We start from the raw sequence: 196,710 nt of genomic DNA on the forward strand, positions 1-196,710 counted from the left end.
GCCATGAAAACCCTGTACACGGGCGGGCAAGTGACCGAGCGTAAAGCTCATATCCAGCACCTGGTCATAAAACGCAAAGTCACCCACCGGCGCCAGATCCAGATGCGATTGCAACGCCCAGTTGCCCTGGCGCAAGTCTTTGCCCACTTGCTTTAATGCGTCTAATGAAGACTGTCCTTTCCAATAAGCCTCTAAAGCAAATTTCAGTTCGCGTTTTGCGCCTATGCGCGGAAATCCAAGATTGTGTGTGGTGACCATGCTAGCCTCGTCAATAATCGTTTCAGAACACGCATTCTAAAAAAGGCAAATCATGAAGTAAAATGGTATTATTTCAACAATCAATTAATTTTATTCATATATAAAAACATGATTGAACGCATCCATCTAGCGATTATTCGCGAAGTCGAACGGCAAGGCTCACTGACCGCCGCCGCTGAACATCTATTTCTTACGCAGTCGGCGCTGAGTCACTCGATAAAAAAACTGGAACAGCAACTGGGTACTGATATCTGGTTACGTGAAGGCCGCAGCCTGCGCCTGACCCAGGCCGGACAATACTTGCTGGCAGTGGCCAACCGGCTGCTACCGCAACTATCGTTAGCAGAAGAGCGCTTGCGCCAGTTTGCGCAAGGCGAGCGTGGCACCTTGCGCATCGGCATGGAGTGTCACCCGTGCTACCAGTGGCTGCTCAAAGTGGTGTCACCCTACCTGGCCGCATGGCCGGATGTCGATGTAGACGTAAAACAGAAGTTCCAGTTTGGCGGCATAGGCGCCTTGTTTGGCTATGAGATCGATATGCTGGTCACGCCTGACCCCTTGTATAAACCCGGGCTGATGTTTCAACCGGTATTTGATTACGAGCAGGTGCTGGTGGTACATCACCAGCATGCACTGGCCCCACTGGCGTATGTGCGCCCCGAACAACTCAGCGGTGAAACCTTGATCACCTACCCGGTAGATATTGATCGACTCGATATTTACAACCAGTTTCTGCAACCGGCAGGCATCAGCCCGCAGGTACACAAACCGATAGAAACCACTGACATCATGCTGCAAATGGTCGCCAGTGGCCGCGGCGTCGCGGCCTTACCGCGCTGGCTGGTGGAGGAATATCAAAGCCGTTTCGATGTGGTGCCGGTCAAGTTAGGCGAGCAAGGCATTGCTAAGCAGATTTACCTGGGTATCCGCGAAACAGATGTAGAAATTGATTATGTACAAGCATTTATTAGACTGGCACAAGCAAGTGATCTTTAGCATGCTAATACGCATCAAATGCCAGGGCGTCGGTTGATCATACCAATAAAAAAAGACGCGCCATCAACGCGTCTTTTTTCAAACAATCATGTGCATGCCGAAGCTATAGCAATTAGCCCATGACTGCCATGATTCAGAAGCAATCCAGGCAGCTAGCCAACCGTTCTACAGCCACAAGCACTGCTCCATAATCAACAGCAAGTTAGAACTGCATTTGCGCCGAGAATGCAACGCTACGCGGTGCGCCCACATAGTATGCATTTAGCCAATAGTCTTTATCCATAAGGTTATTGATATTCAGGCGTAAGGTCAGTGGCCGCTGTGACAGGGTAGTTCGGTAACGCATGCCAATATCAGCAGTCACGTAAGCGGGCAAGGTATCCGTATTGGCATCATTTGCCTGTTGCTTACCGGTATATTGTAAGCCGCCAGTTAAACTAAGCCCGGCCATGGCGCCGAAAAGATCGTACTCAGCATAAATTTTTGCATATTGCCTAGCGACATTCATCGGCTCCTTGCCATCTAACTCTGAATGACTGACTTTCGCATCCAACAAGGTCAACCCACTCACAATCGTTAACCGCTCAGTAGCCCTGCCGGTAGCACTAAACTCTAAGCCCTTGTGATTCTGGCGGCCATTTTGTTTATAGATATTATCAGCATCCTTATATTCGTAAGCCTTTTCAATCTCAAACAATGCAGACGTCAGCAACATACCGCCTACAGTCGCTTTCATGCCTATTTCTTTTTGTGTACTCACCATGGGCGGCATGATCTGATCGAAGTTAGTCGCATCAGTTCCCGCCCGCCCGCCCATCTCCAGACCTTCAATGTAGCTGGCATAAGTAGTCAGCCAGGACACAGGTTTGAACAGGAGCGAAGCGGAAGGTGAGTTGCGACTTTTATTGTAATCCGATTGGCTTTTTGCACCAGACTGCTCGTAACTTTGGCTGAGTATTCTGCTGTGATTAATCCCGACTAACACCGACCATTGCTCATTCAGCTTAATGGCATCACCTATCAGATAATTCTCATTCAGGTCGTAGCCGGCATAATAGGTTGAGCTATCTCCGGCAAAGCCAGGATTTGCAACATACGTCGGATTATCCAGGGGATATGGACCTAACCAGCCAGTATTACTATTAGATGGCGTTTGATAAAACTTATCCGAAAACATGTAATAGCCCAGCGTGAGCTTGTGCTCAACAGCGCCCGTATCGAAACGAATATCGGCCATGGCTTGTGCTGCATCATAGATATCTTTTGTTTTACCTGAGAAGGTACGTATCTGTTCGTATGCCGTACTCGAACTCACACTATTTAAGGTATGTACGGTCAACGGACGATCAACATAATCGCGCATATATGCGCCACGCAGAGTAATGTTGTCATTCAGACGGTAAGTCAGCTTACCCATCAACTTGGTATTTTCAAACTCGTCGCGCGCCCAAGGCTGCGACCACAATTTGCTGGCATCAGGCGCCTTGCCACGATTAACACTGTAGAACCAATACGCAGAAGTGCCCTTTGTTTTGTAGTCGTTATAACTGGCATTCAGCTCAAGCAACAACTTGTCTGACACCTGCCAATCGACAGCGCCACTGACTAATACACGATCTATACTCTGGTGATCGATAGCGGTATCACCGTCCTGCCTGACAATGTTCAGACGATAACCGGCACGCCCGTCCTCATCAATACGCCCGCCGAAATCGCCGTGCGCGTAATATTGACTCCCGCCGTAATTACCAACCGTGACACTGTTCAAACGCTCCATAGTCGGACGTTTATAAACAGAATTGATCATACCGCCTGGTGCAGCCGCGCCATATAAAAAGCCAGCTGGCCCGTTAAATACCTCTACACGCTCTTTGTCTTCAATCACGGCTGCATGATTATATGGGCGCCGCAAACCATCCTCCGCAGTATTGTAGGCAGTAAAGCCACGGATGGTCGTTGCTGGTGACCAGCTTGTAATTTGTGGCGTTGCAGTGCGCGAAAACGGGTTGATTTTGTAAATATCATCCGGTGATTGCGCCTGGATATTTTGGATGAGTTCTTGTGGCACCACGCTCATTGAAAATGGTGTATCTTGCAGATTAGTCGCGCCCAAAGCGCCGAGTGAAGAAACTGTTTTAACCAGGTAACCTGCTTCGGCCTTACCTTCTTGCTGAATAAGCTGCGTGAGCGGTTTCTCTGCCGCTGAATACACCTGCACCTCGGGCAACGTTTGATCAGCCGCGGCTTTGGCTGGTGTTGCCGGCGTGATCTTGTGCAACACAAAAGCACCCTTTCCTTGATCGCTCACACCCAACCCAGAGCCACTGAGTAACTTATCAAAACCTTGTTGTATGCTATAGCTACCATTGAGGCCTTCCGAGACTTTCCCTTGTACTAAGTCTGGTGGCACCACAAGGCTGACGCCGGAGGCACTCGCAAATTCAACCAGTGCCTCATACAGGGCGCCTGCTGGTATACGGTAATTTTTTTGGCTAGCGATCGAGGGGGCACTATCTGCAGCAAACACTGCTACAGCAGCCATTCCGTTTATAGACAAGGTTGCCATCATCACTAGTGCGCCGTGCACGGCACGTGCTAAAAGCCTGCTGGAACAGCTAACATCAATCATCTTTTTCTGGGGAGGCGAGTAATACGGTTGTGTCATTTAACTTCCTTTGCTTGAATGTAAAAAATGCGGTCTACACTCACTTCACACGCAAGAAAATAAAAAGTGACACAAATTTGGAATTTTTTTATTGCATATCAACAGACGGATTGATTACAACGCTTACAGCATCTCATTCGTTAAAATCACGGCGAATTTAATTGGCCAAAATAGTGACCCAGTAACGCGTGCGGTAAATAAGCCTGACCGGTAGTGCCTCAGAGAGACTATTGAGCACCGGGTCAGTATTATCTAACTGGAACACACCTGAAATGCGTAGGTCAGCCACAGCAGAATCACAACGTAATATGCCCGGACGATAACGGCCGAGTTCAGCGATGAATTGGTCAAGACGCATAGCATTGGCATACAGCACACCGTGCGACCAGCCATCAACATGGCGATCCAGCACATCTACCTGAGCGACACGCCCACTTGTAAAGCGCGTTTGCCATCCGGCCTGAACGATAAAGGGTGACTCGGCTGCGCTGGATGGACGCACTTCGACCGCCCCCTCCAATACTGCCAGGCGTGTGTGTTCGCTCTCCTGCCGCACCACGAAGCGCGTGCCTAATGCACGCAATACGCCTTGGGCGGTTTCCACCATAAATGGACGATAGGCAGCATGATCGCTACGAACCGCATCAGGTGCTGTCTCAATAAGAATCTCACCGGCCTGCAGCTTTAGCAGCCTTTTCTTATCATCAAACACAATATCAATGGCACTCGCGGTATTTAGCTGAACACGTGTACCGTCTGCCAATATAATGCTGCGCCGTTCGCCAGTAGCCGTGTGGTATGCGGCCATGACGCGCCGCACCGGCTCACTACGCCATGCCTGCAACCCGGCAGATCCACTCACGATCAATAAGGCGAACGTCTTCAGTGCCAGGCGGCGATTTGCATCAGGGTGACGTGTGAGCGTCGTGATGGCCAACTGCGGCGGCAAGCTATCCAACTTGGCGCCAATGCGCATGGCACGTTGCCAGGCGAGTGCATGCCTGGTATCAGCAGCACACCAGTGTTCCCATTCTTTACGCTCCATTGGAGACACATCTGGCGCTTGCAAGCGGAAAAACCATTCAGCCGCCTGCTGAGCAATGCTCCCAGTCACCAAATCGGCTTCAGCGCTTACAGACAACTGTTCTGCACCCGTGCTTGTTTGGGTGCTGGTCTCGAGCTTAGACATTTAAAGCGCAACCAGAATACAACGTGCCATGGCTTGTACCATATAGCGCTTAATGGTGCGCTCACTCAGGGAGAGCCGCATAGCGATTTCGGCATAACTTAGCCCTTCAAGTTGTGCCAGTAAAAAGGTCATACGCACTTTGGCTGGCAAACCATCCAGCATGGCATCCAGTTCATGCAAGGTTTCTAAAATTAATAGCCTTTGCTCTGGTGACGGCGTCAGGGATTCCGGGAGTGATGCCAGCGAATCTAAATAAGCCTGCTCCAATGATCGTCGCCGATACAGGTTAGCCAATAGCCGCTTGGCAATCACAGTCAGGTAAGCACGTGGCTCATGCAATTGCCAATTGGTCTTTTTTTCCACCAAATGATCTGGCGCGGCGAGAATACGCACAAAGGTATCCTGCGCAATATCAGCCGCATCGAAACTATTGCCTAGTTTGCGCCGTAACCAAGCACTCAGCCAATGATGGTGGTCGCGATAGAGCCGGGTAACAGTATGATCTAGCGTGGCGTCGAAAGGCAGCATAAGAGATGCTTATACAATATTAACTGATAATCATTCTCATATTAAACGGTACAAGCACTCCCTTGCAATAGATTCATGCATGCTCAAAAGCACGGATGCTTAAAGTCGCGGTGAGATTACGCCAAAGCGATCAACAAAAAACGCGTCTTTTCAACGCTAAACAAGCACTCATCGCCGCCTTGACGATGACTCCATCACCTTGGCTTTTCGCCAATAATATCCCATCACTACAAGTGGCAGAGCCATGGCGACCCATGATAGCCAATGCCAGATGCCTGTTCCAAGCAGGGCTGACAACAAACCAAAGACCGTCAGTAACGAAAGCACAATAGGCCAGCCCCAGATATCGATAAACCGTTTATTCATCGCACACCTCCTCTCGCCGTTGCTGCATGCTTATGCTCAAGATCGGCAATACGCTGCTCGGTATGCTGACGACGCTTGATCCAGAGATACAAGCCGCTCACCAGCACCACAATCGTCACTAAATCAAGCAAGGCCCAAATAATCTTTAGCGGCAACCCGCCATAATCGCCAAAATGCAGCGGTTGTGATAACAAGAGCGTTTTGACATACCAGGGCATCTCACGTGTATCGGTTAACTTTGCAGTCTGCGCATCAATCAAGGCCGGGCGCAACAAACGGGAAGTGACCGGCGTATTGCCTTTCAGAAATACCGTGTAATGGTGCGGGCTGGAGAACATACTGCCCGGAAAGGCCACAAAGCTTACATGCATATCCGGCACGGCCTGCTTGGCAGTGTCAATCGAGTCTTGCAAAGAGCCCAGCTTGACCGGTGGTGGCAAGCCTTTATACGGCGCAATCATCTCCGCCATTTGATCGGCTTGCCAGACCATAATCACAATCTGGCTCAAGGTGTTGATGGTACCGGTGATGCCGACAACCAACGCCCAGACCAGCGTCGCCACACCCAGCAAGTTATGGATATCCAGCCACTTTAACCTGGCCTGCTTCTCGCGCCTGACGGTGCCGAAATCCAGTCGCCGCATAAAGGGGTGATACAGCACAATGCCCGAAATGATGGCCACAGCGAACAGCAAACCCATCAAGCCAAGAAACAGCATGCCGGGCAAGCCGGCAAACATATCAATATGCAACTTGAGCATGACATACATAAAGCCATGGTCTGGCGGCGGTTCATCCAGGACTTTGGCGGTGCGTGAGTCAATCAGCACGATATTCGAATCATCCGGCGACGCATCCATAGACTTTGCCATCGAAACCAGCGTGACATTCGGGTGCTCATCTTGCTCCCAGAACATAAAGCGAATCACATCCTGGGGCCGCTGTTGACGGGCAGCCTCAGCGACGGCATCCATACTGGCATTGGGCGTTCCCTCTGCCATGGCAGGCGCTTCGACCACGCCGGACAGTTGCTCGATTTCTTCATGAAAGATCAATGGCAAACCGGTGATGCACAGCATCAGCAAAAAAGCTGTGCAAACCAGGCTACTCCATTTATGTGTCAAATACCACTTACGAATGCTCATGTCGCCTTAACCCTCACGCTTTGCCAGCTTAAAAATCAGCGGTTGCTGATAATAACAGGGTACGCGGCATGCCCAGGTAGATATAGCCTTCGTTAGAGGTATTCCAATAGTCGCGGTTAAACAGGTTTTCGATATTGGCGCGCAAAGTGACAGGCGTCGCATTCAATACAGTTTTGTAACGGGCGCCAATGTCAAAGCGGGTAATGCTTGGAATAGACAGGTTATTGGCCTGATCTACATATTGCTTGCTGGTATAAATCACTCTGGAGGTCAATGTCAGGCCGGGCACAGGCACCGGATCCCACTCACCACCCAGGCTGACTTGCCAGTCGGGCACGCCCACTGCGGTATTGCCATTTAAAGCACTATCTTGATTCTTGACCAACTCGCCCTGGGTATAAGCACCACCGCCCAGTACACGTAGACCGTCAGCAACTTCACCAAACACATTAAACTCCACGCCCCGGTTACGCTGTTCGCCGTTCACGTTAAACGTAGTACTGGTACTAATCGCACTAGGCCGTTCTATCTCAAACACACTTACGCTGGTGGCAATCTTGCCCCAGTCCACTTTAACCCCAACTTCTTTTTGCTTGGTTTTATAAGGTGGGAATATTCGGCTGCCCATAATTAAAGGTGCTTGCGGGCCTTGGCTTAAGCCTTCGATATAATTGGCATACAAGGAGATATTCTCCTGTGGCTTGAACACCACGCCTGCAACGGGTGTGAGTGCAGTTTTATCGTAGGGATCGGTAGTCGCAAATAAATAAGATTGTTGCTCTACTCGTTGATGCCTAGCACCAAGCGTAACCTGCACTTTCTCATCTAAGAAGGATAGCGTATCTGCCAGCGCATAACTCGTCAGCGTCATTGCGCCATATTTCTCCTTATTACCAGGCAAGCCTGCTGTACTTGGCGTATCAATATACACTGGTGCATAAATGTTACCGTTAATCGTGCCCGACACCGCAGCGAAGTAAATATCGGTATTCTGTCTGACTTTGGTCGCGCCCAGGCTCACCTGATGGCCAACCGGGCCTGTGTCGAACTTAATACGGCTGCCTGCTTCAAACGATTCAGACTTGACTTCAAACAGCTGCCACATGGCCATAGAACTATAATCACCATTCGCACTGGTCAAACTCGGGTTACCTGCCACCGCATCCATCTGGCTGTTACGGCTACCAACTCCTGCATACACCATGACGGCATCGGTCACGTCATATTCGCCACGCAATACCATGGAGCGGTCTTTCATTTGCGAGTGACCATAACCGGGATAATTAAGCTGACTGTCTGGTGCGCCAGGCATTTTGGTGAGGCCTGCGCCCACGGTAAATTGGCGGACCACTTTATTAATGGTTTCTTGTTGGTTGATGAAATCAGCCGTCACCCGTAAACGCTCCCCACGATAATCTAGCGCTAGGCTACCCATAAACTCTTCCAGCTTTTGTTGGTCGAGCGCGGTATCCCCTTTGCGATACATGCCATTGAGGCGGACACCAAACTCGTTATTTTCACCAAACCGGCGACCCAGATCTGCCGTGCCGCCATATACGGAATCACTCATATAAGTGACGCCAAATCGGCTTAATGCCTGGTCACCTGCACGCTTGGGCACAATATTGATACTGCCACCGACATTACCGCTGGGCGGCATGCCGTTGAGCAATGCGCTCGGGCCTTTAAGGACTTCCACACGCTCGGCCATTTCTACCGGCACGCGAAAATATGGCATCAAGCCATACATGCCATTTAAGGCAATATCCTGGCTGGCAACAGTAAAGCCACGAATCGAAAAGTCTTCGTTGATGTTGGTACGGGCACTGGTTTGTCGTACCGATGGATCATTTTGCAATACATCGCCAATACTGCGCGCCTGCTGATTTGTGATCAGTTCAGCGGTATAGTTGGTCGCATTGAACGGAATATCCATAAAATTACGCTGCCCCAGGATACCGGCGCGACCAGCGCGCGCGACCTGAGAACCCGCATATGCCGGGCTGGATTCTGTCAGTTTCACATCTGAAACAAGCACTTCCGGCAAAGTATCAACCGCATCAGAACTGGCAGGCAGCGGCTGGGATGACTTCTGCAATTTATAGCTGCCATTATCTTGCATGACTGCCTGTAAACCACTACCGGACAGAATGGCATTCAACCCCGGCAACACATCATACTGCCCACGTAGACCACGACTTTGCTTGCCCTGAGTCAGATTGGCATCAATGACCAGCAAGATCCCGGTTTGCCTGGCATATGCATTGAGCACCTGATCCATAGCGCCGGCAGCAATATTGAATGCAGGCAAAGAGGCATTACTCTCTTGCACAGCGTCGGCATAGGCACGCGGCATATAAGCCATTGAGCTAATACCCGCGAGTAATAACAAGCCGGCGATTTGATTGATACGGAATGCTGGCAATATTGCCTGGGCATGAGCGGGGTGTGACATGATTATTTCCTCATTGAAAAGTAGTCTTCACTCCTATCCCGAATGAAAAAATAAAAGTGCTACGCTTAAAGCGTTTTTTACCTAATCTCACACTCATCAGGAAGCATGCACAGTCACCCAATATTTTGAAAAGTAATCAATGCGCAAAGGCAGCGCCTGTAATAAGGACTGCAACACTCGATCAGTATCCAGTAACGGGAAGACACCTGACACCAGCATATTGGCAACCGTTTGGTCGTAGCGGATCACCCCCATGCGGTAGCGGCTGAGTTCATCCAGAAAGTCGCCCAGACGCAGTTGCTCTGCCACTAACTTGCCATCTAGCCAGGCATTTTCACTGCCATTGGCCGTCACTTTTGACAGGGCTCCAGTCAACAAGCCGGCCTGCATTCCACTGGCAATAGTGAGGTCATGTAAACCATTGCTTGAGCGCAATTTGACGGCCCCCTCATCAACGGACACTCTGGTTTCATGATGCTTTAAACGCACATTGAATTTTGTGCCTAAGGCTGTGGCGGTACCGTGTCGTGTTTGCACTAGCAATGGCCGGTTAGATCCATGATCAGCTACCGTGCTGATATAAATCTCTCCCTCATGCAAAACGAGCCTACGTTCACGCGCGCTGTAGGCAATATCAACCGACGTCGAAGTATTCATGATTAACTCGCTGCCATCAGCCAGCACAACCTTTTCCTGCTGCCCTGTATGGGTGCGATAATCTGCAGCCAGCGCTTGCCAACCATCACTTTGACGCACAACAGGCACGGCGCCACCAGTCACGGCAGCCAGCCCCAGCATTTGTAATACGCGCCGCCGTTTGGCAGACGGCAATCTATTTTTTACCAGGCCGATGGTCGCATGCGGGACCAGTTGTAACTTCTGCTGCATGACTTCTATTTCAGACCATGCCTGCTGATGCGCATCACTGCGGCTCAGCCAGACCTCAAATGCATGCTGCTGATCGGCAGTGACCTCTCCTGACCATAACATCACCTGCCACTCTAATGCTTCCTGCTGTAGTCGGCTATAGTCTGTAACTACGTTGATGGTTGAATACTGGTTCATAACAACTCCATGCAGGCTTGCGTGGCTTTGAGCATATACTTGCGCACCGCCGCCACAGAAATACCAAGCTGGTCGGCAATTTGGCTATAAGTCAGTTGCTCAAACCGTGACAGGATAAATGTCTCGCGCACTTTGGCAGGCAATTGGTCCAATACCTTGTCGAGCTGTATCAGGCTTTGCAATGCGATCGCCTGCTGCTCGGGCGAAGGTGTCTCGACCGGCGGCAATTGCAACAGCCATTCCTGATAAGCCAGCTCTAGGCGTTGACGTCGATACAGATCAATCATCAAACCTTTGGCAATTTGCGTTAAATAAGCGCGTGATTGTTCCGGCAATGGCTTTTTGTCCGAAACGATCAGCCGCACAAACGTGTCTTGTGCCAAATCAGCCGCGGTGTGCTGACAAGAGAGCTTTTTTCGTAACCAGGCTTTCAACCAGCCATAATGATGGCTGTATAAATGATGCAATTGCTGTTGCACCCCGGGGTCAGGCATTGACATAATTTATTTGCTAATAAGAATCATTATCAATGATACCCAACACTTGTTGCGCAAAGCAATACTTATCTTGTTTCTAGTCGAGGCGATGAACCATCACATGAATTCTCATCCTCAGAGCGATCACTCAATACCTGGCAGCCCCCTACCATCGGTAAAGAATATCCAAACCGGCAAAAAATACACTTAACTGAAATGATTGATTGGTCATCTTCAATAAAAATGCCTTCCCGATTGCATCCAGGAAGGCACACTACATACAGATGCGACTAAAAAGTATACTTGGCTGTGATTCTGGCACTTCTAGGTTCACCGTAGCTTTCCCAAGCCCAATTGGCAGAGGAAACACCCCGATAATAGGTTTTATCCAGCAGGTTATTGATATTGAGCTGTAAATCGAGATTCTTGCTGGCTTTGTAGCCGACGATCATATCCACCAGCGTATAAGCTTTCTGTTCAACATCATCTGTCGTCCCGGCCTCTGAAGCTGTCATGTAAATCCGGCTTTGACGATATACGTTCGCACCCACTCTCCAGTTCGACCAATCGCCAAGTAAGCGATACACCGTTGTCAACTTGAACATGTGCTCAGGCGATAAGGTATTAAAACGGTCACCTTTATCATAGCTGTCATCCTTGATGTACTCTGTATTGGTATACGTATAGCCAGCCCCAACCTGCCAGTTTGGCTGCAATGCACCCTGTATTTCCATATCTACCCCACGGCTACGCACTTCGCCCGAAGCTTCGGCACAACTGGTACCTACCGTACACTGGCTGACATCCCTGACGGCGCGCGACCGGTTATTCTGATTGACCTGAAACACGGCAATACTAGTATTCAGCGCACCATTCAGATATTCACTCTTCAATCCAAATTCGTAGTTCTCACCATCAATCGGGCGGATCACATTGCCATCGCGCCCGATACTGCTTTGTGGGCTGAAAATATCAGTAAAACTGGCATAGAGTGAGTGGTGATCATTGAGATCGTAAATCAACCCGGCATAACGCGTCACATTGCGCACGACCTCATAATCCGAGTTATTACGATAGTTATCGTAGTCATACCAGTCCAGTCGACCACCCAATATCAATTTCCATTGATCTGCGAGATTCAGGCGGGAAGTCACATAAACACCATCCTGGCGTGTACGTGTATGACCTGTGCTTGTATAAGGCAACACTGGTTTGGCCAATGTACTGCCACTCCAGTTGTAGATATCGGTATTCGCGCCGATGTATGTCGTCCGGTAATTATGGGGACTGGCGTCAAACTGGTTACGATTAGCGCCAAACGCCAATTCATGCTGACGTCCAAACAGTTCGTATTTGCCATTTACAACCAGGTCATAGCTGGATGCCTTGTTTTCCTGATCGCCGCGCCAGGCCATTAAATCACGACTCACTGTACCGCCAGTGATTGTGCTACGCATAAAAGTACCCAGGCCATCGGTATGGTTCCACATATACGTAGTGCTCAACTTCAGCTTCCAGTCTTGATTAAAGCTGTGCTCAAGAATGGCAAAAAGACTTTTATTGTCCTGATCCAGATACTCCCAGTTATTTGCCAGGCTGACAGAACGATTCAGTTTGACATGGCTACCATCCGGATTGACTGGCAGGCCACCCCACCATGACCCGTTTGTACTGTCTTTCTGGGTAAAGGCACCCACTGTCAGTGTGGTTCTATCAGCAAGGTCTATCTCGCTAATGCCATAAAGCAGATGATTTTCATAACCTTGACCATCACGGAAACTGCCTGAATCTTGTACAGAAGCGACCACACGCCCGCGTACCGACGCTGCCTCATTCATCGCACCGCCCAGATCAAGGATGCTGCCATAATTATCCCAGCTGCCGGCATAGGCCGTAACAGAGCCCTTAAATTCGCTGGTTGGTCGCTTACGCACCAAGTTAATGGCCGCGGAAGGATTACCTGCCCCCTGCATCAAACCGGTCGCACCACGCACTACTTCTACCCGGTCATACATCGCAAGGTTGGCCTGGGCACTGGGGATATAAGAAGACCATGGCACCAGTGAACCGTCATACATAATATTACTGACACCAAACCCGCGCGCTTCAAAATTGGGACGCCCGGTACCATCGGCATTACTGAGAAAAACCCCAGGCGTACTTTTGACCACATCCGTAATATTCAGCATGCCCTGATCATCCATGCGCTGGCGTGTAATGACGGTGACAGCCTGTGGCGTCTCACGGATGGAAAGTGGCAGGCGAGTCGCCGTACTCATGGACTGCGTCGTGTAGGACTGCGTCCCTTCAGTTAAGGATTCATTCTGGGCAATATCTTGCACCAACACTTCTGGCAAGGTGCTGACTTGCTGGTCAGTGGCCCCGACGACAGTAAAACTGTTGTTACCAGTGTCTTTGATTATCAGGCCAGAACCTTCCAGTAACTTTTCCAGCGCCCGGCGTAATTCATATTTACCCTTAAGCGCAGGCGCAGTGTGCTTTTCAGTCAGGTCAGTAGAGAAAGAAATTCTTTCTCCTGATTTTAATGCCAGTGCATTGAGGGCTTGATCCAGTGACTGGCTCGGGATGTCCAACTCCAGGGGTGCCGCCTGGGTATGCATGGCCGCCGACAGAAGCAGGCTTGCCAAGGTTAACTTAAATCCGGCCAGATTGTTTTGCCGGACATGTTGATGCATAGAAAACATGAAACTCCCCTATTAATTCACCTTCTAAATGAAGGTTTCATTAGGGTTGGCACTTGAAACAAAAAAATGTGAAGGTCGTGAAAGAAATTTTTTATTCAGCGCTTATGAGGGCAGCCTGTGACTTTTCCTGATAAGCACCTCACCATTGGCTGTCCGTGCTATTTCAACCGGCAGGCTCTGTGATAAATCCTGAATCAATGTTTCCACTGCCTCAATATCATACACACCAGATACCCGCATGCCTGCTGCAGCCTGATCGACATGAATCGTCATGGCACTATAGCGCTGAATTTCATTGACCACCTGGCTCAATGGCGCACCATTGAAGACCAGCTTGCCTTGTTGCCAGGCCGCTTCGTGATCCAGGTTGATATGATTCAAATGGCTCAAGCTACCCAGTTGTGATTCTATAGCCTGCCCTGTCGTGAGAATCTGATACAGGTCTCCTGTCGCCACCTCAACCGCTCCTTCCAGCACGGCCACGCGCACGCTGTTGGCTTTTAAACGGATGTTAAAACGGGTTCCTATATCTGTCACGCGTACATCCTGGGCCATCACGCTGAAAGGACGCCATCCATGGTTCACGGTAAAAGCCGCTTCACCCTGGACAAGCTGTAGTTGCCGTGTGCGTATGTGATGCTCCACCTTGAGGTCGCTGCTAGTATTCAGCACCACACTGCTGCCATCTGGCAGCGCATACGTGGCTTGCTTGCCAATACTGGTGGACAGGGTTTCTACCTGCCAGGCCGGATCGATCACCACAGTACCAACGGCCAGTAATAACACAGCCATGCTAATGGTACGTTTCTTCACCTTTTTACGACGCTGGCTAAGCTGTTTGGCTTCCCGCAAGATATCTTCGCTGGAAGGATACAAGGTCCGCAACTCATCTTCGTAGGATGAAAAAACATCCTTGCGCACTGCGGATACTTGTGGGGATGCCGAATGATTTGCACGTTTGCTCACAATTTACTCCCCCAACGTGATTCATAGTATTGCTGTAATGGTGGCCACTTTTCGGCAATTTCGCGTATCGCACGGCGGTAGTGCTGAGTGACCATGGTTCTGGAAATCTCCAGCTCCTTTGCGATTTCCTGCTGGCTAAAGTCATACAGCCTGTGCAGCAGAAACACCTGACGGGCTCGTGGTGGCAATCCTTCAATCACCGCATGCAAGCTAATCACATTTTGCTTGAGGGCAAGCAGATATTCACCTGACTCAGTATGCGCATAATCAGGTAACTCTTCGACCACATCAATAAATTCAGCACGGAGGTTTTCGCCACGGATACGATTGAGCGCGCCATTGGCAGATGCTTTGCGCAGATAGGCCAGTGGCTGCTGAATCTCTAATAAGATAGGGCGTTCAATCAACTTGACACACAGATCATGTACCACATCCTGCGCAAACTCACGCCCACCAAATTTGCGCCTGACATAATCGATCAAGTCATCGTAATGGGTGGTTAAGGCATGAAGCAAAGAAGGATACTTGGGCTGGTGCGACAACGGGGAATGGCCAATCATAGGGAATCAAAACAATCATCAAAATGATAACGATTATCGTTTAATTTATCCAGCGTTTCTTCAATACGTGGTTTATCATGCTGTCACATTGACTCACTAACAGTGATTGGCAGAGATCTAAGCTGTATTTATTGCACCAACAATAACTGTTCACGCAGGCTATTGATGTCATTGGGTTCGCCGCGCACAGTAAAGAAAGCGCCTTCATCCTCAGACCGCTCGCCCAAGACCTGGCAGGTACCGTAGATTTTGCCTCGGAGTTGTTGGGCTGACCAAGGTAAAAACAGCTCGGCTTCCACCAAATCCTGCTGAAAAAAGTCGACGATTTTCTGCCGCAGCATCGCCACTTCATCCGGGCGACGTGCACTCATCACAATGCAATCCGGGTATTTGAGGCGCAGCGCGGCTTCACACTCGGCTTGCGCGGTGGCATCGCCGACATAATCTATTTTGTTAAACACACGAATACGCGGCACTACATCGGCATCGATTTCCTCAAGCACTTTATCCGTGACTTCAAGCTGACGCTCAAACCCAGGGTCGCTGGCATCGATCACGTGCAACAACAGCGCAGCATCCAGCGCCTCATCCAGCGTGGATTTAAAAGAAGCCACCAGGCCATGCGGCAGGTTCTTGATAAAACCCACGGTATCGCTGACCAGCACGCGCGGCACGCTTTCCGGGTACAAGGCGCGCACCGTGGTATCCAGTGTGGCAAATAATTTGTTCGCCACCAACACCTCGCTGCCAGTGAGCGCGCGCATCAAGGTAGATTTACCGGCATTGGTATAACCAACCAGCGCCACACTCGCCATCGTCTGCCGCTCCTGACGTCGCGCACGTTGCGTCCGGCGCTCGCCATCCATAATCACAATTTCTTGTTGCAGTTCGGCTATCCGGTCGCGAATCTTGCGTCTATCCAGCTCGGTATGCGATTCACCTGCCCCACGGCCACCCGCCCCGCTACGCTGCCGCCCCTGCGGACCCGCCAGTTTCGCCGCTTCGCGCAAACGTGGTGCCATATACCCAAGCCGCGCAATCTCCACCTGCGCACGTGCCGCACGCGAGCGGGCATTGCGGTGAAAAATCTCCAGAATCACCATAGTACGGTCCATCACCTCGCAACCGACTTCTAACTCCAGATTGCGCGCCTGCGACGGGGAAATTTCATGGTCAACTAGCAGCGCCTCAATATTCAGCGTATCGGGATTAAATTCCAGCGCATCAGGATCTCCGGCCATACTGCGTACATAATCACGAATCTCTTCGCGCTTACCCACTCCGAGATAGCCGGTGATATCAAAGCCAGCGCGCTTCTGCACAAAGGTGTGAACGATCTTGTAGCCCAGTGTTTTTGCCAGTTCGCGTAGCTCATTCAGCGAAGCTTCAAACTCCATATCGCTGACATTTGGCAGTTGCACGGCCGCCACAACGGCATGGCTGACGGGCTCTTTGACTTCACTTTGCATGAGGGAACGACACTTCTTGAATGATAGAGGGCAGATAGTACCTGCAAATGCAAAAACCACCACTATGTGCGGCGAGATAAATGAGTTGAGTAGTTATGATAGAGCGGTGTAGATAACCAAAGAAGTTAGTGCCTAGATAGTAACTAGTGGAGCCAGCCCCCCATTAATTGTCTTGGTTGAACCGTTTACGCGTGAAGTAGACAATTGCCCGAACCGCCAAAAGTAGCATTGCTGGAACGAGGCAATGAAACCCGATCACCCAGAAATAGTTAAATAACGCATTTGCAGGGAGAAATCGGGTTTGATAGAGCGGATTAAGTGCGTAAGCGACTACTGCTACGAGTGGGCACACTAATAGCGAAAAGATGATTGCCTTGCATGCATTTGCAAAAGTGTGAGTGCCAAATGCTGCGGGGATAAGACAGAGAAGGACAAGAAAAGAAGGTGCCAATATGGGCCATGGAAGCGCATCGGCCCACTGCGGCAAATGAACTACCTTTGAAAAGGTGAACAGTTCAACCCAAACAACCATAGCTACTGACAGTGCAAAAATACTTATGCCAAGAGCCAGCTGATTACGGTTAAGATTTGACATGCGCTAGCGCAGCTAAATGGTTAATATTTCAGATAAAGGTATTTAGGCAGACTTTTCAAGACGCTCAGCAAGCCACACTTTTATGATTGATTGCCTGGTCACACCCAAGCGCACAGCTTCCCGGTCAAGAGACTCAATCATCCATGTGGGAAAATCGACATTCACCCGTTTTTGCGCTTGCATAGTGCGTGTTGCTTTTGATAAATCCAGCGCAGCAGTGATATCAACACCTTCCTCAAACTGCTGTTCAAAATCCTTAGCTTTCATAAAGTGCTACCTCCTCGGTACGTGAGCGACGAACGGAAATAAGCCTGACATTTAAACCTCTGTAGGTAATCACGGCAGACCAATGCTTGTCGTTGATCAGCCCGATCATCAGATATCGCTGTTCATCTTCAGTTTTTGCGGGGATTTCCAGCAATCGGGAATCATCCCATAACGCCTGAGCATCTATAAAATTAATGCCATGTTTCTGAAGATTGGCCTGACTTTTTGCCGCGTCAAACTCAAAAGTGATCATGGTATAAAAAATATACCTTTATTAAATAAAATGCAAGTACATGATTCTGTACTTGATCCTCACACCATGAAAGGAGATGCCATAAAAAGGATGAACATGCGTGATTGCAAGACCAGACCCCTCAAATTTCACAGCCTCCCGATGTATAGATACCTCACTTTGAGATCAGGGACTGGCGACAAGCTTTGCTCAACCCTCATTATTAATAATAAACATTCATAGAAGCACTTTTTCGCCAGTCCCGCTTGACTGATGTGTTAGGAATCAGAAGCCAACGCATGTAATTTGTAAAGTTTCCACTCTTTCGACGTTGATATTATCTTGAGACGGATAAAGATTGATGCGCTCAAGACAGTTTTGTAGCGTAGGAAGATTGTTAAAGGATCGTGTACAAGATGTCATCGGCCTATAACTTTGGCTATCGCAAATAAAGCCATCAATACGCAGGCGATTCGAGACACTGGAGAGACTCATACCCGCCGACACATTTTTGGAAACGTAGGTTTCAAACTTCTCTTGACTAAGCGAATAGCAACCAGACAGGCAAGATACGCAAGCAATTATGATGACATAGCTTCGCAAGATAGAGGCCTTAGTGTTCTGATAAGAATCAATAGAGTCTACCTCCTTTGACCCGATTGACCGAAGGATTAGGCTAAAGATGCGACACAAGGAAGTGCCTTTATGTAACGTAAAGCAACAGTGACCCATATTACCGTGGCTAAAATGTGGCCTGGACCATATATAACGAGTGGTCCCGTAAACAACAAAACAAACAAGTTAAAAAGAATGGTTGCCAAGATAAGGGAAAAAGCTCGGGCACGCGTTGGCCATATGCAAGAGACGACGAGGCCAGTACAAATAAACGCTAGAATACTCAAGGGAGCAATTCCAGTTAGAAAATCTACGGATAGAAGCATAGACCAAACTTCAGGTGCTGGCATAAACTTCGCAACGGTTAAGTAAAGCCCAAAGTGGGCCGCAACTAGCGAAAGGCAAGCGAAAAGCACTAGCCAAAACCTTCTGGGCCTTCTTACTCTGCCCCCCAATGACATATTGTACTTGATCCTCACACCATGAAAGGAGATGCCATAAAAAGGATGAACATGCGTGATTGCAAGACCAGACCCCTCAAATTTTATAGGATTGACCTCATAACCCTTCTGTACTTTTTAAATAAACATCTGTCGAGTTTTCTATAAGGTAATGATCTAGGCTGTTTAGAGGATAAAGCCTACTATTGACCTCTAACTCAGATAAAATATTTCCGAGTGAAAAAATAACTGCAGCCCTTACATTTGTAATTTCATTATCATTAAACCGTACGATGAGATTAGCAAATGCAAAAGCTGCAACACTTATTTTGTGAGGGCGCTGGCCAAACTTCCCATTAAAAATGTCAGGAAATTCCTTCCAAGCACATTCAATCATCTGAGTTGCAGTTGCTGCAGGATCTTGATCAAATAGTCCCGCCCTTGCCTGATGCTCAAGCAAATTCTGCACAACCACCGCTGCTTCACTTTTTTTGTATGTATTCTTAATCCCGCTAAAAATGCCCATGGTTTATCCTAATTATTTATGCATAACGATAGATAAGGGGCGCCCCGCTTGCGGGACATCCAAGCGGCCAAAGGCCGCGCCTTGCCCGGAATTGTTAGAAGCCTTTGTCGGGAACCCTGCGAGTTTGACATCAGCAATACTGAGAAAACTAAAATGTATAACGAATGATGTCTATAATTATTGCGGGGATCACGCACAATGAAGACAGCTTGTTTAGCATATTAATAACTCCCCATAAAGGAGCTAGTGCTTTAATGTGATAACTTATGCTTGCTGTGGCAAAATTCAAAACCAGCAACCCAACATAAATTGAAATGGCGATAACAGTTAATGACATATTTTAGATTTGCGTAAGCCACTAATTTGGGTCAAGCATTTCAATGTAGTTATCCAAAATGTCCAAGCAGTAAGATGACAATCCAATTGCTCGTTGAGCAGAACCATTCAGAAGTGCTACAACTTCATTGCGGGCAATTTTGTCGCCTTCCAATGCTTTGGCGTCTTCAGACAAAATTAGTGCTTCATATTGATTCAAATAGGCGACACGGTTTTTATCTCCAAACACACTTCCTAAAACTAGGAGCATGACACCAATTCCTCGCTCATCATGCTTAATTCCCTTTCTAATGTTTACTTGGTCAATAAATCCGCCAATATAACCAATGGTCCAGTTGTCACCAATTTTATTGGATGACTGGCACATCATTAATTGAACGCTCAATAAAGAGGAAACCGAGTTGGCAACCTGATGCGTCAAGTCGTTGATCGGCGGCTGTTTTTTCTTAGAAAATCCAAACACGTTTAAACCTTTAAGTTAATCAAAGAGATGTGGCTGAAACTATGGCAAGCATCTTTTAACGTAGAGCTAACTGACTCGTCAAAGCGCAGCTTTGGCGAGTCCAGCGACCGAAGGGAGCGAGGTTGAGCGCCATGTTAGAAATTTGTTTGCTCACCGACGTTTCCCCGTTCCATAACTGCCTGGAAGCATCGCCCAAGAATCCAAAAGGTCTATCCTCTTGTGTTTCTTCTTTTTCTTTTTGGCGGGGTTTTCGACTATGGGTTTCACAACGCGATTCGATGATTTTTTATGAACTTGCGGTTTTGTTGGAATGGGGTTAAGAAATGGACGTAACGCAATTTCTCTGTTTGGCGCATTATCTGACTTATTGAATTTCAAATTTCCATCGATAAGTGTCGTTTCAAGGGCGGTTCGAAGGCAGAACCACTTGAGTAATCTGTCGAAGTCCTTGGTGTTCTTGAATATGTCCAGCACCCTACTTATATAGGTGCGGTCTCCTGACGCTAGCGCATGTTCGGCTGCGAACTCCGCAATATCCTTCAACGTATCGGAGGCTTTTAGTTTTCTGAAATCGATGAGCTCTCTTACCTGTGGGTTCGAAAGCAATGCAATCAGTTTCGCGGTTTCGGCCATGAATAACCTGTCATGAGATGCACAGATGAAATTTATAACGTAAAGTAGTCATCCTAAATGACGCAAAAATATGCGTCAGTGATTTTTTTTGGGGGGAGTATTTACGGAATTTATTTAACATCTTCAAACTATTATTAAATTTTACGCCATCCTAAAATACAAATCTAAACACGTCAACTACGTTTTGGTGAAAGCTTAACTCCCACCCAGTGCTTTATACAATCCCACCTGATTCTGCAAAGCTTGCTGCTGTATTTGTAACGCCTGCGACTGTGCATCCAGTACACTGCGCTGAGAATCCAGCAACTCGAGATAAGTCACCAAACCTTGGTCGAGCTTACGCTTAACCAGTTGCAAACGGCTGCTTTCCAATTCACTTAAACGCGCTCTGGCAGCAGACTCTTCGGCAATCGCTGAGCGTGTGCTTAGTACATCCATCACTTCTTTAAACGCGGTCTGGATGGTTTTTTCGTAATTAACCACTTCGATACGCTCACGGGTTTGCGCAAGGTTGAGGTTGGCCTTGTTGCGGCCATAATTAAAGATCGGGATGGTCAGTTGCGGGCTGAAAGACCAGTAGTTGCTGCCGGTATCAGAAAACAGTTTGGAAAACTCCGAATTGACTAGGCCGACGTTGGTGGTGAGCTGCAAACGTGGATAGAACGCAGCCCGTGCAGCACCGATATTGGCATTGGCAGCTTTGAGCTGATGCTCGGCAGCACGAATATCAGCGCGCCTGGTCAATAAGCCGGAAGGCAGGCCTGGCGTAACGTCAGCCAATTTTAAATCCGCCAGAGGTTTGATGACTAACGGTGTGTGCTGTGACGATTCGCCGAGCAGTAAATACAAAGCATTTTGCGTGGTTGCCAGTTGCCGCTGCCATTGTGCATATTGTGCCTGCACTTGCTCGACCTGGATTTGGGCGGCTTTGACATCCAGCACCTGATCCAAACCGGCCTCAAAGCGACGCTGAGTCCGATGCAAGGTCTGTTTGCGGTCGTCCAGCGTTTGCTGCGCCAGCTTGAGTTGTGCGTGTAAGGTCAACAGATTGACATACTGCGTGGCGATCTCAGTGATCAGGGTAGCTTGCACCGCTTGCCGGTTTTCGGCTACTGCCAGGTATTGCTCCAACGCGGATTGCGTCAGGCTTTTGACGCGGCCAAACACGTCAATCTCGTAGTCAGAAATACCGACGCCAACGCGGTACAACTCGGCCTCAAATGCCTGGCTGGAGCTGAACACGGTGCGGCTGCGGTCGTACGTCAGGTTGCCCTGTATGGTCGGCAGGCGGTCGGCTTTTTGTATGCCGTAAGTGGCCTTGGCTTCGTCCATGCGAAGCACGGCTGTTTTCAGGTCACGGTTATGCGCCAACCCCACTTGTATCAGTTGCTGCAAATCGGTATCAGGGAAATAAGTTTGCCAGGTGAGCGGAGGCGCTTCAGTCACCGTGTCATTCGCTGGCTGGCCTGGGTAAGCCTCAGGCACTGGCGCAGCTGGCCGGAAATACTCGGGCATCAGCGAGCAAGCGTTTATCGCAAATGCCAGTGCGACAATGAGGGGAATACGGCTAAACTTCATGTGACACCCTTTGCGGTGCAGCTGGCTTTTTCATCCAGCGTCCCACGACAATAAAAAATAACGGTACAAAAAAGATCGCCAGCAAAGTTGCGGTGATAATGCCACCCAGCACGCTGGTGCCGATCGCAACTTGCGCGCCCGACGCAGCGCCGGTCGAGAATGCCAATGGAATCACACCGACACCAAAGGCCAGTGAGGTCATGACAATCGGCCGCAGGCGCTCTTTAGCCGCTAATAAACTGGCTTCAAGCAAAGGCATACCTTGCAACACGTGTTCTCGCGCAAACTCCACGATCAGGATGGCATTTTTGGCGGATAAACCAATCGTTGCAATCAGGCCCACCTTGAAATAAATATCATTGGGCAAACCACGGATAGTGACACCAAGCAACGCGCCCAAGACGCCTAATGGCACCACCAGCATCACGGCGAACGGAATGGCCCAGCTTTCATACAAGGCGGCCAGCACCAGGAACACAATCAGGATAGACAAACCAAACAGCATAATGGCCTGACTGCCGGATTGCTTTTCTTCGAGTGACTGCCCGGCCCATTCGAAGCCTATGCCCTTGCCCAACCCTTGTACCAGTTTTTCGATCTTCTGCATGGCTTCGCCGCTGCTATAGCCAGGCCCAGCGCCGCCATTGATATTAAATGAGGGGAAACCATTAAAACGCGTGCGTTGCGGGGTACCCATGGCCCAGTCCAGCTTCATGATGGAAGACAGCGGCACCAGGCTGCCATCGGCAGCTTTGAGGCGGATTTTCTTGATATCTTCCAGCGTCTGCCGTTGTTTGCCATCAGCTTGAATCAGCACGCGGCGCACCTGGTTGCCATAGACAAAATCACCGAGATAATTAGAACCAAGTAAAGTCGCCAGTGAGTCGTTGATTTCATCCAGCGAGATGCCCAGCGCATTGGCTTTGCTGCGGTTAAGCTGCATATTGACTACCGGTGTATCGTACAAACCGGCAAACAAGACATTCGCCAACTCGGGATGTTTGGCCGATTCGGCAATCAGCTGGTCGCGTGCCTTCATCAGGGTTTCTATGCCAACGCTGGCACGGTCTACCAGTTTCATGTCAAAACCACCCACGCTACCCAACTCTGGCAGCGGTGGCGCATTCATGGCGAAAATACTTAAATTGGGTCGGCCATAAAATTGCTGGTTAACGCGATTGACAATCGCCTGCACCTGCTGCTCGGCCTTGGGTCGCTCTGCCCAATCTTTGAGCGTAATAAACAGCATGCCACTATTGGTGCTGGTGCCGTAAAAACTAAAACCGCTGACTTCAAAAATAATATCGACCGGCTCGTGTTGCTGGATATAACGACTCATATCGCCCAGCACTTCGGCGGTTTCCGCCAGCGTCGCGCCTTGTGGCAACGACACCATGACCATAAAGTTACCCTGGTCCTCTTCTGGCAAGAATGCACTTGGCAAACGCATAAACAGCCAGCCGACCAAGGTCACAATGAGTGCAAACACGCCCAGCCAGCGCAATGGCTTGTTGAGCAAACCGCCGGTCAGGCGCGTGTAACGCTCGGTCATACACTTAAAGCTACGGTTAAACCAGACAAAAAAGCGCGCTTTCGGGCTGGTTTCATGGCGCAACAGCGTGACACACAAGGCAGGTGTCAGCGACAGCGCCAGAAAGGCCGAGAAGCTGATCGACACCGACAATGCCAATGAAAACTGGCGGTAGATATTGCCCACGGCGCCACTGAAAAAGGCCATCGGGATAAATACCGACACCAGCACAGCGGTGATACCCACCACTGCACCACTGATTTGCGACATGGCTTTAATAGTCGCTTCGCGCGCAGACAAGCCTTCATCGACAATCAGGCGTTCGACGTTTTCCACCACCACGATGGCATCATCAACCAGGATACCAATCGCCAGCACCACGCCAAACATGGTCAGCACATTAATGGAATAACCCAGCCAGTACATGACGGCAAACGTCCCCATCAGGGCAATCGGCACCACAATGGTCGGAATCAGGGTCGCGCGCAAGTTCTGCATAAACAGGTACATGACCACGAATACCAGCAGCACCGCCTCAACCAGCGTTTGAATCACTTTTTTAATCGAGATAGACACGAATGCCGAGGAGTCATATGACAGTTGAAACACGACATTCGGTGGAAAATATGGCTGCATTTGTTCCATCGCGACCTTGACGCGCTTGATGGTTTCTACTGCATTAGAGCCCGGCGACAGTTTGATCGCCATGCCGGCGGCATTCTTGCCATTGACTTTAGAGCTATAGGTATAGTCACTGCTGCCCATTTCCACCCGAGCCACATCCTTCACCAACAAGGCCGAGCCATCCGCCTGGCTGCGCAGTGGCACATTGGCAAAGTCTTCTACCGTTTTCAGCGTGGCTTCGGCTTCGAGCGTCACACTCAATGGCGCGCCATCCGGCACACCACTGGCACCGACCTGGCCCAAGGTCAGGCGTGTATTGTAGCTACGCAAGGCATTGGAAATTTCGCTGACGCTGACATTCAAGCCCGCCATTTTCTGCGGATCCGGCCAGATACGCATGGCGTACTCCGGGCTGAATGACTGCACCTTACCCACACCCTGCACGCGCTTAAGCGTAGGCATGACCGTGGCAGAGGACAACTCGCCAAGGTCAATTTCGCTGTAACGGTTATCTTCTGAGGTCAGTGACACAATCAGCTGAAAGCTATCCGCCGATTTTTCCACCATGATGCCGCTACGACGCACAATTTCCGGCAAACGCACTTCTACGCTTTTGAGGCGGTTTTGCACATCCACGGCCGCCAGATCAGGGTTGGTGCCCTGGCGGAAAGTCACGCTAATAGAAGCCATGCCCTGGTTGCTGGTGGCAGACACATACATCAGGCCTGGCATACCATTCATCTCGCGCTCGATAATCGAGGTCACGGTTTCTTCGACCACTTTGGCCGATGCGCCAGGATAAGTTGCGGCGATATTAACCACTGGCGGCGCAATATCGGGATACTGCGCAATCGGTAACTGCTTGATGGCAATTAAACCCGCCAACACAATCAGGATGGCAATCACCCAGGCAAAAATCGGCCTATCAATAAAAAAACGACTCATGACTTTACTTTCTTCTTTATGCTTTTTTATGCTGCCTGACTTTAAGGCTCTTAATTTTAAGGTGCGACGGCTTGGGTGATTTTGTCTGTGGCGCTTACCTGCTTGGGCGTCACTTTTGCGCCCGCCGTTTGCGTGGCAGCATTGGTGACCACCACCTGCTCGCCTGCTTGCAGGCCGTGCTCAATCACCCACTGTTTATCGATCACAGCGCCGGTTTGTACTTCGCGTGACTCCAGCTCCTGTTTGGTATTGACCACCCATACCCGGCTGGAGAACTGGTCACGGATCAGCGCATCGCGCGGAATCAGGATGGCATGTGGATTGGTCGCCTGGCGGATTTTTAGGCGCACATAGGCGCCTGGCATTAGTTCCTGTTGCGGGTTATCGAAAATGGCGCGCATCACGACAGAATCTGTCGTCTGGTTCACAGACACATCAGAAAATGACAGTTTGCCTGCACTAGGATAAGTTGAACCATCCGGCAACATCAGGGCAATCTGCAACTGACCATTGCTGCCTTTTAACTGGCCGTCGCGCAAGGCTTTACGCAGCGCGAACACCTCAGAAGAAGACTGCGCGAAATTGACATACACTGGGTTGATTTGCTCCACCGTCGTCATGTGCGTGGCCTCGTCTTTACCCACCAGCGCACCTTCTGTCACCAGCGCGCGGCGCGCCACGCCATCAATCGGCGCCGTCACATTGGCATAAGCCACATCCAGTTTGGCGCGGTTGAGTTTAGCTTGTGCGGCAGCCACTTCGGCTTTGGCCAGTTGCGCCTCAGCCTGTGCCGCGCGGTAGTCGCGCTGACTCACTGACTGGTCACCCACCAGGGCCTGGTAGCGCTGCAATTTGTCATTGGCATTCACCAGATTGGCTTCGGTTCTGGCCAGTTCAGCATCTGCTTCCAATTTACTGGCCTGCAATTGCTCCGGATTCAGGGCAAATAACGGTGTGCCCGCCTTCACTGTTTGCCCTTCCTGATACAGCCGTTTAGAGACAATACCGGAAACGCGCGCACGCACTTCTGCAATGCGATAGGCCTCTACACGGCCAGGTAATTCAACCTCAGCGGGGATTTCGGCGGTTTGCACGGTCACCACTTCGACCTCAGGTGCGCCAGCCGCTGCCTGAGCGGCTTCCTGCGGTTTGCTACAAGCGGAGAGTTGCAATAACAAGAATGTGGCAACAGAGGCCGTGCTGAGAGAAAAACGGGACATGAACATGCCTTCTTACTATATAGACGTCAATATTCTATCCGTCCTTTAATAATTAATCAATCATGACTGATTAATTATTTTTTGGTATAATCCTCGCCATTGTTTGAGGAATGATAAGCCTAGAGATCATGGCCAGAAAAACCAAAGAAGATGCGCAAAAAACCCGCGACCAGATTCTGGATGCGGCTGAACACGTGTTTTACCGCAAAGGCTTTACCCTGACCACCATGGCAGATATTGCCGAAGCAGCCACGCTGTCACGTGGTGCGGTCTACGGCCATTACAAAGGCAAACTGGAAGTGGCCACCGCCATGGCAGAACGCGTGATTCAACAAGCCTCGCCGTTTCAAAGCCAACCCACCCTCAGTGCCTTAAGCAACCTCAAACAATACTGCTTGCAGGAAATCCGCAGCTATATTGAACCCAGCTCGATTCAGCGCGTATTATTTTTTTTGTATATCGGCATTGATGATTCGCCTGAATTATTGCAATTACGTTTTGCCTGGGAGAAAAAGCGCATTACACAAATAGATTGCCTGCTCAAACAGGCGATTGCGCAAACAGAACTCTCTGCCGAAGTCGATTTCGACCTGATCAGCCTGTATTGCCAGTCCATTATTGAGGGTGTGTTCAGCATTATTTATTTTGGCAGCCTCAGTGAATCACAACGCTGGCAACGTGCGGAACAACTCTGTGAATATGGACTGCAACGGCTGTCTATGCCACTTTTCCAGCCGTAATTTAAACGTCAAGCTATTCTGCTAGCATTGACGAGCACGCCCGCCTTCCGGCAAGATAAGGGCCGGATACATTGATGACAATAAAATTGTTCAACTTTTTTGTCTGAACAAGGTCAGTATGACCACGCACGTTCATTTTTAAACGCATCACCCCGATACACACCCCTATAAAAATAACTTAAGAAAAAATATTGCTATGGATCATAACCTGTCTCTTATTACCACCATTGCTGCCGCATTTGCGCTGGCGCTGGTGTTTGGCCTGATCGCTGAAAAACTCAAATTGCCAGCGCTGATTGGTTATCTGTTTGCTGGCATTATCATCGGCCCGGCCACACCCGGCTTTGTGGCGGACATAGAAATCGCCTCACAACTGTCTGAAATCGGCGTCATGCTGCTGATGTTCGGCGTTGGCCTGCACTTTTCAGTGCAAGATTTAATGTCGGTCAAACGCATTGCCCTGCCCGGCGCACTGGCGCAAATGACGCTGGCCACCCTGCTCGGCATGCTGGTAGCACACACCTGGGGCTGGAGCATGGGCCATGGGTTGGTCTTTGGCCTGTCGCTGTCTTGCGCCAGTACCGTGGTATTACTGAAAGCGCTGGAGTCCAGGCGCATCCTGGAAAGCATGAACGGCAAAATTGCTGTCGGCTGGCTGGTAGTAGAAGACATGGTGACCGTACTGGTGCTGGTGCTGATGCCAGCCCTGGCTGGCGTTTTGGGTGGCCAGGGCGAAGCCACCAACGCCAGTGCCATTTGGGAGACCATAGGCGTTACCTTGCTTGAAATCACCGGTTTTGTAGTGGTAATGCTGGTGATAGGCAAACGCGTATTACCCTGGCTGCTGTGGTATGTGGCTGGCACCGGCTCGCGCGAACTGTTTACCCTCACCGTGATTGCCGTAGCGATTGGCGTGGCCTTTTTCGCCTCATCCCTGTTTCATGTGTCGTTTGCACTAGGCGCCTTTTTTGCCGGGATGATCATGCGCGAATCAGAATATAGCCATCGTGCGGCGGAAGATTCCCTGCCTTTCCGCGATGCATTTGCCGTGCTGTTTTTTGTCGCCGTCGGCATGCTGTTTGACCCTAGTATCCTGATCAAGCAACCGGTACAGGTCCTCTCTGTGGTCGCTATTATTATCTTGGGCAAATCACTGGCAGCGGTTGCGATCGTACTGGCGCTGCGCTATCCATTGAATACAGCACTCACCGTCGCCGCCAGCCTGGGGCAAATTGGCGAGTTCTCATTTATCCTGGCCGGGCTTGGCGTGTCGCTCAACCTATTGTCAGCAGATGGCATGAGCCTGGTGTTGGCGGGCGCACTGATTTCAATTGCCTTGAATCCGCTGGTATTTGCCTCGATCAAACCCTTGGCAAACTGGGTGGTCAATAAATCAGATGTGGCGCGACGCCTGTCTTTGCGCATGGATCCCTACAGTGAGTTGCCGATGTCCACGGAACGCAAGTTTCTTGAAGGCCAGGTGGTATTGGTCGGCTATGGCCGTGTTGGCAAGCGCATTGCACAATCGCTGACAGACTCTGCGATTCCATTTGTGGTGGCCGAGCAAAATCGCGAACTGGTGGAAAAACTGCGCAAGCAAGGCCAGCCCGCCGTGTCAGGCAATGCTGCTGACCCCATGGTATTGATACAGGCACACATCGCCAATGCGGCCATGCTGATTATTGCCACACCGGACGCCATGGATATCCGTAAAATAGTCGACATTGCCAAACAGCTCAAGCCGGACATAGAAGTGGTGATTCGTACTCACCACGAAGATGAATACCAGCGCCTGCAAAAAGACCTGGGCCAAGCGGTGTTTTTTGGCGAGGAAGAACTGGCAAAAGGCATGTCTGCCCATGTGTTACAGCGTTTTGAACGGCACGTGCTCTAACAGCCTCAAAACGGCAATAAGGGCTGCTTTGGCAGCCCTTATTTTTTACACGACTGACTCACCTAACGCTATGATGTCAATTGTATAGGCTGTCGATACGTATCGTTACATTCACGCCCAATCAAACGCAGTACAATCTTGTCAGACAAGAATAACGATATCAATATTGGTACCTATGAACACCACTCCCCTTGACCGTAAATCTGGCCTTTACGCTAAATCCGGTGTATGGCTGCTGGGCTTTGCCAGTCTGATGCTGGCCGCCTGCTCATCCGGCAAACCGGATAACAAACCGCCCAAAAAAACGCCTGAAGTCGGCGTAATCACCGTACAACCGGCCAGCCAGCCGATTGTGGCCGACCTGCCAGGGCGCACCAATCCGTTTATGATTTCGGAAGTCCGCCCACAAGTTGGCGGCATTATCCGCCAGCGCGCGTTTACCGAAGGCGCACTGGTCAAAGCAGGCCAACTACTTTATCAAATTGAGCCTGCGCCTTACCAGGCCAGTGCCCAAAGTGCGGCCGCCGCGCTACAAAAAACAGAAGCCTCGCTGACCACGCTCAAACTCAAAGCGGATCGTTATAAAGAACTGGTCAAAATCAATGCCGTCAGCAGGCAGGATAACGATGACGCGCAAGCCGCCTTGCAACAAGGTGAAGCCGATGTGGCTGCCGCCAGGGCAGCGCTGTCCACCGCAAAAATCAACCTGGATTTCACACGCGTGGTCTCGCCAATCACTGGTTTTGTATCTACTTCTACCGTCACCCCTGGCGCGCTGGTCACGGCGAGCCAGGACACCGCACTCACCACCGTACAGCAACTGGACCCGATTTATGTCGATGTGATTCAGTCAAGCAGTGACTTGCTCAAACTCAAACGTGATATTGCCAGCGGCAAACTGAGCAGCACATCGCAAAAAGAAATCCCTGTCCGTGTCGTACTCGAAGATGGCTCCACATACGCCCACGCCGGAAAACTCAAATTCAACGGCATTAGTGTCAATACCACTTCAGGGGCGGTTACACTGCGTGCGGTGGTGCCTAACCCGGAAGGCATTTTGCTGCCCGGCATGTATGTGCATGCCCTGATTGATGTCGCCGAAGAAAAGGCAGCTATTCTGGTGCCGCAACGTGCTGTGACCAGAAATACACGTGGTGAGCCAACGGTGCTACTGGTGGACAATACGCAAAAAGTGATTCAGCAAACCCTGGAAACCAGTGGCGCACAAGGTGACAACTGGCGTGTCACACAAGGCCTGCAAGCGGGTGACCGCGTGATTATGGATGGGCTACAAGGTATCAGCGTAGGCAGCGAAGTGAAGGCGGTGCCCTTTGTGGCGACCAGTCATCCAGATGCAGCAACACCAGCTGCGGCAACAAAACCGTCTACCGTGAACCCTGCCCGCTAACCAGAAGAGAATTTAACTATGGCGTCTTTTTTTATCCAACGCCCTATCTTTGCCTGGGTGATTGCAATTGTCATCATGCTGGCTGGCATAGGCGCGATTGAGTGGCTGCCGCTGGAGCAATACCCGGATATTGCGCCACCACGCGTCTCTATCAACGCTACCTATACCGGCGCTGCGGCCGACACCATTGAAAACTCGGTGACGCAGGTGATTGAGCAATACATGAAGGGCATTGATAACCTGACCTATATGTCTGCCAGCAGTACGTCGTCAGGCACGGCCAATATCAGCCTCACCTTTGATGCCGGCACCAACCCCGATGTGGCACAAATGCAGGTGCAGAATAAACTGCAGCAGGCCATGCCCAGGCTGCCGCAGATTGTACAAAGCCAGGGCGTGACCGTCGCCAAAACCGGCATCGACTTCCTGATGATGATTTCACTCATGTCTGACAGCCCTACAGTGCGCGCCATTGATATCGGTGATTACATTTCGAGCAACCTGATTGACCAGATCAGCCGACTCGATGGTGTGGGCGATGTACAGACCCTGAGCGCAGGCTATGCCATGCGCATCTGGCTGGATCCGGCCCGGCTGCAAAAATACAACCTGATCCCTTCCGATATTTCAGCGGCCGTACAAGCGCAGAATACCGAAGTCTCCTCTGGCCAGTTAGGCGCCCTGCCTTCGGTAAAGGGCCAAGGCCTGAATGCGCCAATTACCGCCCGCAGCAAACTGCAAACCGTAGAGCAATTCAACCAGATTATCGTTAAATCCGGCGCAGATGGTTATGTCGTGCATTTGTCGGATGTGGCCCGCGTTGAATTAGGCGCCGAGAGCTACACACCGGTCGCCAACCTCAACGGTAAGACCTCAGCAGCCTTTGGGGTCAAGCTCGCGTCCGGTGCCAATGCACTGGCCACCGCGCAGGCCGTAAAAGACAAACTCGCTGCACTGGAGCCGTATTTTCCGCCTGAACTGAAACTCAGCATCCATATCCCTTATGACACCACGCCATTTGTGCGTATTTCCATCAAGGAAGTCGTCAAGTCGCTGGTAGAGGCCATCCTGCTGGTCGTGATCATTATGTATGTGTTTTTGCAGAACCTACGTGCGACGCTGATTCCGGCGATTGCGGTGCCGGTGGTGCTGCTCGGCACCTTTGGCGTGCTCGCCGCGTTTGGCTTTTCGATTAACACACTGACCATGTTTGGCCTGGTACTGGCGATTGGCCTGCTGGTTGATGATGCCATTGTGGTGGTGGAAAACGTCGAACGTGTGATGCGTGAAGAAGGCCTGAGCCCGAAAGAAGCCACGCGTAAATCCATGGGCGAAATTACCAGCGCACTGGTCGGTATTTCACTGGTGCTATCCGCCGTGTTTATTCCCATGGCCTTTTTTGGTGGCGCCACCGGCGTGATTTACCGCCAGTTCTCTATCACCATTGTCTCTGCCATGTTGTTATCTGTGCTGGTCGCGCTGACATTGACCCCAGCCCTGTGTGCGACCATGCTCACACCATCAAACCATGGCCATGCGGCAACAGGTGGCCTGTTTGGCTGGTTTTTCCGCTGGTTCAACCCGGCGTTTGAAGCATTTGCCAATGGCTACCAGGCCATCGTCGAGAAAATCCTGCGCCAGAAGCTATTCACCATGGTGCTGTATGCCGGCATTCTGGCCTTGCTGGCTTTCCTGTTCCTGCGCTTACCCAGCTCCTTCCTGCCGACAGAAGACCAGGGCATCCTGATGGCGCAGATTCAATTGCCGGTCGGTGCCACCGATAGCAGGATGCAGCGTGTACTGCGACAAATCGAGCATTACCTGGATGGTCAGGAAGCAGTCATTGATGAATATTTAACTATTGCCGGCCTCGGCCAGGGCGGTGGCGGCAGCCAAAACACCGGCCGTGCCTTTATCCGCCTCAAAGACTGGTCACTGCGTGGCGAAGGCCAGGACGCCGCGTCACTCGCAGATAAGATGACCAAAGCCTTGTCCAAGATCCGTGATGCCAAGCTGTTTGTGAACCAGCCAGCGCCCGTACGCGGCCTGGGCCAGGGCTCCGGCTTTACACTCGAGCTCAAGGATGTCGGCGGCCTCGGGCACCAGGCACTGATGGAGGCCAGAAACCAATTTGTGCAACTGGCCGCAGACAATCCCAAACTGAACCGGGTACGGCCAAGTGGCCTGGATGATACGCCAATGTTCAGGCTCAATATTGATGACCAGAAAACCGGCATTTATAATCTGACCACCGCCAATATCAACTCCACACTGTCTATCGCCATGGGCGGCACCTATGTCAACGATTTTATTAACAAGGGCCGCGTCAAAAAAGTCTATTTGCAGGGGGATGCGCCTTACCGCATGCAGCCTGAAGACATTGATCGCTGGTATGTACGCAATAGCACCAACGACATGGTGCCGTTCTCTGCCTTTTCCAATACCCGTTGGGTATCGGGCTCGCCCTTGCTCGAACGCTATAACGGTATTTCTTCCGTGGAAATCGTCGGCGAAGCAGCCAAAGGCACCAGCACCGGCGAAGCCATGCGTATTGCTGAAGGCATTATCAAGCAACTACCGGCAGGCATCGGCTATGAGTGGAGTGCGCAGTCCTACCAGGAAAGACTGTCAGGCTCACAGGCGCCCCTTTTGTATGCGGTGTCTGTGGTGTTTGTGTTTTTGTGCCTGGCCGCGTTATATGAAAGCTGGGCGGTGCCTTTCTCCGTCATTATGGTCGTGCCTCTGGGGATTCTGGGCGCTGTGCTGGCAACCAGTTTGCGTGGCATGACGGCCGACGTTTACTTCCAGGTCGGCCTGTTGACGACCATCGGCCTGTCAGCGAAAAACGCCATTCTGATTGTAGAGTTCGCCAAGCATCTGCAAGAGCGTGGCCAGCCTTTACTGACTGCCACCCTGGAGGCCGTAAAACTGCGCTTGCGGCCCATCCTCATGACCTCGCTCGCCTTTGTCTTTGGTGTGCTGCCACTGGCTTTCAGTGAAGGTGCAGGTGCGGTAAGCCGCCAGGCGATTGGCACCGGCGTACTCGGCGGCATGTTGATGGCCACCTTCCTCGGCATCTTTTTTGTGCCGCTGTTTTATGTGCTGATACGTTCGCTGTTCCCTTACCAGCCTGATCCAGATGCCATCGCACATGGATAACCTTATGATGAAACCAAGCACACAGACATTACTTGGCACTGCAAAATTACCAATCAAATTACTGGCCCTAATGACGCTGTCACTTGGCCTGAGCAGTTGTATTGACCTGGCGCCGTTTTATACACGGCCAGCCTCACCGGTTCCGGCAACGCTAGGCACGGTAGAAAGCGATCCCAAAGCCTTTACTGATCTGCCGTGGCAATCCTTTATCAGTGATGAAAAGCTGCGCCAGGTGGTTGACCTCGCCTTAAAAAATAACCGCGACCTGCAGGTGGCTGCGCTGACCATAGAACGGTCACGCGCCCTCTACCAGGTGCAACGTGCCGACCTGTTTCCAACCATCGCCGCGAGCGTCACTGAAACCGCCTCCAAAGGCATGGCCAGTGCTGCCAACAATACTGCAGGCAATACCTCAGGGGCGACCACTGGCACTGCGGGCAGCAGCAATAGCAGTGGCAATATCTCGCATATTTACCGTGCAACCGTAGGCTTTAGTGCATATGAGCTGGATCTGTTCGGCCGCATACGCAACCTGAACCAGCAGGCCTTGCAAACGTTTTATGCCAATGAAGATAATCGCCACAGCACACAGATCAGCCTGATTGCCGAAGTGGCGACCGCCTGGCTAACCCTGGCGGCAGACAAAAAGCGACTCGCGATTGCCGAGCAAACCCAGCAAAGCCAGCAAGCCACTTACGATATCAACCAGAAAATGTTTGAACTGGGCGTTGCCAATGCACTGACCTTAAAGCAGCTGCAAACCAGTGTCGACAGTGCACGCGTGGCAGTGGCCACCTACAATATGCAAATCAAGCAGGACATCAACTCCCTCAACCTGCTAGCGGGCAGCATGGTGCCTGATCAGTGGTTGCCAGCAGGCAACTTGTCCAGCGTGGTCGCGACCACAGCCTTACCTGCCGGAGTCAGCTCGCAAACCTTACAGCAACGGCCGGATGTCCGTGCAGCAGAACACTTGCTGGAAGGCGCCAATGCCAATATCGGCGCATTACGCGCGGCTTTCTTCCCCACCATCAGCCTGACCACCACGGTAGGTTCAGCCAGTACCGAATTATCCGGCCTGTTTGCCAAAAATTCCGGCATCTGGACCTTTGTGCCGCAAATCAGCGTACCGCTGTTTAACGCGGGGCGTAACCGTGCCAATTTGACCTCCGCAGAGAAAAACCGCGATATTCTGCTCGCACAATACGAAAAAACCGTGCAAACTGCGTTCCGCGAAGTGGCAGACGTGTTGGTGCAGCGTGAAGGTTTGCAAGCACAACTGGACGCCCAGCAGTCACTCACCGCTGCTGCGAATGCGGCATTCCAACTGGCTGATGCCCGCTTTAAAAATGGGGTCGACAATTACCTGGTGGTACTGGATGCACAACGCACGCTTTATACTGCAGAGCAATCGCTGGTCACGTTGCAATTAAGTGACGCCGCTAGCCAGCTGACCTTGTATAAGGTCATGGGCGGCGGCTGGCATTAGTGAGTGCATGCATGAACATCATCGTTTTAAACATTAAAGATAAAGATAACCACCAAGTCGCGCACACTTCTTGCTTGGTGCCTAGTGATGAACACAGAAATATCCCCTGCCCAAACCATTACCTTGGCCAAAATCAGACATATCGAGGAGCTGGAGCGACTCGATAGCTGTATCGCATTTGTCGAAAAAATTGGCCAGTTGATCCACCTGATCCAGGCCGAACGTGGTGCTAGCTGCCTCTATATTGCCTCCAATGGGCGACGCTTTGCACCTGAGCGCGCTGACATTATTACGCAAAACCAGGCCATGGAAGCCAGTTTTAGAGAGGCGCTGCAACAGCACTTGCATAGAAACGCGCTGGCAGATGCCAAACAATTGACACTGACCTCGTGGATCTTGCTAGGCCTGGACCAACTGACTTCTTTGCGGCATCAGATCACTTTGCAAAAGATCAGCTTTGCGGACTGTATTGAATCTTTTAGCCGCTTGATCGGCAGCCTGATTGCACTGATCTTTGAGATCACCGACAGCTCGGTCAATAGCAAGATTTCCACCTGTTTGCTGACGCTTTACAACCTGATCCAGGGCAAGGAATTTGCCGGGCAAGAGCGTGCAGTGGGTGCCTATATGTTTGGTTCAGGCAGCCTGCAACTACCGCATCAGCAAAAGCTGTTTGAACTCATCGCCCAGCAAGACCGCCATTTTGATTTATTCTGCCAGTTTGGCAGTGAAGAGGTACGCCAGTCATGGCTGGCGCTGCAGGCAACCAGCTGGCACCAGCAACATCAAAAATACCGCACCAAACTGAGCGCAGCCAAAGACCAGCAGACGCTCAACCCCAGTAGCGCAGATGTCTGGTTTGAATTGTGCAGCCAGCGTTTAAGCGCTATGTGGCAGATTCAATGTCAGCTCATCCAAACCATGCATGAGTTGTTGGCCGGGCTGGCTAGCAAAGCCAAGAGCGACTTTGAGCAAACCCGGCAATATTTGGATGCCATTCAGGCAACACCAGCCGCTGCGCTCAACAGCACCTTTTTCAACCTGGCAATTCCAGTTGAGAATGCCTTGAATTTTCAGACGCATGATACGTCGCAGGCGTATCCGATGGCCTCCATGATTACACTGCTGCAACAGCAGTCGCGGCAAATTGCCGAGATGGAAAGTGAGTTGTCTGATACCAAAAAGGCGCTCGCCGAACGCAAGCTGATCGAACGTGCCAAAGGCCTGTTAATGAGCACGCGCGGGCTGAATGAAATGGAAGCGTATAAAACCATGCGCAGCATTGCCATGGAGCAAAACCGCAAGATTATTGATGTCGCTGAAAACATTCTGGCGCATCACGCACAACCGGGCTAAACGCCCGTCAAATTGGTGCATCCGCACACGTATGGTGCGGACAGCACCGCGCTGAAAAGGTTGCATAAAAATGCAACCATCCAAAAAAACCAATATAGAACAATCACTTAAAAATAACGCTTCAGCTGGCACGGCAATTGCTAATTTGGCTTGAGGCTTCAGCTAACGGCGGTTGAAAATCTCGTGTGATACCAGCCTGGGATGTAGCGTGGCTGGGCAGTAAACAAGTCGAATGACTTGTGCAGTAAAAGGACAAAGGCGTCCTGAGTGTAGACAAAAAACAGTCTGCGTTCAGGACGCCTTTTTGTTTTTTAACTTTCCCAATTGATTGATGATTAAGGAGCAGCAATGAGCAGTTCTGACAAAAATAATGTGACACCCACTTCAACGGTCACCGAAGTATCCACCACCGAGCAAGTAGACCAGCAGCGCCGTCACTTTTTCATGAACACCTTGGCAGGTGCATTTGGCGCGGCTGCCATGATGAACATGGTGCCCTCTGCGATTCGCAGCCAGGCTTGGGCAGCAGGCTCAGATGCCCCTGAAATCACTGAGGTGAAAGTGGGCTTTATCCCGCTGACGGACTGTGCGCCGATTATTGTCGCCTCACAAATGGGCTTCGATAAAAAATACGGTATCAAAATCGTGCCTTCTAAAGAAGCTTCGTGGGCAGGCGTACGTGACAAGCTAGCCAATGGTGAGCTGCATGCTGCCCATGTACTGTATGGCCTGATTTACGGTGTGCAACTAGGCATTGGTGGCCAGCAAAAAGACATGAATATTCTGATGGCGCTGAACAACAATGGTCAGGGCATCACACTATCCAACCAACTCAAAGAAAAAGGCGTGACCAGCGGCGCGACACTGAAACGCCTGCTGGATAATGAAAACCGCGACTTTACCTTTGCCCAGACTTTCCCGACCGGCACCCACGCCATGTGGTTGTACTACTGGCTGGCCAGTTACGGCATCAACCCGATGCAGGACGTAAAAACCATTGTGGTACCACCGCCACAAATGGTGGCCAATATGCGCATCGGCAATATGGATGGCTACTGTGTAGGTGAACCATGGAACGCACGTGCCATTTACGACAAGGTAGGCTTCTCTGTTGCCACTTCGCAAGATATCTGGACCGATCATCCGGAAAAAGTACTGGGCACCACCGCTGAGTTTGTGGCTAAAAATCCAAATACCGCACTGGCACTGACCAAAGCGATTCTGGAAGCTTGCCGCTATATCGATGCGACTAAAAACCGCCAAGAAGTGGCCAAACTAATCGCGGGCAAAGCCTACGTCAACGCGCCTGAGGAAGTCATTGAAGGTCGCTTCCTCGGCCACTACGACAATGGTATCGGCAAAAAATGGGAAGACCCGAACTACATGAAGTTCTTCAATGACGGCAAGGTCAACTTCCCTTACCTGTCTGATGGCATGTGGTTCCTCACACAGCACAAACGCTGGGGCTTGTTGAAGTCTGACCCTGACTACCTGGGTATCGCGAAAAAGGTCAACCGTATCGACATTTATACCGAAGCAGCCAAATCACTGGGCATTGCGGTGCCAGATGCCATGCGTAGCAGCAAGCTGATCGATGGCGTGGTCTGGGATGGCAAGGACCCGAAAGCCTATGCCAGCAGCTTCAAGGTGAAAGCCTAATCTTTAAAGGAGAATCACCATGAATGTCGTCAGCTTGAAGAAAGAAAACATCATGCAAAAAAGCGAGGAAGCTGTCACCACAGCACCTGCGCAACCAGTTGTTGCTGTGGTTACCCCTCTCTCAACCACAGCGGCAAAAGCCACCGCGCCCAAGCGCGGGGCATGGGTGGCAACGGCTAAACGAGGATTTGAATGGCTGTTGCCGCCTGTGATTGGCTTGATGGTATTCGCCGCCATCTGGGCCACGGTAGCTGCCCTGACACAAGGCTTGCCAGGCCCGGTCAAGACCTGGCAATCGGCTGTCGAGCTGTTCAGCGACCCGTTTTATATCAACAACCCAAATGACATGGGCATAGGCTGGAACATTCTGAGCTCACTGCAACGTGTGGCGACGGGTTTTGGCCTGGCAGCGATTGTCGGTATCCCGATGGGCTTTGTGATTGGCCGCTATGCCTTTATGTCCAGAATGGCAGCACCGATTATCAGCCTGCTCAAACCGGTGTCACCGCTGGCCTGGCTGCCCATTGGCCTGCTGGTATTCAAGGCGGCCAACCCGGCTGCGATCTGGGTGATCTTCATCACCGCCGTGTGGCCAATGATTATCAACACCGCCGTCGGCGTGAGCAAAGTGCCGCAAGACTATATGAATGTGGCCAAAGTGCTCAACCTGTCCGAATGGAAAGTCGTGACCAAAATTCTGCTGCCTTATGTCATGCCTTACATGATGACCGGTGTCCGCCTGTCGATTGGCGCAGCCTGGCTGGTGATTGTGGCGGCAGAAATGTTGACTGGCGGCATGGGCATCGGCTTCTGGGTGTGGGATGAGTGGAACAACCTCAATGTAGAGCACATCATCATCGCCATTTTTATTGTCGGCATTGTCGGTTTGTTACTCGAACAGTTGCTGGTGCTGGTGGCAAAACGCTACAGCTACGAATAACCCGCAGGAAAAGGATTCTTATTATGACGACCAATGTAATGCAAGACCGTTATGTCCTGATTGAAAACGTCAACATGACGTTTCACACCAAAAAAGGCAGTTTTCAGGCGCTGAAAGATATCAACCTGAATATCCGTGAAGGCGAGTTTATTTCCATCATCGGCCACTCTGGCTGTGGCAAGTCTACGGTACTCAACCTGATTGCCGGGTTGCTGCAACCCAGTGAAGGCTACCTGTTTTGTGCCGGCCGTGAAATCTCCAAGCCTGGCCCTGAGCGTGCCGTGGTGTTTCAAAACCACTCTCTGCTGCCATGGCTGACCTGTTTTGAGAATGTCTACCTGGCTGTAGAACGCGTATTTGGCGATAAAGAAGGTCCGGCACAACTGGCAGAGCGCACCCGCGCAGCACTGGAGCTGGTGGGTTTAAGCCACGCCATTGAAAAACGCCCGAACGAAATTTCCGGTGGCATGAAGCAACGCGTCGGTATTGCGCGCGCACTGGCCATGGAGCCTAAGGTATTACTGCTGGACGAGCCATTCGGCGCGCTGGACGCCCTCACCCGTGCTGGTTTGCAAGATGAGCTGATGGGCATTATGGCGCGTTCCGGTTGCACTGCCGTGATGGTCACGCACGATGTAGACGAAGCCGTGTTGCTGTCAGACCGCATCGTCATGATGACCAACGGCCCGGCAGCGACCATAGGCGAAATCCTGGACGTCGATTTGCCTCGTCCGCGTAAACGTCTGGAGCTGGTAGAAGACCCGGCGTATACGCATCTGCGCAGCGAAGTATTGAAGTTTTTGTATGAGCGCCACGCTAAAAAGGCAGCATAGATATAAGTAGTGCTGACGGGCGGTCACCCGCCAGCACTGCATACCTCATCGAAGTATGGTTACCCCACATAGAAAAAGGAGCAACACATGAACGCTAACTCACACCCACGCTTACGTCAAGTTTCAGTCGCGCTATTGCTGGCGGCTTTTAGCATGCAGGCGATGGCTGAAGAAGAGATCATCCCTGAATACACTTTTATGGATGCCATTAAAACCGGCAAAAATATGACCAGCTTTAGACTGCGTTATGAGAATGTAGACCAGGATGGCTTGCAACCGCCAACCTTGCCGAATGGCACGGCTAACCCAACCGCAACGAAAGAACTAAAAGATGCTAATGCCCTGACCTTGCGCAGCCTGATTGGCTGGCAAACTGCGCCCTACCATAACTTTAGCTTTGCTGCCCAGTTGATCAATGTATCCAAATTGGCTGATAACTTTAACGATAGCACCAACAGCACGCTGACAAATAGTGTTTCCAACCAGGCTCGTAATATCGAATACGCAAAGGTAGTGGACCCTGACTACACCGGCCTCAACCAGTTATTTGTCGAATGGACCGGCATTAAAAACACCCGCGTACGTGCGGGCCGCCAGCAAGTGAACTTGGATAACGTGCGTTTTATTGGTGACATTGCTTTCCGCCAGGTCATGCAAGTGTTTGATGGCGTATCGGTGTTCAACAAAACCATTCCTGATACCGAAATTTTTGTTGCCCACTTTGAAAGCCTGGAGCAAATCACAGCCAAGCACCGTTCAGATGGCGCACTGGATATCGTGAATGCACGTTACCGTATTTCACCCACTGAGTTTCTGGTCGGCTATGCTTATCTGGATGGTTTCCAGGATTTAGGCATGGGCCGTGCCTGGTTCGGTAACGGCACCACAGGCGCAGCGATTGCTGCAGGCAAAGGTGGCGCAGCTAACCAGACAGCCGATCAAGGCAACAAAATTATTGGCGTACGTCTGGACGGCACCCATCCGTTCACACCTAACTACCGTGCGCACTACACTGCCGAATACGCCAAACAATCCGACTACAGCAATGGCGACACCCGTATTGATGCGCACTACTACAAACTGGGTGGCGGCTTTGGTATCGATAACTTCAATATGCGACTTGATCAGGAGCTGCTGTCCAGCAATAACGGCAAGTATGCCTTCCAGACGCCATTGGGCACCAACCACCTGTTTCAGGGCTGGGTAGACAAATTCTTGGCAACACCGCTTGAAGGCATTAAAGATACCTTTGTTACCGCGACTTACCGCTATGGCGATTTCTTGTTCTTTGCCGACTATCACCTGATTGATTCAGATGAAGACTTCCATACTGTCGGTGGTGGCACCAGCAGCAAAGGTTCGCGTTACGGTAAAGAGTGGAATGCTGCCGTGACCTGGAATGTGGATAAAAACTGGATGACCAAACTGGAGTACGGCCGTTTTACTGAAGGTGACCGTTATGCCCTCACCGCCAACGTCCCAGATAGCGTCGCGGGTAACCGTGGCCGTGTTCGCGACACCGAAAAATTATGGCTGACTGCCATGTATACGTTTTAACTCTATAAGGAATTGCCTATGACTTCAGCCGCAAAAGTTTATTTAGTCGGCGCCGGACCCGGCGACCCAGACCTCATTACGCTCAAAGCCGTCAAGGCTTTGCAGCAAGCTGAGGTGGTGCTGGTCGATGACCTGGTCAATCCGGCCCTGCTCGCGCATTGCCCGCAGGCACGCATCGTGCCAGTAGGCAAACGCGGCGGCTGCAAGTCTACACCGCAGCACTTTATTAACCGCATGCTGGTCGCCCTGGCCGAGCAAGGACAAGTGGTCGTTCGCCTGAAAGGCGGCGACCCGTTTGTGTTTGGGCGTGGCGGCGAAGAAATGCTGGCATTGCGTGCAGCGAATATTCCTTACGAAATTATCCCAGGCATGACCAGTGGCCTGGGCGCTTGTGCCAGCATGGAAGTACCGGTGACGCACCGTGGTTTCAACCACGGCGTGACCCTGATCACCGGCCATACCCAGGACGGCGAACCGCTGCCCTGGCAAGCGCTGGTAGAAACCAATACCACACTGGTGATTTATATGGGCATGCAGCACTTGCCTGAAATCACCCGTGGCTTAATCAATGCCGGCATGTCCGCCGATATGCCTTGCATGGTGGTAGAGAACGGCACCCGTCATCACCAACGGGCAGTGACTTCGTCATTACAGGCCATTCCCTACCTGGCCCATACCGAAGGCCTGAAAAGCCCGGCGATTATTGTCGTCGGCGAAGTAGTGAAATTAGCAAGAAACAGCCAGCAAGAACAAGACTGGCAAGAAAACGTGCAAACCTGGCTCAGCGTAGCCAATGCAGCATAACTATAAAAGGAGCGATGTTGATGATAAAACAGAAACTGGTGGTCGTTGGTAACGGCATGGCCGGCATGCGGGCAGTGGAAGAACTGCTCAAAATTGCGCCAGACATGTATGACATTACGGTGTTTGGCGATGAGCCCTACCCTAACTATAACCGCATCATGCTGTCGCCGGTGCTGGCCAATGAGCAGACCATTGATGACATTATCCTGAATACACGCGAGTGGTATGCGGAAAATGATATTGCTTTGCACACCAGCGCCCGTATCAACAAGATTGACCGTAAAGCGCGTACGGTCACTGCCGACAATGGCACCACGGTGGCCTATGACCGTTTATTGCTGGCGACAGGCTCCAAGCCATTCATTTTGCCGATTCCTGGCGCGGATCTCGACGGTGTGCTGGGCTACCGCGATATCAAAGACACCAATGATATGATTGCCGCGGCCAAGACGCACAAGCATGCCGTGGTGATCGGTGGTGGCTTGCTGGGACTGGAAGCAGCGAACGGCCTGAAAGTGCAAGGCATGGACGTCACCGTGGTACATAAAAACGAGTGGTTGCTCGAACGTCAGCTGGACAAAGTTTCCGGCAAGATGCTGCAAAAATCGCTAGAAGCGCGCGGCCTCAACTTTTTACTGCAAAAAAATACTGAGCAACTGATAGGCAAAGATGGCCGCGTCGTTGCGGTACGCTTTACAGACGGCCAGGAAATCCCGGCTGATTTGGTGGTGATGGCGGTAGGTATCCGCCCCAACTATGCCCTGGCGGAATCGGCAGGTATCCATTGCAACCGCGGTATTGTCGTTAATGACACCATGCAAACCTATGACCCACGCGTCTATGCAGTGGGTGAATGTGTGAGCCACCGTGGCATTGCCTACGGCCTGGTGGCGCCTTTATTTGAAATGGCCAAAGTGTGCGCCACACATTTGGCCAACTTCGGCATCGGTCTATACAAAGGCTCGGTCACTTCGACAAAACTGAAAGTGACCGGCATTGATTTGTTTTCGGCCGGTGATTTCATGGGCAGTGACGATGCCGAAGAAATTTTGCTGCACGACGCGGTCGGCGGGGTTTACAAAAAACTCGTGATCAAAGATGACACAATCATCGGTGCCGTGCTGTATGGCGATACGACGGATGGGGCCTGGTATTTCCAGCTGCTGCGCGACAGGAAGCCGATACACGAAATTCGTGATCACCTCATGTTCGGGCAGGACAGTCTGGGCAATACCGGCCACCAGGGTCAGGACAAAGTCTCCACCATGACCAACGAAATGGAAGTGTGTGGTTGCAACGGTGTCTGCAAAGGCACCATCGTCAAGGCGATCCAGGAAAAAGGCCTGTTCACCATAGACGATGTGAAGAAACAAACCAAAGCCGGTTCCAGCTGCGGTAGTTGTACCGGTCTGGTCGAACAGATTCTGGCTTCTACGCTGGGCGGTGGCTATGCGCCGCCTTCTACAAGCAAAGCGGTATGCGGATGTACTGACTTTAACCACGAAGAAGTGCGTGATGAAATCCGCAAACATAAATACCTGAGCATCCCGAGTGCCATGAAAGGCATGGGCTGGAAAACCCCTAACGGTTGTGCGACTTGCCGTCCGGCAATGAACTACTACCTGATTTCCACCTGGCCGCATGAAGCCAAGGATGATCCGCAATCTCGTTTCATCAATGAGCGCGTACACGCCAATATCCAGAAAGATGGCACTTACTCGGTGATTCCGCGTATGTATGGCGGCGTGACGTCATCAGACCAGTTACGCAAAATTGCCGATGTCGCTGACAAGTACAAGGTGCCGATGGTGAAGGTCACCGGCGGCCAGCGTATTGACTTGCTCGGCGTGAAAAAAGAAGACCTGACCAATATGTGGGCCGATCTGGATATGCCATCCGGTTACGCTTATGGCAAGTCTATCCGCACGGTGAAAACCTGCGTCGGTTCCGAGTTCTGCCGGTTTGGTACGCAAAACTCTACCCAGCTCGGCATTGATATCGAAAAAGCCTTTGACCATATGTGGGCGCCGCACAAGGTGAAATTCGCCGTGTCTGGTTGTCCGCGTAACTGCGCCGAATCAGGTATCAAGGATGTCGGCGTCATTGGCGTCGACTCCGGCTGGGAAATTTATGTCGGCGGTAACGGCGGCATTAAAACCGAAGTGGCGCATTTCTTGTGCAAGGTCAAAACTGCCGAAGAGGTCATTGAGTACTCGGGAGCGTTTATCCAGATCTACCGCGAAGAAGCGCGTTATCTGGATCGTACCGTGCACTGGATTGAGCGCGTCGGCCTCGACTATGTCAAAAAACGCATCCTGGAAGATGCCGAAGGCCGCACTGCTGCCTACGAGCGCTTGCTGTATGCATTACAAGGGTCCGTCGACCCGTGGGCAGAGCGCGTCAACAAGCGTGATGAACACAAAGAATTCGATACGATTACTGTTTAATTAATATGTGGCGTGCGACAATCGTTAACACACGCCCGGGAGAAACAACATGCAAAAAAGCTTTTGGGAAGTCGGCCATAAACCGACATTATTTTCAGCCTTCTTTTATTTTGACCTGAGCTTTATGGTCTGGGTCATGCTGGGGCCATTGGCGGTGCAAATCGCTGCTGACCTGCAGTTAAACCCGGCACAAAAAGGCCTGATGGTGGCCACACCAGTACTCACCGGCGCTATCCTGCGCATCGTCATGGGCGTATTAGTTGATCAGCTCAAGCCGAAAAAAGCTGGCCTGATTGGCCAGGTGATTGTGATCGCGGCCCTGCTCACCGCCTGGTTGCATGGCATTCACACTTATCAGCAAGCCTTGCTGCTAGGCATGTTCCTCGGCTTTGCCGGGGCCGCCTTTGCCGTGGCCTTGCCATTGGCCTCACGCTGGTATCCGCCAGAGCACCAGGGCACGGCCCTGGGCATTGCCGGTGCCGGTAACTCAGGCACGGCTTTGGCCGCTTTATTTGCGCCTGGCCTCGCCGTGGCATTTGGCTGGAGCAATGTATTTGGCCTGGCACTGATTCCACTACTGCTCGCGCTGGTCGTGTATTCCGTGTTTGCTAAAGATGCACCAGATGCGCCTGCGGCCAAGTCATTGTCACAATACCTGGCGGTGTTAAAAGACAAAGATGCCTGGTGGTTTATGTTTTTCTACAGCGTGACCTTTGGCGGTTTTGTTGGTATGGCTTCTTCACTGACCATTTACTTCCATGACCAGTATGGCCTGGACCCTGTGCACGCCGGTTACTTTACTGCGGCTTGTGTGTTTGCTGGTTCGCTGGTACGCCCATTCGGCGGTTTGCTGGCTGACCGTATCGGTGGCATCCGTTCCTTGAGCACCATGTATGTGTTGGCTGCCATTTTCCTGTTCATTTTAAGCTTTGGCATGCAAACACAAGCGGCTGGCCTGGCGGCAGTGGTGTTGGCCATGGCATCCCTGGGCATGGGCAACGGCGCCGTGTTTCAACTGGTGCCACAGCGTTTCCGTAAGGAAATCGGCGTGATGACTGGTCTGGTTGGCATGGCTGGCGGGGTGGGTGGTTTTTACCTGGCGTCCAGCCTGGGGTATTCTAAACAGATCACTGGCAGCTACCAGATTGGCCTGACCATTTTTGCAGGCCTGGCGATTGTGGCACTGGTTGGACTCTCTAGCGTGAAAAACCGCTGGCGTACGACCTGGGGTGCCGCCACCGTCACCAGTGCAAAAATTTAAACGTATTTGCGCAACCATCCACGGATACCAAGATGAAATTGAACTTCAGTGTAGGCGAAAGCAGTGTCACCGGGCCCAGACCTCGTAATGAGGACTATATTGGCCTGGTCACCCCTGCCGACGCCCAACTGGGGATCAAAGGCGCCTTGCTGGCCGTGGCGGATGGCATCAGTGGTGGCGCCGGTGGCGCTGAAGCGGCTGAAATGACGGTGCGCACACTGTCGGCTGACTACTATGCCACGCCTGACACCTGGACCATACAGCATGCACTGGACAAGGTGATTCAGGCCGCCAATCGCTGGGTGCTGTCACAGGCGCGCAAGCATAGCCAGATGGCAGGCATGGCAACGACCTTATCGTTACTGGTATTGCGCGGGCAACGCTATGTGCTGGCGCATGTCGGTGATACACGTATCTACCGCTTGCGAGAGCAATCGCTGCAATGCCTGACCACTGACCATGTCTGGGACAGACCAGACATGCGCCACGTGCTCAAGCGTGCAGTGGGGCTGGATGATCAGCTCAGCGTCGATTACGCCGAAGGCTTGCTGCAAACCGGTGATGTCTATGCCATTGTCAGTGATGGCGTGTGGGCCGCCCTCGGCGATGCCGATATACACAAAGTGTTGATGCTGTATCACACACCACAACTGATGGCAGAACACCTGACCAGCCAGGCGCTGGAACAAGGCGGGCAGGACAATGCTTCTGCCGTGGTGGTGCGCATTGACCAGGTCGGCCAGGATCACCTGACCGATATGCTGGCCGATGCCCTGAGCCTGCCCGTGCCGCGCAAGTTGGCGATTGGCGACCAGCTGAATGGCTTTACCATCACGCAAATCATCCATGATTCGCGCGTCAGCCTGCTGTACCAGGTCAAAAATGCGGCAGGCCAACTGTTTGTGCTAAAAACACTGCAACCAGCCAGGGCAGACGATAAAACCAGCTGTGAAGCCCTGCTCAACGAAGAATGGCTGGCCAAACGCGTAGTATCACAATGCGTGCCGCAAATCCTGCCACTGACACGCGAACAACGCAGTGCGCTGTATTACGTCATGACCTGGCATGAAGGCGCGACACTGCAGCAACGCCTTGAGGCCGGGCACCACTTCACCATGAATGGCGTTGCCAATATCGGCCAGGATTTATTACGCGGCCTGAGCATGCTGCACCGTTTGAATATCGTGCACCGCGATATCAAACCAGCCAATATTCATATTGGTAGTGACAAGCGCCTGCGCATCCTCGACCTGGGGGTGGCACTGAGCAGCACGTTACCAATGCCCGAGCAAATGGAGAATCCCGGCACACCAAGTTTTATGTCGCCTGAACTGTTTGATGGCAAAGTCGCTGACCGCCAGGCAGATATTTATGCCGCTGGTGTCACGTTGTATCACTTGCTGACCCGCAAATATCCTTATGGCGAGATCGAGCCATTCCAGTCACCACGTTTTGGCGAGCCTATCCGCCCTAGCCGCTACCGCCCGGAGATCCCGGCCTGGCTGGAAAACATTATTCTCAAGGCTATTGCCAGAAAACCGGCTGACCGCTTTGAGACGGCGGAAGAAATGCTACTGGCGCTGGAACATGGCGAACTGAAACCGATTGTCATCCCGCGCACGCCGCTGATCGCCCGTGCACGCCTGGTCAAATGGCAATGGCTGGCCGTGATTTCACTGTGTATTAACCTGTTATTGATTTATTTGTTACTGGTCTCTTAAGCTTTTGCGCTGTGAAAACCAGACTCCAATTGGAAAAGAGGAAATAATGAGTTGGACAAAAATTTGCCCGGTTAACGACATTCCTGCCCTGGGTGCACGCGTTGTGCGCCATGGCGAAGTGGATATTGGTGTGTTCCGCACTGAAGATGACCGCGTGTTTGCGCTGAATAACAGCTGCCCACACAAGGGCGGCCCGTTGTCGCAAGGCATCGTCTATGGTGACAAAGTCGCCTGCCCATTACATAGCTGGAAAATCAGCCTGGTCGATGGCAAGGCAGAAGAGCCTGATGTCGGCCACACCGCCTGCTATGCAGTGAAAGTAGAAGACGGCGACGTCTATCTGCAATTGAGTAAGTAGTTTTTAGTAGCACAGGCAATTTATGACGCAACAGCAACAACTCCAGAACACACACAGCACGTTGACCGCGGAGCCAGTACAGTTTTATCCGCAACGGCGTGAAACACGCAGCACTTGCTGCTATTGCGGGGTGGGTTGTGGCGTCATTATTACCACGGAAGGCAAACAGATTGTCGACGTCAAAGGCGACCCCGAGCATCCGGCCAACTTTGGCCGCTTGTGTACCAAAGGCTCCACGCTACACCTGACGACCAAACTGGATGCACGTGCCTTGTATCCGGAAATGCGTTTGTCTCGCGATGACGCCAGAGAAAAAGTAAGCTGGGATAGCGCACTTGATCACGTGGTCGACCGCTTTGCTGACATCATACAAACGCACGGCCCGGATGCGGTGGCGTTTTATATCTCCGGCCAGTTACTCACCGAAGATTATTATGTGTTCAACAAGCTGGCCAAAGGCCTGATAGGCACTAACAACGTCGATACCAACTCGCGCCTGTGTATGAGTTCAGCCGTCGCCGGTTACAAAGTCACGCTGGGCGCCGATGCGCCACCAGCCTGTTATGAAGATATCGACCATACACAGTGCCTGTTTATTGCTGGCTCCAACACGGCGTTTGCGCACCCGATTGTGTTCCGCCGCATTGAAGATGCCAAGGCGAATAACCCGGACATGAAAATTGTCGTGGTGGACCCACGCCGCACCGATACTGCCCAACTGGCAGACTTGCACCTGGCGATTTTGCCCGGCACCGACGTTGCATTATTCAACGGCCTGCTGCATGTCATGCTGTGGGAAGGCTTGCTGGATATGCAATATATCCGCGACCATACCGAAGGTTTTGAAGCGCTGAAGGAAACCGTACGCGAATACACGCCAAAAATGGTGGCAGATATTTGCGGCATCAGCGAAAAAGATATTATCCAGGCCGCCAAATGGTTTGGCGCTGGCCCTACCCTGTCCATGTACTGCATGGGGCTCAACCAGTCCATCCACGGTACAGAAAAAAATGCCGCCCTGATTAACCTGCACCTGGCCACTGGCCAGATCGGCAAACCAGGCGCTGGCCCGTTCTCACTTACCGGCCAGCCCAATGCCATGGGTGGCCGCGAAGTGGGCGGCATGGCTAATTTATTGTCTGGTCACCGTGATCTGGGCAATGCCGAACATCGTGCAGAAGTTGCCCGTTTATGGGGCGTGCCTGAGGTGCCAGCGACCCCGGGCAAAACTGCCGTAGAGATGTTCGACGCGGTGAAAAATGGTGAAATCAAAGCAATCTGGATTGCCTGCACCAACCCGGCCCACTCCATGCCAGATTTGAATAATGTGCTGGCTGCACTGCAAAACGCCGAGCTGGTGGTATTGCAAGATGCATTTAACAACACCGACAGCAACCAGTACGCCGATGTGTTTTTACCTGCCACCACCTGGGGTGAAAAAGAAGGCACCGTGACCAACTCCGAGCGCCGCATTACGCGTGTGCGCCCTGCTGCACCCAAACCGGGCGAAGCGCGGCATGACTGGGAAGCTGTGGTCGACTTTGCCCAGCGTCTAGAGCAAAAGCTAGGCAAAACCCAGGCGCTGTTTAACTACCCGGATACCGAAACCATTTTTAACGAGCACCGTGAAAGCACACGTGGCCGTGACCTCGACATTACCGGCCTGAGCTACAGCATCCTGGAAACGCAAGGTCCGCAACAATGGCCGTTTAAATCTGGCGCCACCCAGGGCGAAGCGCGTTTATATACCGACGGCGTATTCCAGAAACCTGACGGTAAGGCGCATTTTATGAGTGCCGTCTACAAAGGCACCGCAGACAAGCCGGATGCGCGCCATCCTTTCCATCTGTTGACTGGCCGCCTGCGTGACCAGTGGCATGGCATGAGCCGCACCGGCATCGTGCCGCAACTGTTTAACCATGAAGAGCAGCCTGTGATCTGGATGCATGCAGACGATATGCAGCGCCGCGCATTCAAGCATGGCGATATCGTTAAAGTCAGCAACAAGCGTGGCAGCCTGGTGGTACGTGTGCAGGCTTCTGACGAAGTGCAACCGGCGCAGATTTTTATGCCCATGCACTGGAGCAGCCAGTTTATGCACGGTCTGGGCGTCAATGCGTTGATGCCGCCCGCTGTTGATAAATTTTCCAAGCAGCCAGAGCTCAAGCACACTGCAGTCAAAATTGAGAAGCTGGACCTGCCCTGGCAAATGGTGGTGATGCGCAATTGCGACGATGCGCAGCTCATCAGCAAAGTACGCAAGCTGCTGAAGTCGTTTGACTACGCCAGTTGCGGTCTATATGGCCGCGATGCCGGTATGGTCATGTTGCGCGCCTCACACCATGCCGCGCCAGACGCGGCACTGATTGCCCAACTGGACACCCTGCTGGATATGGCAGAAGATGCGCCCATGCTGACTTATAACGATGCCAAACGTGGCATTAGCAAACATATATTAGTGCAGCATAACCAGGTCACTGGCGTGCGACTGATTGGGGAAACACTGGCCGCGGATTGGCTGCGTGAAGTCATGAGCCAGGGCACCCTGACAGACGAACTGCGACGCTGGGCCCTGGCGCCACTCAGTGCACCGCCTGCCGGCCAGCATAGCCGCGGCAAAATCATCTGCAACTGCCTGGATGTATCGGAAAACGAAATCATGGAAACGCTGGAAATGGGTGCAGATCTGCCCACCTTGCAGAATAAACTCAAATGCGGGACCAGTTGTGGTTCATGCGTGCCGGAGCTTAAACGCCTGGTTAAATTGCATGGCAAAGTACACGCCTGATAAGGAAACGATGTCATCACACAGTCGAAATTGATCTAGATCGCCCCTTGAGATCGATTCTGGTGCAATCCCCCTGATATGCATCATTATCGTGCATCATACTTATTTCACCCCACTGCCTTGATCTCTACTGAATGCATAAAACGCACACCAGGAAAGATATAAACCGCTATATAACAATCACTTAAAGCATTTCAATCGCTTGCAGTGACACCTCCCCTGCCTCTTGGCATGCCAATTGCTTATTTGGCAATAAATCTCGTTTATTAACGATGAGTATTTGCAATAAGGGCATTTTCTCAGTCAGGAAATCCCTTTATGGACAACGGCGTCCATAGCTTATTTAAATGCTGCCAAAGGTGGTCGCTAGATAAGCTGTGGGCGCCTTTTTTCGTTTTTAAGTTTAGTAAATCGCAACGCATGCCTATGGAAAAACAACTGCCATCGTCATGCTTGCATCTGATGGGGAACACACGATGAATCAACTTACCCGCGTAGTAGTTGTCGGCAACGGCATGGTGGGACATTATTTTATGCAGGAACTGGTGAAACGCCACCCGGATCTGGCAGCCGCCAACCTGCAAGTCACCGTATTAGGCGAAGAACCACGCCCGGCTTATGATCGTGTGCACCTGTCCAGTTTTTTCTCGGGCAGCACCGCTGAAGATTTATCATTAGTCGAACCTGGCTTTTATGACCGCCCAGGCCTGGAACTGCGCCTGAACGCGCGCGTCAGCCAGATTGACCGCCACCAGCATACCATCACGCTAAGCGATAACACGGTCCTGTCATATGACAAGCTGGTATTGGCAACTGGCTCTTTCCCATTCGTGCCGTCTGTCGCTGGCCGTGATCGCGAAAACTGCTTTGTTTACCGCACCATTGAAGACCTGGAGGCCATGACGGCCGCAGGTAAATCCGCCAAGAGTGGCGTAGTGGTCGGCGGCGGCCTGCTCGGCCTGGAATGCGCCAAAGCTTTGCGCGACATGGGCCTGGACACCCACGTAGTGGAATTCGCGCCGCGCCTGATGGCAGTGCAAGTGGACGAGGCTGGCGGCAAAGTGCTGCGCAGCAAGATTGAAGAACTCGGTGTGCACGTACATACCAGCCGCAATACCACCGCGATCGTGGATGGTGCGACAGCGCGTCATCGCATGGTGTTCTTTGATGAAACCTGGCTGGAAACCGACATGATCGTCTTTTCCGCCGGTATCCGTCCGCGCGACGAACTGGCACGCGACTCCGGGCTGGCCATAGGTGCGCGTGGCGGTATCGCCATCGACGACTTCTCCCGCTCCAGCGACCACGATATTTACGCGATCGGCGAATGTGCCAGCTGGAACGATGAAATGTACGGCCTGGTGGCACCAGGCTACGACATGGCCCGCACGGCTTGCGCACATTTGTCAGGTGAAACGACATCCACCTTCCAGGGCGCGGACATGAGCACCAAACTCAAGCTGATGGGCGTCGATGTGGCCAGCGTCGGTGATGCGCATGGCAAAACGCATGGTTGCCGCAGCTACCAGTACACCGATGAAGTGCGCAATATCTACAAAAAAATTGTCGTCAGCGAAGATGGTAAAAAACTGCTGGGGGCGGTGCTGATTGGCAATGCCGATGAATACGGCACGCTGCAACAGATGACGGTCAATGCCATGGCTTTGCCGGAAAACCCGGAATTCCTGATTTTGCCTGCCAGTGATGGCAAAGAAAAACCTGGCCTGGGCGTAGATGCGCTGCCAGACAGCGCGGTGCTGTGCTCTTGCAACAACGTCAGCAAAGGCGCCATCGGTGAAGCCGTGGCCGCGGGTGCTTGCAGCATAGGCGAAATCAAGTCTTGCACCAAAGCGGGCACTGCTTGCGGCGGTTGCGTGCCTTTGGTGACACAAGTGATGAAAGCGCAGATGGTCAAGCTGGGCATGACTGTCAACAATCACCTGTGCGAACACTTCCCCTACTCACGCCAAGAGTTGTACCACCTGGTGCGCGTGGAGCAAATCAAAACCTTCGGCGAACTGTTGCACAAGCATGGTAAAGGCATGGGTTGTGATATCTGCAAACCGACCGCGGCCAGCATCCTCGCCTCTTGCTGGAACGATTTTATCCTGAAGAAAGACCTGGCTTCGCTGCAAGATTCGAACGACTACTTCCTGGGCAATATCCAGAAAGATGGCAGCTACTCCGTCGTGCCACGTATGCCGGGCGGTGAAGTCACCCCTGATGGCCTGATCGCCATCGGCCAGATTGCCAAAAAATACAACTTGTATACCAAGGTCACCGGCGGTGCCCGTGTCGATATGTTCGGCGCCCGCGTCGAACAATTACCGAATATCTGGGAAGAGTTGATCGCTGCTGGTTTCGAGTCCGGTCATGCTTATGGTAAATCATTACGTACCGTGAAAAGTTGCGTTGGCTCGACCTGGTGCCGTTATGGCGTGGACGACAGCGTCGGCCTGGCCGTACAACTGGAGAACCGCTACAAAGGCCTGCGCGCACCGCACAAAATCAAGTTCGGTGTTTCGGGTTGTACGCGTGAGTGCGCCGAAGCCCAAGGCAAAGATGTGGGTTTAATCGCCACAGAAAATGGCTGGAACCTGTATGTATGCGGTAACGGTGGCATGAAGCCACGTCACGCTGAACTGATCGCCAGCGACCTCAGTAAAGAAGAAGCCATCCGCATGATAGACCGCTTCCTGATGTTCTATATCCGCACTGCTGATCGCCTGCAACGCACCAGCACCTGGCGCGACAACCTGGAAGGTGGCCTGGACTACCTCAGAGACGTGGTGATCAATGACTCCTTGGGCCTGGGCGCCGAGCTGGAAGCGCAAATGCAACACGTGGTAGATAACTACCAGGACGAATGGAAAACCGCCGTCAACGATCCTGAAGTGCGCAAACGCTTCCGCAGTTTTGTGAACAGCGTGGCTGGCGACAACAACATTGTCTTCGTCAAGGAACGCGAGCAGATGCGCCCGGCGACGGTAGAAGAAAAGCAACAAGCGAAGGTGATTCCCATCCTCGCGACCACAGAGTAATCAACGGAGTACCCCATGAGTCAATTACAACAAGCAGCGTCATTGGATGATGCAATCAATCAAATCCCTGACAATGCAGGCGCGTGGCACCCGGTGTGTGCACTGGAAGACATCTGGCCCAATATGGGCGTATGTGCCTTGGTCGAGGGTCGACAGATCGCGATTTTCCGCCTGCAGGATAACCTGCTGTACGCCATCGACAATCACGACCCGCACAGCGACGCCAACGTGCTATCACGCGGCATCGTCGGTGACTTAGGCGGCGAGCGTGTCGTCGCCTCACCGATCTACAAACATCATTACCAGTTGCGTACCGGTGTCTGCGTCGAAGATGACAGTGTGCGCTTGAATACCTATGCGGTGGAACTGCGTGACGGCGCAGTCTGGGTGCAGGTCTAGCTTGCCTCGGGATTCGGCACGATGGTCACACAGGTAAAATCAGTCTGTCCCTATTGCGGTGTCGGTTGCGGCATTGTCATGGAGGTAGAGGAGCACGGCGAAACCCAGACCCGGCGCATCATCAAGGTCTACGGTGACAAGCAGCACCCGACCAATTTTGGCCGCCTGTGCACCAAAGGCAATACCTGCATTCAGGCCATTGCCGATTCTGGTCGGCTGGACTATGCCTATGTACGCCCGGCGCGTGGACAGGAATCCGTGCGAACAGGCATGGACGAGGCCATCAAGGAAACCGCACGCCGCCTGCGTGCCATTCTCGACGAACACGGCCCGGATGCGATTGCCTTGTATGTCTCCGGCCAGATGTCGATTGAGTCGCAATACCTCGCCAACAAACTGGTAAAGGGTTATCTCGGTAGCAACAACATTGAGTCTAACTCGCGCCTGTGTATGGCCAGCGCAGGTAGTGGCTATAAATTATCGCTGGGCGCAGATGGCCCGCCAGGCTCCTACCAGGACTTCGACCAGACGGACTTGTTCTTTGTCATTGGCGCCAATATGGCCGATTGCCACCCGATTTTATTCCTGCGCATGATGGATAGAGTCAAAGCCGGTGCCAAATTGGTCGTGGTTGATCCGCGCCGCAACACTACCGCAGATAAAGCAAATTTGTTTATGCAGATCAAGCCCGGCACTGATCTCGCTTTACTCAATGGTTTATTGCACTTGCTGGTCAAAAACGGCCACACCGATACCGCGTTTATTGCCGAATTTACCGAAGGCTGGGAGGTCATGCCCGACTTCCTCGAAGCCTATTCGCCAGAAAAAGTGGCCGAAATCACAGGCATTAATGAACACGCCATCCGCCAGGCGGCTGAGTGGATAGGTAGCAGCAAAAACTGGATCAGTTGCTGGACCATGGGCCTCAACCAAAGCACCCATGGCACCTGGAACACCAATGCCATATGTAACCTGCACCTGGCGACCGGCGCGATTTGTCGCCCAGGCAGCGGCCCGTTCTCACTGACCGGCCAACCGAATGCCATGGGTGGCCGTGAAATGGGCTATATGGGCCCAGGGCTACCAGGCCAGCGCTCAGTCTTGGTCGAGCAGGATAGACAATTCATCGAACAGCTGTGGAAAGTGCCGGAAGGCACGCTGCATACACGCCTGGGTGGCGGTACCGTCGCCATGTTTGAGCAAATGATGGCCGGCGACATCAAAGCCTGCTGGGTGATTTGTACCAACCCGGTCGCCAGCATGGCCAACCGCAAAAACGTCATCGCCGGACTGGAAAAGGCCGAGCTGGTGATTGCTCAGGATGCGTTCCTCGATACTGAAACCAATCGCTATGCCGATATTTTGCTGCCGGGTGCCTTGTGGGCCGAAGCAGAAGGCGTGATGATTAACTCAGAACGCAATATGACGCTGATGCAGCATGCGGTGAACCCGCCGGGTGAAGCCATGGCAGACTGGCAGATCATTGCCAAAGTGGCTTGCGAAATGGGCTTTAGTGAAGGCTTCAGCTACCAGTCAGCCGCTGAAGTATTTGCGGAAATCACCCAGGCCTCTAACCTGAAAACCGGTTATGACATCCGCGGTGTCAGTCATGAAAAATTACGCCAGCAATCCCTGCAATGGCCATGCGCACCAGACAGCATAGAAGATCGCCATCCGATTCGCTATCTTAATAATGGCATCAGCCAGAAACTGACCATCCGTGAAGATGGTAGCCAGCCGCGTATTGCCTTTGCAACTGCCAGTGGCAAAGGCGTGTTTTTTGCCCGTCCGCACATGGATCCGGCAGAGTTACCCGATCCGGACTATCCATTTGTGCTGAACACCGGTCGCCTGCAGCACCAATGGCACACCATGACCAAAACCGGCAAGATTCCTACCTTAAACAAACTCAACCCGGGCCCGTTTGTAGAGCTGCATCCAGAAGATGCAGCCGCACTGGGCATACAAGATAAAGACTCAGTCGAAATTCGCTCGCGGCGTGGCCGCGCAGTATTACCTGCAGTGGTGACGGATCGCGTGCGTGCTGGCAACTGCTTTGCGCCTTTTCACTGGAACGATGTATTTGGCGACGACCTGACGATTAATGCCGTCACCAGTGATGCGATAGACGCCATCTCACAACAACCCGAATTCAAATTCTGCGCCGTGGCGATGACACGCGTCACCGCGACCCAGCCGCCTGCGGAAGAAGATGTGCTCATCACAATCACCGACGCAGCTGACTCGGTCAAGAATCACAAGGAACTTCCTATGAAAGATATCGATGCTTTAGCCAGGTTGCTGGGGCTTGATAAGCAAGCGGACATTATTCTGGATGCGCACGAACAACTCTACTTGCAAGGCTTTATCACCGGCTTGCGTACCGAAGAGTCGCGCCAGCTGGGTGGCGTGCCCACGCTGCCAGAAGGCGCCCCGCTGGCGCCGGCCAAACATGTGCTGATTAACGGCATCCTGGCTGGGCTGTTTGCACGTAGCTGGCTGCCTGACAACAGCAACGTGCCTGCAGGCCTGCTGGATTTTTCGACCACACCAGCCACCCCACCAGTGATGATTCTGTGGGCCTCACAAACCGGTAATGCTGAAGGCTTTGCCGAAAAATGTGCTGAGCGTATCAACGCCAGCGGGCTGCAAGCCACAGTAAAACAACTGGACAGCATAACGGTGGCAGACCTGGCCACGAGCAGCCAGGTGCTCCTGCTCACCAGTACATTTGGCGATGGTGACCCGCCTGATAACGGCAGTCATTTCTGGAACGCCCTCCAGGCGGATACCGCACCCAAGCTGGAAAAAACCCGTTTTTCCGTGCTGGCATTCGGTGACTCCAATTATGACCAGTTCTGTGGCTTTGGCCGCAAGCTTGATGCACGCCTGGAAGCCTTGGGCGCGCAGCGCCTGACGCCACGTGTGGATTGTGAGCCGGACTTTGAGCAAGCTGCCAACGAGTGGCTGGGCAAAGTGGTTTCCGCTTTGGCTAATCATGCCGCCAGCGTGACACAACCCGCCATGGCACTGGCAGGCGATAGCGATGAAGCACTTGCAGAAACGGCAGTGGCAACATCCTCAGGCTATACGCGCCAGCAGCCGCTGCAAGCCCCATTGATCATCAATCAGCGACTGAATGCCGAAGGTGCAGAGAAAGAGATCCGCCAGTTTGGTTTTGACCTCAGCAATAGCGGATTCAGCTACGAAGCAGGGGATGCGCTCGGCGTCTGGCCGACCAACTGCCCGGAACTGGTGGGCGATATGCTGAGTGCACTCAAACTGTCACCCTCTACCATGGTGACCGTGAAAGATCATGGCGAAGTGGCGTTGGTAGATGCCCTCTCACACCACTATGAGATTGCCCGCATCACCCCTGACATGCTCAAGTTTGTGCAAGATCGCAGTCACAGTGCCGCACTGGCAGCACTAATGGCCGATGACAAAGCACTCAAAGACTGGCTGTGGGGTAAACAGATCATAGACTTGCTGCTGGCGTATCCGATCAAAGTCGAGGCGGGCGAATGGCTCAGCGTCCTAAAACGCCTGCAACCACGCCTTTACTCTATTTCTTCCAGTCCAAAAACCTACCCCAACCAGGTACACCTGACGGTTTCTACCGTGCGTTACGGTAAAGATAAGGCGCGTGGCGGGGTGTGTTCAACCTTTATGGCCGACCGCGCTGGCGAAATCAGCGTACCTATATTTCTACAACGCTCTACCCACTTCCGCCCGCCAAAAAATCCGGATGCGCCGTTGATTATGGTCGGTCCAGGCACCGGCATTGCACCATTTATCGCTTTTTTACAGGAACGCCAGGCCACTGGCGCGCAAGGTAAAAACTGGCTGTTCTTTGGTGAACAGCACGCCGCTTCAGATTTTTACTATCGTGAAGAACTGACAGCCTTACAAGAGGCCAAAGTCTTGCATCGTTTAGATACGGCCTTCTCGAGAGACCAGTCAGAAAAGATCTACGTGCAACAGCGCATGCTGGAACAAGGCGAAATGTTATGGCAATGGCTGCAAGCAGGCGCGCATTTCTGCGTCTGTGGCGATGCCAGCCGCATGGCAAAAGATGTCGATGCCGCCTTGAAAACCATTGTCCAGACCCATGGCAAGATGAGTGCCGAAGCGGCTGCAGACTACGTATCAAAGATGGCACAGGACAAACGCTATGTGCGGGATGTGTATTAAACGCCCCGCTTACAGGACTGCGCCAACGCAGTATTGCCATGTATAAAAGACTATCGGCCGACTAGTTTTTGCAAATGCTCAGGATAGCGCTCGCCTTTAAACTGCATGGCAGACACCACTTCATTGATTCTTTGCAGTTCATCGCCACTCAACTCGACATCGACTGAACCAATATTCTCATTCAGTCGATGCGCTTTAGTGGTGCCGGGAATCGGCACTATCCAGGGCTTTTGCGCCAATAACCAGGCCAGGGCAATCTGCGCAGGGGTGACATTTTTCAATTCCGCCAGATAAGACAGCAACTCAACCACCAAAATATTAGCTTTGCGATTTTCCTTTGAGAATCGCGGCACCACATTGCGGAAATCACCCTCGCTAAACTGGGTACGTTCATTAATTTTGCCGGTGAGAAATCCTTTCCCCAACGGACTAAAAGGCACAAAACCAATTCCCAGTTCCTCCAGGGTCGGCATAATCTCCTTTTCCGGTTCGCGCCAGAATAAGGAGTACTCACTCTGCAAGGCAGCAACCGGCTGCACGGCATGCGCCCGACGTATGGTATTCACGCCCGCCTCAGACAAGCCAAAATGTTTCACTTTACCTTGCTGAATCAAGTCTTTGACCGCACCAGCCACCTCTTCAATCGGCACCGTGTCATCCACCCGATGCTGATAAAACAAATCAATCGCATCGATCTTGAGACGTCTTAAAGAGGCTTCGGCCACTTTCCTGATGGTTTCCGGGCGGCTATCCAATCCCACTTGTTTGCCATCTTCAATTTTGAAACCAAATTTGGTGGCGATGACTACCTCATTTTTAAATGGCGCCAGCGCCTCGCCAAGCAGTTCTTCATTGTCAAAAGGGCCATATACCTCGGCGGTATCAAAAAAGTTAAAGCCTTTTCTGTAAGCGGCCCGGATCAACGCAATGCCGTCTTTTTTATCGACAGCGGCGCCGTATCCAAAACTAAGGCCCATACAACCCAAACCTAGCGCGGAGACTTCCAGGCCATTATTTCCTAATGTGCGTGTTTGCATATTGTGCCTTTCTTATTCGTCAGTGATTAAAGTGCGTTTTTCAAAATGGTGGTCGCCACTTCTTTGGTGTAAATATCGGCGAGACCAAACCACTTGGCATTGGTGAGTACGATGTCTATAGTGGCTGGCAAGTCGGCTTCGGTAATGCCCAGTTGTGCTAAGCGTGTTGGCGTGCCGATTTTGTTAAACCAGCTTTCCAGCGCAGCAATCCCTTGCTCAGCGGTTTTCAAACCAAAGATATTTTGCGCAAACCGTTCAAACTGCAAAGGGTTACGGTCCTGGTACCACTTCATCCAGGCTGGTATCACCACAGACAGCCCAGCGCCATGCGGCACATTGAACAAGGCAGACAGTGCATGCTCAATCATGTGGTTGGGATAACTGTAACCAGCCGTCCCGGAATAAATCAAACCATTCAGCGCCTGTGTCGATGCCCAGGCAAACTCTGCTCTGGCTGCATAGTTATCCGGATTCACCAGCAGAATTTCCGTGTTTTCAATCACGGTATTGATGATGGCCTCGACCAACCGTGAGTGAAACCGAGGCTGGTCAACAGCAGTAAAATAGCCCTCAATTGCGTGCGCAATAATGTCTGCAGCAGAGTACACCAGGTAATCGCGCGACACGGTTTTCATAAGTACGGGATTCACGATAGACACTTTCGGGAATGTCAGTGGTGATTGAATCGCAAATTTTTCTTTGGTGTCTTCATTGGTGATAACGGCACCACTATTCATTTCACTGCCGGTGGCCGCCAGCGTCAAAATATCAAACACGGGCAACGCGCTATCAATGCTGGCTTTGCCGATAAACAAATCCCAAACGTCGCCTGTATAAGGCACACCCGCGGCAATCGCTTTGGCACTATCCAACACTGAACCGCCACCCACACTTAAAATGGCATCGACCTGATGCAGGCGCGCCAGGCCGATCGCTTCACGTACTTTAGAGATGACGGGGTTGCTGACAATGCCACCACACAGCACAAATTGAATGTTCTTCTCGGCCAGGCTTTTGGTCACCACATCAAACAAGCCATCACGTTTGATACGGTCACTGCCATAACAGAGTAATACTTTTTTGACCCTGGCTTCGGCCAGGTGCTGACCAATCAGGGACTCTTTACCGACACCAAACTCGACTTTGGTTGGATTGTAATAAGTAAAATGATCCACGCGCGTTCCTTTCATCTATCCATGTGATGAGTCGCACTTTACGCGCCGGATATGCATTAAACTAGCGCATTATTAGTTTAATTATTTACAACTAAATAATGTAAATAGCAGAAAGAGTAATCCCTCATGGCCCTGGATACCTTACGATCAATGACCACCTTTGTGCGGACTGTCGAACTAGGAAGTCTCAGTAAAGCGGCCGCTGCGCAGCAGATTACCCCGCAGGCAGCCAGTAAGGCCCTAGGCCAGCTGGAGGCACACCTTGGTGTCAGGCTGTTTCATCGCACCACACGTAGCATGTCACTCACCGAAGAAGGACAACGGCTATATGAATCGGCAAAACCCTCATTAATCGGGTTGGAACAGGCGCTGGAATCCACACGCCAAACCAGGGAAGGACTCGCAGGCCCGTTGCGTATCGTCGGACCGCGTACGGTTTTACTATCAGTACTTGGCCCGGTGTTAGATGAATACTCTCGCTTGTATCCCGAAGTACAACCCGACATACAGCTGGATGACCGCATCGGCAATTGGGTCGACGATCGTGTCGATGTCGGATTTCGCCTGGGCAACCCGCCGCAAGATGGCTTGGTCATGCGCAGGCTTTTTCCCATGCAACTCGCCATCTGTGCAGCGCCAAGCTACCTGCGAAAATACGGCATTCCACATACGCTCAGCCAATTGGAAACACATCGCTGCAGCGCATTTCGCCGCCCCAGCGATGGTCGCGTGGTTCCCTGGCACGTGAAGGTCGGCGAAAATATTATTGAGCAACATGTACGCCCGGCCTTTTGCACCAATGATGAAGGCTTCGAACTCAGGGCTGTGTTGGCCGGTGAAGTGATTGGTCAACTGGCCGTACCCACGGCTGCAAGCTATATTCGCCAAGGGCGCCTGGTGCCCTTGTTACTGGAACATATCGTGGATAACCTGGGCTTGTATATTTATTACGGTAGCCGTACTGCGCAACCGGCCCGAGTACGCTGTTTTATTGATCTGGTAATTGAAAGACTGGCAAACAGTCAAGAATTTGTATTGAGCGATGAAGCGCTACTAAAAGCGCATGCTCATATCCTTGAGCATTAATCTCTTGCAATTAAGCAAGTGCGCGCAGCACCGATTGCAGCACGCCAGGAAACTTCTGCTCAATCTCTGCTACCCTGAGCGCATTCATATGCTCAGTGCCTTCAATCAGGGTTTCCACCAGTCCGGCGGCGCGCAGAATTTTGAAATGATGCGACATGCTGGATTTGGGGCGATTCAAGTCGAGTTCACCACAGGTCAGTTTACGGCCTGCATTGGCCAGTCGGCCGACAATCTCCAGGCGCGTAGGGTCTGACAGCGCATACATAATGTCTGTGAGCTCCACCTGATCCATATTGGGATGTTTAATTTGCCGCATATGTAAAATTTATCACAACGCTTGATATTATTCCATAGTTCGATTATATTCGAACTATGGAATTTAATAAAAGTGTTTAAGCTGCAATGAAAAAAGAACCATCTTCACAAGGCATCCCCCTCGCCTTATATGCATTGATGGCCGGCGCTTTTGGCATCGGCACCACTGAGTTTGTCATTATGGGTTTGTTGCCGGAAGTGAGCCGTGACCTGCACGTCAGCATCCCCATGGCTGGTTTATTGATCAGCGGCTATGCACTGGGGGTGGCCGTGGGTGCGCCTATCATGTCTATCCTGATGGCCAAGTTTTCGCGCAAAAGCTCGTTGCTGTGGCTCATGGCCATTTTCACGCTGGGTAATTTAATCTGCGCGGTGGCACCTGACTACACCACCCTCATGATCGCGCGCGTGGTGACTTCGTTTGCACACGGTACTTTTTTTGGCATAGGCGCGGTGGTCGCCACTAGCCTGGTGCCTAAAGACAAGCGCGCACTGGCGATTGCATTAATGTTTACCGGCCTGACCGTGGCCAATGTGATTGGCGTGCCTGCGGGGACCTGGTTAGGCCAGATGCTAGGCTGGCGGTCCACCTTTTGGGCGGTGACCATGATAGGTCCGATTGCGCTAGCGGCGCTCTACTGGCTGGTGCCAAACGATCATCATGCGGAAAAGGTCAATGTGCGTGCTGAAATCAGTACCCTGTTGCAACCACAAGTGATTGCCGGATTGCTGCTGACCATTATTGTAGATACGGGCCTGTTCGCGGTGCTTACCTACGTCGCGCCAATACTAACCGATGTCGCACATTTTTCACCCGCCGCCATTTCACCGGTATTTTTATTGTTTGGTGTCGGCATGGTCATTGGCAATATCATCGGCGCTAAACTCGCCGATATCCACCTGGATAAAACCCTGATCGGGGCATTGATGTTCATTATTGCCATCCTGGTCTCGTTCTCCTTCTTTGCCCATCAGCAAATAGCCGTCGTCGCGCTGGTCGGGCTGCTCGGCATTGCCGGTTTTACTGCGGTGCCTTCATTGCAGATCAAAATTCTGGAAAAGGCCAGCGGCGCACCGACATTGGCCTCAGCCATGAATATTGGCGCCTTCAATATCGGCAATGCGGCAGGCGCATGGGTGGGTGGATTGGTGATTACGCATGGCCTGGGCCTGACCGCCATTGGCTGGATTGCCGGTTGCATCGTATGCGTAGGGCTGGCATTGGCAATCATAGAAATGCAGCTCCTTTCCAATAACGCCAATTCAACACTGGCATCTGTCGACAATTAATCAATAGGAAAACTTAGTAAAAGGATCATCATGGCCGATTTATTTTCTAGCTATCAATTAAAAGACGTCACCCTCAGAAACCGCATTGCGATTCCGCCTATGTGCCAATATATGGCAGAAGACGGCGTTGCCAATGACTGGCACAAAGCCCATTACGCCACGCTGGCGCGTGGGGGCAGCGGGCTGGTGATTGTCGAAGCCACCGGCGTCGCGCCAGAAGGCCGCATCACGCCTGGCTGCCTGGGATTATGGAACGATACGCAAACAGCACAACTACGTGAAATTGCTGCTTCTATCAAGGCAGCAGGCGCAGTCCCCGGCATCCAGATTGCCCATGCCGGGCGTAAAGCCAGTGCCAACAAACCGTGGGAAGGCGATGACCATATTGCAGAAAATGACCCACGCGCCTGGCAAACGATTGCGCCATCTGCCATTGCCTTTGGCGGTGATTTGCCACGCGTGCCTAACGCCATGTCGATTGATGACATCCAGCGCGTCAAACAGGATTTTGTCGCTGCGGCAAAACGCGCGCTTGATGCAGGTTTCGAGTGGTTGGAAATCCACTTTGCCCACGGTTACCTGGGACAAAGTTTTACCTCAGCACACTCTAACCAGCGTACCGATGCTTATGGCGGCAGCTTTGAAAACCGCTCGCGTTTTACCATCGAAACGCTGGAAGCCATCCGCGCAGTGTGGCCGGAAAACCTGCCACTCACCGCCAGGTTCGGCGTCATTGAATATGATGGCAAAGATGAAGAAACCCTGAGTGAATCGATTCAGCTGGTCAAAGCCTGGCGTGAACGCGGGCTGGACATGTTAAGTGTCAGTGTCGGGTTCACCATTCCGGAAACCAATATTCCCTGGGGCCCGGCGTTTTTAGGCCCGATTGCACAACGCGTGCGCAATGAAGCGGGCATCCCGGTTTCATCCGCCTGGGGCTTCGGCGCACCATCATTGGCAGATAACGCTATCCGCAAACAAGAATTGGACTTAGCCATGATAGGCCGCGCGCATCTGGAAAACCCGCACTGGCCCTATTTCGCCGCCAAGCAATTGGGTAAAGACGATGCCGCCTGGGTATTGCCTGCGCCTTATGCACATTGGCTAGCCAGATATAGAAGCCCGACACTAGACTAAGCTTGCCCGGCGGGAAGCGGCACTGACCGTGTCGCCGCCTGCCAGGCCTGGCTCTTGAGCAAACATTCACTTAAACGATGTATTACTTGAATAATGCATCGTCATTAGCCGCGCAAAAATTGTATTTAAGTCGCTACTATTGCGATACAGCACCCCCTCACATGCCTGAGAATAAGCTGCATTTTTCGCGCGACGCTTGACCGCCATATGTCATGACAACCCCTCCCGACCGCCGTTAATGAAAATCATTATCACAATTTAATGGCATCAACAATTACATTTACGCCAAACATGGTAAATGTTAGTTAAATACCAGGTGTTTTAATGGGTATCTATTGCTTTTAATTTTGCAAGTTAGATACTGTAATCATTGTATTTTCGTTAATAGTTACCTAGGTAATTATTTTCACGATAGCCCAAACGGGTACTTGGAAACCTAAAAACAATACGTAAAATACAGTCATGAAATACGCAATTAAACTTGTATTTCATGTGACAAAAAAATATCTTTTCGGGAGATGATGATGAGCGCAATCGTTAAATTTATGAAGGATGAAGATGGCGTTGTCGCCATCGAGTATGTCATTATTGCTGCGGCACTGGTCGGTGTATTGGCTGCCGTTTTTTCTGGGATGGGTACCACTCTGACCACCAAGCTTCAGGCCATTGTGAACGGTATCACCACCTAGAAACAATGTAGCGTATCGGGTTTCAGCCTATGATATCCATTAAAACCTCTTACCCCAACGGTGAGAGGTTTTTTTGTTTCTGAACATGACGACTTACGCAGCACTTGGATTATGGTTACTGGCCGGGGTATTGATCTACGCCTGTTACACCGACCTTAGATTTCGCAAAGTATATAACACACTGATTGTATTTGGCCTGATAAGCAGCTTGGGATTGTGGCTATTAAATGCCAGCGGGCCAGGCGGTGTGCAATGGTTACAAGGCGTGGGCTTAGCGTTCATGTGTTTTATGCCACTTTATTTGCTGAAAGGCATGGCAGCAGGCGATGTCAAGCTGGCCATGGTGGTCGGTGGCATTTTAGGTTCGGCGGCATGGATGCCAGTTGCGGTGTGTATCTATCTAGTTGGTGGAGTATTGGCGATGGGAGTGGTGTTAATGCAAAAACGGGGCATGCAACTCATCAGAAATGTGAATGCAATCCTCTTTTTCAGGTTACACCATACGCATATCCAGCTAGGTATGGAGGATGGGACAGATGGCATCAACAGTGTAGGCAGAATGCCTTATGCACTGGCGATTGCGATAGGTACTTTGATGGGGGTGTACACACAACATATGTAGTCTGGCATTCGTGACCATTTCATTTGCAAGTTTTTTTCGAAAAAGAGAATAAAAATGAATATGCGTGCAATGACGATGCTGTTGTTTGCCTTGTTAGCAGCGATTGGAGCGGTGGTAGCGGCTTCCAAATGGTTGCAAACACGTTCGATGCAAACTGAAAAAGTAGTGGTGATGGTCAGCCCACTCAATATGGGTGAAAAAATCAATGTGGGCATGCTGAAACGCATCGATTGGCCCAAAACCAGTTTACCCGAGGGCTTCTTTGGCGAGGTCGAGAAGCTTGATGGTCGGGTGGTCAAATATAGCCTGCAAAATGGCGAGCCCGTGCTGGAGTCCAAACTGGCACCGGTTGGCTCTAAAGGCGGCTTGTCTGCCGTGATTGCCGAAGGCAAGCGCGCAATTACTGTCAAAGTCAACGAAGTGGTGGGCGTGGCTGGTTTCGCGCTACCAGGCAATTATGTTGACATGATCGTCAATACCAATCAGGCCGAACGCAACGGCGACGAAGACAATATTTCCAAGATCGTCCTCAAGCACATCCTCGTGCTAGCTGTTGGTGATGACGTCAATGCCAATGCCGACAAACCCAAAGTCGTCAATGCCGTCACCCTCGAAGTCACCCCAGAGCAGGCAGAAATGATAGACCTGGCACGCAGTGTCGGCAATCTCTCCCTGGTATTACGCAATCAGGCCGACCCCGGCGATGTTGCTACCCAGGGTATCACTAAAGAAGCCTTGTTATCTTTGGTCCCGAAAAATACAGGGCCAGTGATGCCCGTGATCAGCAAACCCAAGGCGAAAAAAATGATTGTTGCGGCAGCGGCGCCAATAGTGGTGACTAAGAAATGTACCAAGGTATTCACAGGGACGACTGAGTCACTTGAGTGTTTTTGACTCAAAAAGTAAGTGAACAATAACTCAAACAATATTGAAAACCTTAGGTTTTCAGAGGGGGTCGATCATGGATTTCTTCTCATTGAAGAGAACGCATATCGCATTTGATCACAAGTCAAAATATGCGTTGAAGTTGTCTCTCCTGGCCGCGGCGTTCATCACTGCCACGTTGCCTTCCCTGTTGATTTCTGCTGAAAAAACCAAAGCGGCAGTCATTGAAACCAATGATTACATTGGCAATGGCGATGCCAACTGTGACGGCGAGATTGCCCATCCCACCACCATGCACCTGCCGCTGGGCAAGTCTACCTTAATGAGCCTGCCGGAGCCGCTGGCGACGCGCAGTGTGGGTGATGCGAGTGTGCTGCAAACCAAGCTGGTGTCATTAAAAACCCTGTATCTGCTTGGGGTGAATATAGGCACGACCAATATGATCATCAAAGGCAAGAGTGGCAAATGTACCTTTGTCGATGTGGTCGTCAATATGGATGCAGAAGGATTGCTGCAAACATTATCAGAACTGCTGCCAGAGGAAAAAAACATCAAGGTCACTGCCGCCGCAGATTCGCTCATCGTCTGGGGCTCGGTGGAGGATGCGCTGACGGCCAACCGGGTGATTGATATTGCACAGACCTTTGTCAGAAGAAGAACCATGCCGGTATTTGCCAGTGGCGACAACGCACAGATGCAAATGCAGATGCAGATGCAACAACAGCAACAATCACAGCAGCAGCTGAATAATCCGCTACTACAGGAGTTTGTGAACCCCCGCATTGTGAATATGCTCACGGTCTCAGCCCAGCAACAGGTCATGCTAGAGGTGAAAGTGGCCGAAGTGTCTAAAACCCTGCTCGATAAATTAGGCGCCAGTATCGCCCTCAGTAAAACCTCTGGCAGTTGGACTTACACGCTATTAGGTAATTTCCTATCGACATCGGGCAGCGCCACTGGCGGCTCGATTGGCGGCTTTAAGTCAGCCAACAAAAATTTCACCCTGGATGCTGAAAAACGCGATGGCTTAATCAAAGTGCTGGCTGAGCCAACCATTATGGCCATCAGCGGCCAGGAAGGTAGCTTTCTGGCAGGTGGCCGCATTTTCATCCCGGTGGCGCAAAATGCCGGCGCGGGCAACACCATCACATTGGAAGAAAAAGAGTTTGGGGTGGGTGTGAAATTTACCCCCACCGTACTGGCGGGCGGGCGCATCAATTTACGTGTAGCGCCAGAAGTCTCGGAGCTTAACCGGGAAGGCATAGGCGTGACTGCTACCGGGTTTAGCGGTACGGCCATTTTACCGGCCTTTACTACCAGAAAAGCTTCTACCACCGTGCAACTATTCGACGGACAAAGCTTCGCTATTGGCGGCTTAATCAAAAACAATACCACAGCCAATATCAAGGCTTTCCCGATTCTGGGGGAGATTCCGATCATTGGCGCGTTATTCAGAAGCTCGGACTTTCAGAACGATAAAACCGAGCTGGTATTTGTAGTGACACCGCACCTGGTGAAACCGGTGAACCCGGCAGACATTGACCTGCCTACCGGCCGCCATACAGATCCTAGCCGCAAAGAGTTTTTCCTGGGCGGCAAACTGGAAGGTAAACCGGACGGAGATGCGCCAGCCAAGACCAACGCTGACGAAAAACAACCTGCAAAAAAAACTGATGAACCAAGCGCAGACAATGCGACTGGATACGATCTTAAATAGGATGCCAAAATGAAACCGCTAAATCTATATATGTTGTTGGGGGTGGCCGTCGGTGTGTCAGCATGTCAAAGCACCATGCCACGATATGAACGCGAGTTTGGTGAAAGCGTCCGCAATACCTTGCAGGCGCAGATCATACACCCGGCTGCTGCCAATAATCCGGATCCCGTCAATGGGCTGGATGGCCGTGCCGCGCGTGACTCGATTAATAGTTACCAGAAGTCGTTCTCCAAACCCGTGCCGCAACCCAGTGTATTTAATTTCGGGGTAGGCGGCACGGGGTCGAATAACGGCACAGGCAACCAGTAGGCGTACCCAGGCAGCGTATCCGCATCATTGTCTGCCTATGGAGATCGATATGTTAATGACCAGACATTGCAAACAAAGTAAGCAGTCAGGTTCGATTGCACTCATGGTATTGCTGTTTTTGCCATTGTTGCTGGTGATGGGCGGCCTGGGCGCGGACTTAGGCAAACTGTATGTGACTAAATCCGAGCTGCAAAATGCAGCAGATGCCTGTGCACTGGCTGGCGCGGCACAATTTGATGGCCTGACCAATGAACAAACCAGGGCCTCTGGTGCCGGGCTGACCGTGGCGCAAAATAACCGTGCCTATTTTCAGAAAAATGCGATTGCCACTGGCGAGGTAACCATTACCTTTCCGAGTACATCCAATGGCGTCAATGGCAAATACCTGCGCTGCAGCATTACGCGCAGCGGTATCAGCAACTGGATTACGCCACTATTGAACCGCATAGGCGGCAGTGTGAATGCCGCTGAATCAGTCACGGCAGTAGCCACCGCCACCACCCTGCCCTCACAAACGGCCTGTGCGATTCCGATCGGCATTTGCCAGCCTGACGTAGCAGGTAAAAACCCTGGAGACTGGCTGGCGGGCGTGGCTTCGCCGAATAACGGCAATAAAGATACCACGCTGTCCGGCCATTTCCGCTGGGTGGACTTTACCAGTGGCGGTGGCGGTGCCAATGAACTGGCGGATACGCTAAGTGGCCAACAGTCTACCGACTGTTCGGTAAAAGCATCCGCAGATCAATATATCGGCACGCCTGGGTACAAAGCCTCTTTGCGGGATGATTTCAATACCCGCTTTGGTATTAAGAAAAAAAATACAGCCTCTTCCGGATATTTTCCGGATACCAGCGGCAAGGGCTATTACAACCCGGCCCAAACCAATCGTTATGCAGCTGATTTTTCACCAAACGCTGTGCCGAACAATACGCCCTACAGTGATATTTCGGGAATATCAATCAGCAACGCGTTTGCCTATATGCCAAGCACAGACCTGAAAGCCTATGGCACTAACCGGCGCGTAGCCATCGCGCCAGTGGTCGATTGCACCACCATGAAGCTCAAGTCATTTGTCTGTATCTTTTTGCTACACCCGATGCCGACCACCAGTGGGGCCAATTTCAATATGTATCTTGAGTACCTGGGCAACGCCAGCACTTCTGTCACGCCTTGCAGCAAATCTGGCGGCCTGGTGGGCGGGGGTTCAGTGCTGGGGCCAAAAGTGGCTGCCTTGGTGGAGTGATCATGAACAATCGCACAACACATTCCGGAATCGCAGCCATCGAGTTGGCAGTGGTGCTGCCTTTCCTGATTATTGTCATGCTGGCCGGTGTCGACCTGGCAAAAACCATGTTCCAGTATAACGAGCTGGTCAAAAATGTGCGTGACGCGGGCAAATACCTGGCCGGGCATACACGGCCGATGAATTGCGCCTCTACCACCGACCCCGAGGTCCTGGCTTACAAAACGGTCATCACCGAGAGCAAAAACCTGGCCGTCTGTGGTTCGCTCACCAGTTGTTCAAAAGCCTCGGTCTCGGGGCTATCCACCAGCAAAGTGCAAGTGCAATACCTGATGGTCGGCAGCGTGACCATGGTCAAAGTGGGCATCAACAGCATGAGTCTTTCTTATATCACCAAGCTGTTTTCCGGCTCACTGGCGCTGGGCAATATCTCCAGCACTTTTTATCAACCACAACTGGATACAGTCAGTACGAGCTGTAATCAATTGACATGAACACACGCAAATCACAACAAGGGGTCTATGCCATCGAGTTTGTACTGGTCTCGGGGTTTCTGTTTCTGTTGCTGTTTTCAATTGTCGAACTGGGCAAGGTGCTGCACTACTACGATGCGGCCTCGCAGGCCACGCGTGCGGCCGCCCGCCTGGGCACGGTCTGTGCCCAGAATAGCAATGCCATCAAAACACAAGTCACCAGCCGCCTGCCCTTTGTCAGCAGTAGCAATGTAGTCGTGACTTACTTACCTGGCGGCTGCACGGTGGCCGATTGCAAGACCATTACCGTGGCCCTGAGCCAGGCCGTTTATACCTCGGCAGTGTTTGGTTTTAACGTGACCATGCCAAGCTTTACCACCACGCTCCCCAGAGAAAGCCTGGATAGTCAATATAACGCTAAGTGTAGTTAGGTGTTGATATGAAAATACTAATAATAAGTGAAAACAACCAAGTCATTCAAAGCCTGTCCGGCTTCCAGACGCTTTACCAGCGGGGCTTTGAATGTGTTGCCTATCAAACCAATCTGGTGAGCGCCAACCAGAAAATCGCCACCGAGCGGCCCGACGTGCTGATGATTGATGTCAGCCAGTCAGACGTCGCCGAGTTTGACCTGATTGAGCGCTACAAAACACAATACAGCCAGATGACCTTCATGTTGTTATCTGAGGAGGTCACCTCAGAAATGCTACTCAAAGGGATTCGGGCCGGTTTCTCTGAAGTGCTGGCGCTGCCACTGTCTGAGCAAAGCCTGATTGCAGCACTGGAACGTTATATGGCCAGGTCACGCGCCACACGGGGTGTCTCAACCAAAGTCATTAGCGTGATCTCCTGCAAAGGCGGTGCCGGCGCGACTTTCGTAGCGACAAATCTGGCTTACGTCATAGCCGAATATACCAACAAGCGCGTCTTGCTGATTGATGCCAACCCTTATTTTGGTGACGCCTGCATGTATTTGTCAGATGAACAAGCCAGCGCCTCCCTGGCCGAACTTTGCCAGCAAATTCACCGGCTGGATTATGCCTTTCTTGATTCCTCACTGATCGAAATCACGCCACGCCTGAAAGTACTGGCAGCATCGGACAATCCTGCGCATGCCTCAGATGTCAAACCTGAGCATCTAGAAAAGATCATTGAGGTAGCGGGTAATTATTACGATTTGATCATCCTGGATTTGGGCCGCCACATTGATGCATTGACGGTCAAGGCGATGGACCTAAGCCATCAGATACTGCCAGTGGTGCAGTTAGTGCTGCCCTATATCCGCGATGCCAATTATTTGTACCGGATTTTCAGCTCCCTGGGCTACGCCAAGGAAAAAATCTATTTCCTGGTCAATCGCTACGACAAGAATGACAAGTTAAAAATTTCAGATTTTGAGCAAGCGCTGGGCTTAAAAGTCAGTGACACCTTGCCCAACGAATATGCCCTGGTGAATCACTGCATTAATCAGGGTGAGGCCGTTTACAAACTGAATCCAAAATCAGACATGGCAAAAAAACTTAAACAACTGGCTGAAAAGTTCACCGGTGAAAAAGTGGCCTGTGCCGGATTTTTTTCTAACCTTTTTAAATAGCCGGAGGCTGCATCATGTCCCTTCGTGAAAAATTGCAATCTACCAATAGCACCTTTAACACTCACCATCATTCGCTGGTTGAGGGCGGCCAGGATGCCAGCGGATATTCTGCGCTGAAAAGGCAGATACATACCCAGATTCTCGATCGCATCAACCTGGAAAAACTGGCGACCTTATCGGATGAGCAAATTAAAAAACAGATCAATGAGCTGGTCAGCGTCATCGTCGACGAACAAAGTATCGCCCTCAACACGGCTGAAAGAGGTTCACTGGCCAGGGATATTCAATATGAAATGTTTGGCCTGGGGCCATTGGAGCCGCTGCTGAGCGACCCGGCAATCTCGGACATCCTGGTCAATGGCTACAACCAGGTCTATATAGAACGCAAAGGCATGCTGGAATTAACGCAGGTGCAATTCCAGGATAACCAGCACTTGCTCAACATCATTGAACGCATTGTCAGCCAGGTCGGCAGGCGGGTCGACGAATCCAGCCCGATGGTGGATGCCCGCCTTGCTGACGGCTCGCGAGTAAACGCCATTATCCCGCCGCTGGCGCTGGATGGCCCAGTGATGTCGATTCGCCGCTTTTCGGTGAGCCCGCTGCTGACCGACGATCTGATCAAACTCAAAACCATGACGCCACAAATGGCGAACTTGATCAGCGCCTTCTCAAAATCCAAAATGAATGCGGTGATTTCGGGTGGTACCGGCAGCGGCAAAACCACCATGCTGAATCTGGTTTCCGGCTTTATCCCCAAAGAAGAACGTATTGTCACCATTGAAGATGCCGCCGAATTAAGAATGCAACAACCGCACGTGGTGAGGCTGGAAACCCGGCCGCCCAATATTGAAAACAAGGGCGAAGTGACACAAACCGCCCTGGTGCGCAATGCCTTGCGCATGCGGCCAGACCGGATCATTTTGGGCGAAGTGCGCGGTGCCGAAGCGCTGGATATGTTGCAGGCAATGAATACCGGCCATGAAGGCTCGTTTGCCACTATCCATGCCAACAGCCCGCGCGATGCCCTGGCCAGGATGGAAAACATGGTGGGCATGGCAGGTGCTAATTTAACCTTGCTGGCGACCCGGCAACAAATCGCGGCCGCGATCAATGTGATTATCCAGGTCTCCCGCCTGGTGGATGGCACCCGCAAAATCGTCAGTATCCAGGAAATCACCGGCATGGAAGGTGAAACGATTGCCATGCAGGAGATTTATGGCTTCAGGCAAACCGGCGTCGATGAACAAGGCAAAGTCAGGGGCTATTTTTATGCCACCGGCGTTGTCCCTACCTTTATGCAACGGCTTAAATCCTATGGGGCTGCACTGTTAGAGTCCGACTTCGACCCGACAGTCAGGTACGAGGTGTAGCATATGAAAATCAATACACAACTTATGTTATTTGCAGTGCTTGGCTTCTTCGCCTGTTTTCTATTTTTTGAAGCGATTCTGCTGGTATGGAAAGAAAAACATAGCGCAGAAGCCAGAAAGCTTGCCAGCCGCCTCAAAGGCGTCGCCAGCGACAATGTTTACCGCCATGAAATCAGTATTTTACGTAGCCGCATTCAAGACAGCCAAAGCCAACTGATCAAAATGATAGGCTGGTTCTTTGATATCCGGGAGCTGGATATCCTGTTGATGCAATCTGGCAAGCTATGGTCAGTCGAGCAGTTTACCCGTTATATTTTCCTGTTCTTTGTGTCAGGCTTTTTAATCGGCCTGCTGCTTGGCGTTAACTGGATGTGGTGCACACTATTGGGTGCCGGTGCGAGCTTGCTACCTTTAATGCATATCTACATAGAGCGCAGCAAACGACTCAAACAGGTTGAGCAACAATTGCCGGATGCCATCGACTCCATGGCGCGCTCGCTGAAAGCAGGCCACTCCTTCCAAAGTGCCTTCAAGATTGTCAGTGACGAGTTCGCCGAACCACTGGCCGGAGAATTCCGCATCTCCCTTGAGGAAACCAATCTTGGTGTGCCACTAAGCGAGGCGATGTTAAACCTCAGTCGGCGCGTACCCATTACCGACCTCAAGTTTTTTGTGATTGCCATTCTGATTCAGCGCGAATCAGGCGGCAACCTTGCCCATGTATTGACCTCTATGAGCAAGATTATCCGTGACCGATTCCAGTTAATGCGTGACATCGACACACTCAGTGCCGAAGGCAGGACCTCGGCCTGGGTCATGTGGCTGATGCCGGTGATGATTGTGCCGCTAATGAGTGCTATTACGCCTTATTACGCCAAGCTCTTGTTCGGCACAGAAGTGGGACTGACATTATTGAAAATCGGTTTTGTCTTGATGATATTTGCAGGTTTATGTATGCGCAAGATTATTCAAATCAAAGTGTGATTGGCGGTCTATCATGAACGAAATCATTGTTTATATCTGTGTCTTCGTTGCAGTTTTTGCCCTGGCAATGTTTATGTTTTCACTGTTCTCGCATGACAAATATGCGCGAAGGTTAAAGTCGCTACAAACCACGCAACAAAGCGCGCAACTCAAATCAGACGCGGATGAGGAGTTCGCCTTTAAAGTGGTCAAGCTGGTCGAGCCGTTTGCCAAACTCACCTTGCCTAAAGATGGTTGGGAAACTTCGCCGCTCAAAGTGCAGTTCTTGCAGGCCGGCTGGCGCGGCGAATATGCGCCAAGTTTGTTCTTCGGCATCAAGACCATACTGACTTTTGCCATCCCGCTCTTGTTTTACCTGCTGTTTAAAGAGCAACTGTCACGTGACAACTCACTCAGCCTGGCCGTCATCCTGTTTTCAGGCGCGGCCATGGGCCTGGTGCTGCCAAAAATATACCTGGACTTTGTCATCAGCCAGCGCAAAGAAGAGATTCTGGGCGCGTTTCCAGATGCGCTGGACTTACTGGTGATCTGTATGGATGCAGGCCTCAGTTTTGATCAGGCACTCACACGCGTGTCACATGAAATAAAAATCAAATCAAAAATCCTGCACGATGAAATGGAACTGATTTTGCTAGAAGTACGCTCCGGTAAAAGCCGTGAGCGCGCACTCAGGCATTTTGTCCTGCGTGTCGGCATTGAAGACATCAACAGTTTTGCCTCCATGATTATTCAAGCCGAGCGCTATGGCACCAGTGTCAGTGAGTCACTCAAGGTCAGCTCTGAAGAGTTGCGCTTAAAAAGAAAGCAACGCGCAGAAGAAAGAGCGGCAAAGATTCCAGTCAAGTTACTGTTCCCTGTGGCTTTCTTTATGCTGCCAACCTTGCTTTTTATTCTGGCGGGTCCCGCAATCATGGAAATATTCAGCGCGATCCATCTTGGCCCCTAGCATATAAGGAGGAAGCTGCGATGCATTTAACCTATATAGTGATTTTCTCTTCACTGCTGGCACTGGGATGCACCCACCAGATCCGTGATGAAAAGCAGGCCTCGTTCCAAATCAAGCCCACGACAAATATCGAACTGGTCTCCGCCAGCTCAGCCGCTGACTACGACCAGATAGGCTTGAATTACGAACGACTCAACAATACCGACATGGCGGTGGTCGCCTATCAAAAAGCCTTGCATCTTGAGCCGCAACATATTGCCAGCCTGCAACACCTGAGTGCCTTGCTCATGCGCCACAATCGCACCGATGAAGCGATTGCAGCGCTGGAACAGCTGGTCAGCGTTGAGCCCAGCGCCAAAAATTATAACAACCTCGGCTTTGCCTATATGCAGAAACAGGATTATGCCCATGCAGAAAAGGCCCTGCATGACGGAATCGCTGTGGATGGTCAGTACCTCAAAGCCCAAAATAACCTGGCGTTATTAGAAATGTCGGTGGCCGCCGGTAAAAATGAGCCGCAGGTCATCGCACAAGCGTCTGCCGCCAGCCAACCGCCACCAGCCACTTTGCAGCAGAAAGGTAAATATTTATACGGTCTGGCGTATCAAAGCAGTCAGCCCGCTGCACCAGCAGATGAAGTGGTCATCGTCGATGCGCAACCAGCCAAAAAGCAAGGGTCTGGTGCGTTAAGTGCAATATTGAAATTTCTCTCGCTGGCACTGCTACTCTGATCATTTGTAGCCAAACGCGTGAATGTACATCGTTTTGCAGTAGGTTGTGATTGGTATCACAAATATCACTCACAGCCCCCCAGACGCTGCAAACAAAAGGCCTGTCACCAAAAGTGGCAGGCCTTTTTGTTTGCTCAGGCGCACAGAGAATCAGGCAGCACAATGATGTGTGACTGATCAATCCCCAGACACTGACGGAATCTTATGAATACTCAAATCTGCGCCGTCAAATTCTGACTCGGCATCCAGTCGAATACCTACCGTTTTTTTGATCAGGCCATACACAATGGCGCCGCCGACCAGTGCAATGACGACGCCTGTGAGTGTGCCGATAAGTTGACTGATAAAGCTGACACCGCCCATGCCGCCTAAAGCAGAACAGCCAAAAATACCGGCCGCCAAACCGCCCCAGGCGCCGCATAGGCCGTGCAGCGGCCAGACACCCAGTACATCATCAATCTTCAGGCGGTTTTGAGTCATGGTAAATGCCCACACAAACAATGTGCCAGCAACGGCGCCGGTGACTAATGCGCCTAGCGGATGCATCACGTCAGAGCCAGCACATACGGCCACCAACCCTGCCAGAGGTCCGTTATGTACGAAACCGGGGTCATTTTTACCTAGCACCAGGGCGGCCAGCGTGCCGCCAACCAGGGCCATCAGCGAATTGACGGCCACCAGGCCTGAGATGTTTTGTATCGACTGCGCAGACATGACGTTAAAACCAAACCAGCCAACCGTAAGTATCCAGGCACCTAAAGCGAGGAAAGGAATATTGGAAGGCGGATAGGCATGCAAACGGCCATCTTTGGTATAGCGTCCATTACGCGCACCGAGCAGGATAACCGCCGCCAGTGCAATCCAGCCGCCCATGGCATGCACCACGACTGAACCGGCAAAGTCATGAAAACCTGCGCCAAAACTGGCTTTTAACCAGTCTTGAAAACCGAAATGATTATTCCAGGCGATGCCCTCAAAAAACGGGTAGACAAAACCAACGATGAGAAAAGTGGCGGCCATTTGCGGATTGAATTTGGCGCGTTCGGCAATGCCGCCAGAGACAATCGCCGGGATAGCCGCGGCAAAGGTTAACAGGAAAAAGAACTTGACCAGGTCATAGCCACTTTTCGCGGCCAATACATCGGCGCCGCTGAAAAAATTGATGCCATAGGCAATGCTGTAACCAATGAAAAAATAGGCGATGGTAGACACACAAAAATCCACCATGATTTTGACCAAGGCATTGACCTGGTTTTTTTGACGTACAGTGCCGACCTCCAAAAAGGCAAATCCGGCATGCATTGCCAGCACCATAATGGCTCCAAGCAATACAAACAAGACGTCATTCGCTGACACTAATGCTTCCATTTCGCTCTCCGACTAATAGTGGTGAAAGTTGGCGTTTTGCCTGATGGCACGCCTTATATTGAATACGCACTATTAAAATGCGCACCAATTTAATGCGCATGGCTAAAGCAAATATCAGACCATTTTTATGTGATTGATTTTAAAGGCACTTGCTTTGAGGACTACGAGAAATTGCACCAAAATAGAACCAACAAAAGTGCATTGCACAATTTTAGTGCAATTTTACATAATTTCTGGTGGCTGCAACTGTTTGAGCATTTCAACCGCATCAGGATGTGCCGCCCAAAAATAATAAAACTCACGCACAGCATTTAAAAACAGGTGACGGGTATTTTTGAGGTTAAACAACGGTAAGGTTGCATCAGCAGTGATACGAAAAGCATTCTTTTCAGACAAGGGGGCTTCTCGCAGGCGTAACAACATCAGTTTCGCCATCCGCGTGCGCAGTTCAATATCCATTTCCTGCTTGTGCTCCATAGACTTGAGCGCTTTGACATAGCCATTGAGCGCCCACAGCTCTGAAGTCTCAAATTTTTCCGACTGCAACGCTGGCCAGACTGACTGTAAATCGATCACGGCCGGCTGCCAGCCGATAGGATGCAACTCAAAGCCAACCGACTCTGCATATTGCATCACGGCTTTCACATCGCCACGCCAGAATGGGTAAAACTCACGGATAATGGTGAGCAACTCAGGCCAGCGTTGTGCCGGTTTATCGTTCAGGCAATCATCAACCGCCTGGCGATAGGCCGTGCTGGTACACTCCTGATCTGCCAGCAAAGGACTTAACTCGGCCAGCAAGGCATCGCGTTGCGCCATAATGGCGGCATCCGCCCCCTTGCCATGCAATAAATTATAATAGGCTTGAATAGCGTCTGCTTCGCGACTTGAACTCATGACAGGTTGCACTGATATAGGAATATGAACTTGAAACATCATACACTGAAACATATGATCGCTTTACGGGAGAACAACAATGGCTGAATGGGCTTTATTGGCCATTTTAATTGCAGGTGCATGGTTTTGGATGGACTCTGTGGCCAAACGCGAGGCGGCTTTAAAGATTGGACGTCAACTGGCAGAGCGTTGCCATTTGCAGTTTTTAGACGAAACCGTTGCCTGCTCGCGCGTGGGCTTTGCCCGGGATGGCAATGGCCGCATGCAATTGCAGCGCACTTATACTTTTGACGTCTCCAGCCAGGGCGTTGAGCGCATGGCCTGCCACTTGCAGTTACGCGGCGCGCAGCTGGTGGCCTGGCATATTCCACCCTACGCTGCACAGTAATCAACATGGTGGTTGGCCGCTTTGCTCCCTCGCCTACCGGGCCACTGCACTTTGGTTCACTGGTGGCCGCCGTTGCCAGCTATTGCGATGCTAAAAGTCGTGGCGGGCAATGGCTGTTGCGCATTGAGGACGTTGATCAAACCAGGCACGTGGCGGGTGCCAGTGAAGCGATTATTCATACCCTGCAACACTACGGCTTTGTGTGGGATGGAGAGATTGTTTATCAAAGCCAACGCAGTGAATACTACCAATCGGCATTGCAGCAACTGCGCCAGCGCGGCCTGGCCTATCCCTGCACCTGCTCGCGCAAAGAGATTACCGACTCCAGCACGCTGCTCGGCATAGAAGGGGCCATTTATCCCGGCACTTGTTTGCAGCATCCAACCAAACCAGGTGCAGCCGCTGCCTGGCGCATTAAAACGGACGCCCAGACCATCAGCTTTCAGGACCTCATTCAGGGCCACCAGCAACACCATATGGCGAGTGACATTGGTGACTTTGTCGTTAAACGCGCTGATGGACTGTTTAGCTATCAATTGGCGGTGGTGATAGATGACGCCTTGCAAGGCGTGACGCATGTCGTACGTGGCGCTGATTTACTCAATTCCACAACGCGGCAAATTTACCTGCAACAATTACTCGGCTACCCCACGCCAATCTACACCCATCTTCCATTGGTATTAAATGCCGACGGACAAAAATTGAGTAAACAGACATTGGCCACGGCATTACCTGAAGACAATCTCGTGGACACACTGGTCGCCGCACTCACTTTTCTGCAACAAGCCTTGCCGGAAAATGCACAATCGCTATCGCTGGCAAATCTATGGCAATGGGCGATAACGCACTGGCAGTTGCCAAAAATTACCAGCGCTTAACAATCAGTTTTGCCTGCAAATGGTAAAATGCCGGCATGAACCAAGATCGTAACCAAGACCAATTACACCCGTTTATTTTTGAGCAGTCTGCCGTGCGTGGCAACTGTGTCCAGCTTGACCAAAGCCTGTCGACCGCGCTTGAGCATCAGTCATTACCGCCCGCCCTGAAAAAAGCCATAGGCGAATTCACTGCCGCCAGCGTACTGCTCACCGCGACGCTCAAAATGCAGGGCAAACTGATTTTGCAATTGCAAAGCCAGGGCGCACTACAACTGCTGGTGGTGGAGTGCACCTCCGGGCTGAATATCCGCGCTACGGCCAAAGTCGGCGCCGAACTACATGGCGACAACTTGACCGCCTGGCTCAAACAAGGGCAATTAGTGATTACGCTGATGCCAGAAGAAGGTGAGCCTTATCAAGGCATTGTGCCGCTAGAAGGTGACAATATCGCCAGCATGCTGGAGAACTACATGTTGCGCTCACAGCAAATCGATACCCGTTTATGGTTGGCCTCAGATGGCGAGCGCGCCTCAGGCCTGCTGCTGCAAAAATTGCCGCAGCAACAAGAAAGTGACCTCGATTGCTGGAACCGTGTGCAGCACCTGGCAGGCACGGTCACCGAGCAGGAGTTATTAGACCTGGACACGGTCACCCTGCTGCAGCGCCTGTTTGCAGAAGAAGATGTGCGCTTGTTCAGCGGCCGTGAAGTGCAAGCATTTTGTAGTTGCTCACAAACCAGCGTCACCAATATGCTGCAAATGCTGGGTATGGCCGAAGTACGCAGCATCATTGAAGAACAAGGCAGCGTGCAGATTCAATGTGACTTCTGCAACAAGCACTACGTGGTCGACGAGCAGGAAGCGCTGGCCCTATTTGACGAAGACGATGACCACGAGGTCACGCACTAATACCATTTAAACCATTACCCAGCGAGCAAGCGTTGGCGCTGACACTCAAACAGCGCCACTGCGGTCGCGGCTGCGGCATTCAGTGATTCCAGCGCCAATGTTCCCTGATGCGCCATCGGAATGGTGATGCAGGTACTGACGGCAGATTGCAAGGCGGCAGAAATCCCCGCGCCTTCATTACCCACCGCAAACAACACCCGCTCACGCAAGGCTTGCTCATACAGACTGTCGCCCTGCATGGTCAGCGCCAGCGTGCGGCCATCAAAACTGTGCACCACTTCAACAGCATCCACGCCTTCTACCACCGGCAATACAAACTGTGCACCCTGCCCGCCGCGTAAAGCCTTAGGCGACCAGGCATCGGTACAGCCCTTGCTCAGGTAAGCCACTTGCACCCCGGCCGCAGCTGCGGTGCGTAATATACTGCCCAAATTACCGGGATCCTGAATATCTTCAATCAACAAGGCAAAATCAACCTTTTCAGGCAGCACGGGTTCAGGAATATCCACCAGCGCCATCACCCCACTGCTAGACGCCACAGGCGCCAGTTCAGCAAACATCAAAGTCGGCAGCAGCATGGTATCGACATCAGACAACTGCTGAATCAAACCAGTCGCTTCCACCGTGCTATGCCCTTCCGGGATAATCAGCAAACGCGGCTCACCATAGGTCTGGCAATATGCCTCGATTAAATGCACGCCCTCGAGCAGCGTTGACGCTGTTTTCCTGCGCTCGCGAGACTGATCGAGCAGTTTGCGTAGCTGTTTAAAAACGGGATTATCGCGGGAAGTGATGTGTTTGAAGGCCATGAGTGGGATTATACGTGAATTGCTTGGGTGGCTGATTTTGGGATTGGGAAGAAAGGTTATTCTTTAGGCATTCACCACTTGCACACCGCCAAAGTTCTTTTCGCCTTATTGGCGAGTTACTTTTTTTGCTTGCCCCAAAAAAGTAACCAAAAAGAGGGCACCCAGCCATCACGGCCTTCGGCTTCCTTGCGTTGCTCAACAAAATAAGCCGGTCACGAAACTCAACCTAGCGGGCTGCACACTACGCAGCCCACCGCGGGATTCGGACAGTCGCTCCCTCTACTCTTATTTTGTCTCCGCTACTCAGCGTGATGGAATGGGATTTATCTCGCCAAACTAGCAACGCAGTAACTTGGGAGGTTAGAAAACCAGATTCGTTGATTAAAACTACATTCGGTGGCATTCGATTGGTGTTCGGGGTCCCCATCTGCCGCGCCGAGCAACGCAGGCTTGGCGGGAGTTCTCGGCCATCGGCTGTCTGAGCTCCGCAACAAGCCACGTTCTGTGTGGCTTGTCAGGGCGAGTTTCGATGGACGCCCGGCAAGCCGAGTAGCGCAGGATAAAAGCGGAAGCTGGGGTGTCTTGTTCTTTGCCTTCTTTCTTATGGACAAGCATAAGAAAGAACGGTCGCCGAAAGGGCGAAATAGATCAATCATAGAATAGTCTTCGCTTTGGGCAAGCAAAGAAAAGTAACTCGCCAAAAAGGCGAAAAGAAACCTTCCAATCCAATACAATCGCGAGCAAAAAAATCCCTACAAGTAGTCACCCCACGTAAGAATGACCTTCTAGCACATTAAGAAACCCAGTCACACCAAAGCCCACATCCAATTCACGTATAATCCCATCATGGCAAAAACATTAGATCTAGAACGTATCCTGCACCGTCAGGGCTTTGGCACGCGCAAGATGTGCCGTATTTTAATCATCAACGAAGAAGTCACCGTCAACGGTGAACTGTGCGATGACCCGGACGCCAAATTTGCCCTCGACGATACCCTACACTTCACCGTCAATGGCGAGGCCTGGCAGTATCGCGAACATAGCTACCTGCTGATGCACAAGCCTGCGCATTATGAATGCACGCACAAAACCCAGTTCCACCCAACCATTTACACGCTGCTGCCTGAGCCGCTGGTGGAGCGCGGCATTCAATGCATAGGCCGCCTGGATGAAGACACCACGGGGCTGATTCTGCTGTCGGATGATGGGCAGTTTATCCATAAAGTCAGCTCTCCCAAGCACCATGTGCCTAAAGTGTATGAAGTCACTTGCAAGCACGCCTTGAGTGCCGCCGACCTTGAACATTTGCTGGCTGGTGTCAAACTGATTGATGAGGAAGAAACCATTGCAGCACTGGCGGTGACCAGCATTTCTGCAACGGTGCTACACATGACCCTGGCGGAGGGAAAATACCACCAGGTCAAACGCATGATTGCCGCGATTGGCAACCGTGTCGAGGCATTGAAACGGATCAAAATCGGTCAACTGGTATTGCCTGAAACATTGGCGGCTGGCGAGTGGCGCTGGCTGTCCGCCGAGGACTTAATCGCTGTCCAGTCTTGATTTACGCGGCAGCCTTGAATCGCATTACTTAAAAAGGAAACTTTATGACGTGGCTAACCCTGGTTATTGCTGGCTTGTTTGAAACGGCCTGGGCCATAGGATTGAAATATACGGATGGCTTCACCCGCTTCTGGCCGTCATTCTGGACCATTCTCGCCATGATTATCAGTGTCTGGTTACTGGGCCTCTGCGTCAAATCGTTGCCAGTCGGCACGGCTTATGCCGTCTGGGTGGGCATCGGTGCTGTGGGGACGGTGATTGGCGGTATCTGGCTGTTTAGGGAGCCGGTATCTGCCTTGCGTATCATTAGCCTGGGCTTGATTATGGCGGGCATTATCGGTTTAAAACTCGCGACCACACAAGCATAAGCGCAGCCTTCTGCCTGTCAAAAACTCACCTGGAAAAACAGTTGTATTTTTTTGTATAAATCATAAAAAACGCGGTATGATCGTTACAACATCCCTGTCAAAGGATCGAGTGCTTTGCAAATACCAGCTATTCCTGCCAATGAAATAGAGCGCTTGCATGTATTACGCGCGCTCGCCATCCTTGATACGCAGGCAGAAGAACGTTTTGACCGTTTAACCAGAATTGCGACGCGCATGTTTAATGTACCGATTGCGCTGGTCAGCCTGGTCGATACCAATCGCCAATGGTTCAAGTCCTGTATGGGACTGCAAGTCTCAGAAACCTCACGCGACATCTCCTTTTGTGGTCATGCGATCTTAGGTAATGACACCTTCGTCATTAATGATGCCTCCAAAGACCCCAGGTTTCTTGATAACCCACTGGTGACGGCTGCACCACATATTCGCTTTTATGCTGGCAGGCCAATACGCACCACCCATGGGTTTAAAGTCGGCACGTTATGCCTAATTGACTCGCAACCACGGGAGTTTCCAGCCCGGGATATAGAAGACCTCGATGACCTGGCAACCATGGTAGAGAGCGAGCTGGCGGCGATTGAACTGGCGACCATGGATGAACTGACCGACCTCAGTAATCGACGCGGCTTTATCATGCTGACGGAAAAATACCTCAATTATTTTAGCCGTCACCAATTGCATGCCTCACTGGTGTTTTTAGACCTGAATGACTTTAAGATCATCAACGACACCTATGGCCATGATGAAGGCGATCGTGCCTTGCAAACGTTTGGCAAAGCACTGAAAGAAATGGGCCGCAGCTCGGATATTTTTGCGCGACTGGGTGGCGATGAGTTTGTGATCTTGCTCGCCTGCACCCGTGAACAAGAAGCACATATTGTGACGCAAAGGCTATGCCATCATTTAGACATGATCCGGCAGCAACTGCGACAACCTTATAAAATATCATTCTCACAAGGCATCGTCGAGTTTGATCCCCAGCAACCAAAATCCGTGGATCAACTGCTGCTTGAAGGGGACACCATGATGTACCAACTGAAAAAAGCCAGTGCTGCGCTGATGGGAAAATAACCTGCGATCAAGCAAGCTGGTCGCAGGCGATGGTGAATTAACTGCCCAGCAACTTTTGCGCTTTGGCTGTTGCGTTATTGGCCGAACGTTTCTTTGCGCTGGCTGCATGGTGAGTTTTACCGGTCCCGGCCTGTTGTGCCACACACGCGCCGCCTGCACTACCCACCCCTGCACCAAGCACGGCCAATAAACGGCCGCCACCTAATCCACGCCCAAGAATCGCACCGCCAGCACCGCCCACCGCGCCACCCAGCATGGTATGAGGTTGAGTCTTGCCGCCATTGGCGACCACGCTGCCAACGGCACCGCCCACCGCCCCGCCTAATACTTCCCCGGCGGGGCCCAGCATCACTGCGCCAATGGCCGAACCAGCCAAACCACCGACACCACTGGCGCCGACGGCTTGATTGTTGCAACTTTGTGCCTGCACGACATGACTCATGCATAACAGGCCGACTGATAATATCCAGATTCTCATGGCAGTGACTCCAGGATTAACGCTTCACGCGGGATGACAGGGGTTTAATCATGATGATGACCGCGGCCATGATGGTGGCCATGTTTTTTGCCTTTTTTACCACGGTAACTTCTCTGGTATGGATCAGGTTCATCAATCACCTTACCGACCACCGCACCACCGGCACCACCAACTCCTGCACCGACCACGGCGCCAGTCGTGGTGCCGCTGACTTTACGGCCAACCATGGCACCCGTTGCGCCGCCAGCGGCACCGCCCAGAATGGCCCCTGTACGACCAGCGCGGCCAGTTGTCGCTGCCCCACCCAGGCCACCGCCTACGGCACCGCCAATGACTTCACCCGTACTGCCACCGAGTACGCTACCAACCGCAGTGCCTGCAGCTGCGCCGACACCGCCACCGAGACCGGTTTCCAGATTATCTGCCATCGCAGTCGTCGATAACAATGCCAACACGCCCCATACCTTGCACATCTTTAAAAACTTCATCATCTTCCCTTATTTGAATTAACTACTTGCTTGAATGTTGCCTTGATTGAATTTATGTTATTTTAAACTGTCTTGTCAGTCATGACGGGCTTTATATCCTTCATCTACACACTCACATCATGTTAGCTACCCGTTTATCACTACTCTGTTCACCGCTGCTTGCACTCACCTTAATCGCTTGCTCAGCGCCTTTGCCACCGCAAGCTGAACAGGCCATTGTGCGCCGTTTTGACCCGACCCAATATGTGGGTACCTGGTATGAAATTGCCAGGCTGGACAACACATTTGAAAAAGGGCTGGAACAGGTGACCGCCAGCTATAGCCTGGAAGCAGATGGCACGCTCAAAGTGGTTAACCGTGGATTTAGTCCCGAGAAAAACGACTGGAGTGAAGCCATAGGCAAAGCCAAGTTCGTCGACCCCGCCAATGCAGATGGCAGCCGGACTGGCCGCCTTAAAGTGTCTTTCTTCGGGCCATTTTATGGGGATTACAACATCCTCGAAGTAGACCAGCCCTACTACAACTATGCACTGGTGAGTAGCGGTCGTGACTATTTATGGATACTGTCGCGCACCCCACAACTCACTTACCCGATCAAACAACACCTGATGGCCAAAGCCAAAGAACTGGGATTTGCCACTGACCAGCTATTGTTCATCCGCCAGTCCAACCAGGTTGAGTACGAATCCGGTCGACATGTGATGCCCCAGCATCACTAACTCCTGCCGCGTCAATCCACTGGAGATTAACGCGCGGGAGGGCTGCCCCTCCCGCTCTGTTCATTGCGCGTCAATCTGCTCGCTTTCGGGCCGACCGCTTTCAGGGCCCGCCGCCGGCGCATCCATCACCGGATCCAGACCTGCAGGCACGGGCGCTGGCACGACTTCACCGGTGCTGTAACGTAATGCACCTAACACCGCGTAAACACCATCCGCCTGCTTGGCCAGTTGGGTTACGGTCTCCACATCCTGCTTGGAGGCCACTTCACCACTCAGCTGCACCACGCCTTGCGCATCGGCATCGACCTGAATGCTCGACACATCTACACCATGTGTTTGCAACGTATTTTTCACATTATCAACCACGGTGTCACTAGGCAAAAAGTTATACATGGGCTCAGCTTTGGCAAGCACACCCGCAGCCAGCGCATTGGCGCTGCCACCCACTAATAAAGCAATCATCGTACTCATCGCCAGATATCGGTTCATCTTATTCATGATGTTTCCTTTCTGTTGCATAAGGTGGCGAGTTGTTCAAGTTGTACAGAGGATGAATCAGTCAACACATGAAGAACAACCCGCCGCAAGAAAAAAGCAAGCTACGCACTTGGGAGAGAATATGTAGCTTGCGAGGGGGTGTTTATTAACCTTTAACCACAATAGCGTTTTTCACAGACTTCACGCCTTCAACGCTGGCCACCAGTTGCTCTGCCTTGGATTTCAGCGCAGCCTCAGACACAAAGCCACTAATCAGCACTTCACCTTTGTGTGTTTCCACGCTGATTTTGAGGGACTTCAATGACTCCTCTTCCAGCAAGCGGGCTTTCACTTTGGTGGTAATCCAGCTATCAGACATGGCGCCTTTGATCGCTTTTTGACCAGTTTGTGTTTTGAGCTCTGCATATTCGTCGTAGCTCAAACTACCATCCTTATCATGGTCAAACGCTTTGAAATCTTGTTGCTTAACCCCTTTGTCCTGTTGCAACTCGGACCAGTTCAGTGAGTTATTGGCATTCTTGTCCAGGGTGTTAAATTCTTCCAGATAGGGTTTTTCACCGTTCTGGACTTCCTGTAGATCGAATGCGAAAGCATTTAATGTGATGGTTGTCGCCAACAGGCCGCCAAAGATTGTTGCTTGTGTGTATTTTGACATTAACATGAGCGTCTCCTTTTTCACGCGTTACACAAAACAGTTCTGCTGTCTTGTGTGGCCATATTAATGAGGTGCGCGTGTCAGGTCAGTCGTCCAACGACTGAATGTCATGTCAGAATAGGCCTACAGTGAGGCTGGGGCTGCACTCAGGCAGCAGAAGGGTCACTCTTGAGATACGGCAACAGTACGCGCGTGCTGGCGCCTTGTTGCGGAGCGCTGGTGATTTCATAATGCCCGCCAATCGACTCCACACGGTTACACATACCGCTGATACCATGGGTGCTATTGGTGAGTTTTTCCGGGTCAAAGCCGATACCGTTGTCCACGATCTCTAATTTGATATGCTGATCGTCATGCATTAAATGTACAGAGACTTCGGTCGCCTTGGCATATTTGCTACAGTTATTTAAACTCTCTTGCACCAAACGGTAAACAATCAGGCTGACGGTCTCGTTAATCGCCATTTCCTGCTCTGGCATAATAATATCCATTTGCCACTGGTTACGTGACCTGGCTTCATCAATCAGGTTCTGCAACGACGCAATCAGGCCAAAACTCTTAATCATGGCCGGGTGCAGGTTTTGTACGATTTCGCGTTTAAAATTAATACTGCGATCCAGGTACTGATTGGTCTTTTTGAGCTTCTCGGTCACCTGCGGCAACTGATCCTTCACATGCTTGATCGCCCAGGAAATATCCATCTTGATCGCAGTCAGCAAAGAACCCAGTTCATCATGTAACTCTCGGGATAATTGATAGCGCTCATGTTCAATATTGGTTTGTGCCTGCAAGGCCTGGCCCTGCACAGCAGTGGTCAGGCGCTGAATATTGCGCTCATACTCCGCGTTCTCATCGGTCAGGCGTACATATAAATTAGCCTTCTCCGCCAGTTCGCGTAACAAGCGGCGTATCACCAGCACCACCAATGATACAAAGATCAGCGGGCAGGCCATGACAAACCAGCGCATCAGCTTGCGTGTCGTATCCCGCGTATCGGCCACTTCGTCACGGTAATCCAGCACCAGCTTTTCAAACTGGCGCGACAATACTTCAATATTACGGCTTTCCTTGATCCCGGAATCCAGCTTGACGACCGCCAACGCTTTATCAAACTGGCGCTTTTTAGCAAAATCAATGGTCACGCTCATTTCAGCAGACTTCTTCACAATACTGTTCACCAGCTCGCTCATGGTGGTTTGTATCACCGGATGCTTGACCAGGTTGGTATGGTTGAGCAATTTATTGATGTTGCGTAGATGCTGACTCATTTGCTTGGTCGCATCATCATAGGGTTTAAAGTAGTTTTCTGAACGCGTGAGCAAATACCCGCGCTGCGCACTTTCGGCAACGGCCAGGTTGGACTGGGTTTTCCAGGTTTCGAGCAGCAACTGGTCCAGCATGGCTAATACGTCGGTTTTTTCGCGGGTGGTGACAATAAAGCGGTCATTCACCACCAGCATGGCGGCCGCCAGCATCAGACTGACAGTGAGCAAAGCCACCGTGTTACCGCCAAAGGTATCACTGATTTTTTCCAGCCGATCAAGCAAGGCGATAAGGTAGGTTCTGAATTTTTGCATGGCGGTTGAGTGAAGAGATTGAAAAATCAGGCAATCCGGCGTAACGTTTTTTGCGTGTATTGTTCACAATATATCAAACGCATCATAGCGGTGTTGCGAACTAACAGCAACGTAAAGATGTGTTGCCTTGTGAATTAATGCACTGTCAGAGAATTCTGACTTTGATATCGGTGGCTGGCCGATAGGTAGATTGCATGGCAGTTGGATAAGATGGCCACATGTTGAAAACACTTTTCGTTTAATCAACTGTCCAATCAGTCATAACGGTTTATTTGTTATGTGAGTAAGACACTGAACTACGTATGTAAAACCACGATTTAAAAAGGAGTTTCAAAATGTTTAATTTTTCAAAAGACAATGTTGAGAACACGACTGATCGCTTGGCCAAACACTCTGACCAGGCCATTGAACAAATCGCTGCGCAGGTGAAATCGACTGCCAATGAGCTGCTGGATGCCGTCAATGATACTGCGGACACTACGCAGGACAAGGCAAAAGAGCTGATTCATACCCTGAAAAGTAATATTGACCGTTTAACCAGCGAAGAAAATGCGGCAGCCCTTGCCTCCAACCTGAGCTCAAAAGCGGGCCGTGTCAAAGAGCAAGTGCAACGCGAAGTGAGCGACACTTACCACTCGATCAAAGACAAGACCGCCGATACTGTGCAGGAACATCCATTGGGCACCGTGCTGGTAGCCGCTGGTGTCGGTTTGCTGATAGGATACCTGTTAGGCACCAAACGTCGTGAATAAGCAAGGAAAGCTATGTGGGTAAACCTCTTGAAATTTGTCGCTGTTTTGTTTTTAAATCGCAAAGTGAGCGCATTGAAAGGTAGTTTTTTCAATTTGCGTCATCACGTCGCCGATTACACAGAAGACCGTGCACAACAATTGAAACAGGATTTTCTGGAGGAAACTGAACGCCTGGCCACCAGCATGGTAGGCATGCTGGTGGTGTTTAGCATGTTCATTTTTACCGGTTTACTCGGCTTGATGTGGCTGTTTTCACTATTGTGGCAACATCCAAACCGCTCTTTAATTCTTGGCCTGGCAATGCTGGTGCCCACAATTATCGGTATTATTGCTTTTATTGCTGTACGCGCCATTTGGCATAAGAAACCATTGTTTGCTGACTCGCTGGCCATGATCAGCCAGGACTGGCGCTTGTTTAGAAAAGAAATGGCGCCAGATGCGCAAACAGACCCGGCAGCTGCGCCAGACAATGATGGCGAAAAATCTGCAAGCTGAGACATAAACCCTGACTAACGAATTTAAGAGAACCGCATGAAAAGAATTCTTTTGGTAGATGATCACAGCATTGTGCGTGATGGTTTGCGTAACCTGATCGAACTGGAAAATGATCTGCAAGTGACCGGGGAAGCCTCGTCAGGGGCAGAGGCGATCCAGCTGGTGCGCAAAAATGAATATGATGCCATGGTGCTTGATATTTCGATGCCTGACAAAAACGGGGTGGATACCTTGCATGAACTCAAACATGTGTCGCCAGACTTACCGGTACTGGTGCTCAGTGGTTATGCAGAGGATCAATACGCGTTGAACTTAATGCGTAATGGCTGCAAAGGCTATTTATCCAAAAATGCGGATTCAGATGAAATCATCCTGGCCATTCGCACCGTATCTGCAGGCAAGCGTTACATTTCGGCCGAACTGGCTGAGCTGATGACCAACGAACTCAGTCATCCCTCAGAAAAGCAGTTGCACGAAACCTTGTCTGACCGTGAATTCCAGGTATTCGTTAAACTGGCAACCGGCCAAACGCCTACCGCCATTGCGGATGAGTTATTTATCAGTATCAAAACGGTCAGTACTTACCGCAGCCGTATCCTGGAAAAAATGGCCATGAAATCGAATGCTGACTTGACCTACTATGCCATCAAATACGGTTTGCTTAATTAAGCCAATACAATTGAATGTACGCATGAATAGCATCGCCAAGCAGCCTGTGTTAACCCCTTATTTGACATCAGTCACTGGTTAAACCGTCATGTATAGATTATTGTTAGTTGAAGACTCTGCCCTGATTCGCGATGTGATCGTCGAGATGTTGCACGACTGTGACCAGCTCGACGTCAGGGACATCGCTACCACCAGCGACGAAGCCATTGATTTGCTCAATGCCAGGCAGTACGACATGATCGTGCTGGATATTGAGTTAGCCAAAGGCACCGGTTTTGATGTGGTACGCCACACACGCCAGCAAGGCTATCCGTTTAAAGCGCCTGATATCGTCATGCTGACCAATCACGGCAACAGCTATTACCGTAACCTGGCGCACAATATGGGCGTTGAGTACTTTTTCGATAAATCCCTGCAATTTGACGAGTGCATGGACGTCATCCAGCAGCACGCCAGCCACGTTTCCTAAATCATCTCATCCTAATGGTGATGGTGGACGCCATGCCCACAACAATCCGCACACGCCCAGGCCTTGGCTGTCTTCATCACAGCCGTTTTACTAAAGATCTTTGCCAGCGCTGGTCACGCGCTTGCTTATACCTGCTAGGCCTGTGGCTGTCTGGTTGTGCATCAATTCCCGATGCCAAGCTGGCCCTCACTGAGATCAATACGCAAACACAGCCCATTACAGTCGTCACAGCCAAACAGGCCTTGCCACCGGGCAAAGTCGAGCAGGCCTTAAAGAAACTATCGCCCGACGAAAGCATTCGTGCAGCACTGGCTGCACACCTTCAGGTGGAACAGGCGATTGCGGGCAATAGCTTGTATGCCGATAACAAAGTCACCTTACTGTTTAATGGTGAACTCACCTTTAGCAATATGCGTCAGGCCCTGGCAGGGGCACAACAATATATTCATCTGGAATACTTTACGTTTGAGGATGTCGACCTCGGCGGCATCACCTTACAGGCACTGCTATTGCAAAAACTGTCACAAGGAGTCAGCGTTCACTTGATCTACGACGCAATTGGCTCAGGCGATACGCCCCCTGCACTGTTTGAGACTTTGAAAAAAGCAGGCGCCAGAATCACGGTTTTTCATCCGCTACAAGCCAGCACACTGGCACGAATCAATCAGCGCGACCATCGTAAAATCATGATCGTTGATGGCAAACTGGCCATCGTCGGCGGCGTCAATTTAAGCAAAACCTATCAAAGCAAAGGCTCGCTCAGATTCTTTAGCAAACAAAAACTGCCGGACCTCAATCAGGCGGACTGGCGAGATACTGATGTCATGATCACTGGCCCGGTGGTGGCCAATATCCAGCAAGCGTTTCTCGACCACTGGGATGTTGCGCAGCCATTAGATACAAGCAGTTTCTTCCCACCGCTGGCCAAACAGGGAGGACAGTTCGTACGCGTGATCACCACGCCTGCCAGCAAACGCAAAAATACTGATTCGCCATACTATCTAACCCTGATCGCCGCAATACAGCATGCAGAACACCACATCATCCTGAATTCTGCCTACTTTGTACCAACCAGCGCGCAGGAAGAGGCCCTGGTCAACGCGGCTGACCGTGGCGTCAAAGTATCGCTACTGGTGCCCAGTTTCAGTGACTCTACACTCTCCATGAATGTGCAACGCTCGCATTACAGCCACTTGCTCAAACATGGCGTCGAGATTTACGAGATGCAGGATCAGGTATTACATGCCAAAATGGTGTCTATTGATAGTGTCTGGTCAGTGATTGGCAGCTCCAATCTGGACTATCGCAGTGCGGGCATCAATGCCGAGATTGATGTAGTGATTTTGGGCAATGAAACGGCCAGTATGCTTGAACGCCGTTTTCAGCAAGATTTGAAGAATGCTGAAAAAATTGAACTGGAACAGTGGCAACAACGCCCGCTCTGGCAAAAATTCAAACAGCAGTCATCGCGTATTTTTGAAGGTATCCTGTAAACGGATAAAGACACTGACATGATAGACAAGGACACCTGGGAATTACTGAGTTATGTCGTCACCGTGGTCGGCTTGCCGCTGGCGATTGTGACCTTTATGCTTGAGCAACGCAAAGAGCGTGAGAACGAAGACGAAGAGGTCTACCAGTTACTGGCAGACAACTATACCGACTTTTTAAAGCTGGTGATGGCGCATCCTGACCTGCAACTGCGCTCGCATAGCGAGCCTTTAGTGATGACAGCCGAGCAGGAAGAACGCAAACTGGTGCTATTCGAAATCCTGATTTCACTGTTTGAACGCGCTTATTTGCTGACCTATGACCCCGATATGCGTGGCAAGCGCTTGCGGCGCTGGATGTCATGGGAAGACTATATGCGCGAGTGGTGCCTGCGTGAAGACTTTCGCCAGCACTTGCCCAGGTTGCTGGTCGGTGAAGATGCGGATTTCGTCGCCCATATTTCGCGTATTGCACAAGAGACCCGCTCAAACCAAGCTTAACGCTACCTACGATTAAAACACGCCTATTTCTTTAGCGGTGTCAGCTTAAACCCGGCCTGTTTAAACGCTTGTAACAATCCACTTTGCCCCGCCAGATGTGCGGCGCCAACCGCAATAAATACCGGGCGCTGCCTGGCCTGATCAATACTGCGTGCAGCCATTAGCACATTGCGCTCATCCAATAACTTTACCCGCATGCGCTGCCACAAGGCGGCAGGCAAGATCCCGCGCGTCATGGCGTCATCCATATTAGCCACCTGCTCGGCATCCCCGGCCAGGTAAGCCTTCATCAGCCTTTCAAAATCGCCCTCTTTTTGCTTCTGGCTACGTTTGAGCACAGCCCGCAACATCAACAATTGCTCGTCCTGCGTCATGCCATCCATGACGCCAAAATGTTCCTGCGGGCTTTCCAGACCCAGTACCTGCTTATCCAGTTCCTCCGCTTTGGCTTTAAGTAGAAAATCCTGCGCGAACGGTGTTTGTGGCTTGGGCAGGTCAAATATCACCGCCAGCAACCACGGTTTCATTTTAAGCACCCTATCCATCGGCATCACATGCATATCGGCCAGGCTCGCCACCTTATCCAGCTCGGCTTCAGACAAATACTGTGTCAGGCTACCTTGTGGCAATTGCAACAAAGATGCGGGCGGTGCGTCTGCCACCTCCAGCATAAATGCATCCACCTGTTTCAGTGCCTGCAACACCGCAGGGGAAAAATCAGTGACGCGATTGTCATCCGTGTGCATAGTTCCAAACAGGTAACTTACTTGCCCACCTGGGGATTCCAGCTGCCAAAACAGGCTTTTTTCAGCGGCATTGACCGGCTGGCCTAACAATAAAAATACCGCCGTCCACAACCATAACCCTTGCACCACATTCTTCATATTTTTAGTCATCCACATTGGTCACTGCCCATTGCTTGCACAGACAATCCCTATTGCCCGCCAGCCGACATCCTCTCATAGAATGACACATCGCATGCCATTTTTGCGCGCCTGCGCCGTATGGTATGCGCCCAAAGGTTGTCACTTATATGATACAGCGCTACCATGTGTTAAATAATATCAACAACATGCTCAGGGAGACTGCCATGCACCCGACCAACCAGACTGAAGATACCGACCCATATAAAACGCATTCTTTTGACGCGGTACTGGATGCGGAAATCCGTGGCATGGCGCATTTACGCCAGGACATTCATCGTGAAAACCTGATCGGCCTGGCCTTCTCTGGTGGCGGTATCCGTAGTGCCACCCTCAACCTGGGTATCCTGCAAGGCTTGGCAAAGAAAGGCCTGCTTAATCAATTTGACTATTTGTCGACAGTGTCTGGCGGTGGTTATATCGGTGCCTGGTTTTCCAGCCTGGTCAAACACAGCAATCACGTCAATACCGTGCAGGCCGAACTGGTGTTATCCACACAGCCGCAAAGCCCCGCTGCCCGTCAGCTCACTGCCACTGAAAAAGCCATTCTCTGGTTACGCAGTTATAGCAATTACCTGACGCCCAAAACCGGTTTATTCACCGGCGACACCCTGGCGGCACTGGCACAATGGATGGCCAACACCTTACTTAACCAGGTACTCCTGCTCTGCGTGTTAATTGTGTTGATGATGTCAGTGATCTTTTTCAGTCACTCGGAAATCCATGGCACTCTGTTGCCCGCATTCACTCTGGATAGCGACCTGTTGCGGCAACTGCTTGAAAATGCAGGACAAACCGTCCCCGGCAAAGCAGGCATGGCCCTGGCGCTAATCAGCTTGGCCAGCTCATTCTACTTCAGTCGTCGCGACTGCCTCAGCACAGCCCATGCGCTTTACCCTGTGCTGGCATTCTTATGCGGGGTGGCAGGATTCATCTTGCTGTTGTGGGGAATTCCCCAGTCAAGCTGGCAACAATTATTCACAACCTGTGCAGTCGATCATGAGGCCAGTCATCTCCAGCCCAACTATTGGATAGGCCTGGGCGTCCCGGTGATTTCACTGCTGATTTCTGCAGGACTGGTGGCCGCCATGGGTATAGGTGGGCGCGTAATAGATGTGAGTACGCGTGAATGGTGGCACCGCATTGGCGGCATCAATATTGGTTTTTGTGTCATCTGGCTGGCGCTGTTTGGTTGCGCGCTGTACATCCCGGCGCTCATTCACCACTGGCTGGGTAGCCTGGGGACCGCCGAGAAAAGCCTGACCGGGATTGGCTCCTGGTTGCTGGCTTTTTTCACCGCCAGGCTAGGTAAAAGCCGCGTCACGGGGACAGAGTCACCCAATAGCCTGAAAGGCACATTCACCACCGCACTGCCCTATATTGTGGTCGCGCTGATCCTGCTGGTATCCGGCTACCTGAGTTTCAGCCTATATCTTTCACCGCATCGCGGCCTGTGGTTTGCTGCAGCCTTGTTCGTCGTCGTTTTAGGCAGTTGGCGCATCGATATCAATGTGTTTTCCCTGCACAACTTTTATCGCAACCGCCTGACGCGTTGCTATCTGGGCGCCACCAACAACCATCGCAAACCCAACAGTTTTACCGGTTTTGATAATAACGATGATGTCACCATGTCTGCTTTGCGCGGACAACGCCCTACCCATATTGTGAACACGGCGGTCAATATCAGCGACGGCTCGCAACTGGCCTGGCAACAGCGTCAGGCCGCTTCGTTTATGTTCAGCCCCTATTACTGCGGCTTTAAATTACCCGATACCGAAATCTGGTATGACACCCACCATTACACCGGTGAAGGCGGGCCAGAGCTGGGCAGCCTGGTGTCTACCAGTGGTGCAGCTGCCAGCCCGAATATGGGCTATCACACCAACCCGGTCATGGGCTTTATCATGACCATTTTCAATGCGCGTCTTGGGCGCTGGTTTGGCAATCCCTTGCATGAGAATTACTTTAACAGGCTGCTCATGCAATTTAACTGCAAATTGAGGCTGCGCAACCCGCCACAGCGGCAATCACCGTTCTGGAACCTGTTTTACCTGATCAAAGAACTGATCACCAACACTGGCCCTACCTCTGGCTATTTGTATCTATCTGATGGCGGTCACTTTGAGAACCTGGGCATTTACGAACTGGTACGCCGCCGCTGCAAATTGATCGTTGCCATCGATGCCGGTGCTGATGGCTGCTATGAATTTGAAGACCTGGGCAATGCCATCCGTAAATGCAAAGTCGATTTCGGCATCACCATCAAGCTGGATATCAACCCGTTGTTGCCAGTGAATGATTGTAAATATGGCTTATTTAAATGCGGCGCCCGCCATTTTGCGATTGGCAGCATTGACTACCTGGGCGATGGCGATCCGGCACATATGGGCTACCTGGTGTATATCAAAAGCTCGCTGACTGGTGATGAACCCAGTGATTTGATTAACTTCAAATTGCAGGAACCCAGTTTTCCGCACCACAGTACGGTAGACCAGTTTTTCAGTGAGTCACAGTTTGAAAGTTATCGCCGGCTGGGCGAGCATATTGCGCAAAACCTTAAACTGCCTGCCAGTCATCCGGATAAAATAGTGGCCGAGCAGATACAAACGCTATTACCAGGCCTGCTGGATACTGCGACTTAAGCCATACAAACATACGGAGCACGCATGTCATCACACAATATTGTATTAGGGCCCTTGCTGGGGCTGGAAGGTGAGCACGAAAAAGCCACCATCTACACTGTTTGCTTTCTCTCCGAAAACGACGTCAATGCCGCTACCCTTGCTTATCGCATCGCCAAGCAAAGCTTGCGTAGTGAATTCACCTTGATCAGCAGCCTGGGGCGCGGCAAGTTCTGGCGTGCAGAAATCGCTATCCCGCTGACACCGCTAGACCAAGTCTGTGATTACCAAATTTTAATTGATGCGCAACCGGCCAGTTACACACAAACGCGCAACAACCTGGTCACTGACTGGTCATTTTTCTGCCCGGCAGCCAAGCAGCAGGTACAACTGGCATTTGCGTCATGCAATGGATTTTCATCAGACAAGGTGCGCACACAACATCCGGCGCCGATCGACTATCTGTGGCAACGTATGCAGCAACAGCAGGCCGCACATATGGCGACTATGCCTTATACAGAAGTCGTCAATGCGCCTTATGCGGCCCTGATCATGGGTGGCGACCAGATTTATGCCGACGCTATCTTCAATGAAAAACAGCCTTTGTATGCCTGGTCACAAAAGCCATTGAAAGATCAATTGACCGCACCAGTATCTGACACGCTCAGACAGCGTATCGATAATTTCTACTTCGACACGTATATCAGAAGCTGGACGCAATCGGCGGCCTTACGCTACTGCCTGGCCAGTATTCCCAGCGTCATGATGTGGGATGACCATGACATTATTGATGGTTGGGGCTCACAACCCTATCGCCTGGAAACCAGCCCGACCTACCAGGCCATGTTTGATAGTGCAAAAAAGTATTTCACGCTTTTTCAATTGCGAGGGACCAACAACCGCGCCTTGCAGCAACGCACTGCCGCACCTGCGCATTTTGGCATGACCCTAAACTTCCGTGACTACGGCTTGCTGGTCATGGATAACCGTAGCCAGCGCACTTTGCACAACATTATGGGTAGTGGCAAACAAGACTTTATTCAGGGCTTGGCCGATTTACAGGCAGACTGGCAAGCTGGCCAAAAGTTGCTGATACTGAGTGGTGTGCCTTTTCTTTACCGGCACTTTTCCGAAAGCGATCACAATATCCGCCTCAGCATCCAGTTTGATGCCTATGACGATATGGCGGATCACTGGCGCTTCAGTACGCATTACGATGAAATGTGCAGCATTCTGCAACGCCTGCTGCAGTTTCAAGCCGAGCTGCAAACTCAAGCCCAGACCAAAGTATTTATTATTTCTGGAGATGTGCATGTCGCTGCCAGCGGCACCTATCGCGAGCAACCTGGGCCTAACAACCAGCCAGGTCAGGGCAACCAAGCTGGTCTAGGCAACATCGTGCAATTGATTTCCTCAGGCATTGTGCATCCGCCGCCATTGAGCATGGAGCAATCAGTGATCCGGCTGGCCTCTAGCGTCACACAGCCGGATATTGACCTCGGCGGCGGTTGCGTATTGTCAGCCACGCTACGCAAAGACGCCGCCGGCAATCGCTTTTTATTCCATCGCAACTATGCCTGCATGCATGAAGGCAGCGACCACAAGGTGTGGGTCAACTGGCATTATGAAACCATAGATTTCCCGAATGCGAACGACCTGACCGCCCGTGCACAGAAACTGGCCAGCCCGATCCTGGGCTATCAAGTGTTAGGGCTGCCTTATTAGCGGCCTGCGCCAGGTTTTCTGGCTTTGTGCTTATAAGCAGGATTCTTGGTCTGGTTAAAGCCTTTAGGCATGGCCTTGGCCTGGAAACGGCTGCCGTCGGACTGCACAATTTGCTGCAATACCGCGGGCTGATATGCCGGCACCAAATGCTTTTTACCATTACCAATTAAATCGGCACGGCCCATTTTCTTGAGCGCTTCACGCAGCATGGGCCAGTTTTGCGGGTCATGGTAGCGGATAAACGCTTTTTGCAATTTGCGGATGGTACCAGTTTTGGCGACTGGCACGTTCTCAGAGTCAGGGGTGACTTTGCGTAAGGGGTTTTTGCCACTGTGATACATGGCGGTGGCCATCGCCATCGGTGTCGGCGTAAACGTCTGCACCTGATCAAGGCGGAAATCATTGCGCTTGAGCCACAATGCCAGGTTAATCATATCGTCATCTGTGGTGCCAGGATGCGCAGCAATAAAGTATGGAATCAAATACTGTTTCTTGCCCGCCTCGGCACTGAACTTTTCAAACATGCGCTTGAATTCATCATAAGCGCCCATGCCTGGCTTCATCATTTTGCTCAGCACGTTTTCTTCTGAGTGCTCAGGCGCAATTTTCAAATAGCCGCCCACATGATGCTGCACCAGTTCCTTGACATATTCCGGCGATTTCACGGCGAGGTCATAACGCAAGCCTGAACCAATGAGGATTTTTTTCACGCCACGCAAGTTACGCGCCTTGCGGTAAAGCTGGATCAGCGCCGAATGGTCAGTATTGAGGTTTTCGCACACGCCAGGATAGACGCAAGACAACTTGCGGCAGTTTTTCTCGATCTCTTCAGACTTGCAAGACAAGCGGTACATATTGGCCGTTGGCCCGCCGAGGTCAGAAATTACGCCGGTAAAGCCATCCACTTTGTCGCGAATTTCTTCAATTTCGCGCAAAACAGAGTCTTCGGACCGGCTCTGGATAATACGGCCTTCGTGCTCGGTGATCGAGCAGAAAGTACAGCCACCAAAACAACCACGCATGATATTGACCGAGAAACGGATCATTTCCCAAGCCGGAATATTGGCACCGTTGTAAGCTGGATGTGGCTTACGCGCATAAGGCAAATCGTAAACGTAATCCATCTCTTTGGTTGTGAGTGGAATCGGCGGCGCATTCAGCCACACTTCGCGGTTGCCGTGTCTTTGCACCAGCGCCCGCGCATTGCCTGGGTTAGCTTCCAGATGCAGCACGCGCGAAGCGTGCGCATACATCACCGGGTCACTCACCACCTCTTCATACGATGGCATGCGGATAACCTGGCGGTCACGCGGCACTTTGCTGGCTTTCAGCGGTAAGGGCAGGCTGATGGTTGGCGCGGCCGTACTCGCTTCAGCGCCTTTTTCATCGGTCGCGCAGCTGGCATCGCCCTTGCCCATTTTCATGGCATAAGGGTCTTCGTGTTTTTCAACCACGCCAGGCCTGTCCAAACGGGTGGAAGGCACTTCTAAAAAGTCATCCGGCACCTGTTTGCGGATAAACGCCGTGCCACGGATATCTTGGATCTCATGCACAGGCTCACCGCGCGCAATACGATGCGACAGCTCAACAATGGCACGCTCAGCATTGCCATAGAGCAAAATATCGGCTTTAGAATCGATGAGGATAGAACGACGTACTTTGTCCGACCAGTAATCGTAATGCGCAATACGGCGCAGGCTGGCTTCGATACTGCCAATCACCAGCGGCACATCTGCATAAGCCTCTTTACAGCGCTGCGAATATACCAGCACCGCGCGGTCCGGGCGTTTGTTGGCTTCAGCATTCGGCGTATAGGCATCATCAGAGCGAATTTTACGGTCCGCCGTGTAACGGTTGACCATGCTATCCATATTGCCCGCCGTCACGCCAAAATACAGATTGGGCTTACCCAACACTTTAAAGGCCGCCGCTGACTGCCAGTCAGGCTGCGCAATAATGCCAACGCGAAAGCCTTGCGCCTCGAGCAAACGACCAATCAACGCTGCACCAAAACTGGGGTGGTCAATATAGGCATCCCCGCTCACCAGAATAATGTCGCAACTATCCCAGCCCAGCGCATCCATTTCGGCGCGGCTCATCGGCAGCACAGGCGCCGTGCCAAAGCGTTTGGCCCAATACGGACGATAGCTGTTAACAGGTTTGGCTATAAGGGAGGTGTAGATTTCCACGCGGGTGACCAGCAATGCTTGAGAGTTGCGCATTTTACGCGTTAATTGATTGATTTGAAATCATTTTTCTTAAAAAAATGAAGTGTTTTTGCCGTCACAATCACGCGAACGACTGAATTAGGTCTCGTCCGGAGAAAACACCACGCGCAAAACAAACTGTGTGCTGAATCAGACGCCCAACACTAAAAGACGGGCATTCGCCGTTAACAGGTGTATTTATGATTGCGGCGGCTGTTAAAGCCCTGTATAACCACTCTCAAGAGTGGGGTATTTTTTTACATAATAATTATTAAATTAACAATGAAGCATTACACGCTATTCAAGAAAATTCTATTACCTTTGGCAGCCTTTGGCCTGCTGATCGGGTTCATTTCATTTGCCTTTATTTTCAACCATCACCTGAATAATATTGAAGCCAAGGCCAACGAAGAAACACAAAAACTCGCCAACCTGTTAGTCACGGCCAGAACACTGGTCAGTGAACATGTGCTTTCCAGCATGGCTTTGCTGAAACAATATGCCTCGGTTGAAGGTCCGCCCAATATTCATGGCGTCACCGACATGCTGGGCACGCAGGTACCCAACCTGCGCTTTGGCGATAGCCCGCAAACCGGCAGGACCATTATGGTCGACTCTGTCACCCGCATTGGCAGCGGCACTGCCACTATTTTTGTCAAACGTGGCCAGCAGTTTTTGCGGATTGCCACCAATGTGAAAAAAGCCGATGGCAGCAACGCCTTTGGCACCGAGCTGAACCCGTATGGCAAGGTCATTGAAAAACTGCAGAAAAATGAAACATTCTATGGCGTGGTTGATATTCTGGGCGAAGCCTATCTTTCACGTTACGAGCCCATGCATGACAACCAGAATCGTTTGATTGGTGCCTGGTATGTCGGTTATAAACTGGACTTCAATGCCATTGATCAGGCGATCCGCCAATGGGGATTTTTAGAAAAAGGCTTCGTCGCCATCACCGATGGCCACGGCAAGATTCGCTTTCTTACCGGCGGCATCAGCAAACAGCAAGCGCTAGAGGCGATGGAAGACAGCCAGCACCGCTGGAAAAGAGTCAGCAAAGAAGTGCCTGAATGGGACTTCCAGATCAATATCCTGTACCCCGTTAACGAAGCTTACTGGTCTGCGCTGGGCGCGCTTTCACCTGTCATGATTATCGCCTTGATTCTGACCCTGGTGGTGTTAATGGCTGTGATCAGCGGCTTGCAGCGCTTTGTGTTGAACCCCTTGGGCGGGGAGCCGGAAACCGCAAAACTGCTGCTAATGCGCATTGAAAGCGGCGATTTCGCCGAAGACCATATTGCAGCCACACCAGATACCTTGATCGCCAACATGGTCAAAATGCGGCGCCGCTTACGTGAAATGGTGAGCCAGATACAGGCCAGCGCCAACCGGCTCAAAGTCTCTGCGAGCGTGTTTGACCATGCACATGACGCTATTTTTATTACCGACGAACGTGGCCTGATTGTGCAATGCAACCCCTCGTTTAGCGTGGTCACCGGCTATGCGCAGGCCGAAGCGATTGGGCAGTCGCCTGCCGCCTTAGGTATTGCCTGCCTGCAGCCAGACTTCTTTCAAGACCTGTATGAAGGTGCACAGGCGTTTCAAGAGTGGCAAGGCGAAGTGTGGAACCGCCATCATCAAGGCCACGATTACCTGGTTGAGCTGGAACTGTCGCCGGTGATGAACCAGGCGGGCGAATTCCAGCATTATGTCGGTTTATTCTCGGATATCACCCGCGCCAAAGAACAGCAAAACATGCTGGAACACCTGGCTTACCATGATGTATTAACGCAGTTGCCCAACCGCGTGCTGTTTTCCAGCCGTTTGCAGCAAGCCTTGCTGGAAGCCGAACGCCAGCAGTCACTGGTCGCGATCTGTTACATAGACCTGGATGATTTTAAAATTGTGAATGACCAGTATGGTCACGAGTTTGGTGACAAATTACTGATGCAACTGGCCAGCCGGCTGACCAACATTCTTAAACCGCAAGATACGCTGGCGCGCCTGGGCGGCGATGAATTTGCCATGCTCTTGTGCGGCGGCCGTACACAAACCGAATACACGCGTTTACTCAAAAAACTGCTGGCGGCGATTGAAAAGCCGTTTGCGATTGATAAATTCAAATTCTCGATTTCAGCCAGTATTGGTTACACGCTCTATCCGATTGACCACAACCCGCCCGACACGCTGCTGCGCCATGCGGACCATGCCATGTACCATGCAAAAACGCATGGCGGGCACCAGTTCCACCTGTTTGACCTGGCCTCCGCGCAGCAGTCGCAACAACAGCAACTACTGTTGCGAGACTTGCTGAACGGCATTCAAAACAGCCACATCAAACTGGTTTACCAGCCGCAAGTGTGCATGCAATCAGGCAAACTGTTTTGCTTTGAGGCCTTATTGCGCTGGCAACACCCACTGCGTGGCCTGCTTTACCCGAATGACTTCCTCAACGCGGTGGAACATACCAGCCTGATTATTGATATTGGCAACTGGGTGATTGAAGAAAGCCTGCGACAACTGACAGAATGGCAAGAGCATGGCCTGCACACCCAGGTCTCGGTCAATATTGCAGCGCAACATTTGATGCATAAACAATTTAGCGACCACCTTAGCAGCCTGTTTAAAAAGTATCCAAGCATCAAACCGCAGCAGCTGCATATCGAGATCACCGAAAGCGCGGCCATCAGTGACTTCGCCCGCGTCAACCGTGTCATTCAACAGTGCCAATCGCTGGGCGTGGCTTTTTCGATTGATGACTTTGGCTCCGGCTACTCGTCACTGATTTACTTGCGCCGGTTGCCGGTAGATATCATCAAAATCGACCAGTCCTTTATCCACAATATGCTCAGCAACCAGGAGGACCTGGCAGTGATTCGAGGCGTAGTCACACTATGCCGCGAGTTCGGGCGCAAAGTGGTGGCAGAAGGCGTGGAAAAAGCGGAGCAGGCCCAGATCCTGGCGGCATTAGGTTGCGATTATGCACAAGGCTTTGGCATTTCGCGTGGCATGCCGGGCAACAAGGTTATAGAATGGGCAGGCAAGCACGACCCTTACCAATTTAACTGACGTTTATGCACGAACACTACTACCCGCTGCCGGGCGGGCCAGTACTCATTCTGGACACAAAAACGCCTTTTCCGCCATTGCAGCAGGCATTGACCGAGCCCAATGGGCTGATTGCCATTGGCGGCGATTTGACCGCAGAGCGATTGCTAGCGGCCTACCGGCAAGGGATTTTCCCCTGGTTCAGCCCAGGCGAGCCTATCCTCTGGTGGAGTCCTGACCCACGTATGGTGTTGTTTCCCGAGGCACTGAATATCAGCCGTTCCTTACGCAAGGTCATACAACAACAGCCTTTTGATATCCGTTTTAATACTGATTTCAAGCGCGTGATACAAGCATGTGCGGCCACCCCTCGCCCAGGTCAGCCAGGCACCTGGATTACCGACGATATGATCGCCGCCTATCATCAACTACACCTGATGGGGTATGCGCATAGCGTAGAAGCCTGGCAAGATGAGCAGCTCGTGGGTGGCTGCTATGGTGTGAAAATTGGCCGCATGTTTTATGGAGAAAGCATGTTTCATCATGCCAGCAATGCTTCTAAAGTCGCGTTTGCCCATCTAGTGCAATGGTTAAACGCGCAACAAGTCAGTATGATTGATTGTCAGATGCATACACCGCTGCTGGCAAGCTTTGGTGCATATGAGATTCCCCGAGACCGATTTATCGCGCAATTGAACGCGCTGGTGCAATATGACGCTACCTAACGATGCTCCGCTGCAAAAACTGCAGTTTTATGTCACCACGGCTTATCCGTGTGGCTACCTGCCAAAAAAGCTGGCACAAAGCCTGATTGCCACCCCGCAAAATCTGGTCGATGGCACGGTATACAGCGGCCTGATCCAGCAAGGGTTCAGACGCAGCGGTAAATTTGCCTACCGTCCGCACTGCGAACACTGCAACGCCTGCATTTCAGTGCGTTTGCCAGTCAACGCCTTTCAAATCACGCGTAGCCAGCAACGCGCTTTTAAAAAACATGCTGACCTACAAGTAACGATCGTCGAAGCCAGCTACGATGCTGAACATTTCGCGCTTTACCAGGCTTACCAGCAACAACGCCATCACCACGGCCCGGACCATATTGCAGACCTTGAGGACGAGGCCGCGCAGTACCAGCAGTTTTTGTGTCAGAGCAATGTAGAAAGCATTATGGTTGAGTTCCGCGATGCTTATGGCGCCCTCAAAATGGTCAGCGTGATCGACATCGTGATGGATGGCTTGTCTGCGGTCTATACGTTTTACGATGCCATGGATAAAGCCAGCTACGGCACGTATAGCATCCTGTGGCAAATTGCCTGGGCCAAACAGCTGGGCCTGCCCTATTTGTATCTGGGCTACTGGATCGCCGACAGCCAGAAAATGGCCTATAAACAGCAGTTCCAGCCGCAGGAAAAACTGGTGGATGGCGAGTGGATAGCCCGCCCGCAGCCATAATATGAAATATACCCCACAATCGCTCGCCAAGCAGTTTTGTCTGGGGGTGTATGTCAATGCGGTAGATGCCATGCTCTGGCGTGACACCTTCGACTATATAGCCAGACTCAAAGATGACTCTGTGTTTCAAAAAAGTCAGATTGCAACACTGTGGGCGCAATACGGCGGTGACCTGCGTGCCAAAATAAAAGACGACGCCCTGGTGCTAAAAGTACTCAAAAAGGCACTCTCTGGTTACCACGGCGAGGGCTTTACTTTGTACCGTGGAGAAAGCTGGCTTTTATTTGACAACGACCAGATCGGCTTTTGCTGGACCACCTCTGAAGACATTGCAACCACTTATGCCAAAGGCCTTAATGCAGTAGAGTCTGGTGGCGTGCTGCTCAAGTGCTATGCGCCACCGGAGGCCATTCTGGCCATAGAAAACAATGTGTTTATATGTGACCCAACATACTTATTGCGTTTGAGCGCCTTGGCGTTGTTTCCCAAGTTGTAGGCCTACTTGTCCCACTGGCCATAGCCTTTAAACTGGGCGTGCACTTCACGCATCTGCTCTGGCGTTAACAGCGCAGGCTCCCCAAGTTGCAATAAGCGCCAATACTGCTCGCACAAATTCTCTACCTCAACCGCGATAGCCAGCGCCTGCGGCAAGTTTTTACCTAAAGCAATCATGCCATGGTGCGCCAGCAAACAGGCTTTACGCTCTTGTAAGGCGCTCACGGCGACATCAGATAGCGCCTGGGTGCCAAACAAGGCATAAGGCGCGCAGCGGATATCGTCACCGCCCACAGTGGCGATCATATAATGAAACGGCGGCACATCGCGTGCCATGCAGGCAATGGTGGTCGCAAACATGCTATGGCAATGCACCACCGCATTTACCTCCGGCCGTGCCTGCAAAATGTCGCGGTGAAAAAACCACTCACTAGAAGGCTTTTTACCAGCCTCGGCCTGTCCCGTCCAATCCATATACACCATGCTCTGTGTGCTGAGCTGTTCGGCAGGCACGCCTGAAGGTGTAATTAAAAAGCCGTCATCCAGCCGTATGCTGGCATTGCCAGAACTGCCTTTGTTGAGTCCGGCTAGCGCCATCTGCTGGGCAGCCTGTAATAATTGCTGTGCGGGTGGAGGTGTGGTCATTGTTGGAGTCGTCATTTTAAGCTGCCAGTGTATGTAGCTGCGCAGGCGTCAATACGCCGTGCTCAGTAATAATCCCCGTGACCAGCCTGGCGGGCGTCACATCAAATGCAGGATTGAGCGCCGTGCTTTCGTGTGGAATCACGCGTATGCGTTGCACCTGGCCGTCTGCGCCCTGCCCTTGCATATAAGCCACCTCGTCTGCGTCGCGCATTTCAATTTCAATGTCCGCACCTCGCGCCAGTTGCCAATCGATAGTCGGCGTAGGCACGGCTGCATAAAAAGGCACGTTTTGGTCAAAAGCAGCCAGTGCCTTTAAATAAGTACCAATCTTGTTGCACACGTCACCCTCACGTGTCACACGGTCCGCGCCCACAATCACCATATCCACCTGGCCATGCTGCATTAAATGCCCGCCGGCATTATCAGCAATCACCGTATGCGGCACGCCATGTTGCGCCAGTTCCCAGGCAGTTAAACTCGCCCCCTGGTTACGCGGTCGCGTTTCATCTACCCAGACATGCACCTTCAGGCCCGCATCATGTGCCGCATAAATCGGCGCCAGCGCGGTGCCACCATCCACAGTGGCCAGCCAGCCAGCATTGCAATGGGTGAGAATATTCACGACCTGTTGCGGATTGACTGTGCTCTTGGCGGCAATAAGCGCCTTGCCATGCTGGCCCAGTGCCAGGTTTTGTGCCACATCTTCATCGGCAATCGCTTGCGCCAGCTGCCAGGCCGCCATCGCGCGGGCAGACTCAGATAAGGCCAGCAAGGCTTGCTGCATGCGTTGCGCCGCCCACGCCAGATTCACTGCCGTTGGCCGGGTAGCACACAATTGCGTGACCACATCCTGCACCTGCGCATCACTGGCGGTTTGCTGAACGCCCAGCGCGACGCCGTAAGCAGCGGCAGCACCAATCAAAGGTGCACCCCGCACTTGCATACTGCGAATGGCATGACACATTTGCGCCAGGGTCGTCACATTCACCGTCACAAACTCAAATGGTAAGCGGGTCTGATCAATCAGGCAGACGGCACCACTTTGTTGCCAGATGGTACGAAAATGTTGTTGTTTGATACGCATAAAAAGGAATCTGCTGACGAGTAGTCATTAATTGTAAAAGTTGTAAAAGGCCTTGCTTTTCCTGTAGGACAAACACCGTATTTTTCCATCCACAAAATCTGTGGATAACTTTGTGGATTGCTGTGTCTTAATTCCGTAACTTACCAATTTAAAAGGACTTTTTCCAAAAGTTCATTTTTTAATCTATTTTTTTATTCAATAAAATCAATAACTTACGATGCATCACTATAATTGAAACACTTTCGACACATTCTTAATGTGTCACTTTAAGTCATGTGCATAAATGGGCTAATTTCGGTAAAACTTGCGTAGAATTTTTGCCTATCATTTCAATGAGTTGCGAAGTTTCCAAGCCACGAATTAGGCACAATTCCTCCGCTATTCTTTTTAATTGAACAGGGCTGTTTCGTCCCTGGTGACCGATCCAAACCGGGGGAATATCGGGGGCATCCGTCTCCAAAACCAGCAGCTCCAGTGGCAATTCGGCAGCCAGTTGCCGGATTTTTAATGCGCGCGGCCAAGTCATGGCGCCACCAAAGCCTAACTTGAATCCTAACTGTCCAAAAATCGCCGCTTGCTGCATGCTGCCGTTAAACGCATGGGCAATGCCGCCATGTACGCGATGCTTGCGCAGGTATTTGAGTATGCTATCTATCGCGCTACGCACATGCAGGATGACGGGTAACTCAAATTGTTTGGCAATCTGTAGCTGTCCTTCAAACAAAGCAATCTGCTTGGCCTCATTGTCTCGCGTTAGGTAAAAATCAAGGCCGATCTCGCCAATCGCCAGTAATTGATGCGCCTGCGGCCCGGCCAGTACCGTCGCCACGATCTCCTGCAATTGCTGCAAGGCGTCATCCGGCGCTTGCGCCACATACATGGGATGCCAGCCCAGCGCAAAGCCAGCCTGCGGGTGTTGTGCGCACCACTGCATGATCGGCTGAAACGTTGCCTGCGTGACGGCGGGAATCACCACCGCACGCACGCCTTGTGCTTGTGCCTCTTGCCACACTTGGTCGCGATCCGCATCGAACTCGCTGGCATCAAGATGACAATGGGTGTCTATCAACATAAAAGATTAAGGCTGCAGTTTGGCCTGGATACGCAGATCCTGGCCAAACTGGCGCACATCGAGAATCTGCAAATCCCGCACCGCGGACATCTGCGTGAGCTCAGGCAAGGCAAACATGCCACGGGCAGTATGACCCATCAACTTAGGCGCGTAATACAGCAATAATTCATCCACCAGGCCGCTTTGCAAAAACGCACCACTCAAGGTTGCCCCGGCCTCAATCAACACCTCATTGCACGGCAATGCCGTCAAAGCCTGCATCAACACCGCAAGATCAACCTGACCTTGCGCATTCGGCGCCTGCAAGGTGCGAACGCCCATCACCTGCAACATTTCCATTTTGGCCGCATCACCTTGTGCATAAGCCACCAGCGCATTGCCGTCCTGCAACACCTTGGCATCAATCGGGATCCGTAACTGGCTATCGACAATGACGCGCAAAGGTTGCCTTGGGGTTTTGACCTCGCGCACAGTCAAGGAGGAATCGTCTTTTAAAATGCTGGCAATACCGGTGATAATGGCGCAACTTTGCGCGCGCCAATGATGCACGTCGCGGCGGGCAGCAGGCGAAGTAATCCATTGGCTGTCGCCATTGGCCAGTGCGGTCCGGCCGTCCAGGCTGGCCGCCACCTTGAGACGAACATAAGGCCGTTGCTGGGTCATGCGCAGGATAAAGCCGGGATTGAGTGCGAGCGCTTGCGCTTCGCACACCCCAACAGTCACCGCAATCCCTTGCGCCTGCAAGCGGGCAATGCCATTGCCTGCCACTAGCGGATTAGGATCCTGCATCGCCACCACCACCCGACTGACGCCAGCATTGACCAGCGCATCGGCACAAGGCGGCGTACGACCAAAGTGACTGCACGGCTCCAGCGTCACATAGGCCGTCGCGCCACGCGCCTGCTCACCAGCCGCGCGCAAGGCATGTACTTCGGCATGCGGCTCACCCGCTTTGAGATGCGCCCCCTCACCGACCACCTGGCCGTTGTTGACGATCACGCAGCCTACACGCGGATTAGGGGTCGTTGTATATAATCCGCGCGCAGCCAGCCGCAGCGCACGCGTCATCCATTCAATATCTTGTGAGGTCACTTGCATAGACTGCCATGATACAAAAAATCCCGTGCTTGCGGTTTTTTTGTACATAAGCCTCCTTTCCAGCACGGGATATCACGCCCAAGTGCGAACTGCCGAATACAGTGGTATTTGCCAGTTTTTTTAAGGTTAGCCCGCGCGCGTAAGGGCGCTACACTGAGCTATGATTTATATCGCCGATCCCAATCCATGGCTGGCCCTGTATGCACAACCACTGCATACACGCCTGACCCCGCCCACCGCAGACTTGCAGGACTTTCTGTCAGAGTATGGCCTGACGCACGGATTACCAGAGACTGTGCGCCTGGACGCAAGCATAGACTGGCAGGATACCCTCGCGCAGGCACTGGCGCCGCTCCCTGAGAGCCTGCTGGATACGCTGGGTAAATCCATAATGGGTATTTTCTTTGCAACAGGCCTGGATGCCTCCGGTTTTACTGATATGGTCGCACTGGGGGATGGCAGTACCAATATCGGCTTTGTGATTGTGCTCGACAGCCAGGCATTTAGCCAACCATCGGCCAACGCCTGGGCCAGCTGGAAAGAAAATTCAGCGTTCATTGCAGACCCGCAGGTGCAAATCAGCGTAGAAATCGCAACGCCGGAAAACGACCATCGCATACAGGCACTGCGTTTTCTGCTATTGCATGAATTCGGCCACATATTGGCCACCATGACCGACCTCTGTCCTCAGGACTGGTCATTCTCATTACCTAAGCTGGCGGGCCACTTTAGCAAACTGAGCTGGCAAACCAGTGGTAGCAAGGCGATCCGGCCAGAACAGAACTTCCCTCATCGTGAGAAGATCAGCTTCTATTGCCAGCCGACCCTACATGCCAGCCAGGCATTAGACTTGTACCGTGACCTGGCGAGAACATCGTTTCCCACCTTATACGCCAGCATGGATGTACAAGAAGACTTTGCCGAGTGCTTCGCCACCTATGTGCATACAGAATTACTGGGACAGCCTTACCACATGCAGGTGACGATAGACGGCAAACAGGCCTATCACAGTGATGACTTCTGGGCATCGGCCCGTGCCAGCGAAAAAAAGCGTTATATGCGCAATCTGCTTGAAGCATTAGCCCACAATAACGCCAGCCATACTTTCCAGGGGCTGGCACCTTTTCTGCGCATGAGCCTGAGCGGTGCAGATTTACGGTCGCATGCGCAATCACTATTGGTGCAGGCCAATCAGGACCAGGAAAATGCCATTCTGTGGATGAACCTGGCCACCGGCTTTTTATGCCTGAAAATGCGTGACATGGGCCTGGCGATCCAGGAACAGGCTTTGTCCTTGCAACGGCTCTATCGCCGCCCGGCAAACTGTCAGCCGCCACGCTTCCGCCTGCTCATGATCATGACCCCAGGCGATTTATCTGAAAACACACCGATTGATTGCCTGCTCGAAAACAGCCCGGTAGAACTCCTGTATTACTACGCATCCGTCGAGCAACCTTTGCCATCCCCCATGCCTGAACACGATGCGGTAATGGTTGCACTCTCAGATAGCCAGACGAACCGTGCCTTGCTGCTGGCGGTACAAGCCAGCCTGCTTGCTCATGCACAGCCAGTGATTAATCCGCCACACCTGCTGCCCAACGTCAACCGTGACCAGTTAAGTGAACTGCTACAAGGCATCTCCGGCCTGGATATGCCACGCACGCACCGATTGACCCGTAGCCAGGTCGTTACGCGTTTAAGCATGCAACGTCCCGCAGAGGCAACCGACCACGATGTGCTGCCCAGCTTGCCCTTGATTATTCGCCCGGTCGGCTCACAAGCCGGTAACGACCTGGCGAGAATTGCACAGGCAGCCGAGCTGGCGGATTATTTAAAACAGGTGCAAAGCACGGCGTTTTTTGTATCGCGCTTTGTCGATTACAGCAGCCAGGATGGCCAGTTCCGCAAATACCGCGTTGCCATGCTGCGCGGCCAGCCGTTTATCTGCCATATGGCAATCTCCAGCGACTGGATGGTGCATTACGTGAATGCAGGCATGTATGACTCTGCCGACAAACGTGCCGAAGAAGGCGCGTTTATGCAGAACTTTGCCAGCTTTGCTGCCCGCCACCAGTCAGCACTGGCCGCAATTTACCAGCGCCTGCAACTCGACTATCTGTGTATCGATTGCGCAGAAACCAAAGACGGCAAATTGCTGGTATTCGAGATTGACCACATCATGGCAGTCCATGCCATGGACTCCGCCAGCCTGTTCCCGTTTAAAGCGGGGCAAATCGCCAAGCTACAACAGGCCTTTGAGCAATATTTATATGCATTACAGCCGCAACCTTTACTGGAGAGCGCATGATGAAACTGAGTGCCAATCAACTGAATTTTTCTGGCGGCCCGGGGGCGTTACCCGAGAGCGTATTGCAACAACTGCATACTGCCATGCTCTGTGTACCAGAAGTCGGCCTGTCGATTCTGGGTATCAGCCACCGCTCTGAATGGTTTGCGCAAGTGGTGCATGAGTTGGAAGATAATATGCGCCAACTCATGGGCTTGCCAGCATCCACACGCGTACTGATGATGCAAGGCGGTGCCACGCAGCAATTCTCCATGTTGCCAATGAATTTGCTGCGCAATGGGCAATCTGCCGATTATATTCACAGCGGTTACTGGAGCGGCAAGGCCATTCATGAGGCGGAGAAATCCGGCCAGTTACAACTGGCCTGGAGTGGTAAAGCGGACCAGTTTAGCCGCCTGCCCAGCGATGCCGAATTACAGTTATCTAAAGACGCTGCGTATTTTCACTACATTTCCAACGAAACGGTAGAGGGCCTGCAATTTCATCGCGTGCCTGGCCGTGACGATGTGCCTCGCATCTGTGATATGTCCTCAGACCTGTTATCGACACCTGGGGACTTTAACCGCTACGCCATGATCTACGCCCATGCACAGAAAAACATCGGCCCGGCCGGGGTCACCATGGTGATTTTGCGGGATGACTTTATGAATAGCCTGCCAGATGACCTGCCTGGCTTTATCAACTATCACGCGCAAGCCGATGCGCACTCGATCTACAACACGCCCCCCGTGTTTGCGATTTATAGCGTCTTGCTGGTCACGCGCTGGTTACGGGACGAAATCGGTGGCTTGCCCAACATCGCCAAACGCAACCAGCAAAAAGCGGACTGTTTGTATCAAGTGTTGGATGACCACGCCGACTTTTACCGCGGTCGTGCCGCCGTTGCAGACCGCTCGAAGATGAATGTGGTGTTTAACTTACCCAACGCAGAGATTGAGCAAGCCTTTTTACAGGCCGCACAACTGGCAGGCTTTTCAGGGTTGAATGGCCATCGTAGTATAGGCGGCATCCGTGCATCAATTTATAACGGCCTGGAGATGGCCGCCGCTGAACAGCTGGCTGACTTTATGCAGACATTCCGTAAGCGTTATAAAGCGACAACACAAACTACAGTCCTGTCGCCTGCTTACGCTTAACAGAGCGGACGTTTAGTGGGAAGAAATCTGGCTATGGGTTAAGCGCCCATCCTGGTCAAAATAAATGCGCAAGGCATGGTAAACATGCATGCACTTACCAAGGTCGTACTCCAGCGCATTGGCATCTTCTAAACTGGGACGACCCAGCAAGGCCATCACCGCTTCTTTTTTGGCGCCACGAATGAGGATATGGTTTTTCAGGTCGTAGGCCATGTCACCACGTCTACACTCTTTTTGTACTGTGTTGGCCAGCTCCATCCAGCGCGTCTGGTCAAACTTGTCGCTGCCAAACACCGCCTGGTCTTTAAATGCCCACCAGGTAAAAAACACAATGGTGAGAATGACCGTAAATACCGCTAACGCAATTGCAGACAACTTGATCAGTTTCATACGCCCCCGCCTTCAAATGCAAACAACATATGAGAAACGAGCGCGCCGGATGAAGTGTCATTCATCCGCTTAGCCGCTTCTGTTAATTATCCAGGTCACGGATGGCGTTATGGAAATCATCCACATCCGAAAAGCTTCTATACACAGAAGCAAAACGGATATACGCCACCTGATCCATTTGTTTCAACTCTTGCATCACGGTTTCGCCCAGCAGGCGCGCAGGCACTTCACGCACGCCTAAACCAAGCACTTTTTGAATAATGCGGTCCAGCGCCTTATCGACATACTCAGTCGGCACCGGACGCTTGTGTAACGCACGTGTGAAAGACACGCGCAGTTTTTCACGCTTGAACTCTTCGCGGTTACCATTTTGCTTCACCACCTGCGGCAGATGCAACTCGGCCGTTTCATAGGTCGTAAAACGCTTATCGCAAGCCTGGCAGCGACGACGCCTGCGGATAGAATTTCCCTCCTCATTGAGTCGGGAATCCACCACCTGCGTATCGTCAGCACCGCAAAAAGGACATTTCATGGCTAAAAATGGCCGTAAAGATTATTTGCCGTAGACCGGGAATTTGTCGGCCAAAGCATGTACTTTGGCTTTGACTGCTGCAATCACTTCTGCATTTTCCGGATTATCCAGTACGTCAGCGATCAGGTTGGCCACTTGCTCGGCTTCAGCCTCTTTAAAGCCACGGGTGGTAATCGCTGGCGAACCGATACGGATACCGGAGGTCACGAATGGGCTCTCAGGATCGTTAGGAATCGCATTTTTGTTCACGGTAATGTGCGCCTGGCCCAGGAAGGCGTCAGCGGCTTTACCGGTCAAGCCTTTAGGACGCAGGTCTACCAGGAACACGTGTGACTCAGTCCGGCCAGAAATAATGCGCAAGCCGCGTGCCGCCAGGGTTTTAGCCATGGCACTGGCGTTTTTCAACACTTGCTCCTGATACACCTTGAACTCCGGTTGTGCGGCTTCCAGGAAAGCGGTCGCTTTACCAGCGATGACATGCATCAACGGACCACCTTGCAAGCTTGGGAATACGTTGGAGTTAATTGATTTTTCAAACTCGGCCTTGGCCATGATGATGCCGCCACGTGGACCACGCAATGTTTTGTGCGTTGTAGAAGTCACGAAATCAGCATGCGGCACCGGGTTCGGGTACACACCGGCCGCGATCAGGCCAGAGTAATGCGCCATATCGACCATGAAATAAGCACCGACTTTTTTAGCGATTTCGGCCATGCGTGCCCAGTCAAAACGCAGGGCGTAAGCAGAGGCACCGCCAATCAGCAGTTTTGGTTTGCACTCAATGGCAATGCGCTCCATCTCGTCGTAGTCAATTTCTTCTTTATCGTTCAAGCCATAAGGCACGATGTTGAACAATTTACCGGACAAGTTGGCTGGTGAACCGTGGGTCAGGTGGCCACCGTGGCCCAGATTCATCCCCATCACGGTATCGCCTGGTTTCAGGATGGAGAAATACACCGCCTGATTGGCCTGTGAACCGGAGTGCGGTTGCACGTTAGCATACTCAGCGCCGTACAGTGCTTTCAGGCGGTCAATCGCCAATTGTTCCACTTGATCAACAAACTCACAGCCACCGTAAAAACGCTTGCCCGGATAACCTTCCGCATACTTGTTAGTCAGTTGCGAGCCCTGCGCTTCCATCACGGCCGGGCTGGTGTAATTCTCTGAGGCAATCAGCTCAATATGCTGATGTTGACGTTCGACTTCGGAAGAAATCATTGTGGCTAATGCCGGGTCTGCAACGCTTAAGTTTCTTGAAAAGCTAAACATGACGATCAAGTTTCCGTATCAATAACAATAAAGCGTAATTTTACCATGAGGCGACCATGGCATGCACCTTTAGCGTCAGACTCGCCAAGTCGGCCTGTTTTTCTGGGCTGATACGTGTGTTAGATGTGCATAGGGCCAATGCAAGAAGGCAACTGGTATTTATGTCAGGGATGGATGCGCCAGCATTGCACGCACTGCACCAAATCAGTGCACACAATCAAACAGTTGCTGATCGTGCAGCAGGCAATAAAATCCTAAAATGAGACTATCTTATTGATTTAAATGTAATTATCAAACCTGGCACAGCTTATGCTTAGTAGTAACCGTAAGCGTATATCTCCAAAATCGCTCCCTAAACCCAACTTCGGTTGGGTTCTTTTTTTGTGGTCGCCCGCAACCGCCCATTAATGCTTGCGTGCTTTAAGTTGTTGCAGCGTCTGCTCGCAACCTGCATCAGTCACTTCCGGCGTACTGCCCGGGTCAAGAAAAGGCAGAATCGCCGCAAATGGATTGATCAGCGCCAATAGCACACCTCCCGCAACGCGTGCAGCAATCGGCCCGGGACTGAGTGATACTTTCGGGTCGACAAACGGCCCGGTGACGAGGATAGGGGAACGCACCGTCAACGGTGAGAAGTTTTTCGGGCTGGCTTGCAACTTGAGGTTGAGTTGTTCCTGGCCCAGATTAATATCGCCAAGAATGTTCACGGTGGTCACCGGTGTATCTATGATGGCGGCTTCTGGCGTTAGCACGCCCTGCTTGGCATGCCACCCCATGGCCGCACATTGCATGGGTAAGGGTTGATCACCCTTGATCAGCACGCCCACGGCTTGCGCAATATCCAGGCCGGCAGCCTCCACCACTAGGTGTGAGATTTCACCCTGGCGCACCATTAGCGCCAGCTGACCATCCAGCGATTTAAGTAACGCGGCCGTAGAACGGCCACGGCCTTGCAACTTGGCTTTGCCGTTTAACTTACCCGAGATATAGGCTGGTGACGGACTCGACGACTGTTTGGCTGACGGCACTTGCTTACCTGGCGCCTTGTTATCGGCAGGCGTCACTTTTAGCCATTGCTCCAGACGGATATCACGCACAGCCAACTGTATATCCCATTCAGGCGCAGGCGGTGGCGATAAATCGGCATTGCTGGAATCATGTGCATCGATACTCAGTGCACCTGTCAGTGTGCCTTGTGCGGTACTGGCCTCCAGTTCAGCCAGGCTTAATTTGTGTTTAATCAAGGTCAAACGCAATTTCAAAGGTGAAATCCGTTGCTTAAATGCATGACCTAAATCAACCGCATCCAGATGCACATCAATATCTGCATTCATCCGCCCGTAAGTCGTAAAATCCAGTGACTCATCCGGGAACAGCTTGCCGGGATGCGCGTTGGCGGCCGGATTATCTTGTGTCGCCCCAAATGCGGGGGCCAAATCGGCCAGCATGAGTAGCGAGCCTTGCAACTTGCCACGCAGCATGGGCGTTTCAGGCGCAAAGTCATAGACAAACTGCCCGGATAAACGGCTATGCCCAATATGTGCCGAGGGAATATTCACCTGCCATTGGTCTATGCCTTTTTCAATATCGGCACTGACTTTAAAAGAAGCGGTCCGTGGAAACGTCAGGTCAAGCAAATCGCCTACGTCAGCCAACGACGCGCCTTTGACTTCAACGTTGCCTTTCACGCGTTGCGTACCGAACAAGTCATACACCGCGCCACGAAATTGTGCGTTAACCGCGCCATATTTCAACCAGCCTTGAGAATTAATAGGTGGAGACTTACTCCCCTGGGTCGCCACTGGCAAAAAACCTTGTGTCACCAGCTCCCCCTGTATGGGCAGCTTGCGAAATTGGCCATTCACTTTAACCCGGGATTCCGGCGTGGCCAGATGCTCGCCCTCCTCGGTAAAAAATGTCACGGCCAGTTGTGCATTAGTCACGGCATCGGCGACTTTTGCCTGGCCCTGATTCACCGCCAGTTGCTCAATCAGTGGAAAAGGCCGTGGCGGGCCGCTGTCATCCAGCTCAAACTCCCAACTCGCATGCCTGTCTGCACGGCGAAGCAGATAGGCATTCAGTTGATCCGCACGAATGGCTTCAATACGGTAAGGATCGGTTTCCTTGAGCGACCATAAATCACGATACCGCAACGCCAGGTCCAGCCCGTGTGCATCGACAAAGTAAGGCGCATCAAAGCCTTCTGGCGCCGCGAGCTTTAAGCCGCCCACTTGCAGGCGGATGCCGCCCAGTAATTGCAAGCGAAACGGGCGCTCAATCTCGACAGATCGGTGCAACTTATCTTGCAGCAATTGTTGTAACGGTTGACGCAAAAACGGCCAGCCGGCGACTTCACACACGATTACGGCCAACACCAGCGCAAGCAAGCTTCCAATTAGCCACCTGATGATAGGTGCAGATTTTTTTGTTGTTATCTCGGTTTCATTCATAGCTTGTTATGATGACAATGATAGGCTGGACTGGCTAGTCCTGCATGGCTGACACGCGTGTAGGCCGATTCTGTCAAACCGGATGCAAGCTGTCAGTTATAATGAGGGTAAAGATATCCTCAACTTAAACACTGGAGCCGATTGTAATGAAATGGACCGACAGCCAGCGGATCGCTGAAGAACTCTATGACAAACATCCTGAAATAGACCCTAAAACCATCCGTTTCACGGATCTGATGCAATGGGTACTGGCGTTGGACGGCTTTGATGATGAGCCTGCCCATTGTGGCGAAAAAATCCTCGAAGCCATTCAACTGGCCTGGATAGAAGAAGCTGAGTAAATGACCACCTTCCTGCCAGCGTCCATTTTCAAAGCCTATGATATTCGCGGCATTGTCGGTGAGTCGCTGACGGAAGACATCGTGCGCCAGATCGGACTGGCGCTGGGCACACTGGCACAAGAGCGCGGCGAGCACAGCCTCTGCGTGGGCTACGATGGACGCTTGTCGAGCCCAACCCTGGCCGCAGCATTAACGGCGGGCATCGCAGACACAGGCACCAACGTGATTGCTCTGGGCATGGTCACCACCCCCATGCTGTATTTTGCGGCGCACTACCTGGCCCAGACCAGTAGCGGCGTCATGATCACAGGCAGCCACAATCCTCCACCCTATAATGGCCTTAAAATGGTGATTGCAGGTGAAACGCTCAGTAGCGAAGCCATTCAGGCACTCAAGCAACGCATTCTCCAGCAGCAGTTTGCCCAGCCACCACAGCCCGGCAAACAATCGTTTTATGATATTTATCCGGCTTACCAGGCGGCGATTGTGTCTGATATTCAGCTGGCACGCCCGATGCGGGTGGTCATCGACTGCGGCAATGGCGTCGCCGGCGCTTATGCACCGGCCTTGTTTAAAGCCCTTGGCTGCGAGGTCGAGCCCTTGTTTTGCGACGTGGATGGACATTTTCCCAATCACCACCCGGACCCGGTCGAAGCGAAAAACCTGCAAGATGTGATACGCACATTACAGACTAGTGAGGCTGAAGTCGGTATTGCCTTTGATGGCGATGGCGACCGCCTGGGCGTAGTCACCAAATCCGGCCAAATCATACGTAGCGACCGCCAGCTCATGCTATTTGTTGAAGAGGTGCTGATAGAGCAGCCGGGCAGCAAAGTCGTATTTGACGTCAAATCGACGCGCCACTTATCCCCTTTTATACGCGAGCATGGCGGCAAACCGGTGATCTGGAAAACCGGCCACTCACTGATGAAAGCCAAAATCAAGGAAACCGGTGCCGCCATGGGCGGCGAGCTCTCAGGCCACCTGTTTTTTAACGATGCCAAAGCAGGCAAGCCACGCTGGTTTGGCTTTGATGACGGCCTCTACAGCGCCGCCAGATTACTCGAAATCGTCAGCCGCAGCCCTGATGCCAGCGCGGTGCTAGAAGCCCTGCCCGATAGCGTCAACACCCCCGAACTGCAAATCGCCATGAAAGAAGGAGAGCCACATGCTTTTATTGCCAGCCTGCAACAGTCCGCACCATTTCCAGATGCACTTGAGGTGATCACGATTGATGGCCTGCGGGTGGAATATGCCGACGGTTTTGGCCTGATTCGCGCTTCCAACACGACGCCCGTCCTCACGCTACGCTTTGAAGCTGAGGATGAAACCGCGCTGACTCGCATTCAACAGGCGTTCAAACAGGTGTTAAGCAATACCAGGCCAGACTTGAAAATCCCGTTTTAAGCCACCATTGAATGAGCATGCACAATGCCACTCAAAAACGTTATTCACGCGGGCGCGGCCTGCTCTACACCCTCACCTGGCTGGCACTCGCCGCACTGGTGTGGGTGTTAGTCGATCGCGTACAACACCCCAACACCCTGGAGCAGATCGGCCAGCCAGAAGTCGTCAGCCTTAAACGCGGCCCTGACGGTCACTACAGTGCCGAAGCCCTGATTAACGGCGAACGTGTGCGCGTGCTGGTGGATACCGGCGCCACCGGCGTCGCCATCTCACAACATGTTGCAGACCGTTTGGGGCTAGCCAGTCGGGATGCGATTAATACACACACTGCCAACGGCAATGCCGTGTCTTACCTGGTGCGTTTGAAAACCGTGCAATTAGGCGGCGTGATCGCGCATGATGTGGCGGCGACGATTTCACCTGGACTGGAAGGAGACGCCCTGCTCGGCATGAGTTTTCTGGGGAGAATGGATGTCAGGTTGTATCGGGGAGTGATGACGATACGGGATGGTGAGGCAACACAATAAACTTGAATCATTTGCGCGGACAAGCCACTTGCCCACGCAAAATAAATACTTAGGGTGCTTCAGCAGGGAGTGGCTTGCCTTGTTTGACGATATTCACGGCCTGTGCAAAGCGCTTATGAAAGGTCGTTTCAGTTAAGGTCGTTGCCACGTTCACCGTTACACGGCGTTTGGTCACCACGGTGACTTTGGTGTCGTCATCTTTCACAGGCTCAACCCACGCGCCCATCACAGCACCCCATGAAACCAAATTGACGCCACTACTCGTGAGCATATAGTGCTGATCTCTATGCTCCTCAATTGCGTCGGCCCCTTCCCATCTGAATACTGTTTTAGCAATTTCCCAGGCTTGTGCTTCGGTGACTGCATAATTCTTCGTCGTACCCTCTGCACCACTTTGTTTAACTTTGACAACATCTTGCATGGTCGAGCAACCAGAAACAGCAATCGCTAATGCCACCAAGGTGGTGCTGGCGATTTTTCTTGTGATATTCATTTTTATTCTTCCAAGTGATTAAGTAAAGATCGGTTAATCCAATCCGGCGAAACATTAGCAGATTTCAAGCAGCAAAGCCATGTTGCGCACACATCTACTTTCTCACACCATATTCCAGTACAAAATACTGCGGATTGAGCCCAGCCAGCGGCACGCGCAGCTTGGCCAACTCAGCGTCCGGGCCATGCACTTCAATACGCACCAGTGTAGAAACTTCGCCCATTTCATGCAGAATCGGGCGCAGATTGTCGAGGTGAGCCAGCAGTGCCTCCGCGTTCTCAAAGCCTTCCCGGCAATGTGCGAGGTCACCGTCAAAACTAAAGCCATAATACAAACAGCCAGGCTCACGCGATGACCACTCGACATACTTTTCACAGATGGCGCGAAAAGCGGCAGTTTTGCCAGCATGGATTTCGAAGTAAGGGGAAACTGAGCAGCAGGTATCTTGGGTGGCCATAACGTGATTATTATTGTTTAAAATTAATTCGCCAGCTCTGCGCCCTCAACCACGACGCGGAAAAACTGTAACGCAGCCTGGTCTTGAATCCGGATACCAGTTGCTACCGAACCGCGCTTGCCTGGCGCAATGCCGCCGGTAATCAGCATAGAGCGCGTCTGGTCCACCAAACGTCCACGGTTGTCGTATTGCAGCATGCGCACTTGAACACGCCCAACTGGCACGCTGCTATTATTTTGTACCGCAGCGTAGACCATGCCGGTGTTATCTGCCAGCGGGCCAGAAGGCAGGTAGCGCGCCGGGTTGCGCGGCAAGTCTATGCGCATGGCGCGGCCAGCGGCTTCTTTGCCGATTTCGGAGTCTGAACTGGCGGCTAACTGGTAATGTTGCAAGGCAAGTGCAGTTTCACCACGCCCTTCGGCAATCTGGCCGAGCAAGGCATAGCCAGGTGCGGTCGGCAGCAAGGCATTGGCTTTTTTCAAAAAAGGTTCGGCTTGCGCTTTTTTGCCATCATTAAACAAGGCAATACCGCTTTGCACATAGGGCTTGAAATAATCCGGCTGCATTTGGATCGCCTTGTCGTAAAACGCCAGCGCTTCCGTGGTGTTTTTCTTAGTCAGGGCAATATCGCCCAACAGCTCCTGAAAGCGTGCTTCGTGCGGCTCAATACTAATGGCTTTTTTGGCCAGGGTTTTGGCTTTCTCGGCATCGCCTTTTTGCAGTGCCTCTTTGCCTTCGTCATAAGCTTTATAGGCCTCACGCGTGGCCATCAACTTGGCGACCTTTTGTGCATAGACGTCTTTACCCATGTCACCGCCTGCGCCCAGCTCCGTCAGCGTTTTTTTGTTGTCATCCACCCGCTCTTGTGAAGGCGGATGGCTGGCAAACAAGCCGCTGATAAAGTCCTGCCGTTTGCCTTCACTCAGGCGCACAAACGTCTCTTGCAAAGTCACGGCTGCGGCCGGATCATAGCCTGCCAGTTTCATGTACTTCATGCCATAGTGGTCAGACTCTGATTCAGCATCGCGGCCATATTTGCTGGTAATCAGCTGACCACCCAGTTGTGCGCCGCCGACAACCAGGTTGGCGTAATTAGAGTCTCTCGTGGCCAGGCCGACTGCCAGCATGGCCCCTTGCATAAACATGCCACGCTCCATGCCTTTGGCACCATGCCGCGCCGCTGCATGCACAATCTCATGGCCCAACACGGCAGCCAGTTCGGCTTCGCTATGCAGTTCATAAAGCAAGCCACGGTTAAACGCGATTTTGCCGCCCGGCATCGCCCAGGCATTAGGCACCGAGTCATTGAGCACTACAAACTCATAGGGCAAATCGGGACGGTCTGATACGGCCGCCAGCTTTTGTCCCACCTGCTGCACATAGCGCGTCAGTTCGGCATCCAGCGTGTAATCACCACCTTGTGACTGACGGGCAGGACTATAGTTTTGCTGACCCAGCTGAATCTCTTTATCCTGCGAGACAAACTGGAACTCGCGCTCTTTGGTCACCGGATTGACGCCGCAGGCCAGTAGGCCCACAGAGAGCAGCACCGGGCAAAAAATACTTTTTTTAATCATTGTCATTCTGCTGTTTCCCCATCCAGCCGCAGCCATTCGGCCTTAAGTAATAACCGTTGGCTGCTGTCTGCCGGTGAGTTGCGGCAACTGCGAAATCTGGTGTGATACGCTGATCAGCTCCGCCAATGCCTCTTGTGCATCCAGCTGCTGCTGTGCAGCATCCTCAGTAAAGGCTTCGAGGTAAACGCGAATAGTGGCGCCTTCAGTGCCGGTGCCAGACAAACGAATGACCACACGTGAGCCGCAAGCAAACAGGATACGTAAACCCTGGCCAGTGCTGACTGAGGCGTCAACCGGATCGGTATAGCTAAAATCATCCACTGCTTTCACGGTATAGCTGCCAAACGCCTGGCCTGGCAGGTTGGCAAATTGCGCCTTGATGTGAGTGATGACGGCATTGGCCTGCTCGGTCGGGACGCCTTCGTAATCATGGCGCGAATAGACATTGCGGCCATACACTTGCCAGTGTTTGCGCACCAGCGACTCAACGCTCTCGCCCGTCGCGGCCAGCAAATTCAGCCAGCACAACACCGCCCACAAACCATCTTTTTCACGCACGTGGTCGCTACCGGTGCCAAAGCTTTCTTCACCACACAGGGTCACGCGGCCAGCATCCATCAGGTTACCAAAAAATTTCCAGCCGGTAGGTGTTTCGTAGCAGGCAATGCCGAGTTTGGCAGCCACCCTATCCACTGCACCACTGGTCGGCATGGAGCGCGCCACGCCAGACAAGCCTTTGGCGTAAGCAGGAATCAGTTTGGCATTCGCTGCAATCAGCGCCAGGCTATCAGACGGCGTGACAAAAAAATGGTTACCCAGAATCATATTGCGGTCGCCATCGCCGTCAGACGCTGCCGCAAAATCTGGCGCTTGTTCGCCATAGGCTATTTTGACCAGGTCTTCTGCATACGTCAGGTTCGGGTCCGGGTGACCACCACCAAAGTTTTCCGACACTTCGCAATTGATCAGGCTATCCGCCGAGGCGCCCAAGCGATGAGTGAAAATCTCCTTGGCATACGGCCCGGTCACCGCATGCATGGCATCAAACTGCAAGCGATGGCCTGCCGCCAACCAGCGCTTGATGGCAGCGAAGTCAAACATGCTTTGCATGAGGTCCGCGTAATCAGCCACTGAGTCAATCACTTCGACCTCAAAGCCATCCAGCGTGGTCACGCCTATGCTCGACAAATCCACTTCAGGTAAATCGATCAGTTTGTATTGTGTAATGTGTTTGCTATTGGCAAAAATGGCATCGGTGATTTTTTCCGGTGCCGGGCCGCCATTGCTGGTGTTGTATTTGATCCCGAAATCGTCATCTGGCCCGGCCGGATTGTGGCTGGCCGAGAGGATGATGCCACCAAAAGTTTGGTATTTACGGATGATGTTGGACGCAGCCGGGGTGGACAGGATGCCGTGCTGGCCGACCAGTACCTTGGCAAAACCGTTGGCGGCCGCCATTTTAATAATGACCTGAATGGCCTCTTTATTATAGAAGCGGCCGTCACCACCAAGCGTTAAGGTCGCATTGGCAGGAATCTCCAGCGTATCAAAAATACTCTGCACAAAGTTTTGCAGGTAGTGCGGTTGCTGAAATACACGTACTTTTTTGCGCAAGCCGGAAGTACCAGGTTTCTGGTCAGAAAAAGGATTAGTTGCGACAGTTTGAATCGACATGCAAGCACACTCTTTTTTATTAATGGACTGCTTTGATTGTATTACAGATTCATGTCAGTTTTTTTGCTACACAGACGATTTCCTCACACTTTTTATCATTTCCCGTCCCTGCAAACTACGTAAAATCATGAGCCGCTTTTACGGATTCGCTTCAGGGTAGTTTTGAAACACCGGCGTATAGTCACAGTCATACAAGTACATCAAGCACGATGTACTACCAAACAACCAAAGGAGACTATCATGTGGACTAAACCAGCTGCTACTGAAATGCGTTTTGGCTTTGAAGTGACGATGTACGTTATGAACAAATAATCAGCACTTAATCTTAAGTATCAAGATTGCGCTGAACAAAAAAACCGCCGGAATACGGCGGTTTTTTTATTGTCTGCCGCTGTGAGCTTAGGCAAGCTGTGACCACAACAGGTTGATACTCACTGCCATCAAGAAAACAGCAAAGATACGTTTTAACACCTTGACCGGTAAGCGCTTGGTCAACGCCACGCCTGCCGGGGCAAATAACACGCTAAGCGGTGTAATCAGCATAATAGCGGGCAAATAGAGCAGGCCAAATGTATCTGGCGCATGTGTCGCCTGTCGGGCAGCGTCTTGCAGATAACTCACCGTGCTCGCCAATGCAATCGGGAAGCCCAGTACCGCCGACGTACCAATCGCCTGTTTCACAGACACATTACGCATGGCCAGATAAGGCACCGTCAACGTGCCGCCACCGATCGACACCAGCGCAGAGATCACACCGATCAACAATGACACCAGGCTGATTTCCACCTTGCCCGGTATTTTGTGCTGGGTGGGTTTGCGATCCAGGAATAACTGAATCGCCGCAAAAAAAGTAAAGGTAGCAAAAAACAGCGTCAAGTAAAACGCATCAAGGTGAATCGCCACCAGGGTTGCCAGCAAGGAACCAATAAACGCCATCGGCACCATGGCCCAGACATACGGCCAGACGATATTCTGGTTTTTATGATGCGCCAGAATGCTGGACAGCGAGGTAAACACAATGCAGGCCATTGAGGTCGCCAGCGCCATATGGAAAGCCGCATCAGCCGAAAAGCCCTTGGCCACCAGCATGGCATGTAACATAGGCACCAACACAATGCCGCCGCCTATTCCCAGCAAACCAGACAGCACACCAACCACCACGCCGATCAGGCAAAACAGCGCATATTGCTCAATAAAAAGTTGTATCCAGTCCATGCGACACTCATCCGTTGAAAGCGCAACAGTATAACGGCTGACTCAGCACCATTTGCATATTTTTCTTTACGCTGACCTGTAATAATTTTTGTTACAATAATCAAATGAGTGATCAATATGTGAAAAAAGCAGGTGGCAGACGGGCGGGCGCGGGCCGTAAACCGGGCTCTGGTTTATACCAGGAAAGCACCACCGTGATGCGCGTGCCTGTCAGCCAGAAAACCGTGATTGGTGACTTGCTGGCGGCCTATGCCAAACAACAGCAACAACGGCAAAACAGGGAGAGTCTGAACAGTCCGCAAGTTTTCGCGTTTCCTGACAGTGCAGCACAACCGATGGCAGTGCCGCTCTATGCATCCAAGGTACCCGCCGGATTTCCCTCCCCGGCCGATGACCATGTTGAGCAGCGCCTGGATCCTAGCGCATATTTGATTGATCAGGCCGACACCACTTTTTTTGTCACCATACAAGGTGAGTCGATGATAGAGGCCGGTTTGATGCCGGGCGATAAGGCGGTCGTAGATAAAGGTAAATCAGCCGTGGTCGGCGATATTGTGCTGGCAATGATAGATGGTGAGTTCACCATTAAAACGCTGGCCAAACAACAAGATGGCACACCAAAATTGTTGCCGGCAAACTCGTCTGGCCGCTATATGCCTATCCTGATTCAAGCGCCCATGCAGTTTGAAGTCTGGGGCGTAGTGATAGGCTCATTCAGGCGATTCAGGTAACAAAAACAGTGCTGCAGGCAATAAAAAACCCGGCGCCTATTGATCATGGGCAACCGGGTTTCATGAACGCAGATGAACTTATTTGTTCATCACGTACATGGTTACTTCGAAGCCGAAACGCATTTCGGTAGCAGCTGGTTTAGTCCACATAATGATCTCCTTTTTTGATTCCCCGAACCGACCCCATGTCTGGCTCGTGTGAATGTATTATCGGCCCATGCCGCAACAATCCTGCTATTGCGGATCATGAACAGCGTTTAGGGAATTTCATGAAACACCCCTCATGCAAATGAATATGCCAGCATTCAATCAGCCTGCCATCAGGGCGATGGCGCTTGTCGATGTCAATGATTTTTACGTCAGCTGCGAACGTGTGTTTAACCCCAAACTGCGTGGCCGCCCGGTGGTGGTGCTCAGCAATAACGATGGTTGCATTATCTCCCGTAGCGCAGAAGCCAAAGCGCTGGACATCCCCATGGGTGCGCCGTGGTTCAAGGTACGCAAATATGCCGAGCAAGAGGGGGTGATTGCCTATTCGTCAAATTATGCTTTGTACGCAGACATGAGCAATCGTGTGATGTCGGTGCTGCGGCAGTTTAGCCCGTCACAGGAGGTGTACTCAATTGACGAGTCATTTCTCGACTTGACTGCGTTTTCCAGGCGTGACCTGACCGCCTATGCACAGCAACTCAGGCAAACAGTGCTGCAATCGACGGGCTTGCCAGTGTGTGTCGGCATTGCCAGCAGCAAAACGCTGGCAAAACTGGCGAATCATTGTGCCAAACAACACATCACGTTGAATGGCGTCTGTAACTTCAACACCCTGCCAATCACATCGGTAGACGATACCTTGCGCGATATCGACGTCAGCCACGTTTGGGGCATAGGCCGCCATTTGAGCAAGCACATGCATGATGCAGACATTCATACGGCCTATGACCTCAAGGTCAGCGATGCGGCGACTATGCGCCAGCGGTTTAACGTGGTGATGGAGAAAACCGTGCGCGAATTGAATGGCACGACTTGCCTTGAGTTAGAACAAATACGCGGCCCACAGCAGCAGATTCTGAGCACGCGCAGCTTTGGCCGTCCGGTGCGTGACTTGCAAAGCCTGGCAGAAGCCGTCACGCTATATACAACCCGCGCTGGCGAAAAGCTGCGCAAGCGCCGACTGTATGCAGGCAGTGTCTACGTCTATATCCGCACCAGCCCTTTTCGCAATGCACAACAGCAATACGATAATAGCCTGCGCCTGCCGCTCCATATCGCCACCAACGACACCTTGCAACTGGTACAGGCAGCCCTGCTGGCCTTACGGCAGATTTACCAGCCAGGCTATGACTATATGAAAGCAGGTGTATCACTAGGCGAATTGGTGACAGCGGAGGCGCAGCAACAAGATTTATTCCAGTCCACGGCCTCGCACGAGAAAACAGGCCGCTTGATGCATGCCTTGGACACTATCAATCAAAAAATGGGCAGAGCCACCCTCAAACTGGCGAGCGAAGGAGTACAGCGCCAGCAACCCTGGCGCATGAAGCAGGCGCTTAAAAGTCCTGCTTACACCACCAGTTGGGACGCGCTATTAAGAGTGGACTAATCAGTCGCCAAACCTTAAGCCGTTTTAGATACAGACACCGAGCTAAAAGTGACCGCACTGATGACCAGCATGGCACCAAGCAACTGCGCATGATTAGGCGGCACATGCTCAAACGCCGCAATCACCATGGTGGTGACTGGCACGAGGTTCATAAAGATCGCCGCTTTTGAGGGCCCAAGATTCGAAATGCTGGCATTCCAGAACAGATAAGCCAGCACTCCGCCGCCTAGCGACATCGTCAGCAGTGCAGCCCCGGCATGTATGGTTGGCACCACAACATGATCGCCATGCATGATGGCAGCAATGCTCAACGCCATCGCCCCGACGGTCATGATGCCCGCAGTATTCGCAATACCGCCCACCTGTTTAGGCATCATTTTTTTGACCAATACGTTATAGAGCGCCCAATTTAGCGAGGCAATCAGGATGTAGATATCGCCAACCGCAATCGTCAGTTGCGCGCCCGCACCCAGCACCACGATTGCCACACCCGCAATACCAATCGGGAAGGCCACCAGTTGCTGTGTGCTTGGCCTGTCGCGCAAAATCACATAGCCCAGCACAGCCGTCAGCAAGGGATTCAAGGCCATAATCAGGGCGCCATTGATGGCAGAGGACGTTTCCATGCCCAGAAAGAAAAACAGGTTAAAGCCAAATACGCCAACCACTCCTAGCGTCAGATATGCTTTCCAATGCTGCGCAGGAATCGCCTCTTTTCGCATTTGTGCAATCAAGACCATGACAGCCGCAGCCAGCACATAGCGACTTGCGCCCGCGACATAAGGCCCCATTTCAGCAATGACCGGGCGCGCCAGGTTGAAATTAGCGCCCCAGAAAATCGCTGCCATGGTGGCCATTAAATAGGTTTTGAAGTGATTCATTTAATTTTATATACCGTTCGATTTTTTAAAAGTGGCCGCATTTCAATGCCGCAACAAATCCTTATAGCCTGTGTCTGCTTCAGCCGTCAATCCCTTCCACAATAAACACCCGATATTGCGCGCCCTGGTGCCTATGCTTAACGGCCTGCTGATATTGCGGACTGTGGTACCAGGCTTCGGCTGCTTTGACGGTGGGAAAGCGATGGATTAAACACCCCTCAAAGGACGGGCCTTCGAGGATATTGAGCGCGCCATATTTCACCAGCGGCGTGACCGCATGCCCCTCCCGGGCGAGAGGGGCCAGGCTGGCATAAGTATCCATGGCGGCCTGATCCGTGGTCTGCTCACGTATCATGACCACGTAGGCACTCATGATGTTTGCGCACCTTGTAGACGTTGTACAAGAGACTGTGCGGCTAAGGCAGACGACGCCGGATTTTGCCCGGTAATCAACAAACCATCCTCGACCACATACGGTTGCCAGTCAGCGCCTTTTGAAAAAATACCGCCATGATTGGCCAGCATATCTTCGACCAGGAAAGGGACGACATTGGTTAAGCCAACGGCTTCTTCTTCAGTATTAGTGAAACCTGTGACTTTCTTGCCCGCCACCAGCGGGCGACCATCTGGCTGTTTGGCATGGCGCAATACGCCAGGCGCATGACAAACCAGCGCGACAGGTTTACCTGCATTCAATGTCGACTCGATCAAGCTAATGGAGTCGCGGTCCTCTGCCAGGTCCCACAATGGTCCGTGCCCGCCTGGATAAAACACCGCATCAAAACCATTATGTGACACCGAACTTAAGGGCACGGTCGTCGCCAGGGCTTTGCCTGCTTCTGCATCGGCTTCAAAACGTTTGGTGTCCGCCGTTTGAAAAGCGGGATCATTACTTTTAGGATCCAGCGGCGGCTGGCCGCCTTTAGGCGATGCCAATGTCAATTGCGCACCCGCAGCCTTAAACGCGTAATAAGGCGCAGCCAGCTCTTCGAGCCAGAAACCAGTTTTGAGGCCGGTATTACCCAGGGTGTCATGCGAGGTGAGGACGATCAGGATGTTCATTTAAAGCTCCTTAGTGATTAAGTGATCAGGTGAGTCCATCATGAACGCTTTGATTCCATTTTTGAAATTTATTATGTATATTTCAGTTATTCACAATATGAATATTTAAATGCGCTACGACCTGAATCTATTACGAGTATTTATCGCCTTAATGGAAGAGCGCAGTGTGACGCGCGCGGCTGACCGGCTGGGCATCACGCAGCCTGCATTGTCGAATGCATTGAACCGCCTGCGGGAAATACTCCAGGATCCATTATTTATCCGTGAACGTTATGGCATGCAGCCGACACAGAAAGCGGAGGCATTGGCGCCAGTAATTATGGAGGCGATTGGGCAACTGGATGAAATCGTCCTCGAACAGCAGGCCTTTGACCCGGCCAGTGCCAATCTGTTATTCACGATCGCCCCTAATAGCTATGTGGAGTATGTGCTGATTCCGGCAGTCGTGGCCAAGCTGCGCGTACTGGCCCCAGGCATCAAGCTGCGCATTATTCCTTACGGCAATGACCTTGCTGAAACCGGGGTGATTTCAGGTAGCACGGCGCTGGTCATGGGGCGTTTCGTCGACCCGCCAGACAACCTGATTGTGCAGCACCTGATGGATGACAGGCTGGCTTGTGTGGTGCGCGCCGACCACCCGACCATAGGCAATGAGATCAGCAAAACGCAATATGAACAATTGAAACACGTGAATGTGCTACCACCAGGGCGCATGCGCGCAGGATTGTTTCAGGCGTTGGACCGGCAGGGCTTAAAACGTGAAGTGGCGGTGTCGGTCACGCATTTTCTTTCGGTACCAGAAGTGATCTCCGTCACCGATTATTGCACCACACTGCCGATCCAGATTTGCCGCCGCCTGGCCAATGATACGCGCTTAAAAATATTGCCAACGCCAGTTGACCTGGGCACTTTCCCGGTGGATATCGCCTGGCATGTCAGATACCGGCATGATCCCGTGCATCGCTGGCTACGGTCATTAATTGAAGAAGTGGCACGTACGCTCTAACAATGGCTAGGCGGCATCAATCAGGCCATGCTTCATGGCCAGCCGCACCATTTCCACCGGGCTGTTCACCGACAGTTTCTGCTTGATCAAAGTGTAATAGTTAGCCACGGTCTTCTGGCTGATTTTAAGCATATCGGCCACCTCTTCCACGCGCTTGCCTTCGGCCAACAGGCGGAATACTTCGAACTCGCGTGACGTCAATTGCTGCAAGGGATTGCTTTCGCCAATCAAGGTTTGCAAGGCGACTTTCTGCGCTACATCCTGGCTTAAAAACGTGCGGCCTTTGGCCACATCCAGCACCGCCTGCACCAAATCCTCTGCCACACCGGTTTTAGTCACATAGCCCTTCACACCAGTTTTAAGTGCCTGCGCGGCAAACGACACCGCCTCGTGCATGGAGAAAATCACGATTCTGGCTTGCGGATAGCGCTGCAAAATACGTTTAGCGGCCTCCAGGCCGCCCATGCCAGGCATGGAAATATCCATCAGCATGACATCAGGCAAGATCTCGCCATAGACTTGGTACGCTGATTCCCCGGTATCTGCCTCGGCCACGATTTCAATCGACTTATGGCTTTCGAGCAAACGACGCAACCCTGAACGCACCACGCTGTGGTCATCCACCAACACTACCTTAACTGTCATGTCACTGCTTCCTGAAAACCTTCTGTTGTGTGAAAACGGACCTCAATACGCGTGCCCTGCCCTGGCGCACTCGTAATGTTCATGCTACCCATCAAGCCCTCTACCCGCTCCTGCATACCCGCCAGACCATAACCGCGACTTTGCACACTGGTATCAAACCCGCGTCCGTCATCCTCCACCAGCAGATACAGGCCCTGCTCACTTTCAGTCACCTCTATCGTCACGCGTGTCGCAGCGGCATGCTTGCTGATGTTGGTCAGGCATTCCTGCAAAATTCGGTAGATCGTCACCGACACCGATTCATCATGTTGGCTCAGGTGGTTGGAAATCGCATTCACCACCATGATGCCGCGGTTACGGTCATGCCAGTGATGAATCAACTCGGCCAGCGCCAGGCTCAACCCCAACTCATCCAGCACACGCGGGCGCAAGCGCGCCAGGATATCCTGTATGGTCACCATCATTTGCCGTGTGATCTGTGCAATCGCCTGCGCGCTTTCGCGTGCCACACTGAGTTTTTTCGCCGCCACCAGCGCACTGGCATCCACATGCACCGCGGTCAGGTATTGGCCGATTTCATCATGCAGGTCACGCGCCAGCTTTTTACGTTCTTCTTCCTGCAAGTGGATAATCTGCTGCGTTAAACGATGGTTGTTGCGGATACTTTGCTCCAGCGTGCTGGCCATGCTGTTGAACTTGTCACTGATCTCACTCAGCTCAATCTGCTCAAACCCAGGCAAGCGACTTTGATATTCACCGCGCTCAATCTGGTTCAAACCATGAATAATCTGTTTCACTGGCTTAAATGTCGCGCGCACCGTCCAATAAACAAACAACAATACGCTGAGACCAAACAGGCCGACAATTGCCAGCAAACCAGAGGTGTCATCCCAAATTTCGCGCAACTCAAAACTCGGGTCTGGTGTAATGACCAGCTCGCCGATAAAGCGCCCGTTTAAAATAATATTCTTGCGTTTGGGTTCATTGAGCACGCTGGAAATATCCAGCAGGCGTACAAACCACGCGGGGGGCTCTTCACCGGTAGGGACCAATCGTGTCGAGCGGTTAGACTCACGCAAGCGGCCATTCATATCAAAAAAATCCACTTTTAAATGGCGGATATTGGTCAACTCATCCAGCCTGAACAGATTGGTTTGACCATTTTCACTGTGATTCAACCAGCCAAAATCTGTCATGTAATGCGCAATTTCCGCATCCAGCAAATGAATCACCAGGTTGGTGCTTGAGTCCACCTCAGCCAATACGTCTTCGCGCGCATTTTTCACCACGGACACTGCCCAGGTCAGCAATAAGCCGAGCAATAACAAGGTAATGATCAGGTTAAGTTTGAACTGAAGGCTGAGAGATTTCATCATGCTGTGTGGATTTTAAAGTCGATCGCCCAAAAACTATCGGGAATTTTTCCCGATTCATACCCCTGGCATGCAGGGATACCACGCATTATAGGCGGACTAGCGAATCACCACACCCCAAGGCAAGGTGCCCACCGGAATATCCTTTAAGCGCTGATTCGTTTGCGTATCAATGACAGACACGCTATGACTGCGGCCATTGGCGACATACAGTTTTTTGCCATCTGGCGTCAGTGCCATATTCCACGGCCGTTGCCCCACCGCGATAGTGGCAATCACCTGACGGCTGGCCGTATCAATCACGCTAATATTATGGTCGCCGCCGTTGCTGACATAAATGCGGCTGCCATCGGCATTAACCTTGACACCATTAGAGCGCAAGCCGACTTTGATATTGGCATGCACTTTCCAGTCACTGGTGGAGACAATTTCCAGCAAATTTGCCGCTTCGTTGGCGACATAAGCCCATTTGCTGTCCAGGCTGAAGCCCACGCCGCGCGGATGCTTGGTGGCAGCAATCAAATGTTCGGATTTGAGTGATGTCAGATTGATCACATCCACATCATTGCTTTCTTCATTGCTCGCCAATAACCACCGCTGATCAGGCGAAAATACACAGTGCTCAGGGTTTCTGCCCTGGGTATGAATAGTGTGTTTGACCTTGTTGGTCTGCAGGTCTACCAGCGCCACCGCATTTTCCTCTTCCAGGCAGGCCGCCAGCAGCTTGCCATCCGGCGAAATATCGATGCCCTCAGGTTCGTCGCCGACCTTGATCAAGGCGACTTGCCTGCCTTGTTGGGTATCCACCACAGCTACCGCATTTTTATCGCGCACCACGACATACAAATTTTGATTGCCAGGGTGTACGGCGGCGGCCTGAACTTTTTTACCGAACTGGCCCTTGGCTGGCAGGCGCTTCACCACCTCATCGGTACTGGTATCAATGACCGACACCGTGCCATCTTTTTCATTGGGCACATAGGCGAAAGCTTGGGAGAAAACTGAGAAAGACGTAGTGGCCAAGGCCGTTGTCAATAGAAGCTGTTGCAGTATTTTTTGCATAGAGTGTCCTTCAAAAAAATCGACCAGTTGCTGCAACAACTGGCCTGAACATGGAGATATACTTTATGCAAATCAATTAAATTAAGTCATTTAAATTGATAATTGCATATTAAGCATGCTGCGACTGCCCCAATAGCGGCAGCCTTCCCGATTTCATCGGGATTTACTCCCGATGAACTGACCAAACGCCCGCGGCTGTGAACCGACGGCAACCGTTGCTTTAATAAGCAGGCGTTCACTGTCGATGATGGCAATAACGTTATCCATCCAGCTGGCCACCAACACCTGCTGGTGCTCAGCATCAAAAGCAATGCCTTCCGGCGTGCCCGGCACACGAATCTTGCGAATGGTTTGCCGCGTTGCCAGATCAATCACGCTCACGCTATCGTCACCCGTATTACTGACAAACAAGCGTTGCCCGCGATGGTCCGGTGTGGCGCAATACGGGTGATCGCCCGTATTCAGCGTCGCCAGTACCTGTTGAGTGCGCGTATCCATCACGCTGACCGTATTTGAATACACATTCACCACAAATAATTGCTGGCCATCCGGACTTAAACTCAATCCAAATGGATGCTTGCCAACGTTGACCCGATGACGCGCTTTGTTGCTGTGGGTATCAATCACACTGATATCGTCACTGTCGCGATTGGCAACATACAAAGTGCTACCATCCAGACTCAATTGCAGGCCGCCAGGTGCTTGCCCGACCGGAATATTTGCCAGTACCTGCCCGCTATCTGCAGCCACGACCAGCAAAGTGTCGTGATACCAGTCAGCCACATACAAACGGTCACTCGTTTTACTCACGGCCAACCCGACTGGCGCAATCGGTAAATCAATCGTACGTATCACTTGCTGATGCTGCATATCGATGACCGACAATGAGTGGCCTTCAACATTGCTTACATATACTTTTTGCTGTTGCTGATCGACCGCCACGCCAACCGGCGACTTGCCCACTGCCAGGGTATGCAGCACGGTGCGCTGCTGCATATCGACCACCGACACCGTGTGATCACCCTGGTTGGTGATATAAGCAAGCTCTGCTGCTTGCCCATGCAGAACCATACAGGCCAACCATAACCCGGCAAATATTTGAAAGTATGGGCGTGCAGACGCCATGCTGGACGCCTTCCGAAAAAACATACTTCTCCTCGCGTATGGTCTTTGAGCGATGTTCAACTATAGGTGTTTATCTGTCTTAAAACGTCAGACAGTATCCTGCAACTGGCAGGGATTTTTTCACGGCAGTGAGGCTAGGAAGCAGATACTCTTTGCGCAAAATGGGCATTAATCGCCGCCATATCCAGCGCTTGCCACATATGCAGATGATGTTGCAGCTCGTGGGCATGCATGGCGCCATGCATCATATCGATCACGACACGCTCACGGATCACCATAAGTGCGGGCACCTGCGTCACCTGAAAGTTGGCGGCCAGATCTGTCGCCACATCCACATCGGCCGTTGCGAATAGAACAGAGGGCGTTTGCGCAGCTACCTCAGCAAATACCGGGGTAAACACCTGGCAAGGGTCACACCAGCTAGCAGTAAATAGCACCACCATAAAATCATGATTAGCCACCTGCTGATTAAAGGCAGCCTGGCTGTTTAATGCGCAAATATTCTTTGTATTCATAAGGGTTCTCTGAAAGAATTAACGACTGATGGTAGACGTCTGATTACACTCAGCGTCCAGTGTTGCGGCCCGGCTATGCTTTGCGAACAGCCGAGCTCTGCGACCGGCACCTGCGCACTCAACACATGGCGGGTATGGTCTGCCGTTTGCACTTGCATAAACCAGCGATCCACCCACACCTCAACCTGTGCTGAGGCGTCCTGTTCAATGCTGACAGCGGACAGTTGCAGCGACACCAGTTGACCGCCATGTGCCAGACATAGACTGTCATCGGTTTCGACCAGCGTGACCTCACTGTTTTCACTGGCAGCCATGGCCGGGGTAGTGGCCAGGAATATCCAGGCACTGACAGCAACCAGCAAGCGTATGCGAGTCATCATGCTGGCTAACTGATTCAGGCGCACACGCTTGTACCCATGCGTTTAAACAAAGGACGCAAATGTGCGCAGATCTTGTTGCGCCAGCCACTGCTATTGACCGCTGCATTCTGGCGACCATCTTTCAGGCCTTGCAAGCCGTCTTTGACAAAACTGTCGACCGCACTTTTGGCTGACTCATCATCCTGCCCGGCTGGCGGTTCATTGCCGGTAAAGGCGCGGTAATAGCGTGCTGTCCAGACCACCTTGGCATTGCTGCCATCGGCCACCACCTTGATTTTGCCATTCAAGGAGCTGACAGGTAGCGCTTCCAGGTCAATGTCGCCCGACAGGCGATAAGCCACCGTCATGTCTGCGGCAGAAACCTCATCGATTTCCTGTAATAAATGCTTGCCGTTTTTGAGGGTAATTTTTTGCTGCTTGTCGTTGACTGCCTCGCAGGCCGTCACTTGTGGATGCCATTGCGCCAGTGCACAAGGCGCGCTGATACGCTTCCATACGGCATCGGCTGCCGCATTCACCTGAATGGATTCATCGGTTTTCTGTGGTGTCGGGCCATGCGCCCAGGCATTTGCACTCATTAATCCAATCAGTAATAAAGACCACTTCATTGTTGCTCCTTCTCTAAAAAACTAAACGTGTTGTTTACTTAAAATCTGTTGTTCACTGAAAACTTTTAGTGACTGCGCAGCCTGATGCCAGACCAGCGTCGCGCCAACCACTTGACCCAGCGACTACCGGAAAATGTCAGCAGCAGGTACAGCAGCCAGCAAACTATCGCCGGCACGGCCAGCCAAGGCCTGAGGTCGGTATCGGCCCAGCGCCAGGCAGTCATGCCCAAGCCAGTCGCCCAACTGCTGCTTTGCGCTGACTGCTCCAGACGCACATAATTCAGGCCAGTGGTGTTAGCCAGGCGTTGCAGGTTCTGTTCATCCAGTGCCGAGAGGTGCGCATTATTCAGCAAATCAGTCCCCGGGCCGTGACCGGCATTGCGGTCATGCTGGCCCTGCTCCATCGCCAGTACCGACAAAGTCTCAGCCATGCCAAAGTTGCCGAAACGCTGCACTTCTTCCTGTTCCCAATAGCCGGAAACCGCATTCTTTTCATCCAGCTTGGGGATTTTGCTGGCGACTGGCTTGCCCATGCCGACCAGGTATCCCTGCACATCGCCTGGTTTACCGGCATAGCTGGGCATATATTTGGGGTTAGCAGGTGGCGCCTGCTGGCCATCAGTGAAAAACATCACGCGTATCTGCTTGCCTAATTCCGGTGCCTGCTCCAGGGCGTTGTACAAACCATGCGCGATAAACGAATCCGCAGCCCAGGCCATGCGCCAGTCCATGCTGGCAACCGTTTGGTCCAGCGCGGCGAAATGGGCGCAGACCTCAACTGGCTCCACCACATTCACCACATTGCGTTCGGTAAACATCCCCAGCGCCACCCGTGAACCACAAGGCAAGGCCGATAAGGTTTTGCGTATACTTTGCTTGGCTATTTGCAAGCGACTGACACTTTTACCAGCCACCTGGTAATCAGGCACATTCATGCTTTGCGTGATATCCACCACGAAATACCAGTCATAAACGCGATTGGGTAGCATTAGATGTGGCCGGAATAAGATCGTGGTAAGTAATACAAACGTCACAATCAAACACACCTTGCGCCAGGCTTGCAGCCTGGACCCTTCACCAGACCAGCCACCCGCCAACGTGTTTAAACTCGCTCGCCATGCCGTAAAAGACCACAATTGCATCAGGGCATGCCTCTAGGATTACCCGGCATGGCTGGCCAGCCACTTGGCTCTTCTTCGGCCTTGATCTGCTCATCTTCATATTGCTGCGGCCCGGACATGCCATGCGTAGTCGGCGCAAGGCGCAAGGCCAGGTGATAGTTATATTTCACCTCAGACCAGTCCGGCTCCGCCCGTAGTGCTTTCTGGTAGCTTTCCTTGGCCAGTGCCACCAGCGGGCCAGCCTCATCCCAGGCCGGTAATCCACGTTGTTCCAGCAAGCGGATCGCTGTGCGCAGGTAAATATTGCCCGAATTAAAATAGGCTTGTTGACGTAGCGGGTCACCTTCAGGCACCTTGCTAATCAGCGCGGCGAATTCCGATAATGCCTGTTCGGGCTTAACCTGGTTGTCATAAAACACCGCATTGGCAAACAAGGCCTGCGGCGTCTGGTTTGCACCAAGCAAGGTATTTTCAATCAACACATGCGGTTGCAGGCTGCGACGATAGACTTCAGCCTGATAGATATCTATCGCTTGCCTGATCAGCATCACCACTGAAATTAATATCAATAGCCCTGCCCATAACACGCCACGCCGCAGGACGCCTGCCAGTTTTTTATTCATGCCTGCCACCGTTTCAATTCCAATGCATACAAACACATCAAACACACCGCCGCCAGCCACGCCATGCCATAGGCATACTGGCTTAAATCTTGTCGCGACACAGGCTCAAGATATCTGGTCGGTTTATTTTTCAGTGTAGAGATATCGCGCACCGCGGCCATCACCGCTTGCGGGTTTTCAGCTTCATACACGCGGTAAGGCACATTTAGGGTCTGGAAATATTCATGCAGGGCATACTCAGGGTAGGCATCAATATTTTCGCCTTCTGCCAGGCTTTGCTTAAGGCTGACGCCACTCTCTGAGCGTAGATAAATCCAGTACAGCGAAGCCTTCTGGCGCATAAACATGGCGCGTAACATATCCTGCGTTTTACCATCCAGATGCGCGCCACCGTCCGACACCAGCACCATGGCGCGTGCGCCGGTGACTGGCTGGTCCGCAAAGTAATCCAGTGCCATACCCAAGCCACGCGCCACGGCGGTAAAGCCCATGCCACCGGCTTCGGTGGCATCCAGTGCCGCCTGCACAAACTCACGGTCATTGCCCAGTGGTGCCGCCAGAATTGGGGAAGTACTGAAAGTCACCATGCCCATTAAATCATCATGCCCTTGTGCGACCAGCGTTTTAAGGACCTTGCGGGCGACTTCCATCTTGGGCACGCGTGCTTGTGCATCGTCACCTTTTTTCACAAATGGCTCATTCATGCTGGCACTGCGGTCCAGCACGATCATGACATGCGCACCACGTCCTATCTTTTCGACATATTGCGATTTCAGGTAAGGGCCGGTGAGCGCCAGACTCAAGGCCAGTATCAATAGACTTAATGCCATCTTCCACAGGCGATCCAGCCAGGCAGATAGCGGATCTGCGGGTAACCCTTGTAACGCCGGATGCGGGAAATTCATTTGCCCGCGCAATACCCATGGCAATACGGCCAAAGGTAACAATAGCAATGGCCAGAAATCCGTCAGCCCCCAGTGCTCATTAAAGCCTGAAGCCAGTAATACGGTTTGCGCGCCTTCTTCCCACATGCTCAGGAAATCTCCACCTGGCTTAAGGTTTTGGCGAGCTGTTTCAACTCACTCAGTGACAAAGACACTGGTTGACCGGCAAAAAAAGTTTGCTGAACATTGTGGTAAAAATCCTGCAACTTGTCGCGATAAGGTGTGATGGCTGATTGGCTGGCCAGCAGCCTGGGCAAATTTTCTGCGGTGACGGCGTAACCGGCAAATTGATCGACTGCGCGACTGATCAGGCGCATGGCCTGCATACGCGTTTCATCTTGGTCTTGCTTGAAGCGACGGATACCATGCCACGCCTGCCTGAACGGCATGCGTTTTTCCTGCGGAAACTGGATCCAGCCCAGATACCAGGCAAAGTAAACCAGGCCTGAACCCAACAGAAGAAACCAAGCAGCCAGTTGCCACAGTTGAGTGGAGAGCGGCCACTCGGGCAATGGCGCATCCGGGTAAAGTTTGACGTGCTCGGCATCAATACGCGCTGGCAGCAGGCTGGAAACAATGACTTTGTCAGCAGGGATATCTATCGTCAGGCGTTGCTGGTCACGTTTAAATTGCAGGTGCAGGCTTTTCAGCGGCAAGGTTTTCACCGTGTCACCTGCCACAAATATCTGCCAGTCGATATCGAGTTGGATCAGGCGTTCAGCTTTGCTGTCACTGTTAGTCCAGTGTGCTTTCCTGAGTTCTATGGCTTCATTTTGTGCTGGCGCTGGTAGACTGGCAGGATCCAGTTCAAAGCCTGGCGGCACATGCAGCTTAATATGTTGCCGAGCAATACTGCCCAGGGTGTAATCGGCTTCACGAGTATGGCTTTCGGCGCGTGGCTTAAAATTAGCATCGTTCGCATATGATGATTGCATCACAGCCAGCCACAGCAGGCTACCTACCAGTTTCAACAACCTTTTATGTTTTTGCCCATGCATTGCATGCAATCCCATAGTCATGACATGCTCTCCATCAAATGACGACTCACTTCTTCTGCTCGCCAGCCCGGCTTTAACCACAAGGGAGCGCGCGTACCAGCTGTTAAAAATCGTGCATTGAGTGACTTTTTTTGCTGTTTTGCATGGTCGGCGATCTGCTGGTGCAACTTACGCCTCAACATCCAGCTGCGTTCTTCACCGGTTTCCATATCGCGCAGGCGTGCCCAGCCAAAGCTGGGTAAACCCGCTGTCGCGGTACGGTCGCGTAGAACAACCGGAATCACATCGTGATGCTGTCCAGCTTGCAGGGTCTGTTGCAACAAGACATCCGGCCAGTAAAAGTCAGACAACAGGAAAACCAGCGCGCGTTGCGAACCTAGCGACATGAGCGTTTCCGGGATAGCGTTGGCACTGCGGCCATCAGCACGACTCATTGTTTCTGCCTGCTGCCAGTAACGTGTGATCTGTTGTGCCACGGCCTGTGCTGTGCCTGGTTGAAAACTGGGCAATACTTGCAATGCCAGTTGTTCGTGATCATCTGCCGCGCGCATGCCAAACGCGTCGCCTTGCCGGTTGGCAGACCAGGCCAGTGAAGAGACAAACTCTGTCACCTGCTGGCGCATATTGGCCTCGCCCTGGAAAAACATGGAGCTGGAGACATCGATAATCGCATAGACCCTTACAGCAGCGCGTTCCAGATAGGTTCTCACCAGCCATTGCCTGGGTACAGTGCGCACGCTGGCGCGGATATCGATGCGTTTCGGGTCAGGGCACGCCAGCAACGAGGCAAACCCGGCAAAGTCACTGCCATTGCCATGGTGCGTAGTGAGCGTTGCCCCGGCGTGGTATGACTTGGAGCGCCAGTTGATATTGTAAAAAAACTGGCTTGGCTCAAACGCAGCCTGCAGCTGCGACGATGATGAACTCATCTCAGAAGCATTCGCCGTGGGTACTGACAGGATAGTCATAAAGATAAAAACAGACTGCCACCAGACTTAAGGGGCAGACACCTTGTCCAGAACCGCTTGCAATAACAGTGGCGCCAGTCGTGCGTGTTGCAGGGCATAAGCGCCATTGAAGAATACGCGATGCGTCATGACAAATGGCCACACGGCACGGATATCGTCCGGCGTTAAATAATCACGGCCTTCTATCCAGGCACGGGTACGCGCACTGCGCATGAGCATGGCGGTACCGCGCGGGCTGGCACCGCCAGCCAGCAAGCGTGACATATCGACATCGGGTAACTGGATGCCGGCTGCTGCCGGGTCTTTTAGCGCACGCCATAAATCAACGGCATACTCCTGCAATCCAATTTCGGCCCGGACTGAATTCTGTATGGTTTCCGCGACCAGGTTTAACTGGTCGTAAGGCGTTAATCCGGCGGGCAGTGTCGCAATCAGCGCATCCACATCATAAAAACGAGTATCAAACATCAATGCCCGCTGCAGGTCATGCGCATCCGGCGCCTGCACCGAGATTTCCATCAAGAAGCGATCACGCGCGGCAGCCGGGATTTCAAAGGTTTCTTCACGCTCCAGGCGGTTGCGGTCAGCAAACACCGTCAGGTGTGGGAAACGGTATTCGCGGTTGAATGCATTGACTGAACGTTCAGCCATCAAGCGTAAAAACAGGGCATGTGCCTGCGGACGGGCGCGGTTGATTTCGTTAAAGAAAAATACCGCCAGGGCTTCATCGTGCTGTAATAATGGGCCAGGTTTAACCGCCGCCTGACCTTGCTCATTGATATAAGCATGGTAAAGAAAATCGCTAGGCATCAAATCAATGGCGCCTTCTATCCGCTGATAACCGCCGCCCAATAGTTGGGCTGCTGCGCGTAACAGCGTGGTTTTACCTACGCCGACATCGCCTTCCAGCAACACGTGCCCACGTGAAAAAATCGCAATAGTCAGTGCGCGCGTTTGCTCCGGCATGCCCAGCACCACAGTGTTAATGGCCTGTTCAAATGCTAGGGCGCGCTCACGCCAGGCGGCTAATTCAATTTTATTTTCCATACACCATCCATGATTCAGAATGAAACAGGCCACTGTCGACTGCATACAATCGACACCGGTTTGCCACATGCATTGAGGGGGCGAAACTGACACCGGAAACGATGCCAGTTTCCTAGGGGGGAATTAAGATTACTTCACGTCAAACACGAAATTGCCGCTGGATTTGGCATTCGCAATGCGTTTTGCGTTGCGTGCGTCCATGGCTTTGATGGATTCCTCTTGCTTGTTGAGTTCTACCGGATCATGTTTCGGGTCATATTTGGAACCCGCAATTTTTTCCGGATAGCCAGGTTTGGCTTCCCAGCAGTTTCCTGGCTCTTTACAACTTTGACCGTCGTAAGCCAGCGCCTGATTTGACACCGCAAACACACTGGCAACAGCCAGTAATGCCAATACGTGTTTCATCACTTTCTCCTTAATCATAAATTAGCTGGTGTATTGTTTTCGATTAACGGATTGCCCACCAGCCTAACAATCCGATAATGGGCTTAACCGTGTGGCGCAGCGCCACCGTTTTTAAGGTTTTCTTCGGCCTGGTGACGGATCCAGGCAATCACATGCAGGATCTCATCAACCGTCATACGGCCCTGTTGTGGCCCCATCATGCCGGCAGCGCCACCATAAATGGTTTCAAAGATGCCTTTGTCGGTTTCATTTTTAGGATAAGTCCAGTAATCGTCAGCCAGTGCTGGTCCCAACTTGCCTTCAGCCAGGTGACCGTGGCAGCCGGAACAGGCGGTAGAGAAAATGGTGTAGCCTTTTTTAATCTCTTCCTCATTGCCGCGATATGGGTTTTCACCGGTTGCCATGAAATGCTTGGCTTCAGGCGTGAAGGTTTCATCTTCCATCGGCGCAAGGTCCAGCACATCGCCGGACAGCGTGCCGCGGAACTCGATCGCCGGGCCATCCTTCAGTACCACTTTCGCTGGCGCAGTTTTGCTGGCACCCTGGGTTTGCGCAGAGGTGTCATCTTTGGCGCACGCCACGGTAAAAAAAGTCGCCATGACCAGGCCAGAGATGCCGAACGCCATCGCCAGCTGTTGTTTCACGCGGCGCAACGGCATGGCCTGCGATTGAGATTGTTGAGATTCTTTCAATTCAAACTCCAAAAACTAATTAATCTAGATTGTGATTTACTGAAGGTTCAGCAGAGGAATACCTTCCTCTTTGAGAATGGCGGTGATTTCCGTCCCGTGTTTTTCAATGACGCCATTCAGGGCCTGTACCAGCTCAGGGCGTTTCTTGCTCACGCCCATGACCACGTCGTAATGCATGGGGATTTTTTCACCGTTGGTTTTTTTGGCGTTGTCTTCCACCATCACCATTTTCAATGGCACTTCAGAGGCACGTACATAGCGCGCGGCTTCCGGCGCCCACAGCATGGCCATATGCAGATGCATGTTGGCGACATCATTCACCAGGCGGGAAGGTTCAACATGCACATAGCGATTACGTGTTGACTGGAAATTCTGGATCTCGGTGAAGTAATCAAACATGTCATCAAAGCGGTTAATCTGCAGCAACATGTTTTTACCCGGGCTATCCGGCATGACGCCGATACGGAAATTCTTTTCCTTGAGGTAAGGATGATCCCAGGAAGTGACGTCGATTTCGCGATCTACACGGGTGACAAACACGTAAGAAGAACGGTAATAAGGCTTGGTGACCAGCACACGCGGATCGTTAGGGTCAGTGCCTATCAGCACATCACATTTGCCTTCTTCCATGTCCTTTTGCAGGGTTAACGGGTTGGTCCACCAGAAATAATTGACGGGGACATTCAGTGTTTTGCCAATGACAGCAGCGATCTTATTTTCAAAGCCTTGTTTCTGGTCATTGGAAAAAGGTAATTCGGATTTACCGGCACAAATATTCAGTGCTTCGGCAGCGAGTGTGGGCAATGCAAACACACTCAGGGTCAAGGACAAGCAGACGCTCAACCAGGTACGACTATTCTTTTTAACTTCAGCAAACATTTGTTCTCTTCTCCATTAGAGAGAACAGGATGACCGGCCATCCTTGCGTCTGACGGCCATCCTGCACACTACATCAACAGGTTTACTGTATGAATTACAGGCTAAACACCATCAGGCCACCGCCCATTTGTGTGTGGTTTTGCAGTTCTTTGAACGCACCAACCGCACCCAAACCAGCGCTAGGGTCTGTCAGGTCAAACACCAGACCAACACCTGGCCAGCCGCCTACACCGTACATGCTGCCAACGTACTGTTTACCCTTGAAGGAGTAAGTCATAGGAGATCCGATACCACCGGATGGCATCTTGAAGTTCCACAACTCTTTACCGTCTTTGTTATCCAAGGCTTTCAGGTAACCATCAAGCGTTGCGTACCAAACCAAACCGCCTTTGGTATACAAAGTACCGCCCCAAGCTGCGAATTTCTCCCACTTGGTCCATTTTGCTTTACCAGTGGTCAAGTCAAACGCACGGATCTGACCCATTTCTTTCTTGGTTGGGCCGTTAGGACCAGGGTACATCGCCAGCGTTGCACCAACGAAGAACTGACCTGCACGGTATGGCAGCATGAACGGCTCCCAATCCATACAAATGTGGTTCAGGCCAGCGTACAAGGTACGACTTTCTGGATCGTAAGAGTCAACACCCTGGTTGTGGAAGCCCATCGCTGATGGACAAATGTTGGTACCTTTGTGGTCCATACGCGTTGCAAACTCAGGATCACGTACTGGTGTACCGGTTTTCAGGTCCACTTTCTTGAACACGTTTACAGCAGGGTCGACTTTTTCAGCGACGATCAGGCTGCCGTTTTCACGGTTCAGTGTGTACAGGATACCGTTACGGTCGATGTGGCTCAGCAGCGGCGTCACTTTGCCGTTGACTGGCTGGTCAGTCAGCACCATCTGGTTAACACCAGCAAAATCCCACTCATCGTGAGGCGTTTTCTGGTAACCCCATTTAGCCATACCGGTGTCAAGGTCGCGACCCCAGATCGTCATGGTCCACTTGTTGTCACCAGGACGCATGGTTTCGTTCCATGGTGCCGGGTTGCCTGAACCGTAGTAGAACAGGTTCAATTTAGGGTCATAGGCATACCAGCCCCAGTTTGTACCGCCACCGATTTTCCAGGCATCGCCTTCCCAGGTTTTTGTACCCAGGCCGAATTGACCGTAGTGTGGATTGTCTTTGTTGAAGTCTTTAGCCAGACGCACAGAGTCATCAGAACCGGTTGCGAATGCACGCCATTTCAACTCACCTGTTTTCAGGTCGAAGGCGTTAACCGCGCCACGTACACCCAGCTCAGCACCTGAACAACCCATCAGGATAGTGTCTTTAGCCACGAAAGGTGCCTGTGTCAGTGTAGAACCCACTTTTGGATCACATACTTCCACTTCCCAGTTGGTTTTACCGGTTTTTGCATCCAACGCCAGCAAATGACCATTGGCTTGTTTCTTGATGATTTGACCAGCGCCGTATGCCAACCCGCGGTCAACCACATCACAGCACATCACTGCTTTGGTTGAAGCATCTTGCTTAGGCTTGTGCTGCCAAACAATTTTGCCTGGATCGTTCAGGTTCAGGGCGTATGTATTGTTTGGGAAAGCAGAGTGGATGTACATCATGTCACCAATGACCAGTGGCGCACCTTCGTGACCATTCAGTACACCGGTGGAGAATGACCACGCAGCTTTCACATTTTTTACGTTGGATTTGTTGATTTGAGCCAATGGGCTGTTGTGCTGGCTATAATAGCCACCAGTTGCGATTGGCCAGGCACCAGGTGTGTTAACCTGCTTGTCCAGCTCTGCATCTGCCATGGCCAGGCCAGAAAAGCTTGCAAACAAGCCCCCGACCAAAGCGCCAAGAATGGCGCTAGATGATGTTACTTTCATACTATCTCCTAATCTCTCAAGAATGAGTTTCACGTGGTGTTGCGACATCCCCCCGAATGCCGCACTGCACGACCTGAATTGTTAATAATTTGTAACAAAGGCAATAGATGAATGATTCCCTATCATTGCTTCAACAATTCATTCATGCAGACCGGTCATATAAGGGAATTTTTCACGGGGCAGTTGATTGAGATGTGGTCTATAGTGGCGCAGATTCACACAAGGCGGGAGCAAGTTGGCTGCCGCCATATAGCTTCACAGCGTTTGGTCACTCAGTCATGCATTCTTATCAACGATCTATGCCAGTTATTACTGCTCTACACAAACTCGGCAAATTAAGCCGGGCCAGCCAGGACACGCTCATTGTGATGACGGGCGTGCTGCTGACGTTTGTCTGTGCATCTGAATTCGACCTGGCCGAGCGCGTCAACACCTGGTTACTGACCTATGAATATGCGCAACTGGACGAGGTCCCGCTCACCTTGTTTGTGTTTGTGTTATTGAGCGTCTGGTTCAGCCAGCGCCGCATGCGGGAAATTCATGCTGAAATCCAGCGCAGAAAACACACAGAAGCCCAATTAAGCAGCAGCCAGCAACTGTATAAAACGCTGTTCGATGGCGACCTGACCGGTAATGTGGTGCTGGATATTGATGGCAATATCGGCATGCACAATCGTGCATTTGACCGTATCTGCCGCCCGCTGAATGATGACAAAAACGCCTGCGTACTGTTTTCATTTGATTGGCCAACCTTTGTATCGCAACTGCAATACCACCAGGAGCTCAATTTCAACAAGCTGCAAATCCGGCGACCAGATGGTCTGCCCTGCTATGTGGGCGCGCGCTTTGTCTATGTGCCGGCAGCAGAGCGCAAACCGGCACAAATTCACGGTTACCTGGTCGACATGACCGAGCAATGCCTGGTGGAACTTGACCTTGAACGCACCTTGAAAGAAAACCGTGTGCTGGCGCGCCATGCCATGCAGATGCAAGAGCAGGAGCGTAAATATATCGCCAGCGAGATTCATGACGAAACGGGTCAATATTTGACGGCGATTCGTATGGATGCACTGACCTTGCAAAAAAGTAATCCTGATCAGGCCCATGTGATTGCAGTGAGGATTGCCTCCAACACCCAGCATGTGCAGCAGTCCATACGTGCGCTGATTAAGCATCTACGGCCACCGGCACTTGATTCGTTAGGCCTGATTGGCGCCGTTGAGCGCCTGGTCAATGACTGGAAGAAACTCAATCCGTCCATCGACTGCCACCTCACACTGGATACCAGCGAACAGACATTGAACGAAGACACCAATATTGTTGCTTTTCGCGTTGTGCAGGAAGCGCTGACCAATATTGCACGCCACGCTCATGCCAGCGAAGTGTGGATAGATATCCATATCATCAAGCGCCAGGACAAAGCCATGCTGCAAATCGAAATCCGTGATAACGGCAAAGGCATGGATACCACGCAGGCAACCGAAGGCGTCGGCCTGGTCGGCATGCGCGAGCGTATCGAGTCGCTGCAAGGCAGCTTCAAACTCATGAGCGGCTTGCAGGCTGGCACCCTGATTACCGGCCTGCTGCCACTCAACACCAGCAAGCAGGTACGCCCTGCTGCATCCTTATTGTCAAACCCGGGAGTAAACGACTATGCAACCCCTTAAATGGCTAAGCCTGATTGCACTGATGATGCCGCTGGCATTGTCTGCAAAAGATCTGCAAACAGAAGAACAACCTTTTTTGCAGGCCTATAGTGGCCAGTCGCGCCAGTTTGTAGAAGAGCAACTAGGCAAACCGGTCAAAAAAGAAATGGCAGTGAAACCACACAACGCAGACCAGATTTTGCAACAACAACAGCAAGCAGCCCCTGGTGCTGGCGAACAGATTGAGATGTGGTATTACCGCGGCAAGATTCAATATGCGCCAAACAAGTTTTTCAATACTGCCGAGCTCACCTTTGCCAACGACAAATGTGTGAACATCACCTTTGCCAATAAAAAATAAGGCGCACGCAGACCCATGGCAAAAGTAATGATCGCGGATGACCATGCCATGCTCAGGCAGGGCTTGCGCACCATGCTGGAACAGGCAAACCACCAGGTTTCTGCGGATGCGCTAAGTGGTGAAGAGGCCTGCCTGCTGGTAGAGAAAAATCACCCTGACCTGCTGATCCTGGACCTGGATATGCCAGGCATCGGTGGCCTGGAAACCCTGAAGCGCATTTTGCATCGCAAACCGCAAATGCGGGTGCTGATTTTCAGCATGCATGATGACTGCATCTACGCCACGCGCGCCATTCAAGCGGGTGCACGCGGTTACGTGACCAAAACAGAACCGCCGGAAGTCGTTCTGGAAGCGGTACAGAAGATTCTCAAAGGCGGACGTTATATCAATAACGAGCTAGCGCAGAGTTTGTCCATGTATCACCTGGAAAGTCAGGAAAATCCGATCCAGAAATTATCCCCACGCGAATTTGAAGTCTTTCGTCGCATCGCCCAGGGCGAGGCGCTGGCAGCCATCGCCAAAGGCATGCATATCGGCTATAAAACAGTGGCCAATATCCAGACCAGCGTGCGGCAAAAACTGGGCGTGGAAACCACCGGCCAGGTGGTGCATATCGCCGTGCGCTTCGGCATTATCAAAGGCCTGTAATCAGGTCATTCGCCATGATTCTGATTATTGCCCGCAAAGAACTCCGCAGCCTGTTTGCCACCCCCATGGGCTGGCTGATTCTGGCCATTTTCCAGGCCATTGTCGGCACCTATTACAGCCTGAGTTTTAACCAGTATTTTGAAATCATGCGCAGTGCACAATGGCAGGTGCAGCGCATCGGCATCACCCAGTTTATGGCAGAAGGTGTGTTTGGCGTCGCCGCAATATTAATGCTGTTTGTGGTGCCACTGGTATCGATGAAACTGATTAGCGAAGAACGCAAAAACCAGACCATGGCCTTGCTGATGAGCGCGCCGTTGAGCATGAGTGAGCTTATTTTAGGCAAGCTGCTGGGTATCGTCACCTACCTCAGCATACTGATTATCAGTATGGTGCTCATGATTGCCATGCTGTTACCCTGGGCAGAAATTGACCTGCCTTACCTGCTCACACATGCCTTGGGACTGTGGTTGCTGGTGGTAGCCAGCAGTGCATTGGGACTATATGTGTCCTGCCTGACGGCGAATCCAATCCTGGCGGCATTTTGCAGCATGACAGCCCTCTCCGTCTGTTTGCTACTGGACAAGTTTTTTAGTGACAATCGCCAGGCGCTGTTTCATGACCTATCCCTGATGCAGCACTACCGCCAATTCTCATTGGGCATACTCAACAGCTACGACATATTGTTTTTCGTGCTGTTCGCGCTGTTTTTTGTGCTGCTTTCTATCCGCCGCTTACATGCTGACCGACTTTATGGATAACCTCCGGCAACACGCCTCAATCAAACACTGGCTGGCGAGTGCAGCACACTGGTGGCAACACCGCCTGGCGGTGCCTGCCTTGCTGCTGCTCACGCTAGCACTGGGCGTGCTCGCCTGGCAGTTCCATATCATGGCGGATACGACGCACAATCACCGCAACACCTTATCTGCAGCCAGTATCCAGGTGCTACAACATTTACCAGGCACCATCGAAATCACCGCTTTTTGCAGTAATAGCCCTTACAAAGGGCGTTATTTCAGAAAGTCGATCACCTCGCTGCTGCAGCGTTATCAATACCTGCATGCAGACTTACGTGTGCAATTTATTGACCCAGCCACCTCACCGACCCTGGCCCGCGAGCAGCAGATCAAAAAAGAAGGCGAAATGATCATCCGCTATCGCGGCCAAGAAAAGCGCATGTATTTGCCATACACCGAAGAAGCGTTTACCAATGTATTGCTACAACTACAGCATGGTGAACGCGCGCCACTATTATTTGCCAGCGGACAGGGTGAACCCGCACTGGACAACACCTCTGCCAGTGGTGGCAGCCAGCTAGCACAAGCCATACAAGCAGCCGGTTTACAGGTAATGGCGAGCACATCGCTGACTTATGTCGCGAGTAAAAGCAAACCATTACCCACCCTGGTGCTGGCAGGCGCCACACAGGCTTATACACCCGCCCAGGCAGCCGCCATCAAAGCCCATCTTACCCAGGGTGGTAACCTGGTCTGGCTGGTCGACTCAGCACACACACAAGGCCTGCAAGCGCTGGCTGAAGGGTTAAGCCTCGATATCAGCCCCGGCATGGTCATCGACCCGGCCAATCGCCAGTTCGATATTCCGTTGCATGCCTTGAGTACACAGCGCTATGCCGCACAAGGCCCGACCCAGGAGTTTGCCCTGCGCACCTTTTTTGAGGAGGTACATGCCATCCAGCGCATGCGCCAGCCAAATGATACATGGCGTACGCTACCACTAGTTGCAGCGGCAGAGCATGGCTGGGTCAGCGCAAGTTATCGCCCTGGGCAGTCAACAGCGCTGCCTGCGTTTAATGCCGACACAGATATGCAGGGGCCTGCCACGGTGATGCTGGCCTTAGAAAAAGAACGGGCCACGGGCGAGCATCAACGTATTCTGGTCATCGGCAGCCGACAGTTTTTTAGCAACAGTCAGTTACAGCGTGGTGGCAATCTGGCGCTCAGCATGCAAAGCCTGCAATGGGTGGTCAATAATCAGCCTAGCATCAGTTTGCCGGTCACCCCATTAAGAGATAGCGTGATTGCCCTGCCATCGACACAGACCTGGCTGATCTTGTTATTTAACAGCTTTCAGTTTGGCTTGCCAGCCCTGTTACTGTGGGCAGGCTGGTTGCGCTGGCGCAGAAAACAGCAACATTAAAACCATCGCCGTCCCATTTTGCGCGGATTTGGGAACAACTCGCACCCAATAAAAAACCCCGGCAAGCCGGGGTTTTCGCAAGGTTACTCGCTGAATTACAGGCCAGACAATCCTTTTTCAATCGCTTGATTATGATGTGCTGGCTGCTCAGTCGTCTCAGACACTGGCGAAGCCACGGCTGATTCCGGTTTTGCCTCAGCAGGTGCCACAGGCACTGCCGGCGCAGTCGTCGCACCACTATCCAGGGTCAATTTGGAAAAGTCACCGTAGAACTCCACTTTAGCGTCTTTGCGCAAGGCAGACACTTCATTCTTGATCACCGTTTGCTGATTAGAGTTCACCAGGAATTGCTGGATCACAGGTTTGGCTTTTTCCAGATCTACCGGTTGGCGGTCAACTTTGGCCAAAAATAGCAGCACCAAGGCCTGAGGGCTTTTCACCACCAGCGTATCGCCCGCTTTCAAGGTGTTCAGTTTTTTCAGCAGTTCCAAAGGCAGTTGTTCAGCCGCTTTACGGCTGGCATTGGCACTAAACACATAGTTATTGTCTTTTAACCATTTGGCCAAGTCATCTGCCGTTTTCGCGGCGCTAATCCCGGCCTCAATGTCGCTGGCATGTTCATTGCCATCTTTGACTGCAAACTCCTGGATCACATACACATTACGCTCGCTGAATAATTCAGGATGTGTGTCGTAAAACTTCTTGATGTCATCCGCAGCCGGCGCTGCTTGTTTGGCCGCTACCTTTTGCATGTAAGCCTGTGCCAGCACCTGTTGTTTGGTCGCTTCCAGCACTTGCAGTACATTCGGATCACGGTCCAGTTTTTCGTCCACAGACTTCTGCTTGAGCAACTCCAGATCGACCATTTGTTGCAATACTTTTTCAGAAGCAGCCTTGACTTGTGACTGATCCAGCTTACCCAGTTTGGATAAGGCAAAATTCAATTGATGCACGGTAATTTCACTGCCGTTCACTTTGGCCACGACTTGTGACCCGGCTTTGGCCGCGTCATCATGTTTACTGCACCCGGCCATCACCAGCATCAGTGCTGGCACAATTAATGCGATTTTTTTCATCATCACCCTTTAATATTTTGGTATTTTTTGTGTTCTGTTGCGACAGTTCGCCAAACTAATTACGGCCTCCCTCAGGCCTGTCTTTAGCGGTCATTGTCAAAATTTTCAAAACACATGCTAACACACTCTTGTTACCAATATTGCCAGTGACCAGTGTATACCACCCAAACACCGAGTACGGCATTGGTGGTCACATGGGCAAGGATTGATACCCAGAGCACCTGGAAACGACGGTATAACCAGGCATATACCAGTCCTGCCAACAGCCCGGCTAACCAGAGCTGATGTTCCACTGCAAATAATACGCTACTTACTGCAATTGCATAAGCCGTCACGCGCGCAGGAGAGACCGACATAAAGTCGGCACTATCCAGCCTGCGCATTACATATGACCGCCAGAACAGCTCTTCAATCACCGGCACTACCAATGCCGAACCACTCCAGCGACAAATTAACCAGAAAATATCGGCGCTGCTCTGCATCGGCATGGCAACCGTATGGCTCGCTCCATGTCCACCCAGCCAGGCGGGATAAGGCGCAATCCACAGTAAGAAGACCAGCCAACCAGCCAGCAGCGCGATTAAGGCTTGGTTAAACGTGGGTGTCACACGCAGTTCGAGGTAATCGCGGCGGAAATATAACAGCAGGCACAAGGCCGATAGACTGCGCAGCAAATAGGTGGGTTCTGCGCCGATGCCTAACCAGGACAACGCCATTGCCAGCCATGGCTCGGCCGCCAGTAATAAGATAAACCCGGCAAACGGGTAAATACGGGCACGCTCATGCCGGGTAAACCAAGAATCAAGTAAAGCAGTCATTGCGCCAGCCGATCATCAAAAAGCACAGGCCTCGCCTAAAAAGTGGTCAAGGCGTTGCTATTGTATCAACTTTATTTTCCAGTAGCTGCGTCTGCTTACCCTGCACAATATTTTCCAGTTCTACCCGTTTGAGCTGAAAAAATGGCTCTGCGCGCAAGAAGCGCTGATAAGCCCCGGCATCCGCGTACAAATTGACCAGGTCATGGCCGTAGCTATACAAGCGGCTATTTTTTTCTTCACACGCCACCAGTTGCTGGTGAGTGGCACTCACTTTGGTCACCAGACCCTTACGTTGGCCGTCATTGGTAGCCAGATCGGCTTTCGCGACCTTGAGTTGTTGCTCGGTGGTTTCCAGGCGTTGCGCCTGCTCGGCCAACTGCGCCTGCAATTGCTGCACCTGCGCCGACAATGCGTCTTTTTCCTGACCTAACTTCTGCTTATCGGACTCTAGCTGCTGGTTACGCCTGACCTGGCCCTGCAGTTTGGCCGAATGTGCTTTCTGCGAACTCTGTGCCTCACCCAGTGCTTGTGACAGGCCTTTTTTCTCCTGCTCAAACTGGGTCTGCATGGCCGATTTCTCGGTTTCCAGATCCTGCTTCATTTTCTGCATCAATATGGCCGCGCGCTTGGCGGCTTTATCCTGCTTTTCGGCGGCGACAGCATTCAGCTGCATGCCTAATAGCAGGATACTCATCATGATCACAAGACTCTGTTTCATCATGCCTCCTAGAATCGCGCATTCAGATCTAATAACAGCACATCTACCGAGAAAGGCAACCCACTAATGGAGTCTGCACTCATATAGCGGCCACTGATCCAGGCGTTTTTATCAATGGCATAGTTACCATATACATACCAGCCCTTGGCATTGGTACCGCCCAACCTGAAGTTGGAATCGGTAAAGCCGTCCATCACGGCATCAGCCTCCAGGCGCTTATACCCCAGCGACACTTGCCACTCATGCGGCATCACGTTCTGCACATACGGGCCCATAAAACTATTGTTACCAACATCAATCCTGAAGTTATAACCTTCATTCTCTTTTTTATAGAGATGACCTGTTCGTTTCAGGATTTCCTGTTGATCAAAACCGATATTGCGTACGTAGTCACCTGTCAACGTGACATGCACCGGGTCAAAGTTCATTAAATCCACTTGCGCCATCAGATTGACCAGTTCGAATTTGGAAGCCAGGCCAATAATGGTTGTACCGCCATTGAACTCATTCAGATCAAAGGTATTGTTACCACGTTGACGCCAAATCGGGGCGGTCGCATCGTAATAGTTTTCCCCAGTCACCGGGTTAGGCCGTCCTTCGACATTGGTGAAATCATGGTAGGCCACCGCAATCTTCGCCGATGACTTATTCTCGGCAGTCCATTTCACCCCGGTTTGTGCTGAATATAACCATTTGTCTTTTGCCTTGTTGATTGAAGAGGACTCTACTTCCTCAATCGGGAAAGCACCTACCGTCGTAAATGAAGACCAACGCTCATTGATTTTTGGCGTAAACGTCGCCGCAAAACCATCAAACGCCAGGTCAGGATCCCACAACATATCAGTGAACATAAACGGATTGCCAAAACGACCACCGGTCACTGTCGCCCAGTCCGTCAGCTTCGCCTGCAAGAAAGCACGATCCAACGTGAACAGGTACTTACCCTGGGCAATGCCTTCAGTCTGATTTGGGGTCACTGGCGTATTTTGCTGGCCAGTGACAAATTGCAAGCCACCGGTCAACCAGTCGTTAATATGCACATCCGCAGCCAGGCGCGCACGTATCCTGGACCGACGACGCTCTTCACTGGAGTTATTCAGGTTCATGGCGCGGGTTGGGTCATCACTCAATGCCTGGAAGTCGGCATTATCCCCAGGGAACTCATCCGCCTGGCCTCGCAAACGGATATCACCATGGAAGCTGATCCGGTCTATCCACTCAGGCACACCCAGGCGCTCGCCGGCTTTGTAGTTGAGTTTCTCCATCACATCATGCTCAATTTCCTCGCGCATGGCCTGTTTCACGTGTTGCGGAATATATTGCACACGCACAGTTTTCTCATCCAGTGCCTTGTTCACTTCAGACTTCACATCGTCTTGCAGGTCAGCTTGCTGACTATGTTGTTTCGCACCAGCACTTGCCTGTTGTAATAAAGCATCGGCTTTTTGCTTGGACAACACACCTTCCTGCACAAGCAGTTCAATCAGGTTGGTCGTCGTGGCACGCAATTGTTCCAGCGACTCGCGCTCTCCGGCCTGTATCGTTCCCGAAGCCAGTAACGGCAACAGCCATACCGCCAGCGTCGTTTTTTTCAATGATGGTTTGAGAGTCTGCATATCCTCACTCACAGTATTTATAGTTTGTCACATTGATGATGTGTATTAATGAATTAGCCCATTTTCTTTGCCGTGATCCGCAAGCGGATAGGCATAGGCATATTTTCAGGTGGACCTTCCTGCATCGCCGGCAAGTCATTTAAGGCTTCCCGTATCCCTTGTTCGATTTCAGGCGTGGAATCTGACTGCTCAACCGACAATCTCTCAAATTGCCCGTTGGGTTTTAACCAGACACTGACCACGATTTTGTACTGCCCTTGTGTCAGCTTCTTGTCACGTTCTATTGCACGCTCAATCTGCGACTTCACCAGCCCCGCATACCAGCGGAACTTGACGCCGCCATCCGAGCCTATGGTGGCGACCGCACCGCCTTTGTATTCGTTATTGACCGCTCCGGCCTGGAACGGGCTAGGGCCATCGCCAGCCGCCCCTTCCATTTTCAGATTTTCAGCAGGCGGGGCTTCTGCCGGTTTAGGCTCAGGCGCCTTGATTTCCTTAGGCTGCTCTTTCGGCGTTTCCTTGGGGGGCTCTTTTGGCGGTGGTGGCGGTGGAGGGGGCGGCGTATCCGGCAACAACTTCACTGTAGTGATTTGCTTTTTATGCGTAGCGCCACCTGAAAATAATTTTTTGATGCCATAAGCAGCGCCCGCCAACACAGCCAGCACCAGCAATGCAATCACGATGCGTGTTGTCCATAAACGCGCGGTAGGCACTGGTGTTTCTTCTGCCACGGCATCCATTTCATGCAATGCCATGGTTATGTCCCGATCTTGCCGGTGACCAGGCCGACATTTTCAATTTGCAGGCGATTGACCAGGTCAATCACACCAATCACGCCGGCATAAGGTGCTTGCGCCTGGCCTTTAATCATGACGTTGAATTTGGGGTCCATGGACTTAGCCTGGTTGAGTTGCGTTTCCAGCTCGGCCATGCTCACACCAACACCATTAATCGTCAGCGTGCCGCCCTGCTGCACCTGCACGATTTTGATATCGTGTTTTTCGGTACTCGGTTTGTTAGACGGCTTGGGCAGATTCATGGTCAGGCCTTGCACGCCAGCAGTAGTCATCAGGATAAAAATCACCAGTAACACATAGGCGAGATCCAGCATCGGCGTAATATTGATGGTGTCGTAAGGTTGGGCGTCGTTTTGTACCTGCATGGTTTACTCCACCACTTTCTTCGTCACCAGGCCAACTTCGGTGATATCCAGCCGCTTACAGATTTCCAGCACTTCGGACACCTTTTCATAATGCGCCGCAGCATCGCCTTTAAGCACTACTGGCAATTCAGGGTTGCTGCTTTTATATTCAGCCAGGCGCTGCTCCAGTTGCGCCATATCTACCGGAAATGCATCCAGGTAGACACTGCCGTCACTGGTCACCGTGATCGCGCGCATTTGCGGCTTAGCCAGTGCGGCCGAGTTCACGGTGTGTGGCATGTCGACTTTGACGCCTTGCACGGATGCGGTAGTCATGATGATAAAAATCACCAGCAATACGTACGCCAGATCCAGCATGGGCGTAATATTGATTTCATCGTAGAGCTGGTTCTCTTCCTTGACGCCTTCTGACATCTCGCGGCCTTATTCCTTACCGTACAGTTCAGCGGTACGGGTAATGAACTCATCGACAAAAATCTGCATGGCGATGGTGATGTTTTTGACGCGGCTGGCCAGGTAGTTGTACCCAAACAAGGCTGGAATCGCGACACCCAGACCGGCAACCGTTGCCAGCAACGCAGCGGCAATACCTGGCGCAATCGCGTTGACGTTGACGTCACCCGCCGCCGCAATCGCAGCAAAGGTGATCATCACACCGACGACGGTACCCAGCAGGCCGAGGAAAGGCCCCCCGGAAATCGCGATGGTGAGTAATACCATCATGCTGTTCAGGCGTTGGGTTTCACGTACCTGGTCGGCATCCACCGCAGCCTTGATGGCATCAATCGACGCGCCGCTTAACTGTACTTTGCCGTCATGCTCACGTTTTTTAATTTCACGCAAACCGGCTTTATACAAGCCAAACAGATTGGAATTGGCATAAGTGCCGGTCTTGTCCAAGTCCAGCAAGTCCTTGGCAGACGCTTGCTGGAAGCGTTTGAGGAATAAGGCATTATCTTTATCGGTGCGCACCACCAGACGGGCTTTGCTGATCATGACCCAGACGCTGATGGCGAACATCACCGCCAGAATGCCAATCACCACCTTGGCATCGACGGTCAGGCTATCAATCAGGATACCCATGTAGTTGGCTTCGCCACCCTCGCCCTCTTCTTCAGCGTCGGCTGCCGTGACTTTGACGATACTGGCATCTGCCCCTTGTGATTGCGCTACCAGTGCCAACCAGGCCGCGCTACGTGCAGTGACAGCCAGTTGCAACTCGTCCACTTCGGCATTCAGATTCTGACCCAGCGTGAAGCCAGCTGCGGCCTGTGCATCGCTGGCCGCTACCTGGCCTGCGACTTGGCCATTGACATAAATAATAGCCTGGCCACCCTGGAACACCAGCGCAATATGCTGCCACTGGCCAGGCTTTAATTCGCCCGCTTGCGTGCTGGCAGTCCCTGCCTGCAATGCCAAAGCGCTGCCTTCCAGCTTCAATGTGACGTTACCGCTTTTAAAGATTTCAGCGGTTTGCGGCAGGTTGGCCGGTTTTAACCACACAGACCAGGTGCTGCCATTGGCCAACACTGGTGCAGTTGGCAAAGTGATGGTCAGCGGGCTATTGTTCAGCGTGGCACTTTCGGCAATCAGACCGGCCTTTTGCATCGTTGCATTGCCACTCGCAGCCAGCTGGCTAGGGCCGCTATCTTTGAGCAAGGCATTGTCTGAAAAAGCAAACCGCGCCAGCAGGGCCGGGTCATTGAGCGCTTGCGCATCGCTGGCTGCCTTGGCACTTTCGTTACCGGTATATAAGCTGATCGCCAAGTCTTTATTAGCGGCAGACACTTGCGGCAACACCACCCAGGCCACAGCCAGCTCATTGACTGCGTCATACTTTTCCAACGAGAATTTGAGTTCCGTTTTATCATCTGCAGCGATAAAACGCAGGTCTGCGCCATCTACATTGGCGCCGGTAAAATCAAAATTGCCAGAATGCAGGCGAACCAGTACCGGTGCCTGATTCACGGCCTCTTTAATATTGGCGGTCTCTATCGTAATTTTTTGTTGTGCAGCCCAATCTGCATTCCAGGCGGCAAATACGGATGTGGACAGGCTGAGCCCTAATAATCCAAGCAATAAACCAAGTTTTTTCTTCATAGCTTCGCTGACGAGTTAATTCGAGTGGCAAGTCTATAGAGCGAATGTTGCAGACACATTAAGATCGGACTAGTCGGACTATGCCTGCCTGATATCCTTTTTTTCGGGCATAAAAAAAGCCCGGCGAACCGGGCTTTGTCGTGCATTGCAGACGTGGATAGTCTTAAGATTGACGGCGGGCAGCGATCAAGCCAATCAGGCCCAAACCAGCCAGAATCATGCCGGATTGTGTCGGTTCTGGCACAGTGGCAGCATAGGCCAGACTACCGGTACCGGACAAACCCAACGCGGTGTCATAGGCAAAGAAAGCATCTGAAGTATCGGCATAACCAGCCACCAGGCTAAAGCCAATGGCCGGGCTGTTTGAGTCCACAGACCACTCCAGGCCAGTAAACACGCCGTCCTGGAATACGGCAGTGGCATCGGCCAATGCTGGTGTACCCAGGTTAAACAGACTGCCACCGAAATTGAAGTTCAGGCTGCTCAGGTTGAGCAACTCAGTGCCTGATGCCAGCAAACCGGCATCATCAAAGCTGAACTGGCCCTGGTAGCTGGTGCCATTGTAATAACCGGACTCGACCTGGCCTGCAAACTGCAGGGATTGAATGGCCGCCTGGGCTGGCATCACCATACTCACAGACATCGCCAACACAGCTGCCAGCGTGATTTTTTTCATTAAATAATTCATTGCAAAATTCCTTTAGTAAACATTAAAGTATGAAATCTCTGGCGGGTGACACTTGTTTCGCGGTCAAGCCTTTGAGAGTCACTAATGATTTGGCGGCTGCCGGGCCTGCGGCACCGTCAGTATCGACCATCACCTGTACGCCACCCGTTACATCAACTAAGTTCAGGTAACCGCCAGTGAGTGCTGTATTGGCAGAAATCCCCAGTGAAGACAGCAAAGCCGTCAGTTGTAACTTGTCGGCATAAGGCGTGAAATCAGTGATGGTGTCACCAGCGTCGCGCATGCTGCTGTACACAAACACATCATTGCCAGCACCACCGGTCAGCGTATCCACACCCAGGCCACCGTTGATGATGTCATCACCGGCAGTACCTACCAGTACGTCGCGGCTGGCAGTGCCGTTGCGTGTCACGCCAGGCGTGGTCGTTGCAATGGCCAGGTCAATCAGGCGACCGCCTTTGTCATACTGGTTTTCCAGGCCGTACAAGTTGCCGGTGATTTCATCGCCATCGGCATTGCTCAGACGACCCAGGCCACCTTCGGCTTTAGGTGACTGGATATAGTTGGCCAGGGCTTCCTGGTAGGTAATGGTGAACGGGCTATCTTCAAATACCACGGCATTGGCTGCGAATGGGAAGCCATCGCCGCCTGCAGCAGTAAAGTCAATCGTGGTGAAAGAGAATGCGCGGCTGTTATTGACCACCACGCCACCATCAATCAGCACAGTGCCATCATCCAGCACCACGCGTTGAATACGGTTGCCCGTGCCCTGGGTGGTTCTGGCGGTGTTGCGACTGTCATACACTACTTGCATGCCGGAGATTTGTGGGTAACGGCCATTGGCACGACCAGTCGGGCTGGTGTCGCCATAACCATGTTCCAGCAAATCTTTCAGTTGCGTGGCATTGACGGCTGGCGCACGTTTCACCAGGTTGGTGAATGGCAGTACATTGAAGGTATCACCGATAGAAACGTTCCCGACCGTGGCGATATTGGTACGAATACCGCCGCCATTCTGGATCGCTACTTCAGTTTTACCGGCAAAACGCATGGCGTCGGCCACCAGGTTACCCAGGCCGGTTTCAGCATTACGTACGCCTGCCACAAAGGTACAAGGCAATGCAGCACACGTAGTGTGAGTCGGGCCGTTCAACTTCACCGCAGTGGTACCGATGATTTGTGCGTTCAATGCAGAAATATAGTTCAGCACAGGCGTCACCACTTGCGCCTGGATCGTCGCATCGCCACTTACACGGTCAGCATCGGCCGTTGCACCAGTCACGCGCATCATTTTGCTCGACTCAATGCCAACAAAAGTACCATGGGCATCATCAATGGTGAAATTGACCTGGCCGACATAACGGTTACCGAAATGACTGGTGAGTACCGGCACGGTACGGCCATGTGCATCGACGGCATTCACTGGATGTGACGTATAAGTCGCTGCCACGCCACCATTGATCAGGGCATCATCAGGGTCCACCATCAACTCATGACCACCACCGGACAACACCAGATCCACGCCGGTGAGGGCTGGGATCACCACACCGATTTCATTCGCGGCATTTTGCAAATGGCTCATCAGGATAACGGTCGTCACGCCTTGTTCGCTGCGCAGACGGTTCACTTCTGCCTGAATCAGCGGGATCAATGCTTGCAGGTTTTGCGCTTCAGTATTACCCGCATCGTAACCAATCACATTCACGGCACCCGGCGAGGAGATATTCGGCAACAAAGGTGTCGTTGCACCCACCAGACCGATTTTATGACCGGCGGCGGTCGTGATCACTTTGGAAGGGGCAACCTTACCGCTGGCTTTTAAGGCGCTGAATTCGGCGGTGGCATTAAAGTTCAGGTTGCTGGAAAGGTAAGTGCTGCCGGATACTTTGGCAAAACGTGCAGCCACTTGCGGGCCCAGGTCGAACTCGTGATTACCGAACACCATGGCGTCAAAACCGATTTGGCGCAAGGCAATCGCATCGTAAAAATCCTGGCCGCCATCGGTGTAGCTATTGGCTAGATTGTTCAGGCTGGCGGTGAAACGCGGGCCTGGCAAGAATGCATCACCAGCATTCAACTTCAGCACAGTGCGGCCCTGGCTGGTCGCCGCGGTTTCTGCATTTTTAATCACAGACGCCAGGCGGTCGATACCGCCGTAAAAAGAAATCGCCTGACCAGCGTTATCGCGCAAATTGCCTTGCGCAGACAGCAACCAGCTTTCCTGGTCACCCACGTGTAACACAGTCACACCCTCGGCCCAGGCAGCACTGGCAGTCAATGCCAACGCCACGCAAGCCGTTAATTGTTTCAGTTTAAACATTGCTCTCTCCATACATGCCGTGACGCATCACGGCATGCACTCATTCAAGTATTAACGTGATTGACGACGACGTACCAGGGCCAATACACCCAGGCCAGCCAGCAACATGCCTACGCTGTCAGCTTCTGGCACCGGTGTCACCGCTGCGACAGTAAAAGCCGTGGTGTTAGGGATCAACGCTGCAGAAGCACTGTTATTCACGGTGTCTACGTTCCAGTTGTTGACATTAGCCACTTGCGCTTTGTAATCAGCAAAGTTGCTCAAGCCGTCACGCACACCGTTGTATTCAGCGTAGTCTGGCTCGCTGGAAGCACCGGCTTTGGCAGTCAGTTCAATGGCGTTCACCCCTGCAGTCAGACCTGTGTTGGTCAAAGAGCCATCTGTTGTAAATTTGCCGTTAGTAATCGCGCTCAGGAAAGTCGTTGGCGTGGTGGCGCCAGTACCCAGGTAGGCGTAAACAGTTTCGCCAGAATTGGAAATCCCCCAGTTGCTGCTGCCGCTGACAGTGACACGGGACAACACGCCGGTAGAGGCAGACAGGGTGGCTTTGTCGTAAGCGGAGAAACGCACCACAGACCCTGCACTCACAACGTCACTGGATACCCACTGGTTGTAGCTTTCACCTGTATTGAAAGCACTGCCTGTCCACTCGTTATCGCTGAAGTAGATGGTGGTATTGGCGGCGATATCGACAAAAGTCACGAAAGACAGACCATCTTCATCGGCGTTGAAGGCGGTGAACATGATGTCACCGGCATTCAGGGCCGCGTTTGCTTGGCTGGACAGCAACAAAGCTGCGATTAAACTGATTTTTTTCATAAAACTATCCTCTCACTAGATATTTAAAAAACAAGGTATTGATTGATTAGGGTTTTATTGATGATTTAACTACCAGCGCACATCCCTTTGTGCGTCCAGCTGGTTCACGGCTAATCCTTTCAAGGTCACCAGCGGTTTGGCAGTCGCCGCACCGGCAGTGCCGTCGGTGTCGATTTGCAATTGCACACCACCTGCCACGCTCACCCAGCGCGCCACGCCATCAGTAAATGGCTGGCTACCGGTATAGCCTATGCTTTGCAGCAATTCGCTGATCTGCAATTGATCTTCACCTGGCGTAAAGTCGGTGATGGTGTCAGTCGCATCACGCATGCTTTGATAGACAAAGGTGTCGCGTCCGGCGAGGCCTGTGATAGTGTCCGCACCCACGCCACCCGTGATGACATCGTCACCTGGTGTGCCTACCAGCGTGTCACGCTGCGCGCTACCCTGCACAGATTTCACCAGTTGCAAGCCCACAATGACCGGGTCGTGGTCAGAAGAACGGTAAGGGCTGTCGCTATAGAGGTCTTGCGGTTTGAACTCGGTGTTGTAATCAATCACAAATGGTTCGTCTGCGTTGATATGCCAGTGCACCGTACCCGTGACTTGTGCGGCCAAATCGGTATTGGCCAGAGCATGGTCCAGATAGCCAGATTCACCATCGAACACATAGGAATATCCGGCCTGCTGATTAAAGCGTGCAATCTGATCCTGCAAGCCAGCGTTTTCCAGCACCAGCACCGGGTCTTCTTTACCATAGGCATTCAGGTCACCAATCACCAACACATCGGGATCGTTGGCCTGGTTTTTAACGGTCTGAATAAATTGAGTTAGCTGATTGGCTTGTGCCAGACGTTGTGGGTTATAGCAACCCTGGCCATCGCCCTGATCCTGGTTTGCGCCACTAGCATCCGAGCAGCTCTTGGATTTGAGGTGATTCACCAATACCGAGAACCTCTCACCGTTGGCTGCCTGGAAAGTTTGCGCCAGCGTAGGGCGGTTATTGACGCTGTTGGCATCAGACAATGCAGCCCCTGCTGGCGTCAATCTGGCCGGTTTATAAATCATGGCCACCTTGATCGCATCCGTACCGGTGCCACTGGCTGGATCAGCAATCACGGCATACGTATTGGCACCCAACACACCATTCAGGCCATCGACCAGGTTTTGTGCCGCAGTTGTGCCGTTATTCTGGATTTCCATCAAGCCGACGACATCGGCATTGATCGCCGTCAAGGCACGGATAATTTTTTGACGCTGGCGGTTAAACTCCACCAGGTTATTGGCGCCGCGGCAATTAGAGGCCGATACGCTATTACCCAGGCTGCATCCCTGACCGCTTTGACCACTGGCCGTGGCACCGTTGGTGAAGGTAGTGAAGTAATTGAGTACATTGAAGCTGGCCACCTTGACGTTACCGCCTACACTGGCAGGCGCCGCTGTACGCGCATTTTCACGGCTAAACTGCACCGCTTCTGTCGGATGCAACTTGTAGTCACGCGGCCCCGGATTGGATGCAGTGATCAAGCCATGATCAATCACCCCGGTCAGGTTCTCGACAATGTCGCCAGCGCGCAAGGTATCGTCTTCGCCGATAAACGGGATCGGGTTGGGGTTTTGTACACTGCTGCCATCATCCAGCACCAGGCGGCGGCGTGCGTTTTCATCTGCCAATTGTGCGGCAGCCGCAGAGTTGGCCGGATAAATATTGCTAGGCTTGATCATGCGGCCATCTGCAGACAAGGTCACCTGGCCATAACGTCCCTGAAAGTAATTCTGTGAAGCTGTCATTGGCGTGGTGATGCGCACCAGCATGCCCTCATAGGCCTCCAGATCGCCTTCGGTCACTTCCGGCAATGTGATGTCTGTTGGCAGAATCAGATTGTTGCTGCTCAACACTTGCAAGCCGCTGATATTGATCAGCTCGGTGATGGTGTTGAATTCTGTCACGCTGGCGGTCATGCGGACTTTCTGGCCTTTGCTCACAGTCGGTGTCACGCCCGAACCCAGGTAAACAAAAATACCGTCAGAAGTCTGTGGATTGCCATCGCCGCTGGCATCTTGCATGTAAAAACCATTCAAACCTGGGAACAGGGCTGTCACGACACCTTCAGTGGTCACGGTCTGCCCATTGAGCGGACTCACTGAGTCCACGCCTAAGGCGCTGCCCTGAATCTGGAAAATACGGGTAATGCTGCTGCTTTGTACATTGATGCTCACGCTGCAAGTGGCCGTTTGCGCTTCGTTGTTGGCAAACTGCACGTCAACAGCATAGTTACCCGCTGGCAGGCTGCCATCCAGTTGCAAGCTCGCACTGGCAGACTGACCATCACTGCCCGCGGCGACAAAGTTGCTTAATGTGACGCCGGCTGGCGCAGAGGCTGACAAGATTGCCGCATTGACGACGCTGTCAGCATCAGACGCTTGCAGCAATACCGAGCCCGCTTCGCCCACTTGCAAAGCCACTGCCGGGCAAGAAGTCACAATCGGCTGATTGGTGCCCGTACCACCGCCACACACGTTCACCGCACTGCTGCTGTTACGTGGCGCAGGTGCCCCTGTCACAAAATCGCTGCCGTTCTGATTGGTATCCTGGCAGCCATTATTTTTGCGTAACAAAGCGGTGCTGCTGTTGATTGCCGAAGCAACAGCCCCTTCAAAGAAATTGGCCGTGCCGTAGCCGACCAGGTCCACAATCTGTGCCAGCTGAGCCGGGCTACACACCACAGAACCACCGTTACAGGCCAGGCCAGTGCTGCTATTCACCAGCACGACTTTGCCATTCGTGCCACTCATGTCGGTAGCATTATTGCCCACATCAGGCGTAGGTAATGCCAGGCCATTGGCCGCACTGCGCAAGCCCACCAGGTAATATTGACCAGGCTGTAACACGCCAGACAGCGCAGTCACACCGTTGGCAGAAAAATTACCGTTGCCAGTCGCGCTGGCATACTGCACGGACCAGCCATTGATATTCACCGCGGCTGCACCAGCATTGAATAATTCAACAAAGTCCTGGTTATAGATACTGCCCTGGCCGCCATAAATCTGGCTAATGACCACCTCGGCATATACAGGAAGACTCAGGGAAGACAGGCCTAGCCAGGCTAGCGCCCAATGCATTTTTTTAAATTTCATTCAGGACTCCGAAGTTTTTATGACTCGATAAAATCCTGAATACTTTAGCAATCTATATTGCTGTCAATGTTAAGTTTCATACCAACACGCTAGGCAGGTCGGACTAGAAAACCACCTTAAATCAGCGGCAATTGGTACAGTTTTTGGTCAATGACCAGCCCTGCCTACTAGTCACATGCACCAAAAGCGTGCCGGATGGCTTGTCCTACATGAGATTGCGCAATACCTGATACCGACAAAAAAGTGAGCCGCTTACAGTGTGAGCTTTCGAACCATGTATGCAAGAAAGGACGCCAATGGCAAACACACATGAATCTTTACTCGACAAGGTCGTCGCCCTCGTGCCAAGCATTGAAGGTGCAGCTCCTTTGGCGGAAATGATGCCCCCTCTCCCTGAACCACCCCAAGCCGACCCGGACATGCAATTGGTACTGGATGCATTGACCGCGCTGGGTGGCAAACCGATTGAAACCCTGTCGCCTGCTGAAGCACGCGAGCAACCGACACCGGCAGATGCCGTCAAGCGCGTGTTGCAAGAACGAGGTCAATTCCCAGCCACCGCACAGGTATCCAGCAAAGAAATCAGCCTGCCCGGCGGACCGCTAGATAACATTCCTGCCCATGTCTATACCCCGGCAGGCGAAGGACCGTTTCCGGTCATCCTCTACTTTCACGGCGGTGGTTTTGTGCTTGCCGACAGCAAAACTTATGAAGCGTCGATTCTTGCGCTCGCACAAGGTGTACGCGCCATCGTGGTCGCGGTCGATTATCACCTGGCACCCGAGCACCCATTCCCGACCCAGCCCAATGAGGCATTCGCAGCCTACCAATGGCTGCGACAGCATGCAGGAGAATTGAATGGCGACCACCAGCGCATCGCCGTCGCCGGGGAAAGTGCTGGCGGCAATCTTGCCGTGGTGACGTCACTGATGGCGCGCGACAAGGATGTACCCCTGCCGATCCATCAATTACTGATTTATCCGCTGGTCAATAACGATACGCAGAATGCGTCCTATACGGACAATGCCCATGCCAAACCGCTGAATGCCGCCATGATGCAGTGGTTTTTTCAACACGACAGCCAAGCCACAGAGGCTGATAGCGCTTATGCGTTACCAGACAAGGCAACATCCCTCAAAGCACTCCCACCCACCACCCTCATCACGGCGGAAATCGATCCTTTATATGCGGAGGGACGCGCATTTGCCGAACGGCTACAACAAGATGGTGTGCCTGTGAGTTATCGCCATTTTGATGGCGTCACCCATGAGTTTTTTGGCATGGCCGATGTCGTCGCCAAAGCCAGGGAAGCACAAGTGTTTGCGATTGGTGAGTTACGCAAGGCCTTTGCTGGCAACGGGAAAATACATTAATGACACAGAAATAAAAACGCCCACCGGTTGGTGGGCGTTGAGGAAAAGCGATTGATAGCATTGAGAACTATCGACCAAAACCAATCACATCGACAGAAATAATGGACGGCAGCACTGGTTTGACCAGCGCACTGCTAGCTGCCGAGTTGGCAACATTTTGGGCAACCGCCTGGCTCGCTGCATTCACGCTATCCGGGTTAGTGGTTGTACCAATCCCTGCAATGGCTGTGGTGGCGGCAACCGGAATGCCTGTTGAACCACTACCAGCCTGGATATTGCCAGCATTCAGCACCACTGGCGAAACAATTTGAATGATGCCTTGAATACCTGCCTCACCCGCATCGACAATCGGCGCTGTCAGATAGACATTGCCTTGTGTCGGGGCCTTCTCTGGACCATTCGGACCATCCGGGTCATAAGTCTGGGCACGAATACCACTGCCAGCGGCGACCCCACGCACTTCTACCCGCGTATTACCATACACATCGGTCTGCACAATACGCTCAGGTACCGAGGTCGCTGTTTTAGAGCCGCGACCTGCATCAATCGTACCGTTCGTTGACCAGATGGCAATGTCGCTACCAAACTGCGTAATTACCTTGGACTGGTTCACCGAGAAATCACCATTGGCAATCGCTCGTATCTCACCACCCTTTTCCGTAATGATACCGATATCGTCACCACCCTGTCCTGGCACACCCACATTAATCAATCCGCCAGGCGCGATCAGGTCAATACTGCCACCACTATTGGTTGAAATTTTGGAGTTGAACAGCAAAATATCCCCGGCAAACTTAGTCGGATACAAGGTATTCAGGGCATCATAACCACGCTGATGACTATCTGTCTTGGCGAAGTTTTGAGCTGAGTTAATTAACTCGGTCGTCAGGTGGCGATTCACGAACACAGTTTTTATCGCTGTAGACTGCGCATTAAACTGCATGTAAGCCTGCGCTTGCGTCAAGTCATTATTACCAGTGAGTTTCTTCATAAACGCCAGCAAATACGCTGCCGTTTTTTCTTTATAAGTTGCCAAGGCGCTAGCATCATCCTCAATCACTTCTGGCCCTGCGCCTGCAGGTGCGATATAGCGATCAATGTAGTCTTGCACTTTGCCACCCGCCCCTACCCCCGCTAACAGGCTGATAGACGACCCTGTTGTCGGCAGCAAGGTATTGGCACGGTAAGCTGGGGTAAACTCAAAGTCGCCATTGCTGGTGCCCGTGCTGCCGACCGCCTGGATGGTGCTCACATCATTGTAAACCAGGTCCACATTTCTACCAGCTTGTACCAGTAACTCACCAGGCCCCGCAATCACCACATTTTTGGTATTCACATCACGGCCAGCGGCAATCACACTGATATCACTGCTACGGTTATTTTGTAGTGCAATATTCAAACGAGTCACATCTTGGCCAGCGAGAATCTGGGTCGCTTTTGGCAAGTAGATCAAACCAGGGACCAAGCTGTCATAACTGCTAATATCCCCTGACTTAGTCACAATGAATGCAGATTGCAAATCGTTCGCATGTAACAGACTGTTGGCGTGATTATTAAAATATGGCAAATCATTAGCCAGCAACTTGGTGGTGTCGTCATTAAAGTCCGAAGACCTCATCGGGGTATTGACCGTTGGCAGGTCGGTGAGATTGGCATCAGACATCATCAACCGATCAATCTGTATGCTTTTGTCAGCCAGCAATGACACATTGCCCTGGCTAGCGGGCACCAGATATGCCTTATCCAACGTGATACTACCGTTATGCGCAGCCATTGATACGGTACCAGGATTCAACCTGATGCCCCCATAGACACTACGTAAACCAGCAGAGCTGGTTAACAAACTGTCTAATTGAGTCGCATAGGTAATATCACCAGTGAGTGCATTCAGGCTCACAGCAGCGGATTCACTGTAAGTATTAAAGTAGCTACTATGGAGAGTACTGTCACCGTTGGGCGAGTTGGTCGTCGACTGCGGCATCAAGGTTGGATTTAAAGTCGCTTCAATGCGCACATCTTTACCCGCACTCACATCAAACTTGCCATCCATCATCGCCAGCACAGTGCCATAGAGTTTATCTGCCTGCGCAGTAATACTGCCTCCAACCTTGATTGTCCCCTCACCCTTGCCAATAAAGTAGACACCGCTATATAAATCCCCCCCTGCCGTGATGTGCAAATCGCCGCCGCCATTCACCACACTATTGCCTGTAGCGCCATCACCAAAATTGTCGTAACGGGCAGAAGTGGGCACAGAAGCTGAGAAGTTTGCAATGTTACCGCCTGCGTTGATGGTCACATTACCACCGCCCAGTGCACCCAGGCTTTGCTTGAATTGATCATTGCGTATCCACCAGGAGGCATCTTTCAATTGAGTGTTGCCTGCCTGACGGAACAACCACTGATTAATTACCTGATGGCTATCATTTTCTGAGCCATTGATATTCCCGCGTACATTCAGCGTAATATCTCCCCCATTGTCGAGGTACAACGGACGTTGTGCGACAACTGGCGGCGTGAAACCGGGCAACGCAGCCGCTTCAACCCCAGCTGTGTAAATCACAGAGCTCGCATTGCCCATCACGAGATCGCCACCGGTGGCGATCTCAATATCACCAGTGCCAGTTCTCACCAGCTTGTTACTGGCCAGCGTCAAATTACCTGACTCACTATTACCATCAACACCGATGGTAGATGGCGTGGTATTCATCACATTGGCCGATGTCATATCGGCACCTGCCACCAAACGGTAGCTCCAGGAGTTACCCGTACCAATGGTTGCAGTGGTCGCCGCACTGGCAAAGCCGTCACTGAGCGAACCGTTCAGATTAAGATTGTTGGCAGCACGTAAAGTAAGTACGCCAGGCTCATTACCAGTACGTGTGTCCGAGTATAGGTTCCAGTCAGTACTGACCGTCAAATTACCGTTAGAACGAATTTCCTGACCGGCGCGCAGATGGAAACTGCTATCCCCCGTTTTTCCAAGGCTGGCCAGAATGCTGGCCTGGTTGCCCATAAAACTGCTGACGTCGTTTGCCAGAGTGGTATAGCCCAAAGTAGCGCCATTGCCACTACCTGTAGTCAATGTCGTCACATTATTGAAGACTCTGAATGCTTCCAGCACCACAGACTGTGCACCGGTAATGGTCGTATCCAGACTATTTACCGCCACACCCGTGCCTGAGCCGGCACCTGTACGAGGTGCACGCAAGTTCACAGTGCCTCCAGCACCATTGCTACCGCCAGCGACTTGTATGGTAGACCCTTGATTCAGGTTGAGCGCCCCATTACTGGTCGCTAACGCCACCTTGCCGCCCTCTGCACCCGCTGTAGAAGAGTTTGCAGTCAGTTGCGCAGTGCTTTCCAACGTTAAGTCGCCCGCAGCATACAAGCCAATACTGCCCTGCTTGTCACTGTTGGCATTCACTGTGCCAGACACATTAATAGCGCCCTGGTCTGCCGTCACCGTAATTTGCTTGGCTGTGAGTGCTTGTGCGCCAGTGCCATCAATATTGACATCACCGGTACGCACACGATAGCTACGGCTTTGACTAAATCCTTGTGCCTGCTGATCAACGGCAACAATAGAGGGTAGTGCCCCGGCATCCACCTCCAATGCCCCCCCCTGCCCGGTGCCCAGCGCACGGCCATCTAACTGCCCGTGCAACTGGATATTGCCCGATGTCGCTGACAAGCTGACTTTGCCTGCATCCGCATCACCTTGTGCGCTGACATTCACCACGGCCCCGCTATCGACGACAATATTACCGCCGCTGCCCAGTTGCACTTTACCTGCGTCTATATAGGTGGTTTTATCCGCATAGGTTTTGCTGGATGACGATGCTACCACTACCGCCTGGCTGCCTAACTGTAACTGGCTGCCCCCTTGCAGATTGATCTGGCCAGACAAAGCCTCAATACGACTGTTCACATTCAGTTGATCGGCTTGCAAGGTCAGCGACCCGCCAATATTGGTATTAGCGGCGAGACCCGTCGTATCGCCTTGCGTAGTGGTCAATGTACCAGCTGTGGCCACGGTATAGCTGGCCGAACTCTCAGTAGTGATTCTGCCTACATTCAGCTGCGTTTGGTTCACTTGCAAATCAAGCGCGCCACGTTCTGCCACGGTTAATGTCTTGGCATTGATCTGTACACCATCAAACCCGCCTATGGTATTTTTATCAACGCTGGCAATCGCATTGTTTTCAAGCACACCGGATGGATCGCCTTCCAGTCGTACAGACCCAGCATTGATTTGCAAGGTCCTACCTGATGGATCGGCAACACCAGCGTAACTTGCATCAACCGTATTTTTCAAGGTAAAAGTCTTGGTATTGAATGTCACGGTACTACCGGCAGGAGCGGCTGTTTCACCGTCTGCCAAATGGCCTGCGATACCAGCCGCATTCACTGTGAGATTCAATTTGTCATTACCGAAGGTCACATCACCATAGGTATCAACGGTGCTGTAACTATTTAGGGTCAGGTTAGCCACATTATCTAGTTGTGACAGGGTTTGGTCATTGACATGCAAACCTGACTCCCCGTCGGGTGCATCACCGATCAGGATGCGGTTAGAGCCCAATGTGGCACTGGCACCATCGGCCAACGTAATATTACCGGCAAAGCTGACATTCTGGCTGCCATCCATCACCAGGGTATTCCCTGCGGAAATCTGCGCATTTTGTGCAATATTCAATGCTCCGCTCTGTGCGTTTATCGATGTCCCCGTGCGGGTATATTGCAACTGGTTAACAGAAGACACGCCGAAAAATGCGCCATCGCCACTGGTGTTGATATTGACCGTTTTAGCACTGGTATTGCGGGCACCGGTATCGATTTGCGCACCAGAGGCCATATTCACACTGTCACGTGCAGTGGCCATAAATTCCACCGTATGCAAGACTTGGCTGGCATCGTTTTCGATGCTCACCGTGCTGGCAATCGTATTGATGTTAGTGGTGTTATTGTTCTGGCTACGTATCCCTCCAAGCAGAATACTGTCAGCATTGAGTGCATTTAACTGACTGGCCTGCAACTGCAGGCTACTCTGATCGCTGCTATCTACATGGCTGACAACACGAATATTATTGGCACTGATATCGACCATCAGGCCATCTGCACCCGTGATTTTGCGGGCAGTCACAGTTCCCTCTAATGCTAACTGCTGTGCCTGCAAGGTCAGCTTGCCTGCATCCTGTGTATTTTTGACATCTGAGCCACCGGTATGCAACGGGTCAGAAAAATAAGTGCTGGCATTGGTAACCACATATTGTGACGGTGCTTTTGAAACCGCACCTTCAGCAGGTCGCAACACACTGCCGTCAATCACACGGAAGGTGGACCACTGCGCGTCTTTAGCACCTGTATTCAAATCAGCCATATAACCAGTCGTCAACATACTGCCATCCTGCATGGCAGCGGTCTGGCCGCGAACTAAAGAAGCATCGCTACGTTGTACAATAAATGCGCCAGGTACCAGTGCGTATCTGGCAGGCATTAATGTATAAGTGCCTGTTGGTATACCGGCGACGCCAGTAATGTAAATACTCTGACCAACATCGACACCCGCTGAACTGCCGCTATAAGTACGATCGGTAGCAGAGTAATCAGACGCCATAGTCGGAATCAGGGCGTATGTGTTTGGTTGTGCCAAGATATCCTTGGTGCCTCCAACGCCGCCACTCACCCATTCGTAAGCAAACAGCTCGCCACCGCCTGACAGGTCTACAGTGGCGCCTTCACTCAACTTGGTATCTGGCGCTTCAATTGAAATTTCCTTGTCAATCAGGCCACGCGTTTCGCCGTTACTCGGGTTGAATACCTGCCCAGAAGACACGGTGACGCCAAAAGGAATATTCTGGCCAGTACCGGAAACGGACGTCAGGCTGCCCGCGCCCAAAGTGACACTTTCGCTGCCTATGAGGTGAATCTGGCCAAACGGTGCTTTCAATACGCCATCTTGTTGAATATGGCTGGCCTGCAAAGTGAGTATGCCGCCACCGGAGAGCACATTAGAAGGTGCCAAACCGCTGGAGCGCACATTAATCTGGCTATTCGCGCCTTCGGCAACAAACGTCAGCTGCGCACCAGAATCAGGATAGATTTGCCTGGCGGTAAGATTGAGTTCACCTTGGGTCGTTAATCCTGCCGGTGTGGCATTCAAGCCAAACTGCACATAAGTGCTCGCTCCTTGGCCATGGATATCCCGTAAGGCATTCAGGTTAGTGCGGTTCACACCACTGGTGGCAACTAAGCCATCAATATAAATCTGGTTGGCATTCATGGTAAGCTCACCATTGCCGCCCAATACTTGCGCGTCTACATCATTTTTGCGGCTATAAAGTTGTAAATGGCCTGCACTTAATTGTGCATGACCATTATCCAGCACTTGCAACACCGGACTATCCAGGCGCAAATTACCGGCAACCGACAAGTTCAGGTCTGACGCAAGCACCAAGCGGTTATTCGTATCAACCTCACTGGTGATAAAACTGCCCAAACGCACATTATCAAATCCACCCGACTCAATTTGAGCGGCAGAAATTTGTGCCCGTTGCAATTGCCCGGTGGCTGTCGTCACGGCCGTCGTAGTATCTTTCAGGGCATCACCCACTTGGATATTGGCGGTCAGCAATTGCTGATCATTGGTGACATGAAAACGGCCACTGTCATTGACATAAGGGTTGCTGGCATCATAGTCTACAGACTCAAAGCGCATATTCAGGCTACCACCGCGCCCGGTGCCTTGCGCATGGCCGGAGAGTGTGCCATCGACCAACAGGCTGCCATATCCATATAAATTAATCTCACCGGCATCGCCGTAGAGCGTTTCGGCAAGATAGCCACGATTAGTCAGCGTATTGGTCGCAACATTGGTCGCAGAGACATTTAACAATGCACCCTGCTTAATGACCACCGCCCCTTTTTGTCCGTTGTCAGCACTATTTATCGTAATGGTGCCAGCATTCACGATTTGATTCTGCTCCAGGCCAGCACGCGAGTTTGGCAAGCGGAAGCTGGTGCCTGACACATCCAGTGTCGCGTGGCTGCCAACAAAGACCATTTGGCTGGCATCTTCAGGCATTGTAGGATCGTTATCATTGATTCTCAGGGTGATATTGCCCCCTTTGGCGGTAATATCGCCTAAGACATTCACCTGCTTGCCTGCCGACAGCTGCACGCTGCCTCCTGCATCTGTCTTGATATGGGCATTTTCATGCACAGTGAGCACACCTAGTACATCACCTTCCCGATGGCTGGCAAAATCAAAAGAAACCGCCTGCCTTAAATAGTCAGGCAGTGTGGTTAAACGCGTCACACTCAACAGGTTATTGCTACTGGCGGCAGTAGAGTATCCTGACTTCATCTGCAGGGTTTGTGCCACGCCATAGACCAGGCTGGTGGTGCCTACATTATCGGCACCAATGTGTACATTAAACGCACCCAGATGATATTTGGAAAAACCACCCTGGCTGAAAAAGCTGTTGTTCAGGCTGAAGTTCAACGCATCGGTGGCAATACCATCTACCCCAATATATAAATTGGTTGGATTACCCTGACCGAACTGGATATTCAGCTCACCGCCATGATCGAAACCATACGCGCGCAGGGCCAGGTTCGCAGGCAATTGGTTTTCAGTGGTAAAACCGATATTGCCCGCGGCGCCTGTGTGCACAGTACCATTGCGATCAACATAAGCACCAGCAGAGGCATCCAGCGTCACATTCTGGCCAAACTCTATAATACCCGCCTGAATGCTACCGGCACTTTCAGCCGTCTGCTGCGTTAATGCCCCTTTCATGCCGATCTTGTTATTGATGAAATTGCCTGCTGTCGAGATTGTCACATTGTTTGCAATCTTGGTCAGGCCGGCATCCAAATACACATCGGCGCCGTTGGCCGTAATATTTTGGTTAATATTTACAGCGGTCAAGCCGCTACGGCTGAGCCTCAGTGAGCCATTAGCATCGAGATTAAGCGCCGTATTCACATTCAACGTTTGTACATCATGAAAATCAATCTGGTTAAACCCCTGCGCCAGAAAACCGGTGCCTATGCTGGAAACAAAGTTATCGTCACCGGCAATGACATCATCAAAAGCAAAGCTGCTAGGCAGGCGCTGTATTGAGCGTACCAGGTCAAGATTGCGGGCACTGGCCTCCAGGGACGCCCCCAATGGAATATGTTGTGAAAGTAACTGCTGCTGGCTCACTTTGGTATTACCCAGCAAGGTACCGTCTAACACCAGCTTTTGTACAAATCCACCTGACACCGGAGTGGTCAACTTGACTGCGCCGGCATTCCCTCCCTCAAAAAAGCTTTTGACCTGGTAGCTCAGGTTACCCAAGGTAAATGTTTCTGACGTGCCCCATTTGGCGTCGTAAACAGTCTTGCTATCACCCAGCCCGCTATAGGCCACCCCAACCTGGGCCTGGGAAATCGGCACCAGCTTGCCATTAAACAAAAGTTGAGACTCTTTCAGTGAGCCTCCGGTGTAAGTGGTTGAACCACCTGAAACATTAATGGTTGAGCCTTTTGCGGCGATGATTTCATTCGGGTTTGACAAAGTCACTGTACCGGCATTAGTCATCTTTTCAGACACCGTCGCCATGCGCGTCGAATCAATATACGGCTGCAGGTCAAACAGGTCGGTGCCTTTGCGGGCATCTACATAGACTTTTTTGCCAAACAGGTTAGAGCCACGCAAAATAGGATTGTCTTTCAGTGCGTCTGAGTTCAGTTGCACCTCAAGCTGGAAACGTGACATCGACGCCACCGCATCAACGCCAGATACATCTATGGTTGCATGCTCACCCAGGTAAATACGCTGCGCAACCTGGCTATTAAGTACAGAAGCCGCATCAAACACACTGCTCACCGTGACGTTACCACCTTTGGCACTGACCAGGCCGTCAATATTGACCAGGCTGCCTGCGATACTGATATCTGAGGTTTTGAATGCTAATGACGCGAGCACCTCTTCTTTATCATTCACTTCAGGTTTGACTTCCGTCACGCTGCCAGTACCTAAAGTCACAATACCGTCGTATCGCTGATCAGACTCTCCATTGACAACCGTGGCATTAGACTGCGCAACCAGCTTGATAGAGCCGTTAGCTCGCACAGAGGTGGTTGCCGAGAGAGTACCCATCTGATTCACGGCCAGGCCCATCATGGTGATGTTGCCGCGCTCAGCCACAATTTTACCCAGGTTGGTGGCGGTGCCGCCGGAAGCCACCTCGACCAGCATACCGGCTGGGTCCTGGCTGCTTTTGAGATAGATTTTTTTACCCGCGGCTAGAATGGTCTGGCCATCCGGCGTTTTGATCACGGCGTCTTTTTCGACTTTGACGTTAGGCGCAAACAACATCACCTTGCCGCCCCTGGCGGCATTAATCTGCGCACCGCTTTCTACGCGAACCTCGGCATTATTCACTTTCGTGGCCTGATCTGGCGTCAGGTTAATGGTATCCACCAACTCAAACACACTGTTATAGCCCGCCTCATTCACAAAGCCGGATTGAAATAGGGCATCGGTAATATTCAAGGTCCCGGCAAACAGTGAGCCGACGTTGAAAACGGCGTCTTTACCAATAATCACGCCATTGGCATTAATAAAATAGATATTGCCTGCTGCATTGACGTTGCCGTTCAGTATGCTGGGATCTACACTATGCACTCGATTGAGCATAGACCAGCCAGCCTGCATATTCACATTGAAGTTTTGCCCTTTGCCCAAGTCTAACTGGTTATAGTTGACAATCGCCTGTGGCTTCAACTGCTGGAAAGTAATGTTATTGATATCGGAACTGATCACACGCGTAGAATCATTAACGATATCGCGAATATTGATCCCGGCAGGCATATCAGCCCAGGCGCTCATCACGGCCCATGGCCCGGGGAGCATGCTTAAAGACAACCAGATCGCAGCGGTACGACGCGTACGACTGCGCCCGTCACCTGAGCATGAGGAGGCAATTTCAGCAACCACCACCAGTGCATGGTGAACTTTGCTAAATACCAGTTTATACAATCCCTGATTCATTTCTTTACTCCATTCACTCGCTCGCGGTTACCACTCATAGCCAACACGGAAGTGCAGCCTGTAATCTCCATGCTCGACCTGCGGCGCATCATTCATGGCCTGTGCATAATCAAGATAAGAGAACCAGCCCGCCGTGGTCTTTAATTTGAAACCCAGGCCGGCAGAATACAACTCATAAAAAGGCTCCAGCCCCGCCGCATTCTTCACCTGCACACGGCCGGCATCTATAAAGGTATAGGCGTACATTTCCTTGATATAGTCCGCAAACGGGGATTGCTTGAATGCCCTCGCCAGTGGCGGGGTCCGTAACTCAACAGAACCGGAAATACCGCTATCTCCCAAACGGCTAGACTCCAGATAACCACGCACCGATTCCACACCGCCGATGCTGAATTGCTCGGTCGAAATCAAGGGATCGCTGGCCAACTGTGCCGCCACCTTGGCTTGCAATGCCCAGCCGGAAGTAAAGGTATAGAGATGCTTGGCATCTGCACGTAAATAGAAAAAATTGGCTTTGGCTTTATCTCGTTTAAGATCAAACTCAGCGTTGCTGTTGCCCATCAACCTGGGGGCCATATTCAGCACCATGCTGGTTTGGGTCTGGCCATAGGCTGACTGGATATTGGTGTCATACCCGACAGAGGTTGCCCAATAACTAATCGGCGTTTTCGAGGTCAAAGGGCCTGGTGCTGCCGGGTCGGTACTTGGCAAAAACAGAGTTTCTTTGAACTCTTTATAGTCCATACCAAACGTCAGGCTATGGTAGAAACCATCGGACAATGGCAGCGGATGAATGTATCTCCCGCCCAGGATATAACCTTTACCAATGACGTTGATGTCGCCCACGGCAGCAATATTGCTGTCCGACACCACGGCATACGCAGCAAAGTAATCGCCATTCAGGCGTGGAATGACATAGGTTCCGGAAAACACTTTGACTTCATTGGTGTCTTCAGGGGAAACCTGCAAGTTCAGCCCCAGGCTGTGGTCTTTCTGAAACAGGTTTTCGTATTTCACCCCGGCGTTAAGACGCAGCTCTGTGGTGTTGGGGGAGTAGCGGTCATTCAATTCCAGGTTAGCGTGTAAAGGCAATTTGTCTTTGACCTGCAAGTCGATTTCAACCGTACCCGGCGACTTGCCAGGACGCAGTACTGGCGTCACCTGGCGATTCTGGTTGCGGTTAAGCGTGCCGAGCTCTCTTTGTGCAGTCGGAAAATGAGGCACCGAGCCCTCAGCGAACTGCGGTGCGCGCGATTTGATCTCACTCAATGTGTGATACTGGGCATCCACCACCTGCAAGCGGTCAACCTTGCCCTCAGTCACCAGCAAACGCACAATGCCTTGATCCACGTCTTGCTGTGGAATGCTGACTGACACCGTTAAATAGCCAGCTTCCTGGTAGGCTTTTTCCAGTGCAGACCTCGCCTGCTCAACATCCTGTATGGTCTTTTTTTCCCCCATATAGGGATAGACTGTTTGTTCAATCGCGGCACTATTTAACACGGTGTTGCCATCCACCTGGAATTCAAACACATTAAACGTGAGTTCATCCGCAGCGGTGTTTGCAGGCGCAACCTCCGTCATGACTAAACCAGCTTGTTCTTCAGCAAAGACGGTGTGAGACATAGCACATGCCAGCACAGACATCCATAGCAGTGGAGATTTCGAATTCAAGTTAAAGACCTTTGTAAAATCAAACGTTTGGCAATTTCAACAGACCTGCATTTTCTTAAACTTTTATGTCATGCACATGAAACGGACTAGTCCACAAACACCCTCCATCAAAAGAAAAACGCACCCCCTTTTGAGGAGTGCGTTTATGGAGTGTCTACCCTTGTTAAGCGTAGATGTTTAACTTTTTATTATTCATACAATACTGCTGGTGCGCAGTTGTTGCCGAAGTTTGTAAACTTGGCTTTTACAACGCCTGCTTCACAAGTTGTGTTGCCACCGTCTGGGTTCAATGTCAAACCACGTGGCAATGTTGCACAAGCAGCCGCTGATGGGTTTTTCAAAGCGTTAACGATAGTACCAACAATGTTTCTCTGGAAGCCAGCTGGTGCTGTGTTAGCCACGAATGCTTTCATTTCCATATGGAATGGATAAGTACCAGCAGCTGCAGCTGCACGTGCATTTGCAGCATCACCAGTTTCTGGGTGTGAACCATCAACTTTGATGTAGCGATAGCCGCTGTTAGCTGCATTTTCTACCGTTGGATCATTTTCCAGGGACAATACACCGATGGCATAACGTGAACCAGCAGCAGCGTTAGACGCTGTTGTGATGTTGGTTTTTACGTTACCTGAACCGGAGTTCAATACCACTTGGTAGTTACCAGTAGAAGCGTTTGCTGGTAACAGTTGGCTACCGCCCAGGCATGGGTTACCCAGGAAGAAAGCATTTGAAGAAGCTTGTGAACCGGATGTATCTACACGGCGTTGGATAATCACTTTTTCGCCATTGTCGTCACCGATAATAGGCAACCAGGATTCAGCAGTCTGTACAGCACCACCTTCAGCCAGGATAGAAGCGATTTGACCTTTAGTCAGAGATGGTGCCAATGCTGCTGCATAGCTTGTACCTGACTCAGAGATACCTTGCACTTCTTGCAGTTTGCGGTACAGCGGTGTAGACACAGCAACACCAAACGCCTGGCCCAGGAACGCATTGCTAACCGTACCGAAGCTGGAAACATTACCGCCACCGATAGTAGCAGAGAACAAGGCTGGCTCAACATCAGAGAAACCACCAACGATTTGTTGTGGTGCCAATGGGTTAGCAGTTAATGCTGCGGCGTTAACAGCGTTGTTTGCAGCTGTTTGTACACCGTTTGCATCCAGAGCAACCGCAGCACCTGATTGTGCGCAGCCTTTGTATACATCAGCGTTATTGGCAGTGTTAGTAGCGTCAGCGTAACCAGTTGCCAGTTTAGTACAGGAAGCATTGCCTACGTAAGAAACACGAGCCAATTTGGTACCGTTAGTGAATGGTGTATAGGCATTCAATGAACCGCCGTCTACAGTGTGATACAACACAGAAGTACGTGTACCACGCACACAAGCATAAGCAAAGAAGTTACCCAGTGAACCTGGTGTAACAGCTGTGCTTGAAGTGGCTTGAGATGTAAAAATAGAACCTGTACCAGCCTGGCAACCCTTTACCCAGCCTTCATAGATGGATTTGGTTGGTGCAGAAGCACCAGCAACCCAGGCCTGATCCAAAGTACCAGCACCACGAGCAGTTTCAATTTGAGCCGGTGTAACACCTGCTGAAGCAAATGTACTCACAGACAATGCTGCCAGTGCAAATGCGATTTGTTTGATTTTCATCATAGTTCCCTTAAATTTGCTGCATCAAATAGCGTGAAAGAGCAGAGAGGCCCCAAAGAGCCTCTTTTTAATTATTTTGCAGATTTACGACGACGTGCAGCAGCAGCTACAACACCCATACCCAACGCCAGCAAAGCAAAGTTTTCTGGTTCTGGTACTGGAGTAGCAACTACTACAGAAGAGATAGTCAACAAACCAGCTTGAGAGAATGTTACTTTGGTGTTGTCATAGAGGAAGTTAGTGCCAGCACCGTTAGTTGCTTTTTGCACGGTTTGGTACAGACTCATTTCACTGCCCACCAAAGCGATAGATGTTGGGCCTTGGAAAGCGTTGTTATCATTCGCAAAATATGTGAATGGGTCGTTGTTTTGGTAAACAATTTGGTTGAAGTTACCAACTGCAGTAATCAGTGGTGACTTGGAAATGGCAAGCGCCTGATCATTGGTAGGATCGAAAAGAGTCTTGTCGTATGAAGAAATCATGCCACGAGCACCAGCAGCAGCGCCAGCGCCCAAGGTGTCACCAGCAAACACGTTGTAGTAAGTCGTGCTCAGGTTGGCACCGCCAATGAATGACTGGAAAGCTAAGTTTGAGCTCAGGTCAAATGTCAATGTCGCGCTTGCGCCATCAAAACCTGAATCAGCAACATCAGTACCGATTTCATTCAAAGTGCTGTAGAAAGAACCAGTATCAATCACCAAAGCCGTGCTGGTAGAACGATCAAAAATGGTCAAGAACAAAGAACCATTACCACTTGCTGGAACGCTTGTCGCGCTAGCAACGCCAGACACTGTTAAAGCCAATACAGCAACCAATGCTTTTACTTGAAATTTCATAAACTTCTCCTTAATTTTTTGAGCAAACCGAATAGAAAGAGCAAACTACTAATACCTGAGCGAATACGATGAAACTCATCCCAAAAAATTATGCAGTCGCTACATGACAGCCTTACTTTGTAAACCTAGTCCATGTGGACTAGTCTGGCCGCGCAAAATAGCCGCATAAAAATCCTAAGTAGTTTAGAAACTCAACATGACAGGCTTAAAGTAAAAACTAGTCCGTTCGGACTAGTTTGAGTCATTGCATGAAAGCGCTAAAAATGCGGTGGGTAATCTTTATTGCTTGCGGGTAATCAGGCCCAATTTGAGTGCTTTACTGGCCGCCTGACCGCGATTCTCTACATCCAGTTTGCGCAGGATATTTTGCACGTGGTTTTTAATGGTGAGCGGGCTGACTTGCATGATGTTGCCAATCTCCCAGTTGGTTTTGCCCGCTTGCAGCCATTCCAGCACTTCCAGCTCCCGCTTGCTTAAAGGCTTGATACGGCCATTGCGCGCGGTGGTGGATAACACGGAAGGACATTTATTGGCAGTGACTTTAACGATCGCGCAATGCAGGTGCGGCATCAGCAACTCGAGCAAATGGGCAGTTTGCGCATTGGCCGGTGAGCTTAAACGGCCAAACATGACCATGGTGGCAATGCGGCTGTGCTCGTTGCCAAAGCCATGCACGACAAAGCGCTTCAGCTCAGACGACAACATGCGCTCAGCATCGACATGCTCAACGGCATAATGGTTATATTGCTGCGCGGCGAGCTCAGTATGGTAAAACACCGGCATACCCAGCTTGCTCCAGCGCGTAAAGGCTTCGCTGACCAGGCCATCTTCATCGTTGAGCACCTGGTCAAACTGGGTGTCGCCAAAATAGCGGCTGGAGGTCAGATACTCATAGTCATAACTGGCACGCTCCAAGCTACGCACACCAATAATCACCACCTCATGCGCCAACAAACACTGAAACCCTCGCTGTAGCCAGTTAAAAAGGTGTGAGCGATGCTGCAGACGCAACGACTCCTCAATCACCTCCATAAATAGCGCGCGTTGCTCTTCATTCAGTGCCAACGTCCACTGGTCGCTGGCCTGATCCATCCCTGTTATTGTTGTATCCATGTGTTAACCACATTTATATAAATGCAGCAAGTTTGCTCAGAATTTGTGACAGAAAAATGATTGGCACGTGTCAGTTGATTGATAAATTGATGACAGCGGATTAGCGGCATGACTAGAAAGGGAAATCGGCACTTTACCAACGGCCGGTTTTATTGGCACAGCTCTGTACCCACATGACAATCACATGAATGACCAGGTAAAGCATGCCTGACAGCGCAGGACCGATTGTCTTTGCCGTGTCACATGGTTGTGGCACAATCAGTCTTATCATGAATGCGTCCGCTTCCCGCTTGCGTCAAATCAGACTGGCATCGTTGCTGGCGATTTTGATCGTGTGTGGCGTAGCGCATGCGGAGGCGCTCCCTGTTGGCTCAGTCTCAACGACGCAGACATTAGCCGAGCATATCCTGCTGGATAACTCCAGCGACATGGAGTTAGTGATCAGTAATATTGACGCGTCGGAGACAGAAAACGAGCCTTTCGCGCCATCCCCCGCCAGCCAGCCGTCCAAATGGAAAAGCGGTGCAGTCCCTTATCAAGCCGAGGTGCAAGCCGCAGCTGAGGCGACGCAGATAGATCCGGCGCTGATCCATGCCGTGATTGCCACCGAATCCGGCTACAACCCCAAAGCGCTGTCACGTAAAGGCGCTTACGGCCTGATGCAAGTGCTACCAGCCACGGCACAAACCATGACCGCCATTCCTGTCAAACAATGGTCGGTGCCGCAGCAAATATTATGGGGTTCGCATTATTTAAGACGCATGCTGGATATGTTTGAAGGCAATGTTCCGCTGGCACTAGCCGCTTATAATGCCGGGCCACAAGCGGTAAAAACCCACCAGCACGCCGTGCCGCCTTTTGCCGAAACCAGGCAATATATTCCCAAGGTGCTTGGCTACTATCAGGCGTTTAAAACCCGACTCGCACCACCAGGTTACGCCAGCCAGCTCAGTAACTGATCCGCTCTAACGATTTACCCAGGCCTGCTCCAGGTCAGCCAGGGTATTAGGCTCATACACAAACAACCACTCGCGATAATGCTTGGCGCCATGAAAGCCTGATTGAGATTCCTGATAGCCACTGCTGCGTATGGGAGCCAACAGCGACTGGCTGTGCACGCCAACAATACGGCCATCCCTGATAACTAGGGTCATACCCTGTTTGACCGCAAACGGGTCTGCATACAATTTGCGTAAATGCCGCTTGGGCACCGGAAAGCGTTTGTCTTCTATCAACTCATCCAAGCGTATCGGGTATTGCTTGACCGGCTGCGGTGTAGACTCATAATAGCGCCCAATGGCCAGCCGGTAGGCTTCACCGGTCTCCAGCAATTGAGCCTCATGGCTGCGCTGGGATTGCTGCTGCCATATGACCGCCGCCCCCTGCATGCCTATAGCCGCAATCACCAGCGTCACCATCACGCCTATGTAAGAAAATCCATATTGCCTGAACATACCCGTCGTTTACCAGTCGGTATAGGCAGAGCCATCGGCAGCCTGCCCGACTGCACTGCTGTGCAAGGTATACACCGCACCTACCACAGGCAACTCCGGCGGCGTAATCACCCAGACATCATTACGCTCGGCAATCGGGTCCCAGGGTAATTTGTCGAGATAGTGTTTGTCGACCAACTCCTGCAAGGTGTCTGGATACTGGCCCTGATCGGCATAATATTCGTCCAGCGCTTTGCGGGTAGTTGCCAGTTGCTGCTTGAGGGCCTGTTCCTTGGCACGCTGTACGCCATAAAAATAACGCGGCACCGCCAGCGATAACAGCAAGGCTAGAATCGACAACACCACCAGCAGTTCTACCAGCGTAAAACCGCGTTGCTTACCATTGCGCATAAGCGACTCCATTGATACCGGCCTGCGTGCTTAATGAATACACATCGTAGACATCCTGGCTATAACGTGGCTGCTCCGGCGGGCTATCATAACTGCGCAGTCCCCATTGGCTGACGGACTGCGTCAATCCCTTGTTCGCCTGGCCATTCAGCATGGGGTCTGTCGGGATACGCCGTAAAAAACGCAAACGTTCATGCTTGGGACTTTTGGCATCTTCCACGCCATCTACCAACACCTGCAAATTGGGTGGATAACCACTGGCATCGGCACTCTTTTTCACCCTGCCCTCATCGGCGGCCTTTTTGTAGGCATCAATCGCGCGCCGCATCTCGCGCAAATGCTCACGTAATTGCTGCTCTTTTTGCCGCTGCACCGTCAGTTGTATCATGGGCGTGGCCACACTGGCCATGATGGCGATAATCGCCAGCGACACCATCAGTTCAATCAAGGTAAATCCGGCCGTGCGTTTCACTATATAGACCATCAAGGAATGACCTTGGGTGCCGGTAAGGTGGTCGTGCCCTGCTCGGAAATACCATTGACGTTATTAGACAAGCCCGGCATGGCTGGCGCAGGCTGCATAGACTCAGTATTGGCCGGTTGCGCATCTGGCGCAGGTAATGCAGCAGGTTCAGGCGCCGGTGCGGATTCAGGCGTGTCATTGACTGGCACATCTGTGGCATCATTCAACTCGCGCTGACGTTGCAACTGCTGTTCACGTGCCTGCTGGCCACGCGCCGGTGCATTGCTCGGCGTACTGTTTAACAAGGGTTTGTCAGAAATCACGGTATCAGTACCACTCCAGTACTCAGAGAAGGTCGCCTCCGGCAAAGTCACATTGCTGATCACTTTTGGCGTAATCGCCAGCACAATTTCAGTTTTATTTTTCTCGTCAATATGACGTGAGAACAAGCGGCCCAAAATCGGGATTTCACCCAAGCCCGGCAATTTGTCGGCATTCTTACGCTCTGAATCCTGAATCAGACCCGCCAGAATCTGGGTTTCCCCGTGCTTCAGGCGCAGCATGGTAGTCGCGTTGCGGGTACCGATGTTATAGACCTTGGAGTTATTGCTCAGCGTAATCGCTTCGCCCAGTGAACTCACTTCCAGGTTAATTTTAATACTGACAAAATCGTCCAGCATCACCCGTGGTTCAACCTCTAGTTTGAGGCCAACATCAACATAAGATACGCTCTCGGACGTCCCTACATTCGCAGTGGTATTGGTAGTAATCACCGGCACCTTGTTACCCACCAGCACTTTGGCTTTCTCGTTATTTTTAACGCGGATACGCGGGTTGGACAACAGGTTCAGATCACTGTCTGTGGTCTTGAATTGCAGACTGGGGTTAGGGCTGACACCGATATCAGAAGACTTGATACGCTTGAGCGCTTCCAGCGTCAATTGACTGTCGAGAACGGTGAGTGACGAAGGATAAACGATGCCCAACTGGTTCATTTTGCCGCGCGTGATTTCCATCACCTCTATTTCCAGCATCACTTCCGGGTCGGCAATATCCTGTGCCTTGATCATTTTTTCCGCCAGCGCCAGCACTTCCGGTCTATCCCTGAGTACCAGCATGTTCAAACGCTCATCCACATAGACATCACGGACCTTCAAAATGGTGCGCAACATATCGGCGCATTGCTTGGCGCTGGTGTTGGCAAAGTAAAAATTGCGGATGAGTAAATCCTGATAATCTTTGTTCTTTTGCTGCGTGGCCGGATAAACCAGCATACTGGTCGGCGATAACACTTTTTTCTGCAAACCGTTGCTGGCCAGCACCATGTCTATGGCCTCTTCAATCGGCATTTTTTTGACGAATACCGAGGCCTTGGTTTCCGGCTTGATGTCTTTATCCAATACAAAGTTCACGCCGGTGGCACGGGACAAGGCCTCAAATACCACCTTGATATTGGCATCGCGTAGCTCCAGCGTCACTGGCTTGCTGAGTCCGGTTTGCAATTGTGGCAAGGCCGCACGCGCACGCGGCTCCATCGCAATCAGCTGTTTTTCCAGCGCCTGTGCTTCGGCATTGGTCGGCTGTTCCAGCAATATATCGCGCACCTCTTTTAAGGCCTGCTTAGGATTATCCATATGCTGCTTGACGGCTTCGAGCTGCTTGCGCAAGGCGATTTCACGCGCACTGGCATTCTCATAGGCCAATGCTTTAATATGGTGCGGATCCAGGGTCAGAATACGTGCATATACCTGCTTGGCCGTCGTAATATCCCCTCTGGCATCGGCGGCTTCTGCCTCGGCAGACAGCGCATTAATTGCCTGCTCACGCTCGCGGAACCAGCGATTACGCAGCACGGCATCAGATGGATGTTCGGCCACTTGCTGTGCCAGCTCATGCACTTTACCTTCTGGGGTGGTAGCGGTCAGCTTGGGTGGGAACAGTCCGCAAGAAGACAACACCCATGCCGACAAGCTAATCGCCACAAAGCGCGGCATCGCCGTCTGTAAAGAGGATCTCAAGTTAAAGACATTCATTGGTTTAACATTTCATCTTGATTATTATCGGTGAGCGCCTGACGTTGGCCAGCACCTGACGTTGTTTTCGTTTTACTCAACACCACCACTTTATTGAGTGGTACATAAGTGAAATAAACAGACTGCGCATCCTCCCGGTCCAGACGCCATTGCGCATTGATATTGCTTCCCAGCTTCGGTAACAACATCTTTTTCTGCTGCATTAAAATCACTGTATCGCCACCCGGCACATCCTGCATGCTGCCAACATAGGTATAAGGCAAGGGTGGCACCTCGGGCGGCGGTGGCGGTTGTGGCTTTGGCGGTGGCGGTAACCATTCATGCGCAGCAAACAAGGCATGACTCAGTTTTGCGGCTGGCAGTTGTCTCGTGAAGTACGTATTGTCGGGCGTAGATGCTAATGGGCTAATGGACGATGATGTGACCACCGGCGGCGCCAACGTCTGGCTGACTGGCGCTTGTGGTACAGGGTTTGCTGGCGTTTCTGACGCAGATCGTGCGCCATTCGTATTTGCAGCTACCACCGTCACATCAGCCGTTTCTTCTTGCGACCACTGCCAGTAGACCAAGCCTAGCGTGAGCAGCAAGGCCAGCCATAACAAAGGCTGTGGTGCCGCTTTAGACTCAAGCGCCATGTGCACGCCCTCCACGGATAAACACCGAGAATGTCAGCGTGGCATCGACGACTGGCTGTACCGTTTCATTTTTACGTAACTCCAGCCCGGTCAACGCCATCGACGGATATTGTTTCAACACATCCATCATAAATTGGCGGCAGGTCGCGTAGTCCGCCTGTATCGTAAAGCGCATATCAAACTGCTGAATGTCTTGTGTCGCGCTGCTAGCCTGGGTTGCGCTAGTAGCTTGATGTGCCTGCCATTGGTAATCCCCCACATTCAATGCAATCTGCCGCTTTTGCGCCAAGCTGGCGATATGCATCATGCGCGGAGACAAGTCAGCAAATGCAGGCAATTGCCGCCAAAGTGCCGCCAACTCCACTGGCTCGTCTGGCGCCGTTTTAACATCGATTGCCAATGTTTTTTCAGGCTTGGCTGGCGTCACCCGGTCTTGATGCACAGGCCGAACTGCCAGCTGCCGAATCTCCTGTTCCAGTGCACCCAGCTGTGCCAGCTGACCAGATTGCTGCTGCGACAAGACTAGCCACATCACCAGCAATGCCACAGACGACACCATGGGCACCCAGCCTAAATACCAGGCACAACGGCGCAGCAGCCATATCACGGTCATGGGTGTCACAAGACGCAATGCAGTCATGGTTGCCATCCACCCTGTATCTCGAAACTGACCGGGCGTTGCGGATGACTTTCGTTCACCTGGTGCTTTTGCAGATGCACCTGGTTGAGCGTTGGCACAGCCTGTAACTGGCTCACATATTTAAGCAAGTCCTGGTAACTCTTGGCTTCGCCAGACAGCACAAACTGGCCGCGATTAGCATCTGGCAATAATTGCAATAAGGCGATGTCTGGCACCTGGCGCGATTCCAAGGCTTGCAACAGATCAAACCAGCGCACATTTAACTGCTGCACAATTTTTTCAGCGACCTTCTGCTGTGGCTGGCTTAATACCGCGACAGGCTGTTTGGCTGCCACTTTAGTGGCTGGCTGATGTTCTGTGGTTGTCGCACCGGCCTGTTGTTGCGTCAACTGCTGCTGGCGTTGCGCAAGGCGCTGTAACTGCGCCTCGGTCTCTGTCAGTCCCGTATACTGCACGGCGACTAACACACCCAATAGCACAACCAGCAATCCACCTGGCCAGCGCAATGCCTGCCAGGCAAACGGTGGCTGCGCAAATTCAAATTGATAGTTAGGATTAGGCCACATGCACGACCTCCGGCCACAGCGAAGTTACCGGATTCGCAGCATAGAGCAGTTGCCATGGCAACTGCACTGCCAGTTGCTGTGACAGCCGACGCCCGGTGGCAGCCACAGGCGCGCAGGCCGGTTCACTCACCCAATAGCACGGACTCGCCTGCACACCCAGCAAGGTACGTTCACGCAACAACCAGGCAGCCATGGCTTTCACCTCAGTCATGTCTGTTGTCAGGCTGGCAACATGGGTCACCTGGCCTTGCTCCAGCTGCAATAGCCTTAGCATATGCGGTTCCGCAGTCAGCACCGTGCCGCTCGCAGGCAGACGCGTCTGCGCCCATAAGGCGCACACATAGGGTTGCACCGACCATTGCATGGCCTTGCTTGCCAACAGCGCATTTAAATTCAACGTTTGCAAAGCAGGCATCGCCACCAGCAAGCTGTCTTGTGGCTGCTGGATATCGGCTAACCGGAACGGCCATGCCCGTGCGGCTTCGCCATAGGTTTGCATCAATACCGCCCGCGCATAGGCCTGCTGTTCCTGCCCGGATACATCCAGCGTTTGCAGGGATTGTGTCATGGCAGGCAGGCGCAACAGATGCACATGCTTGTCAGCAAGGTAAATTTCAATACGCTGCCAGCGGGTGGCGGGCAGTTGTGCCAGCAATGCCGGCAGCGCAGTTTGCAAGTCTGTTCCGGTCCAGCTGCTTTGTGCCGTCAGCCTGCGTGTGTGCAAGCCTGCAGGCCTGTGCTCAGCCAGTAAACGGTCTGCGGTGATCAGCACCCGCGTTAAACCTAACCAACGGAAATCAGGCAATAAACGTGACACGGTTGATCTCCTGTAAACTGGTCATGCCTTCTGCCACCGCAGTGATCGCGGCTTCCCTGATGGTGCGCATGCCATTTCTGGCTGCAGCCTCCTTAAGTTGCCGGATCGGTTGCCTGGCGATAATCATCTCGCGCAGCTCATCATTGAGCACCAGCATTTCTGCCACGGCCTTACGCCCTTTATAACCAGTACCACGGCAATGGCCGCACCCTTGTGCGTGTTTGAACTGCATGCCTGCCGCCTGCGCGGATGTCAGCCCGGAAGCCTTTAACATGTCCTCATCCGGCACAAAAGGCTCGGCACAATGTGGGCACAAGGCACGCACCAGGCGCTGGGCAATAATGCCATTCACCGCAGATACAAAGTGATAGGGATCTACCCCCATATGCATAAAGCGGCCGATCACATCCAGCACACTGTTGGCGTGCACGGTGGAGAACACCAGGTGACCAGTCAATGCCGCCTGCACGGCAATTTGCGCCGTTTCGGCATCACGGATTTCACCGACCATGATTTTATCGGGGTCGTGGCGCAGGATGGAGCGCAGGCCGCGCGCAAAGGTCAGGCCTTTTTTCTCATTGACGGGGATTTGCAGCACGCCTGGTAACTGATACTCCACCGGGTCTTCAATGGTGATGATTTTGTCAAAGCCGGTATTCACTTCAGAAATGGCCGCATAGAGGGACGTCGTTTTGCCACTGCCGGTCGGGCCGGTCACCAGTACCATGCCATACGGCTCACTGGCCAGTTTCCTGAAGCCGGCAATGACCTGCAGATCAAAGCCCAGGGCCTTGAGGCTTAGGCCCTGCGCCTGCTCGGTCAATGCCTTACGGTCCAATACGCGCAAGACGGCATCTTCACCAAAAGCACTGGGCATGATGGAGACACGGAAATCGATCAGCCGCCCCATGGCATGCACTTTAAAGCGGCCATCCTGTGGAATCCGTCGTTCGGCAATATCCAGCTGCGCCATGACCTTGATACGTGAAATGGCCTGCTCTGCGCTGTCCAGCCCCGGGCTGTTGGCAATGCTGGCCATGACGCCGTCAATGCGGTATTTCACGGCCAGGCCGCCAGGATGCGTTTCCAGGTGGATATCACTGGCGCCGGTTTTAAGCGCGTCATATAAGGTGGAATTGATCAGCTTGACGATGGGGTTGGCGTCTTCATGGATAGACTTGAGCGATAACTGCATGACGACTTCTTCGTCACCCTCTTGCGCCTGTTCGCTAGACAAGCCGACGCCATCCATGGCACGCATGGTTTCTTCTTCACCGGCCAGGTAAGCACTGATTTCCAACCTGTGCGCCAGCCGCCATTCAAACGGCACTTGTACCGCATGCTGCACCCATAGCGGCAACTGGCGGTTAAACGGGTCAGCAAACACCAGAATCAGGGTTTGTTGCGCATCATAAAACGCCAGGCATTCTTTCTGCTGGGCGGTGTTATAGCTGATGACATCAAAGGCAACCTGCCATTCGCGCATCTCACGCATGGTAGCCACCGGGTAATGCAACAGGCTACCCAATTGTGTGATCAGCGCTTCGTTCTCTAAAGAAAGCAATTCTTCCAGCACTTCAATCACACGGCGTTGCTGTTGTTGCGCCAGTGTTTGCGCCTGGGCAAACAGGTCTGCCGGCAAGGCGGATAAGGCGTGGTTGGGCACAGGCTGGTTCATTGGATTTGTCCCGCCAGTTCAAAGATAGGCATATAGAGCAGTAGCACCACGACCCCAATCACCAGGCCGATAAACAGCATTAACAAAGGCTCAAACAATTTGGTAAACCAGTCTATCCAGCGTGCCAGTTCCTCATCATAAAAGCTGGCGATTCTATCCATCATCTGCGCGACGTTACCGCCACGTTCGCCGACCAGCAGCATGCGCTCTCCGATCGGTGTGGTCATGCCCGCAGTTTGAAAGGCCTGTGACAGTGGCTGGCCCTCGCTGATCATGGTTTGTGCCTGTTGCAGGCTCAGGGCCAGGCTGCTGTCGAGCAAGCCGCCCAGCGAATCAATTGCGGTCATAATCGGTGTACCGCCGGCCAGCAGCATGCCCAGGGTGCGGTAAAAACGGGCCAGTTGATAGAGATGCAACTTGTCACCAATGGCGGGGATACGCCACAGCGTCCGCAACATGGACTGGCGCATGGCAGGCGTTTTGAATAGCAATACCAGGCCAATCATCATGCCTGCCAGTATCACCAGCATGGTCTCGCCATGCTGTGAAATCAGCGTGCCCCACTGCAACATCATTTTCGACATCCACGGCAAGTCAGCCCCGGTGCCTTCATAGACACTGCTGAACTTGGGCACGACAAAGCCCATCAGAAACGCAATCACCAGGCCACCCACCACAATCAGCAGCAGGGGGTAGATAGAGGCACTGATGATTTTCTTTTTAAGCAGTGAGACCTGGTTGTCGTAAGCAATATAGCGCGACAAGGCATTGCCCAGGTCACCGGTGCGCTCGGCGGCTTTGACGGTGGCGATATACAGTGGTGGGAATACAGCAGGCTGGCGCTCAAGTGCGGCAGAGAATGACTTGCCTTGCTGCAAGGACTGCAGAATGCTTTGTAATACGCTACGCGTGTGGTCCTGGCGCAAAGACAGCGCATCAATCGCTTCCACCAGGTTGAGGCCTGACTCCAGCAAAGCCAGTAACTCCTGGCTGAACAATGCCAGGGGAAACGCTTCGCGCCGGGATACTTTGGCTGCCTTTTGCGCATGCAATGACACGGGCATCAAGCCTTTGGATTTCAGTTGCGCGTACGCGTCCTGCTCATCGTCAGCCTGCAGCTCCACCATCGTGAGCGTAGAACCATTGAGCACTTTTGCCTGATAATGCATGGCAGTTTACCAGTTGGTAATATCCTGTGCTTCGTCACTACCGCCTACCTGGCCGTCCTTGCCCAGGCTGAACAAATCGTACTCGCCATGTTGGCCCGGCATACGGTACTGGTACGCTTTGCCCCACGGGTCATTCGGTACTTCTTTTTTTAAATAAGGGCCGCTCCAGTGCGTGTTGTTATCGGCATTGGTCATCAATGCCTGCAACCCCTGCTCAGTGGCCGGATAGTGACCAACATCCAATCGATACTGATCCAGTGCCTGCTCCAGCGCCGCAATCTGTGCCTTCGCCGTCTTCACTTCTGACTTGCCTATCTGCTGGAAATACTTCGGCCCAACATAACCAGCAAGCAGGCCAATAATAACCATCACCACTAATAATTCTAGTAAGGTAAAACCGCGACTGTTCCGGACAGAACGACAAGGCATCGCTAACACTCCATGAAAATTTGATGACAATACTAAGCAGATTAGATTGCAGAAAAGTGGCGGCAATATGACAATCTGTCACAGTTGTAATGTTGGATTAACATCACCAGGCTGCCAGACAATGAGGTGAGCGCTCTGCCTGGGCGGTCAACACCCAGCAGAGGATAACATTTATTGAAATGTTTTTAAATGGATTAAAAGATCAGCAAAGAAAAGCCGTGGCAAGCGTGAACGCTTATTCGCCCAAAAAACCGCCGCTTTGGTGCGTCCACAATTTGGCGTAGATGCCATCGTGTGCCAGCAATTGATGGTGTGTACCTGTTTCAACAATACGGCCTTGATCAAGCACAATCAGCCTGTCCATGGCAGCAATGGTAGACAATCGATGGGCAATGGCAATCACGGTTTTGCCTTCCATCAATTGTGCGAGATGATGTTGAATGGCTAATTCCACCTCGGAGTCCAGCGCGCTGGTCGCTTCGTCCAACACCAGTATTGGTGCGTTTTTCAGCATGACACGGGCAATGGCAATACGCTGGCGTTGACCGCCTGATAACTTCACACCACGCTCACCGACATGTGCATCGTAGCCGGTACGTCCCTTGGCATCGCGCAGGCTCAGAATGAAATCATGCGCCTCGGCACGCTTGGCGGCCATGATCATCTCATCATCCGTCGCATCCGGGCGGCCGTACAAAATATTCTCGCGCACCGAGCGATGCAACAAAGAAGTATCTTGTGTCACCATACCGATTTGCTGACGTAAAGAATCCTGTTTAACGCTATCAATCGCCTGCCCATCTATGCGGATATGCCCGGCCTGAATATCGTAAAAACGCATAAGCAAATTAACAATAGACGATTTACCAGCTCCGGAACGTCCCACCAGTCCAACACGCTCGCCTGGTTGGATATGCAGGTCAAAATCCTGCAGTAATGGCGCCTGTTTGTCATAGGCGAAATCCACTTGCTGGAACAAGACCTCCCCTTTGGGTACACTCAGCGTCAACGCGTCTGGCACATCCACCACGCGGTTCTCCACCGACAAGGTATTCATGCCGTCTTGCACCGTGCCGATTTGTTCATACAGCGAAGTCAGCTCCCACATCACCCAGTGCGAAATCCCGTTCAGGCGCAAGCCCATGGCCATCACAGCTGCCACCGCCCCGGCGGCGACCAGACTTTGTGACCACAACCACAACACCATGCTGCCGCTGGCAATAATCAGGCACATATTCAAAAAATGATTAATGCTTTCGACACAACTCACCATGCGCATTTGCCCATGGACAGTGTCGAGAAACTCTTGCATGGCCGATTGCGCATAGCTCGCCTCGCGTCCTGCATGCGAAAATAATTTCACGGTAGAAATATTGGTATAGGCATCAGTAATACGGCCAGTCATCAGCGCGCGCGCGTCAGCCTGATGCTGTGACACCTTGGCCAGACGTGGAATAAAATAGACCAGGGCGCAAGCATAGAGCAAAAGCCAGCCGAGGAAAGGCAGCACCATCCATGGGTGAAAGCTGCCGACGACAGTCACAATCGTGGTGAAATACAACAGCACATAGACCATGATATCAGCGAGGATAAACCAGACTTCGCGCACGGCAAGCGCGGTTTGCATGACTTTGGCCGAGACGCGGCCAGCAAACTCATCCTGGTAAAAACCCATGCTCTGGTTGAGCATATGCTGATGAAACTGCCAGCGCAAACGCATGGGGAAATTACCTGCTAGCGTCTGGTGCTTGATCAATGTCTGTAACACAATAACCAGCGTACTACCCATTAAAATCGAGGCCACCAGCCACAAAGTGTCATGATGAGTTGTCCATAGCTGACTAGGTGCAATCGCAGTCAATTTATCGACCACTTTGCCCATCAGTGCAAACAATAACGCTTCAAAAGAACCAATACAGGCAGTGAGTATCGTCATCGCCAGGATATAGCGGCGCATGCCATACGAACATGCCCACATAAAAGGCCAGAAACGGGTGGGGAGCTGATGCAGTATCTCGCGCGGAAATGGGGACACCAATGCTTCAAAACGGCTGAATAATCGCATGATCACTACTTGGAATAAATGGTACAAACGGCTTCGGCAGCGATGCCTTCACTGCGGCCAGTAAAGCCGAGTTTTTCTGTGGTGGTTGCTTTCACATTCACCTGGTCAACGACAACGTGACAATCAGCCGCAATATTGCTGCACATCTGTGCTGTATGCCTGCTTAACCTGGGGGCTTCACAAATCACCGTCGCATCAATATTGCCGACCTGATAGCCTTTGTCATTCAGCAAAACCACCACATGCCGCAACAACGTGCGGGAATCGATTCCTTTAAATTGCATATCTGTCGGTGGAAAATGCTTGCCGATATCGCCCAAAGCAGCCGCGCCTAACAAAGCATCACAAATCGCATGCAGCAATACATCCGCATCAGAATGTCCATCCAGGCCATGACTATGAGGAATATGCACGCCGCCGATAATACAGTCACGGCCAGTCACCAGAGCGTGTACATCAAAGCCGTGGCCAATTCTAAAAGGGATCATTCTGCATCCTGTTCGCTCTGCGTAGCCTGCATCAGTGCCGAAACAACGGCAACATCATGCGGATACGTAATTTTTAAATTTTTCAAATCACCCAGCACCAGCTTGGGTACATGGCCTGCCCACTCCATTGCCTGCGCTTCGTCAGTCGGCTGGCGGTGTAAATGTGTGGCCAGTGCCTGCTGTAACATGCCGGCTTTAAACATTTGCGGCGTTTGTGCCTGCCACAATGCTTCACGCGGCACAGTCTCAACGGCATGCTGAGTTGTATCAGCACGCTTCAAAGTGTCTGCCAGCGGCAAAGCCAGCAGACCACCAACGTCTGTCGGTCTAATGGCGTCAATTAAACGCTGCACCATCTCAGCATCGATACCAGGGCGTGCCGCATCATGTACCAATACCCAATCGTCGCGATCAATATATGACGCCATGGCCTGCAAACCTTGATCGACAGAAGCCGCGCGACTATCGCCACCGCAAGACAATACCTGAGTTTTATAACAGCCTTGCAACAAGTCATCCGACCAATAAGCATCTTCAGATGCAGTTACAATAAAAATACGGCTGATGGCAGGTATTGCCTCAAAGGTATCGATAGCGTGACGCAAGATTGGTTTCCCGTTGAGCGGTAAATATTGCTTGGGTGCGACACTCTGCATACGCGAGCCACTACCAGCACTGGGAATCAGGACATGATATTGAGTCATCCTGTTATTTTATCATGCAGCCATGCACTTCTTTGGCACACCTGAAATCAAGCGGCTGATATTGCAACAAAACGCCATTCTCATGACTGCTTACCTGCTTTTCTTTAAGACCACTTAAACACTTGTTAAAAAGTCATTCTATAATCAAGCAACGGTACCCATCATAACAATAGATCCTCGGGAGCGAATCATGAACAATACCAAGGTAATCATTAGCAGCGTCTTATTCTCCCTGTGCGCAACATTAGGCACCAGCTACGCGGACCCGCCTGCCCACGCGCCAGCACATGGCTGGAGGAAGAAACACGACCCTTACTATCGTGGCTATTCAGGCTACCAGTGGCAGCGTGACTATGGCGTCATCAGCGGAGAATGTCAGTGGCAAACCGTCGGCACAGTGACTGGTGGCGTCATCGGCGGCGCAGTGGGCGCCAGCGTCGGTGAAGGCTCAAATAAGCCGATTGCAATTATTCTCGGTTCTGTTATCGGCGCAGTCATTGGCAACCAGATCGGCAAAGCTATTGATAATAATGACAGGGGCTGTATAGGCCACGCCCTCGAACTCGGACGCATAGGGCAACGGGTTCATTGGGTAAATCCTGATAGCCGTATTGAATACAACCTCACGCCAACCGCAGACTTCATGCAAGGTAATCAAAAATGTAAATCCTACCGGCTTGAATGGATAGAACATGGAAAACGTCAGCAAGCCAGCAATCGCGCTTGCCTCGCAGAACAAGGCCAATGGCAAACCATCAATTAAACGATCCTCTAAGCAAAAAAGCCTCTTGTTAAGAGGCTTTTTTGTATATTTAAGGAGGCATTTCTAATGTCCAACCCCATTCTCGTGTATTTTGAAGCAATAAAAAAGGCCTCAACACGCGAGTGTTGAGGCCTTTTTAGAATAGGAGCTTGGGGATGACCTACTTTCGCATACGAAGAGT

The 196,710-nt window shown here is 51.8% G+C and carries 172 protein-coding genes (1 of these 172 only partly in view); 72 read left to right on the forward strand and 100 right to left on the reverse strand.

The window, feature by feature from the left end; all coding sequences use genetic code 11:
* Positions 1–258, reverse strand: partial view of a 5-methyltetrahydropteroyltriglutamate--homocysteine S-methyltransferase gene (gene metE, locus OH31_RS00730; RefSeq protein ID WP_024929222.1) — the start only. The gene continues 2,034 nt to the left of window position 1, outside the view; 258 of the gene's 2,292 nt are visible here — the first part of the coding sequence; its start codon is at positions 256–258; its stop codon lies beyond the left edge, outside the window.
* Between the two features lie 108 nt (positions 259–366).
* Between metE and OH31_RS00735 the strand changes: the two genes are divergently transcribed.
* Positions 367–1,254, forward strand: coding sequence for a LysR family transcriptional regulator (locus OH31_RS00735; protein WP_024929223.1), 888 nt, complete (start codon positions 367–369; stop codon positions 1,252–1,254).
* A 202-nt stretch (positions 1,255–1,456) separates the two neighbouring features.
* Here OH31_RS00735 and OH31_RS00740 read toward each other — a convergent pair whose 3' ends face one another.
* The 20 genes from OH31_RS00740 to OH31_RS00840 form a co-directional block, all read right to left on the reverse strand.
* Positions 1,457–3,796, reverse strand: a complete 2,340-nt coding sequence (locus OH31_RS00740) for a TonB-dependent receptor (RefSeq protein ID WP_024929224.1) — start codon at positions 3,794–3,796, stop codon at positions 1,457–1,459.
* Between the two features lie 280 nt (positions 3,797–4,076).
* Positions 4,077–5,108, reverse strand: coding sequence for a FecR domain-containing protein (locus OH31_RS00745; RefSeq protein WP_024929225.1), 1,032 nt, complete (start codon positions 5,106–5,108; stop codon positions 4,077–4,079).
* Positions 5,109–5,636, reverse strand: a complete 528-nt coding sequence (locus OH31_RS00750; RefSeq protein WP_024929226.1) for a sigma-70 family RNA polymerase sigma factor — start codon at positions 5,634–5,636, stop codon at positions 5,109–5,111.
* 362 nt (positions 5,637–5,998) lie between these two features.
* Positions 5,999–7,147: a PepSY domain-containing protein gene (locus OH31_RS00755; protein ID WP_024929227.1), complete on the reverse strand. Its 1,149-nt coding sequence runs from the start codon at positions 7,145–7,147 to the stop codon at positions 5,999–6,001.
* Positions 7,148–7,175: 28 nt separating this feature from the next.
* A complete protein-coding gene (locus OH31_RS00760; protein WP_024929228.1) occupies positions 7,176–9,602 on the reverse strand; it encodes a TonB-dependent receptor in 2,427 nt (808 codons plus the stop codon).
* 96 nt (positions 9,603–9,698) lie between these two features.
* Positions 9,699–10,667: a FecR domain-containing protein gene (locus OH31_RS00765; protein ID WP_024929229.1), complete on the reverse strand. Its 969-nt coding sequence runs from the start codon at positions 10,665–10,667 to the stop codon at positions 9,699–9,701.
* Entirely contained in the window at positions 10,664–11,167 is a 504-nt protein-coding gene (locus tag OH31_RS00770) for a sigma-70 family RNA polymerase sigma factor (RefSeq protein WP_019882885.1), read from the reverse strand. Before OH31_RS00770 ends, OH31_RS00765 begins: the two co-directional genes overlap by 4 nt.
* A gap of 266 nt (positions 11,168–11,433) precedes the next feature.
* Positions 11,434–13,848 (reverse strand): TonB-dependent receptor, encoded by a 2,415-nt coding sequence (locus OH31_RS00775; protein WP_024929230.1) that lies wholly within the window; start codon positions 13,846–13,848, stop codon positions 11,434–11,436.
* Positions 13,849–13,950: 102 nt separating this feature from the next.
* Positions 13,951–14,814 carry a FecR family protein gene (locus OH31_RS00780; RefSeq protein WP_024929231.1) on the reverse strand — a complete coding sequence of 288 codons (864 nt, stop codon included), beginning with the start codon at positions 14,812–14,814 and terminating at the stop codon, positions 13,951–13,953.
* Positions 14,811–15,374, reverse strand: a complete 564-nt coding sequence (locus OH31_RS00785; RefSeq protein ID WP_036298450.1) for an RNA polymerase sigma factor — start codon at positions 15,372–15,374, stop codon at positions 14,811–14,813. The genes OH31_RS00780 and OH31_RS00785 overlap by 4 nt, the downstream gene beginning before the upstream one ends.
* A gap of 128 nt (positions 15,375–15,502) precedes the next feature.
* Positions 15,503–16,843, reverse strand: a complete 1,341-nt coding sequence (hflX, locus tag OH31_RS00790; protein ID WP_024929233.1) for a GTPase HflX — start codon at positions 16,841–16,843, stop codon at positions 15,503–15,505.
* A gap of 163 nt (positions 16,844–17,006) precedes the next feature.
* Complete coding sequence (locus OH31_RS00795) at positions 17,007–17,438, reverse strand: hypothetical protein (protein WP_024929234.1); 432 nt, start codon at positions 17,436–17,438, stop codon at positions 17,007–17,009.
* Positions 17,439–17,480: 42 nt separating this feature from the next.
* Positions 17,481–17,705 carry a type II toxin-antitoxin system BrnA family antitoxin gene (gene brnA / locus OH31_RS00800; protein WP_024929235.1) on the reverse strand — a complete coding sequence of 75 codons (225 nt, stop codon included), beginning with the start codon at positions 17,703–17,705 and terminating at the stop codon, positions 17,481–17,483.
* Positions 17,695–17,958, reverse strand: a complete 264-nt coding sequence (locus OH31_RS00805; RefSeq protein WP_024929236.1) for a BrnT family toxin — start codon at positions 17,956–17,958, stop codon at positions 17,695–17,697. The genes brnA and OH31_RS00805 overlap by 11 nt, the downstream gene beginning before the upstream one ends.
* Before the next feature lie 1,152 nt (positions 17,959–19,110).
* Positions 19,111–19,518: a hypothetical protein gene (locus OH31_RS00815; RefSeq protein WP_024929238.1), complete on the reverse strand. Its 408-nt coding sequence runs from the start codon at positions 19,516–19,518 to the stop codon at positions 19,111–19,113.
* 358 nt (positions 19,519–19,876) lie between these two features.
* A complete protein-coding gene (locus OH31_RS00820) occupies positions 19,877–20,317 on the reverse strand; it encodes a hypothetical protein (protein WP_148296185.1) in 441 nt (146 codons plus the stop codon).
* A gap of 150 nt (positions 20,318–20,467) precedes the next feature.
* A complete protein-coding gene (locus OH31_RS00825) occupies positions 20,468–20,950 on the reverse strand; it encodes a hypothetical protein (protein ID WP_024929240.1) in 483 nt (160 codons plus the stop codon).
* A 195-nt stretch (positions 20,951–21,145) separates the two neighbouring features.
* A complete protein-coding gene (locus OH31_RS00830) occupies positions 21,146–22,528 on the reverse strand; it encodes an efflux transporter outer membrane subunit (RefSeq protein WP_024929241.1) in 1,383 nt (460 codons plus the stop codon).
* On the reverse strand, positions 22,518–25,628 hold the full coding sequence (locus tag OH31_RS00835; protein ID WP_024929242.1) for a multidrug efflux RND transporter permease subunit: 3,111 nt from the start codon (positions 25,626–25,628) through the stop codon (positions 22,518–22,520). The genes OH31_RS00830 and OH31_RS00835 overlap by 11 nt, the downstream gene beginning before the upstream one ends.
* A gap of 56 nt (positions 25,629–25,684) precedes the next feature.
* On the reverse strand, positions 25,685–26,848 hold the full coding sequence (locus tag OH31_RS00840) for an efflux RND transporter periplasmic adaptor subunit (RefSeq protein ID WP_036298454.1): 1,164 nt from the start codon (positions 26,846–26,848) through the stop codon (positions 25,685–25,687).
* 128 nt (positions 26,849–26,976) lie between these two features.
* Here OH31_RS00840 and OH31_RS00845 point away from each other — a divergent pair, with 128 nt between their 5' ends.
* The 19 genes from OH31_RS00845 to OH31_RS00935 all read left to right on the forward strand — a co-directional run bounded on the left by OH31_RS00845 (position 26,977) and on the right by OH31_RS00935 (position 58,896).
* Positions 26,977–27,588, forward strand: coding sequence for a TetR family transcriptional regulator (locus OH31_RS00845; protein ID WP_024929244.1), 612 nt, complete (start codon positions 26,977–26,979; stop codon positions 27,586–27,588).
* Positions 27,589–27,784: 196 nt separating this feature from the next.
* Positions 27,785–29,482 carry a YbaL family putative K(+) efflux transporter gene (gene ybaL / locus OH31_RS00850; RefSeq protein WP_024929245.1) on the forward strand — a complete coding sequence of 566 codons (1,698 nt, stop codon included), beginning with the start codon at positions 27,785–27,787 and terminating at the stop codon, positions 29,480–29,482.
* 175 nt (positions 29,483–29,657) lie between these two features.
* Complete coding sequence (locus OH31_RS00855; RefSeq protein WP_024929246.1) at positions 29,658–30,890, forward strand: efflux RND transporter periplasmic adaptor subunit; 1,233 nt, start codon at positions 29,658–29,660, stop codon at positions 30,888–30,890.
* Positions 30,891–30,908: 18 nt separating this feature from the next.
* A complete protein-coding gene (locus tag OH31_RS00860; protein ID WP_024929247.1) occupies positions 30,909–34,049 on the forward strand; it encodes an efflux RND transporter permease subunit in 3,141 nt (1,046 codons plus the stop codon).
* Positions 34,042–35,538 carry an efflux transporter outer membrane subunit gene (locus OH31_RS00865; protein ID WP_024929248.1) on the forward strand — a complete coding sequence of 499 codons (1,497 nt, stop codon included), beginning with the start codon at positions 34,042–34,044 and terminating at the stop codon, positions 35,536–35,538. Before OH31_RS00860 ends, OH31_RS00865 begins: the two co-directional genes overlap by 8 nt.
* A gap of 87 nt (positions 35,539–35,625) precedes the next feature.
* Positions 35,626–36,894, forward strand: coding sequence for a nitrate regulatory protein (locus OH31_RS00870; RefSeq protein WP_024929249.1), 1,269 nt, complete (start codon positions 35,626–35,628; stop codon positions 36,892–36,894).
* Positions 36,895–37,242: 348 nt separating this feature from the next.
* Positions 37,243–38,553 (forward strand): CmpA/NrtA family ABC transporter substrate-binding protein, encoded by a 1,311-nt coding sequence (locus tag OH31_RS00875; protein ID WP_024929250.1) that lies wholly within the window; start codon positions 37,243–37,245, stop codon positions 38,551–38,553.
* A 19-nt stretch (positions 38,554–38,572) separates the two neighbouring features.
* Positions 38,573–39,493 (forward strand): nitrate ABC transporter permease, encoded by a 921-nt coding sequence (gene ntrB / locus OH31_RS00880; protein WP_019882908.1) that lies wholly within the window; start codon positions 38,573–38,575, stop codon positions 39,491–39,493.
* Positions 39,494–39,516: 23 nt separating this feature from the next.
* Positions 39,517–40,326 (forward strand): ABC transporter ATP-binding protein, encoded by an 810-nt coding sequence (locus tag OH31_RS00885; protein ID WP_019882909.1) that lies wholly within the window; start codon positions 39,517–39,519, stop codon positions 40,324–40,326.
* A gap of 87 nt (positions 40,327–40,413) precedes the next feature.
* Positions 40,414–41,883 (forward strand): alginate export family protein, encoded by a 1,470-nt coding sequence (locus OH31_RS00890; RefSeq protein WP_024929251.1) that lies wholly within the window; start codon positions 40,414–40,416, stop codon positions 41,881–41,883.
* An 18-nt stretch (positions 41,884–41,901) separates the two neighbouring features.
* Positions 41,902–42,687, forward strand: a complete 786-nt coding sequence (gene cobA, locus OH31_RS00895; protein ID WP_019882911.1) for a uroporphyrinogen-III C-methyltransferase — start codon at positions 41,902–41,904, stop codon at positions 42,685–42,687.
* Between the two features lie 20 nt (positions 42,688–42,707).
* The gene (gene nirB, locus OH31_RS00900) at positions 42,708–45,134 is read left to right on the forward strand and encodes a nitrite reductase large subunit NirB (protein WP_024929252.1); all 2,427 of its coding nucleotides are present in this window, start codon (positions 42,708–42,710) and stop codon (positions 45,132–45,134) included.
* Between the two features lie 49 nt (positions 45,135–45,183).
* The gene (locus OH31_RS00905; protein WP_024929253.1) at positions 45,184–46,395 is read left to right on the forward strand and encodes a NarK/NasA family nitrate transporter; all 1,212 of its coding nucleotides are present in this window, start codon (positions 45,184–45,186) and stop codon (positions 46,393–46,395) included.
* Positions 46,396–46,427: 32 nt separating this feature from the next.
* Entirely contained in the window at positions 46,428–48,116 is a 1,689-nt protein-coding gene (locus tag OH31_RS00910; protein WP_024929254.1) for a bifunctional protein-serine/threonine kinase/phosphatase, read from the forward strand.
* A gap of 46 nt (positions 48,117–48,162) precedes the next feature.
* Entirely contained in the window at positions 48,163–48,474 is a 312-nt protein-coding gene (gene nirD, locus OH31_RS00915; RefSeq protein ID WP_036298458.1) for a nitrite reductase small subunit NirD, read from the forward strand.
* 22 nt (positions 48,475–48,496) lie between these two features.
* Positions 48,497–51,262, forward strand: coding sequence for a nitrate reductase (locus tag OH31_RS00920; protein WP_024929256.1), 2,766 nt, complete (start codon positions 48,497–48,499; stop codon positions 51,260–51,262).
* 476 nt (positions 51,263–51,738) lie between these two features.
* On the forward strand, positions 51,739–54,303 hold the full coding sequence (gene nirB / locus OH31_RS00925; protein WP_024929257.1) for a nitrite reductase large subunit NirB: 2,565 nt from the start codon (positions 51,739–51,741) through the stop codon (positions 54,301–54,303).
* Between the two features lie 15 nt (positions 54,304–54,318).
* A complete protein-coding gene (nirD, locus tag OH31_RS00930) occupies positions 54,319–54,702 on the forward strand; it encodes a nitrite reductase small subunit NirD (protein WP_024929258.1) in 384 nt (127 codons plus the stop codon).
* A 21-nt stretch (positions 54,703–54,723) separates the two neighbouring features.
* Positions 54,724–58,896: a bifunctional nitrate reductase/sulfite reductase flavoprotein subunit alpha gene (locus OH31_RS00935; RefSeq protein WP_024929259.1), complete on the forward strand. Its 4,173-nt coding sequence runs from the start codon at positions 54,724–54,726 to the stop codon at positions 58,894–58,896.
* Between the two features lie 50 nt (positions 58,897–58,946).
* Here OH31_RS00935 and OH31_RS00940 read toward each other — a convergent pair whose 3' ends face one another.
* Both OH31_RS00940 and OH31_RS00945 read right to left on the reverse strand, forming a co-directional pair.
* Positions 58,947–59,933, reverse strand: a complete 987-nt coding sequence (locus OH31_RS00940; protein WP_024929260.1) for an aldo/keto reductase — start codon at positions 59,931–59,933, stop codon at positions 58,947–58,949.
* A 26-nt stretch (positions 59,934–59,959) separates the two neighbouring features.
* Positions 59,960–61,108, reverse strand: coding sequence for an iron-containing alcohol dehydrogenase (locus tag OH31_RS00945; RefSeq protein ID WP_024929261.1), 1,149 nt, complete (start codon positions 61,106–61,108; stop codon positions 59,960–59,962).
* A 126-nt stretch (positions 61,109–61,234) separates the two neighbouring features.
* On the opposite strand from OH31_RS00945, the gene OH31_RS00950 reads away from it, so the two are divergent.
* Positions 61,235–62,194: a LysR family transcriptional regulator gene (locus tag OH31_RS00950; RefSeq protein WP_024929262.1), complete on the forward strand. Its 960-nt coding sequence runs from the start codon at positions 61,235–61,237 to the stop codon at positions 62,192–62,194.
* Between the two features lie 10 nt (positions 62,195–62,204).
* Here OH31_RS00950 and OH31_RS00955 read toward each other — a convergent pair whose 3' ends face one another.
* The gene (locus OH31_RS00955; protein WP_019882928.1) at positions 62,205–62,510 is read right to left on the reverse strand and encodes a helix-turn-helix transcriptional regulator; all 306 of its coding nucleotides are present in this window, start codon (positions 62,508–62,510) and stop codon (positions 62,205–62,207) included.
* Positions 62,511–62,596: 86 nt separating this feature from the next.
* Between OH31_RS00955 and OH31_RS00960 the strand changes: the two genes are divergently transcribed.
* The 15 genes from OH31_RS00960 (at position 62,597) to OH31_RS01030 (ending at position 76,502) form a co-directional block, all read left to right on the forward strand.
* A complete protein-coding gene (locus OH31_RS00960) occupies positions 62,597–63,799 on the forward strand; it encodes an MFS transporter (protein WP_036298466.1) in 1,203 nt (400 codons plus the stop codon).
* Between the two features lie 30 nt (positions 63,800–63,829).
* The gene (locus OH31_RS00965) at positions 63,830–64,936 is read left to right on the forward strand and encodes an NADH:flavin oxidoreductase/NADH oxidase (protein WP_024929264.1); all 1,107 of its coding nucleotides are present in this window, start codon (positions 63,830–63,832) and stop codon (positions 64,934–64,936) included.
* Between the two features lie 524 nt (positions 64,937–65,460).
* Positions 65,461–65,625, forward strand: a complete 165-nt coding sequence (locus OH31_RS00970) for a Flp family type IVb pilin (protein WP_019882931.1) — start codon at positions 65,461–65,463, stop codon at positions 65,623–65,625.
* An 85-nt stretch (positions 65,626–65,710) separates the two neighbouring features.
* Positions 65,711–66,247, forward strand: a complete 537-nt coding sequence (locus OH31_RS00975; protein WP_024929265.1) for a prepilin peptidase — start codon at positions 65,711–65,713, stop codon at positions 66,245–66,247.
* 54 nt (positions 66,248–66,301) lie between these two features.
* Positions 66,302–67,141, forward strand: coding sequence for a Flp pilus assembly protein CpaB (gene cpaB, locus OH31_RS00980; RefSeq protein ID WP_019882933.1), 840 nt, complete (start codon positions 66,302–66,304; stop codon positions 67,139–67,141).
* Between the two features lie 127 nt (positions 67,142–67,268).
* A complete protein-coding gene (locus OH31_RS00985) occupies positions 67,269–68,849 on the forward strand; it encodes a type II and III secretion system protein family protein (protein WP_242402153.1) in 1,581 nt (526 codons plus the stop codon).
* 9 nt (positions 68,850–68,858) lie between these two features.
* A complete protein-coding gene (locus OH31_RS00990) occupies positions 68,859–69,158 on the forward strand; it encodes a hypothetical protein (protein ID WP_232411482.1) in 300 nt (99 codons plus the stop codon).
* Between the two features lie 49 nt (positions 69,159–69,207).
* On the forward strand, positions 69,208–70,401 hold the full coding sequence (locus OH31_RS00995) for a pilus assembly protein TadG-related protein (protein WP_024929267.1): 1,194 nt from the start codon (positions 69,208–69,210) through the stop codon (positions 70,399–70,401).
* Between the two features lie 2 nt (positions 70,402–70,403).
* Complete coding sequence (locus OH31_RS01000; RefSeq protein ID WP_019882937.1) at positions 70,404–70,895, forward strand: TadE family protein; 492 nt, start codon at positions 70,404–70,406, stop codon at positions 70,893–70,895.
* The gene (locus OH31_RS01005) at positions 70,892–71,305 is read left to right on the forward strand and encodes a TadE/TadG family type IV pilus assembly protein (RefSeq protein WP_024929268.1); all 414 of its coding nucleotides are present in this window, start codon (positions 70,892–70,894) and stop codon (positions 71,303–71,305) included. Before OH31_RS01000 ends, OH31_RS01005 begins: the two co-directional genes overlap by 4 nt.
* A gap of 8 nt (positions 71,306–71,313) precedes the next feature.
* Positions 71,314–72,468 carry an AAA family ATPase gene (locus OH31_RS01010; RefSeq protein WP_024929269.1) on the forward strand — a complete coding sequence of 385 codons (1,155 nt, stop codon included), beginning with the start codon at positions 71,314–71,316 and terminating at the stop codon, positions 72,466–72,468.
* Between the two features lie 14 nt (positions 72,469–72,482).
* Positions 72,483–73,841 carry a CpaF family protein gene (locus tag OH31_RS01015; protein ID WP_024929270.1) on the forward strand — a complete coding sequence of 453 codons (1,359 nt, stop codon included), beginning with the start codon at positions 72,483–72,485 and terminating at the stop codon, positions 73,839–73,841.
* 3 nt (positions 73,842–73,844) lie between these two features.
* Positions 73,845–74,825 (forward strand): type II secretion system F family protein, encoded by a 981-nt coding sequence (locus OH31_RS01020; protein WP_232411484.1) that lies wholly within the window; start codon positions 73,845–73,847, stop codon positions 74,823–74,825.
* 13 nt (positions 74,826–74,838) lie between these two features.
* Positions 74,839–75,771, forward strand: a complete 933-nt coding sequence (locus OH31_RS01025; protein WP_024929271.1) for a type II secretion system F family protein — start codon at positions 74,839–74,841, stop codon at positions 75,769–75,771.
* A 20-nt stretch (positions 75,772–75,791) separates the two neighbouring features.
* A complete protein-coding gene (locus OH31_RS01030) occupies positions 75,792–76,502 on the forward strand; it encodes a tetratricopeptide repeat protein (protein WP_024929272.1) in 711 nt (236 codons plus the stop codon).
* 177 nt (positions 76,503–76,679) lie between these two features.
* Here OH31_RS01030 and OH31_RS01035 read toward each other — a convergent pair whose 3' ends face one another.
* A complete protein-coding gene (locus tag OH31_RS01035; protein WP_024929273.1) occupies positions 76,680–77,870 on the reverse strand; it encodes an ammonium transporter in 1,191 nt (396 codons plus the stop codon).
* Positions 77,871–78,092: 222 nt separating this feature from the next.
* Positions 78,093–78,767 (reverse strand): hypothetical protein, encoded by a 675-nt coding sequence (locus tag OH31_RS01040; RefSeq protein ID WP_024929274.1) that lies wholly within the window; start codon positions 78,765–78,767, stop codon positions 78,093–78,095.
* Positions 78,768–78,846: 79 nt separating this feature from the next.
* On the opposite strand from OH31_RS01040, the gene OH31_RS01045 reads away from it, so the two are divergent.
* From OH31_RS01045 to hslO, 3 genes are read left to right on the forward strand one after another with little or no spacing between them, the layout of a single operon-like run.
* On the forward strand, positions 78,847–79,155 hold the full coding sequence (locus OH31_RS01045) for a DUF3301 domain-containing protein (protein ID WP_024929275.1): 309 nt from the start codon (positions 78,847–78,849) through the stop codon (positions 79,153–79,155).
* 5 nt (positions 79,156–79,160) lie between these two features.
* Positions 79,161–80,033: a tRNA glutamyl-Q(34) synthetase GluQRS gene (gene gluQRS, locus OH31_RS01050; RefSeq protein ID WP_024929276.1), complete on the forward strand. Its 873-nt coding sequence runs from the start codon at positions 79,161–79,163 to the stop codon at positions 80,031–80,033.
* Positions 80,034–80,068: 35 nt separating this feature from the next.
* Positions 80,069–80,941, forward strand: coding sequence for an Hsp33 family molecular chaperone HslO (hslO, locus tag OH31_RS01055; protein WP_024929277.1), 873 nt, complete (start codon positions 80,069–80,071; stop codon positions 80,939–80,941).
* A 14-nt stretch (positions 80,942–80,955) separates the two neighbouring features.
* Here the strand turns inward: hslO and OH31_RS01060 are convergent, their stop codons facing one another.
* Positions 80,956–81,750, reverse strand: a complete 795-nt coding sequence (locus tag OH31_RS01060) for an RNA methyltransferase (protein WP_024929278.1) — start codon at positions 81,748–81,750, stop codon at positions 80,956–80,958.
* 846 nt (positions 81,751–82,596) lie between these two features.
* On the opposite strand from OH31_RS01060, the gene OH31_RS01065 reads away from it, so the two are divergent.
* The 3 genes from OH31_RS01065 to OH31_RS01075 all read left to right on the forward strand — a co-directional run bounded on the left by OH31_RS01065 (position 82,597) and on the right by OH31_RS01075 (position 84,770).
* On the forward strand, positions 82,597–83,313 hold the full coding sequence (locus tag OH31_RS01065; RefSeq protein ID WP_024929279.1) for a pseudouridine synthase: 717 nt from the start codon (positions 82,597–82,599) through the stop codon (positions 83,311–83,313).
* Between the two features lie 44 nt (positions 83,314–83,357).
* Positions 83,358–83,681, forward strand: a complete 324-nt coding sequence (gene sugE, locus OH31_RS01070) for a quaternary ammonium compound efflux SMR transporter SugE (protein WP_024929280.1) — start codon at positions 83,358–83,360, stop codon at positions 83,679–83,681.
* Between the two features lie 114 nt (positions 83,682–83,795).
* On the forward strand, positions 83,796–84,770 hold the full coding sequence (locus OH31_RS01075; protein ID WP_024929281.1) for a diguanylate cyclase: 975 nt from the start codon (positions 83,796–83,798) through the stop codon (positions 84,768–84,770).
* 37 nt (positions 84,771–84,807) lie between these two features.
* Here OH31_RS01075 and OH31_RS01080 read toward each other — a convergent pair whose 3' ends face one another.
* Together OH31_RS01080 and OH31_RS01085 are read right to left on the reverse strand one after the other, a co-directional pair.
* Entirely contained in the window at positions 84,808–85,248 is a 441-nt protein-coding gene (locus tag OH31_RS01080; protein ID WP_242402154.1) for a bacteriocin, read from the reverse strand.
* A 44-nt stretch (positions 85,249–85,292) separates the two neighbouring features.
* Entirely contained in the window at positions 85,293–85,736 is a 444-nt protein-coding gene (locus OH31_RS01085) for a glycine zipper domain-containing protein (protein WP_019882960.1), read from the reverse strand.
* 119 nt (positions 85,737–85,855) lie between these two features.
* Between OH31_RS01085 and OH31_RS01090 the strand changes: the two genes are divergently transcribed.
* Positions 85,856–86,455, forward strand: coding sequence for a lipocalin family protein (locus tag OH31_RS01090; RefSeq protein ID WP_024929284.1), 600 nt, complete (start codon positions 85,856–85,858; stop codon positions 86,453–86,455).
* A 60-nt stretch (positions 86,456–86,515) separates the two neighbouring features.
* Here OH31_RS01090 and OH31_RS01095 read toward each other — a convergent pair whose 3' ends face one another.
* The 3 genes from OH31_RS01095 to OH31_RS01105 form a co-directional block, all read right to left on the reverse strand.
* Positions 86,516–86,953 carry a BON domain-containing protein gene (locus OH31_RS01095; protein ID WP_019882964.1) on the reverse strand — a complete coding sequence of 146 codons (438 nt, stop codon included), beginning with the start codon at positions 86,951–86,953 and terminating at the stop codon, positions 86,516–86,518.
* 145 nt (positions 86,954–87,098) lie between these two features.
* The gene (locus OH31_RS01100; protein WP_024929285.1) at positions 87,099–87,614 is read right to left on the reverse strand and encodes a BON domain-containing protein; all 516 of its coding nucleotides are present in this window, start codon (positions 87,612–87,614) and stop codon (positions 87,099–87,101) included.
* Between the two features lie 140 nt (positions 87,615–87,754).
* On the reverse strand, positions 87,755–89,185 hold the full coding sequence (locus OH31_RS01105) for a CHASE3 domain-containing protein (RefSeq protein WP_024929286.1): 1,431 nt from the start codon (positions 89,183–89,185) through the stop codon (positions 87,755–87,757).
* A gap of 335 nt (positions 89,186–89,520) precedes the next feature.
* On the opposite strand from OH31_RS01105, the gene OH31_RS01110 reads away from it, so the two are divergent.
* The 6 genes from OH31_RS01110 to OH31_RS01135 all read left to right on the forward strand — a co-directional run bounded on the left by OH31_RS01110 (position 89,521) and on the right by OH31_RS01135 (position 93,561).
* The gene (locus OH31_RS01110) at positions 89,521–89,937 is read left to right on the forward strand and encodes a YqjD family protein (protein ID WP_019882969.1); all 417 of its coding nucleotides are present in this window, start codon (positions 89,521–89,523) and stop codon (positions 89,935–89,937) included.
* 12 nt (positions 89,938–89,949) lie between these two features.
* On the forward strand, positions 89,950–90,432 hold the full coding sequence (locus OH31_RS01115; protein WP_024929287.1) for a phage holin family protein: 483 nt from the start codon (positions 89,950–89,952) through the stop codon (positions 90,430–90,432).
* A gap of 36 nt (positions 90,433–90,468) precedes the next feature.
* Positions 90,469–91,101 (forward strand): response regulator transcription factor, encoded by a 633-nt coding sequence (locus OH31_RS01120; protein ID WP_019882971.1) that lies wholly within the window; start codon positions 90,469–90,471, stop codon positions 91,099–91,101.
* Positions 91,102–91,189: 88 nt separating this feature from the next.
* Positions 91,190–91,570, forward strand: coding sequence for a response regulator (locus OH31_RS01125; RefSeq protein ID WP_019882972.1), 381 nt, complete (start codon positions 91,190–91,192; stop codon positions 91,568–91,570).
* A gap of 32 nt (positions 91,571–91,602) precedes the next feature.
* Positions 91,603–93,063, forward strand: a complete 1,461-nt coding sequence (locus OH31_RS01130; protein WP_242402155.1) for a phosphatidylserine/phosphatidylglycerophosphate/cardiolipin synthase family protein — start codon at positions 91,603–91,605, stop codon at positions 93,061–93,063.
* Positions 93,064–93,081: 18 nt separating this feature from the next.
* A complete protein-coding gene (locus OH31_RS01135) occupies positions 93,082–93,561 on the forward strand; it encodes a hypothetical protein (protein ID WP_024929289.1) in 480 nt (159 codons plus the stop codon).
* 23 nt (positions 93,562–93,584) lie between these two features.
* Here the strand turns inward: OH31_RS01135 and OH31_RS01140 are convergent, their stop codons facing one another.
* Entirely contained in the window at positions 93,585–94,463 is an 879-nt protein-coding gene (locus OH31_RS01140) for a TraB/GumN family protein (protein ID WP_024929290.1), read from the reverse strand.
* Between the two features lie 131 nt (positions 94,464–94,594).
* On the opposite strand from OH31_RS01140, the gene OH31_RS01145 reads away from it, so the two are divergent.
* Together OH31_RS01145 and OH31_RS01150 are read left to right on the forward strand one after the other, a co-directional pair.
* Entirely contained in the window at positions 94,595–97,126 is a 2,532-nt protein-coding gene (locus OH31_RS01145; RefSeq protein ID WP_242402156.1) for a patatin-like phospholipase family protein, read from the forward strand.
* Between the two features lie 24 nt (positions 97,127–97,150).
* Positions 97,151–98,830 (forward strand): alkaline phosphatase D family protein, encoded by a 1,680-nt coding sequence (locus OH31_RS01150; RefSeq protein ID WP_024929292.1) that lies wholly within the window; start codon positions 97,151–97,153, stop codon positions 98,828–98,830.
* Here OH31_RS01150 and OH31_RS01155 read toward each other — a convergent pair.
* On the reverse strand, positions 98,827–101,052 hold the full coding sequence (locus OH31_RS01155; protein WP_036298472.1) for a YgiQ family radical SAM protein: 2,226 nt from the start codon (positions 101,050–101,052) through the stop codon (positions 98,827–98,829). The two genes, OH31_RS01150 and OH31_RS01155, sit on opposite strands and share 4 nt — an antisense overlap.
* A 267-nt stretch (positions 101,053–101,319) precedes the next feature.
* Here OH31_RS01155 and OH31_RS01160 point away from each other — a divergent pair, with 267 nt between their 5' ends.
* Genes OH31_RS01160 through OH31_RS01175 form a run of 4 tightly spaced genes read left to right on the forward strand, consistent with a single transcriptional unit; the run spans position 101,320 to position 106,033 of the window.
* Positions 101,320–104,106, forward strand: coding sequence for an EAL domain-containing protein (locus OH31_RS01160; protein ID WP_024929294.1), 2,787 nt, complete (start codon positions 101,320–101,322; stop codon positions 104,104–104,106).
* A 5-nt stretch (positions 104,107–104,111) separates the two neighbouring features.
* A complete protein-coding gene (gene aat, locus OH31_RS01165; protein WP_024929295.1) occupies positions 104,112–104,810 on the forward strand; it encodes a leucyl/phenylalanyl-tRNA--protein transferase in 699 nt (232 codons plus the stop codon).
* Entirely contained in the window at positions 104,797–105,537 is a 741-nt protein-coding gene (locus tag OH31_RS01170; protein ID WP_024929296.1) for an arginyltransferase, read from the forward strand. Before aat ends, OH31_RS01170 begins: the two co-directional genes overlap by 14 nt.
* Before the next feature lies 1 nt (position 105,538).
* Positions 105,539–106,033 carry a hypothetical protein gene (locus tag OH31_RS01175; RefSeq protein WP_024929297.1) on the forward strand — a complete coding sequence of 165 codons (495 nt, stop codon included), beginning with the start codon at positions 105,539–105,541 and terminating at the stop codon, positions 106,031–106,033.
* A gap of 2 nt (positions 106,034–106,035) precedes the next feature.
* Here the strand turns inward: OH31_RS01175 and OH31_RS01180 are convergent, their stop codons facing one another.
* The 4 genes from OH31_RS01180 to ribD all read right to left on the reverse strand — a co-directional run bounded on the left by OH31_RS01180 (position 106,036) and on the right by ribD (position 109,931).
* The gene (locus OH31_RS01180; protein ID WP_024929298.1) at positions 106,036–106,677 is read right to left on the reverse strand and encodes a class II aldolase/adducin family protein; all 642 of its coding nucleotides are present in this window, start codon (positions 106,675–106,677) and stop codon (positions 106,036–106,038) included.
* A gap of 16 nt (positions 106,678–106,693) precedes the next feature.
* Complete coding sequence (gene mtnA, locus OH31_RS01185) at positions 106,694–107,761, reverse strand: S-methyl-5-thioribose-1-phosphate isomerase (protein WP_024929299.1); 1,068 nt, start codon at positions 107,759–107,761, stop codon at positions 106,694–106,696.
* A gap of 271 nt (positions 107,762–108,032) precedes the next feature.
* Positions 108,033–108,833 carry a TatD family hydrolase gene (locus OH31_RS01190; protein WP_024929300.1) on the reverse strand — a complete coding sequence of 267 codons (801 nt, stop codon included), beginning with the start codon at positions 108,831–108,833 and terminating at the stop codon, positions 108,033–108,035.
* 6 nt (positions 108,834–108,839) lie between these two features.
* On the reverse strand, positions 108,840–109,931 hold the full coding sequence (gene ribD, locus OH31_RS01195; protein WP_024929301.1) for a bifunctional diaminohydroxyphosphoribosylaminopyrimidine deaminase/5-amino-6-(5-phosphoribosylamino)uracil reductase RibD: 1,092 nt from the start codon (positions 109,929–109,931) through the stop codon (positions 108,840–108,842).
* Between the two features lie 160 nt (positions 109,932–110,091).
* On the opposite strand from ribD, the gene OH31_RS01200 reads away from it, so the two are divergent.
* Together OH31_RS01200 and OH31_RS01205 are read left to right on the forward strand one after the other, a co-directional pair.
* On the forward strand, positions 110,092–112,239 hold the full coding sequence (locus OH31_RS01200; protein ID WP_024929302.1) for a RimK family alpha-L-glutamate ligase: 2,148 nt from the start codon (positions 110,092–110,094) through the stop codon (positions 112,237–112,239).
* A complete protein-coding gene (locus OH31_RS01205) occupies positions 112,236–113,375 on the forward strand; it encodes a phosphoserine transaminase (protein ID WP_024929303.1) in 1,140 nt (379 codons plus the stop codon). Before OH31_RS01200 ends, OH31_RS01205 begins: the two co-directional genes overlap by 4 nt.
* A 12-nt stretch (positions 113,376–113,387) precedes the next feature.
* On the opposite strand, the gene OH31_RS01210 is transcribed toward OH31_RS01205, so the two are convergent.
* The 4 genes from OH31_RS01210 to OH31_RS01230 all read right to left on the reverse strand — a co-directional run bounded on the left by OH31_RS01210 (position 113,388) and on the right by OH31_RS01230 (position 118,016).
* Positions 113,388–113,765, reverse strand: coding sequence for a hypothetical protein (locus OH31_RS01210; protein ID WP_024929304.1), 378 nt, complete (start codon positions 113,763–113,765; stop codon positions 113,388–113,390).
* Between the two features lie 82 nt (positions 113,766–113,847).
* Complete coding sequence (gene nrdR / locus OH31_RS01215) at positions 113,848–114,297, reverse strand: transcriptional regulator NrdR (RefSeq protein ID WP_019882994.1); 450 nt, start codon at positions 114,295–114,297, stop codon at positions 113,848–113,850.
* 21 nt (positions 114,298–114,318) lie between these two features.
* Entirely contained in the window at positions 114,319–115,566 is a 1,248-nt protein-coding gene (gene glyA, locus OH31_RS01220; RefSeq protein ID WP_024929305.1) for a serine hydroxymethyltransferase, read from the reverse strand.
* Between the two features lie 404 nt (positions 115,567–115,970).
* Complete coding sequence (locus OH31_RS01230) at positions 115,971–118,016, reverse strand: AsmA family protein (RefSeq protein ID WP_024929306.1); 2,046 nt, start codon at positions 118,014–118,016, stop codon at positions 115,971–115,973.
* A 146-nt stretch (positions 118,017–118,162) separates the two neighbouring features.
* Here OH31_RS01230 and iscX point away from each other — a divergent pair, with 146 nt between their 5' ends.
* Genes iscX through OH31_RS01245 form a run of 3 tightly spaced genes read left to right on the forward strand, consistent with a single transcriptional unit; the run spans position 118,163 to position 120,291 of the window.
* On the forward strand, positions 118,163–118,357 hold the full coding sequence (gene iscX / locus OH31_RS01235) for a Fe-S cluster assembly protein IscX (protein ID WP_024929307.1): 195 nt from the start codon (positions 118,163–118,165) through the stop codon (positions 118,355–118,357).
* Positions 118,358–119,764 (forward strand): phosphomannomutase/phosphoglucomutase, encoded by a 1,407-nt coding sequence (locus OH31_RS01240; protein WP_024929308.1) that lies wholly within the window; start codon positions 118,358–118,360, stop codon positions 119,762–119,764. It abuts the gene before it with no gap.
* A gap of 11 nt (positions 119,765–119,775) precedes the next feature.
* Positions 119,776–120,291, forward strand: a complete 516-nt coding sequence (locus OH31_RS01245) for a TIGR02281 family clan AA aspartic protease (protein ID WP_024929309.1) — start codon at positions 119,776–119,778, stop codon at positions 120,289–120,291.
* Positions 120,292–120,340: 49 nt separating this feature from the next.
* Here the strand turns inward: OH31_RS01245 and OH31_RS01250 are convergent, their stop codons facing one another.
* The 4 genes from OH31_RS01250 to OH31_RS01265 form a co-directional block, all read right to left on the reverse strand.
* Positions 120,341–120,784: a hypothetical protein gene (locus OH31_RS01250; protein WP_019883004.1), complete on the reverse strand. Its 444-nt coding sequence runs from the start codon at positions 120,782–120,784 to the stop codon at positions 120,341–120,343.
* Between the two features lie 94 nt (positions 120,785–120,878).
* On the reverse strand, positions 120,879–121,241 hold the full coding sequence (locus OH31_RS01255) for a putative quinol monooxygenase (RefSeq protein ID WP_024929310.1): 363 nt from the start codon (positions 121,239–121,241) through the stop codon (positions 120,879–120,881).
* 23 nt (positions 121,242–121,264) lie between these two features.
* Entirely contained in the window at positions 121,265–122,818 is a 1,554-nt protein-coding gene (locus OH31_RS01260) for a M48 family metalloprotease (RefSeq protein ID WP_024929311.1), read from the reverse strand.
* 42 nt (positions 122,819–122,860) lie between these two features.
* On the reverse strand, positions 122,861–124,492 hold the full coding sequence (locus OH31_RS01265; RefSeq protein ID WP_024929312.1) for an alpha-D-glucose phosphate-specific phosphoglucomutase: 1,632 nt from the start codon (positions 124,490–124,492) through the stop codon (positions 122,861–122,863).
* Between the two features lie 240 nt (positions 124,493–124,732).
* On the opposite strand from OH31_RS01265, the gene pqqA (OH31_RS14915) reads away from it, so the two are divergent.
* Positions 124,733–124,804, forward strand: a complete 72-nt coding sequence (pqqA, locus tag OH31_RS14915; RefSeq protein ID WP_081624291.1) for a pyrroloquinoline quinone precursor peptide PqqA — start codon at positions 124,733–124,735, stop codon at positions 124,802–124,804.
* A gap of 87 nt (positions 124,805–124,891) precedes the next feature.
* Here pqqA (OH31_RS14915) and OH31_RS01270 read toward each other — a convergent pair whose 3' ends face one another.
* Positions 124,892–125,707, reverse strand: a complete 816-nt coding sequence (locus OH31_RS01270) for a sulfite exporter TauE/SafE family protein (RefSeq protein ID WP_019883010.1) — start codon at positions 125,705–125,707, stop codon at positions 124,892–124,894.
* A gap of 104 nt (positions 125,708–125,811) precedes the next feature.
* Between OH31_RS01270 and OH31_RS01275 the strand changes: the two genes are divergently transcribed.
* Entirely contained in the window at positions 125,812–126,438 is a 627-nt protein-coding gene (locus OH31_RS01275) for a LexA family transcriptional regulator (RefSeq protein ID WP_024929313.1), read from the forward strand.
* A 78-nt stretch (positions 126,439–126,516) separates the two neighbouring features.
* Here OH31_RS01275 and pqqA (OH31_RS15335) read toward each other — a convergent pair whose 3' ends face one another.
* Positions 126,517–126,588 carry a pyrroloquinoline quinone precursor peptide PqqA gene (gene pqqA, locus OH31_RS15335; RefSeq protein ID WP_081624291.1) on the reverse strand — a complete coding sequence of 24 codons (72 nt, stop codon included), beginning with the start codon at positions 126,586–126,588 and terminating at the stop codon, positions 126,517–126,519.
* Between the two features lie 145 nt (positions 126,589–126,733).
* On the opposite strand from pqqA (OH31_RS15335), the gene OH31_RS01280 reads away from it, so the two are divergent.
* The gene (locus OH31_RS01280; RefSeq protein WP_024929314.1) at positions 126,734–128,038 is read left to right on the forward strand and encodes a Y-family DNA polymerase; all 1,305 of its coding nucleotides are present in this window, start codon (positions 126,734–126,736) and stop codon (positions 128,036–128,038) included.
* Between the two features lie 14 nt (positions 128,039–128,052).
* Here OH31_RS01280 and OH31_RS01285 read toward each other — a convergent pair whose 3' ends face one another.
* The 3 genes from OH31_RS01285 to OH31_RS01295 all read right to left on the reverse strand — a co-directional run bounded on the left by OH31_RS01285 (position 128,053) and on the right by OH31_RS01295 (position 129,981).
* On the reverse strand, positions 128,053–128,919 hold the full coding sequence (locus tag OH31_RS01285) for a DMT family transporter (protein ID WP_024929315.1): 867 nt from the start codon (positions 128,917–128,919) through the stop codon (positions 128,053–128,055).
* 79 nt (positions 128,920–128,998) lie between these two features.
* On the reverse strand, positions 128,999–129,292 hold the full coding sequence (locus tag OH31_RS01290; protein ID WP_024929316.1) for a DUF1330 domain-containing protein: 294 nt from the start codon (positions 129,290–129,292) through the stop codon (positions 128,999–129,001).
* On the reverse strand, positions 129,289–129,981 hold the full coding sequence (locus OH31_RS01295) for a type 1 glutamine amidotransferase domain-containing protein (RefSeq protein ID WP_024929317.1): 693 nt from the start codon (positions 129,979–129,981) through the stop codon (positions 129,289–129,291). The genes OH31_RS01290 and OH31_RS01295 overlap by 4 nt, the downstream gene beginning before the upstream one ends.
* A gap of 109 nt (positions 129,982–130,090) precedes the next feature.
* Between OH31_RS01295 and OH31_RS01300 the strand changes: the two genes are divergently transcribed.
* Positions 130,091–130,987: a LysR family transcriptional regulator gene (locus tag OH31_RS01300; protein ID WP_024929318.1), complete on the forward strand. Its 897-nt coding sequence runs from the start codon at positions 130,091–130,093 to the stop codon at positions 130,985–130,987.
* Between the two features lie 6 nt (positions 130,988–130,993).
* Here the strand turns inward: OH31_RS01300 and OH31_RS01305 are convergent, their stop codons facing one another.
* The 17 genes from OH31_RS01305 to OH31_RS01385 all read right to left on the reverse strand — a co-directional run bounded on the left by OH31_RS01305 (position 130,994) and on the right by OH31_RS01385 (position 146,263).
* Positions 130,994–131,632 (reverse strand): response regulator transcription factor, encoded by a 639-nt coding sequence (locus OH31_RS01305; protein ID WP_024929319.1) that lies wholly within the window; start codon positions 131,630–131,632, stop codon positions 130,994–130,996.
* Positions 131,629–133,008, reverse strand: a complete 1,380-nt coding sequence (locus tag OH31_RS01310; RefSeq protein ID WP_024929320.1) for an ATP-binding protein — start codon at positions 133,006–133,008, stop codon at positions 131,629–131,631. The genes OH31_RS01305 and OH31_RS01310 overlap by 4 nt, the downstream gene beginning before the upstream one ends.
* A 96-nt stretch (positions 133,009–133,104) precedes the next feature.
* Positions 133,105–134,067, reverse strand: coding sequence for a beta-propeller fold lactonase family protein (locus OH31_RS01315; RefSeq protein ID WP_024929321.1), 963 nt, complete (start codon positions 134,065–134,067; stop codon positions 133,105–133,107).
* Positions 134,068–134,220: 153 nt separating this feature from the next.
* Positions 134,221–135,192: a cytochrome D1 domain-containing protein gene (locus OH31_RS01320; RefSeq protein WP_024929322.1), complete on the reverse strand. Its 972-nt coding sequence runs from the start codon at positions 135,190–135,192 to the stop codon at positions 134,221–134,223.
* A gap of 134 nt (positions 135,193–135,326) precedes the next feature.
* Entirely contained in the window at positions 135,327–135,707 is a 381-nt protein-coding gene (locus OH31_RS01325; protein WP_024929323.1) for a thioredoxin family protein, read from the reverse strand.
* Entirely contained in the window at positions 135,704–136,087 is a 384-nt protein-coding gene (locus OH31_RS01330; RefSeq protein WP_242402158.1) for a hypothetical protein, read from the reverse strand. Before OH31_RS01330 ends, OH31_RS01325 begins: the two co-directional genes overlap by 4 nt.
* A gap of 14 nt (positions 136,088–136,101) precedes the next feature.
* Positions 136,102–136,695: an SRPBCC family protein gene (locus OH31_RS01335; RefSeq protein WP_024929325.1), complete on the reverse strand. Its 594-nt coding sequence runs from the start codon at positions 136,693–136,695 to the stop codon at positions 136,102–136,104.
* 65 nt (positions 136,696–136,760) lie between these two features.
* A complete protein-coding gene (locus OH31_RS01340; protein WP_024929326.1) occupies positions 136,761–137,837 on the reverse strand; it encodes a vWA domain-containing protein in 1,077 nt (358 codons plus the stop codon).
* Positions 137,837–138,439 (reverse strand): hypothetical protein, encoded by a 603-nt coding sequence (locus OH31_RS01345; RefSeq protein ID WP_024929327.1) that lies wholly within the window; start codon positions 138,437–138,439, stop codon positions 137,837–137,839. The genes OH31_RS01340 and OH31_RS01345 overlap by 1 nt, the downstream gene beginning before the upstream one ends.
* Positions 138,436–139,470: a VWA domain-containing protein gene (locus tag OH31_RS01350; RefSeq protein WP_024929328.1), complete on the reverse strand. Its 1,035-nt coding sequence runs from the start codon at positions 139,468–139,470 to the stop codon at positions 138,436–138,438. Before OH31_RS01350 ends, OH31_RS01345 begins: the two co-directional genes overlap by 4 nt.
* A 2-nt stretch (positions 139,471–139,472) precedes the next feature.
* Positions 139,473–140,402, reverse strand: a complete 930-nt coding sequence (locus OH31_RS01355) for a hypothetical protein (protein ID WP_024929329.1) — start codon at positions 140,400–140,402, stop codon at positions 139,473–139,475.
* Positions 140,399–141,310: a DUF58 domain-containing protein gene (locus OH31_RS01360; RefSeq protein ID WP_024929330.1), complete on the reverse strand. Its 912-nt coding sequence runs from the start codon at positions 141,308–141,310 to the stop codon at positions 140,399–140,401. Before OH31_RS01360 ends, OH31_RS01355 begins: the two co-directional genes overlap by 4 nt.
* Positions 141,311–141,376: 66 nt before the next feature.
* Positions 141,377–142,396 carry a MoxR family ATPase gene (locus OH31_RS01365; RefSeq protein ID WP_024929331.1) on the reverse strand — a complete coding sequence of 340 codons (1,020 nt, stop codon included), beginning with the start codon at positions 142,394–142,396 and terminating at the stop codon, positions 141,377–141,379.
* A gap of 129 nt (positions 142,397–142,525) precedes the next feature.
* Complete coding sequence (locus OH31_RS01370) at positions 142,526–142,801, reverse strand: methanol dehydrogenase [cytochrome c] subunit (RefSeq protein ID WP_024929332.1); 276 nt, start codon at positions 142,799–142,801, stop codon at positions 142,526–142,528.
* Between the two features lie 83 nt (positions 142,802–142,884).
* A complete protein-coding gene (moxG, locus tag OH31_RS01375; protein WP_024929333.1) occupies positions 142,885–143,460 on the reverse strand; it encodes a cytochrome c(L), periplasmic in 576 nt (191 codons plus the stop codon).
* 69 nt (positions 143,461–143,529) lie between these two features.
* The gene (moxJ, locus tag OH31_RS01380) at positions 143,530–144,372 is read right to left on the reverse strand and encodes a methanol oxidation system protein MoxJ (protein WP_024929334.1); all 843 of its coding nucleotides are present in this window, start codon (positions 144,370–144,372) and stop codon (positions 143,530–143,532) included.
* A 94-nt stretch (positions 144,373–144,466) separates the two neighbouring features.
* Entirely contained in the window at positions 144,467–146,263 is a 1,797-nt protein-coding gene (locus tag OH31_RS01385) for a methanol/ethanol family PQQ-dependent dehydrogenase (protein WP_024929335.1), read from the reverse strand.
* 299 nt (positions 146,264–146,562) lie between these two features.
* Here OH31_RS01385 and OH31_RS01390 point away from each other — a divergent pair, with 299 nt between their 5' ends.
* Genes OH31_RS01390 through OH31_RS01410 form a run of 5 tightly spaced genes read left to right on the forward strand, consistent with a single transcriptional unit; the run spans position 146,563 to position 151,081 of the window.
* Positions 146,563–147,930, forward strand: coding sequence for a histidine kinase (locus tag OH31_RS01390; protein ID WP_024929336.1), 1,368 nt, complete (start codon positions 146,563–146,565; stop codon positions 147,928–147,930).
* Positions 147,917–148,270, forward strand: a complete 354-nt coding sequence (locus tag OH31_RS01395; RefSeq protein WP_019883040.1) for a hypothetical protein — start codon at positions 147,917–147,919, stop codon at positions 148,268–148,270. The genes OH31_RS01390 and OH31_RS01395 overlap by 14 nt, the downstream gene beginning before the upstream one ends.
* A 15-nt stretch (positions 148,271–148,285) precedes the next feature.
* The gene (locus tag OH31_RS01400; RefSeq protein ID WP_019915176.1) at positions 148,286–148,918 is read left to right on the forward strand and encodes a response regulator transcription factor; all 633 of its coding nucleotides are present in this window, start codon (positions 148,286–148,288) and stop codon (positions 148,916–148,918) included.
* Positions 148,919–148,932: 14 nt separating this feature from the next.
* Positions 148,933–149,679: an ABC transporter permease gene (locus OH31_RS01405; RefSeq protein WP_024929337.1), complete on the forward strand. Its 747-nt coding sequence runs from the start codon at positions 148,933–148,935 to the stop codon at positions 149,677–149,679.
* Positions 149,657–151,081 carry a GldG family protein gene (locus OH31_RS01410; RefSeq protein ID WP_024929338.1) on the forward strand — a complete coding sequence of 475 codons (1,425 nt, stop codon included), beginning with the start codon at positions 149,657–149,659 and terminating at the stop codon, positions 151,079–151,081. Before OH31_RS01405 ends, OH31_RS01410 begins: the two co-directional genes overlap by 23 nt.
* Positions 151,082–151,176: 95 nt before the next feature.
* Here OH31_RS01410 and OH31_RS01415 read toward each other — a convergent pair whose 3' ends face one another.
* The 12 genes from OH31_RS01415 to OH31_RS01470 form a co-directional block, all read right to left on the reverse strand.
* Positions 151,177–152,160, reverse strand: a complete 984-nt coding sequence (locus tag OH31_RS01415; protein ID WP_242402159.1) for an EpsD family peptidyl-prolyl cis-trans isomerase — start codon at positions 152,158–152,160, stop codon at positions 151,177–151,179.
* 128 nt (positions 152,161–152,288) lie between these two features.
* Positions 152,289–152,975: a CAAX prenyl protease-related protein gene (locus OH31_RS01420; RefSeq protein WP_024929340.1), complete on the reverse strand. Its 687-nt coding sequence runs from the start codon at positions 152,973–152,975 to the stop codon at positions 152,289–152,291.
* A gap of 46 nt (positions 152,976–153,021) precedes the next feature.
* Positions 153,022–153,693 (reverse strand): hypothetical protein, encoded by a 672-nt coding sequence (locus tag OH31_RS01425; RefSeq protein ID WP_024929341.1) that lies wholly within the window; start codon positions 153,691–153,693, stop codon positions 153,022–153,024.
* A gap of 8 nt (positions 153,694–153,701) precedes the next feature.
* The gene (locus OH31_RS01430; RefSeq protein ID WP_036298488.1) at positions 153,702–155,309 is read right to left on the reverse strand and encodes a putative porin; all 1,608 of its coding nucleotides are present in this window, start codon (positions 155,307–155,309) and stop codon (positions 153,702–153,704) included.
* Positions 155,310–155,362: 53 nt separating this feature from the next.
* Positions 155,363–156,064, reverse strand: coding sequence for a TonB C-terminal domain-containing protein (locus tag OH31_RS01435; RefSeq protein ID WP_024929343.1), 702 nt, complete (start codon positions 156,062–156,064; stop codon positions 155,363–155,365).
* Between the two features lie 2 nt (positions 156,065–156,066).
* Positions 156,067–156,471, reverse strand: coding sequence for a biopolymer transporter ExbD (locus tag OH31_RS01440; protein ID WP_024929344.1), 405 nt, complete (start codon positions 156,469–156,471; stop codon positions 156,067–156,069).
* A gap of 3 nt (positions 156,472–156,474) precedes the next feature.
* Entirely contained in the window at positions 156,475–156,885 is a 411-nt protein-coding gene (locus OH31_RS01445) for a biopolymer transporter ExbD (RefSeq protein ID WP_019883051.1), read from the reverse strand.
* Positions 156,886–156,894: 9 nt separating this feature from the next.
* Positions 156,895–158,571, reverse strand: coding sequence for a DUF2341 domain-containing protein (locus tag OH31_RS01450; RefSeq protein WP_024929345.1), 1,677 nt, complete (start codon positions 158,569–158,571; stop codon positions 156,895–156,897).
* Between the two features lie 163 nt (positions 158,572–158,734).
* The gene (locus tag OH31_RS01455; protein WP_242402160.1) at positions 158,735–159,247 is read right to left on the reverse strand and encodes a PEP-CTERM sorting domain-containing protein; all 513 of its coding nucleotides are present in this window, start codon (positions 159,245–159,247) and stop codon (positions 158,735–158,737) included.
* 34 nt (positions 159,248–159,281) lie between these two features.
* Positions 159,282–161,579 (reverse strand): 5'-nucleotidase C-terminal domain-containing protein, encoded by a 2,298-nt coding sequence (locus tag OH31_RS01460; protein WP_024929347.1) that lies wholly within the window; start codon positions 161,577–161,579, stop codon positions 159,282–159,284.
* Between the two features lie 51 nt (positions 161,580–161,630).
* Positions 161,631–162,398 carry a PEP-CTERM sorting domain-containing protein gene (locus OH31_RS01465; RefSeq protein WP_024929348.1) on the reverse strand — a complete coding sequence of 256 codons (768 nt, stop codon included), beginning with the start codon at positions 162,396–162,398 and terminating at the stop codon, positions 161,631–161,633.
* Positions 162,399–162,467: 69 nt separating this feature from the next.
* A complete protein-coding gene (locus OH31_RS01470; protein ID WP_024929349.1) occupies positions 162,468–165,536 on the reverse strand; it encodes an ExeM/NucH family extracellular endonuclease in 3,069 nt (1,022 codons plus the stop codon).
* Positions 165,537–165,832: 296 nt separating this feature from the next.
* Here OH31_RS01470 and OH31_RS01475 point away from each other — a divergent pair, with 296 nt between their 5' ends.
* Positions 165,833–166,909, forward strand: a complete 1,077-nt coding sequence (locus OH31_RS01475) for an alpha/beta hydrolase (RefSeq protein WP_242402161.1) — start codon at positions 165,833–165,835, stop codon at positions 166,907–166,909.
* A gap of 67 nt (positions 166,910–166,976) precedes the next feature.
* On the opposite strand, the gene OH31_RS01480 is transcribed toward OH31_RS01475, so the two are convergent.
* From OH31_RS01480 to OH31_RS15230, 6 genes are all read right to left on the reverse strand, one after another.
* A complete protein-coding gene (locus tag OH31_RS01480) occupies positions 166,977–176,957 on the reverse strand; it encodes a filamentous haemagglutinin family protein (RefSeq protein ID WP_024929351.1) in 9,981 nt (3,326 codons plus the stop codon).
* Positions 176,958–176,984: 27 nt separating this feature from the next.
* Positions 176,985–178,583 carry a ShlB/FhaC/HecB family hemolysin secretion/activation protein gene (locus OH31_RS01485; RefSeq protein ID WP_024929352.1) on the reverse strand — a complete coding sequence of 533 codons (1,599 nt, stop codon included), beginning with the start codon at positions 178,581–178,583 and terminating at the stop codon, positions 176,985–176,987.
* A gap of 236 nt (positions 178,584–178,819) precedes the next feature.
* Positions 178,820–180,289 carry a hypothetical protein gene (locus OH31_RS01490; protein ID WP_242402162.1) on the reverse strand — a complete coding sequence of 490 codons (1,470 nt, stop codon included), beginning with the start codon at positions 180,287–180,289 and terminating at the stop codon, positions 178,820–178,822.
* A gap of 68 nt (positions 180,290–180,357) precedes the next feature.
* Positions 180,358–181,122: a PEP-CTERM sorting domain-containing protein gene (locus OH31_RS01495; protein ID WP_024929354.1), complete on the reverse strand. Its 765-nt coding sequence runs from the start codon at positions 181,120–181,122 to the stop codon at positions 180,358–180,360.
* A gap of 279 nt (positions 181,123–181,401) precedes the next feature.
* Positions 181,402–182,235, reverse strand: a complete 834-nt coding sequence (gene epsA / locus OH31_RS01500; RefSeq protein ID WP_235273092.1) for an XrtB/PEP-CTERM-associated transcriptional regulator EpsA — start codon at positions 182,233–182,235, stop codon at positions 181,402–181,404.
* A gap of 133 nt (positions 182,236–182,368) precedes the next feature.
* Positions 182,369–182,506: a hypothetical protein gene (locus tag OH31_RS15230; protein WP_242402163.1), complete on the reverse strand. Its 138-nt coding sequence runs from the start codon at positions 182,504–182,506 to the stop codon at positions 182,369–182,371.
* On the opposite strand from OH31_RS15230, the gene OH31_RS14305 reads away from it, so the two are divergent.
* Positions 182,505–183,194: a lytic transglycosylase domain-containing protein gene (locus tag OH31_RS14305; protein ID WP_242402164.1), complete on the forward strand. Its 690-nt coding sequence runs from the start codon at positions 182,505–182,507 to the stop codon at positions 183,192–183,194. The genes OH31_RS15230 and OH31_RS14305 overlap by 2 nt on opposite strands.
* A 6-nt stretch (positions 183,195–183,200) precedes the next feature.
* On the opposite strand, the gene OH31_RS01510 is transcribed toward OH31_RS14305, so the two are convergent.
* From OH31_RS01510 to ispD, 14 genes are all read right to left on the reverse strand, one after another.
* Positions 183,201–183,689 carry a type II secretion system protein gene (locus tag OH31_RS01510; protein ID WP_024929356.1) on the reverse strand — a complete coding sequence of 163 codons (489 nt, stop codon included), beginning with the start codon at positions 183,687–183,689 and terminating at the stop codon, positions 183,201–183,203.
* A gap of 9 nt (positions 183,690–183,698) precedes the next feature.
* Entirely contained in the window at positions 183,699–184,079 is a 381-nt protein-coding gene (locus tag OH31_RS01515) for a type II secretion system protein (protein ID WP_024929357.1), read from the reverse strand.
* The gene (locus tag OH31_RS01520) at positions 184,066–184,563 is read right to left on the reverse strand and encodes a type II secretion system protein (protein ID WP_024929358.1); all 498 of its coding nucleotides are present in this window, start codon (positions 184,561–184,563) and stop codon (positions 184,066–184,068) included. The genes OH31_RS01515 and OH31_RS01520 overlap by 14 nt, the downstream gene beginning before the upstream one ends.
* Positions 184,563–186,560 (reverse strand): secretin N-terminal domain-containing protein, encoded by a 1,998-nt coding sequence (locus tag OH31_RS01525; RefSeq protein ID WP_242402165.1) that lies wholly within the window; start codon positions 186,558–186,560, stop codon positions 184,563–184,565. Before OH31_RS01525 ends, OH31_RS01520 begins: the two co-directional genes overlap by 1 nt.
* 11 nt (positions 186,561–186,571) lie before the next feature.
* Positions 186,572–187,210 carry a hypothetical protein gene (locus OH31_RS01530; RefSeq protein WP_024929360.1) on the reverse strand — a complete coding sequence of 213 codons (639 nt, stop codon included), beginning with the start codon at positions 187,208–187,210 and terminating at the stop codon, positions 186,572–186,574.
* A complete protein-coding gene (locus OH31_RS01535; protein ID WP_242402166.1) occupies positions 187,200–187,823 on the reverse strand; it encodes a hypothetical protein in 624 nt (207 codons plus the stop codon). Before OH31_RS01535 ends, OH31_RS01530 begins: the two co-directional genes overlap by 11 nt.
* A gap of 23 nt (positions 187,824–187,846) precedes the next feature.
* The gene (locus tag OH31_RS01540) at positions 187,847–188,416 is read right to left on the reverse strand and encodes a PilN domain-containing protein (protein ID WP_024929362.1); all 570 of its coding nucleotides are present in this window, start codon (positions 188,414–188,416) and stop codon (positions 187,847–187,849) included.
* Positions 188,406–189,233, reverse strand: a complete 828-nt coding sequence (locus OH31_RS01545) for a hypothetical protein (protein WP_024929363.1) — start codon at positions 189,231–189,233, stop codon at positions 188,406–188,408. Before OH31_RS01545 ends, OH31_RS01540 begins: the two co-directional genes overlap by 11 nt.
* Positions 189,214–190,911, reverse strand: a complete 1,698-nt coding sequence (locus OH31_RS01550) for a GspE/PulE family protein (protein WP_024929364.1) — start codon at positions 190,909–190,911, stop codon at positions 189,214–189,216. Before OH31_RS01550 ends, OH31_RS01545 begins: the two co-directional genes overlap by 20 nt.
* Positions 190,908–192,080, reverse strand: a complete 1,173-nt coding sequence (locus OH31_RS01555) for a type II secretion system F family protein (RefSeq protein WP_024929365.1) — start codon at positions 192,078–192,080, stop codon at positions 190,908–190,910. The genes OH31_RS01550 and OH31_RS01555 overlap by 4 nt, the downstream gene beginning before the upstream one ends.
* A 6-nt stretch (positions 192,081–192,086) precedes the next feature.
* The gene (gene gspG / locus OH31_RS01560) at positions 192,087–192,509 is read right to left on the reverse strand and encodes a type II secretion system major pseudopilin GspG (protein WP_019883079.1); all 423 of its coding nucleotides are present in this window, start codon (positions 192,507–192,509) and stop codon (positions 192,087–192,089) included.
* Between the two features lie 235 nt (positions 192,510–192,744).
* Positions 192,745–194,574 carry an ABC transporter ATP-binding protein gene (locus OH31_RS01565; RefSeq protein ID WP_024929366.1) on the reverse strand — a complete coding sequence of 610 codons (1,830 nt, stop codon included), beginning with the start codon at positions 194,572–194,574 and terminating at the stop codon, positions 192,745–192,747.
* A gap of 5 nt (positions 194,575–194,579) precedes the next feature.
* A complete protein-coding gene (gene ispF, locus OH31_RS01570; RefSeq protein WP_024929367.1) occupies positions 194,580–195,062 on the reverse strand; it encodes a 2-C-methyl-D-erythritol 2,4-cyclodiphosphate synthase in 483 nt (160 codons plus the stop codon).
* Positions 195,059–195,766: a 2-C-methyl-D-erythritol 4-phosphate cytidylyltransferase gene (gene ispD, locus OH31_RS01575; protein WP_024929368.1), complete on the reverse strand. Its 708-nt coding sequence runs from the start codon at positions 195,764–195,766 to the stop codon at positions 195,059–195,061. The genes ispF and ispD overlap by 4 nt, the downstream gene beginning before the upstream one ends.
* A gap of 190 nt (positions 195,767–195,956) precedes the next feature.
* Between ispD and OH31_RS01580 the strand changes: the two genes are divergently transcribed.
* On the forward strand, positions 195,957–196,529 hold the full coding sequence (locus tag OH31_RS01580; RefSeq protein WP_024929369.1) for a glycine zipper 2TM domain-containing protein: 573 nt from the start codon (positions 195,957–195,959) through the stop codon (positions 196,527–196,529).
* The last annotated feature ends 181 nt before the right edge of the window (positions 196,530–196,710 follow it).

Source organism: Methylophilus sp. OH31 (assembly GCF_000576615.1).
Classification (GTDB): Bacteria; Pseudomonadota; Gammaproteobacteria; order Burkholderiales; family Methylophilaceae; genus Methylophilus.

Excerpts from the sequence above, each read along its gene's own strand:
- OH31_RS01425 (WP_024929341.1), bottom strand. The coding sequence starts at position 153,693 with ATGAAACAGAGTCTTGTGATCATGATGAGTATCCTGCTATTAGGCATG.
- OH31_RS00870 (WP_024929249.1), top strand. The coding sequence starts at position 35,626 with ATGAACACAGAAATATCCCCTGCCCAAACCATTACCTTGGCCAAAATC.
- OH31_RS01285 (WP_024929315.1), bottom strand. The coding sequence starts at position 128,919 with ATGAATCACTTCAAAACCTATTTAATGGCCACCATGGCAGCGATTTTC.
- nirD (WP_036298458.1), top strand. The coding sequence starts at position 48,163 with ATGAGTTGGACAAAAATTTGCCCGGTTAACGACATTCCTGCCCTGGGT.
- OH31_RS00990 (WP_232411482.1), top strand. The coding sequence starts at position 68,859 with ATGAAACCGCTAAATCTATATATGTTGTTGGGGGTGGCCGTCGGTGTG.
- cpaB (WP_019882933.1), top strand. The coding sequence starts at position 66,302 with ATGAATATGCGTGCAATGACGATGCTGTTGTTTGCCTTGTTAGCAGCG.
- OH31_RS01200 (WP_024929302.1), top strand. The coding sequence starts at position 110,092 with ATGATTTATATCGCCGATCCCAATCCATGGCTGGCCCTGTATGCACAA.
- OH31_RS01025 (WP_024929271.1), top strand. The coding sequence starts at position 74,839 with ATGAACGAAATCATTGTTTATATCTGTGTCTTCGTTGCAGTTTTTGCC.
- epsA (WP_235273092.1), bottom strand. The coding sequence starts at position 182,235 with ATGGATACAACAATAACAGGGATGGATCAGGCCAGCGACCAGTGGACG.
- OH31_RS01385 (WP_024929335.1), bottom strand. The coding sequence starts at position 146,263 with ATGAAAGTAACATCATCTAGCGCCATTCTTGGCGCTTTGGTCGGGGGC.
- OH31_RS01400 (WP_019915176.1), top strand. The coding sequence starts at position 148,286 with ATGGCAAAAGTAATGATCGCGGATGACCATGCCATGCTCAGGCAGGGC.
- hflX (WP_024929233.1), bottom strand. The coding sequence starts at position 16,843 with ATGCAAAGTGAAGTCAAAGAGCCCGTCAGCCATGCCGTTGTGGCGGCC.
- OH31_RS01010 (WP_024929269.1), top strand. The coding sequence starts at position 71,314 with ATGAAAATACTAATAATAAGTGAAAACAACCAAGTCATTCAAAGCCTG.
- nrdR (WP_019882994.1), bottom strand. The coding sequence starts at position 114,297 with ATGAAATGTCCTTTTTGCGGTGCTGACGATACGCAGGTGGTGGATTCC.
- OH31_RS14305 (WP_242402164.1), top strand. The coding sequence starts at position 182,505 with ATGAATGCGTCCGCTTCCCGCTTGCGTCAAATCAGACTGGCATCGTTG.
- OH31_RS01115 (WP_024929287.1), top strand. The coding sequence starts at position 89,950 with ATGTGGGTAAACCTCTTGAAATTTGTCGCTGTTTTGTTTTTAAATCGC.
- OH31_RS01130 (WP_242402155.1), top strand. The coding sequence starts at position 91,603 with ATGCCCACAACAATCCGCACACGCCCAGGCCTTGGCTGTCTTCATCAC.
- OH31_RS01350 (WP_024929328.1), bottom strand. The coding sequence starts at position 139,470 with ATGTGGGAAGAAGGCGCGCAAACCGTATTACTGGCTTCAGGCTTTAAT.
- OH31_RS01250 (WP_019883004.1), bottom strand. The coding sequence starts at position 120,784 with ATGAATATCACAAGAAAAATCGCCAGCACCACCTTGGTGGCATTAGCG.
- OH31_RS00845 (WP_024929244.1), top strand. The coding sequence starts at position 26,977 with ATGGCCAGAAAAACCAAAGAAGATGCGCAAAAAACCCGCGACCAGATT.
- OH31_RS01395 (WP_019883040.1), top strand. The coding sequence starts at position 147,917 with ATGCAACCCCTTAAATGGCTAAGCCTGATTGCACTGATGATGCCGCTG.
- OH31_RS01020 (WP_232411484.1), top strand. The coding sequence starts at position 73,845 with ATGAAAATCAATACACAACTTATGTTATTTGCAGTGCTTGGCTTCTTC.
- OH31_RS00775 (WP_024929230.1), bottom strand. The coding sequence starts at position 13,848 with ATGTTTTCTATGCATCAACATGTCCGGCAAAACAATCTGGCCGGATTT.
- OH31_RS01335 (WP_024929325.1), bottom strand. The coding sequence starts at position 136,695 with ATGAAGTGGTCTTTATTACTGATTGGATTAATGAGTGCAAATGCCTGG.
- OH31_RS00735 (WP_024929223.1), top strand. The coding sequence starts at position 367 with ATGATTGAACGCATCCATCTAGCGATTATTCGCGAAGTCGAACGGCAA.
- ybaL (WP_024929245.1), top strand. The coding sequence starts at position 27,785 with ATGGATCATAACCTGTCTCTTATTACCACCATTGCTGCCGCATTTGCG.
- brnA (WP_024929235.1), bottom strand. The coding sequence starts at position 17,705 with ATGAAAGCTAAGGATTTTGAACAGCAGTTTGAGGAAGGTGTTGATATC.
- OH31_RS01045 (WP_024929275.1), top strand. The coding sequence starts at position 78,847 with ATGGCTGAATGGGCTTTATTGGCCATTTTAATTGCAGGTGCATGGTTT.
- OH31_RS01580 (WP_024929369.1), top strand. The coding sequence starts at position 195,957 with ATGAACAATACCAAGGTAATCATTAGCAGCGTCTTATTCTCCCTGTGC.
- ispF (WP_024929367.1), bottom strand. The coding sequence starts at position 195,062 with ATGATCCCTTTTAGAATTGGCCACGGCTTTGATGTACACGCTCTGGTG.
- OH31_RS01330 (WP_242402158.1), bottom strand. The coding sequence starts at position 136,087 with ATGATGACTCGCATACGCTTGCTGGTTGCTGTCAGTGCCTGGATATTC.
- OH31_RS01315 (WP_024929321.1), bottom strand. The coding sequence starts at position 134,067 with ATGCAAAAAATACTGCAACAGCTTCTATTGACAACGGCCTTGGCCACT.
- OH31_RS00855 (WP_024929246.1), top strand. The coding sequence starts at position 29,658 with ATGAACACCACTCCCCTTGACCGTAAATCTGGCCTTTACGCTAAATCC.
- OH31_RS00885 (WP_019882909.1), top strand. The coding sequence starts at position 39,517 with ATGACGACCAATGTAATGCAAGACCGTTATGTCCTGATTGAAAACGTC.
- sugE (WP_024929280.1), top strand. The coding sequence starts at position 83,358 with ATGACGTGGCTAACCCTGGTTATTGCTGGCTTGTTTGAAACGGCCTGG.
- OH31_RS01275 (WP_024929313.1), top strand. The coding sequence starts at position 125,812 with ATGAGTGATCAATATGTGAAAAAAGCAGGTGGCAGACGGGCGGGCGCG.
- OH31_RS01270 (WP_019883010.1), bottom strand. The coding sequence starts at position 125,707 with ATGGACTGGATACAACTTTTTATTGAGCAATATGCGCTGTTTTGCCTG.
- OH31_RS00890 (WP_024929251.1), top strand. The coding sequence starts at position 40,414 with ATGAACGCTAACTCACACCCACGCTTACGTCAAGTTTCAGTCGCGCTA.
- OH31_RS00970 (WP_019882931.1), top strand. The coding sequence starts at position 65,461 with ATGAGCGCAATCGTTAAATTTATGAAGGATGAAGATGGCGTTGTCGCC.
- OH31_RS00935 (WP_024929259.1), top strand. The coding sequence starts at position 54,724 with ATGGTCACACAGGTAAAATCAGTCTGTCCCTATTGCGGTGTCGGTTGC.
- OH31_RS01340 (WP_024929326.1), bottom strand. The coding sequence starts at position 137,837 with ATGCAATTGTGGTCTTTTACGGCATGGCGAGCGAGTTTAAACACGTTG.
- cobA (WP_019882911.1), top strand. The coding sequence starts at position 41,902 with ATGACTTCAGCCGCAAAAGTTTATTTAGTCGGCGCCGGACCCGGCGAC.
- OH31_RS01535 (WP_242402166.1), bottom strand. The coding sequence starts at position 187,823 with ATGACCGTGATATGGCTGCTGCGCCGTTGTGCCTGGTATTTAGGCTGG.
- OH31_RS01410 (WP_024929338.1), top strand. The coding sequence starts at position 149,657 with ATGCTGACCGACTTTATGGATAACCTCCGGCAACACGCCTCAATCAAA.
- OH31_RS01360 (WP_024929330.1), bottom strand. The coding sequence starts at position 141,310 with ATGAGTTCATCATCGTCGCAGCTGCAGGCTGCGTTTGAGCCAAGCCAG.
- OH31_RS01100 (WP_024929285.1), bottom strand. The coding sequence starts at position 87,614 with ATGTTAATGTCAAAATACACACAAGCAACAATCTTTGGCGGCCTGTTG.
- OH31_RS01310 (WP_024929320.1), bottom strand. The coding sequence starts at position 133,008 with ATGATGAAATCTCTCAGCCTTCAGTTCAAACTTAACCTGATCATTACC.
- OH31_RS01305 (WP_024929319.1), bottom strand. The coding sequence starts at position 131,632 with ATGACAGTTAAGGTAGTGTTGGTGGATGACCACAGCGTGGTGCGTTCA.
- OH31_RS00815 (WP_024929238.1), bottom strand. The coding sequence starts at position 19,518 with ATGGGCATTTTTAGCGGGATTAAGAATACATACAAAAAAAGTGAAGCA.
- OH31_RS01245 (WP_024929309.1), top strand. The coding sequence starts at position 119,776 with ATGAGCATGCACAATGCCACTCAAAAACGTTATTCACGCGGGCGCGGC.
- OH31_RS01405 (WP_024929337.1), top strand. The coding sequence starts at position 148,933 with ATGATTCTGATTATTGCCCGCAAAGAACTCCGCAGCCTGTTTGCCACC.
- OH31_RS01465 (WP_024929348.1), bottom strand. The coding sequence starts at position 162,398 with ATGAAAAAAATCAGTTTAATCGCAGCTTTGTTGCTGTCCAGCCAAGCA.
- OH31_RS01190 (WP_024929300.1), bottom strand. The coding sequence starts at position 108,833 with ATGTTGATAGACACCCATTGTCATCTTGATGCCAGCGAGTTCGATGCG.
- OH31_RS01140 (WP_024929290.1), bottom strand. The coding sequence starts at position 94,463 with ATGTGGATGACTAAAAATATGAAGAATGTGGTGCAAGGGTTATGGTTG.
- OH31_RS00865 (WP_024929248.1), top strand. The coding sequence starts at position 34,042 with ATGGATAACCTTATGATGAAACCAAGCACACAGACATTACTTGGCACT.
- OH31_RS00760 (WP_024929228.1), bottom strand. The coding sequence starts at position 9,602 with ATGTCACACCCCGCTCATGCCCAGGCAATATTGCCAGCATTCCGTATC.
- OH31_RS01390 (WP_024929336.1), top strand. The coding sequence starts at position 146,563 with ATGCCAGTTATTACTGCTCTACACAAACTCGGCAAATTAAGCCGGGCC.
- OH31_RS00755 (WP_024929227.1), bottom strand. The coding sequence starts at position 7,147 with ATGAGCATTCGTAAGTGGTATTTGACACATAAATGGAGTAGCCTGGTT.
- glyA (WP_024929305.1), bottom strand. The coding sequence starts at position 115,566 with ATGTTTAGCTTTTCAAGAAACTTAAGCGTTGCAGACCCGGCATTAGCC.
- OH31_RS01530 (WP_024929360.1), bottom strand. The coding sequence starts at position 187,210 with ATGGCGCTTGAGTCTAAAGCGGCACCACAGCCTTTGTTATGGCTGGCC.
- OH31_RS01370 (WP_024929332.1), bottom strand. The coding sequence starts at position 142,801 with ATGAAACACGTATTGGCATTACTGGCTGTTGCCAGTGTGTTTGCGGTG.
- OH31_RS01210 (WP_024929304.1), bottom strand. The coding sequence starts at position 113,765 with ATGAAACTGATCAAGTTGTCTGCAATTGCGTTAGCGGTATTTACGGTC.
- OH31_RS01290 (WP_024929316.1), bottom strand. The coding sequence starts at position 129,292 with ATGAGTGCCTACGTGGTCATGATACGTGAGCAGACCACGGATCAGGCC.
- OH31_RS01255 (WP_024929310.1), bottom strand. The coding sequence starts at position 121,241 with ATGGCCACCCAAGATACCTGCTGCTCAGTTTCCCCTTACTTCGAAATC.
- OH31_RS01415 (WP_242402159.1), bottom strand. The coding sequence starts at position 152,160 with ATGATGAAAAAAATCGCATTAATTGTGCCAGCACTGATGCTGGTGATG.
- gluQRS (WP_024929276.1), top strand. The coding sequence starts at position 79,161 with ATGGTGGTTGGCCGCTTTGCTCCCTCGCCTACCGGGCCACTGCACTTT.
- OH31_RS00830 (WP_024929241.1), bottom strand. The coding sequence starts at position 22,528 with ATGAAGTTTAGCCGTATTCCCCTCATTGTCGCACTGGCATTTGCGATA.
- OH31_RS01485 (WP_024929352.1), bottom strand. The coding sequence starts at position 178,583 with ATGTCTCACACCGTCTTTGCTGAAGAACAAGCTGGTTTAGTCATGACG.
- OH31_RS00950 (WP_024929262.1), top strand. The coding sequence starts at position 61,235 with ATGGCCCTGGATACCTTACGATCAATGACCACCTTTGTGCGGACTGTC.
- OH31_RS01345 (WP_024929327.1), bottom strand. The coding sequence starts at position 138,439 with ATGAATAAAAAACTGGCAGGCGTCCTGCGGCGTGGCGTGTTATGGGCA.
- OH31_RS00750 (WP_024929226.1), bottom strand. The coding sequence starts at position 5,636 with ATGCTGCCTTTCGACGCCACGCTAGATCATACTGTTACCCGGCTCTAT.
- OH31_RS01435 (WP_024929343.1), bottom strand. The coding sequence starts at position 156,064 with ATGGCATTGCATGAAATGGATGCCGTGGCAGAAGAAACACCAGTGCCT.
- OH31_RS01565 (WP_024929366.1), bottom strand. The coding sequence starts at position 194,574 with ATGCGATTATTCAGCCGTTTTGAAGCATTGGTGTCCCCATTTCCGCGC.
- OH31_RS01090 (WP_024929284.1), top strand. The coding sequence starts at position 85,856 with ATGTTAGCTACCCGTTTATCACTACTCTGTTCACCGCTGCTTGCACTC.
- OH31_RS00940 (WP_024929260.1), bottom strand. The coding sequence starts at position 59,933 with ATGCAAACACGCACATTAGGAAATAATGGCCTGGAAGTCTCCGCGCTA.
- OH31_RS01110 (WP_019882969.1), top strand. The coding sequence starts at position 89,521 with ATGTTTAATTTTTCAAAAGACAATGTTGAGAACACGACTGATCGCTTG.
- ribD (WP_024929301.1), bottom strand. The coding sequence starts at position 109,931 with ATGCAAGTGACCTCACAAGATATTGAATGGATGACGCGTGCGCTGCGG.
- ntrB (WP_019882908.1), top strand. The coding sequence starts at position 38,573 with ATGAATGTCGTCAGCTTGAAGAAAGAAAACATCATGCAAAAAAGCGAG.
- OH31_RS01480 (WP_024929351.1), bottom strand. The coding sequence starts at position 176,957 with ATGAATCAGGGATTGTATAAACTGGTATTTAGCAAAGTTCACCATGCA.
- OH31_RS01145 (WP_242402156.1), top strand. The coding sequence starts at position 94,595 with ATGATACAGCGCTACCATGTGTTAAATAATATCAACAACATGCTCAGG.
- OH31_RS01005 (WP_024929268.1), top strand. The coding sequence starts at position 70,892 with ATGAACACACGCAAATCACAACAAGGGGTCTATGCCATCGAGTTTGTA.
- OH31_RS00920 (WP_024929256.1), top strand. The coding sequence starts at position 48,497 with ATGACGCAACAGCAACAACTCCAGAACACACACAGCACGTTGACCGCG.
- OH31_RS00835 (WP_024929242.1), bottom strand. The coding sequence starts at position 25,628 with ATGAGTCGTTTTTTTATTGATAGGCCGATTTTTGCCTGGGTGATTGCC.
- OH31_RS01105 (WP_024929286.1), bottom strand. The coding sequence starts at position 89,185 with ATGCAAAAATTCAGAACCTACCTTATCGCCTTGCTTGATCGGCTGGAA.
- OH31_RS01205 (WP_024929303.1), top strand. The coding sequence starts at position 112,236 with ATGATGAAACTGAGTGCCAATCAACTGAATTTTTCTGGCGGCCCGGGG.
- OH31_RS01095 (WP_019882964.1), bottom strand. The coding sequence starts at position 86,953 with ATGAATAAGATGAACCGATATCTGGCGATGAGTACGATGATTGCTTTA.
- OH31_RS01300 (WP_024929318.1), top strand. The coding sequence starts at position 130,091 with ATGCGCTACGACCTGAATCTATTACGAGTATTTATCGCCTTAATGGAA.
- OH31_RS01450 (WP_024929345.1), bottom strand. The coding sequence starts at position 158,571 with ATGAAGAAAAAACTTGGTTTATTGCTTGGATTATTAGGGCTCAGCCTG.
- nirB (WP_024929252.1), top strand. The coding sequence starts at position 42,708 with ATGATAAAACAGAAACTGGTGGTCGTTGGTAACGGCATGGCCGGCATG.
- OH31_RS01455 (WP_242402160.1), bottom strand. The coding sequence starts at position 159,247 with ATGAAAAAAATCACGCTGGCAGCTGTGTTGGCGATGTCTGTGAGTATG.
- OH31_RS01150 (WP_024929292.1), top strand. The coding sequence starts at position 97,151 with ATGTCATCACACAATATTGTATTAGGGCCCTTGCTGGGGCTGGAAGGT.
- OH31_RS00740 (WP_024929224.1), bottom strand. The coding sequence starts at position 3,796 with ATGGCTGCTGTAGCAGTGTTTGCTGCAGATAGTGCCCCCTCGATCGCT.
- nirB (WP_024929257.1), top strand. The coding sequence starts at position 51,739 with ATGAATCAACTTACCCGCGTAGTAGTTGTCGGCAACGGCATGGTGGGA.
- OH31_RS00825 (WP_024929240.1), bottom strand. The coding sequence starts at position 20,950 with ATGGCCGAAACCGCGAAACTGATTGCATTGCTTTCGAACCCACAGGTA.
- OH31_RS01035 (WP_024929273.1), bottom strand. The coding sequence starts at position 77,870 with ATGGAAGCATTAGTGTCAGCGAATGACGTCTTGTTTGTATTGCTTGGA.
- OH31_RS01540 (WP_024929362.1), bottom strand. The coding sequence starts at position 188,416 with ATGTGGCCTAATCCTAACTATCAATTTGAATTTGCGCAGCCACCGTTT.
- OH31_RS00745 (WP_024929225.1), bottom strand. The coding sequence starts at position 5,108 with ATGTCTAAGCTCGAGACCAGCACCCAAACAAGCACGGGTGCAGAACAG.
- OH31_RS01440 (WP_024929344.1), bottom strand. The coding sequence starts at position 156,471 with ATGCAGGTACAAAACGACGCCCAACCTTACGACACCATCAATATTACG.
- mtnA (WP_024929299.1), bottom strand. The coding sequence starts at position 107,761 with ATGCGTATCAAACAACAACATTTTCGTACCATCTGGCAACAAAGTGGT.
- OH31_RS01355 (WP_024929329.1), bottom strand. The coding sequence starts at position 140,402 with ATGACTATGGGATTGCATGCAATGCATGGGCAAAAACATAAAAGGTTG.
- OH31_RS01510 (WP_024929356.1), bottom strand. The coding sequence starts at position 183,689 with ATGTTCAGGCAATATGGATTTTCTTACATAGGCGTGATGGTGACGCTG.
- OH31_RS00995 (WP_024929267.1), top strand. The coding sequence starts at position 69,208 with ATGTTAATGACCAGACATTGCAAACAAAGTAAGCAGTCAGGTTCGATT.
- nirD (WP_024929258.1), top strand. The coding sequence starts at position 54,319 with ATGAGTCAATTACAACAAGCAGCGTCATTGGATGATGCAATCAATCAA.
- OH31_RS01000 (WP_019882937.1), top strand. The coding sequence starts at position 70,404 with ATGAACAATCGCACAACACATTCCGGAATCGCAGCCATCGAGTTGGCA.
- OH31_RS01085 (WP_019882960.1), bottom strand. The coding sequence starts at position 85,736 with ATGAAGTTTTTAAAGATGTGCAAGGTATGGGGCGTGTTGGCATTGTTA.
- hslO (WP_024929277.1), top strand. The coding sequence starts at position 80,069 with ATGAACCAAGATCGTAACCAAGACCAATTACACCCGTTTATTTTTGAG.
- gspG (WP_019883079.1), bottom strand. The coding sequence starts at position 192,509 with ATGCCTTGTCGTTCTGTCCGGAACAGTCGCGGTTTTACCTTACTAGAA.
- OH31_RS01175 (WP_024929297.1), top strand. The coding sequence starts at position 105,539 with ATGAAATATACCCCACAATCGCTCGCCAAGCAGTTTTGTCTGGGGGTG.
- OH31_RS01555 (WP_024929365.1), bottom strand. The coding sequence starts at position 192,080 with ATGCATTATCAGGCAAAAGTGCTCAATGGTTCTACGCTCACGATGGTG.
- OH31_RS01135 (WP_024929289.1), top strand. The coding sequence starts at position 93,082 with ATGATAGACAAGGACACCTGGGAATTACTGAGTTATGTCGTCACCGTG.
- OH31_RS01030 (WP_024929272.1), top strand. The coding sequence starts at position 75,792 with ATGCATTTAACCTATATAGTGATTTTCTCTTCACTGCTGGCACTGGGA.
- OH31_RS01520 (WP_024929358.1), bottom strand. The coding sequence starts at position 184,563 with ATGGTCTATATAGTGAAACGCACGGCCGGATTTACCTTGATTGAACTG.
- OH31_RS01155 (WP_036298472.1), bottom strand. The coding sequence starts at position 101,052 with ATGCGCAACTCTCAAGCATTGCTGGTCACCCGCGTGGAAATCTACACC.
- OH31_RS01490 (WP_242402162.1), bottom strand. The coding sequence starts at position 180,289 with ATGATGAAAATCAAACAAATCGCATTTGCACTGGCAGCATTGTCTGTG.
- OH31_RS01265 (WP_024929312.1), bottom strand. The coding sequence starts at position 124,492 with ATGTCGATTCAAACTGTCGCAACTAATCCTTTTTCTGACCAGAAACCT.
- OH31_RS00905 (WP_024929253.1), top strand. The coding sequence starts at position 45,184 with ATGCAAAAAAGCTTTTGGGAAGTCGGCCATAAACCGACATTATTTTCA.
- OH31_RS01040 (WP_024929274.1), bottom strand. The coding sequence starts at position 78,767 with ATGAGTTCAAGTCGCGAAGCAGACGCTATTCAAGCCTATTATAATTTA.
- OH31_RS00765 (WP_024929229.1), bottom strand. The coding sequence starts at position 10,667 with ATGAACCAGTATTCAACCATCAACGTAGTTACAGACTATAGCCGACTA.
- OH31_RS01420 (WP_024929340.1), bottom strand. The coding sequence starts at position 152,975 with ATGACTGCTTTACTTGATTCTTGGTTTACCCGGCATGAGCGTGCCCGT.
- OH31_RS00860 (WP_024929247.1), top strand. The coding sequence starts at position 30,909 with ATGGCGTCTTTTTTTATCCAACGCCCTATCTTTGCCTGGGTGATTGCA.
- OH31_RS01470 (WP_024929349.1), bottom strand. The coding sequence starts at position 165,536 with ATGAAATTTAAAAAAATGCATTGGGCGCTAGCCTGGCTAGGCCTGTCT.
- OH31_RS01365 (WP_024929331.1), bottom strand. The coding sequence starts at position 142,396 with ATGGAAAATAAAATTGAATTAGCCGCCTGGCGTGAGCGCGCCCTAGCA.
- OH31_RS00805 (WP_024929236.1), bottom strand. The coding sequence starts at position 17,958 with ATGATCACTTTTGAGTTTGACGCGGCAAAAAGTCAGGCCAATCTTCAG.
- OH31_RS01280 (WP_024929314.1), top strand. The coding sequence starts at position 126,734 with ATGCCAGCATTCAATCAGCCTGCCATCAGGGCGATGGCGCTTGTCGAT.
- OH31_RS00910 (WP_024929254.1), top strand. The coding sequence starts at position 46,428 with ATGAAATTGAACTTCAGTGTAGGCGAAAGCAGTGTCACCGGGCCCAGA.
- OH31_RS01260 (WP_024929311.1), bottom strand. The coding sequence starts at position 122,818 with ATGATTAAAAAAAGTATTTTTTGCCCGGTGCTGCTCTCTGTGGGCCTA.
- ispD (WP_024929368.1), bottom strand. The coding sequence starts at position 195,766 with ATGACTCAATATCATGTCCTGATTCCCAGTGCTGGTAGTGGCTCGCGT.
- OH31_RS01325 (WP_024929323.1), bottom strand. The coding sequence starts at position 135,707 with ATGAATACAAAGAATATTTGCGCATTAAACAGCCAGGCTGCCTTTAAT.
- OH31_RS01495 (WP_024929354.1), bottom strand. The coding sequence starts at position 181,122 with ATGAAATTTCAAGTAAAAGCATTGGTTGCTGTATTGGCTTTAACAGTG.
- OH31_RS01460 (WP_024929347.1), bottom strand. The coding sequence starts at position 161,579 with ATGTTTAAACTGAAACAATTAACGGCTTGCGTGGCGTTGGCATTGACT.
- OH31_RS15230 (WP_242402163.1), bottom strand. The coding sequence starts at position 182,506 with ATGATAAGACTGATTGTGCCACAACCATGTGACACGGCAAAGACAATC.
- OH31_RS00795 (WP_024929234.1), bottom strand. The coding sequence starts at position 17,438 with ATGTCAAATCTTAACCGTAATCAGCTGGCTCTTGGCATAAGTATTTTT.
- OH31_RS01515 (WP_024929357.1), bottom strand. The coding sequence starts at position 184,079 with ATGCGCAATGGTAAGCAACGCGGTTTTACGCTGGTAGAACTGCTGGTG.
- OH31_RS01125 (WP_019882972.1), top strand. The coding sequence starts at position 91,190 with ATGTATAGATTATTGTTAGTTGAAGACTCTGCCCTGATTCGCGATGTG.
- OH31_RS01230 (WP_024929306.1), bottom strand. The coding sequence starts at position 118,016 with ATGAATGAAACCGAGATAACAACAAAAAAATCTGCACCTATCATCAGG.
- OH31_RS01060 (WP_024929278.1), bottom strand. The coding sequence starts at position 81,750 with ATGGCCTTCAAACACATCACTTCCCGCGATAATCCCGTTTTTAAACAG.
- OH31_RS00875 (WP_024929250.1), top strand. The coding sequence starts at position 37,243 with ATGAGCAGTTCTGACAAAAATAATGTGACACCCACTTCAACGGTCACC.
- OH31_RS00955 (WP_019882928.1), bottom strand. The coding sequence starts at position 62,510 with ATGCGGCAAATTAAACATCCCAATATGGATCAGGTGGAGCTCACAGAC.
- OH31_RS00785 (WP_036298450.1), bottom strand. The coding sequence starts at position 15,374 with ATGATTGGCCATTCCCCGTTGTCGCACCAGCCCAAGTATCCTTCTTTG.
- OH31_RS01160 (WP_024929294.1), top strand. The coding sequence starts at position 101,320 with ATGAAGCATTACACGCTATTCAAGAAAATTCTATTACCTTTGGCAGCC.
- OH31_RS01015 (WP_024929270.1), top strand. The coding sequence starts at position 72,483 with ATGTCCCTTCGTGAAAAATTGCAATCTACCAATAGCACCTTTAACACT.
- OH31_RS01295 (WP_024929317.1), bottom strand. The coding sequence starts at position 129,981 with ATGAACATCCTGATCGTCCTCACCTCGCATGACACCCTGGGTAATACC.
- OH31_RS01445 (WP_019883051.1), bottom strand. The coding sequence starts at position 156,885 with ATGTCAGAAGGCGTCAAGGAAGAGAACCAGCTCTACGATGAAATCAAT.
- OH31_RS00965 (WP_024929264.1), top strand. The coding sequence starts at position 63,830 with ATGGCCGATTTATTTTCTAGCTATCAATTAAAAGACGTCACCCTCAGA.
- iscX (WP_024929307.1), top strand. The coding sequence starts at position 118,163 with ATGAAATGGACCGACAGCCAGCGGATCGCTGAAGAACTCTATGACAAA.
- OH31_RS01080 (WP_242402154.1), bottom strand. The coding sequence starts at position 85,248 with ATGAGAATCTGGATATTATCAGTCGGCCTGTTATGCATGAGTCATGTC.
- OH31_RS01065 (WP_024929279.1), top strand. The coding sequence starts at position 82,597 with ATGGCAAAAACATTAGATCTAGAACGTATCCTGCACCGTCAGGGCTTT.
- OH31_RS01475 (WP_242402161.1), top strand. The coding sequence starts at position 165,833 with ATGGCAAACACACATGAATCTTTACTCGACAAGGTCGTCGCCCTCGTG.
- OH31_RS01240 (WP_024929308.1), top strand. The coding sequence starts at position 118,358 with ATGACCACCTTCCTGCCAGCGTCCATTTTCAAAGCCTATGATATTCGC.
- OH31_RS00840 (WP_036298454.1), bottom strand. The coding sequence starts at position 26,848 with ATGTCCCGTTTTTCTCTCAGCACGGCCTCTGTTGCCACATTCTTGTTA.
- aat (WP_024929295.1), top strand. The coding sequence starts at position 104,112 with ATGCACGAACACTACTACCCGCTGCCGGGCGGGCCAGTACTCATTCTG.
- OH31_RS01180 (WP_024929298.1), bottom strand. The coding sequence starts at position 106,677 with ATGACCACACCTCCACCCGCACAGCAATTATTACAGGCTGCCCAGCAG.
- OH31_RS00975 (WP_024929265.1), top strand. The coding sequence starts at position 65,711 with ATGACGACTTACGCAGCACTTGGATTATGGTTACTGGCCGGGGTATTG.
- OH31_RS01550 (WP_024929364.1), bottom strand. The coding sequence starts at position 190,911 with ATGAACCAGCCTGTGCCCAACCACGCCTTATCCGCCTTGCCGGCAGAC.
- OH31_RS01430 (WP_036298488.1), bottom strand. The coding sequence starts at position 155,309 with ATGCAGACTCTCAAACCATCATTGAAAAAAACGACGCTGGCGGTATGG.
- OH31_RS01170 (WP_024929296.1), top strand. The coding sequence starts at position 104,797 with ATGACGCTACCTAACGATGCTCCGCTGCAAAAACTGCAGTTTTATGTC.
- OH31_RS00770 (WP_019882885.1), bottom strand. The coding sequence starts at position 11,167 with ATGTCAATGCCTGACCCCGGGGTGCAACAGCAATTGCATCATTTATAC.
- moxG (WP_024929333.1), bottom strand. The coding sequence starts at position 143,460 with ATGCCGTTGCGCCGCGTGAAACAACAGCTGGCGATGGCGTTCGGCATC.
- OH31_RS00960 (WP_036298466.1), top strand. The coding sequence starts at position 62,597 with ATGAAAAAAGAACCATCTTCACAAGGCATCCCCCTCGCCTTATATGCA.
- moxJ (WP_024929334.1), bottom strand. The coding sequence starts at position 144,372 with ATGTTTGCTGAAGTTAAAAAGAATAGTCGTACCTGGTTGAGCGTCTGC.
- OH31_RS01320 (WP_024929322.1), bottom strand. The coding sequence starts at position 135,192 with ATGGCGTCTGCACGCCCATACTTTCAAATATTTGCCGGGTTATGGTTG.
- OH31_RS01120 (WP_019882971.1), top strand. The coding sequence starts at position 90,469 with ATGAAAAGAATTCTTTTGGTAGATGATCACAGCATTGTGCGTGATGGT.